Source organism: Spirosoma luteum DSM 19990, from assembly GCF_000374065.1.
Lineage (GTDB): Bacteria > Bacteroidota > Bacteroidia > Cytophagales > Spirosomataceae > Spirosoma > Spirosoma luteum.
On the sequence record NZ_KB893311.1, the window covers coordinates 1 to 218,459 of the forward strand.

Here is a 218,459-nt window from a genome sequence, read left to right on the forward strand (position 1 = left end):
CTGTTGGAACTACCTGTATTTGAGCCGTTTATTAGTCAACTCAACCAAAGCAGAGCGAGCCATTATTCTGAGTATGGTACCCCGAACCTCCCCTGTTGCCTGGGAACACATCAACTTTCAGGGAGAGTTTAATTTTGATGATGATCTGAGCCGTGATCCGTTGGAAGCGTCGCTATCAGACATTCTATCTTACGAGCCAGAAGGAGTTAAATTCTTATAATACTCTACAAGTCAGTGACTTATTGACGCTACGTGGCGGATTTACCCCAAATGTGTTAGCTACCCCTGTGATCGGCTGTCCACGGGTTATGACAGTGGCTATTACTGGGAGGATGTGCAACGAGCCCTGCGGATTGCTGCTGGCTTAGAGCAGTGGCCGAATTGATATAATGCCAAAAATCTAGATTACCCCTCCCCCCTTATTTTACAAGTAACCTTTATGCGAGTAATTTATAAACTGAACACTTTGTAACATTTTCACAACGGTCGTTCTTAGATCGTTATAACCTCCCAATTTTTCCTATCTTCGCCCGTGGAACACCCCTGAATACAAAAAAGAAGTCGGAAAGGGGAAGAAACTAATGCGGGTCTGATCACTATTTCACCTCAACTATTGTGGGGGTACCACCACTATGAACTACGTACCTTACTACCGGGTCTCCACCGCCGGTCAGGGAAAAAGCGGACTGGGCCTTTTAGCCCAGCGCGAGATTGTTAACCGCTTCATCAAACCGAGCGATCAGTTGCTGGATGAGTTTGTCGAAGTCGAATCGGGCAAGCGCGCCGACCGGCCCCAGCTGGCCGCCGCCATCGCCTATGCCAAACAGCAGGGGGCCCGGCTCTTGATCGCTAAACTCGACCGGTTAAGCCGCAATGTGTCCTTTATCTTTTCGCTGCGCAATGCCGAGGTAGACTTCGTGGCCTGTGACATCCCCGATGCCAACACGCTCACGGTAGGTATCATGGCCGTATTGGCCCAGCATGAACGGGAACTCATTGGGCAGCGCACCAAAGCTGCTCTGGCTGCTAAGAAAGCTCAGGGCTTCAAACTGGGCACCCCTAACCTGACGCCGGCGATCAGTGAGCTAGGTCGTGAGCGGCAACAGCAGAATGCCCGCACCCACCCGGCCAATGTGCAGGCGGCCGAACTGATTCGCCTCTACCGCAAAGAGGGGTTAGCCTACCAGGCCATTGCCCTGCAGTTAAACCGGATGGGGTTTCGCACCCGCCGGGGCAAAGCGTTTCAGGCCATGAGTGTGCTGCGGTTGGATGCCAAGGGTTGAGCAGTAAATCCGCTTTAATAATTGCCACCAAGTAATCACGTTAGTGCTACCAGGCTTTTTATGCTCTCCAGAGTGTGCCAGTCGATTGGGGCATCCACTCGGACCGGAAGCGGGGCTTTTTTCAGCAGGTAAAAGAGATTACCGGTGGCCACCCGAATTAAATACTACCAGTAACATCACTGGAAAACGTTTGAGCCACATAGCTGTATTGCAGGGTTACACGGGCCGTTTGGTAGCAGGCCTTTACCCAATTGCCTGTGGTTCAGATGATGGCTTAACCCCTCTTGCCCCGCTCCGGCCAGAGCGGGACCGTCACATTTTTTGATGCTCTCCCCCTTGGATGGTATTTATATAGGCATTATTTTTGTAGACTAATAAACAAATTCGGTCGAATAGTTTAACAGTGTAACATCAATATGAAGTATTCTACATATCTATTAAAAGAAAAGGAATGTCATGGTTTATAAATTTTTCATGGTTATTAGTATGATAGTGGCAATAACGTTTAATGCCGCTACCAGTACAACTTGTTTTTCGCAATCATCAGAAGGATGGAAGCTCGAAAAAGATAAAAACGGCATCAAAGTGTACACCCGTAAGGCAGCTAATTCTTCCATAATGGAGTTTAGGGCATCAGCTACTGTTGCTGCCCATATGGAACAGCTGGAAGCTTTAATTGAAAAGGTAAATGATTATCCGGGTTGGCAAACCAGTATTAGCACAGCCAACGTATTGAAGCAACAAAATAAAGAAGAGCAATATATATATTATACTACTGATGTGCCCTGGCCGGTTACAGACAGGGATATAGTTTTACATTCTGAAAAAAATAAAAGCGCCTCGGGTATAGTAACATATAACCTGCACAGTAAACCTGATTTTATCTCTGAAAAAGGAAATTTTGTACGCATAAAAAAGGCAAAGGGCTTTTGGCAATTTACTCCTTTTAAAGACAATAAAATAAACGTCACATTCCAATTCTATGCTGACCCCGAAGGAAATATTCCTGACTGGATCATTAATATGTTTCTTGTTAAAGGTCCCTACAATAGCCTGACTAATCTTAAAAGCAAAGTGGAAAAATTATAAAAATCTTATGGAGTCAAACAGTATCTCATATCGCACAGGGGATCGTCCTCAAACCACCAAAAGCAATCCGCATCAGCAATTAAATCAATTTCCCCCTCCTCAAATTATTGGTGAGTTACACGAATTTATCGCTACACTTTCCAATATCACTGAAGGCGCTTCCAAAATAAGCACGCCCGGCACCCAGGCATTTTTCCTGTCGGGTTGCAGGCATAAAGGCTTTGGCGAAGGATTTATAATAGATAATGAGTTTGTGCATATCCATCCTTTGCCAGATGGAAGTCTGCACCTTGTGTTGCCGGAAGCTGAAGGAAAAATAATGGTTGAAAAGAAATGGGGCGAACCCCATGTTCTTGCGGGACAATATGGGTTGCCTGGAACTATTTATATGCTTTATGCACCCCGCAATACGGAGGAATTGGAAATAGCCAAACATTTTGTTTACCTAGGTTATCAATATGCCAAAGAAAATGCAGGTAATGCCGCTTCTTTTTCAATCAGTACCGAAATACTTTAAACATTAGTGTAATGAAAACGAAAGATCAAGAAATAGTGCACTCTATAATAGTAGAAGCACAAAAGCTTTTGCAGCAGTACGGTTTAAACAAAACCACGATGGAAGATATTGCCAAAGCTGCCGGTAAAGGGAAAAGCACTCTCTACTATTACTTCAAGAGCAAAGAAGAAATTTTTGATGAAGTGGTAAAACGGGAAATGGACGACTTTTTTCAAGGCGTGAAAAGTGCCGTAGATAAGGAAGATAATGCCCTTAGTAAACTGAGGACATATATCACCGTAAAAATAAAAACCATTACCACCAAAGTAAATTTATACCACATAGTGAAAGCCGGCTTACTGGAGCCTCAACTTTTTGATTTATATAAAAAGTACAGAAACCGGTATGATAAAGAAGAAGCCAGCTTGATAAGCTCTATTCTTACTAATGGCATTGAAACAGGAGCCTTCAGCTTACCTGAAGAGAATGATTTGAATGTTTTGGTAGAGGTGCTTGTCAGTTGTGTACGTGGAATAGAATATGACATTATTGCGAGAGATAAATTCAGTACGCTCTCTAAAAGAGCAGACTTCCTGGTAAGCATTGTAGCTAAAGGGCTGCAATAATTTTTTTGACTTTTTTTAGACCAAAAAACAATAATAGTCTAATGGTTTACTTCAACAATATGAAAAGATGTAAAACACCAGTTAAGTATGTCTTCCTAGCTTTGATAGTTACAATGGCAGGATGTGAGAACAAGAAGGCGGTGACTGTAAAGACAGCAACTGCTTTGAAAGTACTAACTGAGCGGGCAGTTCCTTATAATGGCTTGCTAACTACATCCTATTCAGGCGTGGTAGAGGAAAAAAACAGTGTCAGCGTCAGTTTCCTTGCTGCCGGTACTATAGAGCAACTATTAGTGCAGGAAGGACAGCTGATAAAGAAAGGGGAATTAATAGCCCGAATGAATGGAACAAGTGCCCGCAATACCTATCAAATAGCTTTGTTAGAACAACAGAAAGCACAGGATGCCTACAATAGGCTGAAACCGATGTATGAAAATGGAACACTGCCTCCTGTAAAAATGGTGGAAGTAGAAACAGGCTTAAACCAGGCTAAAGCTAATACAGCAATAGCAAGGAAAAACTGGCAAGAAACCAATCTTTATGCCCCATCGGGCGGCACTATTGGTAAAATACATTTTTCATCAGGTATGAATGTGGCTCCCGGTGTGCCTGTACTGGATTTATTGAGCATCAGTACTGTGTACATTAAAATTCCGGTACCGGAAGATGAAATCAGCAAAATTAAAAAAGGTGTAAAAGCTTCGGTATCCATACCAGCTATTCCCATACACGCTGTAGGCGATGTAAAAGAAATTGGCGTATCTGCCGATGTGCTCTCGCATACCTACCCGGTAAAAATTGAAATCGCTAATCCCCGCTTACTTATAAAACCTGGAATGGTGTGCTCTGTAACTGTTAGTTCCACATCCCTTAAAACCGGTTTTTTGGTTTCCGGTAAAGCCCTGCAAAAGGATGTGAACGGCAATCAGTATGTATATGTGGTAGATGAAAAAAGCATAGCCATAAAGAGGTTTGTCAGAACCATTTCGCTTGTAGAGGAAAGGGTGCTGATTGAAGGAGATATACAACAGGGCGATACGATTATTATAGCTGGGCAAGAAAAGCTGGCATCGCAAATGGCAGTGGAAATTATCCGTTAAAACATTGTACCTAAAAATGGAAAAAAGAAAAACCAATCTGATAGAGAAAGCAATGAAGTACAGGCAAATTGTCTTCATTCTTATTGTGCTGTCTGCTTTTTTTGGTGTTTTCGCTCTGTGGAAAATGCCGCGTAATGAGTTTCCGGAGTTTATCATCAGGCAGGGTGTAATTATAGGTGTATACCAAGGAGCTACCTCCCATCAGGTAGAAGACCATTTAACTGACAAGGTTGAAAATTATCTTTTTAGTTTTCAGGAGGTGAATCGTGATAAAACTTATTCCATCTCCAAAGAAGGACTGATGGTTATTATGGTGGAAGTAAATACCAACGTAAAAGATCCGGATGCTTTTTGGGATAAATTAAAATTTGGGTTGAACGACTTAAAAAGACAGTTACCGCAACAGGTAATAGCGCTGAATGCTGATAATGACTTTGGTAATACATCCGCCATTCTGCTGAATGTTCAGTCGGAGCAACGGAATTTTAAGGAACTGGAGCATTATGTAAATGTGATAGAAGCTGAGCTGAGACAGATTAAAAGTGTTTCCAAGGTTAAGCATTACGGTTTGCAGCAGGAGCAGATCAGTATTTACATTAATCCGGATAAGCTGGCTACGTATGGAGTAAGACCGGCAAGCGTTCTGGCGGCACTGCAAATGGAAGGTTCGGTAAATTATGCGGGTGCGGTGAACAGCGAACAGTTGGTGATGCCCATACACGTCCCGGCTAATTACACATCAGAAAACGATATTGCCCGGCAAATTATCTATACTGATCCTGCCGGAAATATCATTCGGCTGAAAGATATAGCTACCATAAAACGGGAATTTATAGCGCCTGATTCCTACATCAAAAACAATGGCAAAATCAGTCTTTTGATTTCACTTGAAATGCAGCGGGGAAACAATATTGTTGACTTTGGCAAAGAAGTGGATGAAACGCTGCAACAAATTAACCAGCACCTCCCGCAGGATATTAATATTACCAAAACCGCTGATTTGCCTGCTGTGGTCAATCATTCCATTCAGCATTTTCTCAGGGAATTTTTGATTGCTGTTTGCGGGGTAATTGTGGTAGTAATGCTTATGCTTCCTTTCAGGGTAGCCAGTGTGGCAGGGGCTACCATCCCTGTTATTATATTTATCTCTATCGGTATTTTATACCTGCTGGGTATTGATCTGAACACCGTTTCGCTTGCAGGGCTTATCGTAGTGCTGGGAATGGTGGTGGATGACGCTATTGTAGTTATTGATAACCATTTAGAAAAACTGGATCACGGGGAAACACCCTGGAATGCAGCCTGGAAAAGCGCCACAGAATTATTCATTCCTGTTTTAACAGCTACATTATCCATCATCATCACCTTTGTGCCAGCCTTGTTTTTTTTGAAAGGAATGATAGGTGATTTTGTATATGCATTACCCGTTACCATTGGGGTTGCCTTAACGGTTTCTTTAGCCGTGGCTTATTTTGTCGTGCCGTATATCAGTTTTTCTTTTATTAAAAAAGGGATCAAAAAAGTCGAAGTAAAGCAAAAGAAAAACTCTCTTTTTAATCATTTACAGAAAGGGTTTGATGCCTCGCTTGAAAAAGCATTTCAAAAGTCGAAAGTCACTGTAGCCATTGGTTTCGCATCATTCTTCATAGGATTATTGCTTTTTGCAATTATGCCCAGACAGCTATTTCCTAAAGTGGAAAGAAACCAGTTTGCGGTAGAAATATACCTGCCGGAGGGTAGTACACTAAAGCAAACGGCATTGGTAACTGATAGCTTGTCACAAATGCTGCTTGCAGATGAACGTGTTGTCAATGTAGGCTCGTTTTTTGGTACAGGCTCACCACGTTTTCATACCACCTATGCTCCTAATTTCCCTTCAAAAAATTATGCACAATTAGTAGTGAATACCACCACCGAAGAAAGTGCAGTAGCGCTAATGGGAGAATATGAAAAACAGAAGCGTAATTACTTTCCTGATGCCTATATCCGCGTCAAACAACTTGATTTGCTGCCTACTACCGCTCCTATAGAAGTCAGGATATCGGGAAACAATATAGATTCAATTAAAAGGGTGGCCGAAAAAGTACAGGCTGTTATGAAGGGGAATGACGACATCATCTGGGCAAGGACAGATTATTTAAATCCGCTTCAGGGTGTAAGGGTAGAAGTAAATGATGAAGTTTCAAACAGGCTTGGATTTACCAAAGGCATGGTTGCCACTTCCCTGGCTACCGGATTTTCAGGATTACCAGTAGGCACAGTATGGGAGGGAGATTACCCGGTGAACGTAAAGCTGATAAACGAACCCGAAAGGCGTAACTCATTTGATGACATAGAAAATCAAATGGTAACATCTCCTTTGATGGGAACGACTGTGCCGGTAAGACAATTAGCAACCATCACCAACGATTGGAGTGAGGGTCAGATTATACGGAGAAATGGCATAAGAACCATTACGGTTCGTGCCGATATAAAAAGGGAAGCTTTGGCTTATAAAATACTGGATGATATAAAACCTGACATTGAAGCGATTAAAATGGGTGAAGGAAATATAATTTCTTATGGCGGAGAGCTGGAAAACGAATATGAAAACTATGTGCCCTTATCGAAAGCTTTGGCAACGAGTATCGTGCTAATTTTCTTTATCCTTTTGTTTCAATTTAAAAGTTCACGACTGGTTTTATTGATAATGACCACCATACCGCTTAGTATTTTTGGCGCTGCGGTAGGGTTGCTGGTTACCGGCTATCCATTTGGGCTTACTGTTTTTCTGGGTCTTATGAGCTTAATAGGCATTGTTGTGCGGAATGGGATTATCCTTATTGATTATGCAGAAGAATTACGCAGGTCTCATCAACTGGATATACAGCAAGCCGCTATGGCTGCAGCCAAGCGAAGAATGCGCCCCATATTCCTTACTTCGGCTGCTGGTGCAGTAGGCGTAGTGCCTATGATGGTAAGCGGCTCTTCACTTTGGGGACCATTGGCAACGGTTATCTTTTTTGGACTATTGTTTTCAATGATATTTTCCTTGTACGTGTTGCCCACAATGTATCATCTGTTTTTAAAAAAGACCAGACATTCTATTACGCAAAACACTAATTAAAAATGAAAGAAGCAATTATAACTATCATTGTCATTTTTTGCTCAACGGTGGTTTACAGTCAGCAGGTACTTTCTTTACAGGAAAGTAAAGAGCTGGCAATAAAGAACAACATCCAAATTAAAAATAGCGAACTAGAAACAGAAGTGGCACAGGAAACCAAAAAAGAAGCTTTTACCAATTACTTCCCGAAAGTTACCGCCACTGCCTTTGCTTTTCAATCGGCAGACAAGCTGATTAAATTAAACAACCCGGGAGGAAACCTGCCTGTATATGATGGGAGCGCTGCAACTATACCGGCAGCCACACAGTTCGCCTACCTGCCGCCATCTGCCACCAGCATTCTTGATAGAGGAACGCTGGGTGCAGTTAATGTTGTACAACCTGTTTATACCGGAGGGCAAATTGCTACCGGCAACAAACTGGCACTGCTTGGGGTGGAAGTAAAAGAGCAACAGCAAATCATTACAAAAAACGAGATACTGCTTAAAACAGAGCAACAGTACTGGCAGGTTGTTTCCCTGCGGGAAAAGAAAAAAACCCTGGACAAATATGAGCAGCTTTTAGCAGATTTAAACAAACAGGTAAATGACTCCTATAAGTCGGGGTTAATCGTTAAAAATGATGTGCTAAAAGTTCAAATAAGGCAGAGTGAAGTACAGGCAAATAAAAACAGGCTGAACAACGGAGAAAAATTAGCCTTGATGCAGTTTTGTCAAACAATTGAAATCCCCTATGATTCTACGCTTGTATTGTCGGATAAGCTTACCACCGCTAAAAACCCCGAATTTTATTTTGTACGTATTGAGAATGCTTTGCCTGACAGACCGGAATATAAGCTTTTAGAAAAATCGGTGGAAGCAGAAGCATTACAGACGAGAATGAAAAAGGCGGATTATCTTCCGAAAGTATCGGTAGGCATCACAGGTTTTTATCTGAATGCAATGGATAATGGAGGTGTGGTCAATGGTCTTGCATTTGCCACAGTGTCTGTTCCTGTTTCTAACTTTTGGGGACTTTCCCATTCCTTGAAAAAACAGAGGATAAGTGAAACAATAGAAGAAAATAATGCTATAAAAAACAGGCAGTTATTAAAGTTGCAAATGGAAAAAGCCTGGGCTGAATTACAAGAAGCCTTTGCGCAAATAAAGCTTGCGCAGAAAATGGAAGAACAAACCCGGGAGAATTTGAGAGTAAGTACAAACAGCTATACAAACGGGCTTGTTTCACTATCTGATGTGCTGGAAGCGCAAGCTTTGTTAAGGGAAGCATCCAATAAAGTAACAGAGGCTCAATCTAATTATCAAACTGCCATTACCACTTATTTGCAGGTTACGGGGAGGTAGTGGGTGAAGAGAGCATCAAAAAGCCTGGACGGTCCGCCGCGCGGGTGATGCAGGAAATTTCGTACTTTAGGGTGAGCCTGTCGTTTCGCCATGAAAAACTTAAAAGGTCAACACCTGAACCCGGAGAGCATCAAAAAGTGTGGACGGTACGCCGCGCGAGCAACTGGCATCCTGACTATAACCGATTAACTTTGAATAGCCTATGAATCGGTCTGCCAGATAGATAAACATTCCGCTATTGGGTACGTTGGAGAGCATCACATCCCCTATACAAGTAGCACAGGATCATACCGTCAGCTTCAATAGCCAGCGCATGAAGGCATTGAGACAGCTTGTCCGGCGCAACTGGTTGAAGAGTATAATGCCCGCCAGGGCGGAGAGCAGCCCCCCCGTAACGTCGAGTACGTAGTGATGGCTGTTGTAGACGGCTGAAAACCAGATGCCTGCCATCACCAGCGCAAAAAATACGTTGACCAACCCCAGCCTGTTTTTCAGCCCGTAGTAGAGAACAATGACGGGGTAGGACGAGTGGAGCGACGGCATGGCCGCAAACACATTGGAGCTTTTGGCATAAATACCAGCAAAAATTGGTACGCCCACAAGCCGGTCGAAATTGGCTAAACCCGCCGTATTACCCGGGGTATGTTCATGAAAAGTAAACCCATACAACTGTACGTACCAGGGTGGTGCTGCCGGATACAGGTAGTAGACCACAAAACCCAAAAAATTGACCAGCACGAACGTCAGGGCAAACGGAAAAAAAGCGGGCCGGTTCCTGAAAAAAAGGTAAGTGCCGAAAAGCAGCGGGATGGGAATCCAGGTCAGGTAGAGTACGCCGGTTAGTATATCCAGGAACGGTGTTCGGTGAGCCAGCCAGTACTCATTGGGCGTCAGGATCGACTGCCCGTCGGAAATGCCGAACAGCGTTTTTTCCAGCGAATACAGCGACTCGATGTGTACGAACGCGTACTGGTAGTTTGGGAACGCTTTCATGTAATCGAAAATGATCCAGTATACCAGGAATATAGAAAAACCGATTATGAACTTACGGGTTGGCGTTGAGGCATAGTATAACCCATTGACCAGCGCAATGAGAAACAACTGATCCGGTTTGAATCCAACCAGAATGAACGACAGGAGCAGATAACCCAGCGATAGTACGCTTAGAGTCAATACCTGTTTGTGAATAGTAGGTCGGCTAGTGGGTGAATCGGGTGTCATTTTTTGGTAATTCCTCAGTTTGTCGGCGCTATCGTCAGACGATAAGGCGCTCGATCGTGCTTTCTCCGGTAGATGCATTTATGCCCTCTACCTGAATGTATTTTACATTGGGTTTCCACAGCGTACCGCCCTCAATATGCACGTACAGCCGTCGCAGAATCACCCGTTTCTGATTCACGTTGGCATAGATATGGTAGCCCGGCTCCCGTTCCGATTTGACCAGGCGGAGCAGGAGTTTTTTGTACGAAACAAAGTGTAGTTCGTATTCCTCATTCGAGAGTGGCCGCGATTTTATGCCGTAGGCAAACGTCCGCTGGATGTACGAAAGCTCTTTGGGCTCGCTTTGTTCGGTGTAGCGAATCCAGAAAACATGCACGGGTTCCTGCTTATCCAGTTTTCCGTTTTTCAGATTCAGCGCGCAGATAATTGTGTTGGGATTAGGGTCCCGCTGAAGGTAGAACAACTGATTGGGGATGTTCCTGGGCACCGGAAAGGTTAGTTTTACCTTATCCTGCCGGGTACCCGCGGGCAGTTCCTTCGCTATAGCCGACTGGCTCATCAGGCTGGCCGACGTCAGCAACGCCAGCATCAGCACCTTCACCGGCGAACCGGAATTTTCCTTTTCGGCAAGTGCTTTCTTCGCATCCATCAACCGGTTATAGGCCGTCAGGTTGGTCATCACGGCCATAATCGTCAGCGGCAGGGTGAAAATGGACATGGTCTCGAAAACGTGTACCGGAATGCCCGGCACAAACACCTTGAAATCGGGGCCGAGCAGGGGCGCAAAACAGCCACAGGCCAGCGCCGATATGCCAATCGTGATGACCCGTTCAGGACGTTGCATCAAGCCTCCTTTCGACTCGATACCCAGCCCTTCGGCTCTGGCTCTTGTATAGCTGACCATCATCGAGCCGATCAAGGCGATAAAAGCGAACAGGGAGCCGAAAAAGTAGTGATGGGCAATCAGGTAATAACAGATACCCAAAAACATGATCAGTTCGCTGTAGCGGTCCAGGACTGAGTCGAACATAGCCCCATATAATGTACTCATCTTGCCGAGTCGTGCCACCTGCCCGTCGAGCATGTCGAACAGACCGGCGAACAGCACCAGCGCGCCAGCCCAGCCAACGTAGCTAAGGTCGCCCCGATTGCCTTGCTGAGCGCCCAGGATGAAGACCCCGGCGACTCCTATGTTCAGGATCAGTCCGATGGTCGTGACCATATTTGGGGTCAGGCCCAGCCGGATCAGCAACCGGACAAAGGGATTGATGACGGTGTAGATCCCCAGTTGGATCTTCGTGCGCATTGGAATTGCCTGTTGCATAGTGGTAGGCATAATGGGTTAAAAATCAAACGTGGCGCGGGCACGGACTCCCCATTGCGACACGTTAGGGTGATCTAAATAATTGAGCCGTTTGACCAGGTCGATCCGAAACAACTTCAGCACGTTGGCCACCCCGACACTGGCTTCCATATACGGCGTATTGCTTAAGGTGTACGTGTAAGGAACCCCCTGCGCATCGACGGGAAACTGGTAGAGAGAAGGGTGCTTCTGTGGGTCATTCTCACTGCGTAAACCACCGTATAGCGCCTTGACAGAGAACGCTTCCCGCCACTTTAACTTCTTGAGCAACGGGATTTTATTGAAGAAAAATCCATTGAATGAATGATCAAGACTAACACTGGCGTAGTGATCGCTGACGAATTCCAGGAAATTCATCAGGTTGTATGAGTTTAACTGATACGCGTAGGTTTGGTTGGCCCGGTGAATGGTCAACAGAGGGAAGGGCACCTGACCAAAGATGTACCCGCCCTGCAGCGTCACGTTCGAATAACCCAGTTGCGACAGTAAAAACCGCTTGCTGATGCTGCCCGTCAGGTTGTGGTAGTTATAGGCACCGTTGAACAGGCCCTTGATGCCCGTGGCAAAGCGCAATGAATAAACCGGATAGCGACCGATGATGGGCACCCGGTAAATTTTTCCCTGGTAGAACTGCTCGTTAGGTGCCCAGCGGGCTTCTACTGACACTTCGGAGGTTGTCAGCGTTGGCGAGGGGGTGTTTTCGTCGTCGCCAGCGCGCTTAAACTGGAGGCTTCCGGCTGGCGACTGCTGCCAGTTTTTGAAGCCTATACCGTAGGAAAAGTGATTCTCGAACTCGTGAACGTAGTCGATGCGCCAGGTGTCGTTATACAGATACTTGTCATTGATACCCCGTTTAAAGGAGAGCAAAAAGTTGTCTTCCTGCACAAACTGAAGCTCCTGTCCCGGAATCTTGACGTCGCGCTGAAAACTGGCCCGAATGTAGTTCTGCGGAAACTGATAAATCGATTTGTTATTGATGGAGTACGTTCCGCTCAGGAAGTACTTCCACTTCTGGTCTCTGAATCCATAGGCCGCATACGTTTCGGCGTAGTAACGCTTGCTCAGTTCGGGCGTGGTGCGACCGCCCAGCCGCAACCGGAATCCCTCGACCGGGTTGAAGCTATAGAACGTATTGGCCGGGCCTATTTCGAAGGGGCCAAAGGATTTATAGCCAGCCAGCAGGAAGGTAAGGGCTTCCATGGTGCGCCGGAATGAGGGCATGCGTTTCAGGCTGTCGATGTTAGCGTATACCTTCGATTCAGCGGCCGAGAGTGTATCGTGGCGGCTGGTTTGCCAGAACTGCTCGGGTCGGTTGGTTGCATCGGTTTCCGCTACTTCCGTCTTCCCTTCATAAAAATCGTCCGGCTGTGCGCTATCCGTTTTGTAGTTGCGGTAGGACAGGGTTCGCTGACCAAACAGGCCGCCCCCCTTGCCTTTGGTAATGCCGAAGTCGGCCAGCAGGTCGCTCTTGCTGAGAAAATACCGGCCATCGGTGTTCTGTTCGAACTGCAGGTGAATCTGCAGATCGCGCACCCAGTTCAGGTTGATTTTGGGGTTTACCGACAGATTGATTTTCTGGACGGCATAATTACCGTCCAGGGTGATGTACATCTTGCCCTCAAACAGCATGTCGGTCGCGTTGCGGGGCACAAAATTTAAACCAACCAGTTTTGTGCTGTCAACGGTGATGGTATCGGCCAGGAAATACTGATAGAAGGTAGGCGCACTGCCGGCAATGGGACTCAGAAACTGATTGGTTATCAAAAAGATCGAATTCTGATAAATATCAACCTTCGAATACATCCGGTTCAGGTAAAGGCTGAGGCCGTTGCTGTCGAAATACTGACCAAAATCGACTCGTTTGTTGCCTTTGACAATGATCTTCTCCTTCTGGGGATTCTTGCGGTAGTAGTGTTCGGCTATTTTTTCTTCCAGGTAAACCGGCAGGAGCGATTTTCCGGGTAAGGTTGTCGTATCCCGATTGTTGAGCAGAAAACGGTACTTCTGGAAGATTTTTCGCTCGGATACTTTCGTCGACAAGCTACTCAGTGAAAACTGAAGTTTGTCGTATTCCTCATACGCTGCGTAAGCATAATTGCCAATCTGGTTCTGCTCTTTGTGGCTGATGACGTTCCTGATCAGTTCAACGGCGGGATTGTTTTTGTTGCGGTAGCGCTCCTGCTTGCTCCGGCGGATGACCACTTCGTTCAGGAGCTGCGAATCTGCGGCCAGACTGATGCGCAGTTCCTGGGTGTTTCCCGGTACGATGGATCGGGTAATGGTTTTATACCCGATAAACGAAACGGCTACCTTGGTGAAATCGCCGTTTCCGGTCAATGTGTAAGCACCCCGTTCGTTGGCCGTTGTGCCAATGGTGGTGCCGACGAAAACAATATTGGCGAATGATAAGGGCTGTTTGGTGGCCTCGTCGATAATGGTCCCGCTGACGGTTGTGGTTTGCGCACTGGTCAAACTACAGTTTAAAAAAAACAGTCCTGTAAAAAGCTGCACCGCGCGGTGTAGGGCGTGATTCATGATAAACTAAAGACAAAATCTTTATGGAAAAAGTAATTGTAACTCACTCCGACCAGAATGGATACGAGTGTTTTTGCCAGCAGATACTGGACCCCCAGTACATGGGTAGCCATGAAAAGCCCGCTCGCGTTGAGGGCCGTGTTGCCCGTCCAGACCAGCAAAAACCGCCGGAATTGCACACCAATGGGCTGGTTGCTGGCTGTGAACGTCCAGTTCCGGGCGATCATGAAGTTGGCCAGTCCTCCGCAAACAGCCCCCATCAGGCTGGCTGCCAGATACCAGCTATTTAGCAGGCTCACCCCAACGATAGTGATCAGAAAGTCGACCCATGAGGCCAGGAGAGAGGTGGTTTGAACTTTGACGAATATGTGCATAACGTTAGAGGAAATTGAACGCCAGGGCGCCCTGTAACAGCAAGTTAGTATAGAGTCCAGCTAGCAGATCGTCGAGCATGACGCCCCAGCCTCCGCCTACCTTCTCCAGCCTGCGAATACCAAACGGTTTAAGAATATCGAACAGACGAAACAGAACGAGCCCCGCCAGCAGACTTCCGGCGTGAATTGGGATGAGTAATAAACTCAGGCACATCCCCGCAACTTCATCGATGACAACCCGGTAGCTGTCTTTGCCCCACTGGTGTTCAACCGCCGTAGCCGACCAGACGCCCAACCCCGTAATCAGGAGCGTGATCAGAAGCGGGCCGTAAAAGGAGTAAGCTCCAGGCGGCGCCAGTCCAGGCAGGGCCAGATACCAGACGGCGCAGCACAGAATGGACGCTACCGTACCGCCACCCTTTCGGATGTAACCGACGCCAAAAACGGAGGCTATCAGTTTATGCGCTGCTATACAGGTTGTCGGGTAGGTATTCATATGCCACAGAAATTCGCTTTGTTCTGGGTAATTCTACTTGCTTAGTTATCTCATTAACAACGTGTTAGTGAGATAACTAAGCAAGTAGTAAAAATCTTTACAGTTAATGCTTTAACTATATGCCTAAATAAGAGAAGACGCTCAGGTTTCCAGTGGCTTCGGGCATTTCTCCATCATAGTGTGGCACTTTAAGTTAGAAATCACTTTGCGTAGCGTTTGCATTGCCTTCGAAAACTCGCAGGCTGGTATGTCCGTATTGGCAGTAGCATACATCTCTTTCAACCAGGGAAGAAGTGCCATTTGCAGGTGCCGACCCTGATCGGTCAAAAAGATGAGTTTATTACGGCGATCACAAATGTCTCCCTGTCGATACACCAGTTTGCGCTGGGTCAAATTATCGATCAAATAGGTTATACTCGCTTTATCCTTCAGGTTGGCATCGGCGATTTCCTGTTGATTCGCCCCGTCGTTCTCCCATAGGTAGGCCATGATTTGAAGCATTTCAAACGTCAGATCGACTTTGTCTTGCTTCAATTTTTGCTGAACATATTGCCGGAAGGCAGTATTGACCTGAATGATAATGTGGGCAAACTCTTTTTGTACTCCGGTTGAATCGGCAGTGTTCATTGAGTTAGGGTATCTCCTGGCTGTTACGTGACAAATTAACACCAGGCCAACAGAATTAGTTAAATACTTTACTAAAAATTGACACGTTTTTTTTTATTTACTGTTAATACGTCGGGGGACTCCTGGAACGGGCCAGTCAGCACAGACGTAACCGAGTCATACCTGGACTGCGAAAATTTTCAACTCAATTCGCTGATCAACAGTTATTATGCTCGATATCTGTACTATAGGCCACATTTCCCTGGACAGGGTTCTCACGCCACAATCGGTGAACTACATGCCCGGTGGCACCTCGTTCTACTTTTCCAAAGCACTGGCTCACTCCGCTATCAAGTATGGATTGCTGACAGCCGTGGCTCCGCAGGAACACCGGATTGTCGACGATCTTCGGGCAGAAGGGATTACGGTTTATACGCAGCCAAGCAGACATACCGTCTATTTTGAAAATATTTATGGTGACGACCAGGACGACCGGGACCAGAATGTACTCGCAAAGGCAGATCCGTTCAGTACTGTTCTGATACCTGATATCAAAGCAAGAATATTTCATCTGGGTCCGTTGCTGGCCGACGATATACCGGTGTCACTGTTGGCTGACCTGTCCAAAAGAGGCCTGGTTTCACTGGACATTCAGGGGTACTTAAGGCACTTGGTCAAGCGGAAAGTGGTGTACCGCGACTGGGCCCACAAACGGGATATGTTGCCTAAAGTCGGTATCCTGAAAGTAAATAATTTTGAAATGGAAGTGCTTACCGGCCGTACCAGTGCCCACGAGGGTGCCCGCTACCTGGCCGACCTCGGCGTGCCGGAAGTAGTGGTGACGCTGGGCAGCAAAGGATCACTGATTTTTAATCAGGGCAAGTTTTCCCGAATTCCGGCTTTCAAACCCAAAACGGTAGTGGACGCCACCGGGTGTGGCGATACTTACATGGCCGGCTATCTGTTAAAACGGGTACAGGGGGCTGGTATAGAGGAGGCTGGCGAATTCGGTGCTGCGATGGCCACCGTCAAAATTGGTGCATTCGGCCCGTTCTCCGGCTCTCACGCCTTAGTCACCCAACTGCTTGGACAAGTTGTTTGAGAAACTGGGAAAGTAGCGGCTTCTGCGGGGTCGCCCTTCAGCCAAATTTATTGTTAGAGCATCCATACGTGTCAGTGTCGTGCTCTGAGTGCAGCGGACCCTTTCGACTCTTAGGAAGCTGACCTTAAGCTTATTACACTCGTTGAAACCCAAAAACATGGCGGCTCAGCTCGATGATTTTTCCGACCATGTGCAGGAGTTGATCGACTTTTTGAGGCTCAAACGGGTTTATGAGAAAGCCCTGAATATAAACATACCCGGGATTGATCTTGAGCAGGCGAAAGCATTTACCCAAAAAGTACATCAGGTATGCCCGTACTCCAATGCAACCCGAAACAACATTGAAGTAGAATTAATAACAACTAATCATGATTAATATGAAATGGTATCATTATGTAACAGCCTTTTTTGCTGGCATGTTCCTTGCCAATGCAGTACCCCATTTTGTAAATGGTGTTTCGGGAAACCCCTTTCCCTCACCATTTGCTGATCCGCCAGGCAAAGGGCTTTCGGTGCCAATAGTAAACGTATTGTGGGGGTTGTTTAACATCGTTATTGGTTATCTGCTTTATAGATACAGCAAAATCAATTCTCAAAACAAAATGTCTGTACTTGTTTTCTTTTTGGGGATTGTGGCTATCAGCATCATGCTAAGTATTGTTTTTTTAGATAAAGCAAAAATGTAATGAAAAAAAACATTATGGAATCAGAATTATATACCCTGCAGGCTAAAAAGCCCAATGGAGAAATCCTGGAAATGAAAGATTTCAAAGGGAAAAATGTATTGATCGTAAACACCGCAACCAAATGCGGACTGGCACCGCAGTTTGAAGGGCTGGAGGCACTACATCAAAAATATAAAGACAAAGGTTTGGTAGTGCTGGGTTTCCCTTCGTCACAGTTTATGAACCAGGAGCCGGAGACAAATGAAACGGTAGAACAAGCCTGCAAAATAAACCATGGGGTAAGCTTTCAACTTACCGAAAAAGTAGATGTAAACGGTAAGAATGAACATCCTGTTTACACCTATTTAAAAAGTAAGAAAGGCGGCTTTTGGGGAAGCAAAATCAAATGGAACTTCACCAAGTTTTTGGTTGACAAAAATGGAAATGTAGTAGAAAGATATGCGCCAAACACTAAGCCGCAAGCCATTGAAAAAGACATTTTGAAAGTGATAAATACTTAAAATAATGTCAGACAATCTTCAAGGAAAGAAAATTATTATTACAGGAGCCACTTCAGGTCTTGGTTTAGCCATGGCAAAAGCTGTGGCTGGAGCAGGTGCATCGGTTCTAATTACCGGGCGCTCGGAAGAAAAAATCCATAACGCTGTTGAACAAGTAAAAGCGCTTAATGCAGAAGTATACGGACTGATGATGGATGTGAGAAACGAAACCGAAATAGAAAACGCCGTACAGTGGGTAACAAATAAATGGGGAATGTTAGATGTGCTTGTAAATAATGCAGGTATTGGTATGCGCACGGTGAATCCTTCGTTTTTAACAAAGCCAGAGCCGTTTTATAAAGTAACTGCCGAAGGATTTCGTAACCTCATGGACACCAATCTCACCGGGTATTTTCTGGTTGCCAAAGCTTTTGTACCCCTGTTTTTGCAAGCCGGCAAAGGAAAAATCATCAACATATCTATGAACCACGAAACGATGCGCCGCAAAGGATTTGTGCCTTATGGCCCATCAAGAGCAGGTGCCGAATCGTTGTCTCTGATTATGGCAGAAGATTTAAAGGGAGAAAATATTGCCGTTAATATGTTGCTCCCCGGAGGTGCTACTGAAACAGGCATGATACCAGATGAGTTTAGGGACGAAATTATTCAACATTTTCAGTTATTAAACCCCAATGTGATGGCTGCACCAATTTTATTTCTTTCGTCCGATGAAAGCAACGGAATAACAGGGCAGCGAATTGTAGCCATTGATTTTGAAGCATGGAAAAGCAAATTGACGTAAGGGAAAATAAATTCATTTAAAAAGCATTATGAAAAAAAGAAAATTAGGAAATCAAGGATTAGAAGTGTCTGCTATAGGACTTGGTTGTATGGGCATGTCTGAATTTTACAGCCACCGGGATGATGAAGAATCGGTTGCAACCATTCATCAAGCTCTTGAAATGGGGCTTATTTTTTTAGACACTGCCGATATGTATGGGGTAGGTAAAAATGAAGCGTTGGTAGGCAAAGCTATTAAGGGACAAAGAGACAAATTTATCATAGCCACAAAATTTGGAAATGTGCGTGATGAAAAGGGAAATTACTTAAGCATAAACGGCACTCCTGAATATGTAAAAAAAGCATGCGATGCCAGCCTTCAACGCTTAGACATAGATTGCATTGATTTGTATTATCAGCATCGTGTGGATGCAAATACGCCCATTGAAGAAACGGTAGGCGCAATGGCAGAATTGGTTAAGGAAGGCAAGGTTCGCTACTTAGGACTTTCAGAAGCCTCACCGGCAACTATTCGCAAAGCACATTCTGTTCATCCAATTACGGCTTTACAAACAGAATATTCGTTGTGGAGCCGTGATGTGGAAGATGAAATATTGCCTGTTTGCAGGGAATTGGGAATAGGTTTTGTTCCGTATAGTCCTTTAGGCAGAGGTTTTTTAACCGGTCAAATCAAAGTTTTTGATGATCTGGCAGAAGATGATTACCGCCGGTTTTCACCTCGTTTTCAAGGCGAAAATTTTGAAAAAAATCTTTTATTAGTAAAAAAAATAGATGAATTAGCCCAACAAAAGGGCTGTACTGCTGCTCAACTTGCCCTGGCCTGGTTGTTGGCACAAGGCAATGACATTGTTCCTATTCCAGGCACTAAACGCAGAAAGTATCTTGAAGAAAATATTGGTTCATTAGAGGTTATGCTAACCAAAGAAGAATTAAAAGCCATTGATGAAATTGCTCCCAAAGGTGTGGCAGCAGGCCAACGATATGCTGCTCCGAAAATGTCTGCATTGAGCAAATAAATATAAATAAAATTCTTGCCAAAAAATAAAAACTTGTGGTTAAGAATATTATTAAAAAAAATGAGAACAATAAAATTAAGCATACTCGATCAATCGGTCATCAGACCGGGCGGAAATGCTAAGGAGGCAGTAAGCGAAACTATTGCCACCGCAAAGCTTGCCGAACAATTAGGGTATAGCCGTTTTTGGATTTCTGAACATCACAATTCAAGTTTCATTTCAGCCATTTTAAAGGAAACTATCTGTTAGATCATAACACAATTAACGTACAATTAAACAAAAAAACATGAAATACAATCAATTAGGAAAATCAGGTTTATTAGTGTCTGAACTATGTTTTGGCACCATGAGCTTTGGCAGCAGCGGCTATTGGAGTGTTGTTGGAAGTTTAGATTACAAGGACAGCAAACGACTGGTGGACATTGCTTTGGATGCCGGCATCAATTATTTTGATTCTGCCGATGTCTATTCACATGGCCAATCGGAAGAAATCTTAGGAAAAGCCCTTAAAGACAAACGCAATGAAGCGGTAATTGCCACCAAAGTACGTGGCAGAATGAGTAAAGAAATTAATAATGTGGGGCTTTCCCGTAAGCACATTATTGAAAGTTGCGACAATAGTTTACGCCGATTGGGTACGGACTACATCGATCACTACATCGTACACAGTTTTGACCCTATTACACCGTTAGAAGAAACCCTGAGTGCTTTAACCGATTTGGTGCGTCAGGGAAAAGTCCGCTACCTCGGGGCAAGCAATTTTACCGGATGGCAGTTGATGAAGGCATTGGCAATTTCAAAAGAAAATCATTTTGAAAAATTCGTTTCCCTGCAAGCTATCTATTCTCTTATTTCAAGAGATATAGAATATGAATTGATACCACTTTGCCAGGATCAGGGCTTGGGACTTACGCCATGGTCGCCGCTTGGTGGTGGATTCTTAACCGGTAAGTACCGTAAAGACCACCCTATGCCAGAAGGTACCAGAAGAACTAACGAAGAACAAAATTTTATTCAGATAGACCCGGAAAAAGGGTATGCCATAGTAGATGCTTTGGAGCAAATTGCTAATAAAAATAATGCAACAATTGCACAAGCCGCTTTAAATTATTTGTTGAGAAAGCCTATCGTTTCCTCAGTTTTAATAGGAGCCACCAAACCACATCAGATTGAAGACAACATTAAAGCTACTACCTGGGAAATGACAACCGAAGAAGTAGCCCATTTGGATGAATTGACCAAACTTACCCCCATCTATCCGCACTGGATGCTCCAATTCACTGCAGCAGACAGAACCAACGGGGATTTCTTTTTTTAAACAACTCAAACAACCACTAAATAATAAGAAATGAAAAAAATAGTAATCTTTTGTGCCGTAATACTCTTTACAAGTATTCAAGTTTCTGCAAAAGTAGTTTCAAGAGCTGTTGAATACAAAGACGGTGACACCTTTTTACATGGCGACGATTGGACGGGGACTGGCGGTTGTCGATTTGCCTTTTTTTAAATTTCACGGATTTTTCGCGTGGTTAACCTGGTTGTTCGTTCACTTAATGTCGATTGTAGGCGTTAAAAATCGGCTGTCTATTTTTATAAACTGGATGTTCAACTACCTGACTTACAATAATTCGCTTCGGCTGATTATACGCCAGAAGGTACCACAGAGCAATTTTGCGGCTATGCAGGAGAAACTTCCCGACCAGTTGGAAGTGACTAAAACATAGTCAACCCTATTTACTATATGGTGGACCCAGATTCTGCTTTTCGTCGTAATATTGCGTCAATTATCTTTGTATCAACGTATATCCTCTATGGAACCGACCACCGAAAAAATTCACACAATGGCTGGTCACGGTAAGACCCGGCCAAAAAATAGCGGCACTAAAAAACTATTTGAAAATCCTATCCTGGAAGCCCTCTCCCGTACGCACATAATGGTGCCGATTTCGATGTGGGTGGTTTTGTCCGTGTTTTTGGGCTGGTATGCGTTTACATACACGGATATGAGTACGGGCACCATTGCCACGCTGTTTCTAGTGGGTCTGTTGGTGTTTTCGCTGTTTGAGTACGTCCTGCACCGGTATCTGTACCACCTGGCACCCACAACGCCCAAGCGCGCTAAAATTCAATACACCTTCCACGGCATTCATCATGAGTATCCAAAGGATAAAACCCGGCTGGCCATGCCTCCGGCGCTGGCAATTTTGGTAGCGGGTGTATTTTTTGGTTTGTTTTTTCTCCTGATGGGCGAATCGGCTTATGCTTTTTTTCCTGGTTTCCTGGTTGGCTATTCGGGCTACTTAGCCGTGCATTTTATTGTTCACGCCTACCCTCCACCGAAAAATTTCTTCAAGACGTTGTGGATTAATCATAGCGTTCACCATTACAAAAATCCAGAGAGTAACTACGGCGTATCATCGCCATTCTGGGACTACGTATTCAAGTCGTTCCAAAAGTAATATAGGTGGCCGGGCGAATGCTGAAATGGCCGCCCGCCCAGCCTTTACTACACCCCACTTGGGCGTTTAAGCAGCACAGTTAGGGGCGCGGGTTTGCCAAAGTCGGGTGAGCCGTCGGTCTTCCAGGTAAAGCGCTGCATACGGGGTGATCGGTTGTCACTACAACCCTGCCCTGCCTTCTCATTAGCATGGTATAGAATCCAGTTCTCATTGCCGTCCGCTGTGGTAAAAAAACTATTATGCCCTACGTCCCGTCGGTGGCACTAGGACCAAACACCGGCTGACCCGATTTTATCCACGAAGCAGGATCAGTCAGATCGTTCGGCCTTGTCGTTGGATATAATCGTTATTATTGATCTGTGAATTAGTCCGTGATAAAAGCTATCTCCTTTTTAGTGAAGAAAGCCTTCACTAACTTAGGATTAGCTTCTACCCCCTTAACTTCTTCCAATAGCACTGCGGTCAACTCTTCCAGATTCATAAAGGCTTTGTTCTTTAAACGACCTTTCAGGTAGCTCCACACCAATTCGACTGGGTTCAGCAGCGTCGGCTGTCCGATGGGGACTATAAGCGGGTAAACGCTCCAGGTGAATTCGACCAGGCCGCTCTCGGAGAAAGGCCTTGACGGCCTCACTACGATGGATAGGGGTAGTTTTGCCGTTTCGGTGCGATTCGTTTGCCTGAAATCACTTCGGTGAGGGATAGGCAGCAAGGTGGTAACACCTTGACAACTTCATTAGCGTGAGGGTGTAAGCGTATGCCTTTAGGTTTGTGCCATGGATTCAAACCGATATGAGGGAGTTAAACCTGGATCGAAAATTTGGCGCTATCATCGCTTGGGACAGTTTCTTTCACCTCTCGGGTAACGACCAGCGGTCTATGTTTTCGGTCTTTACCGCTTATATGGTAGCGGGTGGACGCCTGCTTTTTACGTCTGGTTTTGAGCAGGAAGAGGTTTATGACCAGACGGAGGGTCATCAGGTATATCACGCCAGTTTAAATTCCGAGGAATACCACTCCTTATTGGAACCCAACGGTTTCGAGGTAATAAGCCATCGCATCAACGATGTAACGTGCGGGAATCATCCTGTTTGGCTAGTCAGGTTGAAAGCCCAGTGAAGACGATAGATAATGGGGTGCCATTCAGAGTTGAGCCACTACCGGCCGCAATCGGACGCTTATCCCTACCCTTTACGCCGTTAAGGCCAACAGCCTGAAAAACCGGGTGCAGTGCAGCCAGGCTTACCTTGGAATCCTCATCCTATCGGTTGCCTATGTAAGCCCTTGCGTTTAGGACCCAGCAAATGAACATTAACTCAGAAGCATGTTTAATGGGGTAGGTCAGCCTTTATCCATAATTCACGTTACATTAGGTACGGGTAATGGTTCGGCTTTGCAGACATTGCTTAACGAACTCTGCCTGATTACTCGCGTATGTTCTCCCCTACGACCCGCATAGAGCGGCTCCGTACGGCCGATGCTGTGAAGAAACCCATTGCGGCAGGACCGCCGGAGTTCGTGTTCACAACGTTCGTGGGTACGTTGGCGGGGGGCGTGGCAAACAGACCGCCATTGCTGATCTGCTGCGCAAATTGCTGCCAGAAGGCATAGGCCTCCGGCGTAATTGACCGAATCTCTACGTTGACTGAATCATTGTGTGCGTACAAACTATCGGGGTTGATTGACTGCCGGAAGGGTTGAATAAACATGAACCCATCGGTGTTGGCACTTCCTGAAAACGACGCGTCCTTCAGGGTAATAATATCGCGCGCCCTGTTCTGCAGTACGCCATTCCGAAAATACCGGATCCGGTAATAATCAGTGGCACCGGGCAAGTCGCGGGCGTAGAACTCGGCCTGGTAGCCTTCGATGCTGGACAGGGGATTAAGCTTTTGCTTTCTGAAAATAATTGAATCGACGGGAGGGACCCGGTTCATGGTCGAACTGGCCCGGTAGGTGTTGCCCTGGTAAGTAATGCTTAAGCCGTAGGTTTGCCCAATCCGCCCCAGGGTGTCGCCTTCCTCCGTCTGCCATACGTAATAGCCGTCATTATCTGGGTCGGTGAAGGCAAAGGTCCGGCCCGCCCCGTCCGACACGCTCACAGTGGCTCCAGTAACTGCCGGCGATGGGCTGTTATCGAAATAAGCGGCTGTTTGGGTCAGCCGGATGGATTGCAGACCGGGCTGATCGGTGATGGTAGCATCAACCGTTAACTGGGATGGCCCCGTGTCATGTTTGGCATCAATCACGGTTTCGCAGCCAAACAGAGCAAAAGTGGAGAAGAGCCAAAGAGCGAAAAAAATGTTTAATTTCATAAGCTTGTCTGGGCTAACCTGCTGGTTGGCCTGTTACACATCTAACAGGCTTCAGTCAGGTACCGATCCAGTCGGATTAGAACTTGAAATTATAGGTTATCGATGGAATGACCGTAGCAAAAACAGAGTACCGAATGGCCTGTGTTAACCGGGGATTGTCGGAGTCAGACTGAAAAAACACTGAAAACGGGTTTTTACGGGCGTACACGTTGTAGACCGAGAACACCCAGTTGTCTTCTTTTCGTTTGCCGGGTCGCCGGCGGCCCTGCAGCGTAGCGGCCAGATCGAGCCGGTGATAGGGTGGGATGCGGTAGTTATTACGTCCGTTAACAACCGGACCAACGATGCCCTCATACTCGAACCGGTTGGTGGGAAATGTGCCGGGCGTACCCGATGCCAACGTAAACGTGCCCGAAAAATTCCACCGGCTGGCTATTCCGTCGCCACGGGTTGGCGGATCCAGCAACAGCACCGTCGTTAGCGTGTGTCGTTTGTCAAAGCGGGTCGGATACCAGTTGCCCCCATTAATACCCGCTACCTGGCGTTCCGTTTTAGCCAGTGTATAACTGACCCAGCCGTTTAAAACGCCCCTGTTCCGCTTTACATAGAATTCGGCTCCGTAGGCTCGCCCCTTGCCACTCAGCAGGTCACCTTCGAGGAATTTATTCAGAATCAGGTTGGCGCCGTCCACGTAGTCAATCTGGTTTTGAAGCCACTTATAATACACCTCCACCGACGTTTCAAACTCGCTGCCCACACCATTCATAGCTCCAAAATTTTTGAAAAATCCGCCCGCTACCTGATCACCAATCTGCGGTTTGATGTTGTTGGTCGATGGTGTCCATACGTCTAATGGTGTTGACGCGGTGGAGTTAGAGATCAGGTGGATGTACTGCGCCAGGCGGTTGTAGCTAAGTTTTAATGAACTATTATTACCCAGCTCATATTTAGCGGCCAACCGTGGTTCCCAGTTACCGTAGGTTTTAATATTGTCACCCCGTTTGTAACTGGTGATTGCTACAGGAAGCCGTGACCGATTGCCTGATACGTTCTCGCCAAAAGTATAGGCTTCGCCCGGCCCGATGTAGTTGAACAACGAATAGCGCAGCCCGTACTGTAGCTGCAGTTTGGGGGTAATTTGCTGCTCATTGCCCACGTACAGGGCATTTTCGAGGCCATATTTACTTTCGAGTCCGAACGTACTGACCGTTCCTGCGCTGGCAGCGGTGGCTGTGCCGGGCTGGAAGTCGTGCAGGATGCTCTGCCCGCCAAACGTAATGGTACTTTTGCCCAGAAACAGCGTAAAGTCAGGTTTGAAGCTGTAATCCACAATCCGGGAATTGGTCCGAAAGTAGTCCTGCTTTTCCTTACGCTTCAGGTCGGAGTCGAGCGAATAGTCGTAATTGCTGTAGTAGGCCGTCGTGTTCAGAAACAGCCGGTCGCTGAATACGTGGTTCCAGCGGGCCGACGCGATGGTGTTGCCCCAGTTGAAACCAAAGTCGGCGCCGAACACATCCCGACCAAAGTAGCCCGACAGAAACACGGTGTTCTTATCGTTGATCCGGTAGTTGGCTTTGGCCGTCAGGTCGTAAAAATAAAATTTAGAGCCTTTCAGATCATCATTCAGGAACGGCTGGACCAGCACATCGGCGTAAGACCGGCGCCCCGCAATAATGAATGACCCTTTACCGCTGAACAGGGGCCGTTCGTATGACAGCCGGCTGAATATCAGGCCAATTCCACCATTTAATTCCGGCTTTTTGGCGTTACCCTCTTTCAGTCGAACGTCTAGGATCGACGCAATTCGGCCACCGTAGTTGGCCGGAATACCGCCCTTGATCAGTTTGACATCTTTCACGGCATCGGGGTTAAAAACTGAGAAAAACCCGAACAGGTGCGATGAATTATAAACCGGGGCTTCGTCCAACAGGACCAGGTTCTGGTCAATGCTGCCACCCCGGACGTTAAAACCCGTGGCCCCCTCCCCCACCGTCGACACGCCCGGCAGCAGTTGAATACTACGTACCACATCGATTTCGCCGAGCAGGGCCGGAATCCGACGGAGCGTTTTGACGTCGATGCGGTTAACACTCATTTCAATGTTTTTCACATTGTCGTCTTCGCGCTTAGTCGAAACCACAACTTCCTGTAGTTGCTTTCCTTCCTCCCGGAGTTCAATATCGAGCCGCCTGTTCCCGGCCGCCAGTTCAACCTTCTTTGTTTGCATTTCATACCCAACATAGGAGATCACGAGGGTATAGGTGCCGGCGGTGACCGGAACGGCATAAAAACCATAGCTGTTGGTGACGGCCCCCGTACCCTTTTCTTTTACGTAAACTGTTACACCAATTAGTTTTTCTCCGTTGGCTGCGTCTATTACGTAACCGCTAACCGTGTTGTTGGCAGAGTTGGCAGGACGACTCATGGCATTTTGGCCAGTCTGCGCCCGTACGAGTGGGGTAATGGATAAAAGAAAGAACAGGCTAAAGGCCCAACGTAGTCGGTTGCGTTTCAATGGGTTGCCGATGGAGTCGAAACTCAAGCGGTGGCCGTAAACTGAATTCCCCAACACGTTCTTATTTTTCATATATTTCTATTTGCTTTTAAAATTCGATGTAATTGCCTAGCCGTTTTAAGAGCGTGTTTTGGAATTATGTTTTGTTTTAAGGCTGAATCCGCTGTAGCATGATTTGAATGTTAGCTAAATACAGCCAGCTTACCGAAGAAGATGCCGCACCGGCACGGTACGCCGCCGCGGGACCGTCCCTAACTGTGCGGGGAAAACTTAATTTTTTATATTCAGGAACTTGACTTATTTTGTAACTTAATGGTTACTAAACCCTTTGCAACGGTGAAAAAAGTTACAGTCAAAGAACCTATCACCCCTGAAGCCTTTAATCTATTGTTTGACCAGTACGTGCAGCAAATTAGCGAACACCATCAGTTGCCAAAATGCGTGCAAAGTGACCTCAAACGCTTGTCAAAACGCCCAAGCCCTAAGTTGCCAGCACCAAGAGTCGGAAAGGGGATAAAAACAAGATTGGCGTTTCAAGTTCTGCCCTTAAATTGACCGACTTGGGAGGCCAAGAAACCCCCAGCCATCAAGGCGCTTGGGGACAGTAATCAGCTTAAGTGTCTCCTGATAATAATCACCTGATCCAGCCAGCTCTTTCTTAAAATCGTCAATGCAAGTCTGAACCTCTTTTAGGAGAAGTTGTAGACGTTGAGACTCCATAACATCTAAGTTTTGTTAAAAAGTCCCGATCTGGCTTAGAGCCCCAGCGCTAGCCGCTTAGCGGGGCGGGACCGTTATTAAGATCGGGGCATCTCGCTCGGAGGCAGCTGGATTTAATTGGGCCGTTTTAGAACGGATAGGAGGGGGTTTTCTGGCTGAATTGGACAGAATTAAGGTGATTTAGGGGAAACAACCGGGTCGCCGACGGACCGCCGAAGCGGTGCGATTACTAGATTGCCGCAGTGGCGTACCACCTCATCCCGTTTTCACAGGATCGCCTGCCCAGCCCTTTTGTCCACTTTCATTTGACGACGTACAGCATATCTTCTTTATTTTAAGTCGATTGCTATCTTATAAGCAGACTTATAATTGTAGTGTAGCGAAGTGAAGACAAAGTATAAACAAATTTACAATTCAAGATTAACAAACTGATAAAATAATATTATATCGGTTTGATAAAAAATACGTTGATCTTATTTTTAAACAAGTGCTAATTAAAAATTAAACTTTTTAGGGCCGATTTTTTACACTTGCAATACTATAGGTCGTAGTTATTGCTCTTCTGACTGTTTGGTCTCAAAGATTTTGAGCGGCTTTGATGTATCAAGATGTGTGACTGAGAAAAGATTAACTGCAAAACCGTTCAGAAAAAGACCGTAATAGGTCTAAATGTTGAACGATTAAACTGAACGGGTTAATTGGACGCAAAAAGGCCTGTTTCGGCCACCTCCCTCCTGCCCGTCTATCTTTCAATTAAACGTCCGATTCCAATCATTCGATTTCAGGCTAAGACATTACCAGTTGGCCCGGCGCAGCTTGTCCGGCTGCACGACCTGAATACCGCCCAACGCCGTCGTTGTGATAAGCCCGTCCTGCCTGAACTCGCTCAGGGTGCGGATCAGCGATTCGGTAGCGGTGCCGGTCATGGCGGCCAGGTCATCGCGGGAGAGCTGAATGGCCCCGTCGGGCTGTTGTTCGTGCAGGCGTATCAGCCACCCGGCGCCGAAGGGAGTTGTAGGCCATGCTCAGTAACTGTGTTTCCCGTTCGCTCACCCGGCCCGCCAGTAGCTTGATAAACTGACCGCTCACCAGCGGGTTGGCCAGCAGCAGTTGCAAAAAATCGTCCTTGGGAATGTAGACCAGTTCGGCATCAGTCAGCGTCACCGCCGAGTCGGTGTAATCCGTATGTTCGAGTAGGGGCAGGTAGCCTAGAAAGTCGCCGGGGTTATACAGACCCGTGATCAGTTCTTTCCCATCGGCATTGGTCCGTACGGTTTTAACGGTGCCGGATTTAATAAAATACAGCCGCGTGGGTTCGTCTCCTTCCGAATACACAAACTGCTTTTTGCGCATCACATGAACCTTCCGGTCAGCCGACAGGCTTTGCAGGTTGCCGACCTGGCGGGCGTTGTCCAGAAACTGATTCAGTTCATCGGGTTGCAGGGGATGATTGGTCGTTGGGGGTTGTACGGCAGGGGTTATGGCCTGGAAACGCTTCAGTCTACCTTCGATGGCCATGAGCAGTTCCAACTCATCGAAGGGTTTGGTCAGGTAATCGTCTGCCCCTAAATTCATGCCAAAGCGAAAATCTGCCGCTTCTGCTTTGGCTGACAGGAATAGAAAAGGGGTATCTGCCAGTTCGGGATCATTTCCCAGAATATGGAGCACCCCGTATCCATCGAGTTCGGGCATCATGATGTCGCACAAAATAAGGTCGGGACGCGTTTGGCGGGCTATCGCTACGCCCTGTTTACCGTCGGCCGCCTGCACCACCTTATAGGGGGCGAGTTCAAGAATTTCCGCGATATTGCCCCGCATCTGCGCGTTGTCTTCGATGACTAAAATCGTTTTCATACGGGCGGGTGCAGCGGTAAGGGTGTTAAGGGGAGTTCAATGGTAAAGATGGTTCCGGTGTTTACCTGACTGGAAAAGGCAATTGTGCCTCCTTGGCAGGTCCACATACCGCTTAATGATGTAAAGACCGAATCCTGTTTCTTATATTACTTATATATGCACGTATTACTTATATATGCACGGCGTTGCGGGCATGAAAAACTGATAAGCAGAAGGCCTATATCCGTATCACGTATGCCAATGCTCTCGTTTTTAACCGCTATAATAAGGGTGCCGTCCCGAATGGTTGTTTTTAGATCGCTTTCTTTTTCTTCGGTCGAATACTGGCTGGCATTGACCAGTAGGTTAATGAGACTATTTTTGGGCATCTGCCCGTCAATGGCCATCGCCGATGAGCCTTTCAGATGGCCATTGACGGGCAGATGCCCAAGTTAAGTTTAATCACGGCCCGAAAGTCAGATATCCAGCGTAACAATACGGGTACCCAAAGCAGCTTGTGTATGGAAATCCAAAGGGCAGGTAGTGATGGCTATTATTTCAGTATAAGGACCTCCCCAATAATACCGTTACCCTGGTACTGCTGTGAAGGTGTTTACAAGTACCGGAGCAATTCCAGTCAGTCCATTGCATGAGCACCCGTAGCCATTTTACGGCAGGCATCAGCACACCGGCGGCAGGCTTCAGCACAGGCTTTGCAATGCTCATGATCGTGTTTTTCGCACTCAGCCGCGCATGTTTCACAAAGATGGGCACAGAGCTGACAGACGTCGGCCGCGTGTGGGCTGTTACTGGCCATAAACGATATGGCGGTGTAACAGATTTTAGCGCAGTCTCGGTCGAGCCGGATGCAGGTGACCATCATCTGTACATCCTGCTCACTCAGGCAGGCTTCGGCGCAGGCATCGCAGCTCACGGCGCAATCTTGGCAGGCTTCAATACAATCCTGATATTTCTGGGGGGTTAAGGTAGTTGCCATACGAAAAGAAAAAAGTTGGTTTATCGCTTACAGAACTTCGAAGGGACAGATTGGTTTAAGGGCGTGGCAAGGATAAGCCTTAATCGCTCTATTTCTACAAATTTTGTAAGGCCCTTGCCAAATTTTATAAGTGCTTTGTCCAGTTAAGGCACTGCTGTTGTGGTTATAAAACCCCGGCTTTATACCTGTTTGATTTGCTGATGGCTAGCCCTGGTATCGCTGCGGAACCATTTACTGGCTCTCCATGTGGATATAGGTAGAATGCAACCAGAGCTGAGGTAGTCCCTTTTCTATTCCAGCAAAGTGATGCCTGGCGGGTGTTGTTTGCTGACTACATTCGCCAGGTTCCGCCCTGTGCGATAGTGACATCCCTCTCTGAAATACAAAACAGAACTGTTGCACGGCCATACTTTCTGTTGATTCAACTGTGCCGATTTTGACCTTTTCCCCTCATAAACGTCGTCCGCTACCCTCAACACGGATGAACTTCCTATCGAAGAGCAGACTCAGCAGCAAACCAGCCAAATGCTGAATTGTAAAGCGTTGTGACCAACGCACACGTGTGGCTCCATCCCATTTGTTATGTTGAAGAACCCACCTTGCCAGGCGCGTGCCACTTTGCACTTACGTAATCCAATGGACTTTTAGAACAGAAGCAATGCAGAGAAAAAAGCCCCAAATCCAAAGATTTTACACAGATTCAGCGAAATCTTGATACGGATTACTGGTGACAACCCCCATTTCTAACGTCAAAATAGTAACTCCAATGAGAAGTTGTTATAAAACGAGAAACTTCCTTGTAACCCTAACGCATGAACATTAACTGTGGCCTCTGTACCGTACGCTCGTGGCAATATGGCGATGAAGACCAGTTACCCCGGCACGCCAACAATAAAACCATCTGGCTTAACCTACGGGACAGCTTCCCGAATCCATATACGCTAACCGATGCCCAGCGGTGGATACAATACGTCGTTGACCCTGAACTGGAAACCAATTTTGCTATTGACGTAGGCGGAGAGGCCGTAGGCAATATTGGACTACGAATTGGCGAGGACATTGACCGGTGTTCGGCAGAACTGTGGTACTGGATTGGGCAGGATTACTGGGGACGTGGCATCGTATCGGCAGCCCTGAAGGCGATGATTGACTATGGGTTTACGCAATTTAAGCTTGCCCGGCTGTACGCGCAGCCTATGGCTCATAATGCAGCCTCGATCAACGTGCTTGAAAAAGCCGGATTCCGTCGGGAGGGGCTGCTCCGCAGTAGTATCATCAAAAATAATGTGTTAATGGATACGGTCCTCTACGCCTATCTGTCGAGCGACTGGCTCGCCGACAGCAATGATTTTATCTGACAGAGCAATCTATTTTACTGCCATGCGCGTACCAACTGTGCGGCCAGCGCACCTAATTCACCACACATACTATGACGAAAACGCTACCGAACTTAAACGAATCCATTTATCCGACCGATAAGACATTGGTTGACCTGTTTGCAGAACAGGCCCGCCGAACGCCCAATCGGGTGGCCGTCGTGTGCGATGATAGCCAGCTAACGTATACAGAACTGGATCGTCATTCGAACCAATTAGCGCATTATCTTCGTAAACAGGGAGTTGGGAAAGAGACCTTCGTCCCCATTTGCTTAGAGCGTTCGGTAGCCATGATTGTTGGGCTGCTGGGGATTCTTAAAGCGGGCGGAGCCTACGTCCCCATCGACCCGGATTATCCCGCTGACCGGGTTGATTATATCCTCGCTGATTTGAACGCAACGGTCGTCATTACCGATGCTATTGCCCGCACCAAACTTGAACCGACAACCCCGGTAGGTGCCCCCGGACAATCGGCCAGGCGAACGCTTGTGTGCCTTGATCGGGATGCGCCGGTCATTCGCGATGAATCAATTGAAGCGGTATCAGGACCACCGGCATCCCATCAGTTAGCCTACGTTATCTATACCTCAGGCTCGACGGGTAGGCCAAAGGGGGTAATGATTGAACATACCAATGTGGTGAGTCTGATGAAGATGAACGCATTGCCGTTTGATTTCGGTGAGCAGGATGTCTGGACTATGTTTCACTCGTTCTGTTTCGATTTCTCAGTCTGGGAGATGTACGGCGCGTTGCTATTTGGGGGGAAGCTGATCGTTGTGCCTAAGCACGTCGCTAAAGATGCGCAACTGTACGGTGAGTTGCTGGCTACCCACCGCGTCACGGTACTCAACCAGACACCCTCCGCGTTTTACGTCCTACAGGAGCATATTGTGGCGCAGTCCGTTCCTTTATCGGTTCGCTATGTCATTTTTGGGGGTGAAGCCCTGCTTCCGGGTAAACTTCGCCCCTGGCAACGGGCGTTTCCTGCCTGCCAACTGATTAATATGTACGGCATTACCGAAACCACCGTACACGTAACTTGCCTGACTCTCCGGGAAGAACACCTTACCCAATCGAGTAGCCTGATTGGTCATTCCCTGCCGACCCTAACTACCCACGTACTGGACGATCAGCAACAACCGGTGGCCGTTGGCGAAACGGGTGAGCTGTATGTGGGTGGGGCGGGTTTGGCGAGGGGGTATCTAAACCAGCCGGAGTTGACCGCGCAACGCTTTATTCTAAACCCATTTGTTGACCAGACCAGCGAGAACCGCACCGGCAATGATGCAGCCGGGCTACGCGGGGTAATCCAGCGGCTTTACCGTAGTGGTGACCTGGTGCGGTTATTGCCGACTGGTGAACTGGAGTATCTGGGCCGTATCGATGCGCAGGTCAAGATTCGGGGCTTTCGCATTGAACTGGGCGAAATTGAGCAAACTCTTCAGCAACACCCCGGCGTAAAACAGGTAGTTGTTGTCGCCAAAACCTACGGTGATGCCGACGTTCGGCTGGTGGGGTATGTTGTCATGGACGGTCTGTTCGACAAATCGGCCCTCATCAATTTTCTAAAAAGCCGCCTGCCCGACTACATGGTACCTGCGGTATGGGTTTCCATTGATCAGGTTCCGTTAACTACTAACGGTAAGGCTGACCGGGGGGCTTTACCTGACCCTGAATCGTCAAGTCCACCGGCAAGCCCGTTTCTGGCACCGGGAAATTCCACCGAAGAAAAATTACTGGCCGTTTGGCGGGCCGTGCTGGTACTCAGCCGGATGGGTGTTACCGATAATTTTTTTGAGTCAGGCGGTAACTCACTGCTGGCGGCCCGCACCGTAGCAGCCCTGAAGCAAACCCACGGGTACGAAATACCCATTACCAAGCTCTATCAGTTTCCTACGGTACAATCCCTGGCCGGTTACGTTGACGGGCGAACACAGGGTTCATTCCTTCCCGGCCAGACAAACGCGGTACGACCTGAAACCGACGACGTAGCGATAATTAGCATGGCCGGCCACTTTCCGGGAGCCAGCACCATAGAAGCCTTGTGGGAGGTCTTGCGAACCGGACAGGAAACGATTCAATTTTTCACGCCCGACGAATTAGACTCTTCGTTGCCCGGAGAGTTAACCGGAGACGCGCAGTACGTGCGAGCCAGGGGAATTCTGGCTGGGGCCAGCCAGTTTGATGCGGGCTTTTTTGGCATAAGCCCCAAACTGGCTGAGGTCATGGACCCGCAACAGCGCGTTTTTCTGGAGATTGCCTGGGAAGCCCTCGAACAGGCGGGCTACCTGCCGCAGCAGTACGGGGGAAGCATAGGCGTATGGGCCGGTTGCGGAAACAACACCTACTACCTCAACAACGTACTGCCCAACCACGAAGTCGTTCGGCAGGTAGGTAGTTTTCAGGCCATGACGGTCAACGAAAAGGATTTTATTGCTTCCCGAACCGCCTACCAGCTTAATCTGGGTGGGCCAGCCGTTAGTGTTTATTCGGCTTGCTCCACCTCATTGCTGGCCATTGCGCAGGCGGTGGATAGCATTCGGCTGGGCCATTGTGCGTTGGCATTGGCGGGTGGAGCCAGCGTCACGGCTCCCATTTACAGTGGTCATTTGTACGAAGAAGGGGCCATGTTGAGTCGGGACGGCCACTGTCGGCCATTCGATGCCAACGCTACCGGGACGGTGTTCAGTGATGGCGCGGGTGTTGTGTTGCTAAAGGCCCGGTCAGCCGCCGAACGCGACGGCGACACCATTTACGCAGTCATCAAAGGGGCAGGCGTTAATAACGATGGGGGCGGCAAGGGTAGCTTTACGGCTCCCAACACCGAAGGACAGGCCAGGGCTATTCGGATGGCTCTGGCCGATGCCCGAATCGACCCGTCAACCATAAGCTACGTGGAAGCCCACGGTACGGCCACCCCGCTGGGCGACCCCATCGAAGTGGAGGGGCTGACGATGGCGTTCGGCGGTGTATCCCAAAAACAGTTTTGCGCCCTGGGTTCTATCAAAAGTAACCTGGGGCATCTCACAGCGGCAGCCGGTGTGGCGGGGCTGATTAAAACGACGCTGGCCCTGCACTACCGGCAACTGCCTGCGTCGCTTGGGTTCAGCACACCCAACCCAGAAATTGCCTTTACCGACAGCCCCTTTTATGTAAACGACACCCACCGCGATTGGGTCGCGACGGTGCCGGGGCCGAACGGAGAAGCCTACAACGGGCCGCGCCGAGCGGGTGTCAGTTCGTTTGGCGTTGGAGGCACGAATGTTCACGTCGTGCTGGAAGAGTACATTCCCGCCGAAACAGTTGAGACGGTAAGCCTGTCAGCCACCCGGCAGCCGGTTCACGTAGCGGTTTGGTCGGCGAAATCCAAACAAAGCCTGACTACCTACGCAGTTCATCTGGCCGGGCATCTTAGCCAGCATCCCGATCAGGCCCTGGCCGATGTTGCCTATACGCTTCAGATCCGCCAGCCCGCTTTTGCCCACCGTCGGTTTATTCTGGCGGGTAGTGAGGCAGAACTCACGCGGGCGTTACTGGCTCCAGCCACGCCACAAACGACTCATTCCCCTCCCGAAGATAGTACAGCATCACAAGCACCCGGCCCGTTAGTCGTTTTGTTTCCGGGTCAGGGAGCACAGTACGTCAATATGGGCCGGGAACTGTATGAGAACGAACTGGTGTACCGGCAAGCCGTTGATGCCTGTGCTGACGGACTGATGGCCCATCTTAACCTCGACATCCGGCAGGTTCTCTACGCCGATACCGTCGATGAGGACGCACCCCAGCGGTTGAAAAATACGCGTTATACGCAGCCCGCTCTGTTTGTGACTGAATATGCCCTGGTCCGGCTCTGGCAAAGCTGGGGCATCGAGCCAATGGTTTATTGCGGCCATAGCATTGGCGAGTTTGTGGCGGCCCATCTGGCCGGAGTCTTTACTTTACCCGACGTGCTGGCCATCATCGCAACCCGGGGCCGACTAATCGGCGACCTGGCAGGAGGAAGTATGCTATCGGTACGGCTCGATGCCGACGCGGTTTCGGCCATGCTCCCCCCCACGTTATCGCTGGCGGCTATCAACAGCCGTCACCTGTGCGTGGTGGCCGGACCCGATGACGCAATTGCCGCGTTTGCCCGGCAGTTGACGGAGGAAGGTACTGCCAACCGGCTCCTCGAAACCAGCCACGCGTTCCACTCGGCCATGCTGGACCCTATTGTGGGCGAATTTGAAACGGTAATGCGGGCCATTACGTTGCAGCGACCCCAAAAACCCATTGTATCAACGGTAAGCGGCACCTGGCTGACCGATGCCGACGCGACAAATCCCGGCTACTGGGCTACCCATATGCGGGCTACCGTTCGGTTTGCCGATGCGCTGGAAACTTTGTTTACTTTAGAAAATGCCATCCTGCTCGAAGCGGGGCCGGGTAGCGTTACCTCAACGCTGGCCCGCCAGCAGGCCATACCACGACCGATTGATGTGGTAACGAGCTTAGATATGGCTAAAGGTACCCGAAGCGAGCACGAATCCATCCTTAATGCGTTAGGGCAACTGTGGGTCAAAGGCGTTACCGTAAACTGGGCCGGTTTTCAGGCGGGCCAACCCCACCGAAAAGTTGCCTTGCCCACCTACGCCTTCGACCGGACTCGTTGCTGGGTAGACCCGCCCCGGCAGCAAGCTGAACTTCCGGCATCTGTTGCTCCACCATTAGCCGACTATTCGCTTTCAGTAGAAACACCCGTTATCATGCCGATTATGCGTAGAAATGAGTTGATAAACCTGGTTCGGCAACTGCTGAACGAAACATCGGGTATCCTTGTGGATGAGAAATCACTGCCGCTGAGTTTCATTGAACTGGGGCTTGATTCCCTGGCGCTAACTCAGTTTTCCTATACCGTTCGGAAGAAGTTTGACCTCCCGATTTCATTCCGGCAGTTGAACAGTACCTACAACTCCATCGAAGCCCTGGTTGATTTCATAGACCGGGAGTTACCCGCCGATGCCTTCCAACCCCAGGCCCCGACCAATCCACCCCTGCCCCCCGCGCTGTTACCCATCGCTCCCCAGCGTAATGCGTCTGACGACCCCAGACCGCTACCGGAACCGTTCGCTAGCAGGAGTAGCAACCCAGACCCGGTCGCGGACCTGTTCGAGCAACAACTACACATCATGGCTGAACAACTGGCTATTTTGCGGGGCCAGGCACCATCGCCCGTCCGCCAGCAACCCGTCGGGCGGGATAGCCCGGCCCCGGCCCTGCAACCAATGGAGCGAACTATCGACCCGGATCAACCGGTTGCCCCGATACCCGAAAAAGTAGTACCTCCTGTAGCCGGGATGCCCCCGGTCCGGCAGACTTTCGGGGCTGGTGCTCGTATTGAACGCCAGGCCACATCCCTCAGCGATGTGCAGCAAGCTTTTTTGGTAAAATTCACCCAACGCTATACCGATAAGACAGCCTCCAGCAAAGCCTACGCGCAGGAGAACCGGCGATGGATGGCTGATCCCCGCGCCGTAACGGGGTTCAAGCCGATGACGAAGGAATTAGTCTACCCAATTGTGGTAGAACGCTCGAAGGGAAGCCGGTTATGGGATATTGACGATAACGAATACATTGATGTGCTGAACGGGTTTGGTTCAACCTTGTTTGGCTACCAGCCTGACTTGCTCAAAACGGTTCTTCACGATCAAATTGAACAGGGGTATGAACTAGGGCCGCAGCATAGACTCGCCGGTGCGGTAGCCCGGATGGTTTGCGAATTCACAGGCTTCGACCGGGCCGCTTTGTGCAATACCGGGTCGGAGGCTGTGTTGGGTGCGCTGCGCATGACCCGGACCGTAACAGGACGGTCGCTGGTGGTTACCTTTGCTGGCTCCTATCACGGCATTTTCGATGAAGTAATCAGCCGGGGCAGCAGTAATCACCAATCGTACCCGGCCGCCCTGGGCATTCCATCCGAAGCGGTGCAGAACGTATTGATTCTGGAGTATGGCACCGACGAAAGCCTGCAAATCATCCGGGACAGAGCTAATGAACTGGCTGCTGTGCTGGTCGAACCCGTACAAAGTCGCCGACCCGAATTTCAGCCCATCGATTTTCTAAAGCAGGTACGGACTATTACCGAGGATTCGGGGACGGCTTTAATCTTCGACGAAGTGATAACGGGCTTTCGGATGCATCCGGGGGGGGCGCAGGCTCTGTTCGGTGTCAGGGCTGATTTGGCAACATATGGCAAAGTAATCGGGGGCGGCCTGCCGATTGGGGTAGTAGCGGGAAAATCCGCGTTCATGGATACCCTGGACGGAGGACACTGGCAATACGGGGATGACTCGTATCCCCAGGCCGACATCACGTTTTTTGCCGGTACGTTTGTCCGTCACCCGTTAGCTCTGGCAGCCGCCAACGCGTCGCTTCAGTATCTGCGGGAGCAAGGCCCTGCCCTTCAGGAGCGTTTGAATGCTAAAACTAAACAATTTGCCGACACGGTAAATATTGCCCTGGTCAACCAGCAACTACCCATCGTGATGGTTCATTTTGGGTCACTTTGGAAGCTAAAGTTTACCGAAGACATCCCCTACGGCGAACTTCTGTACACGCTGATGCGGGAGAAAGGTATTCACATTTGGGACGGTTTTCCCTGCTTTATGACCGAAGCTCATACCGACGACGACATTCAGCAGATTGTTGGTGCGTTCGTTAATAGTTTCCAGGAATTGGTCGAGTCTCAACTTCTACGACCGAGGGAACCACTGATCGCTGAGTTGACAACCGTCTATAACCATGCTGATAACCCACCGATGCCGGGAGCCAGATTGGGCCGGGATCGACAGGGTAATCCTGGCTGGTATGTAACAGACCCGGACCAGCCCGGAAAATACCAGCAACTTGAAATAAGGTGAAAAGAATATCTTTCCTGAAAAGACACCCCCGGCTTTCCCAGGAAAGCTATACAGCAGGAAAGAGATATAAGATGTACACCACCCCGAAAAAGTAAACGGTCGCACAGCGTTGTACCGGTTAAGCGGGACGTTTTTAACTGGAATGGTTGTGTTTCTATAAATTTTGTAAAGACTCCCCTTAATCCTGTAACGATTCTTAGTTGGAAAGCCTGTAAGTTTGTACTGGTAAAATAGCATTCAATGAAAACCCCGTTTCATACCCGCCTGATTTGCTGCTGGCTGGCCCTTGTGGTCTTGCTTAGTAGCACGGGATTTGGTATGATTGATCATTGGTGTCAGATGCGGGGTCATTCCAAAGCCCTTTTGCTGACCGAAAAGGGTTGCGTTGTCAATCCCTGTCAGACGGACGAGCCGACAGCACCCGTAACAGGTGGACCGCTGGTCAAAAAAATGCCCTGCTGCAAAACAACGGTATCCTTCGAGCACCTCGACGTAAGCCGTTTGGTAGCGGATCACCCTAGCCTGGCTACGCCCCAGCCCGCTGATTTTATTCTCAATCCCCAATTCCGACTGTTACTGGCGGAACTTATGCCGACCGATTCCCAACCGTCGGTGCCTTCCATTGCCAACGACCCGATTTACCGAACCGGGCGTTTTCGGCTTACAGTCGGCTGTAGCTGGCTGATTTAAACCCCATTTCCAGATTCGTCACTCGCTGACGGATGCTTTCAGGCATCCCGGTTGGCGGGCATTCTGCGTTTTGTTCACTGCATCGTGGACTTTTGTTATCCGTTTCGGCCCATGTGCGCGTTACGGTAGCCTACTGAAAATCATCATTCTAAATTAACGCGTTTATTTCTATGAATAAGTCCCTTCTGCCGGTGGCCTTATCGCCCCTGCTCGCTTTATCCGGTTGCATGAATATGGACCACTCTCAGTCCATGCAACCGGAGCTGAACATCAACTATCCGGCGGCTTACGTCGTCAATGCCGAAGGCAATAGTCTGTCAGTTATTGACCTTGCCAGCCAGCAGGTGAAAGAAACTATCTCATTCGGCGATGCGTCGATGAGCCATTCTGGTACGATGCCCATGACAGATATGGTTATGTGGCCGCACCACATCTACCTGTCGCCCGATGGCAGCAAACTGGGTGTGGGGGTCCCCGGCATGGACCTTAGCGCGGGACATACCGGCGGCATGAGCGGAATGACGGGACGGGTGCTGGTCGTGAATCCAAAAACAGGTGCCACAACGACCAATCAGCAAACGCCCGTGATGAACCACAACGCCGTATTCTCGCCCGATGGGACCGAAATATGGACTTCGCAGATGGAGGAAACGGGTAAAGTACTGGTGTACAATGCCGCTACCATGGCCCTTAAAAACACGATTACGGTAGGTATGGAGCCTGCCGAAGTGACGATGTCGGCTAATGGATTATATGCTTTTGTGGCTAACGGCATGAGTAACTCCGTCACGGTGATCAACGTGACTGATAAAACGGTCGTGAAGACGATTTCCGTGGTAGAAGACCCGGTGGGTGCGTGGCCTGGCGCAGATGGTAACATGTATGTCGACAACGAAAAAGGTCAGAGTATCAGCGTGATTAACGTAGCCAAACTCTCTGTTGTGGAAACCGTTAAACTAGGCTTCACGCCGGGCTATGCGGCCTATCACCCCACCCGCAACGAACTCTGGGTAAGCCAGGCCGGAACAGGCACCAAAGTAACCATCTTCGAACGCATGAACGGGGGCTGGATGAACATGGGTGAGGTACCGACTGGGCTGGATGCTCATGCTATTGTCTTCACCAAAGACGGCAGCACCGCTTATGTTACCAATCAGGGCGCAGCTACCGTTTCCGTAATCGACATAGCCAAACGGACCAAAGTCAAAGACATTTCGGTGGGTAAAAAGCCAAATGGCATCGTCCTGAAATACTAAGAAACCGCTATGAATTATTCATCCCCCACCCGCATTGCCTTTGTGCTGATTGGTTTATTGGCATTGATGCAACCCATTCGGGCGCAGTTGACTATGCCCGAAGTTTCTCCCTCGACGACCGTCAAACAGAAAATCGGTTTTACCGACCTGACGATTACCTACGCTCGACCGGCAACGAAAGGCAGGGCTATTTTTGGGAGTCTGGTTCCCTACGGCCAGTTGTGGCGTACGGGTGCGGGCGATGCAACAATCCTGACCCTCTCCGATCCGATGGTGATAGCCGGTAAACCCTTACCCGCCGGTCGTTATTCGCTCTTCACTATACCGGAGCGGACGGAGTGGACGGTGATTATAAATTCATACACGGAGGGTCATGGAACGGCAGGCTACGAAGCTAAAAACGATGTGTTGCGGTTCACCGTTAAACCGGATTCGTCAGTGCGGTTCTACGAGTCATTCACCATCGACCTACAGGATTTAGTCAAAAATGGGGCAAACCTGTACCTGACCTGGGCCAACACGTCGGTGCATTTTTCGCTGGTGAGCAACGCCGATGAGCGGATTACGGCGGAGATTATGAAGCGGGTTACCTCGGCCACCGACGGGGAAGCAGGCGTGTTTTACCAGTCAGCCCTGTACTATTTCGATACGGGTAAAGACACCAAACAGGCGTTGGTTTGGGCTACTAAAGCGGCTACGGGTAAACCGGCGTTCAACTATCTTCATTTACAGGCCAAACTCCTCGCCAAAACGGGCTACTATAAAGCGGCCATCGCTGCCGCCCGAAAGTCGTCGGAGTTGGCTGTCGAGAAAAAAAATGCCGAAATCGTGACGCTTAATAGTCAACTCATTGCCGAGTGGGAAAAGAAGTTGTAGGCCATGAAAACAACCGCTGACACTTACAAACCGGCTTTGCGCTGGAACGGCCTGACCCGGTTTTACGACCGGATAATGGCCCTGACCATGCAGGAAGACCATTTCCGAACGCTGCTTCTCGACCCGATTCGGGCATTGACCCCGCGTTACGTGCTGGATGTGGGCTGTGGGACGGGAACGCAGGCAATGTGGCTGCGCCAGATGTTTCCCAAAGCCAGTGTCTTTGGTCTTGATGGCGACGAAATGGTCTTAGCGATAGCCCGGCAAAAAAATACGGTGGCGGGCTGGCCAATAGTGCTGGAGCAAGGTATGTCAACGGCACTGCCCTACCCGGATCAAACGATGGACATTGTTACCTGTAGTCTCCTGCTCCATCATCTGTCGGATGCGGACAAAGTGCAATCACTCCGGGAGATGTGGCGGGTATTGATTCCTGGTGGTTCCCTCGCTTTAGCTGATTGGGGCAATCCGGCCAATGATGCTATGCGGTTGCTATTCTACGGTCTGCAACTCTTTGATGGATTCGATACGACAAAAGCCAATGTTCAGGGCCTGATTCCGAATATGATCTACGACAACGGATTTCGACAAATGGATGAGACGGGCCGGGTGAATACACTGTTCGGTACGCTTCGTTTATACCATGCGGTTAAACCAGTTTAATTTTTAAACAACTACTACGATGAAAACCAAAACGCTGTTTTTTGCCCTGTTCGCCCTGCTGCTGGGCGCGCCTTCGTTGTTGCTGGCCCAATCGGCCAACTACAAAAACCCGATGTCCATCAATGCCACCGGACAGATTAAAGATGGTTTCGGCGCCACGGTCGGCACGGTCTCGAAAGATAAGATGATTCTGGATGCGAAGGGCCAGAAAATCGCCTTTGTGGATGGACAGGGCAACCTCGTGGACGCCAAAACGGGCAAAAAGATGGGCCGCGTCGGCAAGAACAACGACACCTACATGGATGCCAATGGCGACCTGATGTTCACCATCAAAGACAATCCGGATGAGACTTGTGACATCTTCGATGCGAAGGGCCACAAAATCGGCAATGTACATGATAGCTATAAAGGAACGGCCTGTGCACTTCATTGCTTCCAGGCGAAGCATACCCACATGAAATAAACCCGATCATCCCGGCTCCATGAACCGTTCCTGGCACCTTCGTATTCGTAAAACCCACCGGTATCTGGGGTTGTTTATCGGTATCCAGTTTCTACTTTGGACGCTGGGTGGATTATATTTTAGCTGGTCCAGCCTTGACGATATTCACGGCGATCACCTCAGGCATCGGGCGGCTTATGTCCCTATCAACAAGGCGCTGGTGTCGCCCACAGTTCCAATGCAGGAGCTTGGGCAACAAGCCGGTGTTGATTCGATAGCTGGGGTTTACCTGATTGACGTGCTGGGGAAGCCGGTTTATCAATTAGCTTATCAACACATTGGTGCGGATGGACACGCCATGCAGCATACCCGACTAGCCGATGCCCAGACGGGGAAACTGCGGCCTGAGCTAACCAAAGCAGAAGCCGTGTTACTGGCCCGGCAGCATTTTACCGGCTCATCGGCCGTTGATCAGGTGGAATACCTGACCAGTACGAACGGGCACCATGAGTACAGGGGAAAGCCTCTGCCTGCCTACGCAGTGACGTTTCAGCAGCCTGCGCATGCTACCATTTATGTGGCGTCCCATGTAGGGACCGTACAATCTGTGCGCACCGACCCCTGGCGTGTTTTTGACTTCCTGTGGATGCTCCACACGATGGACTATGAAGGCCGCGACGATATGAACAACAGTCTGCTTCGGACCTTTTCGGTGTTGGGGCTCCTGACTATTTCGTCGGGTTTTGCCCTGTATTTTGTTTCGTCGCCCTGGTTCCGGCGTAAACCAAAGCGGGTATCAATCGTATCCACTATGGAGTAGAGGTTCTGTAATTGACAGCCAGTAGAGTAGCGATTATTTCTGAATCTACTCAATTAAACGCAGGTTACCACTATGCTTGCCATAGCCAAAAGTGGCCAGCCATAATTCTGACCACGAAGACGACGGCATGAGGCTAAAATTTTAGGTAACACAAACGCTTTTAAAAGCAAAACCTTTTAGAAATGTTTTTATTTAATTAATCACAAAAAAACTAACAGTATGAACCATCCTGATCAACACGAATCGCACAAGCCGGTATATACCAATTTTATGCTCATGCTGGCCGGTTCCGCATTATCAATGTACATTACGATGTACTTTAATACGTACGAATTAAGTCACGTTTATTTCAGCTGGACACGCATGTATATGACGCTGATAGGTGTTTCTGGCATGGCTATCGTAATGTTCATATTTATGCGCCACATGTACACGGATAAGGCGAAAAATGCCATGATAATAGCCGGAAGTCTTCTCGTAATGGCATTGGGTACCATCCTGGTAAGGAGTCAAATACCCATAGACGATGTCAAATGGATGAAGGCTATGATTCCGCATCATTCCATTGCTATTTTGACCAGTAGCCGGGCTGATATACAAGACCCTGAGGTGAGAAAATTAGCCGATGATATTATCAAAGCACAGGAGAGAGAAATTGGGGAGATGAAAGCGATGATAAAACGACTAGAAAATAACTAATACGGGCTCAACCCGTAATCAAAGCAGTATTACCTGCATACGTTGTAAAGCTAACAAAAATATGCTTTGCTGATGCCCGAAAAATGACTCCTATGAACTTACGTTCAAAAGGAGAATTTAAGCGTAAGTTCATTTCTATCGCTGAGTTAAAAAGTATACGGAGCGGTAAGGGAAAATGCCAGCGTCTGATAGTCAACCACATCGGAATTACCGGAATGAAAAATAATCGCGGGCTAGAAATTATAGGCTGATCAGGCTCAAAAAAAGATAGCTAAAAACATCGTTAATGTGCTTGTAAAAGTCAATCCTTGTACTTGTATATTAGCCATATGACACTAAATATCAGACTATTAATCCGGCGTATTATGAGTAGCAGGAAGCGTTCGTTTACCGTAGTGTGTATTTGTTAAAAGGCAATATCGATATGCATTTCTGAGTATTTTTTTCGATTAAACTGTGTTTAAAACATTCAACAATCAATTCATGACATTTACACAAATGAACAAATTTTTTTTCATGTTCCTATTTATGGGTTTGCCATTTATGGCGCTGGCTCAACACGAAAACCACAGTGTTAAAACAGACACCGCTAAAGTCAAGCCGAAGAGTCCACGACTTACGGCAATGGCTATGGTGGGTACTAATCATGTGCATATCGATTATGGTTCACCAAGTGTAAGAGGGCGTACTATCTGGAATGGCCTAGTCACCTACAATCAGGTGTGGGCTACGGGAGCACATAAAGCCACCTGGATAGAATTTGGCCAGGACGTAATTATTCAAGGCGAGGTTATTCCAAAAGGCAAGTATGGTTTCTTTACAATTCCTGCTGATAAAGAATGGACCTTGATTATCAGTAAAGATTGGGATATGCACCTAGCCGACGATTATAACGAACAAAACGATGTAGTCAGACTAAAAACTGTACCCAACAAGAATGCAACTTTGTTGGAGTCATTGACCTATCAAGTTAAGGAAACCGGTAATAACAAAGGCAAGATAAGTCTGAGTTGGGAAAACCTGACTGTTTCTTTTGATTTCAAAAACAAATAGACACAATAACTAAATTTCATTTCCCCGAATTTGCATGATTCATGGCTTAATGGATCTCATTTCAGGGAGTCTAATTTTACTTTTTTGGCTTTTAGGTAGTCTCTATTGCAGTTACCCTAAGTACATAAACTCTAATGTAAGTTTTACCAATTAATTTTAATAAATCTATGAAAACCATTCGTTTCACACTAGCCCTACTGGCTTTCACTACGCTATCGGCTATCTCCTACGCCCAAACGCTAGCTCCGGCCCTGACGGCCTATTACGGCGTAAAAGATGCCTTAGTCGCTACCGATGCGGCCAAAGCCAAAACAGAGGCTACCACGCTGGCATCGGCCTTAGCTAAAGTTGATGCGGAAAAACTGTCCACCACTGATAAGAAGGCACTTACTACGGCCAAAACCAACGCTATGGCGATTAGCAAAACGACCGATGTGGACATGCAGCGCAAGCAGTTTGACGATTTGTCCACCAGTATGATTACGCTGGTGAAAGCCACCAAACCCGCCAAAACTTACGTGCAGTACTGCCCGATGGTGGATGCCTCCTGGCTGAGCAATACCAAAGAGGTGCGTAACCCCTACTACGGCGATAAAATGCTCAAGTGTGGCTCGGTCAAAGAAGAATTATAAAGTCATCCACCCCGCTAGGTGTTGAGGAACGCACAACGGGGTCAGAAGCGGATAATGGCATCCCAGGAACTCTATATCAAAAACATGGTCTGTAGCCGCTGCATCTTCGTGGTGCGGGCTGAACTGGAACGGCTGGGCTATGCCGTCGCGGATGTCGAGTTAGGACGGGCTACGATTGATAGCCCACCTGCTGACCTGACGAGCATTGGTACGGCCCTGGAACAGCATGGCTTTGCGCTGCTGACCGATAAAACATCGCGGGTGGTCAATCAGGTGAAGACACTCATTATCGACCTGATTCAGAGCGGACAGATTGCCGGGCTGAAGATTACCCTGTCGGACTATTTGGCGAGTCAGGTTGGACTGGACTATGCACACCTGAGTCACCTGTTTTCGACGACAGAAAACCTGACCATCGAGAAGTTCTGGATTATGCAACGGGTGGAACGGGCCAAAGAATTGCTCAGCTACGACGAAGTATCCATCAGCGACATTGCCCGGCAACTGGGCTACAGCAGCGTTGCCTACCTGACTAATCAATTCAAGAACATCACCGGGATGACCCCGGCCACCTATCGGGGCCAGCAGATCACGGACCGTAACCCGTTAGACTGGATTTGAACGCAAACCATACAAACGCATGATAAATAGCCTGTCAACAATTATCTTAATGCTATTCGGCCTCACTACGACGTTTGCCCAGCATCAGCCCGGCGGGGGTGATCATAAGCACGCATCTACGCACGGAGGAACTGTCAAATCGGCGGACAATTATCACCTGGAACTGGTGCAGAAAGCCGAAGCGCTTACCGTGTATCTGCTCGATGCTAAGCAGAAAACGCTGCCAACCAGCGGGGCAACCGCAACGGCTCTGTTGCAAACCGCCGACGGGAAAGTGACGACGGTCAAGCTTATGCCGATGGGCGGTAACCAGTTCGTCGCTACGCTGGATAAAGCCAGGTCCTTTCGTAAAGTGGTGGTGACCGTGGCCGTTGGCGGCAAGTCTGCGTCGGCTTCCTTCGATCTAACGGCCGACGCTCATGCTGCGCACACGAACTAATCGGTACTGCCTTCTGGGCGGCAAATGGGGTCTGCCTACGGCGGCTCGCTTACCCGTTTATCGAATGAAACGATTGATCTGGTTTTTAGTAAGTTGGGTAGTAACCGGAAACACCCTGGCTCAGTCAACGCTGTCTGAAGCCGATGTTGTCAGTCTGGTGCTGGCTAATAGTCCGGCGATTCGGGCGGCTGATTTAAGCATTCTGCAGAGTGGGCAACTCCTCAAAGGGGCCTACTCGATCCCGAACCTCGATGTTTTTACCGACAGCCCAACCGGTAATTTCTATACCATTGGCGTGAATCAATCCTTTCAGTTGCCAACCGTATACAAGCGGCAATACCAGCTTCAAAGCCAGCAGGTTGGTCTGGCGCAGCTGGAGAAGCGAATCACCGAAAATGACATTCGGTTTCGGGTCCGTACCCTGTACGTAGCCCTGCAATACGGCGAGGCCCTCCGGCAGCAGTACCAGTTGCAGGACAGCATCTATAACCAGCTTCGGCTGATTGCCGGGCGGCAGTTTACGGCCGGTCAGATCGACTACCTCAGCAAAGCCTATACCGAATCGCAGGCGGGCGAGGTACGGAATCAACTCGGTCAGGCGCAGGCGGAGGTACTGACCATTACCCGGCAGTTGCAACGGCTTGCTGGTCGCCCGGACCCGATTCCGGTGGCTGGACTCGCCCGCACCCAACCGATAGCTGCGCTGACCAATCCTGATTCTACTGTGCTGGGCCTAAACCCGTCGCTGGCGTTTCTACGACAAACGGAAGTCATCAGCCAGGGGCAAATCGGGCTGGAACGTGCCCGGTCGCTGCCCGGTGTTGTGGTGGGCTACTACAACCAGGGCAGTATGGAAACACCGACGCACCTCCGGTTCCGGTTCGGGCTGACATTGCCTGTCTGGTTTGGTCAATACCGCAGCCGCACGGTAGCTGCTCAGACAGGGCTGCAACTGGCTCGCCAACGGACCACGGCGCAGGTGCAGACACTGTCGGTGGATTTACAACAGGCCCAGGGCGATTTTGACAAGTTCCGGGCTTCACTCGATTACTACGAAATAACGGGCCTTCGGCAATCGGACGAGTTGATTAACACCGCCCGGCGCTTGTTTCAGAGTGGGCAGAATGATTACGTGAGTTACCTCCGAACCATCAACGATGCCTATGCTATCCGGCTACGCTACCTGGAAGCCTTGCGAAATTACAACCAGTCGGTACTGACCATCAATTATTTAACGGGAAACTTATGAATAAGCGAACGCAACTCATGGCCCTGGTAGCCGCGTTTTTCGGGCTAATCGGCTTTCAAACAGCTACCGCCCACGGGGGGGAGGATCACGGCGCGGCCACGGCTCCCACGGGCCAGGCCATGACCTACTTCACCAGTCAGGCCATTTCGGACAAATACGAAGTAGTGCTGCACTACGAACCACTGGAAGTAGGCGAAGCGGGCAAGCTACGGCTCTACATCAACGAGTTCGACACCAACCGACCCGTCGATGGCGCAACGCTGCAAATCAGCAGCCCCGATGATGAGAAACTGACCATCGCCGTCAAACCCATCGGCAAGGGTATTTATGAACTGACCGGGACGTTTCCAGCCAAAAAAGCCTACAGCCTGACCATCAGTCTGAATGCCAAACCGGGAGCAGACCTGCTGTTACTGGCGGGTATCGAGGTGGGGAAAGACCTGCCGGTGGCCACGACTGCCGAGCCGACAACTGCTCACACCCATTGGTACGACAACACCTTTGTCCTGCTCGGCGGTGGTCTGCTGTTGGGTATGGGGCTGATGTTCTTCCTGATGCGGCTGCGCAACCGGCGGGTGGCCGTCAGCATCGCCGTCTTGCTGGGTATTTTGCCCACGGCCAACTGGCAGCGGGCCAATGCGCACGGGGGCGAAGATCACGGCGGGGGTACGGCCGGGGGGGGAGCGACATCGAGTACGTTCGCGATTCCGAAAGAGACGCAGTTTCTCTTTAACATCCTGACTCAGCGGCTCCAGGCCGGGGAACAGGCGCAGACGACCACCGTAGCCGGTACCGTGCAGCCTTCTTCGACCGGCCAGGCAGTGGTGCAATCCCCGCAGGTGGGGCGGCTGACGTCATTGCAGGTACGGGTGGGGCAAACAGTGAGCAAGGGGCAAACCCTGGCCGTAGTGGAGCAGACCATTGATGCCCCAACGCAGATCAACCTAGAATCTGAACGCAATACCCTGACGGCCGAACTTCAGGTCGCCCGTAAAGAGTACGACCGGCTTAAAACCATTGAGGATATTGTAGCCAAACGCGACCTGACCGAAGCCGAAGCCCGGTTGACCCGCGCCCAGGCAAACCTGAAAGTCTTCAGCGGCATCACCCGCTCCGGGGGCAGTAATGCCCGCAGTATCTCGTTGAAGGCTCCCGTAGGCGGTATAGTCGGCCCGTTCACGGCCGCTATTGGCTCCACTGTCAACGTGGGTGAGACGCTGTTTACGGTCACTAATCTGGGCAAGGTGTACATCGAAGCGCAGGTTTTTGACAAGGATTTGGCGGTACTCCGGTCGGCTAAGTCATTCGGGGTCGCAGGGGTGAATGATACCGGAAAATCGGGTGTGGCGCGATTGCTGTCGCAGGCGCAGACCATCAATGCCTCCAACCAGTCGCAGCGGCTGCTCTTCGAGATGGATAACGCGGGCGGTGCCTTTAAAATCGGCGAGTTCGTCAATATCCGGGTGCAGTCGGCCAGGGGAACACGGGGTCTTTCGGTTCCCAATTCGGCCATCAGCGAGATGAATGGCAAGGCCGTCGTCTTCATCAAGGATGCGCCCGAAGTAGTCAGTCTGGCCTACGTCACTACGGGAGCCGACAACGGCCAGTTTACCCAAATCCTGACCGGCGTAGAAGCCGACGAACGGGTGATCGTAACCGGCACCTACCAGGCCAAAATGATTTATTTAAACCAGTAGTTTTCATACAACCAATTCCATGCGTACCAATATCAAAACCGCCATCGTCCTGACAGTGGCCATTACCAGCTCCGTTCTGTTCACGTCCTGCACCAGTGCGGATAAAGCCGAATCCACGACCGAAACCACCGCCATCAATGCAGCCGGCACGACCGATGCCGATGCGCACAGTGGTACCCATACCTACGCCTGTCCCATGCACCCCGAAGTAACGGGGAAGGAAGGCGACATGTGCCCCAAGTGCGGCATGAAACTCGAACACAACGACAACGCGGGTAAGAGTAACGGCAAAGCCTACGTAATGAATGTCAAGACCACCCCCGCCACCATCGAAGCCGGTAAAGCGGGCTTGTTTTCGTTCACGCCGGGGGTGAAAGACAAGGAAGGCGAATTGGTGCCTCTGGATCTGCACCACGAACGGAAAATTCACCTCATCGTGGTCAGTAAAGACCTGTCTTATTTTGAGCACATCCACCCGGATTACCAGGCATCGGGTACGTACGACCTCGCCGTATTGCCCGCCAATAAGGCGTACACGGCAGGTGCCAATAAAAACGAAACTCACTTTGCCAAAGGGGGTGAGTACATCCTGTTTGCCGATTACACACCCACGGGAGGTACGCCCCAGTTAGAGAAAATCAACCTGACGGTGGGGGGGACACCCTACAAGCCGGTAACCTACTCGTCTCCTAAACTCAGTTCGACGGTGGATAACTACACGCTCGAACTGGTTCCAGAGGGCAACCAGTTCGAGGTGGGTAAACTGGCCCACATTGAGGGAGTCCTGAAAAAAGACGGCAAGGTCATGGATGCCGCCACACTGGAAAATTACCTTGGTGCCAAAGCGCACATGGTGGTAGTGGGCATCGACGACAAAAACTACCTGCATGTTCACCCGGAAGTGGTCAACGGTAAGTTCGATCTGCACACCACCTTCGAGAAAGCGGGCATCTACCGGGGCTGGGTGCAGTTTCAGGACGGCGGCAAAATCCGCACGATGGATTACGTAATTGCTGTGAAGTAAACAGTAGCTCAATTATGCTCAATCGCCTGATTCATTTCTCGCTGGCCAACCGTCTGTTTGTGGTGGCGTTTGCGGCTCTGGTGCTGGTATATGGCGTGTATACGGCGGTTCATCTGCCCGTTGACGTGTTGCCCGACCTAAACCGTCCCCGCGTGACGGTGTTTCTGGAAGCCAACGGCTTGGCCCCCGAAGAACTCGAAACGCAGGTTATCTTACCCGTCGAAACAGCCCTCAACGGGGCACCGGGGGTCGAAATCGTGCGGTCGGTGGCCTCGCCCGGTTTGGGGTTGGTGTTTGTCGAATTCGGCTGGAACACCGACATCTACCGCGCACGGCAACTGACGGCCGAGAAATTGCAGACGGTACAATTACCGGGTGGCATTACGCCCGTTATGGGACCGATCAGTTCGGTCATGGGACAGATTATGCTGGTGGGGCTGACGGCCGATACGACCAGTCCGGCCGACCTGCGCACCCTGGCCGATTTCACCATTCGTCGGCGGCTCATGAGCATCGGGGGCGTATCGCAGGTCATTCCCATCGGGGGCGAACGGCGGCAGTATCAGGTACTCATCAGCACGGCCAAACTCCGCCAGTACGGCCTGACGATTGACGATGTGGATAAAGCGATGGAAGGCACCAACCAGAATACCACCGGTGGTTTCTTCGATCATTACGGTTCGGAGGTCCTGATCCGAAACGTGGGCCGGGTGCAGACGTTAGCCGATTTATCAGCCACTGTCGTGGCCAACCAAAACGGGCTGCCCGTGTTACTATCTCAAATCGCCGAGGTCAAATTTGGCGGAGCCATCAAGCGGGGCGATGCCAGCGTGAACGGCAAACCCGCCGTGATTCTGACCGTCGAAAAACAGCCGGGCACCAGCACCGTTGAGTTGACCAAAAAGGTCGAGGTAGCTTTAGCTGAGTTGCAGAAAACCCTGCCCGGTGATGTGAAGATCAACCCCAATCTGTTCCAGCAACGGCACTTCATCGAAACCTCGCTGCAAAACGTAGAAGACGCCCTTCGCGACGGGTTTATCCTGGTGGTGATCGTGCTGTTCCTGTTTCTGCTGAATTTCCGTACCACGCTTATCACCCTGACGGCCATACCCCTATCCCTGGTGGTATCGGCCATCATCTTTAAGGCCTTCGACATTTCCATCAATACGCTGACGCTCGGCGGGCTGGCCATTGCCATTGGTGAACTGGTCGATGATGCTATTGTGGACGTAGAAAACGTTTTCCGCCGGTTGCGCGAGAACCGACAACTTAAACAGCCAAAACCCACGCTCGAAGTTATTTACCGGGCCAGTGCGGAGGTCCGAAATTCGATTGTGTACGCCACCATCATCGTGGTGCTGGTCTTTATACCCCTGTTTTATATGCAGGGCATCGAAGGCCGGATTTTTGCCCCGCTGGGCATTGCTTACATCACGAGTATCGTGGCCTCGCTAATCGTGTCGCTCACCGTTACACCCGCCCTGTGTAGCTATCTGCTGGCCAACTCAAGCCAGTCAATCAAGCCGGGCCGCACCGGCGGACCGGCGGCACCGTGGCAATTCTGGAAAAAACGGCGGTCCGGCGGTCCGGTGGCAACCGACCCGTCGGACCGACCCACCGACGACCACGAAACGGACAGCGGGCTGGTGCGCTGGTTGAAACGCAACGATACGCACCTGCTGCACTGGGGATTGAAGCGGCCCCGACTAGTTATGGGGGTGGCGGGTGTATTGATCGTAGCCGCAGCCTGCCTGGTACCCTTTTTCGGAACGGAGTTTTTGCCCCCTTTTAACGAAGGCTCATTTACCATCAACTTTTCGACTCCGGCCGGTACGTCACTGGACGAGTCGAATCAGATTGGCGTAGTGGGTGAAAAGCTCCTGATGCAGGTGCCGGAAGTGCAGTACGTGAGCCGCCGGACGGGCCGGGCCGAACTGGACGAACACGCCGAACCGCCCGCCAACTCCGAAATCGAAGTGGACCTCAAACCCTCCGACCGCCCACGGGAAGTGGTCCTGGCCGACATCCGACAAAAGATGGACGAGTTAAAGGGTGTAACGGTGAATATCGGCCAGCCCATCTCGCACCGGCTCGACCACCTTCTATCGGGCGTTCGGGCGCAGGTCGCTATCAAACTCTTCGGCAACGATCTGAACGAACTGCGTACCAACGCTGACCGCATCCGGCAAACCATCAGCAGCGTACCCGGCGTGGTCGATGTGCAGATTGAAAAACAGGTGATGGTGCCGCAGTTGGTGGTTAAACTCAAACGGGATGCGCTGCAACGCTACGGCATTCAGGCGGGCCGGGTGGCCCAGGACTTAGAGATTTTCTACAACGGGAAGGTCACGGGTCAGGTACTCGATGGCCCCAAAACGTTCGATATTCTGCTCCGGGTGCAGAACGACGAGCGGGTTGACATCGACAGGATCAAGTCCGCCGAAATCAGCGATGCCCAGGGTAATGCCATTCCGCTGGGACAGGTTGCCGATATTGCCTACACGACAGCGATCAATTCCATCGCTCACGAAAATACTTTGCGCCGGATCGTTATCTCCTGCAACGTACAGGGCCGGGATTTGGGGAGTACCGTGAAAGAATTACAGACTAAAGTAGCGCAGCAGGTCAAACTGCCGACGGGCTATTTCGTGCAGTACGGCGGGCAGTTCGAGAGTCAGCAGGAGGCTACCAGCCTGATCGGGTTGCTCAGCATTTTTTCCATTCTGGGCATTTTTCTGGTACTCTACAGCCACTTTAAATCGTCGCAGATTGTGCTGCAAATCATGCTGAATGTGCCCCTGGCCCTGATCGGTAGTGTGGTAGCCGTGATGCTGACGGGCGGCACGTTTTCGGTGGCCACTTTGGTGGGCTTCATTACCCTGACGGGCATTGCCTCCCGCAATGGCATCATGATGATTTCGCACTACATCCACCTCATTGAGCAGGAAGGTGAAACGTTCTCGGAGCACATGATTATCCGGGGGTCACTGGAACGACTGGTGCCCGTGCTGATGACCGCGCTGGTAGCCGCGCTAGCCCTCATTCCGCTTACTCTGGACGCGTCGGCGGCTGGCAAAGAAGTTCTCTATCCCGTGGCCACGGTCATTTTGGGCGGGTTGCTGTCGAGTACACTGTTAGACATCATCGTTACGCCGGTTGTGTTCCATCAGTTTGGCCGGAAGGCACTGGCCACGTATTTCCGAAATCGGAATCAGGGCGAATTCAACACGGCTGATGAGCCAACCGACCCAGCCCCGTTTAAGGAGCCTACACTAACCGAACAATGAGAGTAGCGGGCACCGGATTCAGCCCGAAAAGTTGATAACGTTGCCGGGAATTCTGTAACGAAATGGGAGCGTTTGCAGGCGATATTTGTCTAAAGTAATTTACTGTAAATAGACAAAGCGCATGGAAACGATTCAGCTTAAGACGAATATCAAGTGCGGGGGCTGCGTGGCTTCGGTTACCCCTTTTCTCAACCAGTCGGTGGGCGAGGGTAATTGGCAGGTCGATACGCAGAATCCCGATAAAGTACTGACGGTGAAAACGGTCGGCGTAACGGCCGATACCGTTAAAAAAGCCGTTCAGCAGGCGGGCTACAAGGCCGAGGTGCTGTCGTAACGGATAGTTACTTTGCCGTGAAAAAGCCGCCATTACCGGGCGGCTTTTTCGTTGGCCCTACCTGGTCGTTATTCACTGTCTAACGATAAATGATCCAATGACAGCGAAGCGTAATGACAATAAATGACAGGCGAAGCCTACTAACTAATGAAAAATTGCCATGATTGAGGGTTTGATCAAATTTTCATTTCGTAACCGATTCATTGTCCTGCTCATTGCTGCCGGGCTATTCGGTTGGGGTTCATACTCGATAAGTAATTGACACATCACATGAAAACGCTAAGAATAGTCGCGTGGCACATCCGCAACCAGGGTAGAAAATGGCTTCAGCGGCTTGCTGCTCACCTGGCGGATTCGTTCGGATACGAATTTCTATCCAAAGCCCAAACCGTAGCGTATCTAAATCCCTATCTGAACGCTCTCCATCCTGAGGGGTATGCTCTGCTCCCCGAAGTACGTGCCGTGGACAACCCGAACCGGATTATCTTTTCGAAAACGGAAGTTTGTACCGCTTCTTCACGGGTCTGGCATTACACGGCGGAGAGCAGGCAGGCGACCGTATTACGGTGCGGACTACTGATGACCGGCAAAAAAATCCTGAATACAGACTACTGGACGAGTGATGCGCTGCTGGACGGTTTTAAGTTAAGAAAAAGGCCGCTACTGAGAACTAAGGTACTGTTGGCACCATTTGGCCATTATTTTGACGGCAATTTCTTTGTAGGCTATTATGACTTTATTTTTCTAGTAGCTGCCAAACTGTGTCGTATAAAAGAATCCGTTAGTGCGGAGGATTTTCAACAGGCTATCGTATCCTATCCGCTGGTTGGTACTGATTACGAGCGCGAATTCCTGCGTTTAATGGGCTTTGGCCCCGACCAGGTTGTAGACAGCCGTCGGGTTAGGGTGCAAAGCGACAGCTGTTATCTGGGTAATCACGATAACTGGAACCATCAGAATCCGGCGGATGTGCGTCTGCTAAAGAAACACCTTGCCCCACTAATTCAAACGCCACGCACGGCCCGCACCCGGGTCTATATTTGTCGTGCCGGTCGCCGACGGGTTTTGAATGAAGAAGCACTTATTACCTTGTTACTCACCTACAATTTTGTCATCATAGAGGATAAGCCCCGTTCCCTGGCCGACCAATATGCCATTTACCACAATGCCTCATTCATTATGGGGCCTCACGGAGCCTCGTTTACTAACCTGCTCTGGTGTGAACCGGGAACGCATCTTTTCGAGTTGTTTGCCGGGGCATACGCGCCCACTCATTTTCTTTATCTGGCTCAATTACTGGGTCTGCACTACTCAGCCTACAGCAGAGACGCGGTTGGTCCGGTAGATTACACGGCAATTGGTCAGGATATAGAGGTGTCCATCCCGGCACTTGAGCAGTGTCTGAACAAGATTTTCAACAGTGTATAATGAACAGCCCATCCGTAGCCTGCAGAACCATTAGCAACCATTTTTATACGGAGTAGGGCTATTGGGAAATAATTTCTGACTGACATCTACATACATTTTTTCCTTCAACCCCGTTTTGATCAGCCACCAGTTGACGGGATGAGCTATCGGTACCAGTTCTGTCCGATGGTCCGGAACGGCAGAGGTGCCTACTGGCTGAGTGATAAGAAGCCCCTCCGTAATCCCTATTTCGGCGAACAGACACTGACCTGCGGGGAAACGAAGGAGGTACTCCAGTGAAAGGTGCTGATACAGAGTCCGATAAGCAGTCTGTTTTTAATGGCCCGCTGGTCTGTTTCGCTGAGCACCTAAGAGAGCGGGGTAGTCGAACAGAGGAAGTAAATCTGGCTTGTCACCGTCTCAGAAGGGAACAATAGCCGTCATCACCTGCCCGTCGGCTTCCCAGACGCAAACAGCCGAATGACCGGCAATGGTCACCCCCGGCAGCTGCCCCCGGCCGGGAGAAATTGGCTCACTGCCATTCAGTTTCAACCAAACCGCACCGTCTTTATCCCAGGCTAGGGCGGTACCCGACACCCCACTAACGGCTGTTACGTTGCGGCCCGTTCCTACGGCCTGTTCGGGTTGGCCGGGTACACAGGTGTACAGGGTATTTTCCCGTCGCCAAACGGTGAGCGGTTGGCCGGTAGTAGCCAACGTCACGGCTCCGCCATCCATCGGACAGGCGTTTAGTTTCCAGGTGCCAACGCCAAGTTTTTGGGCTGCAGCGTAGGTTTTGCCACCATCGGCCGAGTGAATAAGGAATAGGTCACGCGAGCCACCCATTGAGTTTCTAAACTGTATGTAAACGTTTTTCCCGCTTGCCACCATCGACACCCGGCAGCACTCACAAACTGTGCCGCCCGGTGAGCGATAAACAACCTGGTTAACCGACCAGGTACGCCCCCCATCGACTGAGGTGGCACTGACGATTTTATTCTGCCGGTCATCCCGTAAATCCAGCCAGGCCGCGTTGAACGTGCCGTCTGATGCACCTGCCACCGCCTGGAATCCCTCTTTCGCCACTTCGGGCACATCATTGATTCGCGTGGCTGGCGACCACCGGCTGGCCCTTCGGTCGAGCGAGTAGGCAACTACATTGCCGGCTTTATCGACAGCCGTAACGACGATAAACTTACTGGTGACCGCGAGTTGCGGACCACGTTTGGCACCAGCCACTAAGCCCGGCAACGTGGCAATCACCATGGGCTGACTGAAGGGCATTGTTGCTGCTTTGGCCGTTGCATAGTAAATAGTTGAATCCTGACCAAAGACCAGATGCACAGTCCCTTCAGCATCGGCAACAACGACGGGCAGATGGCCGGTTGCCACCGTTTGTGCTGTATTGACTGATTGCCCTTCGGCAGGAAGAAATTTAATTAACAGAAAGAAATAGAACAGATAGCGCATCGGCGAAGACGTAAACAGGAACACCAAGACAGCGGGTCCCTGATGTACAAGGTAGCAAAAAAAACCTCAACATCTAAACTACGTAAGCCTTTCAACAGGCTCTAACAGGTATCCGCTGCGGAACTGTAGCCGCATACATCTTCTCTTTCACCCCACTTTTAATGAGCCACCAGTTGAGGGGATAGGCCGTCAGGAAGCCGAACAGCATGCTTTCGTTCACGGCACTGCTGCCCTCAATGACCTCCCCATCGGCAGGAATACGTTCGCCGGGACGCACCAGTACCGTGTCGCCTTTATTAAGGGTATCCACCTGTACGTCGGTAATAGTCTGTCCATCCACCTTATGGGCATCGGAAGGCAACATCTGCACAATCAGTTCGAGGGAGCGCGAAGCCCCGCCACCGATTTTATATCGATGTAATGTCCCAGCAGCATGATCTCGATCAGGGTAGCCAACTCCCAGAAGAAATCCATCGGGCCGTCGCCCCGGCGCACCGGTTAGCCCATCGACACCGCCACGCTATGGACCTAGGCGGTGGTAATGGCAACGGCTACCAGCGTCATCATGCCCGGCCTGGATTGGTCCGGTTGCCGGTTGCGCAACTCACCCACCATACCGGTCAGAAACGGCCAGCCACCGTAAACGTAGATGATGCTGGCCAGACCAATAGCGATCCACTCATGCCCGGCAAGTCGAGTTCATAACCCGCCAGGTTCTGAAACATCATGGACAGCGCAATGACAGAAATCGACAGGACGATACATACCCAAAACCGGCGCAGAAAATCGGCAATCATAGCCCCATGGTCGTTGCTACCATGTCCCATCTTACAATGGTCCATTTTGCTATGTTCCATACCGGTGCCGCCCTTATGCGACTCAGGATTGTCTTGTCCGCTGTGACCATCGTGGCCGATGTGCTGGAGGGATTTCTGCTCCGCTGGTGGCTCTACGGGCTGATGGGGCGTTGCTTTGGGCGCATCCGCCATGTTCTGATGTGCCGGATCAGTCGTTGGAACGGGCTTGTCCTGGTGTTGATGCTTCATAACGCAGGAAAATAAAGTAAAAGGAGATGTCTGGTAAGAATACCGCACTCTACTAAAGCCAAAAGCACTAAAAGGAAGCCATGAACAAAAATCTTGCAAGGCTGTCGTTGAATTTTATAAACCCACCAAGCACTATAACCCCTTTTTCGTGTGTTAGTAAAGATACGAAGGAGGCCAAATGACAATGAACAGCAAGGAAACGACACGGTTGCGGATACGGGGGATGGTTTGCGCCCGTTGCATTGATGTCGTTCGTGATGAGCTGAGTCGACTCGGTCTTGAGGTCACAGAGGCCGATTTGGGGCAGGTCACGCTACGTAACCCAGTTGATGCCAACGCCCTGACCCGAATTGACGAGGTACTGGCCCATCAGGGATTTAGTATAATCGACGATCATAAACTAACCATACACCAACGCGCCAGACTGTTCGTGGATACCTACTTCGGGCAGACCGATTTAAGTGAATCCCGAACCCGCCTGTCGGCTCAACTTCAGGCGGATCTGGGATTGGAGTACGACACAATCAGCAGTCAGTTTGCCAAAGCAGAAGGCACCACGCTGGAGAAATACATTATCAGCAAGCGCATCGACAAAGTAAAGGAATGGCTGGTGTATTCCGACAATACCCTCACCGATATTGCCTACCGTACCGGATACAGCAGTGTACAGCACCTCTCGAACCAGTTTCGGCAGGTGACGGGCCTCACACCCTCCTATTTTCGGCAGGTCCGGCAGCAGAAACTGGCGTTACAGCAACAGGCTGCAACTTGAACCAGTTAATCAGACTTATTTCGTGCTGGATGGAGCAGGCCCCGCTAAAATCTCGTAAGCAGGCCGGGTAATTGTGTAACGCATCCGGGGGCCGGTATGCTGACCTTTGTCGTATAAATTCTGAACCTTATGGTACCCAACGATATAGAACAACTCATACCCTCGCCTAACGCCAAAACAGGTAGCGAAAAACGAACGCACCAAACGTTTCCGGTGCTGGAAATGACCTGCGCGGCCTGTGCGGTCAGCGTCGAGTCGATGCTGGGCCACACGCCGGGTGTGGCTAAAGCGACGGTCAACTACGCCAACCAGTCGGCTACGGTGGACTATGACCCGACGGTCATAACCCCCGCCGGTATGCAACAGGTATTGCAGGGCATTGGTTATGATTTGGTGGTCGATGTGGAAGACCCCGGTCAGGTGCAGCAGGAAGCGCAGCAACGCCAGTACGAAGCCCTGAAAAAGCGTACGATATGGGCGGTTGTGCTATCGGTGCCGGTGGTGCTGATCGGGATGTTTTTTATGGGTTCGGTTCCGTATGCCAATTACATGATGATGGCGCTGTCGGCTCCGGTGGTGTTCTGGCTGGGCCGGTCGTACTTTGTGAATGCCATAAAGCAGGCCCGCCACGGCAAAACGAACATGGATACGCTGGTGGCCCTCTCCACCGGCATTGCATTTTTGTTCAGTGCCTTCAATACGCTGTATCCGCAGTTCTGGACGAGCCGGGGACTGGAACCCCACGTTTACTTTGAAGCGGCTGCGGTGGTGATTGCCTTTATCTCGCTGGGCAAACTCCTCGAAGAACGGGCCAAATCAAATACCTCGTCGGCCATTAAAAAACTCATCGGGCTACAACCCAAAACCGTACGCATCATTGAGAAGGGTCCGGGGTCGCGTTCGACCGAGCGCGAATTGCCCATTGCGCAGGTGCAGGTAGGTCAGGTGATTGTGGTACGGCCCGGCGAAAAGATTCCGGTGGATGGGCTGGTCGAGTCGGGCGAGTCGTTCGTGGATGAGAGCATGATTTCGGGGGAGCCGGTGCCGGTGGTCAAATCAATCGGGGCGGAGGTCTTCGCTGGCACCATCAACCAAAAAGGGTCGTTCCAATTTACGGCCCGAAAAGTGGGTGCTAATACGTTGCTGGCCCAGATTATCCGGCTGGTGCAGGAAGCCCAGGGGAGTAAGGCACCGGTACAGAAACTGGTCGATAAAATTGCCGGTATCTTCGTGCCAGTCGTTATCGGTATCGCTATCCTGACGTTTATTGGCTGGATGGTTTTTGGGGGTGATAATGCCTTTACCCACGCTCTGCTGACTTCAGTGACGGTGCTGGTGATTGCCTGTCCCTGTGCGCTGGGGCTGGCCACCCCCACGGCCATCATGGTGGGTGTGGGCAAAGGGGCCGAAAACAACATCCTCATCAAAGATGCCGAAAGCCTGGAACTCGGCTACAAAGTGACGGCGGTGGTGCTGGACAAAACCGGTACCATTACCGAAGGAAAACCCACCGTGACGGACCTGACGTGGCTCGTGGCTGATGCAGACATTCCCGGGTTACAACCCGTGCTGTACGGTCTGGAAGCGCAGTCGGAACACCCGCTGGCCGATGCGGTCGTGGACCGGTTGAAAGCGGACGGCATACAGGGCACTACGCTAACCGGATTCGAGAGCCTGACGGGTCGGGGCGTAGCGGGCCGGTACAAAGAAAAAACGTACCTGATTGGTAACGACCGGCTGCTGACCGAACGCGGCATTGCTGTACCTGCTGACGTGCAGACACGGACAGCCAATTGGCAGCAGGAAGCCCGGACGGTGGTTTATTTTGCCGATGAAACGCGGATTCTGGCCGTACTCGCCATTGCCGACCCGGTGAAAGAAACATCGCGAGAAGCCATCCAGACGCTGCAAAGCCGGGGTATTGCCGTGTACATGCTCACCGGCGACAATCCCCAAACCGCCCAGGCTGTCGCCAAAGCCGTTGGCCTGACCGACTACCGGGCCGAAACCCTGCCCGCCGACAAAGCCGATTTCGTGAAGGCATTACAGGCAACCGGACAGGTAGTCGCCATGATTGGCGATGGTATCAATGACTCCCAGGCCCTGGCGCAGGCTGATGTGAGCATTGCCATGGGCCGGGGGTCGGACATTGCGATGGACGTGGCCAAGATGACGCTCATTACCTCCGATTTGAACAGCGTACCCAAAGCTCTGCAACTCTCAAAACGGACGGTGCAGACCATCCGGCAGAACCTGTTCTGGGCGTTCATCTATAACCTCATTGGCATTCCCATTGCCGCCGGATTGCTGTATCCCCTCAATGGTTTTCTGCTCAGCCCCATGATTGCCGGGGCCGCCATGGCCCTCAGTTCGGTATCCGTCGTGACCAATAGTCTGCGGCTGCGAACGGCGAAGCTGTAATCACCTGCTTCATCATAATCAACTCTTAACCGCTTATAGCTCAAATAGTAAGTCCATCCGTAACATCAGCTATTTTTACTGACTGCTACGGATGGACTTATTTCCCTAATTCGCCAGGCAGAGAACCTTACGGGAATGAGACACGGCCTGAACCGCGGACTTTTCGCTGACAGGCAGGTTACGGGTTGACGGTATAAAACGAATCCATGCCAACGGCAGCGTGATTGCTAACGTGACAATGAAATGCCCACTTGCCCGGATCATCCGGTGTCATATCGGCAACGACGGCAACGGCGGGCAGCAACTCAATCACATCGGTATTTCGCTGACTCATTACACTGACGTTTCCATGCCAGTGTGCGGTATGCACGCCCTGCACATCCCCCAGACCCAGCAAATACCACCGCACATGCTCCCCTTTGTTCATCGTCAGTCCGGGCAGGTTACCCATTATATACCCGTTGATGCTGTGCATTTTATTGCTCATCATAAAATCGGCGGGATTGGGATTGGTAAAACCGGGCAGATAAGTGGCAATGTTCTTCTTTAGGTAAGGACTTTCGTTTTCGTCGAAGATATTGTAAAGTGTTACCAGTTCCCGGTCCACATCCTTGGGCCTGGCGTCGGCAGTAGCCATGTCCCGTTTCGTTACGACGATGGCCCCAACCAGGCCCGCGTACATGTCCGTTTGCGTAAAGTTGACTCCGGAATGGTACACCCATACCACCGAACTACCCTGATTAGGCCCTGGTCCCGATTCATTCCGGGCAAAAAACTGGTAGGTATGCGTTCCGTTTGGAGCCACTAAGCTGGCGGGGTCGCCGGAGGAATTACCGGACCCCTCCGAACTTTTGGGGTAGAGCAGGCCGTGCACGTGGATACTGGTGGTAATTGAGGTCTTGTTTTTGAAGACAACCTTCACCGAATCCCCTACCACCGCCCGAATGACGGGCCCCAGTATGCCTAAGTGGGTCCACTCCGGGGTTGTTGGTTTAGGCGTGGTAAAGGAGGCATCGGTGTACTCCACGTAGCGGGCTTTCAGGTAGCTACTGCCAATGCGGGGGTGGGGACCCGATGGGCTGCGAACGGCAAATACCGAATCCATCTTGGTGAATGGCTCTCCCGAAAACACGTTTCGGCCTTCCGGTACGTAATTCCAGACAACTTCTTCGGCAGCAATGTAGTACATCCGCGTCTGCACCGCAGGAGTACCAGAAGGGGGAATATGGTCCTGTATACTACAACCGGCCAGCGTCAACAGGGAAGCGGCCAATAAAAGGGATTTACGTACGTCTTTTTTCATTGTGCATAACGTGTTAAAATGTTTGGTATAATGTTTGGTACAGCGGGTAAAAACTTAGTTTGCCCGGCTCAGTAATCTTTTAGGAAACGGGCTGGCCTTTGTTTTGTTGACTCGCTTTCGAGTCATGGTTAGCCCTATACTTACCATAGCAGTAAACACTTTTATACCTGTAGGGCCTCCTCCCTGGATGGATGTTTGCTACAGTATTTAGGCCAAATCAGACTTCCAGGGCAGTTTGGTACGCCTGTTGGTGGTAAAACTGGCATGAATGCCCATGCGTTTTCAACCCTACTTTGGAGTGTAAATAAACCGCAATAACGAGTTGGGATTCACGCTACGCCCAAATATTCTACAAGCCGACTGAGTAATCTTACAAAAACCCTATCCGATACAGGGAGTTTTTTAGACAGTGTCAGGCCGTTCGTTGACTCAACCTGGCGTTATTTCATAAGCGAGTCGCTGTCTGTTCAATAACCTCAACTAACACTGATTATGCGCATCAGTAGAATTACCAAACTAACTCAAGAACCCTGGTTGCTTGTCGGAAATCGTTACCCGGTGTTCGCTGTCCTACTAATTGTTAGCCTTCTACTGTTGCTCCCGGGTTGCGCTACGAAAGATAAAGCAGGGGGTGAAAAAAAGGGGGCTGAGTCAGAAGTTCAATCCGCAGGTCAGCGCAAGGTAAATACGGACGACGTTGTTGTTCCAGCAGGTTTGCAGATTGAAGCCGTCGCCACCGGTTTAAGTTACCCCGTAGATGTTACGTTCGATGAGCAGGGAAATACCTACGTTGCCGAAGCGGGCGGTCATACCTACGGAACGATGCCCGAACGCGCTCCCCAAGCCCGCATCCTGCAATTGATGCCCGACGGTACCACGAAGGTGCTCTACGACAAGGTGGTACCCATGGATGTCATTAAAGGAAAAGCGTCATCGAACGATATAGAAGAGGGGCTGATTCCGCCCCTCACCGGCGTTACCTACCACGACGGTAAGCTGTTTATTGCCCATCGGTCGCGCTACTCCACCTACGACTTAGCCTCCGGAGAGTTTAAAACCATCATCAACGGACTGCCTTCCTGGGGGGAGTTCCTGAACGCCAAGCCCATCTTTAAGGATGGCAAGATGTACTTTTTTCTGTCAACACAAGGCAATTCGGGGGTTATCGAAGAACACTGGGTCAAGGTAGTCGACGAATTTAACAAGCCAAACGCCCACGAAGTACCCGGCGAGGACGTAGCCCTGACCGGAAAGAACTTCTGGGTGCCGACCGACAAGATGAAATCTGTTGATGCCGACTCGGTAGAGACCGGCGCCTTTGTGGCCTTGGGCGAGAAAACGAAGCCGGGACAGGTCGTTAAGGGCGAAAAAATCTGCAACGGTGCATTCTTCAGCTGTAATCCCGATGGCAGCAATATCCAGCGCATTGCCTGGGGCCTGCGTTCCAGCTTTGGCTACCGGTTCTCGCCCGATGGCAGGCTCATCACGACCATGAACAGCGCGAACCCGATGGCCCCGCGCGGCCTTTATTTTGATTACGAACCTGTGTATGAGGTGGTGCAGGACGAGTGGTACGGTTGGCCCGATTATTACAGCGGCATACCCATTACTGACGAGCGGTTCGGGGTGAAGAAGGAAGACCGGGCGTTTGTTTTGACCGACGCTACCCACCGGAAACTGCTCCGGGGTAAAGACAAGCCCCGGCAGCCGATTGCCCGCCTGCCCGTTCACAGCGCAGCCGAAGGCATGGTGTTCGGCAACCGCACTCTGGGCGTACCGGAACAGGATATTCTGGTGGCTGAGTTTGGCGTAATCATTCCTTTCTTTAAGGGGCCAGCATACCACCCGAAACTACCTGCGGGTGTACCGACAGCGCAAAATGCACCGCCGGGCGTCAAATACGATTGGCCCGGATTCAAGGTACAGCAGGTAAACCTTTCGACCGGCAATGCCACCGATTTCATTCACAACAAAAATAACCTGCCTGCTTCGGCCAAAGGCACCGGGGGGCTGGAACGCCCAATTCAGATGGAGTGGAGCAAAGAAGGCAGTCTCTACATCGTAGATTTTGGCGTGGTCGAATTCGATGATTCGGGGATGAAGGCTCATCCGAACACCGGCGTAGTTTGGAAAGTCAGCAAATCACAACCGGCCAACTGATAGGGCTGTCACTGTTGGCAATCGTATTTTTTTGTATCCACGTTGCTGCTGGTTCATCTGTTGCCGGGCCTGATGAAATAGCCGTATCCGATCCTGTCATTTTTCGTGGCGTGATGGTTATTTATGCTGCGTACCAATCCGTCATTGGTTACGACCCTTCGTTTCTGACCGTAGCTGTACCCATACATTTTACATTGCTTCTGCCGGTGTACCTTATAGAATTAGATAGATCCTTTGTAGAATTTATGGACACTGTGCTTATCTCCCCTACAGCGTGTTATAACTATATAACTCAACATTCAATATGACAAAAAATAAGATTTTTCTGTTAACCAGACAGCAGCGAACCAAAATCGAAACGAGTAGTAACCTTTGGCTTCACTTAATCCTGATTTGTTTCATCAACGGATCCGCTTTTGCCCAGAATACCGACAACCGGCCCGTACATGAGTACACCCTAACCATCCGAAAGGAAATGGTCAACAAAACCGGCAAATCAGTGCCGGGTATTACTGTCAACGGCACCTCGCCGGGGCCAACCATCCAATTTACCGAAGGTGAATACGCCGTTATTCACGTAAAGAACGAAATGGATGTGGAAACGTCGGTCCACTGGCACGGGCTGCTGGTTCCCAACTTTTACGATGGCGTACCGTATTTGAATATCCCGCCTATTGAACCGGGAAAAACCCAGAAATACGAATTTCCCCTCAATCAATCAGGCACGTACTGGTACCACGCCCATACGATGTTGCAGGAGCAAAGCGGCCTGTTCGGGTCTATTGTAATCGAGCCAAAAGAAAAAACGCTCACTTACGACAAAGAACAGGTACTGATCTTTTCGGACTGGACCGACCAGAAACCGGAAAATGTGATGCGTAACCTCAAGCGGGGCAACGAGTGGTACAACATTCGCAAAGGCACCTCCACGCCCCTGAACCGGGTTATTCGCCGGGGGGCGTTTGGGGCGCAGTTGAATTTTTGGAAACAGCGCATGGAAAGTGCGGGCATTGCCGACGTGTATTATTCGGCCTTCATTGTCAACGGTCAGAAAACGCAGGACTACCCGGACTACAAACCGGGCGAACGGGTGCGGCTGCGCATCATCAACGGCTCAGCCTCGTCGCAGTTCTGGCTCACCTTCGGAGGTGAAGACCCGCTGCTGGTCGCGGCCGACGGGTTGAATGTGGTACCGGTGGTCCACAACAAAACCTTCATCGCCATTGCCGAAACGTATGACTTTATCGTGACTGTTCCCAAAAGCGGCAAGCTCGAAGTACGGGCATCGGTGCAGGACGGTTCGGGTACAACTTCGGCCTATCTTGGGCAGGGTGCCATTGTGGCCGCGCCTATCGTACCCCGGCCCGACAAGATTGCCATGATGCAGCAGATGGCAAAGATGAACATGCGCATGGGTGCCCCGGCCATCAAGTTTAATCTCCACGAAGTAAGTCCGCAGCAGATGATGAACAACTGGGGAATGCAGATGGGCAAAATGAAGGGCATGGAAATGTCTGATAAGTCAATGGATAGTATGGATATGTCGGATAACTCCATGCCGGACAAGACTAAGAAGCAGGGCAACAAGTCGATGAACGGGATGACGATGTCTGATGACTCGACGGGGAAGCCCCCGATGGATCACTCAAAAATGGACCACGCCAAAAATGGTTCTATGGCGAATATGGACATGAGCAAACCGGCTGACAAGCCGATGGGTGGCATGGATATGTCGAATGGTAAGCGGGATAAGGGTATGAGTGGAATGGCGATGAAAGGCGATGCGTCGGGAAAGGATATGAGCAAATCCATGCCGGGCATGAAGATGTACGCCGATTACAATTACGACTACCTCAAATCGCCGGAGAAGACGACCCTTGACCCCAACCGGCCCGTGCGGAATATCCTGCTCAACCTGACGGGCAATATGCGCCGGTACATCTGGAGCATGAATGGTGTGCCGCTCGCCGAAGCCGATAATATCGAAATCAAAAAAGGGGAAACCGTCCGGCTGACGCTCAACAACCTCACCATGATGCACCACCCCATGCACCTGCACGGGCACTTTTTCCGGGTCATCAATAAATACGGGGACTACTCGCCCCTGAAGAACGTGGCCAACGTGCCGCCGATGCAGAAGATAACCATCGAGTTTGCAGCCAATGAGTATGGCAGCTGGTTTTTTCACTGCCACGTACTATATCACTTAGTTGGGGGCATGGGCCGGGTATTCAGCTACGACACGGCGGCCCGCGACGACCGGCTGAAAGGATATCCTCTGAAAAAACTCACCCGCGAGGGCAATGGGTTTTACAACTGGGGCGTGGCCGACGTAGCTTCGCACCTGGCCCAGCTCAATCTGGTATCGTCCAACTACCGCAACCAGTTTAACGTGATGGGCGTGCGGGGCTGGAACAAACGCTTCGAGGCTGAGGTATCGTACGGACGATACCTGTATGATTACTTACAGGTGTTTGTGGGCGTCAACGCCGAAAATGAACGGCAGAGTATGCCCAATGACGTAGTGACGACGGCTATTGCCGGTGTTCGGTACCTGACGCCCTACCTGTTTGCTCTGGACGTGCGCATCGACAGCCGCCTGCGCCCCCAGATCAGTTTGAGCCGGTCGATTATGATCTTCCCGCGTACGATGCTCTTCGGTGAATACGAATATCAGGCCGATTTTGGCTGGACCAAACGACCCCTACGAGAAGGCGTACCCGAGGTCAGTCCCTACATGCGATCAGTAACCTGGTCGGCGGGGGTCGAGTACTTCTTGTCCCGGAATGTATCCATTATGGGTAGCTACGCCAACCGTTTTGGAGCGGGGGGTGGGATGTCTCTGCGCTTCTAAAATTTCGGCTCATACTTTGCTAATGACGCAATTCAGATCCAATGAAAAACGCGATCAAAAATCTCAATAAGGGTATTCTGTTGCTGGCAATGCTTTTCGTGGCGGTGGCGGCACTGGCTCACGGCGGTGACGACGAAGACACGATCCGGCAATCAGCAGCCACTCAGGTTGCTTCGGCACCAAACGTTTCTTCGGCTGTTTCTGCTGACCATGACCTGAAGCTTACCGCCGATCTGGACGATTTCCCCAACCTGCATCCGTTGGTCGTTCATTTCGCCATCGTACTGCTTTTAGTGGGCGCGTCGTTGCAGACGGCTAACGTTTACTTCATGCGCCCGGCAATTGCCTGGATTGCTTTCTGTATTGCAGCTGCTGGTGCACTGGCGGCTTATTTAGCGGGTGGTCCATACCACGCCCACACGCATGGCCTGCCTGAACAAGCCAAATTGGTCTTGGCGCAGCATGACTCCTGGGCCGACTGGACGCTCTATTTGGGCGGGGCCGGGGTGGTGTTGCAGGGTCTCAATTTAGTTTGCCTGACCAACAAACGATGGGCTGTAGCGGGCGTTGCAGCCGTACTGCTGGGGTCGGGATTTTCGGTAGCGAAGGCTGGTCACTACGGTTCGCAACTGGTGTATATTGAAGGTGTTGGCCCACAGGGCAGGTACGTCGAGTCCGAATCGACCCACGCGCACTGAGGGCAGGTTAATCACCGACATGATCCGCGCTAAATCATAACTGCATTTACTTGTTTATTTATTTTCACCCGTTAACCGTTAAGTCCAATGAAAAGAATCCTTTTAACCCTGGCCGTTGCAGGCGTACTCTCCTCCTGCGGCAACAACGACACATCGAAACAGGCTGCCGATCAGACCGAAACGGCGCATAATGCTACTGAACATGAGGAGCATGGTGACCATGATGGGCATGGTGACCATGTCGCTTCTTCAGTCTCAGGTAATACTTCAGTGAATGGCCCGGTCAGAAAGTCAGACCAGGCTTCGGCTATTCTTGATGGCTACCTGGCCATGAAAGACGCATTGGCATCTGACAACAGCGCAAAAGCGGCCGCTTCCGGCGAAATGATGGTGAAGGCTTTCGCAAGTTTCGACAGAGCCTCTCTGGACCCGAAGCAACAGGCCTCCTACGATGATACTGTGGACGATGCCCGCGAGCATGCTGAACACATTGGCACGAACAGCGGTAAAATTGATCATCAGCGGGAACATTTCGATGTCTTGAGCAAAGACATGACCGACCTGATCGCCGTCGTCGGATCAGATCGCACGCTCTATCAGGACTATTGTCCGATGTACAACAATAAAAAGGGGGCAAATTGGTTGAGCACATCCAAGGAGATCAAGAATCCATACATGGGTAGCAAAATGTCGACCTGCGGAAGCATGAAAACTGAAATAGTACCCCAATGAGGTGGTTGAAAATAGCCGCCGTGGCTACGGTAGTTGTTTTGGTGGGTATCCAGTGGATACCCACTCCGCTTAACCGGGGTGACACCCGTGCGGATAAAGATTTCATCGCTCTTTACGCGCCCCCGGCCCGCACTGGCACACTGCTTAAAACGGCTTGCTACGATTGCCACAGTAACCATACTGACTACCCCTGGTATAGCAGATTTCAACCCGTGGCCATGTTTCTGGGCAATCACATCGAGGAGGGGAAAAAGGATCTGAATCTTAGTGAGTTCGGTGATTACTCACCCCGTCGGCAGCGCAGTAAATTGAAAGCAATGAGCAGCCAGATAGAGGATGGTGCGATGCCCTTAACTTCGTACAGGCTGATACATTGGAACGCCAACTTATCAAAGGCGGATGAGAAGGCCGTTCTTGGCTGGCTTAAATCTGAAATAAAGTAGTAGCGATCGCTTGGCCTAACTTCTTTGTCCGAAAAGAAAATCAGTACGTATGCGCTACTCAGTCTCACCAGTATATGGAGATGCGGGCCTGGGCCGTAAATGCAAAGGATTCTTATGAAAGTCGTTGGTACAACGTGCGAAGATCGCATAAATTGAAAGACGAAGAATTTTCGCTCATGGAATTCGTAAAGTTGGCTCACGTTTGGGTAAGGTTAACACTTATTTTTTACCGCCCCGTATTCAACGATCACGAACTTACGGTCTCCTTTATCCAACTGCATTGTGCAGAATACTGCCTGGAATGGTTCATTCGATCCGGCAAGGGGTTCATGCAGACCAGTCAGTGTCAGAGACTTTTTTTTTCTGGATGATTCCGACGGAAGTTCGCTGAAATTGGCACTAACCTACATTACCAAGAAGCAGCAGGCATTCGGGAAGGTATCCCGCCGTTTCACTGAAAACTCTAACTTCACCTTCGCAACCCGGACATCTACGAAAACCAGGACCACAAGTAGTTGATCAGGCAGGTTATGGTCCTGTGTCACCCGGATAAGTATCCGGCTATTTTTCCATGCGGGCCAGAATAGCCTTCATCTCGGCAATTTCGCGCTCCTGTGATTCGATGATGCCGCGGGCCAGTTTTTGCACTTCCGGATCTTTTAGATTCGCTTACTGACTGAAGAGAATAGCCGAGGTGTGGTGGGGAATCATAGCCCGCATGTACTACTCGTCGCGAATAAAGGTCTGTGTACGCAGCAGCGTCAGCACCCCGAAGAAAAGGACAATACTGCCCCCGATGATGAGCCCGTTCACGCGCTTGTTCTTGTACATCATGCCCATGAACCCCAGCATAATCAGAGCCATCGGCGCAATCATCAGCGCGGTCATGTAAAAGCGGGTCAGACCAAAATAGAGGTGGCTGATCTGGTCGATGTTGAGATACATTACGCTGAACATAACAATGTACGATACGCCCAGCATGCCCATAAATTTTCGGTAGTCCCCCTGTTCCATAATAAACTGATTTTCGTGAGTGAAAAATCTGACTACCGGCAAAATAATATCGGTAGTCAGATCATAACAAGTTTCAGCCCGCTTTTGATTATCAAAACGCCTGCTGAAAGGTAACGTTAGCCCGAAACGGCGGAGCCTGTTCGCCCAGGCCCGCCGTTCCGCCCAGCGACATCACCAGCCTGGGGTTTATCTGCCGCCGAAAACCGAGTTCGACCGAGTTCCCCATTTCACCAGCTAACCGAAACTGCTCCCGCACCCAACCAGGGTGCCGCCCTTCAATACGGCAATCATCAACGGCTACAATCGACTGTTCAACGTACGACGTAAGCTGGGTTCGTGGCCGGAGTATTTGGCCATCCGGGAAAAATTGATGGTGGTAAACAACGATTGTTGGCAGGTACTTTCCAACGATCTAGAGGCTTTGTCGGGGTTGTTATTCGAGATCGGTGCCGGTAATCTGTTGGGGCCGAACCTATATGAGCGACCAGCCGTCGACCGGAAAAAGATTCAGAAACAGCTTGCCAAACGGCACAAGGCCGTCGTTGACGAAGCCCAGGAGACCCAGACGCACAGTGAGATGCAGTATCATTTGTTGACCCTGGGCAGAGCCCTGGGATATGACGTGGTGGTGGCCCGAAAAGACAGGTCCCGGCAGTACAACGGGCAGCCTTTTTCGTTTTTGAGTCTGCCTAGTCTGCCCCCGCTGCCGGTCCCGCCCGAAACAAGTCAGACTATCAGCCTGATTGACATCATCTGGCTGGAAAAAGAGACGGGGCGCTTAATTTGCGCCTTTGAAGTGGAGAAAAGCACGTCGATCTATTCCACCATCCTGCGCCTGACGGACCTGACGTGTTCACTACTGGACCACGCGACAACGCTATATTTAGTTGTACCCGATAGCCGCCAGAAAGAGGTAGAAATACAACTCACCCGCCCCTCGATCCGGCAGACAAACACGCCTATCCGGTACATACTCATGTCGGAGTTACGTATGCACTATGTCGATTCTGGGACAGCCACCTCGTGCTGGAAAAGATCGCCAAAGCCGTGTGAAGCTGTGAACATCTACATACGCCCATTTCAGTCTATGGGAACTACTTACTTTTTACTTTGTTGGGTAACTTTGCATTGCAACTTATGGTTGCCAGTGGTATTGGGTACCTGGACAACCAATAATGCCGGTTAGAAATGGTTGAATCAAAGCTAAAAAAGCTCTTTGCGCTACTCCATTCAGTTAAACAGCTAACGTATGAGCCGTTAGCTTGCTCATCACCCCAGTCCCCCCACTCCTGTCATCCTGGTTATTCAATCGTACCTGCACAATCATTCCGTTTCAGGACAAGTCAAATCTGGCGTGTAGCTTAATCATACGTTGCTTAGCGAATGAACGAAACGGACCTCCGCGATTGGCCTGACCGGTAGGTCGAGAATTAGAAGCTCAGGCGGTAAATCAAAACCGGCAGAATCGTAAATTGTAACACGGGAGGCCCACCTATCAGCCCGGAACAATAGGCATGCTTTCCGCATAAATCCAGTTCCCGGCTGATAGGTGGGCGATCTTCGACACTGTTGCTCCGGCACCACCCACGATCATTAACCACAGAACGTGGGAAATAGTCAGGGGCATGACCCAAAGGCTATTCCTGTAAATCAGTGCGAAACAAAAAAAAGTAAACCAGCCTTTATAACGTCAGCAAGCGAAGCCAACGCCAAAAAAAAAGAAGTGCGGTAGATCATACGCGCATACTGTGTAGAGGGGGCAATGGCCTATTTCCCAGGCATAGTTCAACAGAAATGACGAACCGGCTACTACACCAGCAAATCGCCTGAAGGCTGGTTTATCAACCGCTTTTTTCAGAAAATGGATATACAATAACACGATGGCTGTCAGGGCGATAGTTGGTATCACAAACATGCCAGGGTTTAAGTCAACCATTTCTTTCTGATTGTAGTACGGTTCATCGGCCTTCCAACTAGTGTTGTCGGCGGGCCGATGAACCGTACTACAATCAGAAATTATAGCCCACCCCACCCCCAGCGGTACGATACCGGGTGTCGTAATCGGTGTGGAGAAACAGGTTTTTGGTAACGGTATATTGCAGTTCGACGTGCGCCCGTACGTAGCCACCGATCAGCCACTGCGTTTGGTAGGTAAATTCCAGGCGAGGGAAAAGCAGTTGCTGGCCCGACAGTTGAAGCCGCACGTTGCCCCGCGCATCCACCTTCGCTTCGGACTCGATCAGGAAGGGCAGCATGTATCGGATACCGGCCACCGCCCGCAGAATCTTCCGGTCACCGTTGGTAGCAGGCAGGCCATCCCCCTCGGCACGGACACGGCGTAAAAAGCGTTCATTACCCCCGTCCACACCTGCAAACACCCGAAACCAATCCCCGAAATAGCGCTCGTAGTCCAGATCGAACTCGAAGTTGTTGGAACGCCAGTCGTGGTCACCCCCGGCAATGATGGCATTTTTATTATTCGAAACGTTTAGATTAAAGTAGTTGATCGGATAACCCGGTTGCACAAAACCCCATACGAATGGCTGGTTATCGCGCATATCGCGCAGGTGTAGTTTTTGGATGTTGGCAATGGACGAGTCGGGTTTATCGCCGTAGCTGACCACGCGCGCCATGCCACTAAGCATGTGATAAAGCAGGTGACAGTGGAAAAACCAGTCCTTATCATCGTCGGCCATCAGCTCGATAGTAACACTACCCATTGGTGAGACGTTGACCGTATGCTTGAGTGGCGAATATTCACCCTGCCCGTTGAGCACGCGGAAATAATGCCCATGCAGGTGAATGGGGTGCATCATCATGGTATTATTCACCATTTTAATCCGTACTATTTCCCCCCGTCGAATCTCGATCATGTCGGCCCGGGAAAGGGGTTGTCCGTTGAAGCCCCAGATGTAGCGAAACATATTGCCCGTTAAAGTCAGTGGTATCTCGCGGATGGGGCGGTTAGCTGGAAAGACAATTGGTTCAGTAGCCTTCAAAATGCTGTAGTCGATGGTATTCTGCTCGTCCATCATACTCATCTGACCCATACCACCCATGCCTTCCATCCCATTGGTACTCATACCCGGCATGTTGTCACCCGGCTTCATGCCGGCCATGTTGACAGACTTGTTGTCCATCTTCATCTGGCTGTGATCCATACCCGGCATGGCTTCGGCCTTACCATCCATCTTCATACCTTTCATACCCGGCATAGTGTCCGTTTTGGCATCACCCATTTTCATCTGGCTATGGTCCATGCCCGGCATGTTATCCGATTTTTTGGGAGTCGTCGTCTTTTTATCGGCCATTTTCATCTGGCCATGATCCATACCAGTCACGTCCATTTTACCGTCCTTGTCCATCTTCATACCCACATCGGCCGGTCCGTCGGAGTGGGACCGAGACATATCCATTCCAGCCATTGATTTGCCTTTTTTCTTCGGTTTAGTAGCGCCCATGTCCATTCCTTTCATGTCCATTTGACTATGATCCATGCTCGACATAGCGTCCGCTTTTTTGGATTTTGCGGATACTGCCTTTTCGGGTTTTGGCTGACCCATGTCCATTTTGCTATGATCCATACCTGACCTGTCCTTACCAGGCATATCGATACCCGGCATCGAGTCGGCTTTTTCGGGCGACGCTTTCGCGGGTTTAGCCGGGTTTTCGTTCATCCCACTCATTGCACCCGCTTGATGCACCATCGGGCCGTTCATATCACGATTAGCCTGGGCAGTGGTGTCTGATTGGCCCATGTTCATTGTACCCATGCCCATACCTCCCATTTGGCTCATATTAGCCGTCAATTTATAGAGGTCCGGGCGGGGAATAGGCGGCGCGTAGTGAACCGGGCCACTACCCAAAAGCGCTGTGGCATAACCCGAACCATCCTGTGCGGAGGCCCGCACCTCGAATGCCCCGCCTTCGGGGACAGTCACGATGAAATCATAGGTTTCGGCAATGGCAATGAGCCGACGGTTTACATCCACGGGTTGCACCTCTACGCCATCGGCGGCAATTAATTTCATGGGTCCCCCTGCGTAGTTGAGGTGAAAATAAGTAGAAGCTCCGGCGTTAATCACCCGCAGGCGCACCGTCTGGCCTGGTTTGATTTCGGGGTAACGGACCGTGTCCTTGCCATTAATCAGGAACCGCTCATAGTACACGTCCGAAATGTCCATTGGAGCCATTTTTTGCATCGACTGCCGCAGGTAGGCGCTCACTGCTTTGTGCTTGATGATGCGGTTCAGCGACTGCACGTTATCTTTTTTGATAGAATACCATTCATTCCTACGTTTCAGGTTTTTGAGGATATAGGCCGGATTCTCATTGGTCCAGTCCGACATCAGAATAACCAGGTCATGGTCGACTTTATGGACCTGCTGCTGGGGTTGAATGACAATGGAACCGTACACCCCAAGCTGCTCCTGATAGCGGGTATGCGAGTGAAACCAGAACGTTCCCGACTGCACCAGCGGGTATTCAAATGTTCGCGTTTTGCCGGCTAAAATAGGAGGTGTCTCTAAATAGGATACACCATCCTGGATGTTGGGTACCAACAGACCGTGCCAGTGCAGAGAGGTTTCGGTTTTGAGTTTGTTATGCACCCGAATGACGGCCACATCGCCTTCCATAAACCGCATGGTCGGGCCAGGAATCCCCCCATTAATGGTCATTGCCCGCTTCGGCTTGCCGGAAATATTGACCGTCTGTTCATCAATCATCAGGTCGTACTCAATGCGCTTACCGGTCAATTTCGTTCTAGCTAAAGCCTGTGGCCGCGAAACAGGAAGCGTGGTGTTGACGGTCGGAAAGCTCGACTTATCGGCATCGCGGGGTTTGGCCGTTGCTTCACTGGAAGCATTCATCGAATGTTGCTGAGCAAAGCCAGTTGTCAGCAACAGGGTCAGACCAGCGAAAATCAATACAATAGATTTCATTACGTATGGGGTAAACGATTGGGTAGGCTGTAAACCAGCAATAATGCTCTGTCGGATGGCAGGGCCACTTACAGTAAGGGGAGACGGCATCGTATCATAGTTTGACTTACCGGTCCAGTTCGTTCAGTTTAGCTTTCATCTGCCTGATTTCTTCTTCCTGAGCCTTAATGATATCCTCACTCAGCTTCCTGATCTCAGGGTCTTTTAGGGAGGCTTGCCCACTCATCAAAAATGGCAGCGGCATGGTGGGGTATCATTCCTTTTAAATATTGCCGGTCTGAAACGGCGGCCTGCTGCCGAATGAAAACGAAAAAAGCAACTAAGGCAATATCACTTCCCGCCAGGATTGGGGCATTGCGTTTCTTATCCATATACATAGCCGACATAACTAACAGCTCAATAATAATCATGGGCATTGTCATCAACCCAGCCATATAGAACTGATTTATATTGGGGACAACATTAACAAAGCTATTTACCATTGAATACATAAGTACGTACATACATAGATATAAACTACAACACGCCCATAATGAGGATTTTTTACATACTGTTGGGTAGGTAGGGCAGGCTTAGTTTGAGAATGCATCATGACATTTATTCGATTAAAAATATCCTCAGGGTGAAGATATCGGGTAGTAAATAGATAAAATAGTGCCGAATGCCCGCCTGACTTGTCGAGACAGACGTATATGAGACTAAAAAGTCACCCCATCGGATAATGAAACGGCTTGTAAAATTCAACCGGGCTTTTGCGAAACTTTTGGATTCCTTGGTCAAGCGTACCCTCTTTTTTTAAGGTCGGGGTATCCGTTCGGCTTTATAGCCTGTCCGTTCGACGGCTTGTATAATGATATCTCCAATCCGATTATCAATAGTCTGCACGGTAAGAATTTTTCTCTGGGCTGTTGGTATCTACATTCCAGCCGTCCAGTTGCTCGAAATCGTCAAGAAATGGCGTAATCGATGCGGATTCCATGTCCGCACTAATGTTCGTTTTGAAATTGAGCGTTTCAATAGCTGTTACTGTCCGTTTTAGTAACCCTCAGACAGGTTAATTGCTCCGCTAAAGGACTTGTAATTTTAGGAAAAAAGCTTATAAAATTAAAAACGCCTATAGTTTAGCAGACCTCAGTCGCAGGCTATTCGTCACCACCGACACGGAACTGAGGGCCATATCCGCCCCGGCAAACATCGGATTAAGCAGAAAACCGTTGATTGGATAAAGAACTCCAGCCGCAATGGGAATGCCAATGAGGTTATAGATGAACGCCCAGAACAGGTTCTGCCGGATGGTCTGCACCGTCCGTTTTGAGAGTTGCAGGGCTTTGGGTACGCTGTTTAAGTCCGAGGTGATGAGTGTCATCTTGGCGACATCCATGGCAATGTCCGACCCTCGCCCCATGGCAATACTCACATCCGCCTGCGCCAGTGCCTGCAAGTCGTTGATGCCATCGCCAATCATGGCCACAATTTTTCCTGTAGCCTGCAATTCTTTGACGAAGTTGGCTTTATCAGCAGGAAGCGCTTCGGCCCGGTAATCCGTAACGCCTACTTCACTGGCCACGGCCCTGGCTGTTTGGGCGTTATCGCCCGTCATCATGTATACCGCGATACCCCGCCGTTGGAGCGTATGAACGGCCTCGAGGGAAGTAGCTTTTGTTGGGTCGGCATGGCAATCAATGCCAGCAGTTGTTCTGCATCAGCGAAGTACACGACCGTATTAGCCGCTTGCTGCCAGTCGGCGGCTAATGCCTGGGCCTTATCCCCAACCGGGATTCGATGCTCGGCTAGCAGTCGGGCATTACCCACCACGTACTGCTTTTCAGCGGAGCGGCCCAGTACACCCCGTCCAGTTAGGCTCTCGAACGTATCCAGCAGCGAACCGGTTATAGTGTCCTGTTTTAACCGTTCGACCACGGCATCGGCTAGGGGGTGTTCCGATTGAGCTTCCAGCGCGTAGAGCACCCGCATCAGGGCTTTCTGGTCAGTGTCGGGTGCGAACCAGTGCAGCTTAATGACGGACGGATTCCCTTCGGTCAGCGTGCCGGTTTTGTCCAGAATGACGGCGTTTACCCTAGAGCCTAGTTCCAGACTTTCGGCATCTTTGATGAGGATGTTATTTTCGGCTCCTTTACCTACGCCCACCCTAATCGCCGGTGTCGTGGCCAGCGGGGTGTGCCCCTGTACTCTGCCGGTAGGGCATGGCGGGTTTGGTCAGTAGCAGCAGCCAAAATAACGCCAGCCAGCAGGGCTTTCGCATCGCGGCTGCTTTTTTCGGCGGTATCGTCATAAATCTAATGCTACTGGGTGCGCTGGCCGGTCGAATGGGTGCCATCCTGACCGAATCATTCGGGACTTACTGGGCGCTGGGGATGGCGGTTATATCCCTGCTGGCGGCCGGACTGTCGTTTTACGGCCCGCGCCTGAGCGAAACCCAGTTAGCGGGTCTCCGCAAACCGGGGGTTGGTGGGGCCTTTGTCTACGGCTTTATCTTTAGTTTGGGCACGTCGGCCGCTCCGTTGATGCTGCTGTTATCAGTCGCTGCGGCCACGGCCAGTCCGGTGTACGGGTTTGTGCTGGCCCTCGCCTTCGGCATCGGCCGGGGGCTGCCTTTTTTAGTGGTGGGCTTTTTCGCCGGAGCCGTGGCTCGTTTTGCCCGACTCACCTGGCTCCGGCGCAGCATTCAGTTTATCAGTGGGGGAGCGCTGCTGTTCGTTTGCTATTACTACACGCAGACTTTTCTGAGTCTGATTGGTTAACGCCACGTTCTAACCAGACTCACTTGACTTCAGGCTTGAGCGACCTGGTAACGGCTCATCAATCTGCTACCCCCGGTAGCCTGCAACGAGCAGGTTTTACTTGGGCCGGTGAAACCGTTCAATGTCAACATCGTGGCTACGGAAGCCATCATGATTTCTTTAGACCTTTTTTTACGCGTTAGGATGAATTCGTTACAAAGATGGGAAGGGGGATGGAGGGGGCTCCAACTGTTTTTCCAATAATATTTTTTTCAGGTGTTACTCGACCGCTTCGGCCTCTTTCAACCGCCGGGGTACCTCATCTAGGGGGATGTTAGGAAACATACTCCGCAACCGCTCGATCAGTTCTTCCTGCCCGCAACTTCCTGGGCAATTCTGTAAGGCGAAAGAGATTTTTTCCGCCATCGCCTTGCGATACACATCATCAAGCAGTAACAATACGCTCTTCGAGAGCAGCGCCTGGGCTGCTTTAAGCTGGAGCAGTTCCGCTTCGGGATCGCTACTTTCTTTCGCTGAGCGTAGCACCGATTGAAGCTGGCCAATGGCTGTAGCCAGAGCGGGCTTAAACTCGTTGAGCAGGTCGGTTGAAATCATAATGGTGTCTTGTCTATAATCCTGCGTTGGTTAGTCCCCAAAAAGACCAAGTATCACGCCAACGATACCGAACAGCAGGACAAACAAACCAATAAAACCAATAGTGCCATTTAATTGCTGGCCATTACCCATTATAATCAGCACTATCCCCCCAAGTAGCAGAACAAGGCCGCTAATCAAACGTGCCCGGTTAGCAACCAGTACCTTCTCCGGGTTGCTGGGTGCCAGATGCTGGCCAATTCTTTTATTCACTTTTCTGAGCATCAATCCTTCAACAAAAGTCGCTTTGTGAGGGGATTGAGACGCCGTCGGTTTGAGCGTTTGGGGGATTAACCGATACGTTACCCGGGCCATACGTTCGTTCAGCTTTGTGGCTGTTGCCAATTTACCCTCCTGTGGGAGGTGGGCTTCAATCTGTACAGGGGCTGCCTCAACCGGCATTCGAGTCCTTATTGGTGTTGCAACGACCTGTACAGGGTTGGCGATGACCACTGGTTGAGTTTTAGGCAGAGCGGAGGCCGAGAAAGCTCCACGCTGAAAACTAGCAACTGGACGGCTGCAAGAAGAACAAATAGTAACTCCAATCAGAACCGCGCAAATTTTTTGAGTAAATGTATTGGTCATTATTTGATTTTTTTGGTACGGGAACTCGTCATTACAACGACAAGCCCAAAAAGAAGTTCGCCTTATGGACTTGTAAGATTGTTAGTTTGGAGGGGCTACCCGCGAGAGTATACAGGCGGGTCGGTTGTCGGTACAAACCAAACTAATTAGCAAATGGCGTTAGTACAGGATAAAGTTTCTCGGTAAGCAGCCGTCAGGGAAACGGTTGGGGTCTGTGCCCGGCACCCAGCAAACGGGTACCGTTTCGCTTATAATGTTGTAAGGATCGCTGATAAATTTACAAAACAGTTGAAAAATATTTCCTTTAACTTTATCGTAAATTATAGTGTACGATGGAAACCAACGGCAATTTTCAGTCTAAGAGCTTAACTGACAAAGAGCTAGATGCGTTGTTTGTGTCGGCAAGTTGGCTTTGTGATTTTCCGTATACTCCCCTAACCTGGTTGCTGTTGAGCCGACAAATGGATCTGCTTAACAGTACCGTTAAGTGCAAACAATCAACTGATATTAGCCATAACACGCCAATCAGATGGAGTAGTTTGTTGGCTGGTAAACCAACGTCCAAAAATTAAATCACTGGTCGTGTTAATTTACCAAGAACATCTTGATGAGCGGGCTAACCCAATGGTGGTGGCGCGCCGATCTCTTCACTAAAACGGAACAGCAAGAAGTCTCTCACACAACGGATTGCGTCGGCGTAACTTTCCGTAATTTTCCATCGCCTATCCACTATCTACACATCTGGAACCACGTACTAATAACCCATTACCAGTCGATGGTCGTAGTTACGGTTGCTGCTCGCTATCCTACTGAAAACCTCAAACTAAACCTTTAATGATAGTATCTGTTACATTATGATAACTAATTAAACGTGAACTATGAGATTGTTTTCTAGGCCGCTAATGCCCAATTTGGTTCACCTGCCATTAGTAAGCGATTACTCAAATCGACCTTAGCCACAGGTTTACGCTCGTAAAATGAGTAAGCAATCAGACTCGCGTAGACGTTCACAAACGCATTGGTCGCCGACCGATGGCGGGTGTGTTCTAAATTACAGACAGCCTTGCTTTGACCAATGACCGTCTCAATCAGGCTCCGCTTTTTAGCCCATGCTTTAGCCGCCAGGGGCCAGTCGGCTTTGGCCATCCCTTTACGGGGTTTGGCCGCGAAGATAACCTGACCCTGATGTTCGACAAAGGCTTGTTTTTCCGTATTGAGTAGATAGCCTTTGTCCCCAAATACCCAACCCACCACATCGTGGGTTAGCTCAAAAAGTAGCTTAGGGTTGGCATCATGGGTACTGCCGTCGGTTATACGGACATGGACAAGTTGGCCTAAATGGTTGATTAACAGATGGACTTTAAGGCCAAAAAACCAGCCTACCGACGTTTTTCCCCAACTGGCAAAACCCTTCAGGGTTTGATGCTGGTGGGCACGGTTAGGATGGCAAGCAGTCACAGGTGTTGAATCGATATAGTAGATCCCCGTTCGTAAACTGCGCTGGCAACGGTAAGCCATATACAACATCAGGGGGATCAAGGTACGAGGGATAAGGGCCACGAAACGATCATAACTGATCAGGTCTGGGAAGTCTCGTTTGAGATCCTCACTAACGTGGCGGGTATAGTAGGCTTTGAAGTTTTTGTAGGGACTCAGATGGTAGTACACCAAAATAGTCATCACTTCACTGAGTGAGAGTTGGCTGGGATGGAGCTTCTTATAGGCCCCGCAGTGGTGTAGGGCTTTAGCGATCAACTGCATCTTAGCTTTGCAAAAGTCATCGATATCAACGTAGATTTCGGTCAGCATATGAGTTCGAGATTTGGTAGGTTTTGATTGGTTAGCACCCAAAACTACCTTTTTCGGCTCATATGTACTTTAAATAGCTGTTTATCAGCACATCAATCCCATAGTTCGCGTTAATTAAGATAAATCTCATGAAAAATCTAATGAACGTTTTTATCCTGATGCTATTGATCGGATTCATCAGCACAGCACAAGCACAAAGTACGGCACACTCCAAGTCGACTAACAGCACCACAAAGTCCAACGGGATGGCCCAGGACTGCGTGATGATGAAAGACGGCAAGATGATGATGATGAAAGACGGCAAGATGATGGCTATGACCGAAGATATGACTATGAGTGACGGCTCCATGTGCATGAAAGACGGTACCTGCATGAAGAAAGACGGCACTAAAATGGCCATGAAAGAAGGTCAGTGCATGATGATGGACGGGCGCATGACGACCATGGATAAAATGATGAAAGAAGGCAAAATGAAATCCGGCCACAAAATGGGTAAGGATAAGTCATAGCATAACCACTCCCAAGCAGCGTCTCGCCAGGACATAAGCCGATCCTATCGAAACGCTGCTGAGGGTGGCATTCGAGTTAATTCACCATAAAAAAAATGATTGATTTGAAGCCAGGCATGTTTGTCGTGCCCGTTACTCCCCTGATCGTAGTCGTGTCCTTATTGATCTTTTTTGTCAAAAAGCGGCCGATAAGCAAGCCTTTAAGCACTTCATCGGCCCCGTAATCGTGCTTGCCTTTTTGCTCAATTATGGTTGGGAACTGAGCCATTGCACCTTGTACAAAGGGTTGGTTTAGGAGGGACCGTACATTGCTTTTTTAGCCCTGGCCTCGCTGGCGGATACGATCATGGCCCTTTTGCTGTACGTTGGCTTTTCACTAATCTACCGACAGGGCTTATGGATTGAAGGCGTAACGCCTCTTCAAATTTTTTCCGTAATGCTGGTCGGTGGCTTAGGTGCTACCGTGTCTGAACTCGCTCATCTGTCAGCGGGGAACTGGTCTTACACGAAGAACATGCCCCTTCTTCCGGGCATTGGGGTTGGCCTTAGTCCCGTGTTGCAGTTTACAATTTTGCCGATTTTGATTTATAGCCTGAGCTTGTACCGCACAAGGCGTAAAACCACCCAGTCAGCTTCGGCTACGTAATCGACTGATTCGTTGGGAGCTGGCCGCAAGGTGGAACCCCGAATCCCGAGAATTTACCCGCCATTGCTCTCCTTCTTCTCAATCAAGCAATTAAATTACGTCTTCATACCGGCCATCGGGGTGGCTTCCGCATTCCCGGATGAGTTAAACCCTTTTTCATTCCCCGCTGCGTGAATTGTACAGTCCCAACATAGCCTGTGTCTATAAATTTTGTAAAGTCTTGCCCGAATCCTATAACACATTTGTTAGACAAAGGCGGTAAGTTTGCAGAACTAAAATCCAATCGAATGAAAATCCCGTTCCATACTCGTCTGATTTGCTGTTGGCTGGCCCTTGTGGTTCTGCTTGGCAGCACGGGCTTTGGTATGGCTGACCATTGGTGTCAGATGCGGGGACACACTAAGTCATTCTCACTGGTTAAAGAAGCCTGTGCTTCATCGTGTCAGTCAGGCGCAGTATCAGATCCGGTTTCGGCAGGACACCCGCTCAAAAAAATGCCCTGCTGTAAAGTGACCCTTTCCTACCAGCACCTCGACGTAAGTTCCTTTATCGTAGATCAACACCCGGTTGCGGCTCCTCAGCCCGCCGATTTTATTGCCAATCATGAGTTCCGCTTACTGCTGGCGGCTATGGTACCAACCGACAGGTTGCCGGTAGCTCACTCGCCTGCCGATGACCCGCTTTCCCGAAGCAGCCGGTATCGACTTACTTCTCTCTGTACCTGGCTTATCTGAGCCACTGTTGACCTGTTTCCTTGGCTATCGTATGCCCAAGGGATACCTGCGTCCTTTCGGAACAATCTGGATCACAGTGACCGGACCGGTGAGATAACGTCCCCTTTTGGACTATCTACCACCTACTTTTTCCCCCGAAACACAGTTTTGGTTAACCTGTTCTGTTGTAAATCACATCCAGGTCGGGGTGACTTCAAGGCTCGTTTCCCCATTGGCAAAAGCCCTGTGAGCCCCTTTCTCAGTAAGCCTAATTGATGTCATCCATGAATCAGGACAAGCGCAGCGGGGTACATACTTCATTCTTTTTAACTCATTCCAGTGTACTATCATGCAAAAATTCCTTAAAAAAACACGGTTCGCTTTGTTAGCCGCCCTATTACTGACCACGGTTTCAATTATGGCTCAAACCGCTAACTACAAGCAACCCTTTACCATTGACCACAACGGGACGATTAAAGACAATGGCAGAACGTCGATTGGACTAATCACAAAAGACCAGCTTGTTAAAGACGCGAAGGGTCAGAAGATTGCCTTCGTCGATGGACAGGGCAACTTAGTGGACGCAAAAACCGGCAAGAAGATGGGTCGTATGGGTAAAAACGGCAAAACCTATGCTAACGCGGAGGGTGAACTGCTGTTTACCATTCGGGATAAGGCCGATAAAACCTGTGACATCTTCGACGGTAAAGGCAACAAGATCGGCAACGTTTACGACAGCTACAAAGGCAGCGCCTGCGCCCTCCATTGTTCCAACAATGGACTCAATAGTCGAACACACCGCCCTAACTAAGGCGGCCATCCCTCCATGAACCCTTCAGTCGGTGACAAGTCCCGACCCAGGCGAAAATTTCATTTTAAAAAAACGAGTTCAGCAACTTATGAAACCGATCCGATTCCTACTGGCCATTCCGGTCATCTGTTTTTTCTCACTAACCTCGTTAGCCCAGTCGAGCCTGGCTCAATCTACGGCTCCGGTACTGAGGGCCTACTATGGGGTGAAAGATGCGTTGGTTGCCGACGACGCAGCTAAAGCTAAACGTAAAGCGGATGAATTAGTCAAGGTGACCCGTCCTGAAAAGTGTTGACCGTTTATTGGTTATCCATCTTTTTGTTGACCACTAATTTATACCCTATTTTCGCCATCTGCCACATCCCTCACCTGCCTTTTGGGATAATAATTCTTCCACCTTCGCTTCAACTTTACTTCCCCTTTGTGAGCCTGGTCCGGAACCAGCATATCACAGCTCAGGTGGGGTCGCTTATAGTTGTACAGAAAAACGGCTTGCTCCAAGACCAACTCGGCTTGGGCTAACGAGTACACCGCTCGATGAGCCAGGTACTCATTCTTTAAAATGCCATTCACCCGCTCCGCAATCGGGTTCTCTAGCGGATCACCCGTCTCAGTCATGCTGATTTGTACATGATAGTTGTTTAGCAACCCAATGTAGATAGCGCTGCAATACTGAAGGCCCCGATCAGAATGGTGAATCAAGGCTTTGGCCGTTCGCTTCTTTATCTTCTTGAGGGCCATTTCCAAAGCCGCTTTACAATGAACAGCACCCAACGATGAACCTACACTATACCCCATGATTCGTTTGGAATAGGCATCGGTTACCAACGAAATATACAAGCATCCACCCTGAGTAAACCAATAAGTGATGTCCGATACCCACAATTGGTTAGGCCTGTCCACCACTAAGTTCTTGATCAGGTTGGGATATTTACGAAACGGATGCCCCGAAAAGGTGGTCTTTACTTTTCGTCGACGCCTTCTAATCAGCATCTTATGCCTGGCTAATAGCTCGAAAAAGGCATCCCGACCCAATTTTATTCCCCTTTCCAAAAATTCAGGCTGCAACAAATAATACAGTTTTCGTCCGCCGATCCGCGGATGTAGGCGACGAATAGGCCTGACCAGACGCAATACATTTAAGTCATCGTCTACCCCCTCATTTTGCCGTTGCCAATATTGGTAATAGCCCTGCCGGGTAAAACCAAGCACATCTTCCAGCCGCCGAATCGCGATGTTAGGATGATTCGTCAGCATGAACCGGATGGCTTGGTAACGGACTTTTTTTCGATGTCCACCCCCAGTTCGTGTTTAGCGATTCGAACTAAAGTTGAATAGTAAAGTGCCTTGAAGTTGGCCTCTTCCAACTGCTCTTCCAGGGTCAGTACCTTAGCACGCAATTCATCAACCTGTGATTTTGTCTTTGGCTTAGCGGGCCTGGCTGACCTTGGGGGCGGGGGCTGATCGATGTCGATGGCAGCCGTTTGCTGGCTGGCTTCGGCCTCCTCTTCAATTTTCTTCATCCAGCGCTGCACCGTCTGACGATTGACTTTCAGTCGTTCAGCGGCTTGGTCAATGTTGAGCTGACCGAGCAGAATTTGGGCGACAATTTGCCGCATGACACCTTCTGGCTGTTTCATGCGTAGCTTAACGAGCCTGTCCATAAATTGACTGTTTATGGTCAATATTTTTCAGGACAAGTCAAGGCCCTGAACATGATACCGATGGCTAGCCTATCGGCCGCTAACAAAAAAGCCTTCACCCTGGTTAAGACCAAAGCACTCAGCATAAGCAAGTTGGGCAGCGTAGTGGCGCAACGGGAAGAGTTTGCTGCCCTTTCGACGGGTATGATAGCCGTGACCAGGGCTGCCAAACCGGCAAAAGCCTACGTGCAATACTGCCCCATGAAGAACGCTTCCTGGCTGAGCGATTCCAGAGACGTTCGTAATCCGTACTACGGTGAAAAAATGCTCAAATGTGGATCAGTGAAGGAAGAAATTTAAGGCAGACCGCGCTTTAAACAGCGCACAGGCTGTTTCCAACGCAATTGTGACCGATAGCCGTACCGTAAATCTACGAGCAGGAGCCTGGATTTTGCCCGCTGCCTCTTCGGTACGGGGCGAACCGGGGCGGCTGAGCGACACCCTTACGGAGGTAGGACTGGGGCGGGCGACGGCTGAACAATCGACATCCATGTAACCTCTATTGGGCCAGCCCTGAAAAATTACGGCATTGCCCCGCTAACGGACCAGCGAAACGATAATGAAAAGATTAAAATGGTCCGACGTATCGGACAACGCATTATGATAGAAGGCCTGATAAAATTCTCGCTGCGTAACCGATTCATCGTGCTGCTGCTGGCCGCCGGGCTGTTCGGCTGGGGGGTGTACTCGGTAAAAACGAGCAAAATCGACGCCATCCCCGACCTCTCGGAGAATCAGGTTATCGTCTTCACCGAGTGGATGGGCCGTAGCCCGCAACTCATCGAAGATCAGATAACCTACCCGCTCGTGACCAATTTGCAGGGGTTGCCCCAAGTGAAATACGTGCGGGGCACCTCCATGTTCGGCATGAGTTTCGTGTATATCATCTTCAATGACGCCACGGATGTGTACTGGGCGCGGGAGCGGGTGCTGGAGCGACTAAACTACGCGGCCCGGCTGCTGCCCGGTGGCGTAACGCCTACTCTCGGCCCCGACGGAACGGGCGTGGGTCACATCCTCTGGTACACGCTCAACGCACCGGGCATCGACCTCGGCGAGCAGCGGGCCATTCAGGACTGGTACATTAAGTTCGGGTTACAAAACGTGCCGGGCGTGGCCGAAATCGCGTCGTTCGGTGGGTTCCAGAAGCAGTACCAGGTGACGCTCGACCCCAACAAACTGACCTACTACGGCCTGTCGGTGCCGCAGGTGATTGGGGCCGTTCGGGCCAACAACAACGAAGCGGGCGGGCGTAAGTTTGAGATGAGCGGCATTGGCTACATCATCAAAACTACGGGGTACTTACAGTCCGTCGAACAGATTCAGAACATCCCGCTCAAAACAGTCAACAGTGTGCCGGTGCGCGTGGCCGACGTAGCCACCGTACAGATGACTGGTGAAACCCGGCTTGGCATTTTCGACCTCAATGGCACGGGCGAAGCCGTGGGTGGCATTGTGGTGATGCGCTACGGTGAAAACGCCGACGCCGTCATTACGAATGTCAAGAAGAAAATGATCGAAGTAGCGAAGGGCCTGCCCGATGGGGTCAGTTTCAACATCGTTTACGACCGCAGCGGATTAATTCAGGAATCGGTCAACTCCATCACGCACACGCTCATCGAAGAGATGATTGTGGTCTCCTTGGTGGTATTTCTGTTTCTGCTGCACTGGCGGTCGGCTATCAGCATCATCATTCAGATTCCCATCACCATTGCTACGAGTTTTATTCTGCTCAATGCCTTCGATATTTCCTCCAATATCATGTCTCTCACGGGCATTGCGCTGGCCATCGGCGTGATTGTGGACAATGGCATCATTATGGCTGAAAACGCCTACCGAAACCTCGCCATCCGGCAGGCCGAACTCACCGCCGAACGCGACCGGCAGGTGTCGGTTAAGCAACCGAAAAATGGGGCAGTACCCCACACAACCGGTACCGGTTCTGCCGGGATAACAACGGGAGTACCCAAACCGAAACCCACCCCCCAAACGCACGACTAACCATGATAAAGAAATTAAAAAGCTGGTTTAGCAAGCCCATGTTCGGGCCGAAGAACTACGTCGACATACCGGACGAGGAACGTATCGCCATCATCGAGCGGTCGAGCATTCAGGTATCGCGGGGCGTGTTCTACTCCACGATTATCATCATCACGTCGTTTCTGCCCGTTTTTCTGCTCAGCGGTCAGGAAGGCAAACTGTTTCACCCGCTGGCCTGGACCAAAACGTTTATCCTGCTGGTGGATGCGTTTCTGGTTATCACGCTGGCCCAGGTTATGCTGTCGATTTTCATGAAGGGCCGCTTCAAGGACGACCACGCCAACCCCATCAACCGCTTTCTCGAACGGGTCTATGAGCCGGTGATTCGCTGGGTCATGCGCTGGCGCAAAACGACCATTGCCATCAACCTGCTGGCCCTGGCCATAAGCATACCGATGCTGATGAGTCTGGGGTCGGAGTTCATGCCGCCCCTGGATGAGCAAAGCATCCTGTTTATGCCCGTCACCCTGCCCGACATTTCCAACGCCGAAGTAAAGCGCATTTTGCAGGTGCAGGACAAGATTATCAAGTCGGTGCCGGAGGTGAGGCAGGTGCTGGGTAAAGCGGGCCGGGCCTCCACGGCTACCGATAACTCGCCCATCAGCATGATTGAAACGATCATTCAGCTAAAGCCCAAGTCTGAGTGGCGGGCGGGGCTGACCAAGCGCGACCTCATCAATGAACTGGATGACAAACTCCAGATTCCGGGCGTAGTCAACGGCTGGACGCAGCCCATCATCAACCGGATCAACATGCTGTCTACAGGCATCCGTACCGATGTAGGCATCAAAGTACACGGGCAATCGCTGGACAGTATCTACGCCGTATCGGAGCAGGTAAAAGCCGCCTTGCAGGGCATACCGGGTATCAAAGACCTGTACGTCGAACCCGTCACGGGCGGCAAATACCTCACCGTCGATATTAACCGGGAGGCTTTGGGCCGCTACGGGCTGAACGTGGACGATGTAAACAACGTGGTTGAATCAGCCATTGGCGGCTCCCCCATCGGGCAAACCATCGAAGGCCGCCGGCGATTCTCCATCAACGTCCGGCTGGCGCAGGATTACCGCAACAGCGTGGAGCGCATCCGGCGCATTCCCATCGCGACGGCCGCTTTGGGAACCATCCCGCTCTCGGCGGTGGCCACGATCCAGTTTGAGAATGGCCCGCCCATGATCTCGTCGGATAATGCGCTGCTGCGGGGCGCCGTCATGTTCAACGTCCGCGACCGCGATTTGGGTAGCACCGTGCAGGAAGCCATCGCCAAAGTCGACCAGACTCTAAAACTGCCCAACGGCTACTTTCTGGAGTGGAGCGGGCAGTACGAAAACCTGATTCGCGGGCAGCGTACCCTGCTCATCATTGCCCCGGTGGTGTTAATCGTCATTTTCCTCTCGTTGTACCTGGCCTTCGGCTCGGCTCGGGAAGCGTTTCTGAGCCTGATTACCATTCCCTTCGCCCTCATCGGCGGAGCCTACATGGTTTATTTCTACGGCGTAAACCTGTCGGTGGCTGTCGCGGTGGGCTTTATCGCGCTGTTCGGCATTGCCGTAGAAACGGGCGTGGTGATGGTTATTTACCTTAACGATGCTATGAAGCAACTCGTGGCCCGGCAGGGCAACTCACGCGACACCATCACCCGCGACGACCTGCGAGAAGCCGTAATCAATGGCGCGGCCAAACGACTCCGGCCCAAAATCATGACCGTTTCGGTGGCCCTGTTTGGCCTGGTGCCGGTGCTGTGGTCCACCGGCGTGGGGAGTGACGTGATGCTGCCCATCGTGCTGCCCATGATAGGGGGCGTTCTGACCTCTTCGACCCATATCCTGCTGGTGACCCCCTTAATTTTCTTACTCACGAAAGAATATGAACTTCGCAAATTTGGTAAGCTCGACGTACTGGAAGCGTCGCATTGAGGGGGTTTTGTTTCTCCTGCTCACGACCCTCTCCCTCCAAGCGCAGCCCGTGCTGCCGCTCGACAGCATTCTGGTGCGTATCAACCAGGACAATCCGCTGCTGAAACCGTTTGGCAGTCGGGCGGCCGCGGCTCGTGCCTACGCCGAGGGCGCGCGTAGCTGGATGGCGCCCATGGTGGGCTTAGGTACGTTTCGGGTGCCCTATCCGGGACAATCGCTCGCGGAAGGAAGCAACCGGGGCAGTCTGATCGTGGTGGCCGAGCAAACGATTCCCAATGCCGCCCGGCAGCGGGCAGAGCAAACGTATCAGCAGTCGAAAGCAGCCATCGACGTAGCGGCACGGGGGGTTACGCTCAACCAGCTTCGCAACGATGCCCGGCAACTGTATTACGACTGGCTCGTGCTGGAAAAACAACGAGCGATCCTCCTCGAAAATCAGCGCATTCTGCAACTGGCCAAGAAGTTAGCCGACATCCGCTACCCCTATCAGCAAGGAAGTCTGGGCAGTATCTATAAAGCACAGGGTAGGCTCGAAGAACTGGTCAATATGCTGCTAATGAACGAAAGTACCGCAGCCCGTAAACGTATCGGGCTGAATACGCTGATGAACCGCCCCAAAACGGATACGTTTCAAATCGACACCACCAACCGCCCGGAAGAACCCCTGCTGACCCTGCCCACGACGGATGAAATTGGCGAAGCCCGCTCCGACATTAAGCGCGTAGACAAGCAGATTCTGAGTATGCAGGCGGGCATCGAAGCACAGAAAGCCCGCGCCCGGCCCGACTTCAGGCTCAACTTCACCCATTTTTTGCCGTTTGTGGGGCCGGTCAGCCTGATGCCCCAGCAATTTACGCTGATGGGCATGATTTCGATTCCGATTGTGCCCTGGGCTGCCCGCGGTTACAAAGCCGAGATAAAAGGAATGCAGTTGGACATCGACGCGATGCGGTCCGAACGCGCCGGCATGCTCAACGACACGCAGGGGATGGTGGCTCAAACGCTCACCGATATCCGTACCCTGAAAACGCAGTTGAGCAATTACGAGACCCGGATTATTCCGGCTCTGCGCCGGAACTACGACACCCAACTGATTGCTTACGAGCAGAATAAGGGTGAGTTGCCCCTGGTTATTGATGCCTGGGAAACGCTGAACATGACCCAGATGGACTACCTGACCCGGTTGCAGGATTACTACCGCATGATTGTGAGTTATGAAAAAGAACTGGAGAAATAAACCCGAATTTTGGCTTCCCGGTTGGGTGTTAGGGCTGGTACTGGTAACCCTCTCTGGCTGCCAGTCGGGCACCGAGAATAAGGAGAGCCAGTCCCCGGCTAATCCCATCACCAGCGACCGGCCCGCGCATAACCACGCGGGTGAAGCCGCCGAATACACCTGCCCCATGCACCCCCAGATTGTGCAGGACGCGCCGGGTTCCTGCCCCATCTGCGGCATGGACCTGGTCAAAAAGCACCCCGCCGGTGTTGGCGACAGCATGGCGGTAGGGGCCGGCCTGAACGCCTTGCTTAAGCCGACCAATTCGGTGGTGGTGGCCAACATTGGTACCGTGCATCCCGAACGGCGCAATGAACCCGTTGCCGTCGATGCCAACGGCATCGTCACCTACGACACCCGCCGACTGTACACCATTCCGGCCCGGTTTGGGGGGCGCATCGAGAAACTCTACGTCCGCTATAACTACCAGCCCGTTCGCAAAGGGCAGAAACTCCTGGAACTCTACAGCCCCGACATCGTAACGGCGCAGCGGGAGTTGATTTACCTGCTCGAATCCGATGCCACCAACGCGCCCCTGATTGCCGCAGCGAAGCAAAAACTACGGCTGCTGGGCGTAACGGACGGACAGATTTCGGGTCTCGTCAACACACACAAACCAAGTTATTCCCTGGCCGTATTCAGCCCCTACGATGGCTACGTGGTAGAAGCAACGGCTCCCCCGCCAGACGCACCTACCCAACCCGGCATGGGGACCCCGTCGGGCAGAGGAATGGGGGGGGGGATGAGCAGTGGTACGGACGAAATTACCTTTTCTCAGCCCGCGCCCGCGTCGGAAAATATGGGTAGCCCATCGCCGTTGTTGCTGCGCGAGGGGCAGTACGTAACCACCGGGCAAACCCTGTTTCGGGTGGTCAACGCCGGTAAACTGTGGGCCGAGTTCCGGCTTTACGCCCGCGATGCTACTGATATCAAAACCGGTGACCCACTGACCATCACCTTCGACCAAACCCGGCAGGCTCCCCTGAAGGCGCGGGTCAGTTTGGTGGTGCCGTTTCTAGAAAATGGTACTCGCTTTACGACGATTCGGGTGTACTTACCCGGTGGAGCCAACACCCGCGTGGGGCAGTTGGCCCACGCCAAAATTCAACAACCGGCCACCAGGGGGCTGTGGCTTCCGGCCGCAGCGGTGCTGGATTTAGGGAATGAACAGGTCGCTTTTTTGCAAACCGGGGCGGGTATTTTCCAACCCGTTCGGGTGCAGACCGGCCCGCAGGCGGGTAACCAGATTGCCATCACGGGCGGACTGACCGCTGACCAGGCCGTAGCGGAGAACGCCCAGTTTTTAATCGACAGCGAAAGCTTTGTTAACGTAACTACCAAAAAATGAAGACGCTCATTCAATTAAGTGCCGGGTTTCTGCTGTTGCTGACGCTTGTCTCCTGCACGAAGCAGGGCGATAACGCGCAAACGGCCGACTCGACGGTGGCCCTGAGCGGGCATACTGAAGGCCGTCAGCATCCGGCCGGTACGCAGTACACCTGCCCCATGCACCCCCAGATTGTGCAGGACGCGCCGGGTTCCTGTCCCATCTGTGGCATGGACCTGGTACCCATCAAAAAGAATGGCTCAGCGAATACCACCCTCGTGCTGAGCGAAAGCCAGATGCAGCTTGCCAATGTGCGGGTGCAGCCCGTATCGAGCGGCAGCATCGGTAACGCGACGGTGCTGAACGCCCGCCTGGCCGCCGACCAGGAGAAAACCGATGTCATCAGCAGCCGCGTGGCGGGTCGCATCGACCGGCTGTACGTGAAAGAAACCGGTCAGGCTATCCGCAAAGGGCAGGTGCTGTACGAGATTTACAGCGAACCTCTTCTTACCGACCAGCAGGAGTACCTGGTGGCTCTGGCGCAGGAAGCGGCCTTTCCAGCGGAGAAAAAATACAGTCAGTTCCGGCAGGCCGCCGAGCAGAAACTCCGGCTCTACGGCATGACCCCGGCGCAGATTACCCAACTGGCCAGCACCAAAAAAGTGCAGCCGCGCATTCCGTTCGTGGCCCCGGCGGGTGGTACGGTTACGGAGGTAGCCGTTAGCGAAGGACAGTACGTGGCCGAGGGCGCATTGCTGTACCGGTTAGTGAACCTGAGCCAGCTATGGGTCGAAGCCGAGTTGTACGCGGGCGAATCGGGCTACGTAAAAGTAGGCGACCGGGTGCCGGTGGTCGTAGTAGGCAGCGAGAATTCGCAGCCACTCATGGCGCGGGTAGCGTTTATCAATCCCGAATACCGCGCCGGGAGTCAGGTGTTAACCCTACGGGCGGTGCTGCCCAATCCGGGTGGGCAGCTTCAGCCGGGGCAGCAGGCACGGGTGACCCTCCGGCACGGGGTTCAAAAAGGAATAACCCTTCCCACCACGGCTGTTGTTCGCGCTGGTGAAGGGGCGGTGGTGTTTGTGCAGACCGACACCAACACCTTCCAGCCGCGCCGGGTGCAGCTGGGCACCGAAACCGACGAGCGTGTGGCCATCACCGGGGGCCTAACCGGCGATGAAACCGTGGCCATGTCGGGGGCGTATCTGCTGTACAGCGAAATGGTCTTAAAAAAAGGCATTAACCCGTTCACGAAACAACCGGATACCGAGGGCGTAAAAACAACGCCCACCATCGAATCGAATCCAGCGCCTATGGCTGGCATGAAGATGTGAGGAACTGCTAACTGAAATCCGAATGGCGCGATGAACAACATGATGGATACTACGAAAGGCTTTATGGGCCTGGGAATGGTGACTGGCGGAGTATTTCTTCTGGTTCTGATACTTCTGTCGATTTGGTTTGTCAAAAAAATCAGCAACAAAACGTAAATGCAAGTACTTAATCCCGGTTTGTTTCTGGTTCCTGGTATCGCCTTATTTCTGGTGATTGTAGCTTATCTGTATTTTTTCCGACGAGTTCCCAACAAGTTTGCTTACCGGAAGTATATAGTTTTGGTAGCCGGGCTGGCTTTTCTATTGAATTTTCTTTGGGAAGTTTCGCAGGGTTTCCTGTATGTAGGCTACCAGTACGACTGGAAGCATATATCTTTCTGTGCGCTGGCCTCTGTAGCGGATGTGGTAATGGTTTTGATACTCTTCTACGGCTTTGTACTGGTCTATGGGGAGATAGGATGGACGCAAAATTTGACACCGATTCGGGTTGCACTACTGACCCTTGCCGGAGGGGCGGGTGCCATTGTGGCTGAAAAGATTCATACGGCAAGGGGTAGCTGGTCGTATACTGATGCCATGCCTATGCTTCTATGGGTGAATGTGGGCCTGATACCCGTGCTGCAATTCACCGTGTTGCCGCTACTTGTTTTTTGTGTTATACCAATGATGCGTATGCGACAGAGGAATTCCAAATCAAAAGAAAATAGGGGGAATGCAACTTACACATGCCCCAGGCATTTGGAAGTAAAATCAGACAAGCCAGGCAATTGCCCTAAATGCGGAATGGCTCTTGTAAAAGGAGACAATTAACCACTAACCAGTTAAAGCAAAAGGCAAATCATCAGCCTCATTGCCTCATTGGTCTCGGCACTTATCATGATTGTAGGATTCATACTTCAGGTGAGGATCACCAGGAAACTTTTGAAAGAAGTAAATAAACTCAGTGACGCTCAAAACAAACTGATAAGCCAGGCAAATACATCAGGTGCGTAATCGTTCTTGTAAACATTTCAAAATAGATCTGACTATGACAATCAATATGCAAATCTGCTGGCTTTTTATAGTAGCTATACCAATAGCTTGTGTAGCATGGACGGTAACTCATGAAGAGGTATTTCGCGAACCAAGAGAATATTGTGTTAAGCGCAGCCAAAATGGTAAGACTTTGCTGGAAAGAAAGTTTTTCTATCTGTTTACATGCGAGTATTGTTTTAGCCACTACCTGGTCATTTTAGTACTGGCTTTTACCGGATATAAACTGTTGCTGGAGGATTGGAGAGGTTATGTATTTGCTGGATTTGCATTGGTATGGGTAGCTACTATTTACATGAGTTTGTTTGGGTTAATACGCCAGGATATAAAAAAGGAAAAAACTGAAATTCAGTTAATGAAAGAAAAATCTGATAAATAATAAAACCGGGTAACAGCGGAACTGAAGAGCCGGGCAACAGCGGAACTGATGAAGCAATTTAAACTGTATCAAAATGGACAATCAACAAATGCAAAGCTGTATTGAGGCCTGTGATGCCTGTGCAGCAGCATGTGAAAAATGCGCAGAAGAGTGTCAGGGAGAACAAGGCATGGAACAGTGCGAAAAACTTTGCAGGGACTGTGCTGATGCCTGCCATAAATGTGCTGATGAATGCAGAAGCATGAGCAGTACAGCTTCTCAATCAGCACAAACATGCGCCGATGCCTGCCGTGCATGTGCCGAAGAGTGTGAAAAGCACAACAACGAAATGTGCAAAAAATGCGCAGAAGAATGCAGGAAATGTGAGGCAGAATGTAGAAAGATTGCGGCTTAAATTAAACAAACAGGCTATTAGAGAATGATAAACTGATAGCCTGTTTGTTAAATTTATCAGCCATGAAAATAGTATTACAAAGCAATACAGATAGTGTTCTTTACAAGTAAGACAAATTCAAATTGCATAAATTGTTACCTATGCCAAACACTTATTACCTTATTTTATTGGCAATGTTACTTTGTATTACAGCTTTAGCTGGTTGTTTGTACCTGCTTAAAAAAAGCATGGGTATAATAATAAAGGAACCAGCCAAAGATGTACCTGTAGAAGCGGGTAGCCTACCACAAAAACCGGCATGGGTAAGGTTTCATGTGCATTATTACGGTTTTGCACTACTGTTCCTTGCCTTTGATATGGAAATGGCATTTATGTATCCCTGGGCGGTTGTTTATAAAGAGTTGGGCATAACGGCACTTATTGATATGGGTGTTTTCCTAATGATACTTTTTCTCGGACTGTTGTATACCTGGAGCCAGGGTGGTTTAAAAAGACAATAACTATGGAAAGTCAATCAATCAAGTACGGAAGCAGAAAAGGAAAACAAACTGCCTTTAAGCAACTGTTGTCAGGAGTTGCCAGTAAGTCACTGTGGGTATTTCCTGTTCCGGGTCTGAACGGTTTGTTAGCCAAAGGCTTTAATCCACATCAAAAAGGAGTAAACATTGCTACGACACCAAAGCATGCAAATGTATTGCTCGTTACTTCACCGCTGCCTGAAAAACTAACAACGTATGCAGCGAATGCATATGCTCAAATGCCTCGTCCCCGTTTGCTGGTTTTTGTAGGCATTAGTTCCATTGATCCGCTACCGTCTCCCCACTTTGTTTTGTCTACTGATGAAATTAATCTTCTTTCTCAAAAAATTTCTTTTTCCCATGCGTGGTCTGAAGAGGCTGTGGCTTATGAGCTTCCTGATACCGATGACGGCAAGAGCGTTTATACCTGCCCCATGCACCCAGAGGTTCAAAGTGACCAGCCAGGGAACTGCCCCAAATGCGGGATGGCACTGGTGAAAAAGGACGATGAGGTGAAGTCAATAGATAAGTTCGGCAACAAAGGGGAAAAGCAGCAGCATGAACACATGTACGCTGAAGTAAAGGAAGATAAAGACATTTTCACCTGTCCTATGCATCCTGAAATACAAAGTGATAAGCCCGGCAATTGCCCGATATGTGGAATGACACTGGTGAAAAAGCACCATGAAGAACAGCAAGCAGGTATGACTAAAAATGAAGTTGATGGACACCATCTTCATGAACACAGGCGGGGAGTCATGAACCTTCGTGAACCTGAAAGCAAGCAATCCCTAAATAAAGAAGTGGCAGATGATAAAAATGTTTACACATGCCCTATGCATCCTGAAGTGCAAAGTAATGAAGCGGGTCAATGCCCTAAGTGTGGAATGAGGTTGGTGAAAAAGGAAGAGGAAAAAGGAAACGAGTTGAAAGGCGAAGAAGAAAATAAAAGCCAACACCACAATCAAGATACGCAAAATCATCACGGGCATCCAATTGAAAACGATGTGGATACTCACGACATGAACGTGGATGAACAGAAAACGCAGGATGTGCAAGGGCATGATAAGAGTAAACATGAAGGGCATGAGGATATGGCAGGCATGAGTGGTAGGGAGGGTGGCTTTATGTCAATGGTGCAAATGACGAAGGATATGCCCCGAAGTGAAGATGGCCTGGCAATGGAGATGAGCGATGTTTTTTTTGGTCCGTTTCATCCCGGGTTACCGGGAGGGCTGCTGGTAAAAATGAAGCTGGATGGTGATACTGTCATGAAGGCAACGATTGAAAGGGATATAGCATCGCAGCATCTGTTACGTCCTTTTCCCAAATTACTTTCGCAGCTTCCGCAGCATCTTTCCCAACTTAATCCTTTACTGCATTCAACTTATCACCTGTTGGTTTATAAAGCACTTTCTAATATGGGTGATAGCAATGATTTGGTGGATGAAGTTGCCTTTCTTGAAAAAGACCGCATAGGCAGCCACCTGAATTGGTTGAGCCTTTTTAGTAGAACGATTGGCGACCGTGAATTACACTACCAGGCATCAAAACTATGCTATGAATATCAAACAGGAAAAGCAGCCAAAGCAAATATTTTAATGCTTACGGGTAACGCAGAGAAGACGCTTTATCTCAAAAAGAGGCTAAATAATATTGGAATAATACCGGAACATCTTCTTCAATCAGTTACCGGACCAATTGCAAGAGCGGCAGGTATGGAGAAAGATATGCGCCAGTCTATGCCTGCTTACCAACACAAAAATTTTAAACCAATAATGCTTCATGAAAATAATGCCTGGGGGCAGTTGCAGGTAAGGCTTGCAGAAATAGATCAAAGCGTAAAACTGCTTGGCGATGAAAATTTAAATAAGAAAATCATTCTTCCTGAAATCAATAATAGTGATTTGCCTGGGGAACAAAAAGGGGAAGCCGCGGTGGAAGCGCCCAATGGAAAATTACAATTGTCAATAGAAATAAATGATGGACAGGTGAAAAGCATTGCCATAGAAGCGGCTTCAAAAGTACTTGCCGACGTGGTGCCACAGATTACCAAAGCACAGGAACTTTCGAATGCATTGGTAAGCATTGCTTCATTGGATATTTCGCCCTGGGAAATGGATGCGTAATTCCGGTCAGTTATATTGGGTTTAGGATAAAAAATTAAAGGAAAGGAACTATGTGGATACTACTAATTGGTTTGTATCTCTTTTCTGTTTACTTCTTATCCGTTCTGGAACGGCGGATGGTATATAAAAAATGGAACTTTGCGGCTCCCTTTTCCACACTGGCATTTTTGCTGGTACAGGAAGATGTAAAGCCCCATCAACGGGATAGGATTTTTTATGAAACGGCGCCTGTTTTATTTATTGCCGCGGCATTAATGGCTGTTGGCGTTTTGCCCTTTGCCAAAGGCTTTATCATCACCGGACTTTCAACAGGCGCTTTATTTATTAATGCCGCTTTTGCTTATATCATGGTAGCAATAGTGATGGCTGGATGGGCGCCAAACGGCGTATATAGCATGATTGGGGGGTGGCGATTTCTGGCACAGTTAATTGCCTACTCAATGCCCATTGTGATGGCGATTACCGCTACGGTAATGAGAGCGGAATCTATGAGCTTAGTGAATATTGTAGCTTCTCAAACACATCTATGGAATATCATTTACCAACCAGTTGGCTTTGTGCTTTTTTACGTTGCCGCGATGGCGCTTGCTTTCCTGCCGCCGTTTGATTTACCCCTGGCACCCGGCGAACTGGCAGAAGGAGTTTGGGCCGAATTTACAGGGGTCAAGTTACTGCTCTTCCGGCTTGGCAGGTTGATGCTGATTTTATCGCTTTCGCTGGCAGTAACGGTTTTGTTTTTAGGTGGATGGGAAGGGCCCCTGTTGCCTGGGTTTGCATGGACCTTTATAAAAACAATTCTGGTCGCTGCTTCATTTTTCCTTTGCGGACAATATGTACCGCGTGTTCAACACGATGATCTGCTGGAATGGAGTTGGAAGCTACTGACACCGTTGGCTTTATTTAATATTCTTTGGGTAGGTATTTTATTATTGTTATGAACATGGAACGAATAATTTTTTTGCTCTTGTTTGGCTCAACCGCTATCTGGTTTGCCTGGAGAGTGTTTATGACTAAATCCATGATACGTTCAGCTCTTTCTTTGCTGGCTTCAATGGTGGCAATAGGCATACTGTTTCTTGTGATGCAGGCTGAGTTTTTGGGTGTTTTGCACATTATGATGATGGCTACTGAAATGACGATTATGGCAATCTTTATGATGATGTTTATGATGGACCCCGGTGGTATGGGCGATATGGATATGAGCCATCAAAAGAAGTATTCCAGTGTGTTTGCTTTCCTTTCCGGTGCCAGTTATGCAGCCGCCATTCTTTTTACCCAATGGCCAATAACGGCAGATGCAGTGCCCGCACCTGCACAGCAAAACCACGACCTCGGTATCGAGCTAATGCAACGCTCCATGATGATTTTTGAAACGGCGGGCGTATCCATTTTAGTGGCGATGATTGCAGCAACGGCAACGGCACTCTCATTTAATTCAGTAAACAAATGATGACGGAACTAATTATTGTACTGGTGATCGCGGCAGTTTTATTTGGGATTGGTGTTTACGGCGCGCTCAGTCAAACCAACCTGGTTATGATAATGATGGGTATAGAGCTGATGCTGGGAGCCGCCATGCTTAATCTGGTAGCCTTTTGGTTTTACCTGCATCCTAAAACATTTTCGCTGCAAATGTTTGTGCTGGTAGTCATGACGGTAATGGCGCTTGAAGCGGTAGTGGGGTTTGGTGTGGCAACGCAACGGTTTCGCTCCAAAGGGTCGGTAGAAGTGGAAGAGGCAGCAGATTTAAAAGAGTAAATCAAGGAGATTAACATACTATACCAAAGAATGCAAATACTGTTACTTATTATTATACTCGCACCTTTTACGGCATCCCTGCTTACGTATATGCTGCGCATCCGGAACGGTCGGTTGCCTATCATTGCGGCATCTTTATCACTCGCTGCTGCTTTGTTCTTGCTGAATTCCGGGGGTAAAAGTCTTTCAGCAAATTATTTTTATCCCGGCTTGCCCAACCAACCCTTTCAATTACAGGCAACCAATTCAGCGTTGGTGCTTACTACCGTAATTTTATTGGTAGCGCTATCCATTTTTATCTATTCACCGCAATACATGCGAAAAGAAAATGGCAAAAACTGGTTTTGGGGAGGTATCTCTTTGTTTCTGTCTGCTATGCTGCTGTTGGTATTTGCCGGCGATTGGGTGCTGTTCATTACCGCCTGGGAAATCATGGGTTTTGCTTCCTTCCTCCTGATAGCTACCTGGTATGAAAAGCCGGAAGCGCAACAGGGTGCAGTAAAGGCGTTCATGCTCACCCGGTTTACCGATATGGGTTTGTATCTCGGCATTTTTGTTGTTATACTCACTTCGGGAAACGCGCAGGTATTTCACGGTACAGCTTCACAAATCTCAACTTTGGGCGGCCTCTTTTTTTTACTTGCTGTGATGGGTAAATCTGCCCAGGTTCCATTTCAGAGCTGGCTGTCTGGTGCCATGGCAGGTCCCACTCCTGTTTCCGCATTGCTGCATTCCGCCACAATGGTAGCTGCTGGTGCGGTATTACTTTTCAGAATTTATCCACTGCTTAACGAAGATGTTTTGTTAGTTACCGGCTTGGTTGGGGGCACTACCATATTGGTTACCGGGCTCACCGCTATCGCTTCCCGGGATGTAAAACAACTGCTCGCAGCCTCCACTTCCAGCCAGCTTGGGTTTATGCTATTGGCGATTGGCGCAGGCAGCCCCGGAGCAGCTTTTGCCCATTGGATAGCGCATGCCTTTATGAAAAGCAGTTTGTTTCTGGGTGCCGGTATTTTTCAGCATGAATACAACAGCACTTCTTTTCAAAAACTTGAGGGCACAGGAAAAAACAGGAAGGCAACCATGCTCGCCTTTTTCATTGCAGCCATCGCTTTATCCGGCATCCCGCCCCTGTTTGGTTATTGGTCTAAAGATGGGATACTGGCAGCAACGTCACAGTCATCCCATACCGCTTTATTTTTTTCAGTGGCTATTGCCGGTGCATTTCTAACGGCGGTTTATATGGGCAAAGCGGTAAAAAGATTGTGGCAGGGGACGCCCAAAAACGAGGAAGGACCGGAGCCGAAACAAATGCTCACTGCCATTTCTATCCTTATCGCATTTGTCATGGCGGGGGGCTTCTTCCTGGAGTACGTAGTAACGATTGCCGGTTACGGACTGCCATCAGACAGTTTAAGTAAGGTTGTTGGTATTGTTACAGCCATTGCAGGATTGGCAGCAGGCTGGCTTTTAAAAGAAAGTTGGTTTACTGGAAAGGTATGGAATACGGTAAGAGATAATTTTTCTATCGCCGGCGGTTACCAGTATCTGGTGGTTAAACCCACGTTGGCATTCGCCGGATATGTTTATAAAGTAGAATTGCTGATGCAGTATTTTATTCAAAAAACAGGAACTTCCTTTCTACAAATTGCCCATGCTGCTTTTAACACGGATACGCTTTTGAATAACCTTATGAACGGGATGGGCACTGCCGGTATAGCCTTAAGTAACGGCACGAAATCTTTTGAAGAAGAGGCAGTGGAAGCGGGCGTTTACGGTATATCTGCCACTGTAAAGGAGAGCGGAAGATGGGGTAGAAAATTACAATCCGGTTTGGTACACAAAGAACTGGTGATAACCGTTGCAGGTATGCTGGTTTTAATTTTTTTACTAATAGCCCTTATCAAGTATGCCTGATAACTTTCCCTTTCTCACGATTATTTTGCTGTTGCCATTGGCAGGCATGCTGCTGATACTGTTGTTGAAATCAACCTATCCGAAAGCAGCTTACCCAGTTAGCGTTGTTATTTCGGGAGTTGCGTTATTGCTGACCATCTGGTTTGGCGCATCGGGCAGGGTGGGCAATTTCGCTCATATCGAAGAAGCAAGCTGGATCCCTTCCCTAGGTGCGGCATACCGTCTTGGATTGGATGGCATCAGCTATCCGCTGGTATTGCTTTCCACTATTCTGTTCTTTTCGGTTTTTATTTTTTCTTCAAAAATTGAAAAAGAAATACCACGTTATTTTTCGTTGCTGCTATTGTTGCAAGCTGCCTGCCTTGGCGTGTTTCTGTCGCTTGATTTATTGCTGTTCTACGTTTTTTTTGAAATAACACTGGTGGGCATGTATTTTTTAATTGCCGGTTGGGGGCACGAGAATCGCAAGAAAGCCGCCATCACCTTTTTTATATATACACTTATCGGTAGCCTGGTGCTGTTGCTGGCACTGCTTTCCCTTTACCTGAATACGACACCGCATACGTTTGATATGCGGGTATTAATGGAGAAACGTGCTTTAACCGGAACAATTGCTGCCTTTACCTTTTGGGGATTGTTCATCGCTTTTGCCATTAAAACGCCCTTATTTCCTTTCCATACCTGGCTTCCGTTGGCGCATACCGAAGCTCCGGCTACCGGCAGTGCTATACTTGCAGGCATCTTATTGAAATTAGGCACGTATGGCTTCATCCGTTTTGCTTTACAAATGATGCCCGAAACATTCCGGCAGTATGCCACCTATGTGATGGTTATTGCCGTGATTTCGGCAGTATACGGCGCACTGGTTGCAATGGCGCAAACCGATATAAAGCGAATGGTGGCTTATACCAGTGTAAACCACATGGGCTACCTGGTATTTGGTGTGGCTGTTGCAGCCGTTGCTCCGCCAACTCAAGGCGTGCAGGCGTTAGATGGCGCTGTACTTCAAATGTTCAGTCATGGTATTGTTACCGGCTGTTTGTTTTTGCTGATTGGCAGCCTACAGGAGCGATTAACAACAAGAGAGATGCCCGCCATTCAGGGTTTATTAAGAACATTTCCCTTGCTAAGCGCACTTTTTATTATCGCTTCTTTTGCTTCGCTTGGCTTACCCGGACTGGCGCATTTTCCGGCAGAGTTTCAAATTTTTCTAGGGGGATACAGTGTCTATCCGGTTGCTGTTGGTGTTATGCTCATTGGTCTTGTTATCACTGCGGGTCTTTATTTGCGGGCCATTCAAATGTCGTTTATGGGCACGCCAGATAAAGCAATTTTTACAATACAAACCGATTTGAAAAGTTATGAGCAATGGGCTATCGTGCCCCTGATTATTTTAATTATTGCGGTTGGTTTATTTCCAAATATTGTTTTATCCATTATTCACCAAACAACCAAACTGTTCGGCTTATGAATATGGGAAAAGATATTGTATTGATTTTACCACAAATTATTGTCTTGCTTACAGCCGCAATGGCCTTGGTTTTTACCATGTTGTTCAAGCATAAAAATAGTATGTGGACTGTTATCACCGGTATGCTGGCTGCTGTTGTTATCACTGCCCTAAAACTTAATCAGTACGCTACTGCATTTTCCGGCACCTTTAGAATAGACGCATTGAGTCAATGGGCAGTACTTATTCTTTGCCCCGCTGTGGCGCTTAGTTGTTTGTTGGCAAGAGATGAATTAAAAAACACGCCCAGGGAAGGTACTGTTTACGTCCTGCTGGCATTTTCTGTTTTAGGTTCTTTATTGCTGGCTGGAAGTGGTGATATCATGTTCATTGTGCTGGGATTATTAATTAGCAGTTTGAGTGGGTTTGCATTAGTTGCTTATCCTAAAACGGATGCGGCTACCGAAGGCGCTTTAAAATATTTTGTCTATGGCTCGGTTACGGGTGGCATTATGGTATTCGGGTTAACCTATTGGGTAGGTATGACCGGCAGCACGTTGCTATCCTCTCTTCAAAGTTTAAACAACTCGCCTTATATTTTAGTGATTGGGTTTGTTGCGCTGCTTGCAGGGATTGGATACGCTGCTTCCTTATTTCCCTTCCATTTCTGGACACCCGATGCTTTTGAAGGCGCTCCGGTTTCTGTTGCTGCCCATCTTTCTGTGGTTCCAAAAATAGGGGCTTTGTTTGCACTCGCCCAGGTAATGAAAAACATTCCGGATAGCGAAAGCATATCGTTACTTGTGGGCATCATTGCAGTGCTCTCCATGACCTTTGGGAATGTTGTTGCCCTATGGCAAAAGAATGTGGTTCGGTTGCTTGCTTACTCAACCGTTGCCCAGGCGGGGTATTTTCTATTGGCTATCACAGTATTTAAAAACAGCCGTTTGGCAGCACCTGCTTTAATCATTTTTGCATTGGCATACGCAGCCATGAATATTGGTTCATTTGCCATTGTACAATGGGCAGGCAAAAGCCTAGATGACTTTAAAGGATTGGCGCAGAAACATCCCATAACATCAATTGACATGACAGTTTTATTGTTATCTCTTGTAGGTGTTCCGCCGTTAGCTGGTTTCGCGGGAAAGTTTTTATTATTCGGTGCAGCGATGAACAATGGCTACGCGTGGCTGGCTATTGCCGCTGTCCTCAACAGTGTTATTTCTCTGGCAGTGTATCTGCGCATCATTGTTCCTATGTATGCTAAAGAAACGTTGGTAGAAAAAGAAAGGTCTCCAATTATTGTTGTTTGGAAAATCTGTGTTGTAGTAACCGTAGTGGCAGGTATAGGAGTACAATGGTTACTAAAGATAATAGGATGATTTGTTTCAGATAAATTGTTAGCTTGACTGAAAGTTTTCGCGCTCTTTTCTGCTACGTTCAGTTTTGATCAGAGAAGCGTGAAATTTAATGAATTGGCTGAATCGTCGTACCGAGAAATTGTAGTGATTTATCCTGCACAGTGCTGCTCAGTTTCCTACTGGCAAAAAAATAACTCGGTTACCCCTCGTCATGCTTCTGGTAAAGGTTGTGTCGCGTTTTCTTTACGCAACTTACCTGTTTAAATCTGTACAGCCCCCTCCTACTCAACTGACATTTCTGTCCAATAAAAGGCTTGTGAATGCTAATTAAAGAACCCGTTATTTGGCTATCAGTGAATGAGTTGTACACGATCAGCAACCGCTGGAAATCGTTCAGATAAACCTCCAATTCAAATTGAAACCAGCTAGGATGTGAATTGGGAAGGAAACTGACTTTTCAGCTAACTGTACTGAACCAATCACTTCGCTCAGAAGCTGCACCAATCAAACCTGAATGCGGCTTTTCGTGTCGACTACTGTGCCGACAAAATCACCAGTTTTTTTAATTAGGTTTATGCAGAGAATGCAGTAATGAATTAAGTAGTGAATCGACCGCCTTAGGAACAAATTAATGTTTGAAGCCGTAGCGAAATAGCCGCGCCATGACCCATTAACTCTTCCGCCAGGGCCATCCGTTCAACCAACGGGCCAATCAGCCGTAAGCCTTCAGGACTCAGTTGCTGGTAAGTAATTTTTTTGATGAAACTGTCCAGGGAAACCCCGCTGTAGGCTATCGCGTACCCATTGGTGGGCAGGGTATGATTGGTACCCGACGCGTAATCACCAACTGACACGGGGGTCAGGTTACCTAAGAAAACAGACCCGGCATTGTAAATACGTTGAGCGACAGCATCAACATCCTTAGTGACCACAATCAGGTGTTCGGGCGCGTACAAGTTGGTGAGAGCAATACCCTCTGCTAACGTAGGCACTAAAATCAGACGACCGTTTTTCAATGCCTGCCGGGCGAAAGCATTCCGGGGCAGGCCTTCCAGTTGCCGGACAACTTCTTTGTTTACCTGATCCAAGAGGGGCTCCGAGGTAGTAACCAGCAGACACTGGCTGTCAGGGCCATGTTCGGCCTGCGCTAAGAGGTCGGCCGCTATGAAAGCCGGATTGGCCGTGGCATCCGCCAGAATCAGTACCTCAGAGGGTCCGGCTGGCATATCAATCGCTATTCCGTCCCGGCTGACGAGCTGTTTAGCGCCCGTCACGTACTGATTTCCCGGTCCGAACAGTTTGGAAACGCGCGGGATTGTTTCCGTTCCATAAGCCATTGCCCCAATGGCCTGAGCACCCCCGACTTTATAAATATGGTGAATGCCAATTAGTTCGGCCGTGTACAAAATGGCCGGATGGACAGTACCATCTTTAGCGGGTGGAGTACAGATGATAATTTCGGGGCAGCCCGCCAGGATAGCCGGAACACCCAGCATCAGTACAGTTGAAAACAAGGGGGCGGTACCCCCCGGCACGTACAAGCCGACCCGCTGAATCGGAACCGACCGGCGCCAGCACTGCACACCCGGCATTGTTTCTATAATCCGGGGCACCTCCCACTGGGCCTGGTGGAACGTAGTGATGTTCGCCTGCGCCTGCCGAATAGCGGCTTTTAACTGGTCATCCACCAGCCCGGCAGCAACAGCCTTTTCTTCCTGGGTGACTTCCAGGGCGGAAAGAGAAACCCCATCTAACTGCCGGGTGAGATCATAAACAGCCTGGTCCCCCTGGTTCTTTACGGCGTGAAGTAGGGCCTGAATACGGGCTTCCATTCCCCCGGAATTACTGGCGGGACGGGTAATGAGCTGGGGCCAATCCGAGGCCGGGCTATTTTTGTAGATGCGCATCGTTACTGCTGGAAAAGGGGTTGATTGATTTGATAGGTTCTATTTTACTGCCTGGGCAAACCAACTACTGACCCGGAGATAGCTGCTTTTTAGGCCGAAAGACAACCAGTGCTGCCATGAGTAGCCCCAGGGTCAGCAAGCCACCGTAGAGAAAATTCTGGCCCGGAAACTGACTACCCGTGAACCCGGCGATGGGATAGGCAATGGCCCACCACAAATGCGAAAACGCGAAGTGCGACCCGAACACTTTGCCCTGCTGAGAACGCTCAATCTGTTCGCCAATGAGTGTTTCCGACGGGATTTCTGCCAGACTTTGCCCCAGTCCCGCCAGTACCCACAGCCCCAGCAACACCGGATAGCCCACGTAGTTGGCCCCGGTGATCGCCAACCCCAACAGCAATGCCCCCACAATCAGCGATACTCGCCGACTCGTTGTTTTGTCAAAACCTCCACCAAAGGCGGCCAGCGTGGCTCCGACGCCGAAGGCCCCCATCACCCAGCCGTAGTAGGTGTCGGGCAGGTGCAGCCCGTCTTTAACATGGCCAATGGTATTCACCAGTATCTGCGCCCCGGCAATAGCTGACACAAACTCGATGGCCAGTGAAAACCTGATTAGTGGATTGCCAAACAACAACCTGGCCCCATTGAGTACGTCGGCCCAGGCCGAGAGTGGTTTTTCGGGCCGCTCTTTTGCCGAAGCCGTATTGAGCAAATCACCGGGCAACAGCAGAATCAGCACACCCGCTACGACGAACGACACGGCATCGACAAAGAAAATATCCCGTGCCCCCAGCCACACGGCGAGAATCCCGGCCAGCCCTGGCCCTAGTACGCCCAGCAGTTGAAACGTCGCCGTCGATAAGCCAATTGCCTGCCGGTAATACGCTTTCTCTACCACCTGCGGAATGATGGATTTATAGGTTGGAGTGAAAAAGGCGTTGAACACATTCAAGAAAAAAACCAGTACGTAAATCTGCCACTCAGCGTTCACGAACGGCAGACAGGTGACAATGCCCATCCGAATGAAATGGGTGACGTACAGGATTTTCTTGCGGTCGATGCGGTCGGCCAGCACCCCGGCGAAGGGCGAAAAAATGATAAATGCCGTCACCCGCAGCGTCAGGGCCGACGAGAGAATAATCGCCGACCGCTCACGCCCGAACTGATACGGAAGCAGAGCCAGCCCTACCCAGGTAAAGGCATCGCCGAGCAGGCTGATGGTCTGGGCGAAATACAACTTGGCAAACGTACGGCTGCGCAGCGACTGAAACGGTTCGAGCAGGAGCGAAAAGGGTGACGGGGTAGGCATAATCTGTTTGTTACCTGAGTTTAGTTGATGTTGCCCGTACCGAGGATAACGATGCGGTCACTGGCTTGCAGGCCGCTGACTACCTCAACGATATCGCCCTGCCTGGTCCCCGTTTTAATGACCTGTTTCAGAAAGCGTTCCGGGGTTTTCTGTACGAAGACATACACCCTGTCGTTTTCGGATACCAACGCCGATTGCGGCACCGACAGCACCGACGTCCCCCCCCCTTTTCCGGCTCATAACGGGTGCCGTAGCAAACGGCTCAAACCACGATTTTTCTTTATTGTACCCAATCTCGCCGGTGGTGGGTTCGGGGGCGGGTTGGCTGGCAATGGCCGTTGGTTCGTCGGCATACACCGTTACGTCTTTGACCACAAACTGTTCGGTATAAGCCGGGGTAACCAGATCAATCGTCACGGTGCCGCGTCCGGCCGTTGCGGGTTTCAGCGCAAAGCGGAAGTTGCCGGGAGCTACGGGCTTGATGAGTGTTTCGGTATAGTCTACTTTACCGTCGATAGTCAACGTCAGCGTCACAGTGGCTTCGGTATAGGGGCTAAACGTCTGGCCCAGCCGGGTCAGGTGCGCCGTAAAGCGGTTGGGCCGCCCGACCACCGGTGGGCGATATTCGGCAAAAAGCTCGGTGTGTTCGGTGTACATCGTGCTTGATTTGGCCCGTAAAGCCGGGTTTGGGGCTACAGTGCTGGTGGCCGTCGCGGGCGTGGTGGTTTGGGCCATCAGGGCGTTACCAGATAAAGTGATGACCGTTAAAAGACTTCCAAACCGGTGATTAGTTTTCATAAAGATTCGATTTTTGGTTAGTTATGGTGACGGCGTTCATTTATTCCTCTTCGCCACTGTTGTTCTGCTGGGAGAGCAAACTATAGGCTCCTTTCACGACAACGGGCGTTTTGACATCCACAGTCAATGGCAGGTTGACGGCTGTGTAGCCGTTTTGTGCTACGCCCGGCTTAACTTCGACCTGCCGGAAGCGGTAGCTCACGGGCTGGCTACTTTTGCTTTCCAGCAGATAGACGTAGGATTTACCCCCGAACCCAACGATAGCCGCGTCGGGCAGCACGGATAACGGATTGCTGGTCACGGCGACCTGCGCTGACACGTAGGCACCGGGAATAAAATCGTCCGAGACCCCCAGCGGACGGGCCAGCACGGCAACGGTCCGATCGGCATCAATCGACTTGCCCTTCATGAAAATCGTCGCCTGATGCATCGGTGCGCCGGCGCCACCCAGGCCGAACCGCACGGTTTGACCGGTACGAATGTGCGTAATGTCTTTTTCAAATACATTCAGGTGGACGTGCAAATCGCTCACGTCCGTCACCTCAATAATTACATCGGCCGGATTGACGAAACGACCATTATTGACGGGAACGTCGGTCACGTAGCCATTGACGGGCGAAGGAACCCTAACGGTACGTATCAAGTGGTTGGCCCGCAGCGTGGCCGGGTTGATGTGCAGCAGCGATAGGCGTTGGCCCATGCCAGCCAGTTGGGCCTGCAAACGCTGACGGTCAGAGCGGGTTTTCTGGAGCACTTTCAGCGCATTCACGTTTTCGCGGCTCAGTTCCTGCTGCCGGGCGAACTCCAGGTCGGCGTATTCCAGTTGGGCTTTGACGTCTAAATAATCCTGCTGCAACTGGATGAACTCAGGATTTTCGAGCACGGCCAGCGTTTGCCCCTTGCGGACTTTCGCGCCGGGTTCGAGCTTAATGCTTCGGATATAGCCCCCGACCGGCATCGATACACTCACCCGGCTTTGGGGCGGTACGTCGAGAACCCCGGTCAGCTTCAGCATCGTGCCAAGCGTCCGCGATTCGGGCTGGCCCAGTTGAATATCAGCAATGGTGTACTGTGCCTGCGTCAGGTTTACAACGGTCGGCGAACCGGCGTCTGGTGATTCAGTTGAATCAGCGGTGGACGCGGGTTGCTTCGCCGATGAGTCATCGGCGAACTTTTCGCTGCCACTGCAACCGATAAAGCTGACCGCAACAACCAGCGTGTACAGAAATGGAACTATATGGGCAAAAAAAACGGGACGTTTCATGGATCGACGGATTGGGAGAAAAATGAATAAATTGGGATCAGGGCTGGCCGAGCAGGTATTCAATGTAAAGCACCGACTGGTTGTACTGGTTGAGCAGATCGAGGTAACTGGCCCGGATGGTCAGCGATTGTTGCAGGGCCAGCGAAAATTCCACGTACCCAATGTCGCCCCCCCCGAAGGCCTTGCGGGCGTTGTCCAGAATTAGCCGGGCCTGCGCCAGGCCGTTCTGCTCATAATACGCCAGCGCCGTGCGGTACTGTTCGTACTGCTGAAAGGCTAGTGTGCCCTGTTGCTGCAAAGCCCGTCGCTGGGTCGCCAGTTCGGTTTGGGCGATCTGTTCACCCAACCGGGCGGCCTCGATCCGGGCCTTTTGTGGTTTGGCCAGCAGTGGCACCAGCACCCCAATCTGCCCGCTCACGAACCGATGTCCAGGACCGTAGTAGGTCTCGTTGCCATCATAGATTTGCGTCCCGATGATGGTCTGGGTGGACAATCCCACGATGAACTCGGGTTTTAGCCGGGCCTGCTCCACGCGACGGCTTTGTTGGGCCACCACGATCTGCTGCCGAAGTTGCGCCAGCAGCGGATTGTTGGTCGTACCACTGCTATCCACGACTACGCTCAATTTCCGTTTGGTGAGTGGGCCGGGTGCCACCTCCAGTTCATCCGTACTGTAGAGCGCGGTTTGAAGCCGGGTACGGGCCGCAGCCAGGTTAGCCGTATTCTGGGCGAGCCGAACCAGTCCGTCGGCCCGTTGGCTTTCGGCGGTAGCCTTTTCGAGTGAGCCGGTTTCGCCCACCCGGAAGCGCAAATTAGCCGCCTGCACAAACTCGGCCAGGACGGAGTCCTGCTGCCGAAGCAGCCCTTCCCGTTCGTGCCAGTACTGCACGGCATAATACGCCGATTTGACATCGTACTGCACCTCATTGCGGCTCACGCCCACGGCCATTTCCCGACCCTGAATGGTGGCGTCGGCCAAATCGGCCTGCCGACGCAACAGGGCCGGATTGGGCAAAATCTGGCTGATGGTCAGGCCATTGTCAAATTTTCGGCTATTGAACTGACCCAGTGTACTGCTGATGGTGGTGCGGCCATAGTCGTAGGCACTCTGGCGCAGGGCCCGCTGCTGGTTCACCTGAAGGCCGCCAATTTGGAGCCGGGCGTTACGGGTAGCCGCTTCCTGAAGGGCCTGATCCAGACCAACGGCCCGGATGGCGGGGGATTGGGCATTAACTCCTAAAGCGGCCAGCACCAAAGTGGCAATCATGACCAAACGGTTCGTTATTCCCGACGGTATCGGTTTTTTAGGGTCGATCCGCTCCAGTCCACGCTCGAAATAGGTGTACAGGATGGGCAGCACGAACAGCGTCAGTAGGGTGGCCGTAATCAAGCCGCCGATGACCACTGTCGCCAGTGGCTTCTGCACTTCGGCCCCGCCGGAGTTTGATAGGGCCATCGGGATAAAACCCAGCGAGGCAACCAGTGCAGTCATAATCACGGGCCTCAACCGCACCTGGGTACCCCGCCGGATAATCTCTCTAAAGTCGGTTAGTCCTTCCTCGTGCCGCAGCCGGTTGAATTCTGCAATCAGCACGATACCGTTGAGTACGGCCACGCCGAAGAGGGCGATGAAGCCCACCCCCGCCGAAATACTGAACGGCATTCCCCGCAGCAGCAGGGCAAACACGCCCCCGATAGCCGCCATCGGAATGGCAGTGAAGATCAAAAAACTCTGGCGAACCGAGTGGAAGGTAAAAAATAGCAGGGCGAAAATCAGGGCCAGTGAGCCTGGTACGGCAATGGCCAGCCGCCGTTTGGCTTCGACTAAGTTCTCGAACTGCCCGCCATAGGTGATCGAATAGCCGGGTGGCAACTTGATTTGCCGGGCTACTTTGCCCTGCAACTCGGTGATGATACTTTCCACGTCCCGCCCGCGCACGTTGAAGCCCAGCGTAATGCGCCGACGGGTATTGTCGCGCTGGATCTGGTTGGGTGCCTGTTCCATGGTCACGTCGGCCAGTTGTGTTAACGGAATCTGCTGGCCAGTGGCCGTTGCCACGTAGAGGGTACGCACATCGTCGATACTCCGGCGTTTATCAGCCGATAACCGTACCACCAGATCGAACCGCCGTTCGCCCTCGTATACCTGACCGGTCGATTGCCCGGCGAAGGCCGTGTTGATCGTGCGGTTCACATCGGCGACGTTCAGGCCGTATTTAGCGATCTGATCGCGGTTGAGTTTGACTAAGATTTGGGTCAAGCCTTCGACCTGCTCGACGTAGAGGTCTTTGGCTCCGTCGATGCCCCCAATCAGGTTACCCACCTTCTCGGCCTGCCGGGTCAGTTCGCCCAGGTCTTCGCCGTAGATTTTCAGGGCTACGTCCTGGCGGGCACCGGTCATCAGTTCGTTGAATCGCATTTGCACCGGCTGCTGGAAGCCAAAAGCTACGCCCGGGATGACGGACAGGGCTTCGGCCATTTTTTCGGCTAGTTTCTCGCGACTACCGGCACTGGTCCATTCGGACTTTGGCTTGAGAATAATCATCAAATCGGAGGCTTCGATGGGCATGGGGTCGGTTGGAATCTCGCCGGAACCGCTTTTACCCACCACCTGCTCCACTTCGGGAAACTGTTTCATTAAAATCCGTTGGGCTTTGGTGGTCGCGTCGGCCGATTCGCTCAGCGAACTACCCGTCAGGACGCGGGTTTCCACGGCAAAATCGCCCTCGTCCAGCGTTGGTAAAAACTCACCACCCATGCGCGTGAACAGAAATACGCTGATGGCTAATAACGAAACCGCCACCGCCAGAATTAGTATCCGGAACCGCAACGCCCGCATAATCAGCGGCTCATAGCCCCGGTGCAGCCAGGCCATGAACCGGTCGGACAACGTATTCTTATGCCGGATGGTTTTGCTGAGTACCAGCGAGGAGACCATGGGCACGTAGGTCAGCGACAGAATAAATGCCCCCAGAATAGCAAAGCCCACCGTCAGGGCCATCGGGCGGAACATCTTCCCCTCCACCCCCGATAGGGCCAGAATGGGCAGGTACACAATCAGGATAATAATCTCGCCAAAGGCGGCTGAATTCCGAATCCGGCTGGCCGACTCGAACACCTCTTCGTCCATCTGAAGCTGAGTGAGGGTTTTATCCCGGTTGCGCAGCAGCATATGGTGCAGCGTGGCTTCGACAATAATCACGGCCCCATCCACAATCAGGCCGAAATCAATGGCCCCCAGACTCATCAGGTTGCCCGACACGCCAAAGATGTTCATCAGCGCAATGGCAAAGAGCAGTGCCAGCGGAATGACGGAAGCGACCACGAAGCCCGCCCGCCATTCACCCAAAACCAGTACCAGCACGAAGATGACGATCAGCGCACCCTCGGCGAGGTTTTTGGTCACGGTGCCGATGGCGCTGTCTACCATCTTGGTGCGGTCCAGAAAGGGAATAATCTCAACGCCTTCGGGCAGCGTTTTACGGATGTCAGCAATTTTAGCCTTCACCAGCTTGATTACCTTGGCGGAGTTCTCGCCTTTGAGCATCATCACCAGGGCCCCCACCACTTCGCCCTGTCCGTTGCGGGTCACGGCTCCGTAGCGTACGGCACTGCCAATCTGTACGGTAGCCACGTCGCGGATACGGATGGGTAGTGCATTCATCTGACCGGGTTGGCCACTGAGTTTGATCACCACATTTTCGATGTCGGTGATGCTACCGATCAGACCATCGGAGCGGATGAAGTAGGCGTTGGGTTTCTTGTCGATGTAGGCTCCACCGGTGTTCTGGTTGTTGCGTTCGAGGGCATCGAAGAGGTCGGTAATGGTCAGGTTCATGCTCCGCAGCCTGTCGGGGTCCACCGCAATTTCATACTGCTTGACCAGGCCGCCAAAGCTGCTCACGTCGGCCACGCCGGGCGTACCCAGCAGCCCACGCCGGATTATCCAGTCCTGAATCGTACGCAGTTCGGTGAGCGGGTATTTCTGCTCGTAGCCTTTTTTGGGTACGACCGTGTACTGAAAAATCTCGCCGAGGCCCGTTGTGACGGGGGCCATCGTGGGCGTACCCACACCGGGCGGAATCTGGCTGACCACGTTTTGCAGCCGCTCGGAAATCTGCTGGCGGGCCGAGAACACGTCTATATCGTCCCGAAATACGACCGTAACAATAGACAGCCCAAAGCGCGAAAACGAGCGCAGTTCGATCAGGCCCGGAAGGTTGGCTAAGCCAATTTCGACGGGAAAGGTCACCAGCCGTTCGATATCGGGCGCAGACAGCGAGGGGCTGGTCGTAATGACCTGTACCTGATTGTTGGTAATGTCGGGAACGGCATCGATGGGTAGTTGGGTGATCGACCAGCCTCCCCATATAATCAGGGCTACGGTAAGCAGACCCACGATGAGTTTGTTCCGAATGGAAAATAGAATAATATGATTGAGCATCGCTACATCAATTGAAGAGTAAGACAAAGCCAGTTACTCCGATCTGGAGGGATCGGAGTAACTGGTACGCGTCAATACAATTAACTGATTTTGGGCGGTTGCCAGAAGGAAAGCGTCGGCTCAGGGAGCGCGGCCGATTGGTAATGAAACCCAGTTTTGGGTGCTATTACGGGACTTGCACAAAGCGCGTTAGTCCAAAAAGGAGAGCCGGGCAGGTAAACCGGAGCCCAGCCTGCATCGGCGCCGGAATGGGCGGCTTTGACGGGAAGTTTAGCGTGATCGTGGTGGGGGGCATGGTGATCCCCCCTGTCGCCGTAGTGCTCGGCCAAAAAGTCCAAAAATGAGTGGTCCGGTTCTTCGAGCCGGTGAAGCTGGTAATGCTGATATAGCTCCGGTAGTTTGGCGCACTCCTCCCATATCGACACTGGCAGTAAGCTGAACAGCGAGAGGTAAAGACTGATTCCGATGGTGAGCAGGCGCAACATTACGGGCAAAGATAGCAATAATAAGCAATTGGTGTTGCGAATGGCACATCGACGGTTGAAAGTAGCGCTGACTCATGGCCACGTAAATCAACTGCGACGCTCTGATTGCTGCCTTTGTCAATCGGTCTAACCACCGATTAGCAAAGGCCCGGTCAGTTTCTGTTTCCGGATACGCCCTCCCATCCACATGGTCATTTCTTTTGGTTAAAAGGTAATCAATGTCGCATACCACCTTGATTGCCCTTGCCTAACTGGTCCAGCGTGGCCCGGAACCCTTTGGCCAGTTCAGTTGCCGGACCACGCCCGTAGTAGTGCAGGAAAATGATCCGGGGTTGTTCGCCAAGCATATGATGGTGCAAGGCGACAACTTCGATGCGGTGACTGCGCAGTGTTTTTATGACGCTGTTCACTTCGCTTTCCAGCATGGCCACGTCACCAGCCATGTGAGCCGCATCCTGTTTACCCGCAAACGATGCCCAGGTGTTCAGACCGATAGCGGCTGTCATCTCAGCTCCCATGTCCGTTACCGTCAGGTCGTCGCGGCCAATGGTGTATTTGTATGTCGGGCCGTTGACTACACCTTTATACTTGATCAGCTCATCGAGTACGGGTAAGTCAAACAATTCCTTACCGGTTAGGGGCATACCCGCCTGGGGCGTACCCGTCGCGGCTGGGGTGGCATTACTACTGGTTTGTGCTGAGGAAGGAGTCGAAGCAGGCTGGTTAGCCGGAAACAGTTTAGTTTCCCGGATTGCCTGGGCATACTTTCTGGCTAGTTCGGCCGTATCGCCCAGGCCGTGCAGGTGCATATAAAAAATGCGCGGTTGTTCGTAGAAAAAGTGATTATGTATGGCCCCTACTTCCAGCCCTGCTGTGTGGGCCGCGTCGATCAACGGGTTTACTTCGGCTTCGAGTAGTACCGTATCGCTCATTATCACGGTCTGTTTGCCGTCCAGCGTTTTCTTGAAGGCTACCCAGCCACCAAACCCAAACGGAATTGGTACGGATTCACCTTTCACCGTTACGCTCAGATCATTACGGGGCAGCGGCACCGAATAAGTAGCCTGGGCTTCGTTGTAAGTGCCTTTTTTGCCAAGAGCCGTAGCAATAGCATCCTGATCGGCCTGGGAAAGGGCGGGTGTTTTTCCGATGCCTGGTAAGGCGTCTGGATTGACGCCCGAAGTTGTGCAAAGGGGGATGGTGCCCGTGGCAACAACGGCGGAGCGAAGGAAGTTTCTGCGTTGCATACGTAAGTAGAAAAGGGCTCGATGAGCAGATTAGTGCTTCTAAAAGTAAAGCCAAATTCTGAATTAAATTTAAACGCGCCAGACTTTAGAGATTCAACCAGTCGGTTAGTTTCAGAACCCGTGCCCGGTTCATGGGTTGAAACGCCCATACAACCCGCCGTTGGTCGTCTGTAGCTTGGTAGGCGTAGCAATTACCGTCAAGACGATGTATAGATTGCTAATGGGTTTAAACCGGCACTGAAACCGGATGTTGGTAATGATATATTGATCTGGTTATTACATTGTAGGTAGGCTGTCAGAAAGAAAGCCCGCGAAAAGGAGAGGTCAAGCTTTGGGCCGATTAGCAACAAATCCGAGGTGGTGTAGGGTTTGGGTAGCTGGATGTGATTGTAGATAAAATGTAGTGATTTTATGAGTACAGTAAGATCAGTTACCCTATGCGTTGAAAATAGTTCAAAACCTCTTTGTTAGGCTTCAGATGAATGGTACATACTGTTTTCTCACGTGATAAATATGTTTATATCCGTACAGGCATACCACTAACCCATCCGGCCATTTTCGGTCAATAAATGGGTAGCTAATGTAATTTAATGAACTCGTCATTTTGTTATAAATGAATGGATTGCATCAATGTGAACTACCGCTAAACGCATCCACAAAAACGTCCGATTCCGATCAGGACAAGACACCGGAACAAAGTGGTTTAAAACTTATCTCGTTTATAGAGTTAATCGGCAAAAGCTCACTTGTTGGCTGTTAGTTTCAGTTCAATATCAAAATCATCGTAAATCGCTTTGTCGCCAAGGGCGTCAAAGAAAGATGTCGAGCCGTACTTGATGTCGTATTTGGTTCGGTCGAGCGTCACTTTGCCCTGCGCTTCTACCGTGGCTCCATCTTGTTTCACCCGAACGGGAAACGTTAGGGGATTAGAAATCCCTTTGATCCGCATGTTACCCGTCACCAGGTACGTAGCGGTTCCCTTCGGTATCGCCTTAGTGATCGTAAACGAGGAGGTCGGGTGCTTGCCCGTCGAAAAGAAATCATCGGACTTCAGATGCCCGATCAGTTTAGCGTTGTATTCCTGATCGATCAGATCAGAGCAGACAAGGCTATTCATATCGAACGTAAATTGTCCGCCTGTGAGCTTACGATCATCGAATTGCAATGCGCCATCGGCAAGCTTTACCGTACCCATATGCTCACCCGTCACTTTCCTGGCCTTCCAGTGCAGGTTGCTTTTCAATACATCCACTTTGTACGTGTCTGAGTAAGTTGTGTGCTTACTGCGCGTGGCCATTGTGCCGACAGAGATGAGTAAAATAGCTACCAGTTGATAGTGAATTTTCATTTCAGATAGAGATGGGTACATCCTGTATAGTGCAATGTACGCTAACGTTGAATGCATACGAAATTGTACCTACACGAATTTTCAGTAGATTGGACCGAATGGCGTTTAAAGCCATTTTTTAGGGTAAAATCAAGTGCTATTTAATCGTTTACTTACGAATCTAAATATAAGTTTAGGTGAATCTAAACTTTTTTCTACTCGGTTTGTTATGAGGATAGAAAAATGGGTTAATACATTATTGGCGGATTGCTATTCAGTTGTTAGCACGAGAGAACATACGGCAACGAATAGCCCGGCTCCTGCTGGGCTTACTACTGTTGATGCAAATCAACTCGGTGGTGTTCCGGCATTCCCACCGCCTGGCCAATGGGCAGATTGTTACCCACGCGCACCCCTACAACCTCTTTAACAACCGTGTCGCCGGGCGATCGTGTCCGTTGTCGGCTAACCCGCACACGACCCACGAATTGCTCCTGCTGGATGCGGTCAGCAACGCAGCGTTCGTACCCACGTTTGCGCTACTGATCGCCTTTCTGCTGCTATTGGTGCGCTTTATTATCCGTTCCATTCCTGCTGCCCCTACATACGGGATACGAACGGTATGCATGGCCCGGCCCACGCTGCGCGGCCCGCCCGCTTCGCTCTCTTTCCGGCATTAACAGGCCCTTCAGGTCTGGTTCTGGCACTCAGTAGCCCAATGGTTCATGACGACCGGGGTGTACTGTGCCACTGTATTCACCTTTTTCCTGCTTTTTGATGAAGAAGATAACACTACTGTATCTGTTCCTGTCGGCAGTCGTATTTGGCGTGGTGGCCTGCGAGGCTCTCTTGCCAGCAGCTCCTGCCGACGATGCCCTGCTCGACGGGCCGATTGCCGAACTAACCCCAGAACAGAATGCCCTGTTTCTGGCGGGGGATGTGGCTTTCAACGACGAAATTTTTACCCCGGCCACGGGCTTAGGGCCTACGTTTGTCGCCAGTTCCTGCGGTTCCTGCCACGCGGGAGACGGCAAGGGAACACCCTTTACCACGCTGGTTCGGTTTGGTCAGCACGACGACACAGGCAACCAGTTTATGGAGCGGGGTGGGCCACAACTGCAAAACCGGGCTATTCCGGGCCATACTGCCGAATTATTACCTGCGGGTGCAGCTTTCTCTAAATTTACTCCACCCGCCAACACGGGCCTGGGTATGCTGGGTGCGCTGTCGGATGCCCAGATTTTGGCGAACGCCGACCCCACCGATAAAGACGGAGATGGTATATCGGGCGTACCGAACTGGATTGATGCCCCCGATTATTTTAAACCTCAGTGGTTTCACAAACCACACAACGGGCAGTACGTCGGGCGGTTTGGTAAAAAAGCGGCTGCCATCGACCTGTTGCATCAGACCGTGAATGCCTACAAGCAGGATATGGGGATTACCTCCGAATTCGACTCTGAAGACCCGATCAATTACTCTGTTTCGGGGCAGGCGGGCGACGGAGTAGATGACCCCGAAGTATCTACAGCGAAAGTCAACGCGGTCGTGTTTTACCTCCGAACACTGAAAGTACCCGTGCAGCGTACCCCCACCGACCCGATGGTAGTAGCGGGTAAGCAACTGTTTATCAGTCTGGACTGCGGCAAATGCCACACACCCGACTGGAAAACGCCCCAGTCAGACATTGCTGTGCTGTCGGACCAGACGTTTGCGCCCTATACCGACCTGCTGCTTCACGATATGGGCGCGGGCCTTGACGACGGCTATACCGAAGGAAGGGCCAAAACCACCGAATGGAAGACCCCCGCCCTTTGGGGCTTGGGCCTGTCGCAGAATTCGCAGGGGGGGCGGGTGTTCCTGCTCCACGATGGTCGCGCCCACTCTGTAGACGAAGCTATCCGCCTGCACGGGGGCGAAGCCAGCCGGAGCGTGGAAAAATACGCTAAACTGGCCGAAGCCGAACGCGGCAAACTACTTCGTTTCTTAGATTCTCTGTAACCTCACCGCCTTCCGCTCATGAAAAAAGAAATGATACTAAACCGGCAGGATTTTCTGAAGACCTGTGGAATGGCCTGCCTGAGTACATCAGTGCTGACAGCCGTCTTGACGAGCTGTGCGAGCGTTTACTACGCCCAGGCTCCACGCATCAAAGGCTGGGCTATTCAGATCAGCAAGAAAGAGTTTGACCTTGACCCCAACGGCAAACGGCAACGCCCGTTTATGGTGGTCGAAATGAAAAATCAGACTCACCCGATTTACCTGCGCCGGATTGGGGGCGACAATTACACGGCGGTATTGATGCAATGCACCCATCAGGGCAATGACCTCAACGCCCACGACGGCTATTTGTCGTGCCCGGCCCACGGCAGCGAATACGACACCGATGGGCGGGTAACAGAAGGCCCCGCCGAGGATAGCCTTAAACGCTACAGTGTGACAACCGACGAACAGTACATCTACATCAATATCGCCTGATTATGAGAACACTCTATTTTCTGATTGGGCCTCTTTTGATACAGGTGGCTGCCCATGCACAGCCTGACGCGGCCCGACCCATTTCGACCTCGGTTACGGCGGCTTCGGCGGTGACCGTACCCAAGCCGATGGAATCTGATTCGACCCCCATGCCCAAAGCGTTTGCCGATCTATTTTACCGGGATTCGACGCTTCGCAAGGGTAAGCAGGAAAAGGGAGCACTCAAGATCAACATGGATGCTACCTATGACCGACCCTTTCTTACGTCGACGAAGGCACCCGTGTCGATTGGGGGCTATCTGGAAGCCAACAGCCAGTATATGCAGACCGATGGGGTGACAGACGGTCTTTCGTTTCAGGCCCGACGGATGACTATCTTCCTGGCATCGACTATCAACCGGCGGATCAAGTTTCTTTCCGAGATTGAGTTTGAGGATGGCACGAAGGAAATAAACATTGAGTTTGCCGCGATGGACATCGAACTGACTCCGCTGCTGAACCTGCGCGGGGGCATCATTATGAACCCGATAGGCTCCTTCAACCAGAACCACGATGGGCCTAAGTGGGAATTCATCGACCGGCCCATTTCGTCAATTACCATCATTCCATCCACCTGGAGCAACGTGGGCTTTGGGCTGTTCGGTAAGAAATACACCGCCAACTGGGTGTGGGCTTACGAAGCGTACCTGACCAATGGCTTCGACGATCAGATCATCGCCAATACCCAGAACCGCACGTTTCTGCCCGCCACCAAAGCCAACCGCGACCGCTTCGATGAGAGCTTCAATGGGGTGCCGCTAGTTACGCTCAAAACGGCTTTTAAACGGCGGAAATGGGGTGAAATTGGCTTATCATGGATGGGCGGGGTGTACAACAAATTCCAGGTTGATGGACTGGTACTCGATCAGCGTCGGCGGGTTGATGTGTGGGCGTTGGATTTCAACACGACCCTGCCTACGGGTACGTTCATCAACAGCGAGTTCGTATGGGCCAGCATCGACGTACCCCCGACGTACACCCAGCAGTTTGGCCGAATGCAGCAGGGTGGCTGGGTTGACATCGTGCATCCGCTGGTGAAAAAAACTATGTTTGGTTGGAAAAAGGCGGTCGTCAACGCGGCCCTGCGCGTCGAGCGGGTTGATTACAACGTAGGTACGTTCACCGAGACGGGCGATCCGTTGCGGGATGATTTGTGGGCCATCGTGCCGGGTCTGAGCTTCCGCCCGTCGCCTACGACGGTGATTCGGGCCAACTACCGCTACCACTGGCAAACCGACCTGCTGGGCAACCCGCCCGCTCGTACTGCCGGGTTTCAGTTTGGTTTTTCTACGTACTTCTAACCAATTGGGGTTTAGGAGTACACATAGCCCCCCCAGTCTGCCTAATCTCAACGTCCTGGCTATGTGTACTCCTAAACCCCGTTGCCATGAAATTGCTGTACTGTCTGGCATTGTCCCTGTCGATTGGTCAGGGGCAGCCACACCTGCTGAATCCGCCCGATACGCACCGACACTGGTGCGATCAGCCCGTTCGTAAGCTATGCTGGCTAAACCAGAAGATTCAAAACGCCCAATCGTGGTCACCGTATCATTACGGCTGGGAGGTGCATCAGGCCCGACAGCGCGAGCAGGAAGTGTTCGTGCTGCATCTGTGCCGCTACTGTGGCAGCAGCCGGGGGTTTTTGCTCTATAATCACCACGGCGAGCTGATCGGGCGGGGCAATTCAGGGCTTCACACTAGCCCTCCACTATGACTATTCAGCTTTGGTCAGGGGCGTATCAACGACATGTTCGTATACAAACCACGCCTGTAGTTCGTTCGTCCGTAGTACCTGACTAACCAGCAGGTCGTTGGTACCGTCGTCACCCGCTTCATCCGCCTGTTTGGCAGCCTCCCTAACCTCGGTTAACAGCAACTCGTGGGCATCCAATAGGCGCGAAATCTGCACCGGCACTTCTTCCCGATCACGTGGCGGGCGGGGAATTTTGGTCATCTCGGCCACATCTGCAGCCATCGCGATGCTCAATCCACCCAAAAGCTGTATCCGCTCCGCGATGGCATCGACTAATTCGACCTGTTCCTCATAGTGCTTGTCGAACAGCAAATGAAGTTGATAGAATGTAGGCCCTACCAACTGCCAGTGATGCTTTTTATAGAGATCACGTAGTGTCATGCTATCAGCCAGTATCTGGTTAAGAGCCTGTACACTGCTTTGACGAATTGGTTCCTCCAGGGCAAGGGGTACTCGTTTAAGTACCGTATCGAAGGCTTGTAAAATTTCGCCTTCCTGGTGAAGGCGTGGTTCGGCTAAACGGGTGCTGTGCTGATTAGTTGCCATAAGGTCGGTCGCGTTTATGCCTGCGTAATTTTTTCGTGATGCTGATGGCAGGCTTCCGCACACGTCCGGCAAGCGTCGGCGCATTCCCGGCAGTGGTCGTGATCGTGTTTGCCACATTCATCCGCGCACATCCGGCAGATTTCTTCGCAAATGATCAGGAACTGATGGCTTATTTCGGCGTTTCGTTCTAAAAGCCGGGCTCCCTGGAAGCAAATATCGGCGCAGTCCCGGTCAAGGGCAATGCAACGGCTCATCATTTGTACGTCGGAATCCTGCAAACAGGCTGTTGCGCAATAGTCACAGGCGCGGGCGCAATTGATCAATGTCTGGATGAGCGTATCATCCAGAGCGTCTTTATGCTGGTGCATGGTCTTATAGGTTTTGTTTCTGTTGCTTAACCAACGCCTGAAGGTTTGGTTGTAAAAGATTAGGGTATGGACATCCTGTTTTACCCCGATCCCCCAACTAACGTCGTCGGTTTCGCCAGCGATGACCAACTAGCACAATGCAGAAAATCAGGACACCGATAAAAAAGGAATACATGCCGTAAGACCAATAAATGCTTTCCATACAACAACCAGGTTAAGAACTATAAAGCGAGCGATTCCGGTTTCTGATTTTTTTTGATAAATAAGTTGCGTTAGACCAGTTCCGGCGGATCAGTTTTAAAACAAGTGCAGAAGAAAGAAGTTAAGTGAAAACAACAAAACTCAGTTTATCATGGCACACGATCATCACAAGGAAGCCGCTTATCATTTCGGCGAAGCCGCTAAGCACCACCAGAAAGCGCAGGAACTCCACGAAGCGGACGAGCATGAGAAAGAAGCTCATGAAGCCTATCAGGCGCAGGGACACCATAATCTGGCCGATCATCACGCCAAAGCGGCGGCTGAACACCATGCCGAAGGTCACGACAAAGAACACAGCGATTCCATTGCCTGACCAAACAGACCAACGTATCAACAAAAAAGGACGTGTCGGCATGATGCGTCCTTTTTTATTGGCGATTTTTGGCAAAACCAGCAACGTACCCGGTAGCCCGGATCAATCGACCTTCACAGTCAGCGCGTAAGCCGTGCGGATGGCGGGGTAATCTTTGCCCTGGTATTGACCGGGGGTTTTGTCCATCTGCCCGGCTTCGACAATGTACAAACCCGGCCCCGACGGGGTGAAGCGGGCCACGCCCCCAGCATCCGTAGTCAGCATCTTTTCCCAGCCCTGCGGGTTCTGAATGGTGAGTTTGGTTTTGGCCAGCGGCTGCCGTTTGGCAAAGGCCGTCAGCACCACCTGCCCACTTTCGTTGCGGGCCAAAACATCCAGATCAGTCTGTGGTTTGGCGTTGGCAGCAGCCATACCACTACCCGCCATATAGTCGGCGCGGAGGTATTCGATGGGGCGAACCACGCCGAGTCCGTGCCTGGTCCAGTCCTGTACATCGCGGGTATCATTTACACCAAACACCTGATAGTGACCGGATTTGGTAGGTTTAAACCGGCCCTCCCAACAGGTTTCGGTCTGCGTGAGCGCAATAGGTTGTTGTTGCCCGGCAGGGTCGATTACGTAGGCCCGGAACTTCTTCATGCCTGCCAGAGACGCACCCTTCTCGCGGATGTTGTTTTCGTATTCGCCAAAGAAAATTTTCACGGTTACGTCTGCGCCGGGCTTGCCGTTACCAACTAATTCGAGTTAATAGCCGTGGGCCTGTACTAATACTAAGTTGAATTGATTATGACGTATTTCTGATGTACGGATAAGCGGCTAGTTGGATTACTCGCTCAGGGCTATCAAGGTAGATTTGTAAAACTCGCTCGACGCACACCTGAGCCTCCCACAAAGAATCAAAAACGCGACTTTTGAGTTGCCGACGCAGTTCCTCAAAAAAACGCTCTACCGGATTTAGTTCAGGACACGCAGTTGGTAAATGAGTCAACACTAAATGCGTCTCAGTAAGCAATTTAGCTTGGTGAGCTGTAGCCCGGTCTGCGATCAGTAGCGTTGGCTGGCTGACCTCCTGATTGAGTTGTTGACCAAAATGCTGGAAACAAACTTTGTTCAGCTCAGGCAGAAACATGGCAAACACCTGCCCCGTCAAGGGAGCCAGAGCCACAAAGAGATGGGTAAACTGATAGCCGATATGGACTGGCCCAAGCGGGCGGTGAGCGCAAGGACCCCACTTTCGACCTAACTCAGTTCGGGTGCCGACGCGCATTTCGTCTTGGAAAAAAATGGCTTCTGGGGGATAAGCCCGCACTAAGTCAGCAAAGTTTTTTTAAAAGCCTCCCGGCCTGCCAGGTCTTGTCGTCGATTGACCGGGCGGGCCGTTTTGGGTTTGATTTGCAATCGTTTACAAAGTTTACTAAGGCCACTAATCAAGTAGGTAATGGCCCACCGCTGCTGGACATAGTCTTGGATATGGGTCAATGTTTGTGCCTGATCAAGCCGTAGCCAAGCCTGGAGTTGGGCAATCTGGTAGGCCGATAATTTAGCGAAGGCGGGTGGTTGAGTTGGTGCCAGCAATCCGGTCATGCCTTTTTGGGTATAGGTTTGCCAAAGGCGTTGAGTCCGCCGTTGAGCAAGGCCAATAGCCAGGCCGGCTTGTTTTTGGGAGCGAGCGGTGTTGTCTTTAAGCAGGCGGATAAAGCGTATCCGGTCCCGATTTCGGGCCAACTTTTGACGGGCTTCGAGTTGTTTCAGGTCATCGACGGATTCACGAATTCGGGCGTTGTAGTCCATGCTCAAAAATACGTCATACCAAATTCAAATTAGTATAAGAAAGGGAGTAAAACAAAAAGCGTAGTGAGAAGGCGATTTTTCATGATGATAACTGGTTTGTAGTAAATTTAAACTTGTATGGGTTTGCGCGACTGAGGGATCATTTGCTTTTGATGCTGTGACCTGCGTTTGGTACGCCAGATCAGAAAGCCGGTTACGGGCAAACTCGCGGCAATCAGACCAGACAGAAACGCCAGGCATTTTCCAGCGAAACCCAGTATCCGGCCCGTGTGCAGTTCGTAATCCGACTTCCAGAACCGTTGGGCAAACGTCATTTCCGCGTACCGTTTCGCATCGAGAAGCCGGGCAGTGGCGGGGTCGAAGGCAAACGCGCTTTCACGTCGCAGACCCGCCGTGGGGTAAGTTATCGTTACGCGTAGCGGGTTCAGGCTGTCTTTGGGCAGGTTCACACGAACAGTCTCAAATGCATCGGTTTTCAGCACCGACGATACTGCTTTGTCAACCACCACCGGAGAGCTAAGGTTTTGATAAACAACAGATTTCTCTTTCTTTTTCTCGCCGTGCGAAGCCATGTCAAGGCCCGTTATCACGATCAGCAACAGGCCCGGAATGGCATAAAAACCCAGCACCGAGTGTAAATCGTAGGTGCGTTTGGTTGCCTTTGCCTGCCACTTCACCGTCAGCGCGTTCCTGAGTTGCCTCAGCCGTGCCGGGAGCCACAGCACAAAGCCGGACATTAGCATGGCCAAAAAAATCCAGGCATTCCAGTAAATGATTTTCTTGCCGATGTCGCCCAATAGTAGTGTCCGGTGCAGTTTGAGGTTGACGAGCAGCCAGTCCGTTTCCTGATTGTGGTCGGCCAGAAGTTGGCCGGTATAAGGGTTGACGGTTAGCAGCCGTTTGTCTTTGGTGAACACCTGCACCGCCCGTGTCGGGTCGCCAAATAGCCGGATCTGGTTAAGGTTTGCCGGTTTTTTGGTGGCCGTCACCATTATCCGGCTCACCGGAACGCGGGGCGTGGGTTGCGGGGTCACAAAAAGCTGCTCTCGCTGGGTAAAATACCGAATTTCTTCCTCGAACGCCCAAACGCAGCCCGTTAGGGCTACCACCACCACCACCGCGCCCGATGCTAGGCCCAGAACGAGGTGAAGTTTGTTGATAAGTTGTCTGATTTTCATGAGCTTAACGTGATTTTACCACCGATAATTCAGCGTAATCATGCCCCGCCGACCTGTGCCTTTGATGTAGTCGGCAGCGCGGGCGGCCCACTGCGAAATGGCTGGGTAATAATCAGTGTTGATCAGGTTTTCTACACCCAGAGTCAAACCCGCTTTGGGCGTTAGCTGGTAGGAACCACTGAAATTCAGCAGCGTGTACGCCGTTACCGGAGCCTGCCCGTAAGCATAAGTACCGTTGGCAGCCGGATTAAACCGATCCCGGCTACCGGCCATGAGCGCGTTCAGGTTCAGACTAAGCGTAGCGGTTGGTTGCAGCCGCACATAGGCCGTGGTTTTGGGAGCACTAATGCGGTCGCCACCGAGGTAAGTTTCGTAGTCTCCATCGTTGTTGGTATCCGATTTGCCTTCGAGATAACTGTATGAACCGCCGAATGCCAGAAACCGTAACGGTGTAATATCTACCGCCACTTCATAACCCTGAATCCGTTCGGGGGCGCGAACAATCTCGAACACCCCGCTGGGCAGGGTTCGGTAGGATGCACCCAACTCGGATCGGCTCTCATAAACGGCTACATCGTAATGCACAAACCGCCCTATCTGCCCCGATACTCCCGCTTCATAATTATTGACGATAATCGGTTTCGTCTCCAACTGGGAGACAATGGATTTTTGGGATGTGCGGAGAATTCGGCCCAGTTCATTGATGGAGAATGATTGTGAGAAAGCGGCAAATGGCTGAAACGACCGCCAGCCCGCATACCGCAACCCGACGTTTCCCACCAGAGCCTCGTAGTTCAGCGTTCCGCCCTGCACCGACACGCCACCATCGTACTTTTTGGTGGTAGCATTGTAGGTTTTCAGCGTGGTGAAGTCCGATACGACCACCCCCAGGTTTTCGTACCGCGCCCCGGCTTTCAAAATCAGGTGCTGCCAGATATTGAGCGTGAGCTGGGCAAAAGGGGCTGTATTGGTCATAGTCATGTCGGGAGTCCAGAACCGGCCATCCTGTAGTTTCTGGGCCGTCTGATCATTAAGCAGGTCCAGCCCATACAGTACCTCACCCGTCAGCGAGTTCCCTACCGAAACGGGCGTATTCAGGTTGAGCCGAATGCCTTTTTTGTTCGAGACGATGTTCGATTGCCCACCGTTCTCAAAAAACTGCCCGTCGTAGCCATATACTGTCCTGAACGATTGCAGATAACCAATCGCTTCCAGGCCGGTGCCGCCCACTAACCGGTCATAGCGATAGCGTAGCGTGGCGTTATGGTTGTAGGGTGTCCCCTGCGGAGTGCCGGGGATTTCGCCCGATGTTGGCACGCCAATAGTGGGTGTTTTGCCATATACCCCCACCTGGTCAACGTATTGAAGATCAGAGCGGGAGCCGTAGTAATTGTACATCGCTTCCACGCGCTGCCGGTCGCTGAGCGTATAGCCTGCCTTCGCCAGCACGTTGACGGTGTTCATCTGGCCGGTGTTGTAGAACGCCGAAATTGGTACGCCCGTTGCGTCGCGCATCAGGCCGGTACGTTCGAGGGTGCCGTTCAGCACATAATCGAACTTATTGGTGCGGCCCGTAAACTGCTGACTCAGCCGGTAGCCGATGGTTTGGGCCGAACTTCCGCCCACTTGCCCCGTCACCCCCGCCCAGGTCTGGGCTGTGAATGGTCGGGTTGCATTCGGCTGTTTGGTGATGTAGTTGATGATGCCGCCGTCGGCACCATTCCCATAAATAGATGTAGCTCCTTTAATAACCTCAATACGCTCGATAGCCGAGGGGTCGATGATCCGCAAATCTCGCCCGCCGTTGCGAAGAGGTGTTGACTGTGGCACTCCGTCGATCAGCACCAGCACCTGCCGCCCACGCAGGGTCTGGCCGGTGTTGGAGGTGCGACCCGTGCCAACGGCCAGACCGGGTACCGTGTATTGCAGGATGTTGGTGATGTCGGCGTTCATGGCGGTTTGCTCCTGAATCTGCCGTTGCCCCACAATCACCATCGCCGATGGAACTTCATTCACGTTTTCGGACCTGCGCCCGGCGGTCACAACCACTTCTTCCAGATAGGCCGCGCTCGACAGCAGGTTGAGGGTTACGGACGTGGTTTCGCCGGCCCGAACGGTTATCGTCTGAATGGCTTCGGCAAAGCCCACGGCACCAGCCCGGAGTTGGTACTCGCCCACGGGCACGTTGGTTAAGTTGAACCGTCCTGTTGCATCGGCTTGCGTACCGAAACGTGTTTTGAGCAATAAGACATTAGCCGACGGGGTGGTTTGACCGGTGATCTGACCAGTCTGGGCCAGCACGTCTAAGCTGAAACTGAGAAAAATCAGAATATGGAAAAGATACTTCATAGGTACGTTGCCTGCTGTGGCGAATCTGATTACTGCGTTTTTGGTTGGTGCCTGAGCGGGCCACCCGCCCCATAAGTTGGTTTGGAATGAGCGGCCACGCTGAGGACTTTGGCATAAAGCCCGGCTACGGAATCAATTGAGTTTCGTAGAGCCGTCGGGCTGATACACGTAGCGAAACGTGTAATATCGCTGAACGCTGTTGGCATCGGGCGTGGCTGGAGCGTTCTGGTAATAACTCAGTACGTCCATTTTAGCGTACTTGCCGTCGCCGGTCCGAATGATTAACACCCGGAATTGACGCTGCAAAGTTGACCTCTATTTAGAATAATTCAAAATTATGCAATGATTTATTTTAAATTCGTCTAAATAACAATAATTTTACCTCGCCAATTTACCCTAAACAACTCCAGCAAGGCAATGCAACACACAACTAGTCTACTGGCTACGTTGCTGACCATCAGCACAAGTTTCGCCCAAACCAGTCTTAACCCGCAGGATATAGCGGCCATCAAAGGCCAATGCGGTTGCCATGCGGTTGATTTCCGGTATGCCGAGACCTTCTCGCCCGACAAACTGTACACGTTTAAAGACCGATACACGGCCAAAGGCATCGAGTGGGTCTTTGTGGATGAGGAACGCCCCGGCAAACTCGTGATTCAGCACCTGCTGGTTGCCGCCGACACGATGGTGATTAAACACTGGCGCGAAGACTGGCTGTTTCAAAACACGTCGTTGCTGGCCTTCGACCAGAATGCAGCCTGGAAACGGCAAACGCTCACTCCTGACCAAGCCAAAGGACAATGGACACAACAGGTGTTTGAGGTCGATGACAGCCCCCGTTACGAAGGTTCGGCCACCTGGGTTCATGCCGATGGGCGGCACTTTTGGGAAAGTACGGTTGATGCGCCCTTACCCCGTCGCGAATACACCAAACGCCACGATTATAACGCGATGCGCCGAACTAATCACCACGAAATCACGGCCACTGGCTATGTGCATGAACAGGATAATGATAAGATTATCCGCTCCGAAGCGGGGGACCAACTGCTGGCCCAGGAGAAAGGAATTAATGCATACACCCGTACCGATGAGACCAAATGCCAGGCCGCTAAAGACTGGTGGGCCAAACAGCGCACCTACTGGGTTGATGTACGGAATGTCTGGAATGAAGTGTTGGCCAATCGCCCGGCGGTGGCTCTTCGCGGACAGGTGAAGGGTATGGTTTTAGGTCGGGAACTGGATGATTTAGCGACCTCCTCCCTAAAAGGAGCCTACAACTCAGCCGCCACCCGACCACAGATTCGGGGAGTAATCGAAAAATATTTAAAATAACGCGAACTATGGGGTTTGGGATTCATATATTCCAACCAAACTACTGATAATCAGATTTCTTACCTGGCATAGCTACATGGGATGGTAAATTGTAGAGACGCAATACCTTGTGTCTCACGCGCGTTAGCAATTATCGTATAAGTGATAAAATTATGATAACCAATGAGTTATAAAAAAGTCGATCACCAAAAATCCCATAGTTCGCGTTAAAATAAGTAATGCGAGTAACCCCGTGGCAGATTCGCTACGGGGTTACTCGCATTAATTTACCTAAACTTGAGATTCTGCACCCGCACGGCGTTCAGAATGGCCAGCATCGCTACGCCCACGTCGGCAAAGACGGCCTCCCACATGGTTGCCAGCCCGCCCGCGCCCAGCACCAGCACAATGGCTTTGACAACCATTGACAGCGTGATATTCTGCCACACGATCCGGCGCGTGGCCCGGCCAATGTCAATGGCGGTAGCAATCTTGGCCGGTTCGTCGTTCTGAATAATCACATCGGCGGTTTCGATAGTGGCATCGGAGCCTAAGCCACCCATTGCCATACCCACGTCGGCTAAGGCTACGACCGGCGCGTCGTTCACCCCATCGCCGACAAAAGCCAGCTTAGCCTTTGGGTTACCGGCTAAATCAGCTTTAAGACGTTCGACTTCCCGAACTTTATCTTCGGGTAACAAATCGCCGTGCCACTCATCCACGCCCACCTGTTTGGCAACAGCTTCGACCACTGCTCCTTTATCGCCCGACAGCATGACGGTGCGGATACCATCGGCCTTCAGCCGTTTTACCGCGTCGGCAGCATCGGGTTTTACCTCGTCGGCAATGGTGAAATAACCCGCAAACTGCCCGTCGATGGCCGTCATGACGATGGTGAAGGGGATTTGGGTCAGGGCTTCATCGAATGATACGTTGAATTTACGGAGCAGCTTGGCGTTACCGGCCAGCATTTCTTTCCCATCTACGGTCCCTTTCAGGCCGTGACCGGCAATTTCCTCCACGCCTTCAACCGACATCGTCTCGTGACCTTTATCGGAATGTTCAATTATGGCGGTGGCGACCGGGTGGGTCGATTTGCTTTCCAATGCGGCCGTTAAACGCGTCAGTTCGGCCGCGTCGATACCAACTGGTTTCACCTCCTGCACCTTGAAAACGCCTTTGGTCAACGTTCCTGTCTTGTCCATGACAACAGTTTTGACCTGCGTCATCAAATCCAGAAACACCGACCCTTTGAACAGAATACCCTGTTTTGATCCAGCGCCAATGCCGCCGAAATAACCCAGCGGAATGGAGATCACCAGCGCACATGGACAACCAATGACCAGAAACACCAAACCCCGATACAACCAGTCAGCAAATTGGTAATCCCCAACAAAGAAATACGGCACGACCGTAATCAGCACCGCCAGCAAACAGATGATTGGGGTGTAGATTTTGGCAAAACGGGCAATGAACTCCTGGGTCTGAGCCTTGCGGCCGGTGGCCTGTTGCACGAGTTTAAGAATCCGCGACAGCTTGGAATCCTGATAGGGCGTGGTTACGTCCATCTCCACCAGCGACTGCCGGTTAATCATGCCTGCCAGCACAGCCTCCCCTTTTTCAATGGTGCGGGGAACGCTTTCACCCGTCAGCGCTGCCGTGTCAAACGTACCTGAAGAAGAACGCATGGTGCCATCCAGCCCTACTTTTTCGCCGGGTTTAATCTGAATCACATCGCCAACAGCCACCGTCGCGGCTTTTACGGTTTGCGCCTGTCCATTTTTGAGTACCGTCACCTCGTCGGGGCGAACATCGAGCAGGGCTTTGATACTGCGACGCGCCCGCAGTACGGCGGCATCCTGAAACAATTCACCGATGGTATAAAACAACATCACGGCCACGCCTTCGGGGTATTCGCGGATACCAAACGCACCGAGCGTTGCCACACCCATCAGGAAAAATTCGGTGAACACGTCGCCACGAAGGATACTGCTCCAGGCCCGTTTGAGCACCGGCCAGCCAACGGGCAGGTAGGCCGTCACGTACCAGATAAGCCGAATTGGGTCTTTGAACCACCGAAACGTCGGCCCGGCCCCCGCATAATTATCCAGCGCGATACCGCCCAAAAGAAGCACCAGACTGATGACGGCAGGGGCGTAGGTACGCCAGGTTTGCTCAGGGCCTTTTTTAGCGGGAGCTGCGTCGGCTGCGGGTGTGGTGCCTTCTTCGATTAGTTCGACATCGTCACCGTGATCGTGACCGTCTTCGTGGGTATGGTCGTCTGCCATTGTCTAATTAGAATTCGATGAAAAAATTAAGTACGGCCAGCCCAACGAGCGTCAGGCCGGTAATCAGGTTTTCGTTATGCTCGAACCAGTGCGGATTGACCCTACTCAGGCCCCGCCTTCCCAGTGTCACCATCCCCAGCATCCCCGACAGCGTGACCACATTGTAGATCAGGGCTACCTGCATCACGGCTCCCCAGCCCTGCGCGCCCGCGCTTAGGAAATACGCTTCGATTTCCAGACAGGGCGACAAAAACATGGCTACTCCTAACGACAGCAGCAGGGCCGAAAACGAACGGTTTTTCCGAACGACTCCCGCGTCGATGTGGTCATGTACATGCCGGTGACGTATATGTTGCATTAAGTACCAGAGGCCCAGGGTCAGCAACAGCAGCGGAATCGCCCGCTCGGACAGGCTATGGTAGTTTTCGGCCAGTTGCCAGCCCGCCAGACTCACCAATACGCCCAGCAGCGTCGTGCTGACGGTGTGGGCCAGCCCGGCAATGGCCGTCACGGTCAGCGTTTGCCGAAGGCTCCACCGCTCGGTTTGGCCGATGGCCACGAACGGCAACCAGTGGCTGGGAATCAGCGCGTGGAGTATACTCAGCGTTAAGCTTCCATACAGGATTGCGTTCATCATTTTGGTTGGACATCGTGGGTAGGATCATGGAGTAAACCAATTATAATGGGGATTAGTCCCGGTGTTTTCGGGCGCTGTAAAGCGACTGTCGAGATATACTGGCAGCTGTTCGCTTTTGCGAGTTGGTGGAAACTTTCTTACCCGACTGTTGACTCAGGTCTGTAGTGAGCTTACTCCCCGTCTTCTTTGCCCGCTTTCTGACCGAAACGATTCCAAACAGGGTTGCCAGACGGTAAAGACACCAGCCCATCAAGCCTAGCCCGACTGATACGCCCATTAAATCCAATAGAGTGTGATAAACCTGTACCATACTAATTAAAGAACAAAATAAACGGGTGACGCGTCCGATTTTTCAACGGGTGAGCCGGTAGTCATCTGCGAAAGATTCGCGGCTATAGTCGTAGCAATGGCCGTTACGGGGGTATCCGTGGGCCGGTTCTCAAAGGGGTCCTGTAACTGGATGGCGCTTTTTTCGATCAAAAAAAACGCCGAAGCAATTAGGGTGACAACGGGAACTTCAACAAAAAACAAATTCTCGACGAAGCCGAACGGTAACATGGTCGTAAACAGAACAATGAAAACCTGGAGATAAAACGTATACGTTTTCGGGAAAACAGTGTTTTTGATGCGCTCACACCGACCCATCGAGTCTGTGAGCCGGGTCAGGGTGCTATCCACCTGAACCAGCTGATAGTCGGTCAGGTAGCCATCCGATAACACCTGCCGCAGGTGATCCGCCTGGGCTTGCAGGATGGCCAGCGGACGGTGCGGGGCTTTCAGTACAGGAGCCTGTTCGATAAGGGGAAGATACGTGTTCACCAGCTCTTCGGTAGGTTGCCCCCGCAGCGATTGCCCCAGCACGTAACACCAGCCAATTTGGCGCTGGGCAAAAATCTGGATCGTTTCCGCTGGCGTGGCCTTATCGGGCAGGAACGTGCGTAGCTGACGAATCAAAGTCCGGCTATCGTTAACAATGGCACCCCAGACCACGCGGGCTTCCCACCAGCGTTCGTAGGCCTGATTGGTGCGGAAGGCTAGCAGCAACGAAATGCACGTACCCATCAGAGCCGGAATAGCCAGTGGTATTACTAAACTCTCTAAGCCAAAAAAGTGCCGCAGGGTAAATATCAGGTTGGCAAACACAAAGACCGATATGGCTTCGTAGCGGATATTACCCAGCAGAAAAGTTAAAGGAATTGATCGGTTCAATAGCATATTCTTACGCTTGACGGATTATTGACGTTTGTAATAATTGAGCGTAACGGAAGAGGCACTGGCCCGCTCGCTCAGTGTATAGAAGCCATTGCCCGCTTTGTCGAAGGCGATGGCTTCGCCCTGCGGCTCGATCTGGTAGGTAACCGGGGCAGGGTTGTCTTTCAGCAGCGCACCATTGATGGTTTCATCCCTGGCGCGTGGCCACCTGAACACACTGACGTACGTCTTGAGCAGTATCTGCTGACCATCGGGGGAAATGTTTCCCGATGTGACATGACTCAGCGGCACTTCACCTTTAAACATGGCCGTCGAGACGGTGGACGTACTCTGCGGATAGGGCAGATGATAAAGCCGGCCTGCGAGCGACTCTTTGGTTACGATCCACAGATCGCGGGTAAGCGGATCGAGCAGGATTGCTTCGGCATCACGCGGCCCGTCGGCGTAGCGGAATGCAATCCGGTCAATGGCTGTAATCGGATCACTCAGTGTTTTCGGCTCTACCAACCGGTAGATGTAATTCTGGTCGTTTTGCTTACCATTATCACCAATATCGGCCAGATACAGGTAAGAAAGCCCCGCCTGTGGGCCGGGGCCAACGGCTATGTCCTCCCAATCCCGATTGGCAACGCCGGGCAGAGAAAGCCGCCCCGCCAATTTGCCTGCCGCTGTCAGTAAATTCAACTGAGCCGGGTTGCCGCTATCTTCTTCGACCCAGAGGTGCCCATCCATTGTTCGGCTATCAGCCAAACCCGACGCTTCGTCAATAAGTCCCGGCTCAACGGGTGCCCGCAGCGGAACCGAAGCAAAAGTAAGGGTGGCTGGGCCAGTCGAATCGGCTGGCGTGCAACCGCCTGCTGCTACTACCAGCATAACCAGCAAAATGGAATGAGGATGCATCATCGTGGTTGTAAGGTATTGTCTTCGCAGTGGTTTATAAGTTGGTTAGTGTGTTGGTGCATTGGCCCGCCCGCTCGGGTTAAAGAGCAATGTGCTGAATGTTGTATTGGGTCGTCAGCCGACCGGCCACATCCCCGATGCGGCCCGTCAGTTCCCTACTCGTCAGCGAGGCATCGGCTACGACATGGCCACTCATGACCACAATACCCGAGGTGAGCGTCCAAATGTGCAGGTCGTGTGCGTTGCTGAGTCCCGGCACCGAATTGATGGTCTGCTCCACGTCGGATACATCTAGGTCGTCGGGCGTTGCCTGAAGCAGGATGTTGACTGATTCCATCATCAGCGACAGCGTGCGCGGCAGAATAAACAGGCCGATGATCGCGCTGAACAGCGGGTCGGCGTAGTACCAGCCCGTGTAGGTCATCACGAGTCCCTCAATAATGACCCCCACTGAACTGAGCAGGTCACTGACTACTTCCAGGTAAGCGCCCTTGACGTTCAGGCTGTCTTTGGCTCCCCGCCGAAGCAGGTAAATACCGAGGACATTGACGGCTAAGCCCACTAGGGCGACCAGCGTCATATTACGGCTGTCGACCACCGGCGGGTTACGAAATCGGCTGTAGGCTTCGTAGAGAATATACAGGGAGATGCCAATCAGAATCAGCGCGTTGACGAAGGCTGACAGGATTTCCAGCCGATAAAAACCAAAGCTTCGACGGGCGGTAATGGGTCGGCGGCTCATCCAGTTAGCGAATAAGGCCAGCGCCAGTCCGATCACGTCGGTGAGCATGTGGGCCGCGTCCGAAAGCAGGGCCAGACTGTTGGTCCAGTAGCCGACGACGACTTCAACCAGAAAATAGGTAAATGTGAGCGCGAAAACGATACGCAGGTTCTTGTTAAAACGGCCTGCTGCGGAAGCGGGCACGATTTCGGGCGGAGTCATGGTTGCGGAATCTGGTTTGGTAAGGAATCAGGTGACTCCGTTGAAATCGTTTGTTTAGGGATCATCAATTGCTCGATTAGCAGGATCAGCACGTGAATGACTTTGCCGTGTACTTCCTGAATGCGGTCAGCGTACCCAAAATAAGGAACACGAATCTCGATGTCGGCTTGTCCCGCCAGTCGGCCACCGTCTTTACCCGTCAGCAGTACGACGGCCATCTGCTGCTGACGGGCCGCTGCCACGGCCCGAAGGACGTTGGCCGAATGGCCGCTCGTGCTCAGGGCCAGCAGGACGTCGCCTGCCCGGCCAAGGCCTTCAATAAACCGGGAAAATACAAATTCGTAGCCGTAATCATTCCCCACGCACGACAGATGACTTGTATCCGAGATAGCCAGTCCCGCCAGAGCCGGCCGGTCGTTGCGGTAGCGGCCCGACAGTTCTTCGGCGAAGTGCATGGCATCGCAGTGTGAACCGCCGTTGCCGCAGGATATAATTTTATGGCCGTTCTGCAAGGCTCCGACCATCAGGCGGGCGGCTGCTTCGACGGCCACCAGATTGGCCGGGTTGTCCATGAACGTGCTGAGAACAGTTTGAGCCTCGGTTAATTCAGTATGGATCAGCGATTGCAGGGTTTGCATGGGAGGGCGCGGGTTTGTTTGTCATCTTATAACAGACTGGAAACGGTGTTAATCGTCAGGGCGATAATGAGCGTATTAAACGCAAAGGACAAGACACCGTGTAGTAAGGTCAGTCGGCGAATCGGTTTGGCAGTAATGGCCACATCGGATACCTGAAAGGTCATGCCGACAACAAAGGAATAGTACGCAAAATCGAGGTAGTCGGGCGATTCTATCCCCGGAAAGTCCAGCCCCCCCACCTGCCGGGTATCATTAGCATCGTAGTAGTACAGGTGGGCATAGTGCAGCGTGAACGTGCTGTGCATCAACACCCACGAACTAACGACCGTCAGGCCCGACAGCAGAACGTGGCGCGTGGCTTCCGGTGCCGACAGCCCTTTCACCGACCCCAGCAGCACCACAACGGCCAGCAAACTTACCAACGTTCCGCCGACAGTAAACAGAAAGATGGCTGGTCGGCTATTGTCTTCCCGTTGAGCAGCCAGGCAGGCATCCGCCCGGCCGATAATCAGCCAAATGAGCAGCAGCACGGTTAGTGTGTACCCCAGCCAGGCCAGCAGGATACGGGTCTGCCAGCCGAACCACCCGACCGTTAGCAGCCAAACCAGCGTACCAATGCCTAAAGCAATGACGGACCGGGATAAAGCCGATAGTCTCGGCTGATACGTGTTTTCTTTTTTCATGTACCGCGTTCGTTAGCGAACTTGAAATGACCACCCCCGCTCCGGTGGGTGCCGGACCCGTTTTGGGTGGCGGGTCCGCAGCCAGTAGGGCTATGCCCGCTCCAACCCCCGCCCCAATGAGCAGGCTTACGACAGCCCGGGGCGCAGACGGCAGGTCTCGTTTATCGATAAGCGTGATGGCGGTGCCCCCCAGGGCAACCCCCGCCGTTAGGCCGTTCAGAACGGTGGGCAACCGGCGTAACCCCGTAATGTGGGCCACGGCAACACCCTGAGGGTCGCCGGAAAAATTAACTACCGTAAGCGAATCCGACCCAACGCGACGAAGCTGTCCGGAAACCGTGCGGATTGCTGAGGGCGCAGGCTGAAAAACGATCTGTAGCTGATCGCCGATCCCAAACGAGGTCCGAACCGTTCCCTTTGCATCACAAACCTGAAGTGTCTGACTGTAACTCACCAAACTGGCACTCCAGCAGTCGAGTAGTAAACTGGTCTGGCCGATGAAGACAGGGAACCGTACGGTACGATGCCTTCCTGAAGCGCTTCGCATCGTACGATTCATGTTCCGGTATAGCCAAAACTTCGTTTTCAATGGTCTGATTGATTTAATAAACGTCCGTTTGGTAACGTGCCCATTCCGACACCCAAGGGCTTCCTTTTTTATGATGCTTCATCAGCCAGTTTCTGCTCGGCTTCCTCAATGGCTTCTTCCACTGAATGGGATTTACGTAGGTCACTGGCCTGCCGGGTCACTTCGGCCATGGTCTGGTAAATGCTGGCAGAGCACCGACAGCTCGTCATCCGTTAGGTTCTCCACCGCCACCAACCGATTGGAAGCCCCTTTGGTAGCGGCAATTAGTTCGTTGAGCTTGAGCTGTACAGCCAGTGATTCTTTGTTTTGGCTCGCTCCGGCGACCCGGTTCTGGATAATGAAGACCATCAGGAACGTGATAATGGTGGTTCCGGTGTTAATCACCAACTGCCAGTCTTCGGAATAGTCGAACAGCGGACCCGTCAGGGCCCACACACCTACTACCCCAAATGCGGTCAGGAAAGCCCCCGAACTACCCGTCAGGTGAGTGATCCGGTTGGCTACGTAGTCGAACCCAATGGCCCAGCGTTGGAATAAGTTAGTATTCGTGTCCATTCGACACATTGGTTAACTAATAGGGCGAACTGGTACGGCCGGTTCCGCTTCGGTAAACCAGTCCCAGGCAAGCAGTTTCTGGTCGGGTGAAAAGCTGCGCCGTTCAGCCCGAAAAATGGCTTCCATCGCGGGAGTAATCAGCGACAGATCGGCCGCTGTACCGACTACGGCAATGCGGGCAAAATCGGCCGTGACCGTCAGGTCAAACTGTAAATCCCGCCACAGCTCGTCCGGTTGCCAGCCCCGGAAGTATTCCATTTCCCAATACAGCCGGGGGAAGGGAGCACTGTGCAGCGCGGTATCCAGGAGGGGACGCAGATCGTAATAGTCATCCGCCGTGATGAAGTCAGCCACCAGCAAGGCCAGCCGACCGGGTTGATTGCTTATAATCTTGTACATAATCAGTCGGGTTACTAAGCATGGGGTTTGTCAGGCCACCATTCCCAGGATTAAAAACAATAAAAAACCCGCAAAGAAGGTGGCTGTCAGCCAAGGCTTTTCCGGACCTTCGTGTGCTTCGACCAGCAGCTCTTCGGTAACCAGGAACAGCAGGGCCGCCAAACCAAACGAGAGCACCAGGTCCAGTCCTGCTTCCGGCAGTTTATGCAGGAGGGTGGCTCCGCCGACCGTGCTGGCAAAAAACAGAGCCGACAGGCCGACTAGTAACCGGACGATGCGGGACCGGGATACGCCGTCTTCGGTTAGGGAAGTGGCTGTCGCCAGTCCCAGGGACAGCACTTCAACCCCCAATGCAAAGGCCAACAGGATACCTTCTTTCGCCCCGGCCGCAAAGCCGATTCCTAGTAGTAACCCGTCGATGAAAATGTCCACCCCAATGGCCAGCAAAAAGGCGAGGGGAAACGCTGCGGATGACTGACCAGCCGGACCAGTTATTGGAGCTGGGTTATCAGTCGTTTCTGCGGGTGTTTCGGTCAGTCGCCGGATCAGTAGCATCAACCCGATACCCACGCTAAACCCAAGCACTGTTAACAGTGGATCATGCAGCCGCACAATATCGGGCAGAATTTCAACTGCCACGACCGAAAAGACCACGCCGGCGGCAAAATGCAGAATAGCCGAACGGACCTGAACGCCAAATCGGATAAACAGGGCCAGAAGTCCCCCACCCGTCAGGGCAGCGGTGGGCAAGAGGGCGTACGTGATAATCTGTTGGAACAGGGGGGTCATAGGAAGCCTTTATTTTGTGTAGCGTAATAATAAGTACGTAATTAATCCATCTTTGTCATGGTCGTAGGTGCCATGTTGAATGCGATACGCACCGGTAGCACCCTTCCGACGACCCAGTTTTTGCAGTTCATCTTCTACCCGTTGATGCGTCGAATAAATCGATCCGAACGTATGAATTGTAACGGTCCCGATTCGCTCCATCCTGGTTGGTAAATCACGCTCTAATAGAAAGATGGTGACAAGGGCTGAATCCACTGAAGCCCCTGAATTGGCCGTATCCTGGATAGGCCGGTATTGCGGAAATGAAGCGCAGCCAATAATCAGATAAAGCAGCGATGCCGACAGACAAGTACTTACTACAGATTTCATTTCAGTCCGGGTTTAGCGTGTAATACACCCGAATCGAAAAATCAAACGATTCCCCGTGGGTCTCGATACCGATAGTCAGGCTTTCCCAAACCGCAAACGTGCGGCCAATCCGGGCCTCGTCGGGTTTCTCCGGTAGCGAGTATGCATACATTTCTTCACTCCACAGCACCAAATCCGCTTCGTCCGCAATGAATAGCGAAAGAGCCGGGTAGTGGGCAAAGGTCAGTTCATTTTCGGACACCAGGCGATCCACCCGCACACTGCGAATGTCATCGCGGGCGTGCAGATGGACCTTATTGCCCGTTGGCGTCAGCAATACGTGGTCATCCTTCTTCATTTTTTTTGTTGATAAGCCAGCAACCGCAGGGCGTTGAAGACAACCAGTAGTGTAGAGCCTTCGTGGGCCACCACCGCCGGACCAATGCGGGCAATGCCCAGAATAGTCAGCGGTATCAGCACTCCAACCATGCCCAGACTGATGTACAGATTCTGACGGATGATGCGCCGGGCGGCCCGGCTCAGACCGATGGCAAAGGGCAGCTTTTCCAGTTGATCGCCCATCAGGGCAATATCGGCGGTCTCTAAAGCCACGTCAGAACCAGCCGCGCCCATGGCGATGCCGACCGTACTTTTGGCCATCGCCGGGGCATCGTTGACGCCGTCGCCGACCATGGCCACCTTGCCTTCCTGTTCGCGCAGTTTCTGCACAGCCGCAACTTTGGCTTCGGGCAGCAGATCGCCCAGCGCATCAGTTAATCCGACCTCTTTGGCAATGGCATCGGCCACCCGCTGGTTATCGCCCGTCAGCATAATCATGCGCTTGATCCCCAAGTCTTTCAGATCCGTCAGGGTGTGCTTCGCTTCGGGGCGGGGGGTGTCCATTACGCCCAGAAGACCTAAAAACTCGTCGCCATACCGCACAATCATCGCGGTGTGGCCACCGGCTTCCAGTTCATCGGCCTGTTTTCGCACCACATCGGTGAGCGTTTTCTGCTCCTCGAACAGGGCTTTATTCCCCACAAATACCGGCTTGCCCGTCACAGTGGCCTGTAGGCCCCGCCCCGTCAGGGCCTTTAGCTCCGTGGCTTCGGGTATTGGCTTATCGCCTAAACGGGCTTTCCCGCCCTGCACGATGGACGATGCCAGCGGATGGTCGCTCAGGCCCTCAACCGCCACGGCGATCAACAGGAGCTGCTCTTCCGAACCGCCCAGGGAAACAACCTGACTGAGTGTTGGTTTTCCCTGGGTGAGCGTACCTGTTTTATCGAAGGCTACGGCCGTTAATTCACCCAGATCTTCCAAAGGACGCCCTCCTTTGATGAGCACCCCGTCGCGGGCCGCCCGTGCCACACCACTCAGCACCGCCGAAGGGGTCGAAATAGCCAGAGCGCAGGGGCTGGCAGCCACCAGCACCGCCATTGCCCGGTAAAAGCTGACTGAAAACGGTTCGTCGATCACTAAATACGCAAAGCACAGGGCTACCACTAAGATCAGCACGGCGGGCACGAACCAGCGCTCGAAGCGATCAGTAAACTGCTGGGTGGGCGACTGTTGGGATTCCGCTTCGTTGACGAGCTTGATCAGCCGGGCCAGGGTCGAATCCTGGGCCGCTTTGGTCACTTTAATTTCCAGCACACTGTTTCCGTTGATGGTCCCGGCAAACACCCGGTTTTCCGGCTTCGCCCCGGCCGGGTCCGCGTTTTCGTCCGTCAGTGCCACCTTATCGACGGGTACGCTTTCGCCGGTAATAGGAGCCTGGTTGACGGGGCCACTCCCCTTCACGACGGCCCCGTCAGCCGCAATCTTGCTGTTTGGTTTAACGATGATAACCTCACCTACCTGGAGCTGAGCTACGTCAACCTCTTCGGTTTTTCCGTTTCGCCGAACGGTGGCGGTCTTGGCACTGAGGTCTGCTAAGGCCGCAATGGACTTGCGGGCGCGGTTCATGGCATAATGTTCCAACGCATGACCAATGCTGAACAGGGCCAGCAGGAGGGCTCCCTCCGCCCACTCACCCAATAGCCCGGCTCCGGCGGCGGCCACCAGCATCAGAAAATCAATCTCGAACTTACCCTGCCGGATGGTTTCCACGGCTTCTTTAGCCGTAAAGAAGCCCCCGAAGAAATAAGCCAGACCATACAGTGTCAGGCTCACCCAGGTGGGCAGGCCCGCTACGAACGAAAGTCCAAAACCAATGCCGAGGCAGACGGCGCACAGGCTGGCAAAAATCAACTCGGTGTTCGGGCCGAAAATCCCGCCGTGCTCATGATTGTGGCCGTCACCTGCCGTATGTACGTGGTTGTCGTTTGAGGGATGGCCCGATGCGCTGGCCCCGTGGTCGTGCGTTTCACCCGGCGCATGGTCGTGGCCCTGGTGATCAGGATTCTTTGGCGGCGAAGCCTGACTGGTTTCCTTTTTAACCTCGCTCTCAACCTGGTCTGTTGGCTGCCCCGGCGTATTGTTCTTGGCTAACTGATCCATCAGGGCACTCAGGCTAATTTGCTGCTGATCAAATTCCAGATGAACGGCCCCGCTGGCCGAAACGGAGGCTTCCAGCACACCGGGCCACCGGCTGATCTGGTCTGTCACGGTCCGGGCGTGGCGGGCGTGGCGAATGCCCGCCAGGTGACCAACATAATGACCATAACGATGGGTGAGTTCGGCCCCTGTTTGCCGGGCCAGGGTTTGTACACGGGTCAGGGAAATGGTCCCGGGGTCGTAATGAATGCAAAGTTGATCGGGCTGGCCCTTTTCGGCATGCCGGACATGGACTTTCTCAATGCCGGGACGCTGGTCGAGCAGTGCCCCTAACCGCTGGATGCACTGATCCTTCTGGTCGGGCAAATCAGGTAATAAAACGGGCAGATCAAGCTGTACTTTTTCCATAGATTCGCAGATTAAGGGGTGAACCGGGGCCAGTGAGCCCTGACGAAGTGCCCCATTGCCTTCGTCAGGGCGGAGAATTGCTGCTTATTCCTCTTCTCCTCCGCCTTTGAGCTGCGACAGCACGGCGAAGGCACCTTTGACAACGACCCGCGTTTTAGTCAGATCAAAATTGGCGGGCAGCGTAACCTGGGAGTAGCCGCCTTCGGTAACGCCCCGGCGTACCGGAATCTGTTTGAAAGCCGTACTGTGCTGTTCGGCGGAACCTGCCGGTTGCACCCCCTTTTCTGAAGTCGTCCGACCCGACCCGCCGGCAGTAGCCGACGCATCGTGCTTTTCCGGTTCGGATTGGGGCTGGACAATAAAAATATACTCCTTACCCTCCGCCGAGACAATAGCCCCTTCGGGTAGGGCCGTCACCCGGCTGTCGCCCAAATCCAGGGTCGCTTTCAGGAACGTATTGGGAGCCAGGTGCGCATCAGGCTGATCGAGCCGGGCGACCACCCGCACTGACCGGTCCGCATCGATAGTCCGGTTAATGTAGGTGATACGCCCCGAACGTTCTTTCCCACCTTCATTATTGAGCCGCAGGCTCACCCGCTGGCCTTCCCGCAATTGGGGCAGTTCTTTTTCAAAGACGGTCAGTTCGGCGTAGAGTCCCTGGCTGCTGGTGAGTTGGGCAATCACATCGGCGGGCTGAACAAACTGACCCACGTTGACCGATATATTGGTGACGACTCCATTGACGGGAGCCGTTACGGAATAATACGAATTAAACTTGCCATTCAGGGCGGCCTGGGGGGAGAGACCCACCAGCCGCAACCGCCGGGCCATACCACCCAGCCGGGCGCGGACCTGATTGCGTTCAGCGGACGTTTGCTGAAATACCTTCAGGGCACCCACGTTCTGTTCGCTGAGTTCCTTCTGCCGGGCGAACTCAGCGTCTAAGTACGTCAGACGACTTTGATTTTCAGCGTAATCCTGCTGCAACTGCACCAGATCCGGATTTTCGATCCGGGCCAGCAGTTGACCTTTACGCACCGGTTGACCGGGGAGCAACGGCAGATTACGCACGAAACCACCCTGGATAGCGGTGATGGCGACCTGACTCTGGGCGGGAACGGCCAGCCGCCCGTTTACCTGTAAAAGCAGCCCCAGATTCCGGTAACTCACCTGACCCATTTCTATCGCCCCAATGCGGAGCTGGTCATTCGTCAGTTCCACGACATCGGGTGCGGCTGTTGGCGGGGTCTTGGCGGCCTCGCCCGTTTCTGGTGAGGTGGCCGTTTGGTTGTCGGTGGATTCCTTACAGGCCATTGTCAGCCACAGCAGACTGACGCAAAAAATGATTCGTTTCATGATTGAGTTATGGTAAGCCCAGAATCTGCTCTAAGCGAATGACGGATTGATTGTATTGGCTCAGCACATCGACGTAGCTGGCGCGGGTCTGGTAGGCCTGGGTAAGGGCCAGGGAGTACTGGAGATAGGCAATTTCACCGGCCCGAAAGGCAATTCCTGCCTTGTCGGCCAGCAGCCGGGCCGTAGGCAGACCGGTTTGTTCATAGTAGGTCAGGCTGCTTTGCAACTTGCGGATTTCCTGAATGGTGCTCGTTAGTTCACCCTGCAAATTGCGCTGGGTCAGGGCCAGCGTAGCTTCCCCAATCTGCTGCCCCAGCCGGGCGGATTCGATGCGGGCCCGCTGGGGTCGGGTGAACAGCGGTACGGCAACTCCCGCCGTGACCCCCTGGAATCGCCTGCCGCCCCCGTAGGTTACTTCCTTGCCATCGACCGTATATGTACCAATTAGGGACTGGTTAAAATACCCCAGCGAGAAACTGGGCAGCAACCGGGCCTGTTCCACGTCGGTTTGCCGGGCGGCTATCTCGATTTGCTGCCGCAACAGGGCCAGTTCCGGCGTTTGAGCCAGTGTTGCGGAGTCGGTGACAACCGGAAGCTCCCGGCGCGTCAGTACGCTGTCGGATAAACTGACGGGCTGGCTGGTATTCAACAGCGTTTGCAACCGACTTAGGGCGATGAGCCGATCTGCTTCCGTCTGGGCCAGCGTATTGCGCAGTTCGCCCAACTGGTTGGTGGCCGTAGCCACCTCGACGGCGGTTCCTTCGCCGGTTTTAAGCCGCAGGTCCGTCGCCGACAGGAAAGCTACTAGTAGGCTGTCCTGTGCCCGGAGCAACCGACGCCGTTCGGCCAGATACAGCAAATCATAATAAGCCGCCTTCACCTGCGCCCGCAGGCCATTCTGAGTAAGCCGCGCCTGAGCTTCGCTGCCGCTGACGCCCGCATCGGCCAGTCGGCCCAACTGCCGAATTAGTTTGGGGTTCGGCAGGCTCTGGCTTACGGTGAAGCTATTATCGAAATTAGGACCGTTGTACTGCCCACCCATCCAGGAAAAATTGGTGGCTCCAATGTCCCGGGCGGCCCGGCGGCCGGTTTGCTGCTGGGCAATCCCCAGCGCGCTGACGCGGGCCGTTCCATTGTTGGCTGTAGCCTGCTGAAGGGCCCCATTGAGCGACAGCGGCCCGCCCGATACCAGTTGCGGTACCTGCGCCTGGGTGGCGGTGGCCGTACCGGCCAGTAACCCCAGCACCACCAGCCAGGTAGCCACATGGCCCACACCCGCCGGGACGGTGGGGAGCCGTTTGGAACCAAACTTCGTTTGTTCCCACCAGTACAGACAGGGTAAAATCAGTAGGGTTAGTAAAGTTGCCGATACCAGCCCACCAATAACCACCGTGGCCAGTGGCCGCTGCACCTCCGCCCCGGCGCTGGTTGCCAGAGCCATGGGCAAAAAGCCCAGCGAGGCCACCAGGGCCGTCATCATCACCGGGCGCAGACGGGTCGACGTACCCTGCAGGATTCGTTCGTCCAGGCTCAGGTCGGTTTCATCCTTGAGGTGGTTAAATTCTCCGATGAGCACAATGCCGTTGAGCACCGCGACCCCGAAAAGGGCAATGAAGCCTACCCCCGCCGAGATGCTGAAGGGCATATCCCGCAACCACAGAGCGATGATCCCCCCAATGGCCGACAGGGGAATCGCCGAGAAAATCAGCAGACTCTGCCGAAAGGAACCGAAAGTAAAAAACAAGAGCAGGAAAATTAGCCCCAGGGCCACCGGAACCGCAATGCTGAGCCGGTCTTTGGCTTCCTGGAGGTTTTCAAACTGCCCGCCGTAGGTGACATAATAGCCGGGCGGGAACTTGATCTGGCTATTGATCTTGCCCTGAAGTTCATTCACTACGGTTTCCACGTCCCGCCCCCGCACGTTAAAGGCCACAATGATCCGCCGTTTAGCGTCTTCCCGCTGAATCTGATTGACGCTGTTCTGGAAAGACACGTCGGCTACCTGGCTAAGGGGAATTTGCCCGCTTTCCCCCGTACTAATTAGTAGATTCTGCACGTCTTCCAGCCGTTGACGACTCTGCTGCTGCAATCGAACCACCAGGTCATAGCGCCGTTCACCTTCGTAAACCAGTCCGGCCGCGGAACCGGCAAAAGCGGCCTGAATATAGCGGTTGGCATCGTTAACCGATAAGCCGAACCGGGCCAGGGCATCCCGGTCGAATTTGACAACAATCTGGGGCAGGCCCGACACCTGCTCGACGTAAAGGTCTTCCGCACCCGGTACCGTTCCGACTACGCGGCCAATGCGGGCCGCGTAGTCAGCCAGCACCCCCAGATCCTCACCGAATAGTTTGATGGCAATATCCTGCTTGACACCGGAGATCAACTCACTGAAACGCATCTGAATGGGTTGCAGAAAGCTAAACGTGACCCCCGGAATCTGTTGCAGTTTCGCCTGCATCTTCTCGGCCAGTTCCTCCCGGCTGGTGGCCGAGGTCCAGTCGGCCCGGTCTTTGAGAATCACCATCAAATCGGTGGCTTCAATGGGCATGGGATCGGTGGGAATCTCACTGGACCCAATTTTACCGATGACTTCCCTGACTTCGGGAAAGTTTTTCTTTAAAATTTGACCGGCTTTAAGGTTAGCATCGATGGACTCGGCTAGCGAGGACCCCGTCATAATGCGCATCTCCACGGCCAGATCGCCCTCGTCGAGCTGGGGAATAAACTCCCCGCCCAGTCGGCTAAATATGAACAGAGCGAGCGCGAAAAGCCCCAACGCCATCCCTACCACGATCCCTTTGTGCCGCAGCGTCCAGCGAATGGCCGGTTCATACAGGCGGTGAAAAAAGTGGATAATCCGATCGGAGATATTCAGGCTTCCTTCCCGAATGGGTTTCTTGCTCAGCAGCAGGGCCGAAATCATGGGTACGTACGTCAGCGAGAGAATAAACGCGCCCAGAATGGCAAAGGCGACGGTCTGGGCCATGGGACGGAACATCTTCCCTTCTACCCCGACTAAAGCCAGAATCGGCAGGTACACAATCAGAATGATGATCTCGCCGAATGCGGCCGAAGAACGGATCCGGCTGGCCGACTCGAAGACTTCTTCGTCCATCTGCTCCTGGGAGAGGTGGTGCCGAAAATTTTTGAGCGCAATATGGTGCAGGGTAGCCTCCACAATAATGACCGCTCCGTCGACTATTAAACCAAAGTCAATGGCACCCAGGCTCATCAGGTTACCCGACACGCCGAACAGATTCATCAGCGAGATGGCAAACAGCATACAGAGGGGGATCATGGAAGCTACCACCAGACCCGCCCGCCAGTTGCCCAGCAACAACACCAGCACAAAGATGACAATCAGGGCCCCTTCGATCAGGTTTTTTTCTACGGTCCCGATGGCCCGTTTCACCAGGCGGGTGCGATCCAGAAAAGCGTGAATGTCGACGCCTTCGGGCAGCGATTTTTTGATTTGCTCAATGCGTTGCTTGACGTTACCAATCACCTGGGAGGCATTGGCCCCTTTCAGCATGAGCACGATACCGCCGACCACTTCGCCTTTCCCATTACCGACCATCGCCCCGTAGCGCACGGCCTGCCCAAGCTGAACCTGCGCCACGTCGCGCACCAGCACGGGAATACCCTCCGACGTCCGGCGCACGACTACCTTACCGATATCCGCCAGGGTACCAATCAGCCCTTCGGAACGGATAAAATAGGCATTGGGCCTTCGGTCGATGTAAGCCCCCCCCGTATTCTGGTTGTTTTTTTCCAGGGCCACAAACAATTCGTCCATGGTAACCCCCGCAGCCCGCAGCCGCTGGGGATCGACGGCTACTTCGTACTGTTTCAGGAACCCCCCAAAACTACTCACGTCGGCTACGCCTTTGGTCCCCAGCAATTGGCGACGGACGATCCAGTCCTGAATGGAGCGCAGTTCCATGGCCGGGTATCGTTTCTCGTAGCCTGGTTTTGGTTGCAGCACGTACTGGTAAATCTCGCCCAGACCCGTCGAAACGGGCCCCAGGGCGGGCTCCCCCGTCCCCGCCGGTATCTGGGAACGGGATTGTCCCAACCGTTCACTCACCTGCTGGCGGGCCAGATAGATATCAACGCCGTCTTCGAAGACAATGGTGACTACCGACAGGCCAAAGCGGGAAATGGACCGCACTTCGAGTAGATTGGGCAGGTTGGCCATCGTCTGCTCGATGGGAAAGCTGATGAGCCGCTCGACATCGGGTGCCGACAGGGCCGGACTTTGCGTGATGACCTGCACCTGATTGTTGGTAATATCCGGCAGGGCATCGATAGGTAGACGGGTTACTGAATAACCGCCCCAGATAACCAGGGCCAGCGTCAGGAGCCCAATAATGAGTTTGTTTTGAATGGAATAACGGATGATTGAATCCAGCATGATCGAGTCTGAACAAATAGATAATAGGAATTGGCCGGATGCACACGTACCGCACCACTACGCCGTTTGGGGGCGTAGCGGGATAGTCCATCGCGACCGGTGAGGGTGTTCAGACCCGGAGCTTAGGCGGTTGCCAGATAGCCGTTACTGTAGTAAGGGGGTGAGCTGATGCGTAGCTAAACGTTGCTACCGAGATCGGTACGATCTCATTCGAGGGGAGCAGTGCATACTGAGAACGCGGGGCAACCGTAATCGTAGCCGCGCAACAGGCGCAGGTACAGAAAGGGGTACAGGCATCGTTCTGGTGCGTCCGGTCCGTATTCGATGAAGGCGTGGTCGGGGAAAGCACAGCTATCTCCGATTGCCCGGCGGGGAACAATAACTCATCTGCGCAGGGCCATAACGATAAGCCGAGGAGATAGACGGAGAATAGGATCGTAAACCACTTCATTAGCGCAAAGGTACGGTAAATACTTATGCAACAGGTAGTCAAAAAGTAATTGTAAGTTTTTCAAGTCTTAAAGACTTCGATGAACTGTGGTTGGGGAAGGTCACGTAATGAGGAATTAACTCTGAAAAAGATTAATCGGCGAACGGCTAGGGAATTAATTCATCATCGCTCCGATTTCTATGATCTATGCAAGCGTTGGGACATAAGTTTTGTCATACTTTTCCTTCCGTCGAACAACAGCGTACACTCGGTGAATGAGCTTGTTTCGGATGGCATTTAGTACCAGCATCTTATTCTTACCTTCGGCAACTTTACGTTGGTAATAGGTGCGCAGTTCGCCTTCCTTTCGTATGCATGACATAGCGCCTAGATGGAACAGCGCTTTCAAGCGTTTCCTGGCTTGATGACTAACTCTAGTCTTGCCCCGGATACTTGTTCCTGAGCGGTACTCGAAAGGTGCCACTCCTGCGTGACAAGCCATCTGTTTGGGGTCAGTAATCGTTGTCATCTCGTTCGTCACGACAATAATCTCCGTGGCGGTTGTCGAGCCGATGCCAGGTACTGAGACAATCCACTCAAAGAGTTCTTTGAGCCGACCATCGTTCTGAATAAGGCCGTTGATCTGCTGCTCAATGGCCTTTTGTTCCTCTTTGAGGGCGATCAATGACTTACGAGAACTGCGCTGGAGTTGTTTTTGTAAAAGGGGATTGATAAATGAATCTTGTTCAGCTAGAGGACCGGCCAATAGATTATATGCTTGAATAAGACGCTGACGAGCGCCACTTAGAAATGCTAATTGCTGAATAACAGGGCGAGGGGGTTGCCATAGACGAGTTTGATCACGGAAACGGTAGGCATATTCGGCAATGCGAAAAGCATCAACGGTGTCATTTTTACCCCGCTGCATACCCCCCGCTTGCTTGATTTGCAAACTACTTTCCAGCCAAATCGGAAGCCGCAGTTTGTGAAGAAATTCCAATAGGTGTGCATTATAGTCGGATAGGTCAGGAGCCTTACGGCTCCCTTCCCTCCTCAGAACCGGACTTGTGCCTTCCAACACATCCGGCTCAAGCAGATGACAACCGGCTCAGGGTTCCTTGCTTCGTTTTTGTTGCTGCGAATGCTTTCGAATGCACCTGTTGATGACACGTCACATGAACTAACCGCAGATTGGAATAGGCATCACTGCCCCCTTCCTGCTTTGGTTTGACATGATGAACGTGCAAGGCTTCATCCGTAAACAGACTCGTTTTGCAGACCGGACATTGGTGGTTTTGCCGTCGGGCAATCCGTTGCTTGCTGGGTACTAACTCAGCCGACTTTCGTTGGGTACGTTTCTGCCAGTACGCCCGCAAACGAGGATCGTCCGGAGAGGCAGTATGCTGAATCAGGATATGCCGTTGGATTGGCGTCCAGACAAACTTCTGGAGTGCCATGCCCGTCTGCTTATCCCCAAACACCCACTTATCCTGGCGATCCAGATTGAGCCGTCCCCAATACTTGGCCTGTTTCCAGGCGTAGTTTTTACGGGGATGCATCCGACGAACATAGCGCACCTGACGGTCGAACATCCAGCGGTCTAGCTTGGTAAAGGTTTCATAGGCGACCCCAATCCGAAAGTAGTTCGACCAACCCCGAATGATCGGATTCAGCCGTTTGACAATCACTTCCACACGCTGGGTTTTCAACCCTAACCACTCCGCTCGCAGACGGTCCCGGATCTTCTGAACCGATGCTTTGCTGGGTTTGGTGAGCATTTTCCAGCCCGTAGCTGTGTTTCGGCTCGGATACTGACGCACATGGAAACCTAAGAAATCGACCCCATCTGTCAGATGAACAATACGTGTTTTCTCCTCTGATAGGGCTAGTCCCCGTTCTTTCAACCAATCTTTAAGCAGCAATACGGTTTGTTGAGCATCTTCCTGTGTCGAGCAAAAGACCAGAAAATCATCAGCATATCGAACCATCCGGCGCGGCCCACAGGTCTGCGTGCGGCCACCCCCGTATTGATAACCCATGCCTATAGCCTGTTCCAAGCCGTGTAAGGCAATGTTAGCCAACAAGGGTGAGCAACTACCGCCCTGGGGAGTACCTGAGTCAGTCGGGTAGAATACGTTTGCTTCCAGATAACCCGCTTTTAGCCATTGCTCCAGCAGACTCCTGGCAGGAAAACGACCGATTCGTTCTAGTAGGAACGAGTGATCGATGTGATCAAAAGCACCTTTAATATCCGCATCGACAACCCACTTTCGTTGGCTATCAGGTCGGGCATACCGAAAGATGCGCTCAATAGCATCATGACAACTACGCCCCGGCCGAAACCCGTAACTGCTGGCTTCAAACTTGGCCTCCCATTCCGGTTCCAAGGCCTGCACCACCATAGTTTGTAGGCATCTGTCTCCGATAACAGGGATACCTAACGGCCTTCGCTTTGCGTTGGCTTTGGGTATGTACACCCGGCGGGCGGGTTTGGCTTTCCAAGGTTGATGCTGCCTCAGTTCCTCCACCAGCTTTTCGCGTTCCCTAGCCGTTCTGACAACAATCCGATCCACCCCAGGCGTGTCCTTACCCGCATTGAGTTGGGTAATTCGACGCACACTCGTTACTCGGTTCGCATAACTCCGCAGCATTAACTTTTGCAAGGAATGCACCTTTTTAGAGTTGCCTTCCTGAGCCGCCCGAAAGATGCGGGAGCGCAGATTTTTGAGCAACCGAAATGCCTTCTGCCAATCAATGGCATGCCAGTCAGTTGTTCCAGTGAGTCGGTTTGCTTCCGGGTTAGGGTGCATCGAACTAAGCTCCTTGTTCAAAATCTGTTCTTCCGTCTTTGGGGTCATCCACCAGACCCACGTCAGCCCCCTTTCAAGGTGGGTATTGCCCTATCCGGCCGGTTATGAATTCCCGTTGCCTTTCGGCTTGCCGACTTTCGCTTCTTGGGTCTTCCTGTTCCCACTGAAGAGTTGTGCCTTTCCTTGCGGTCAGGCCTACTGTACTTGCGGTACAGACTTCATTGGGGTTACCACGTTCCACACGTCTGAGATACGACCGGGTGGGGTGCCTCCTTTATGGCGGGGACTAGGGTGCTCACCATTCGTTGGCATCGCCGAATGTTCCTGTTTGTCCCGTCATTACCGTATCAATCCTTGTTTCGGTAACCAACACTGACGCCACCTCATCAGAGGTTCATTCTCATTCACCCTTTCGGTCTTCTCCTGGCCCGATTTGGATCAAGGATTGACCCGCATCTTAGGCTTTACCCGCTTGCAACAGACCCCACCGTTACCAGTGACGCCCCTACGGATTGGAGATCGGCTCGAGCACTAACCGAATGGATCATTATCCATACTCAAAACGTGCAACTTCGTGTCGCACTATCCCCGTGTGTTCCATGCAAAATACGACTTGAGTCATATCCCAACCCGGTAATGCTTTCAGTTGGCGAAGGGCTAGTTTAATACCAGCCATCGTATTTGACGTGTGCAAGTGGAGTAAGGAACCCTGCTGGCTGTAAACGGCCCAATCTAGTGTAGCCTTGGCAATGTCGATGCCGACGTAGTGGAGAAAGTCCATAAAACGATTTAGTTTTGGTCCATCAGTCAATCGAACCTGCCTTCACTCAAACCCTTATAATGGGCCGCGAACCCGTCTTTCTATCTGAGTCGATACAAGTTCATCAGAGTGGGGACCTGAATCGGAGCATAGGTCTTTCCTTGGCGACCCGTTAGGTTAGCCCCACTCTGGTTGACTGCAAGCAAGCTACCAATTCTTGGTTTCTTACAAGCCCACAAACCTAAAGGGCGACCCGGTCTGACCAAGGTATTCAGTATGGTAGCGCCATCTATATTGGGTTATTAGACGCATATCATGTTCATTTCAGTATGACCGAGACGAGTGATCCATTGGAGAATCCAGTTGCTGAACGGGTAAATGGGATCATCAAGAATGAGTATCTAGCTCACCGAGGTGTGTACTCGTTGGCCCAGGCCGAGTTAGTGCTTGAACAAGTGGTTTTCCTTTACAACTATAAGCGTCCACATTTGAACGGTCCGCCGTTGCGGCTGTGACATGCTCGTACCGGATCAGGCACACAACGGGGAGAAAAAGCTGAAGCGGAGATGGAAAATTATTATACCCAAAAGCAGACGGTGGATATGGCGGATAGTTAAAATAGGGTATAAATTAGTGGTCAATGAAAAATGAATAACCAATAAACGGTCAACATAAATTAGGACGGGTCAGTTTTCGTGGAAGCAACTTTATAGTTAGCAGCTTTCATGCATGGCTTGTGGAGTGAATACTTTTTGTACAGCTAGCCTTAGAACGCTCAAAGAGATTAATAATGAATGATAAGTTGTTTCGAAAGTCGATATCTTAGGAAGTGCTTTCTGAACTGTGTCAGCCTTGGTGCCCCCTTAGCTCATATACCAGCCGAAGCCCCGTCACCGTCATAAACTGTCGAATCCAGTCATCCGGCGCATCGCGCAGCTGAGCGGCCGTCTGGATACCATGCTGTAAAAGTAGTTGTTCATAGCGATCCCCAATGCCCCATAAGTCCCCTACCGCGAACTCAAGCAATGCTTCTTTAATTTTAGCTGGAGTATCCAGTACGCATATACCCCGATGCTCGGGGTGTTTTTTAGCAAACCAGGTAGCTACCTTGCATAACGTTTTCGTGGGTGCTATTCCTATGTTTATAGGTATACGACTACTGCGTAACGTCGTTTCCCGAATCCTTTGCGCCAGCTGCCGTAAATCTGGATAAATGGCCTCATAACCCGTCAGATCAAAAAAGCCCTCATCAATTGAATACACTTCCACCCGTTCGATGAAACGGCCAATGATAGCAAATATTCTTCGGGACATATCCCCGTAAAGTGGGTACGTGCTCGAAAAAACGTGAATACCCTGCTGGCGGACTTGCTCCTTAATTCTAAAGTAAGGGGTACCACGGGTAATGCCTAACTTTTTGGCTTTATCGTTCTGGGCAACAACATTTCCGTCGTTATTCGATAACACAATAACAGGTTGTTTTCTAAGCGCGTGCTGATACGAAATGTGACAACTGGCGTAAAACGACAAGGCGTCAAAATGCCCCTGCATGGTTGAAAAAGTGATTGGATAGGTCATGGCAATACAGTCGGTTTAAAAAACACCCACGTAACCGCTCCAAAAACAAAGGAGTCCTCGCCTGGGTCACCTGAATGCATATAGATTGGCTCGTAGTGAGGATTGTCCGCTTTTAGAAGCAGCATCTCCCCTACCCGCTTCATGCGCCGCACAACGTATCCATCATTGACAAAGGCCACAATAACCTGACCATCGACGGGCTCCACTAGGCAGTCAACTACCAGAATGTCCCCGTCATCAATTCGTGAATTGAGTCGCGCACGAGGATTGACCATACTGTTTCCTTCGACCCAAACAAAATACGTATCGTCGGGATGGACGATACACAACTCATTCAAATCCAAAACGTTTTCCAAATAATCGGTAGCCGGGGACGGAAACCCACAGTGGACTCGAGAAAGAAACAACGGTACTTTCAACCGACTTTTTATGCCAGCTTTTCTAATTGTAAAACGGGTTCGTACCCTTGTTTTCATAGGCTTTTAATATAACTAACTAATAATAATCGGGCTATTATATGTTAGTTGTATTATATTTCCTAATGTGAAGGCGTTTTTATGTAAATTGGAGATAAAATACTGGCTATGACTCTTTATGAATTCAATGCACTTTCGTTTGATAACCAGCTAGCTTGTGCATGGGATAACGGTGCTTTTTTAATGACAAGACGGGCCGGCCTATCCTACCTGTGTTTATACGCTATTGAGACTTTTTTTGTCGAAATTCGATACAGTCAGGATCTGAATCATATTACAGCCTGCCGCGCGTTTCGCAGTACAATCCCCCTAGAATCTTACCTGGAAGAAATTCATCTGACTTTAGAAAGAAGCAATAATTAATTAGACCAACATTAACGCGCAAAAAACAGTGAGGACCAAAAAGAAATCAACTACAATCAGTCAGGAGGACCTAGATCGTCAGTTACGGGAGCTTAGTAGCAGTTGGCATAAAATGACGGGTCGGAGCATTACCGGAGTTTTAGGTATGAAATCAGATGATACTGTTGGCGAGTTTTCTTTAATAATTGAGACCGACGAAATAGCTAACTGATACTAGTTATGTTTTAGATTCTTTAATAAGCTATGCCCTGTCTACACAAATTGGAAGACTATATGCGTGATCAACTATCCAAAGGCAATCAATGCTACTGTGTGGAAAGTGGTATTAATCCTACCAGTGGGTAGAGATGATCGACAGCGGATTACTGCACAAACAAGAATTGTAACGGTTTGGACGGTTGGCCGCTGCTATGCCCAACACAAATGAGGCTGGAAAACAACCCTGGAGTTAATACCGGGTCAGTGTGGATGAAATTGAGAATCGAACAGGCTTGGATCTGTTAACCAACGTTCCTTTGAACATCCAAACCCTGCTTGAAGCGGAGGTAGATAAAGTCACTATTCAGTCTATTTACTTAGTTTCTCACTAAATGCGGTTAGCGTATATAGAATACCGTTAGAAGAATCCTTTTTTTACAACAGAGCATAATAAAAATCAGCTATTACAGCATTAATGTGCCATAACCCCCATTTTTCACTACACTTATTTACAACGAATTTTAATCAGGATTAAGGGGGAGTGGATTTTCATAACTATCTGATATATAGCAATTTGCCTTGGCGAGTTGGCCTATTTGTTTGTATCTTTATACAAGTTAAAACGCCGAAGCGCTAATCTAATGATTAACTCTGACCTGTATGCAATAGCCCAGATTGGGCTGGAATTGAAGATAGTAGAAACGTTTAAACCACTTCCAACACCTGAAGCCCTGACTTCTTTTCTGAAGGGTGAGACGGATTGGGTAAGTTATGAACCGCGTATAGTTGAAATCGTTGAGGAATTGAATAAAAAAATGGGCATTGCCTATAATTACCACGTTGCAGAAGCGGCTAAACTACTTGGTATGGAGGGTTCTGGACTTGACACACTGGTCTATAACAACCAGAAGTACCGGGATGCCGAGCATAAGATTGAACGGTTCAACGTCCATTTGAATGCCATACAGGAAGAAGGTTTTTGCTTGTTGACTCAGGCCCAAGCTGACAAGTTGCTTGTCGATAAGTGCCTTGTAGAGATATATTTAACACCAAACCAGCGAATCAGCGCCAGGCTTATTAAAACTATCGCAAACGGGTACTGTTGGAGGATACCCCGCTATAAAACCAGAGGGTATGCGGCTAACCTAGAAACGCAATACGTTAAACTACCTGCCCTCAATCAGAAATCGTCCAAAGTGTGACCGTTAATAGAACAAGATTGTAAAGGAATCACGGTGTCAAAAATTTTTGACACCGTGATTTTGAGCATTACCAGAATTTTTGAAAACCTGGGGTGGTTCGATTTAGCGGCACACTGAATTTGCAAGTTAAGTGTGATACTCATTCTCAAACTGTTCCGGACTTTTGTAGCCCAGCGACGAGTGCTTCCGCACTCGATTGTAGTAGCATTCGATGTACTCAAAAACTTCTGTGCGGGCATCGTCCACGCTCAGAAAACAACCTCCCTCCAATAATTCCGCCTTCAGGCGGCTCCAGAACGACTCGGCGAAGGCGTTGTCGTAAGGATCGTCAGCCCGGCTCATGCTGGGCCTGATGCGCCATAAACTCACCAGTTCTCGCAACTCATTGGACACGTACTGACCGCCACGATCAGAATGGACTATCAGCCCACTCGCCGGTTGACGGACCTGAAGAGCCGCTCGCAACGGCACGATTACAAGTGCATCCTCCATGTTGTCATCAACCCGCCAACTCACCACTCGACGTGAGTATAAATCCATCCAGGCCCCCAAGTAAGCCCATTCACCGTTGGCCAATGGCAGATAAGTAATGTCGCTTACCCACACCAAATTAGGGGCCACTGGAAATGATAAGTCTAACAATAGATTCGGCCAATACCCTTTATTATGGGTGCTATCGGTTGTCCGGGGCACAAACGACTTTGGCTGAATAGGCTGTAAGTCAGCTGCTTTCATTAGTGTCCTGACCTGTTGTCGGCCTAATTGATGCCCCTCATCTTGAAGTTGGGATACAATTCGTCGGCTACCATATCGCCGTTTATGTTCCCGAAAAACGCGCTCCACTAATGCCTTATTCACTTCTTTTTTAGGCGTTAGCTGATAAGTTTGTCCCCGTTGGTATCGGTAGTAAGCCGTTCGGCTCACGCCCATCACCTGACAAAGTGTTTCGACCGCAAACGCACCAACTAGGCTCTGAATCAGGTTATACCGCTGCGTTAAGTCGCTCGACTGAAAATACTCAAGGCTTTTTTTAAGATTTCGCGCTCGGTCTCCAATTGCCGCACTCGATCCCTCAACTGCTGATTTTCAATGGTCAAATCGCCAGTCAGGTGATTACTTTTCTTACCCACTTGGTTTACACTCTTCCATCGGTAGATGATATTTTCGGAAATGCCCAGGGCGTTGGCAATGTAGGCTGGCGTTTGCCCACTGGCCAGCATTTTGAGGACTTCGGTTTTGAAGTCGGCATCATACTTACGCCGTGTTTTTGTGTGTTTTTCGGACTGCATGGCCTTGCGAAGTTAAGCAAATCCGTGTGCCGGTAAACCCGACCATCTCAACCAGTCATTGATTAATTATACTAAAAAACATCATCATGTACCACATAGTCTAGATTACCAAGTATCGAAAACATAAAAATGATTAAGTCATATGGACTACCCAAAACCACTTTTGCTACGTTATCCGTATTATCTAGATCCTCATGTATTGAACTCGCTTAAGGGAGGCTTAGCTGTTCTAATAAGCGAAAGTAATCAACTTGTGATCCAGGGTTCCGTGTTTACCTCAGATAATCTGCTGCCCGTTGGTGAAGAGGGTACAATCTGGCCAAGTCGGTTTCATGCTGAGTTGTATTTAAAGAAAGACCTGCAAGAGTTTCAAGTCTGGCAAAAGGAGCATAATCGGTTGAAAGAGCAACAGCAGACACAGCTCCGAATCCAAAAGGCGCAGGCCCGTCAGGAAGCTTCGGACGAGTTTTATCGTAGGCATCCTATTCCGTTCGCTTTCTCGATCGAAATAAAAGAGGCCTTGAGCGGATTAAGTGCCAGCAGTTGGGGCGATGGCCAGAAACGCAATACAGTTTATCACATCTATACCCAGGAAGAAGTAAGATTAGGTCGTTTGTACCGGCCAAAAGGCGAATTTTTGTGTAGTCCTGTTAAAAGCCGTTCAGGAGCCAATTGGAGTGATTCACTGGGCAAAGACAGCCACTGCCTAGACGCTGACGGCATTAAACAAGTACCAACCTGTAAACGCTGTCTGGATATTCTTAAGCGCTTCTCAAAAACTAGTGTGTAATTCATACTACTTTATGAATTCAGATACAGACCAACCAGACCCCAGCATGGAGCCTATACAGGTTGCCTGCGAAAAAATGATTTACGACCTATACATACAAAATCAGCCTGGTTTGGTTGCATCCATTGATCAGTTAATCCGGATGGGACACAGTCCAACCCATATTGCTAATCGTGTTAAATCGATAATTCCGGTAATTAGCCAGGTGAATAATCACGTATTTTTAATAGCTATGTATTTACTCAGACGTCAACTTTCCAGTAACTAAACCTTGGCTGGTGTCAAAAATTTTTGACACCAGCCAAGTGGATTCGTCAGCCAGGTAAGGAGCGAGATTTATTCACTACACAAAACACTACACACCACTAAACGTATACTAAACACAAGGGATTAAGGGGAAAAGGGTGTTTTAGAAGGTTTATTTAACCCCTAAAATCGCTTGCAATGACTATATGATCGTCGTAAATTAGCTAATAATCAAACAGTTAGCAAATTTATGAACGCCTACTTAATTGATCCCGCAACCCGTACCATTTCACCAGTCGAAACGGACTTTTCGCTACCAAGCATTTATAATTTGCTCGGTTGCAGCCTGATTAGCAGTGCGGCAGGACAAACGAATGGTGATGTGCTGTTCGTCGATGATAATGTGTCAGATGATGAGCATGAAGCGTTCCGGTTTGGTACCTGGGAAATATACTCGAAAGCCCTGGTAGTTGGTACTGACCGCTCCGGCGAAACGGTTAGCCCAAAAAATCCGATTGAGTTGTATGAAACTCAGATCGATTGGTTAGGAGCAAAAATGTTTGAACCCAACGTTGCGTTCTTATCTTTTCCGGAAAGTGCACGCCTAGAACGTGATGCAGAAGACCGCATGGCTACCAGTTTACAGGAGAATCTTGATTGGTGGGATGCTTTCCTGAAACGAAATAAAATTGATTAAAAGTAGCCCCTAACCATAGAGGTTAGGGGTCACCTAAAAAGTAGCTAAACCCATTCAAAAAGTGTCATGCAAACAACAGGAAAAACCTTTCGATTTAACAGCCCTGTTAACTGGGAACACAGTTCAGGCGCAGTAGCGACGATCAGCCAGGACACAGCATCAACGTTGGAGTTTTTTACGAAAGAGGGTACTATCCCATCTACGGGCTATGGTCAGATCGAGTGGACCTTCACGGACGATTCACAGCAGCCCCGCATTGAACACATCGGTATCTGGTGGACCAACGATAATCTTGATGATTACGACGGGGTATTTGAGTTGCCTAAACAGGCTATCGAATTTATCCAGAGTTTTGGCCTGCAAGTTGGACCGGATTTTACCCGTTAATTCTTATTTTTGATTGTATTATGAACTCGGTACAGGAAGCCAGGCGCTATATGGACAATGCCCGCGAACTTACGGGAGAAAGCCGGGAAACAAAATGGTCAATATCACGATCGTAAATACGTCCGTGTGGCGGGTAACACGGCTTACAATGGTATTCTTGTCGCACTGGATAGCCTTTTAGAAGAAAAGAAAAAAGGCCGTAAAGATCCGGGCCCGCAGCGGCGTACCGTGCCGGGCGGTGACGTGGTATAAATCGCAGTTGGCTAAACTGGATAAACGGCTGTTAGATATTTTTGTACTGGCTTATGATACGCTTCATTTAGCGTTAGGGTACGATGGCAATTTAGACGCAGATGTAGCGCAGGCGGGCTTAAAAAGGCTGAAACGATTATCAATTGGGTCGAACAGCGAACGACTACCGTTTAAGTGAAAATCCATTCAGCTTCTACTAAAGACTGAATGGATCTGGATCACTACACGAATGCTACTTAGACACTAGACTTCACTACTTCAGTATGCCAGGAGATTCACGGGCAAAAATGAATTGACCGATCTGCCGTATATCATTAACCGTAATTCCCGAAACATCGTTGATATAAGGTATGTATCGATCAGCGTAGGGTGAAGCCGTTCCATACACGTAACCAATATTAATTCGAAACCGAAAATCCGTTTTCGTTGGATACGCCAACCGTTCAACCATCACACGTACGTTGCCAGGAGCCGAAAATTTGTCCTGAAGGTACCAGACGCCATAGATATATCCAGCCGCATTGTTGCTGTTACCCGAAAAATTGGCGTATGAGAAACTTCCTAAAGGAGTCTTCTGAAACGTAGGTCCGGTACCACTCCCATCAATGTATAATTTAAGCGAATCAGTACCGCTTGGCTCAATAAGGAGTTTATAATTACCCGTAATTGCTTTAGGGTCGGGCGTGAATGCATAATCCTGGCCCTCAATGGTTGGTACATGATTACCTGCCCATTTAATGTAAACAGCCGGAAATTCACCAGACAAATAAACTTTAGGATCGGATGAATTGACTAATACAGTCTCCGAGGTTACGGGATCCTCCCCTCCCCCTTTTTTACAACTTAAGTTAACTGCAATCAGAGTCAGAAAAAGAATAAGTCGGTACGATTTCATGATGCATTTTTCCAGTTGAATGTACAACAGCCCTAAAATTGATATCCAAATGCATTAGTTACTATAACCTCTGACAAAACACTTATCAAACGGAGCAGTCAGAAGCCCTGTTTAGCGGCTTGACTTGACAAAAACCAAGTCGGTCCCACTCAAATCAGGCTACAAACATACCCAGTTCACCCAGATGAATTTTTGGTGGATAAAAAAAGATGAAGGGGATGAAGCCGTTTTCTTATATATGACTTTAATTTCTAATTTGCGAAAATTATTCGTATATTGGAGTCACAAACAGGGATGAACGCAAAAGCGTTTTTCGGGCAATTGCTGTACATAAAACATCAGAAAGTAGCTGCCTTGAGCCATCAACATGTGTAATTAAGCAACATCGGACATGAAAGCTACCAGTATCACCCATGAGCAACTCGAAGCAACCCGGCAGGCGGGTGATTTTAAATTAGTGGCGGTTGCCGGCTCGGGCAAAACTACCACCCTCATCGAGTACGCCGCCTCCAGGCCTGTGCTGAGTTCGGGTCGTTCACCCCGAATTCTCTACCTGGCTTTTAACCGTACCGTACGCCTGGAAGCACAAGCTCGTTTCGCCCGGCGTGGTCTAACAAACGTTACAGTACATACGGCTCACTCATTGGCCTATAGCTATGTGATCGTCCGGCAGAGGTATGAGCTGAGCGCCGGGGGCGACTACTCGATTCAGGACATTGCGGCTCAGCTTGGCTTCACGCAACGAACTATGCTGGCTGGCTGCATGATGGCCAGCCACGTCAAAAAGCTGTTCAGTTACTTCTGCAACTCAAAAGCAGTAACCGTCGAGCAGCTGGACTACCTGGCTATTATTGACCCGGCTGATGCGAAAAGTCGCCGGTTTGCCCGGCAAAACAAGGAAAAGATCTACCGGTATGCGCAGCAGCTCTACACGCAGATGGATACCAACAAACTGCCTTGTACGCATGACTTTTACCTGAAGAAGTTTCAGTTTGTAGCTCCTCCTTTGCCCTACGACTATATCCTCTTTGATGAGGGGCAGGATGCTTCGGAAACGATGCTGGAAGTGTTTATGCAGCAACCGGCAACAAAACTGATTGTCGGCGATCCTCACCAGCAAATCTACGGGTTTCGACATGCTGTAAACTCCCTGGACAAGTTCGATGCGCCAACGCTGTACCTGAGTCAGAGTTTTCGTTTTGGAGACGAGGTTGCTCAACTGGCGAACTACGTACTGGGCTGGAAAAGCAGTTTCGATACGGGCCAGCTCACTACGATTAAAGGAGTAGGTAAGCATCAGCCACCAGTTGCGCCCATACACGCGACGATCGGCCGTACGAACGTAGCGGTTCTGGCCAAGGCCATTGATATGCTATGTATTGAAAAGCAGATTGGGTCCTTATACTTCGAAGGGCGGTTCGAAACCTACACCTACATGGACAGTGGCGGATCGCTTATGGATATCTATTACCTGTATCAGGATAGACTGGATCGGGTCCGCAGTCCATTAATTAAAACCATGGGCTATGTTGGTGAACTGAAGCATTACGTTGATCAGACCGGCGAGGCCTCTATGCGCCTTGCGCTCGAAATTGTTGAGACGTACCAGGACGCCTTACCTGAATATATTGAGCAGATCCGGCAGGCCCATGTCGACGATTCCATGCGACACGTGGCCGACCAGATTTTTTCGACCGTTCACCGATGCAAAGGGATGGAGTACGACGGAGTGACCTTATGCGATGACTTTATTGAAAAGAAGGGAGTGTCCGAAAAACTGGCGGATAAACAGAATCCGGCCAATCTGCAGGCGTTGCACGAAGAAATAAACATGCTATATGTAGCCTTAACCCGCAGTCGTCAGCAAGTAAGAATCCCGGATACGTTACGGGCCAGTTTTAGTTTCGATCGAGCGGCGCTGGCGCCTGTTCCAGCTGAGAACCGCACTCAGCTGCGCAGTGAATCCGCACTTACAGGCCAAGGTGAAACGGCAAGTGGACAAGTTACCAAACTCCGGGCTACAGTCTGAATGGATTAATCCGTTGTGTTATGACAGAATCTTCGAAGAAAAAAAACGCTGGTCGCCCTGAGAAACCCGTTGAGCAGCGGCTTATCCACAAAGTTACTGAAGCCTTCACCCAGCAGGAATTTGCCGATTTGAAGTGGACAGCAGAGAATCAGCCGGCACGGGGCTCCAAACCTTCTCCAAAAACCGACAAAGCGACAGCTCATTACATACGAACGTTAGTTCTGCCCGAAGTTGAAACATTTGTTCGGACACACCGGCCTGTACTTCCCGGCGACGAGTCAGACGTTTTATAAGGTCCGGTCCAGTACTGATAGGGGACTCCGAGAAGGGCATCGTACCAGTGCCCGCTTGTAGGGCTCAAAAAACGCTTTTTTTCAAAATATTTTATTTAATATTAAATTTACGAAAATATAGGCTCGGACTTATTGATTTAAAATAACCTTAGGGCATTCAATTAGGACAATCCAGTTGGGAATTTTTACTTTTAAGGTACAAACGGTTTAAGAGATGAAAAAGCAAATCGTGGTTGCAGTAGCCAACAACAAAGGTGGCACGGGAAAAACAACAATAACGCTTAACCTGGCAGCTGGTCTACAACGACTGGGTAATAAGGTATTGATGGTTGATCTGGATGCCCAGGCTAACTTGACGAGCGCGGTGGGTTTTAAAAACCTCAAACGTCACGTGGGTCAGTTGTTGATCGATGAGATGGAATGGGATGAAGTTATCCTCAAGGGAAAGGTAGAGTCTACGGATAAGGCCGAAAGCTGGCCGCAGTTAGATTTATTACCGGCCGCCCGGACAATGGTTTCTCATGAATCAGCCCTCAACGCGAGTGGTGCCATGCTGGAGCTCCGTTCTCATCTGGAGGGAAAAGACTACGATTACGTATTGATCGACTGTCCGCCTAGCCTGGCTGCTTTTACAACCAATGCCCTCGCAGCTGCCGACTACTACCTGGTACCCATGCAGGGCGAGAATTTTGCGTATATCGGCTTGGACGAAATGCTTAAGTACGTAACTAAGCTGAAGCGAAACATGCGGCTCGATATCAAGCTGGCTGGTATTGTAAAAAATAAATTTAACCTGACAACGACATTCGCCCGCCAGATCGAGGAAGCGCTGGCCAATCAGAACGTGCCTGTTTTTAAAACGGCGATACGTCAGTTCGTTGGCCTGATGGAATGTACCGTTGTTCACAAGTGTATATTCGATTACGCTCCCAAGTCGAACGGTGCAGCTGATTTCACTGCATTGGTCAACGAATTAATTCAGGCCACTCAACTGCAGCAGGAAGGTACTGCTGTCAAACCTCTGTAAACGGTAGTCGACCATGGAAGCCAAAAAAGATCGAAAAAAAAATTTCGCCAACTTCATCACTAATCTGCATGAAGAGGACACTACCGACGTAGAGACACTGGAAGCGGGTCCTGGGGTACTTACGCTAAAATCGGAGTCAGAAGATACAGTATCGGAACTGACACCGCTTAGTGAACAGGAGCAGGACAACCGGCAGGAGTTAGAAGAAATTGTTCTGGCGGGATTAGATACGTACTTAACAGTTGGCATTGCACTTGATCAGATCCGGCAGGCTAAACTATACCGAAGCACTCACCTCTCCTTTAAAGCCTATTTGGCTGAACGCTTCGATGTAGGCCGACAACGGGCCTATCAGCTAATGGAAGCAGCCCAGGTTGTTAATGAATTAATGGCAGAGGTGCAGGACAACGATGATAACACGGGTGTTGCCATCGTTATGCCTAAAAGAGAATCGCACGCCAGCGCGCTGGCAGATATACCCAAGGAACATCGGAAGCAGGTGTGGGATGCGGTAGTAGAAGACGAAAAGCAAACCGGCAAAGCGATCACGGCAAAGAAGATAAGTGAGAAGGCCCAAGCTGTAACCGGTGTCCCACTTAACAAGAAACCGCCCAAAGATCGTAAACCACGCGGGGAGCAGGAACTCGCGGATGAGTTTCTAACCGATCAGGCCAGCTTAACAGCGGCCGCTATGGGGCAACCCCGTGAGAAGAATAAGGTACCTGATGCTACCTGGCTACCCTCAGAGAAGCCAACAGAAGAAGTCAATGAGTTGAATATCGTTGACTTTTCCGGGGGAGAATTGGATGAGACTTCAGTAGATACAATAACGACGGTAGTAGAGAAGTCATCAGAATCAAATGATCATTTAGAGAGGCTACGTAAAGCTTTCCTGAATGCACAGCCGGCAGATCTGGTAATAAAAATAAGTGCTCGTTTTCTGCAAGACGAGCAGGTTGTTGAAGATTGGCAAGTTTTGCGGCAGGATAAACAAATCACTGACGAGAATGGCGTCGCTTCATTAACGCTGCAGGAAGCTTTAGAACTTGGTATCCTGAATGATTATCTGGCTCAATTATCCTAAAATATACGATTTCTTATAGCACCAGGCAGCACGAATTTCGTGCTGCTTTTTTTTATGCTGACGATTCACCAATTATGACTGGCAGGCACTTCCCTAACCACCGAACACAATACTATTTTATTGATAGGAATACTTTATTTATGAGGTGCTAAACGCACCGGGATAAAGGGGGGAAGGGTCTTACTATAGTAGTTATAGTATTGATTTTCAGGTTGTTATATAGCTGTTTATGTGCTATTTTTAAGTAGATAAACAAACAAAAATAGCCAATGAAAACCATCTCAACCCTCGCATCTGCCCTGCTGATGCTCAGCCTGTCAACCTTGTTTGGGCAAACTCCCAAGCCCACGTCCACCGCACCAAAAGCCGTTACCGCCCTTACTGGTAAACCGGCATCGGGCACGAAAGCGGTGTCCACTACCGCCCCCATAGTCACCAAAACCAGTTCGACGACCGCAGTGCCCAGTACGACCAAAGCCAGCACAACGCCGATGGCGTCTACCCCTGTTCCATCAACAGGCCCCAACCTTTCCTTGAAAAATCTGATCACTCAGGCTTTACAGGACGACAGTAGCCGAACGGCAAAAAAGGCGGGTACTATTGGGGTTGGGCTTACGTATTATCTGAACGGGAGTTTACTGGCCGGTGCTATGGTTCGACAGCGTGCGGCCTACTTCACAGCGGGAGTTGGCTTATACGCCAATAAAACCAGCAGCTTTACACCTGTTAACGACGTACTGTTCTATGGGGGTGGTGGCTTGATTACAAGCCGTCAGGTAAGTATTGGCGGATATTTGTCCGTGACGATGGTATCAAGTCCAGCTTATGCATCGACGCCGACCGGCTACGAAGCGGTAACGCATAAAACGCCCACCTTTGGTTTAGGAGTATCAGCTGGGTATCAACTCAATCATGTGCTGATTTCTGCCAACATCCATAACCAGTTTGGGCTGGGTCTGGGCGCTACCTATTTCTTCTAATTAACCGGGTCAGGATATACCCTGACCCGATTCTCACCTATAAACGCAATACAATGATTGAGACAATGCTTGCTGTGTACGTTCTGATAATGCACGTATTTACAAAAATTGGAAAGTACATTCTTTCACCGCTGGCGCATATAATCGCCTTTACAACGGCTCTCATGATGATATTAACAGCTATCGGATTCTGGTACGGATTTCGGTTGTTAGTCTGGTTCGCCAAACAGGTTTACAAAGCGTTCAGCAGAAAGCCATCTGTACCATCACCCGAATTAAGGGCCAGTACAGAATAGGCAAATGGGACTATGTTCTATCTGGATCATAGTCCCATTTCAAGCGTCTGCTTCACTACACGGGCCGAGCCACGGTTCAGCTTCCTGCGGTCGCCAACCGCCACTCGACCTTATAATAGCCTACTCTCAAACCCTTCCACTCATCATGACTGGCCTGGTTACACCATTCCGATCATGATTCGATTCAGGATTAGAGAGCCGTCTCTACCAAACCTGACGACAATACACAGGACTACACCTATTCGCGTTTAAGCCGCTTGCGCGGGAGATAAAGGGGAAAGGGGTGGGTTAATTCATTGTATTACAGTTGGTTATGTTTGAAAGTAGCCTATTTTGGACGTATCTTTAGACTATAATTAACCGGCAAAAAGGCATGTGGCAGGCCGATACAGTACTCCAGGTTTTAAAAGGAAAAACGCATTCCCGTTTCTTTCTGGCAACGGACGACTATAGCGGCTGGCAACTGCCTAATAGGGTTAGAAACAGTCAGGTTGAGGACGAAATCAAGAAAATTCAGGCTGAATATGGATATGGCTACATCATCCATAAAACCTTACCTTCCAAGCCGAAATCACGACGACAAAGATCATGAAGAATCTATCGGACCGCCGAGCGGCTGAATTTAAACGGGCCATCGGGCAAGCCAAACGTCAGGGTATTTTTATCAAGACATCGGTTTTTAGTGATAATCATCCGGGCCGCCGGGCGGTTGCGCTACGGTATGGTGCTTACGCACCCATTCACCGAATTCAAACCAATGCGTTTTCACTGATGCGGGAGTCTGAAAGCTGGGTTCAATTTGGCAGAGCAGATCAGTGGACGTTTTGCTCTGCACAGGAAGTGCAACGGCTTTTGCCAGGTGGTTACATTAAAATAGAATTTTCCCGACCGGTTGAAATGGGTAATCAATCAGAAACGGGAAAAGGGAAAACGAATGGCTGTTCTGCTTTGTACAAATGTTCCAGTAATGAATAGATTGCTCTAATTCTTTATCTTCACTAACCCTAAATCGTATGAAAAAGATACCTGCTTCTCGTTGGCTATTTTACGGGCTGAGACTCATGTTAGCCGTCATCTTTCCCCCTTTTTATTTTTTACTGCGCAGACGTTGGAAGGTAGCTATTATTCTTACTATTCTAATGATTGCGCTGGCTAATTGGCATCGATACATCATTGTATTTGCGGTTATACTAGCTTTTGTCGGCGAGATCGTTCAAATTATAACCGACTTAAAGTATGGGGTAGGGCAGGAGGAAACTCAACCCACCACCGCCTTGCCCCGTAAACCACTTAAATGACCCTGTGTCTTACTCAAACGACTTTTCACAGCGTGGCGTCACCAGTTGAGTAGAAACTATAGGAACTGGATGGTGTCAAAAATTTTTGACACGTTTAGGCTTTGTTCTACATTTGAGTCAGCGACAATAACTACTGAAAAAATTGTGCTCTTATGACCGGCACGGAAGTTAAACGGCATGAATACTACCGCAACGTTACTTACTATCGCTCTAACGGGCTTATTGCTGATGTATCTGATTCAAAGCCGAGGTCACTACTCTCGATTTACACGGACCCTGATGGATGTACTCGCAGCGATTACGCTGAGCAGTGGTCTAGTGGTCTTGTTACGTCTGCTGTTCGGAGACTAATTATTTATTAGGTTTATCTCAATCCTATAATCATCACCTTCTTGATGTCCTGTATGCTATGATTTCAACTCAGAATGGCGAAGCTTTTGGCTCGACCGAACAAGGTGTATGGTATGAACGTATTTGTTTGCTGGACGGTAAAACCTACCGGCATGAATTGCCCCTTACGCTGGAATCCTTTCAGCAAAGTTATGAACGTATGCGTAGTGGAGTTGTCATTCAGGATGCTTTTCCAACACTGGCACCACAGGATCGGGAATTTATTCTGTCCGGTATTACACCTCAGCGGTGGGATAAAATATTTCCACCATTACCGGCCCTGGACGAAACCGTAATTAGCCAGATCCTGCAAGAGCTGAAGCCGGTAATCGTGGATTTATTTGGCAATGACTCCAGCAAGCCGTTTAATCTGGAAGGGTTGACCATCGAAGCCTTACATGATTACCCGAGAATTGATGATTCACTACGAAGCCAGGCACTGGGTTGGGTAAGAGCCTGGGTTGAAAGAGAAGGATTTCTTAATCCGTCAATGAATTCTGCTTCATAAGCAGGAAACTGCTTTCTACGTTAGCTGGCAATCCTGACGTCAGGATTGTCAGCCATTCGAGTTGATGACCCGCACCGGCTGACTTATATGGATGCGTTTTGGCTACTACACTACACGATTACAACACTTATTTTATTCTGGGAAAAAGGGGAAAGGCGTTTAGTTAACTTCCTGTATTTCAGATAGTTGACTTTAAAAAGGGGGCCGTTTTGCGTATCTTTATATAGTTGATACGAGGGCGGCACCGACCTGTAATTTCGGGTAATACAATGAGCAAGACGACCAAATTTCCCCAGCAACCGAAAACAGACATTTATCAGGTAATCACGAATCAGATTATTGCCGAACTTGAAAAAGGCAAACTACCATGGCGGAAGCGGTGGGGGGTACTGCCAAACGGGAAAGCCGAAGTAGCCCGTAACTACCTGACCAAACAACCATATACTGGTATCAACAGCGTGCTTCTAGGTTGCCGCTCGGTGGAACGTCCTTACTTTCTAACCTTCAAGCAGGCAGCTCAACTAGGGGGTAGCATCCGCAAAGGGGCCAAAGGCATACCTATCGTTTATTGGAATGTAATCGAAAAAGAAAAGGAGACAACGAACCGGAAGGGGGAAACGAAGACCAAAACTGTCGGTATACCGTTGTTAAAGCCTTATTATGTTTTCCACGTATCAGACGTTGAAGGCATCGCCATCGAGCTACCAACGTTGTTGCCAGTTCAGGAACCAGCGAAGGAGCTCGTTATAGACCAGTGTGAAGCCGTTCTTGCCAGTTACAAAAACGGGCCAGTCCTTGTGCATAATAACCCCAAACGGGCCTGTTACAGTCCGTTATATGATCGGGTGAACATGCCAACTCTACCAGCTTTCGACTGCCCCGAAGCCTATTATTGGACCTTATTTCACGAACTCATTCATTCTACGGGTCATCGTGATCGGCTGAACCGCGATGAACTGGTTCATTCGGATCGATTCGGGGGAGAAAAATATGCAAAGGAAGAATTAACGGCTGAAATGGGCGCTTGTTTTCTGGCGCTCAGTAGTGGGATTGACATTACTGATAACCGATTGCTTACAAATGCTGTTTCGTATCTGCAAAGCTGGTTAGGGGCTTTGAAAAATGACAAGACGCTGATCGTACGTGCAGCTGGTCAGGCTCAGAAAGCGGTTAATTTTATAACAGGCCACTCTATTACCGAGCCAGAACCATTAGCGGCATACGCAGCCTAAAACGATTCCAGAATAACAATGATACATAAAGTAGTTTCCAAGCTACTTTATGTATCAACTACACTTAACTCAACCCATGACCAGAACGGTTTATATTCAGGCGTTAGATCAATTTCCCATTGACAAGCCAGGCGTTGACGCACTATTAGGCTTCAAACAGATGGGCGTAGCAACAAAATTTTACGAAACTATTGACCAGGTACCTCTGCATCCGAGTGTGCTGGTAGTCGGGTTTGCCGATGATGTAAGGTATTGGCTTATGGCAATGGGTATACCTATGCCTGGTTCAATAACCTTACCTAAGCAACTTCATTACTATGCAGGAAGAGCAATCCAGCAGACAACACTGGAGCAGGCGTTGATCCAGACGGAATACCCCTATTTTATAAAACCAACGCTGCATAAACTATTTGAAGCCCGTATAATTGAACAGCCTTCCGATTTGATAGACATCGTTAATACCGTCCCGTTAAGCACCGAAGCTTTGACATCCATACCGGTGACGTTTACGTCTGAATACCGGGGGGTTATCATTGAAGGAAAATTTGTGGGTCTAAAGCACTATAAAGGCAATTTATGCCTTTTCCCGAGCTGCGAGATTATTAACCGAGTGATCCGCGATTTTACCGAACAACCATTGGCGTTCAGTATTGATTTTGGTCTGGATTCACTAGGTAGAACCTTACTCGTCGAGTGCAATGATTTCTGGAGCCTGGATAGTTTTGGGCTGGATCCCAAGCTGTACGCTGAAGGATTATTACTTCGGTGGAATGAAATCCTTAAGGGGGCCGCATAGCTCTTAAACAGGCACCAATCTGCCTGACTCGCAAACAACACTACACATCACGTTAACGAGAAAGGGGACGATAGGATTTGTTAACTTCTTAAATAACAGATAGTTATAGTAGGGAAGCGGATAAAAAAACGCTATCTTTAATTAGAATCTAACGCTAAGACGGGATGACAAATCAACTGAACAGTTCAGTGCCAGGCAAAGAAAATACTTGCTGCCAGGCAACTCAGTTTGCCCAGCAGGTTGCCGGCATGACGAATGAACAAATTACTGCTTATTTAAGGGGGAAGCCAGTGAACTACGTAGATAATACCGTACTGGACCACAGTGGAGAGTACTTTGACCCCGTAAAATTTTTCTTTACAGATGGGTCTATACTTTTCATTTTTGATTGGAATGAAGAAACGCCGGTTATGAGGGTTTACGAACAACTCCTGACCAATGCGCAGTTAATCAGCGCATATAGTGATGAAACCGGTGATTTCGACCATTTCAGTGCTCAACTAATCGACTCCCTACATGCTTTAGCCATCAGTGATTTTCCCGGCCAGACGCTACAGGTTGAGGTAAACCTTACGGTCGAAGGCTTACTGCTTCAATTGTCGACCGATACATTGTATATAATTATACGCTTGTTGCCGGAGAAGATCGATTTAATCCCGGTCAGTTAATCGCAGAGGTCAGCGCTGCTTACCAGCTTAAGAAGCTGTCTAATTCACCACCAAACTTGGTCTGATTACGACTGAATTCTTATCTCAATATGCAACGTATATAGATATGCGTTAGTTGAGTTCAAAAGTACCTGAATCGTTCAGACGAAGAGCCGCAGTCCGTAAACTTTATCCTATAATGACCCCTGCATCAAAGATACTTCGCAATACAGGCAACTATAATCCTGCTTGTCGGGGTGAATTGCGTCAGATAGATGAGCATAGGGCTAATCGGGAAGAAATCATTGGTTTAGCCCTATGCAGTTATGGCCATCTAATTCAAATAATGACCACATTTAGATTAGACTATTTGGGTATGCTTATTTACCAGGCGTACGATCAGCAGAATCCCCGTAACTCGTTAGTAGCCAATATCTGTCTATTGAATGGTGATACTTATTGCCCGTTTCAGCGGCTAGCCAATGGTACATTCCAGCAGCTATTAGTTGAAGGGAGTCAATAATAAGCCTCTTATCCATGTCTCCACGACACTAAACACTCCACGATTTCACTAGTAGGAATGCGTATAAACACGGGATGAAGGGGAAAAGGGTGGGCCAATCAGATAGACATAAGGGGCACAAAGGTTGAGGGTTAAATGAATATTTCGTATATTTATAATGTAGATAATCAGTGAGTTAACTATATTTTTTACATGGCAGAGCTAAAAGAATTAAGCGGAGTTTTACACCCAAATACCCGCAAGAACAAGCCCAACAGCCCAGATTTTATAGGTCAGATTCTGATTGACGGACAAAAATATGAACTAGCTGGCTGGAACACGAAGAAAGTCAACCTAGAGGGTAAGTCATTTGTAAACATACGGGCCAACCGTATTATTTCTACGCATCCCGCCCGTGACCCGTTTCAGGAATAAACGTGTTCGTAATGGTAGCCATCGTCTTTTACTTTCAATTGGTAATCTTATGGATTTTTTTCAACGCCTTGCGGCTCTGAATCTTACAGGTGATTTAAAGCTAGTTATCACCGATACGCCAAACGGACAGCGCGTAACCTTACTTTTAGTCAATGACCTATGCGGGGATGAAGCCCGTAAACAGATTGCTCCACTTAATATAACAGGCACCCCTACTGAACTGGATGCTGGATTCTTCAACATTATTGAAAAGCCGATGCAACAGGCATCGGGATTAATGGTCAATTTGGAAGCCTTTCAAAAGAGTCTGGAAAAAACGCAACAGCAATCGGCAAAGGAAAAGCTCGAAGAATCAACTAAGAAAAAAGCAAAAGAGGAGTTGAAAAAAGCCTACGACGCGGCCATGAAGAAAGTAGATGAACTGGAAAAAGAAAAAAGATACCGGGAAGCCTACGCCAAAACGCCTGACCCTGAACAGCACCCCGATCAGGCCGAATCCATTCGTAAAAAACGTGCCGAATTACTGGCAAATTTCTCACAGCCAGGATTGTTCGATGCAATACCTGTCCAGTCAGCCAGTCAGCCCTCTACTGAGGAGAATACGTCAGGCGTAGAAACGTCAACAAACGCAACAATTGAATCTGTGACCGCTTAAATTATTTGCTTATGTTACTTGCAACCCAACTCAAACGTGTCTTTCTGATGGAAGAAAAAGGGCAGACCGTTGAATTATCTGACCCCGACCCCACGCTTAGTCCTCAGGCAGTTTTAAACCATTATTCCAACCTATACGCAATTCTGACAACCGCTAAAATCAGTCCCGCTGACATCAGGGATGATGCGGTTCAGTACAGATTTGAATCAGTCATGGGAACTAAAGGTTAGAAAAATGATGGGTAAATCCGCTCGAAAGATACCGTCCATTAAACTCAATGAACCAAAATGGTTGCTCGCCCGAAATCTAATCGACTACATGAACACGCTCGATCAGATGCCCGACGCAAGACAGGCCATAACGGGGCAACAACGGTGTGCGCCCCTCAGCCTACTGCCGATGGTTTTTTAAATCATTGCTTTGCCCCCGTTTATCCTCTAACCGAAGAGCTTTTCGACCAGCAGGGAGTAGAAACCGATTTTTTTAAATCGGTTTCTTACCTGTCTGACCTCTACAATCTGGGCCTTGACGTGCATCAGTTGGAATGGGGGCATAATTACCCGTTTAATATTCAGCACAGTTATCAACTCGTTGTCGAGAAGCTGAAAGCTATTCGGGAGGACGTAGACGTGTTGATACTATCCAACGAGACAACCAAAGGGACTTTAGCGACCGTCCAGCAGTACGATACCGATTACTATTCGTATTTCGTTCCGGTTAAACCCCTTTGGCAGCTTCAAAAATCGGGTAATAATAAACCATTGACGCACCTGCTTGAATCTATTTACGCGTACCTGATGCACATTAGCGGATTGCCATTTATATCGGACCAGAGTTCTTATGTGTTTTATCAATGCGACATGATGCTGGAAAGTCGTGCTGAGTGGACTGGCCGGGAGGAGCGTAAAGAATACACCGCCTTTGAAAAAATAGTGAAGCAGTCTCGTCGGGGGAGCCGGATAATTCGCAACCGAATCAACCAGACTACCCACTTGAAAAACTTCCACAGGCGTTTTTCTGGGTTCCAGCCTGAGTCAGAAGCCGAAGCTGAATTAAAAGCCGTTGCCAGTACATTTCTCAATTTGTACACCCGGTTTCCAAACCGTTCAATCTGGGATAGTTACCACATTGGTCTGATGACTCCTGACGAGGAATACCGGATTCATCCCGATCAGTTTATTTCGTTCATCTGGGATTTTGACGATGGGATTTACGATGATCTTGTGCAGTCGCTAGATGCTGATTTTAATGGGGGGGGCTATGTTGAATTACCCCAAACAGTACAGATGTTCGACCAGCCACAACCCGTTCAGACGCTAAATCTGGAATTCGAAGAAACCTTCTTTACGACAGTGGGTAATTTGATTTCAGTTCAACATAAACTAAGCTTGGATGCAAAATATAACTGAACAGTTTGAACAGGGCTATTATCCCGTTAAAGCCTTATTGCTGTACCGCTCGAAGTTGGAAACACGTTCGTTTTATTTGGAAGCTTTCGACATCGAGAAGAAAACGGGTAAGCCCATAAATGCCCATCCGTTGGCCGAGAACGAGCTTACTATGTTGTCGAAAGCACTACTTACTAAAGAGAAAAAGCAACAGGATTATCTGATGCCCAAAGAATTATTACCGGCTAATGTACTTAGCTTGAATACGCAGTCCGGTGTTGTATTATGGTACACACCCGCGCAGGAGCAATCTTTGTTTTTTAAAGACTCTCTGACCATTCCATGCGGCAAAGCCCAGGTACCGGCCCTGGTCTGGAAAGCCTCAAAGTGCGGACTACAGCTTTTCGCCTTATCAGACGACCGAAAACCTGACATAAAAACCGCGCTTTATTACGCTCCTTTTTTTAATACCGCTAAATCAGGAAATGTATGTATGGGTACTGTACAGGTAGGAATAACCGAATCAAGTTCGTTAGAGGAATTTATAGGGGCTTGGGAAACGGCTTTTTTTAACAGTTATTTTTCTCACTTGAATGACCAGCATCAACCCGTAAAAGGCAATATTATCCAGCTTTGGCAGTCACTGATGGATTCAGGAAAACCGTTTCCAATAGGGTTATTAACCACAAGTTTATTAACCATCCAGCAGCTATTGTAGTATGGAAACTAAAAAACCACTAATGCATTTTACCGCCGGATATTTAATTAATCCGACCAATCCGGTAACCGTAAATCTGCTGGGCGCGGGCGGGACAGGTTCCCAAATGCTGATGGCACTCGCTAAAATGAATTATGCCCTCAAGCAGTTAGAGCATCCCGGTTTTCAGGTAAATCTTTGGGACGGTGATACGGTGAGTAAAGCAAATTTAGGTCGTCAGCTATTTGCGGAGGTAGAACTAGGTTTTAACAAAGCGGTAGCCTTAGTGAATCGTACTAACCGATTTTTCGGAACGAACTGGAAAGCCGTACCGGAACCCTACTGCATCAACAGTCTGCGAAAAGAATATAATGCACTGGCATCAGCTAACGTATTTATCAGTTGCGTAGACACGGTATCATCGAGAATGGAGTTAGCCAATATTTTACGTCAAATTATTGAAAAACGGGAACACCATCAGGATAGACCCTACTACTGGATGGATTTTGGCAACGGCAGACATACCGGACAAGTAATTCTCTCAACAGTGGGTAAATTGCCACAACCTACCTCAAAAAAGTATCGTACCGTTGAACAGCTACCCTTTGTAACGGATGAGTTTAAAACCTTGCTGGAACAGGCAGATACCTCGGATGATACGCCATCCTGTTCGCTGGCGGAAGCCTTATCCAAACAGGAGTTATTCATTAATCCGACATTAGCCAATATTGGTAGTTCCCTGCTGTGGTCGCTGTTACGAAATGGCATGACTGAACACAGGGGGGTGTTTCTGAACCTGCACGAGTTTCGCACCCAGCCGCTAAAACTGAACTAACGTTTAACGAGCTTTTGGACTGGCTGTTTAGCCAGTCGCTAACTACCTCACAACACTGAACTGGACTACACTAATTCTACCTGGGAATAAGGGGAAAGATGCTTTTGTAATTACTTGTAAATTAGCGGGTTGCCTTGTTTTCTGGTTTCAGAATGCCGATCTTTAAGTTAGTAAAGGAAGGCCAAAAGGCTGAGTGACAACTCCAGAATATTTCCCCATGAAACCCGCTGATGCCTACCGAAGACTGATCGAATCTGGACCTTTCGATGATCCTCTGGTGTCCTGGTGCGCCACGCGCTGGCACTGGGTCGCGCGGGAGGGAAAGCAGGTACTTTGCTGCACACCCTGGCGCTCGGTTAGTAAAGACTACCCTGAATTCATAAAGCCGGTTGTTTAAACCCTGTTCTTACCAACCTCAAAATTCTATGACGATGGATGCGCTCGATCCTTTTACGGAAACTATAATTCAGCGCCTGGCTGAAACACTGGTAGCTGCTAGGGAGGCCAGTCAAACACAGCCCTTAACCGATATGTGTTCGGAAGTCTGGTTTATGTATGACCTAATTGGCAATATAGGGTTTAGCATGATGGGTGCCCATCATGTTCAGTTTGATAATGACCAGTTCAACCTCACCTGGAAAATGGGATCGGGTGCTTCAATGGATACCGTTGAGTTCAGCTATAATCCAGGCAAGGACTTATTCAATCTGCGGTTCAGACGGTACGTTATGGGACAGTCGATTATTATCGAGAAAGAAACCGAATTTCTTGGTATCTACGATGACATGGTTATCCCGCTGATTGATAAACAGACCGGGTCACGCCAGACCGGGTTTTATCTACGTCTGTAAAAAGAAATTTTTGTTTGTATGGGTAGTATTCAACGCCTGTAGTACAGGCGTTGAATCTGAGTAAAAGAATCATTGATGTAAGAATATGTCATCACATTACTGGCTAATAACTTTAGCCAAGTCCTGGATAATTAAAATTTTATATTTTCAAATATTAAAATTTAAATAGTTATATTTGAAAATATAAAACTAACTTTAATTCATATTTCTATGGAAACAAACCCCGTCGCTACGCTACAGGAGGTAGAAACATTAAAACAAAAATGGCTTACTGAGCCGACTTTTGACTTAAGTGAGCTCTCCAGCCAGGAAGTAGGGCAAAAATTTGCCCCGTTTCGGGAGGAATTGCGGACATTTCAGGAAAAGATGGAAGTAGCTTGGGCCCAGGCGGCGGCCGTTAATGTGTATAGTCTAAAGGACGGCCTGAAGGAGGAGTCCTCAAGTCAACTACTGAACACTACCAACCAGCAGGTGCTAGCCGAAAAAGTCCTTCAGCGGTATCTGCACATCGTTCTTTCACCGGTGCCTGAAGACGTTCGTGATGATCTTGGCGAGTTAATCAAAATCTTCGTTGAAACGTCTGTACGGTTTTACTCTAGTTGAACACGGGAAAACTGCCGTTCCGCCTGTGCCTTACCCGCTTAGTAGTGAATGTGAATCAATGTAAAGCTTCAGCCCGCTATGAATGGAAGCTGGATAGCCAGAAGCGCTCCCCATGTATTCATTGTGAACCCTAAGCTCATTTAATTTTCACCCAAATCGACCAAAATTTATGAATCTTCAACCCCATTCAATTAGTCCGGTTACTCAACAACAAACGAGTAGGTCAGATCAACTAAAACCCGTAACGGCTAAACCAAAATTTATCGTGTCTCTAAGTAATCGGGGTAATCCGGATCTGGGCCAGTCACCGACTAAACCGATGCCGTCAAGCCGGTGTTACAAAAAAGCTTGTCGTTCCGTACTGGAGGCCCGCCGGGTCTGTCTGGAATATATCAGAAAGCATCAATTAGGAGGTGGCCACTGGTGCGGAGGCCAGGTAACGAACGCGATGGGACGACCTGTTGCCCACATCTCTTATAATGGACGGTTGTGGCAGCCCCAGTCAAACGATACCTTCCCTAAAAAACCGTACTTTCCCCTGATTACGTATGACCGCAAGCACTGCCGTCTAGTAGTTTGTTATAGTCATATTTATAAGGAAATAACGATTCGGGCCAAGGAATTATCCGGTGAGTTTCGGTTCATGGATCCTTTTGACGACAACCGGGGGTTTGTGCTTGTCTTTATGCCGGCGACGGTGGAGAATCTGATTATTGTGCAAATATATCCCACGCAGTACCAGGGTCGTCAAGGTTGGATTGCCACTACATCTGAGCCACTTGAGGAGTGCTTGGTTGAATTCCAGGCAGCCTAACTAGTGTGCACGTGTCAAAAATTTTTGACACCACCTGTACTTACCCGAGAATTAGCTCATAGCTGCTTTCCCCAATCAATCAGCGGTCATGACAGTTTTTGACCAGGCAACCGAAGCGTTATGCGCTTTCCTGCCCACCTTATTTAAGTTACAGGCAGTTGTTTTACCATCAACAGATGAGGTTTACTGGCGATCCCGGTGGCACGAATGGGTTAATCCGCATAGTGGTGATTCTAAAGAGGAGTACGAACAAAAACGCATCCTTCAGCTACGATGGAATGAAGTATGGTATTATTATCAGTACCTGTTTACCCAGTCCTACAAGAATCCCGATAGAGCAAAACTAAAAACTCATTTAATGACCTGCCAACAAACGGCTGAATGGTTTCTGGAATATATTCAGCAACAAAATCAAGTGATTCAGGAACCGCAAAATGAGAAGTTATGGTACGTACGCTATTCGATGTGGAATGAGACGGTACAGTACGGCGGTTTGGCAACGCTCAGCCCTTGGCCAGCCAGTTGGCCACTTATTCAGGAAGGATTACAACAACGGTTTGCTGCTCCATTGCCGCCAGTAACGCCTGTTGACAGATACGTTGATACAAGGCAGATGAGTTTGTTTGATGAGCAGACCCATAGGAACCTAAGGGGCCTAAACAAGGCCTAAAGTCTACCATATTTATACAGATTAACAATAAGCCGGCTTGATTAAAAAGCAGGGTGGTTTTTCTGTGACCTATACTGAGTGTAACCTGTGCTTTTTTACTACACTATTTTATTTCGGAATTTAAAAAATAGTTAAAACATCACTTTTCAATCACTGGGACTAAGGGGAAGGAGAGCTAATGTAGCGTATGCGATTATCAGTTAATCGCTTGTTCATCAGTGCAATAACTTGTATCTTTAATCTAGTAAAGCAGTAATTATTAATCATTAAATAGGTAAAGTTATGTATAATCTAAATCGCTATTCATTTACGGGCTACATCGGTAATGCTAAATCCGTAGAGTCCGAAAATCCATTCACGTCTGTTTCAGTGGCAGTAGATGAGTCGTATACCAATCCTACAAATCAGGAAAAGGTAGAGCGTGTCAAATGGGTAGAGGTGCAGCTAAAGGGCACGGATCAACTACCATATCTAACCAAAGGCCGCCATGTACTTGTCGAGGGCCGACCAGTGGCTGATGCTTACCTGGATGGTGAAGGGAAAGCAACGGCAAAACTCATTGTTAAAAGCGCAGCGGTTACGTATCTCGACAAGAAGCCGGAGCTTCAGGAAGTGTAGTTGTTAGAGTCTGGTCGGGATGAACCCAACGGCTTATCCTGACCAAACCTGGAGTTTTACCAGTACAATACGTAATCAATCCATACGCATGAAAAGGCTCATCGAACGTAATCTGAAATTCAGTAACCGGTACGCAGTCACGTCAATTTCTATTACAGGTATTAATTCGGACTGGTACTGCTGCGATAACTGTAATCGACAGATAGCCAACAAAGCGACAGTTCGGACTACTGCGGGAGATCAGTATGTGATTGGTCTGGATTGTTTAAAGACGCTGGCCCAGGCAGGTGTACTGGATAAGAGCAACTACCTGCAAAGCCAGGATGATATTGCCAGTGCACAGCTGGTAGCCAGCCTGGTTGGTTTTGCCAATGATGGAGGGACTGTTGAAAAAGACCTCATGTACGTAACCGTTACTAAAGGTCACAAAACCAAACAATGTTTTTCCCATCTGGTCCGTCAGTATGCACCCGTGTTTTTTGAGCGAATCACCCAGAATTAACGCTTGTCTTAATTGGTTTACATTATACTTAATCAGACCTGTTTACGATTAAAGCGTTAAATGCTTAATTGTCACAGCAAATTGGGTTAATCGCTTTCCGAAACTAAGTTCGTTGGAGAATGACCACGAAAGGGGCTTTTTCGTTTGAAAAAGAATGATCTATTTTCTTATATTTGAATATTATTTTAAGTTTGAGAAACCAATGCAGATTCACTTATGTTCATTGAATAAGCAAGTAAGACCCTATTAATATGTTAACCGATCGCTCTGTATCGCAAGCGGCTAAGGTGAGCTGCAACGATTTTGTTTTTCCCCTAAACGCCCAGTTGGGTGACTATTCGTTCTATTCTCAAGCTACTGTAGGCAGGAATCCTACTGGATGTCCTAGTCAAGACAAATAGCTCTAACAGAAATAACGAACTCACCCAGCCCCAACCGGCTGGTTTTTTTATGCCCTTTTTTGAAGCTTTATTAGCGCCTCAGGGGGAAGGAATTCAAAAAAAGGAGTAGGGTAAGGGGAAGCAAATGGAGGGCTTAAATGCGTTGCATGAGCGTTAAAGCTTGACAGTTGATGTAGGCTTGTGTATCTTTCGATTAAGTTCAATAGTATTCTATCTCGTACCGTTATGTTTATCTTTGGATTATTTGCCGTCGGTGGATTTTTAGCTGTAACAGGCTTTATCAGCTTGGTTGTAAATGCTATCAAACCGGATGTACCTCGTAAGTCGCGTCGTTAGTCAGGGTTAACGCCTTATATTTGGCTGGCGCTCGCTGCTCAGGCGTTGGTGTACACGAACGTGACTGGAAGGTGTTGACAGCTAATTCCCATTTATTGACCCAGGCCCTCGTGCTCGGGTCAATTTGTTTTACCCATACGGTTTCAATGAATCGATTGTCTACGAATTATTACCTGGAGGTTGCTCAGTCATTTCTTCAATTAGAGGAAGATATAAGGTCGCTGCTGGTTAACTCATCCTACTACGAATTTGAAGCCTACAAATGGGCATCGATGGCCGCTTACCAGAATAAACGAAATGGACACACACGGTTTACGATGGAAGAAGTAGCTGCCATTGTGAAAGCAACTCCAGCGCTGGAAGACCGCTTACCAGTTGTTATTAATTATGATAAACTTCGGCGCCGGCTAGCTGATGATATACTGGCAACTCAAATTCAACTCAAGCTTCTGTTCGATAAAACTCCCAAACAGCCAGCAATTGTTACAACCTGGAAGGGTCCCGCCGTAATCTCTTATAATCAATTTATTCTCCGGGTACTTGATTATGCCCTTTGGACTCCCGGTGAAATAAGCGCCGTTGTCACTCGGTTAGAAGAATATGGCCAGGCCCTGATCAGACTGGCCAACCCCGCCGACCACTTTATTGCTGAACCTGATCCCTCGGTTCAGGAAAGTAATCGCGCCCGGTATGGAAAGGGAAAAAACAAAAAAAAGTCAACGGCCGCACGCTGACTTTATAATTCATTTCGCGCTGATTCGAACCTACAAGCGCAGATAATGGATCCAGGTTTAAAAATTGTCAACCTCCATTTGTAAAATATCTGCCGTTGGAAAACCAAATGATTCAATAAGTACGTTTTCTCCGACTGTTTTTCCAACCTGGTTCGAGAGCAGTATTTCTAAAATTTCCTGCAGCTGCTTGAGCGCTGGCCTTAAAAAGGTTTGTGCTATACCCGATGTATAAAAATGGGTGGTTGTAAGCAAACCAGTGTACCAGTTTTCAGCTTCATATCTGGCAGTAAACAATTGTTGGTACAGGAGTAAAGCCTGGTTTGTCATTCGCGCAAATTTATCGTTACTTCCTTCCCATACCTGATGATTGATTTCCCATAATTCTTCATCTAATTGCCTATCTTCCCGAATCAGTGCCGTAAGGGGAAGCGCAGTTAACAAGGCAAATCGCTCTGGTTGTAAGGTGATGGCCTTTGGGCAGGTAAGAATACACCTACTATAATATGTAAGTCCGCCTTGGGAAACGAAGGTCAACGCGTTGGGTTGTGAATCGTTGATTAAGGCACTATAAAGACTTTGAAAACGCTGATACTTAAGCTGAATCAATTCATCATTAATAAGCACTTTGATGCGGTAAGATTTACTTAAAAATTCGCCTGACTCGTTAATGTGCTTCATCGAGAGGCCGTACAATTGACTCAGTCGTGCTTCGCAAGAAGCTAACCCTTCAAGGCGACTTTGCTCTTTATAATAGGTCGATAGATTGAACAAAAATGTCCATGGGGAAAGAGGCTTGTTGGCTTTAGTTAACACCTGATTTGTTAAATCAATTTCGTCTTGCACGCTTTGTGCTTCATACCCGAAGCCTCTGGCTTTAATCAATAGGTCATTCAGGAACAACTGCTCAATTTCCGTATTCAAACGGTCGAGATCACGCTGCAGATCAAAAGCGTAAAACAGTAACTTATCAAATCGATACAGGCGATTTTCGGGCATGGCGCTATGGGTTGTATATGAAAAGGAAGACAATCAACCAGGTCAAACTTATACGATCAGATGGTTACTGGGCGTTGGTCGTCACGGTTAAATTGAGCGTTTGGCTCACATTATTCTGATCCGTAATGATCAACTCAAAGTTGTTGGAGCCGGCCACCGACGAGGTAAAGCGCAAGGTGGGTGTTAGCGTTTTTAGCGCGGTTGCTTTATTTTCGACGACATTGGTATAATCAATATACAGGGTACCGGGCGTATCCGTTTGATTACGCCAACGTAGCGAATACTGGCTTAAGCTCGTCAGTCGCTCGGGCTTAATGGTGATGCCAAACGTCGCGGGTGCACCAACTTTAACGGCCGTTGGCAACGGTTCATTAGTGATGGTAAAGGGAAACTGAGTCTGAATAGTAAGAGAATCCGTATTACAGCTCAGCATGAGTAGACTTACTAGCAGGGACAATAAGAGTGGTCGCATTGGCGTAAGGGCTTAATGTTTGAAAAAACTGAATCGTACTCCGATCGTACCATACGTACGAAAGCTGCCAACTTCTGAATAAGGTAACCACCGCTCCGAAACGGCTAGAAACAACGCGGTTCGTTCCAGAAAGTATAGTTCTCCCTCCAGACCCGTCTGCAGCCCCATCGTGCCCGTCGACCTATTCAGTATTGTACCTTGGGCCAATTCCAGGTTATTACGATTGACCATCTCAACGCCTACATTAGCCCCAATCAAAGGCATGATGTAGTAGTTTCGGCGCAGGTCATGAAACGTGATAGGAGCCCAGTCGAAGGAAAGCAGATGCCGCTCTGTCATCAGCCGGTCATCAAAAAACTGGTAAAATTTCCGGTCATACTGATAGGCAACCTTCCAATACGTTTCGGTTTTGGTGTAACGAACCAGGTCGATACCGCCAGCATAACCCTGGCCATCGCCGTTGTGGGGTTTTGCCGGAAATTTATCAACGATGCCTACGTAAGGCGTGAGGGCCAGCTGTCCTTTGATATGACGCTGAGGAAAGGCCTGGTGAAAGGAAATCACCAGCAGGAAACTGAATAGAATGAGTCGCAGGTTCATAATTATAGCTTATCAGCGTTCATGATGTCTTCGTTATTGATGACAAACGAGAGGGTACGTCCCCCGTTTATCTCCCCAGCCATGACCAAAATCCGTTTTTCGTCGGGAATAGTAAATTTTTGAAAAGCAAATACGCGCTCGACGGCCATATGCCCCTTAATTGTCTTGATTGCATCGTTGTAGACGTAGAAAGGCAAAACTTCTACTTCCTGAAGCGATGAGCGTTTAGCAACCGTCTTGTCGACGACAAAAAATCGGATGTAGTCTACGTCATAATTGATGTTAGACTTATTTTGAATGTTCATTTTATAATAAATGACATTGTCCTTGACGTACACACCCCTCAAGGTTGCTTCCATGCGGTTGGCCTCCATGCCCAGATGCCGGATATCACGGCTCTTTTTAAGAATCGTCGTGCAGTTATAGACCACCTCAGACTGCGTAGCGTTGACACCCGAAAATTGAATGATACCGCCTTTGGGATCCGATCCGTTGATCAATACGTTACTGGCCGATTTACTGATGGTTTCACCCGTCAGCGTGTTAGCCGCCAGGTTTAGCGCCAGCACCGTGGGTTGCTCGTTGTAGTTGGCCACGAATGACCAGAATTTTCCATCCGTCGTGATAACTGAGAAGTTGGTTTCATTAAAACCGTTGCGGGTAGCCTTGACCTTCAAAACATTCTCAACCTCACTTGCTTTGTCAGCGATAATATCCCGACTGCCTAAATCGACAGAACGAATCGTGGTAGGGAAAATGACCGATACCGTCTTGTTGAAGGGCAGCTCCACGTAATACGAGCGTACAACATTATTTTCCTGAATGGGTATCGCTGGGGCAGACGGAGTAATGATGGTCGAAATAGGGGAGGGTACTGACGGCATTTCCCCGACTGCCTTGGCTGGCACTGATTGGCTCGTATCAGCTACCGTTTTATGGAAAACTGTTTGGGCAAACACCGGCGCGGTGTTCAAACCTGCGAAAAGGAATACATTAATGATGAAAATCTTCATAGTCCGAAATAAATTTTAGTTTTTTTATTGAAATTTTATTTTGATCAGATCAAAAAAATCACTGGTTAGATGAATAATCGTATCGACCGCCGGGAGTATTGATAGACGCTGGATAGCCATTTGGCGGGCGATTCACCGGATAATTTTGGGGAGCCTGCTGATAATTTGAATTGGTAGTGGTCGGAGTTTCCGTCTGACGCAGATAAATAATGTGGTTGTTTTTCAGATGAGCCCGCTGAAGCGTTGTCTTTTTGGTTGCAATGGCTCGAACGCCCTGAATGCCGGCCTGAGCTGCGGATGCACCGGCCATTGCTGCTACATTACCAGTTGTTGCGCCATAGGTGTTCATGTTGATGTTGCCTACGCTCTGACCCAGGGCTTGACGGGCTTCGGGCAACCCTTGAATTTCGGGTACATACACGCCGGCGATCCCGTCGATGTCGAGGGCCGTCATGTTAACGGGAAAGATATGATCTTCATAAACCACATCCGTAATTTTTATCTGGACTCGCTGCGTAGAGAAACTGCCTATTCCAAACAGAAGTGTATTTTCGGGAATAACAACTCCCCGTACTTTAATGGACTGTAGCAGCCGTAATTTGATTCGGCTACCGCTCATTATATCCTGATTTCCGTACACCATTGCCCGAATGGTACCGACTTCAGCTTCCAGTAGGCGGCGTTCGTTTTTTTTCTGATCTTCAGAATATAGTCCATAAAAGGTATTGCCCCCCTCTGAGCGGTCGTTCAGTGAACTGATTACTTCTGACTGATCAACTTTGTAAACAGTTCTTTTTTCTTCCTCCGCAGTTTTTTGATTCGCTTTATCCCGGTTGTATTGCTCCAGTAAGCCCGTTAACCGCTCCTGCTTGCGAAGCGCCTCTTTGTACTCCGCCTTTTTACGCTCCTCCTCACCAGCTGAGACCGTACTCCGACGTTCGGATGGTTCGTCAGCGAGCATTACATCCTTTTCCGAAAGAGGAGGTCTATTAACAGACAACCGAGATCCACCTGGTCGGAGTGACTGCGGCAATGACGGATTCCCCCGACCATAGCCGGCCGATACTTCGTTGGGACTAGTCGCCGGGTTGTACGTGGAATCAATACGCCGTAGGGCTTTTGGATCATGAACAGGTCGATATTTCTGCCCATACATATACCCATCTAATTCACCTGGTACGGTTGGGTTCATGGCCTTACCCGCAGCAGCAATGGCGGTTTCCGAGCTTGGATTGCGGTCCAAGGCTTGCTGCTGTAGATCCAGCCGATTATTAGCATGGGAGGTATCGGTTCGAGCCAGAGGGACGGTACTATTTATAGCTGAAACGGGCTGGTTAGTAACGGCCGACGAGGTATCATCTTTCAGTACGTACCACAGAAACAGACTGGTAACAATCAAAAGCACCGGAAGGCTCATCAGGAATTTCTTGTCCTGGAACAAATCCTTGATTGATTTTTTTTCTTGCGTATCCATAGGGACTTAGCGGGTAGGCGTTAATTTGTGAGTATGTAATTCGTTCATATAAAGCTGGTGTTGCGCTGTAGAGTCCCCTGGCCTGGCTGGGGAGTACTCTTTAGCTGACGCTGGAGAAGGCTTTAACTGTTGACTTAAATTCGCCAACAAGACCAAAAACAAACTGCCAAAGAGCAGCAAGACCTCTCGTTTGCGCTGGGTCAGCGGTCGTTTTTCCCACACTCTTATCCAGCGCGTGAATTGAATCAGGTTGTAGCGCCGAATGAGAGCCACTTGATGAACCGGATTGCGCAGGTGTAATTTCATTAGTAAGTGCTCCGGTTATTTCGATTAACCGTTTCGATGTCCGTGTTATCAACCGGCAGAAACCGTTCGATCTGAAATCCGTGGGGATTGTTATCGGTCCGCGCAACATCAATCAGGTAGCCTTCAACGACCAGATTTCGAACGGTTATTGTCGTTTCCCGAATTAGAATTTCCCGGCCTTTAGCCCGAAACTTATATGGGCTCTGCGTGAAGTCTACTTTAATGTTGTTCTTGTCAATTTCGACTTTCTGATGCACATTACCCTGAATCAGGTTTTGGTAATAGCCCTTCTCGGACAAGTCTTTATACAGCCGCCCGACGGATTCGTCCCCCAAGTAAGAAGCCTCTTTAATGCTATTTTTGATTTGGTTTTCGTCGGGCTCCAGTTCAAAGAAAGCTTTCATAAACACGCGGATGTGATCACGAGCTTCAGCGGGACGGTTCATATTGTGTTCCTGAGCCATGGCCAGCATAATGCTTTTGCCCCCATCCATCACGTAAACCTTTTGCCGGGATTTCTCAACGGCATCAAACGCCCAGAAACTGATAGCTGAGGAAAATCCCAGGCAACCGATGATAACCACAAGCATAAATAAACGCATCAGGCTAAAGCTGGTATCTATATCCTTGAGGGACTTAAAGTTTGGTGCTTCCATAATGAAAATGATTGATTAAAGCGTTAAAAAAGTTAAATGGAACTAACCGGAGATGGTATGGATGAACCCGCTCTGGCGACGCCGGACACGCCACCGGTGGCCGCGCCAACTACGGCGCCAGTACCTGCACCCATTGCCTGACCACCGCCTGCCAGACTTTTCACGGCTGAATCAGCCCCCGCCGATTCAATCACCCAGGAAGCTACTTTGGGTACCATAAAGTAGGCTACCGTACCGATGATGTAGAAAACGATCAGGCCGAAGTCGGAAGACGAGAATGAATCCTTAGGGGTGTTGACAATCTGAACGATGTCCGCTTTAAGCATGACAATGTGAATTTCTTCCAGAATGCCGCCCAGTACGTTGACAATTGGTATCCAAAGCAGTAAGTGGATCACCCGACTAATCCAGGCCGCCAGCCCCCCGTAAAACCATTCGAAGCAGGCTAAGCCAAACGTAATAGGTCCCATGATGAGGAGAACCAGTAAAAAAAACGTCATCAGAAATTTAATCGATAATGACGCCACGTTATAAGCCAGTTCTCCCAGCGTTAAGAGAAACTCATCAAAGTATTTCTGGATAGCATAGGATATTGCATTTGAAGCATACACACTTATCGAACCCGCCGGTAAATAATCCATCAACTTCTCGTACATAGTCAACTCACCATCACCATTCAGATCCGGGTTGGCATTGATGATATCCTTTTTCTTTTGTTCCAAGGCCTGGTCTTTTTGATCGTTAAGTTGTTGGACCAGGGCAGACTTGGAGGTAACCAGGGGCTTGGTTCCTTCATTAAGGTAACCCGACAGGATAACGATGGAGCCGGCAATATTACCGTAGAATAGCAGGCAAAGCCCCATGGTAAATGGCCGCATCAGACCATATATGTCGACCTTTTCGTTCCGGGCCAAATGCGCCCATACCCGGTAGAAAATGTATAAAAGCGATCCAAGACCGCCAATAGCCTGCCCTAAATCAATAAACGTTGAGTAATCATCGGCCATTGATTCGAGTACGGCAGCTAACGCTTTCTCCATTGAATCCATACGAGTAATAGGCTCTGGTTAAAGTTTAGTGGAGGGTAGGTAGATCTGCTGGGAATAGCTTTTCTGATTCAGCTTTCTGAACTTGTACTTCATGTTTGCGTTAGAGCTCGCGACGATGGCTATCAAGGCCCGCTTGCGCTTCATCACTTCTTTTGACACCTGTTGACGTAACTTCATCCGTTCGTAGGGAGTCATCGCTACCAGTTCGGTCGACGTCCGGTCGGAGGGGTCAAACTCCGCTGACGACAAGGCTTGTTTTGACCTCAGCGCATCCCCATTGCTCAAGTCGATAGCGGCCGCCGTCATCGCAAACGTTAGGGAAGGATCGACACCCTGTTCAAAAATTTTCTGATTCGAGGAAGGGTAGTAGTATACACCTGTCACCTTGGCGAAGTCGCCGAACAGGGTGGTAATATCCTGTTTCAGACCCGCATTTCGAATGCTGTTTTTAATGGCCTCACCCTGACGAGCTTTGGAAGCGAATTTTTCGTACTGCACTGCGTACTCCTGATACTTGGACTTGATATTACGTGACATCGCGTCCTTCATCAAGCGCTTGACCTTGTCAATCTCTTCCGCCAATTCGTTGTTTTTCTCGGAGATAAAGGCATCGTACAATTCCATCGTCACCGGTACCCCCACCGGGGCATAAACCAGCGCTTCACCCACCGCTTCGGCAATGGCTTTACGGATTTCTTTCTCTACGTATTCACTGATTAAATCGCCTACGTTTAGATCGTACCCGCTAATGCCAGCCATCATTTCTCCAGGACCGGCTTTTAACAGATTGTCAATTTCACGGGTGACCCAGCCTGTACCCGTCGACGTATTGTAGAGTGTATTGGGAGCGGGAATGTTAGTATTTTGCGCCCGGCAGAGAGGTGGTCCACTTAACCCTGTTACCAATAGGCAGACCAGTGTTGTCTTTATGTTCGCTTTCATACGAATGTTAGGTTACGACGAAGTTGTATTAATAGCTTTTAGGTGCAATACCGATCGTACGGTTGAGCGTTGTATTCTTATCGTATAGATTGCCTAGGGTGGTATTATGGGCTAATTGCCGCACCCGGTAGGCATAGGCATTCACGATCTGAGATCTGACGGCCATGAGCGTTTTTAAGCGGTCCGAAATTTCTTCCTTAGCGCCGTCGAGCACATTCGCACGCTCGGCATCGGACATCCACACTTCCCCCGAATTCGATAAGTTACAGGCTGTCTTTACGTCATCAACGATATCGTCCGTCTTTGCCAGTTCACTCAGCGTTTGACTCATTACTGACTGTTCACTAGCGGTAAAGAGTCGACTTTGCACGACTTTATTGACACCCTGCTTCACCTTAACCAGCTTGTCGAGATCCCCTTTCAGGTTTAAATTATTGTAGTAATCAACAAACCCGTTTGACAGCGTAGTAGCCGCCCGTTTCTCTTCGTAACCAACCTTGTACTGCTGATAATTTATTTTCTGCAGTTTTGAGTGAGCATCCTTTAGCATGTCCTTCAGCTTTTCTACTGATTTGACGGGCGACACGCCTAAGGCATCGGCCACTGCACCGATAGCCATATTGATAATAGCATCTTTAATGCCCTGCATGATATCCTGTTCTGACTCCCCTAAAATGGATTCAATTTCGGACTGCAGGGAAGAGCCTCCACCAGTTGGGGTCAACTGATTCGGCAAGGATTGGGCCAGTATTGTTCCGGGAGCCAGAAGAATAGCCAATCCCGCTGCCAGTGAAAAGAAACGTTTACTAATTACGTTCATGATATAAGCTGATTAAGATTACTAAAGTGAATCTTTGTCCATAGCCACTTGCTGACGAATAGCTGAATCCCAGTCTCCACCGTTAACAAGCACGCGATCGGTGATTTTCTTTTTTTGCGTTTGTTCGGTGGTGAAGGCGTACTTTTCGGCTGCAGAAGCTTCTAGTCCATAGACTGCACAATGATCACCCTGAAAAACCGCAAATTCCTTATATATAGGACCGGGCCGATTATCCCGATTAATGGAAAGTGCCAGGTTCTTTTGCTTAGGCGTCAGCGATAAAAATTCCTGCACCTTATCGAACTTATTGGCATATTCCCGCATGTCCATCAGGATCTTGGTGGGCGCATTATTAATAATGGTATCCTTGATGATGGGCGATGAGGTTAGGTCATCGACCTCCTGGGTCACGAGCCAGGCTTCGCCAAAATGTTTCCGTACCGTTTTATAGAGGTACAGAATATACTCAGCCATGTTGGGCCGCATAATCGCTTTCCATGCCTCTTCGATTAGCATTATTTTACGAATACCCTCCAGTGTACGAAGCTTGGTGATGTAGGTATCCATAATGATAATCGTGATTATGGGCATAAGGACCTTGTTATCTTTGATATTATCCAATTCGAAGACCACAAACCGATCGTTAGTCAGATCAAGATTTGTTTTCGAGTTGAGCAGATAATCATATTCCCCACCCATGTAATACGGTTCCAGACATAGCCGAAAAGAGTCAAAATCAAAATTTCGTAAGTTGACCTTCTTATCATCCAGAATTTTTTTGAAACCGGTATTGATGTGTTCGAAGAAAGTATTGAAACAAGGCTCTATGTTATGATCTGCGTCGAGCAGTCGGAAATAACTGAAGACACATTCACCGATTAGTGTCTGTTCCGCCATAGATATGGGGTCGTTCTCTTTTTTCCACAGCGTAGTGATGAGCCCCTTTATGGCTTCAATTTTCTCCTCCTCAGGGTACCGTCGTCCATCAATGTAAAAAGGATTAAAATGAATGGGTTTTTCCCGTGAGTAAGTCAAGTACTTCCCCTTCATCATCTGGCATAATCCCAGGTAACTGTTTCCTACGTCGACAATGACAACATGGGAGTCCATCATTAAATAAGAACGAACCAAATGGTTTGTCAGGAATGATTTGCCGGAGCCACTAGGGCCAATCACGAATTTATTCCTGTTGGTGATGATCCCCTTATCCATTGGTAAATCTGAAAGATCTACAATAATTGGTTTGCCATACACCCGTTCACATAGGCGTATTCCTTTCTCCGAAAGAGAATCAGTGTTCAACGACTCCTGATTCAACATGCAGCAAGCCTGGGGAATAAACGTTTGAAATTTTTCCTCCGATGGCAAATCCGCAGCGTTGCCAGGAATGGCTGCCCAGAATAAACTCATTCCTTCAACCGCCGAACTCTCACGGGGACGAATACCCATTTTAGCGATTGCAGAGGTTGTTAAATTCCGGATCGCGTGCATCGACGACCGGTCATTGGTCCAGACCATCACATTAAAATGCGTTCGAACGGGTGGGTAGCCCGTATCAGCTTGGTATTCCAAATACTGGGTAATCTGACGAGCATTCGATTCATTGTTTTTTGAGAAGGATGACAATGCCGTCATCTGGGTCATCCGCTGCTCTAGTTTCGGCAGTATATCATGCTTGTTCTCTTTGAAGATGTACTGATTATACACATGATTAACTTTCAGCATTAGATTTACCGGATAAGCAAAACATACGGAAACCGCTGAATTTTCGGTAGAAAGTGCATCAACTTTAGAGAATGTATACACTTGTTCGGGCATATCATCCACGTCAGTTAGTCCATAAAACTGAATAGACTTATTGCCTAATGACAATTCCGGATCGCGCATTAGATCGCAGAGAGGAACAACCGGATCGCGCATTTCTAAACCCATGTAGCGTTCCAGCAATCCGGGTTTGCCCGTTTCACCGCAGAGGTCGTCGTCACGCAGCCGGGTTAGCTTGATCTTGCGAGTTGACTCTAAAATGGAAACAAACTGCTCCAGACTAGAAAAAAACTCGTTTAGAACTTTTCGATCCGTAATTGTTCTGGGGAGAATCTTTCCCGTGGCAAGCGTAGTCTGGAGGGAGGAGATATCCTTTCGGTTTGGATGTGTTTTGGTAATATTGACGAAGCAATTGTGGTACAAAAAAGGACGCTCGTTAAAATGTAGCTGTCCCGCCTGATCAAGATAATTATCAACCGAATAATCTGGCTTATACTTTTCCTCCGTATACCAATCTTGTTTGTGAATAATCACGTTATCCGGTAAGACGCTAATGGCCTTTTCCCAACTCTGAATCAGATCCTTAAACTCCCCGCTTTCCAACCGGTCCCGGCCGTGCATTTGTACATTGCCAGTCAACGTATAAATTTCCGGTAACGATACCTTATATACGACAGTGATATCGCCGTACCCAGATACTAAACAATCGTGGTAAACGGATTTAATTGGAAAGACTTTTAGTAAGTCTGTTGCTTTAAACACCATATTGCATTTGAGATTTCAGTGAAGCGATGTCAGACCGAGGACATCCTTATTTCTTCGTCGATTGGCGTAAAGCCTTGTAAACCGACGAATCGCGCGCAGTAATTAGTGTCGGCATCCGTTTGTGAGCCTGATTTTTTTTGTATCCTCGTTCACCGTGCTTTTTCGATAAGCCAACCAGTTTCGTGTACAAAACCATGACCAGGGTCAAATAAATACCAAAACCGTACATAGGAGTAAGACCCGAAATACCGCAGATAATGGCCGTCAAAATAATCATGATGACGGCTCCCGCCCCGAGGATTGTTAAATACTGCATACCCCGGATGCCCATCACTTCCGGAGGACGATCAACGCCCTTGTTAACTTTGTACATGATCTACTCAGAGAGTACCAAAAATTCCTGATTCTAAAATTCCTAAAACAAGGCCCCCAAAAAACAGAGAACCAATCCAGTAAAGCGCTAACCGTTGTGTATCAGGATCGCCGGCCTGCCACCGTGAATAAACGGCGATTGCTCCCAAACAGGCGTAAATGCCAAAAAAGGAAAACATGATTTTGGTCATATGGGACCACCCGTTTCGGATTGCTGTATTCGAAGTGCCTAATTCAGAAGCCAGTTCAGACGATGAATGAGGACGGTAAATAACATCAAGTACCGATGGAAAAAGTGCAGTAATAAAAACGGCGCTTGACCAAATGATCAATGAGCGTTTTGCATCATGATCTCCATGGGAGAACTTCGAGAATACTTCAGTTGCGCCGATGACGGCACAAATCCCCGCTACCCACATGCCAATAGGCTTGAATTTTTTATAGACGTCCGAAACTTGTAACGTGGCGCTTGAAACATCAGCCCCACCCGCCACAGCGGGTAGGGCGATGATCAGTAGTAAGGCTAGTAGCAAAAGCGACGGAGTGTAGCGGTGCCAGTTGGTATGCATGTGCTGAAAATGAATTTTGATTAATTAATTTAAAATTCATTTCGACCGCTCAAAAAATTAAGCTACGCCGAAAACTGCTTTGATAACTAATAGAACTAGTCCAGCAAAAATCAACGCGCCAAACCAGCTAGCCGCAGATTTACGGGTATCTGGATCACCATTCGACCATTTACCGTATACCGCAATGGCGCCAACAACAGCTACAATAGCCATAACAGCGAGCATAATCTTGGAAACAGGCGCAAAGGAGGCCCGGATCTCCGTATCCGCTCCAGTTAAAGCAGAACTCACGGTTCCTGAGGCATACGTTTGCAAAACAGTCACCAACACGAGTGCCAAAGTAGCCGCTAAAACACGACCGTTTTTGCTAAAGAAAACTGATTTTTTCATGAAAATAGAAATTGACTGTGGTTGAAAATTTATTTTGACGAACTAAATTACAAATTAAAATGAACACACAAAAAAACTTTTTTAAACTTTCGAAAACAAGTAGGTCAATCTAGTACACTAAACGTACGCAGCTTCATCGACCATATCGGTCACTTCGCCTTCTTCCTCATCAGTTTCTTCATCTTCCTCCTCCACCAGGCCCATACTCTCACGTTGCACCTGCATGAATAAATGGGCGTAATCACTGAGCTGCTCGGGTTTCAGGACGTTGTTTAACCGGGTAACTACGTTTTTATCGTTGATCATGCCATAGTATCCAAGAACGGCAGTGAATTGAGTACATAACTCTTCGACTGATTGTCTAGACTGTTTTCGTCTTACTTGTTTTCGGATATCATCTAGTATCGATTCCACGGTTTGGAGCTGAGAAAAGTACTTATCAAGCGGCACGTCGGTCGCGGCCGTTTCTTCGTCCATTAACTCGTCCAGCGAAACTTGCTCTATTCCGTTATCTCCCTCTGTCGGTAAATCAAGCGGAATCACAAATTCATTGGGTTGCGTTAATGACTCCCCTTCAGGATACGAATTGAGTTGATCACTAAACGTGTTGAGTACGACTCCTTCTGACCCGTTTACCAATTCATCATCAGCATCCTGGTCTCCATCTTCTGGTTCGGTTGAGTCAGGGTCCGATTCTGTAGCATCAGGATTAAAAGAATAATCTGGCTGATCGCCCGCTCGCTCACCCGGCTCATCCTCGAACTGGGTGAATTCGGTTGTCGAGGAGTTTTTAGTTGAGGCGTCGGGATTTTCCAGAAGTTCATGTTCCTGATTACCTTGGCTTTCCACTGGGGGAGGGGCAATACTTTTGACAGGTTGAGACACATCAAACACCGTTCTTGACTTACCCAATAATGATACTTCCTCGACTGGCTGGGCGACAGGTATTAGCTGGTCTGCTTTAGCCGGATCACCAGAAGTGGGACCGGACTGCCACCGTACTTTAGGCAGAGTAAATTCCAGACGATTTTTTAGCAAAATCTGGGCTAACCAAATCACGCCAATTATAAATAACAGGTAGGCTAATAACATAGCAGTAGGGCGTTAATCGTTGATTTGTTGGGTTAACAGGCTCAATAGCTGCTGGTCAATTTGCTTGATATCCGAGGCATACTGCTCAAAATGATGATGCAAAATATTATCTAGTATAGCCTGTAGACTCATGCGTCGGTTCTTATGCTCACAATACAAAACCAGTCGTTTTAAAGATCGGGCATGACAGGGTTTAATGTAAATCCGTTGATCTGCCTGTTCGGATGGGTAATGATTGGACTTAGCTAAAAAGAGATCTTCATAGAGCCAGCCCCCCTTTTTAGATTTACCCGTTACCGGAACCGACCGTTTTGTAAAGGAGGCCGATTCAGATTGATCACCATCAGTAGCTTTTATCGATTCTAAACCCTCGGCTATAGCTGATAGACCCACCGCTTCTTTATCCTTATTTAGCACTTCTTCCAGGCGGGGATTTGCCTGGACTTGATCAACTGAGGAAGGGGTGTCACCCGTATCATTTACCTGCTGATCATCGCTATTGATTTCAGTAGGTATAGTTACAGTAGTCTGCTGGAGGAATTTATCAAAAGCCGGCGGGCGAGTAGACATAAATCCTGCAGCCAAATTATCTAAATCGTTTTTTTTATTACCTGCCATAAGTTGTTGTCGTTAAATGGCCTTAGGAAACGGATTCAGGAGCAGTCTGATTCAAAGCCATTGACGTATGTGTAGGCGCTTTATTCAGCAGTTCTTCCACAATGTTTTGAGAAAAGTGTTTCAGCGGAAAGATGGTTGATATTTGCTCGGCAATCGAACTTCCCGCTTCTTTTAAAACCGACTCAAAAACGTACACTCCTTTCCCCTTTATGGCCGATTCAAGCTGCTCTTTCATTTTGACTTTATGGGGCGTTTTAAGCTTAGTCCAGATGGCACTAATTGGTATAGTTGAGTTATGGAGTTGATAAAAATCAATCGTATCCATGCCGGCCACAAACGACTTAAACTCCAATTCAAACGGAATGATAACCTGGTCAATTTGCTTGGCCAGCAAGGCAAAATTATCGATGTTGAGTGTGCCTGGTAAATCCAGGAAAATAACATCGATATTGGTTGAGGTTCGAATATGCGGCAACACCCGAATTAGATCATCCATCGTCATGGTTTCAATGGGATAAGGAACAATCCCTTTTTCAGCCATTGATGCCAGCAAATCCGGACTGGTTATCGATGGTAACAAATCCCGTTGTCGACTTCGGGAAAAGCTATGCTGGGGAAAGTCAGTATCAATGACGAGTACCTTGACCTGCTGGGAGAACAGATAGGTCGCCACTAATTGGGTTAGGGTTGTTTTGCCAGCTCCTCCTTTTTGGGAGGAGAAGGCAATTACTTTTGATTGACTCATAATTAAATGAATTTTAAATAGTGATTTGACAAATATATTGAAATTTGAAAAAGCAAAACCAAGTAAACTACATAAAAATGTTCAAATTAAATTAATCTATACGTTGAGGGAATTGTTAACTATCAATTAATCAATTATTTACCTAATAACCCATTCACCCAATAACCCATTTACCCAATAACCCATTCACCCAGTTTCCCAATGTCCTGGTATCCTATTAACCTATATGCCCAATTGCCTGAATGCCCAATGACCCGGTAACCTGATGACCCAGTAACCCATATACCTATTATACCACTATCCCAATTACCCATACACCCAATAACCTATTAACCCAATAACCTATTGACCCAATAACCTATTCACCCAATTACCCATTCACCCAATTACCTTGTAGCCTTTTAACCCAGTGTCCTAATTACCCAAATGCCTAATATCATGGTAACCCAAACACCCACTTACCCAATAACCTAAATGCCTAATCACCTAATTGCCCAATAACCTAAAGCCAAGAAGCTCATAATCAGCTGGTTAAATGAATATTTATTGGGTTTTTAGATTAATCCTCCCAACTTCAAAGTAGTCTTTCAATTAAATACCGCACCAATTTCTTTGTGTGCGTGCAACTGATCTTACCCACAGCAGGAGTTAGACATAGTTTAAAAATTCGATCAGCTAGTTGTAGATATAATTTTTATTTAGAGAAACTGTATTTTATTTCAAAAGTCGCCTATCTTCGCCAGAAATCCTCTTCGTGAGAAGAGAGCAAGATATGTTTTCCTGGTAACAAAACTCCGGCTATCACCTTCGTTTTGCTCCCCAGAAAACGGTCTTGCCCTACGGGGTTTCCAGCGACAAATGCCCTACGCTAACGCATCCGGGCATTTTCGAGTCAATCCAGCGAGTTAAGACATCGCTGTAGGATGAATTCTTTCGAGAAAAAGCAGGTAAAGGCGACAAAGCAGGAAAAAATATGGTCACCAAATCAGAAACTTCAAACGCTGATCAGCGTGAAAAACGAAATAAAGGCGGTAGACCTAGCAAGGTGGCTGATGAAAAGATTGAAAAAACTAAATCCATCGGAACCACCGAAGCCGAACGAATCCGGTTAAATCGGATTCACAAAATCTACACTGCGGGTCAAACCAAGTCGTTTAGTGTCTTCGCCAAGGAGGTAATTTTTGCCTTGGAAACCTCTGCTACCCTACCGAGTACGCCTAGTAAAGACCCTACCTATATCAACACGATCATCATTCAACTAACGCAAATCCGGCAGGACATACGATCAGTAAACACCTTGCATAACCAGGTAGTCAAACGAATTAATAGCTTGTTTGTGGCCGCTGAGTTAAAAAAGGAAGTGCAGGAGACCAACGATATAATCAAACAGTTGGCTCCCTTGATGCAACGGTTAACCAGCTTGTTGGATGAGTTAACCAGAGAGCAAAGTGGAACGGCTAAATAGATAAAATAAACGGTTTGAAAGCGAATGATAGTCAGAATTAATACGGGCAAAAAGCCGGCTGGTGCCGTTCGATATAATGAAGAAAAAGTGTCCAACGGACAGGCTCATTTAATTGGGGTTAGTAACTATCCAAAAGATAATCCGGATGAATTAAGCATGCGATCAAAAATAGACATGCTAGAAACATACGCCGGTTTTAATCAACGCGTGTCAAGTCCAACATTGCATATATCAGTTGCCTTTCATCCGTCGGAGAAATTGGATAATGAACAGCTAAAAAGGATGGGGGAGGAGTATATGCAAAAAATGGGGTATGGTAATCAACCCATGTTAATTTACCGCCATGAAGACACTCATCATCCGCACATCCATATCGTGTCGGTTTCAGTCGATATAGATGGTAAGAAAATATCGGATTCTAATAACCGGCCCCGCTCCAATGCCATCCGAAAAGAGATGGAAATAAAGTATCAGTTAGTCAAAGCCGAAGAACAGGGAAAACAGCAACTGATGACGACGTCATTACCCGAACAGATGCTTTCATATGGAGAAGGGGAAACCAAAAAAGCGATCGGTTCTATTGTTCGTACTGCTTTTACGGATTACAGCTTTTCTTGCACCGATACGTTCACTCAATTTTTGTCTACCTATAATATTCAACTCAATCAACTTAAGGGGGAATCCAAATCAGGAAAACCTTATCAGGGAATCAGTTTTCAATTGACCAATGGGGACGATGCCATCAGTCCCGCGATCAAAGCATCGAGCTACAGTTTTGCCCCCACCCAGGAGCGATTGAACAACCGGTTCAAACACGGCCAAAAGCGAATCGAACAGGCAAAACCGTACCTACTTCAGAACGTACAAAAAGCACTGGAAGGGTACCAGAAAGTGAGTGAAGTCGATTATAAAAATCAGTTGCGTTCAGCCGGCATTCAAGTACTGGATACGGGAAAAGAATTTATGTATGTCGACCACCACCGGCGAACAGTCTATGGCGAATCTGAACTGGACTCGCGCCTGAGCAGGAAGCATTTGCTGGGAGCCTTTGTTGAAACGAGCCAAGTAAAATTAGCTCAGCCATTACCCCCTCAATCGGTTAAGCATACGGTGAACGAACCGAAACCAGTTGCCCAAAAAAGCCATGCGGCAAAGACCCTTTCCGAAAAAGAGGCAATTAATCTTCGTAAACAGGTCGGACGTCATTATCAGACCTATCGCAAAGAGGCTGGCCAGTATTTCGAGAGTCAAACCATCGAGCGGTTTCCTTTCGAAGTGCTGGTCGAAAAGCTCCAGCAGGAAGGCACCGAGCGGGGCCACGCCCAAACCGCCGTGCGTTTATTCGAGCAGTACAAACAAAGTCAACTTGCGGAGATAAAAAGTAAGGAGGAGAGTTACTTTTTGCAAACAGGTGGGATTTACGTAAAACTGGCCACCCAGATGCCCATTACTGCCCAAAGCCGGATAAACTTTCTGGAATCGGTAAACCTGCGAACAGAAAGCAACGAGGAAGGGCAGACGCAGCTGGTTCATCGGCATAACTCCGCGTTGAAATTAAGTATAACGGCCGACCAAACGCAGGCGCTTCTAACAGGAGGCAGCCGAGCCGTGGCTTTCCCCGCCACGCTGGGCAAAGCCGATCGGGAGGTATTTTTGGCAGCGGCCAGTGGCCAACTCCCGGAATCAGCTTCGTTTTACGAGGTTAACGGATCCTTGCTCAAAGGCTGTTTACCTCGTCCACTCTATGAGTCGATCAGCACGGTCCTCAACAAGAATTACCTGCAGCAGGTCATGGGCCATTGCCAGCATTCGGATCGAAGCTTAGCCGAGCAGCTCCTGGATCGAGGCATCATCGTGGAAAAGAATGAGCAGGGTTTCCGGGCAGGGTTCAGCCAAACAAATCCAGCAACGTTTGCGCAACTACCATCTATTTACGGGCATCAACTGGAAGTCGAAGGTCTGCCCAACGAGTACGCTCAATTGGCAGCAGGTCTTCATACCGTAAATGGACGGTTATTAGTTCAGGCGGCTCAGAGCGCAGACACCGGCAATCAATCCCGTCTGGAGCGCCTCCGACGCCAGTTGCCCGAGTCGGTAGGAGGAAAATCCCTGCCGAATGCGGAGGTCATTGCCAACCTACGCGAGCAGTTAGTTAAACCAGCCGCCCCAACCTCCATGCGTTCTCCGCAACAAACGAAGCAGGGAATTAATCGATCGGAATCTGATTCCACAGCCAAAGCCTTACCCGATGCATTATGGAAAGATTATTTTCAGTTTCGAGGTCGCAACGGTTATTTCTACGAGAGTGCCCTGTTACAAAAGCCAGCGGAATTTCCCATCACTCGATTGGTCCAATTGCTGACTAGCCCTCCCCACCAGATAGAGCCCATGGACGCTATTCATCTGGTACAAGCCTTCCAGCAAAATCGACTGAACCGACTCGACTCGATCATCAAAGGGGATCAGGACCATTTTGCCCTGACAAGTCAAGGGTTTCTGACGATGATTAATCAGGCTCCGCTGAGTGGTCCGGATCGACAAAAAGCCCTGAAAGCGTTCTATCTGGATATCCACCGGAATGCCAGGGGTGAACTGGAATTGGTTCACCATCAACACAAAACGTTTCGAACTCCTCTTTCCGAAACGGATACCCAGTCGCTTATAAAAGGGGCTCCACCCGATCAGATCAGATCCATCGCCTTGCCAACTCAGGAATTTCCGCGTCATGAACGGGCACTGTATGAACAAATTGTCTTGGGTAAAAACCTAACAAAATCAAAAGTTGATAAAGAGAAACGAGTTGAGAAACCCAGCTTCCGAAATATAATGGGTGAGCGAGCGAAAATTTTGTTGTCTGATGAACAGTGGGAGCGGGCCAGTCGATTATTAAATGAGCATACAGCCGAGAGTTTGCTTAAAGATGCTCCCCTGGCAGTGGAAAGAAAAGTGGACTGGCTTTATCAGCGCGGAATGGTCATTGCGCCAACCAGGGAAGGCTACAGAATGGGTCACTACTTGACGGATCCTAAATTCTACCATCCAGTGCCGGAGGGTCTGGTGAAGCTCCTGGAATCACACCGGTCCGCCGGAGCCCATGCAGACCACCGTATGGAAGCCCTGTTGCAAACCGATCGTCGACTTACGGGCCTGACCACTGAGCGGGGAAAAGCGATGCTTAATCTGGCTCAGGCGCTGGATCAAAAAAATAATAAACGGGTTGACTATATACTACATCAATTAGTTCATAAAGTACCCTCATTAGCGCCGTTGGTTTCGCAGCCCGAAAAAGTCCTGGATTATCTATCCAACTCCTACGGTCCCCTCCAAGAGAATAAAGTGAATAAAACCGATGCGGTGACGAATCAACCAGCGATGCCGGTTCCAGCTCAAGATCAACCGGGAGGCTTACTTGAGGCGCTAGCAGAGGGTACGGATACGTCACAGATGCGGAAAAAACAGCGGGTAGGACAACCCCTTCGTAAGCTCAAACCAAGGCGGTAAGCTTAAAAATCAACGAAATATAGGTGCCTGACTGGTGATCAACTTAACCATTTGATAACACTTTTATCCGTTTGAAAAAATGAATTATAAATTGTTTGCCGATTACGGTGCTTGATGACTTTTTCTAAATACGGTCGAATTTTTCACCTTCATTCCAGGGCCAAGCTTCCATAGCCGGATGAAGAGTTGAAAATTTACCGTTATGGAAGCTAATTTTTGCCATGCAAAAATGTATTTTAGCGTTTTCATCGGTAAAAATTTAAAAATTAGCTTATTCTGTGTAACTAAAGGGCATCAGGTTCCGTACTCATTGACATTCTAAATTTATAACTGCTATGAGCCAAACAGAACATGACAAAGACTACCGGGGGATCTTAAACACGATCCTCTACTTTGGGTTTGCTATTCTTTTATTTCATCTCTATGTATTCTGCCACAATGTCTTTACTAAGCTGGGAATTCCGTTATCGATTTTAACCAATATTATCCGCTCACTTAATGATGTAACGCATTTATTTAACAATACCTGGGCCAGTAAACTCGCTGCACTGGCTATACTGATTCTCTACTGTTTCGGTAATAAGTCTAAGAAAGACATTGGAGCTACCTGGAGTGAAGTGTATTACCTGGCCTTAGCTGGGTTGTTTTTTTACTTTGGCAATTTCCTCTTACTGGACATGCGGCAACTAAACGTCGACACCATCAATATTCTTTATACGGTGACTACGTTTGGGGGGTATCTGCTACTTATGAAAGCAGGTTCCAAAGCAACAAGCATCATACCTATTACCATTGGCAATGATGCATTCAATGAAGTTAATGAAAGTTTCATGCAGGAAACGGAGTTGATTGAGAATGAATATTCAATCAATATTCCTACCTTATTTACCTATAAACAGAAGGTTCATCAGGGGTGGATTAACGTCGTTAATGCTTTTCGGGCGACAATGGTGCTTGGCACGCCAGGGTCCGGGAAAAGCTATGCGGTGGTCAATAATTACATTCGCCAGATGATCGAGAAAGGATTCTGTTTATTTATCTATGACTTCAAGTTTCCAGACTTATCCAGAATAGCTTATTTCTATCTTCAGAAGAATAAAGACGTATACCAAAAACTGTACGGTAAAATACCACAGTTCTACATTATTAATTTTGACGATCCCCGACGGTCTCACCGCTGTAATCCGTTACTGCCTGAATTGATGACTGATATCATCGATGCCCAGGAAGCCAGTTCTGCCATCCTGTTAAATCTCAATAAAGTCTGGATACAAAAATCGGGTGAATTTTTTGTGGAATCCCCCATTAGCTTTCTGACAGCGTGTATCTGGTATCTAAAACGGTACAATGATCGCAAGGTTGAAGAATACCTGGACACACTATCCGAAGAACAGCGAAATGAGCCAAGAGTAACCGATCATATCAATTACTGTACGCTGCCGCATGTAATTGAATTTGCCTGCCATCAATATGATGAAATTTTTCCTATCATGAAGGCAGAGCCAGAACTTGATCTGGTCATCGAACCTTTTTTCAGTGCCTTAAAGAACGATGCCAAGGAACAGCTGGAAGGGCAGATTGCTTCGGCTCGTATCCCCCTTTCCCGAATGGCATCACCGACCTTATACTGGGTAATGACTGGGAACGATTTTTCACTGGATATCAATGACCCAAACGATCCAAAAATTTTATGCGTTGGCAACAACCCTGACCGACAATCGGTATATGGCGCAGCATTAGGCCTATATGCGTCTAGACTTATTAAGCTTATTAACAAAAAAGACCGTATCAAATGCGGCTTCATCATTGATGAATTGCCAACAGTCTTATTACGTGGGCTTGATAATTTGATAGCGACCGGTCGGAGTAACAAGGTAGCTGTTGTGCTAGGTCTTCAGGATTTGAGTCAATTGATCCGTGACTATGGAAGAGAGGTTGCCAATGCCATATTCACAACGATTGGTAATATTTTTACCGGCCAGGTAAAAGGAGAAACCGCTAAAAACCTAAGCAGCAGTTTTGGGAAAAATGTGCAACAGCGTCAAAGTTTTAATATCACTGATAAAGAAACAACAACCAATTTATCGACGCAAATGGATTCAGTGATACCTGAATCCAAACTCAGCAATCTATCACAAGGCCGTTTTGCTGGTGCCATAGCTGACAATGTAGATCAGGAAGTAAAACAGAAAATGTTCCACGCTAAGATTGTCATTAGTAAAACAATGGAAAAAGAACTGAAGCAGCTGCCCCAAATACCTCCGTTGCCACATTACCAACAGTTTTCTGATCAGCAAATACGCTTCATGGTGGACAACCAGTATAAGCAGGTGAAGCAAGATGTTCGAAACATCATAGCCGAGCAACTAGGGGTTATACGAACTGGATCTGATAGTCATTTATTACGGGGTTTGGTAACGGCCAATCCCAACTATCTTATGGACAGTATTCAGGAGCCGGTGAATGCCTGATGGGTATCAATACGATGCTGAACCGGCGGCTACAAAAACGTGAAATATCTGTGCTATGGCCAGACGCTGTCCCATTAATTTAAATGATTGACGAGCTCCGCGCTGGTTGACCAAAATCATACTTAACACGAACCATTACTTACATGAAAAAGAAAAAAGATTCGGAAGTTGTGAAATGGAAATCCCAATTTGCTAAGCGATTTGAACTGATTCGGGAAGCATCCGGAATGAGTCAGGTTGAGATGGCCGATACGATTGGCATGAGTCAAAATCTAGTTTATCGCTCTGAGAAAGATTGTGACATTTCGTTGAATTCATTTTTGCTCCTGTTCGTCCATTACATGAAAAATTATAAGATGAACCCGGAATGGTTCTTTGCCGAAGACAATTCCGGGTATACTCCTTATGAGATGGAATCAAGAAAAACAAAACGAGTGTCCTCAGCCGTCGAGCGCAGGCGGAACAAAATCATTCTGGACATGTTCAACATGTTGCAACGTGATGGCCTTATGCCACAAGCTGAATCCAATACGACTCAGGAGTAAACTTATCCTAGTAAGAAAATAAAGCCCCCAAATAGACTAAATCCATATTGGGGGCTACGTTTTAATGCCTGGTTATTACCGTCCAACGGTTAGGATTCGTTTGCCCAAGGCCATTAAGCTGGAAGAGCGCGGCATGGTTACTGGTTTTAGAGGTTCGATAAACTCGGCCTTAATTAGGCTTCTGGGAGCGTTTTTGGGTTTGAAGCCCGTACTAGCCAGGCGTACTTTCCCTACATATTTCCGTTGCTGAGTGAGGGGAGTTGTTGTCAGCGTAGCTGCCTGTAACCTCTTCATTAAGAGAAAACAATATTCAGTTGGATCAACCGGTTCATTTCCCCAAAGTACACTGTAATGTAAGTGGGGCCCTGTCGTCATGCCTGTTTCTCCGATATGGCCAATAACCTGCCCCCGAGTGATCGACTCACCCACAAGAACCGAATGGTCTTCTAAATGGCCATAGCCCGTTAAGTAGCCAGAGGCATGTTTAATATAGATGGCTAAACCCATGCCATCCGGTTGCCAAACCACCCTGTCGACAATACCATCCGCAGTAGCATAAACCGGTGAATACTTTGCTTGGGGTAAATCTATCCCGGCGTGATTATGAACAGTGCCCCGCACGGGATGGTACCGAAGCCCAAAACCACTACTAACTCTATAATCTGACCAGGAGCGAATACGAATGGGTAAGATCGATGGGATGGTCCGTAATAAGTTGTCGGGCGACAGTGATTTAGGGGTTGTGAAGTTTCGCAATTGAGTCCGGATTTTACTTAGTGAATCCTCCAGTAACAGGACTACCAAAGAGTCTGATTGGCTCAGACTTTTGATGTTGACGGCTTTAAAATGAGATGGTGCCGTCACTGGTAGCATGGCTGCTTTTTCCGTGACTGGGTATATCGATTGGCCCATAAAGGTCACCACAAAAGAGGCTTTATCGGATTGAGTAGGCTTAGTCGCTCGACAAGTCATTAGACTATCTGAGGCCCCAAGCTGGATAGATTGGCGCACGGGTCTACTGAACATGACCTGACCAGCGGCTGAGTGGAAAGCGCCGGTCAATGCTATTGAAATAATAAATCGAAAAATATTTTTCATTTCAAATACAGTATAAATAATATTAATTTTAATATTACATAATAATATTGTCAGGTCAAGGGAAAACTTAAAAAAACACGTATGGAATCTACTTCAACTAATAATCCTGATACCCAAAATAGTTCCTATCAGTTAAACAGTCATGATTTGAAGCAATTTGCTGCGCAGGGTATCGTCCCGGCCCCCGGGTATAAAGCGTACAAAGAAAACGGTAGGAAGCTGTTGCCCGAGCATAGGACGCCCTTAGTTAATGAAATAGTTTCTAGATATTTAAAAGGAAATACAAGTTTCTCTACGCCCGAATTTGCCGATATTCTAATAAATGATCTTGACACGAAGCGCCTTGTTGAAAGCCAATATAAGAATGCCCAAAACTCCGTCCCTCCTATAAGTACCGACCTTGGACAACCTGGCCAACCCGTAAAAAATGAGATCGATTCAGGGACTAAAGCCCAGCCAACTTCTGAAGTAATTAGTTCGCAGGCTCCTCAAAGGGAAGAAGTTGTACAACCCAGTTATCAACCCATTGGGTTTACTGTTGGTGCTACCGAGCGTGCTGACCAGTTGTCGGATGCGGACTCAAAGTATGGACAGACTGTTGAATTTCGCTTTAATCCGGTATCTCACGAGACTCCCTTAAATCAACCAGGCGGATCGGATACCGAGGCTTTGAAGGTATACGAACAGATTGAAGCGACCCGGTACGAGTTGTTGCTGCCTCCTGAAGCCGAAGAGATACGGCAGTTTTTACGCAATGACGGGTATTTGTCCAATGAGGAAATTTCCAAGGCGTTGTACGATGCCGGTTTGAAACGGGAGGAACTGCAGCATACGGTAGAAACGCTGGATTCATCAAAAAACCCGGATATCATCGCCAAAATCACCAATTACCTGTGGGACGTCCACGAGTCCGTGATGGACAGCCCCTTGCGCGAGCATTTAGCCCCGGATGGTAAATATGAGCTGGTTGCCATTATTCATAATCCGGATGGCCTTCGCGAGCAGGAACAGCTTGTCCAGATTGCTGATGAACTTACGCGTCGTGAAACGCAACGGGAAGACGGTATCGTGTCTAAACTGCTCTCACTGAAAACGTTCGATGGAGGGATGGTAGCTAATATGCTCCACAACCACCAGATGATGCAGGAAATCATTGAAAAACTTTTAGGTGTACATTATCAATCTCAATCACAAACAAGTATGGAAATTCCAACCGCTACAAGGTATGACTGGAATCAGATTAAAGATCAGATGGAGAGGAACGGAGTTACTCGGGAAAGCCTGGAAAAATCGGGTAATCTTGATAACCTGTTGAATGGACGGCGGACTGAAACGCTGCAACTGAGTCGGCGTGATGAACAAGGCGCTGAAACGCCGGTTTCAGGTCGACTCTACATTGCTGAAGTCCCCGGTAAAGGGCCAGTCGTATACCTCTCACCGGAACGGCAGGAGCTGAAACTGCCAGTCAGCTATCAGGGCCATGTATTCTCTAAACAGGATCAGGAGAATTTGTTGAAGAATGGCGAAATGGGACGTGTCGTCACACTGAAAGACAAGATTACCCAGGAACCCTATCAGGCGTTTATTGGTGTGGACCCGGCCAACAAATCCCTGACGGTGATGAGACAGGAACGGTTTACGCCCCCAACCAAGCTGCTGGGAGTAGAACTCAGCCCAGATCAACGCGAGGCCCTGCGTAATCACCAGGTGGTACGCGTCCGCAATATGGTTGGCGATGATCAAAAGTTCTTTACGGCCGATGTGCAGATTAACGTCAATAAACGAAGCTTTGCCTTTAAACGCGTCAATGAACAGGACGAAAAAATTAAAGCGGCAAATCAAAAAGACGTAAAGCAGGCCAGCCCTAAAACCAGAAAGAAGGTAGATCCCAACCTTAAGCCTGAGCAGGCGACTCCAGCCAAGCAATCAAAAAAGCAAGTCCAGCCGGCGGGAGCAGGCAAAGATGCCGATACCAAGCAAGCTGTTAGTGTAGCGGCTAAAAATGGTCAACAGCGCATTACAGTGGATAAATCAACCAATAGTCCTTCGCTTACGATAACTAATCCCACGAAAGGGCAGCAGGCTGGAAAAAAAGAAACCCAGACGATGGTCAATGGCACGGCTGTTCAAAAGCAGGACACACCTAAAAAGAAAAAAGGTCCAAAATTATAGTCGATTCCATAACCACTCCCTTCGTGTATACCAATCCATAACAGCCACATTAGCGCCACTCGTACACCGGGCCCATTGGTCGACTACGCCGCGGGTAAATCTGAATTCCATCGTTGGCAAACGCTATCAGATGGATTTATTTAAAAATATGATCTGCGATAAGTTTCAGGTAATTAATAATTCAGTTGACCCGCAAACGGCCCAACAACTGGAAAAACTGCTGGCTGGAAAGCAAACCGATGTAGTGATACTTAACGATGGATCAACCGCTAAACTGGTAATACTCAATACGCCGGATAAAGGTCCTAGAATCCATCAGATGGATGTACGAGCGGAACTAATCCTGGGTAAGACATACCTGGGGCATACCTTCACCGAACAGGATAAACAGTATTTACATAAGTACGGTGATATGGGCCGTACCGCTCAACTCATTGATCCGAATGGGGGGCAACCCTTGAAGGCTTTGATTGGTGTCGATCAGGAAACCAAGCGGTTGAGGCTCCTTAACATCGATACGTTTAGAATGCCGGATGAAATCCTGGGTAAAAAATTAACCCCAGTTCAGAAATTGATGCTACTGGAGGGGAAAGCTTTACGGTTAGATAACATGGACTATAAGGGAACAAAATTCTCAACGTATACCCGCCTATCGGCGGCCAAAGGTGGGTTCAAATACAATAAGATTCAGACCCAGCAAAATAATCTACCACTGGCCAGCCTGCCATCTCAAGTCCAGTCGGTAAGCTCACCAGCCCTCGAACCAGAAGCTGACGCCAGCTTCCCAATCTAAAGAGTCATCCTCATCAACTCGCCATTCGAACGTTACTGCCAATACCCAAACGGATACTGGTGACAAACCAAAGCCAGACGTCAAAAAGTCAAAAGTCAAACTTCGTCGCTAACCTAAAACGTGCTAGGGGAAACTGTACCACCCTTTTCTTATTGTAAATACGTATGGCTGATTCAACTAGCATCTCATCTAGACCCCTAAATCGCGAACAGGTAGAACAGAAAAAAGCGGCTGATGATGAATTAATTCGGCGCTATAAATCCGATATAAACCTGGCCACGTTTGCGGAGGATCTTGGTTATGCCTATGATAAAAAACACTCAACCCGCAATGTTCCAGTACTGGATAATCCAGCCACTGGGCAAACCATCATCGTTCGAAGAAACTCAGCATCGGGCGAGTACTTTTACACCAATCCTAAGGATAATTATGATAAGGGAAATATCATAAACCTGGCTAGCCGGCACTATAATCTTGATTTGAGTACTCGATCCGGCTGGGACGAGCTGCATAAAAAATTAAGTGACCGGCTGGGAAATGTGTATTTTACCAAACATGAAGTCATTCAACCCCACCGGTTCAAACAACTTGAACAGGGCAGCGAGTCGCTCGTAAAATATTTCAATCTAAAGCCTTTGACGGACACGTCCTATCTGGAAAATGAGCGTAAAATCGATAGAGCGACCATTGAGGCACCCGAGTTTGCGGGCAAAATTTTAAACAAACCATTCAATGATACCAAAGCGGGTATATCAGGAACCAATACGATATTTCCCCTAGAAAACGAGAAGGGAATCATTGCCATCAGCACCCGGAACACCGACTGGAATAGTATGGTCGGCGAGAAACAGGATGGTATCTGGGTATCTAACATCAATCCGGCTGTAAAACCAAAAGAGATAGTTATTCTGGAAAGCCCGATCAATGCGCTTTCCTATCATCAGTTGCATCCGCCCAAAAATGAGTTTGACCGCGTTTATATTGCCACGTGTGGAAATGCATCCGCAACCCAACCGCTTACGATTCAAAAGTTAATTAATAAACTCCAGCCGGAAAAGCTTATTCTTAGTAATGATAATGACCCGGCGGGCATTCGTCATAACATTAATATGATGAGTAAGCTTCATATGCCGCAGCAACCGGTAACGGGAATCTCTGTGGCAATCGGGAGCAGTAAATTTCGAAATACGCTCTACGTTGAAGTGAAACCCGAATTGCCAACAAGCCCAACGCCACCAGTTGAGCAAATCAAACTGCGCATCGGGGACGTACTGAACCGTCGTTTACATAATGAAGGTGACCAGGCCACTTTGTCCACTATTACCAGCCGGGATGACATTACACAAATACGCGCTGATTTCCCCAATCAACGGCCACTGCTTATCCGCGCTGAAAACCTGACGAAAGAATTACGTCAGTCCGGAGCGTCAATCGAAATAAAACGCTCAATGAATAAAGACTGGAACGATGATTTAAAAGAAAAACAAGCCCGTTTACTGAGCCAGAAACAATCCGCCCCCACACTAAATCATCAACCCGTCCTAGTTCAGCCGCAACGAAACCAGCCAGGTGTACCCAGTTTACCCACTCCGGTTAAACCTGCAATACCCAAATCGATAACGCAGCCAATGCCCGATCGCTCAGCTGGTGAGGATAGCCGACGGAAAACTAAACTTAAACCCTAGCGCACACTGTAGTTCAAAAATTTTACGGCTTTAACGCATATACCCGTATGAACCCGATCGTACAATCGAACGCAAATCCACTTCAAGCGGCAGCCATATCGTATTCATTGACAATTCCGGCAGCTATTCCGAGCCTTTCCGGCTTAACCTGTTTGTTTGTTCAAAAAACATTGACCGACCTGCCTGACCGGTTAAAGGCACTGAACCAGAGTGGCCATCTTAATAACTATGAAGTTGTTTTCTTACAACAGGCCCTGTTACTGTTACAGGTTGAACTATCGCTCTTGCCGGAATACCAAGTCTTATTAAGCTACCAAGAAGTGGTTGCAACCTAGCTAGCGCGGACTAAGGGGAAAAGACCTACGATTATTATCTTGTATTTGATTTAAATATTAATTTATTGAAAATAGACGTGTATATTTAACCATTAACAACTAGACATGACTATTAACTGATAACTGGCTGAAAAGTCCTCTGAACTTATGGAAGAATACTTCATTAAGATCGACCCCTATTCCGAAACGATCGATCAAATAAAACGTTCGGATAGTTACGCTTACTTGGCTCATCAACTGGGGTGTCGGCACGTGGGCATATATGCCAAGCAGCCATTTTTGGATGCCGCCATGATGAACGCGGAAGCCTTGGAAACCGATTTACTGCCAGCGGCCTGGCGTTACGTACCTACTGGTGAAGTCTACTTTGGACCAGCCCTCTGGCTTAACATTTCAGAGACCGGAGAGCTGCGAGTTCCGCTTCGACGAATTGATCTGTTGGAGGATGAGATTGAGTTTTTAGGCTTTATAGAACCGTGTACTGATTTCTTACCCCTTGGTGAAAACCTGCTGGATGATTCGGAATGTGGAGACGAACAATCTCCCGATATTGAGTTCTGATTATAGGTGGGTTTGGCAACGAATGATAAGCTGAGTGTTAGTTTATAAGACTTATTTACAATGAAAAGTAAATTAGTTTTTTTTCGCAGACTGTAGATCGATATTACGTTAAACATTATATGGAACTCGTCATCAAACCATATGTACCCTTTACCAATTCGGGTACATTCAGACTGGGTGCATTACTTCGATTTACAGAACCAATCTACCAAATTTCACCGGGTACGGTAGGGCTTGTTTATGAATCGGTTCAGGAGAACGGGATCGACTACTGCGGGGTCATACTCGAAAATGGGATGGATATTGGTCTGGTAATGAGTTGTGATTTGGATTATCTGGCTGAAAACTACTTCAGATACCCACCACCTATCAATTTACAACGCCGGATGAACTAATGCGGCATTACAAGCAGGGAACATTCAGAAAAGCATTTTCACTGGTGTATCCTCCCTCTTCGACGGTTCCGGTTTAGGTTGACTGCTCCTGCGTAGTATCTCCGGGCCGGAAAACCCGTTCAACGAGTGGGCGGACTTTTTTTTTGGCTATATTGATTTAAATTATAGTTTTTTAAGCTAAATTTTATTTAATCTAATGGGTGCAAACACATTAATCGGTTGGGCCAAACATTCGTTTAATCCCTGGAAAGGTTGCGAGATGAAAAGCCGGGGTTGCGCCCGGTGCTATATGTTCCGCCATGCCAATCGCTGGGGACAGGATCCTACACTTGTCAGTCGAAGCAGTGAAGATGTCTGGAAGTCGCCCTACCGCTGGAACCGGCAATTGCAAGGCAATGAACCGGTAAAAGATCGAATCGTATTCATGAATTCGATGAGTGACTTCTTCATTCCTCATGCGGATGCCTGGCGTGAGGAGGTATATCCCATACTGGAGCAAACCTCTAAGCTATTATACCTGATTCTAACCAAATATCCTGAGCGCGTGATGAATCGGTTACCCCAAAACTGGAGTACAAAGGATCATCCAAACGGCTATTCCCACGTGATCATAGGAACCTCAGTGGAGGATCAGAAAGCCGCCGACTTGCGAATCCCAGAGTTGATAAATATTCGGGCTAACTACAAAGTCATTTCGTTTGAGCCGCTTTTAGGTCCGATCGATCCGAACCCGTTCTTTCAGCCCTCAACCTCCGCTTCTTCCAAACGGTTACCCTTCGACTGGGCCATACTGGGGGGCGAGTCAGGTTATAAAACCAGGCAGCCAGGAAAAAAAGATTTTCGCTATCGAAGGTGTCAACTTGAATGGTTGATTTCACTACGTGATCAGTTGGAAGCGGCTGGCATACCGGTATTTGTCAAGCAACTTGGCTCACATCTGGCTCACGAATTTAAGCTTTCCGCTAAAGCTGGCCAGCATATCGAAGAATGGGAACAACTGTCATGTCGATTTCCCCAGGACTACTTAACCGTAACTCATTAAATACTATGGTAAGAACATTATATCAAACGGGACATGAACTGATGAATCTTCCACTATGGGGGCAATTTATGCTCATTGGTGTTTTGCTTCTGGTTGGTAGATTTTGGTTTTCTCAAATTGCCGGCCGACTGTCTGCAGTACAATGGACTGGTAGCCGAATGAGTGTTCTGTTAAAATGTTTGTCGGCTGCTTTACTACTGGCTTTCCTGTTGGTTAATTTCTGGCTGGGTACTTCGCCCACGGGCCAGCGCTATGAATGGGGTCTCTACGGACGGGGGGCTTTTATCGGACTAACCCTTTTTCTTACCCAGTTTCTCACGCGTTTTTTTGCCCGCTGACTAATCAGCAGGCAATCACTACTATCGTTTAGTCATGCATAAACAAAAAAACAGCTCGGATTTGCTGGCGCCCATGCCGTTGTCCTTTTACCGCCTGGGACAGGGGTTACGCCCCCACCCGTTTATGATCAACGGCAGCTGCTACACTTACCCCGAGCGTTGATAAACGCCGACCAGCTCGTTCAACTTGGCGGGGGGATCAAGCCGATGGCTACAATCCGGCTGGCCGACCGGCCATCAACATCTTTACTGATGTACACATTGCTTTTTCGAACCTGTAACTAACCGTGCCCGTGAAAAAACTGCTAATTGTTGAATCGCCGAATAAATGTAAAAAGATCAGTTCCATTCTCGACAAACTCTACGGAGCTGGCGTTTGGAAAGTCGTCGCTTCGGTGGGTCACTTTCGGGATCTGCCCCTCAAATCATTGGGCGTCCATCGGGACCAGGGATATGGCCTGAGCTATGAGCTGCATCCTGATAAACTGAAGATCGTTAAGGACATCAAAGGCCTGGCTCAGCAGGTCGGGATTGCCAACTGTTATCTGGCAACGGATTTGGACCGGGAAGGAGAGTCTATATCATTCCACTTAGCTCAAATCCTCGGTATTCCGATTCCCCAGACCAAGCGGGTAACCTTCGACGAAGTCACCGAAAAAGCGATTGCAGCAGCTGTTTCAAACCCGCGGGTACTGGATATGAAACTGGTAAGTGCCCAGGAGGGTCGCCGGGCAATAGATCGGTTGACAGGCTACGAGATTTCACCACTCATGAGTCGCAAGTTAGGCAACCGGCTAAGTGCTGGCCGGGTCCAATCGGTAGCCCTGCGTTTAGTTGTGGCACGGGAGCGAACCATCGAAGCTTTTAAATCAAAATCGGATTTCAGACTTAAGGGGGAATTCCTGACACCAAATGGTGAAGGGATCAAAGCAACCTACCATCAACCGTTTCTGACGGAAGAAGCTATTGTTTCGTATTTAAAAGCCTCCGTACAGAAAACGTATTCCGTGGCCAATATTGACGTAAAACCATTGGTGCGTCAACCCAGTCCACCTTTTACCACCTCCACCCTGCAACAGGATGCAATCCGGAAGCTCAGTAAGAAAGCGGGACGCTGGTCAGCCAAAAAAGTAATGGAGGTTGCCCAGGAGTTATTTGCCAAAGGGCATATCACTTATATGCGTACGGATTCTCCTAATTTATCGCAGGAAGCCGTCGAGGCTATTAAAGAACAGGTGAATACCCGTTTAGGCGCATCCTATTTTGAGGCGAGAACCTTCAAGGCCAAGCAAGCTGCACAAGAGGCTCACGAAGCCATTCGACCAACTCACTTTGACCATCAACAAGCTGGTGATACACCGGATGAACAGGCGCTTTACGAACTGATATATCGTCGGGCTATGGCTTCCCAGATGAAACCGGCCTTGTTTGAACAGACTACCATCTTCATCACCTCAGCTGATCCACAGGATTTATTTACGGCCGTAGCCAAAGTGGAAAAGTTCAATGGGTACCTAGCCGTTTATGCCGAAGAAACCGATGAAGAAGGGGAAGAAGAAACAACATCCCTGAAAAAAATTGCCAAAGGAGATAAACTACGCTGTCAGAAACTCATTGGCCGGCAAACCTACAGCCAACCCGCCAAACGGTATGATGAGGCCAGTCTGGTTCGAGAGCTGGAAAAACGGGACATTGGGCGCCCATCTACGTACGCCAGCATTGTTGGTACAATTCAGGCTCGTGATTACGTGCGTACTGATTCTATCCCAGCCTCAAAGTTGCCATCAGTTATTCTTACCCTGGAAAATAATAAACTGGAAAAAAAAGTAGAGCAACAAACCGTTGGCGGTGATCAAAGCAAATTAGTCCCGAGTTCAGTGGGCCATCAGGTAACTGAATATCTGGAAGCTAATTTCAGCAAAATGGTCGATTACGCGTTCACGGCTTCCATGGAAAAGCGTCTGGATGAAGTTGCCGGTGGAAAAGCTACTTATAAACAAGTGGTGAGTGAGTTTGATACGGATCATCAGCATTTGCTGCAGTTAGCGGATGCATCTCAGCACGACGTCGTCCGAACCCCATCGACGCTTGAAGTTGGAGAACTTAATGGAGAACCCGTAAAAACCGGCAAGGGGAAGTACGGTACTTACGTCCTGTATAAAGGGGAATTCCTGGATGCACGCCAGTATGAACCAGATCAAATTACGCTGGACCTAGTCATGCAATTACTGGAAAAGAAAAACCAGCAGCTCCAGCAGCGTCAGGAAAATTTGATTCACAAAGTAGGAAAGTATGAAGTCCGTCAGGGTCCACATGGCCAGTACGTAACTGATGGTAAGACCAATGCCCGTTTACCTCATCAAATTACAACCAACGAGCAGATCAAGCAACTGACAAGCGAAAACTGCCAGGCAATACTAAATAGCTATCAAACCTGGAAAAAATCGCAGGCGGGAGGCAAAGGCCAACCAAAACAAGTTGCCAAAAAAGGTTGATCGCTTGGTCTAGCCACTCGGTTTGTAAACTAAACTCTATTTACTCTAAAACCCGACTGCCTATGGAAAAAGGCCGGCAGCGATTGCCTTACTTGCTCTGATCGACCCGGTCATCATGCCCACATGCTTGAAAAGTCGATGAATGAAAAAATTCGTCGACTTTTTTTATAATTTGATTTGAATTTCATATCAACAATTTGAATATTATTTTATAAGAATATCTTTGCATATAAAAGACATTAGTTAAGTAATGATTACACCACGATGAAAAAGGGTAAATCCACTTCTACGGGATCCTACTTGTTGATTGCAGGATACCATGGTCGCGAACTGGTTGAGGCGGACCAGATTATTCGTTTGCAGGGCGAACGTAATTATACTTGGCTATACCTGGCTAACGGAGAAAAGCATTTACTGGCTAGTACGCTGAAGCGAATCGAAGCGCTACTTCCTCAGTTTTTGCGCATCAACAAAGGCCATCTAATTAATCCAATCTACATTAAACGGTTTCATGATTCATCGCCACCGGCCGACAGAAAAATCAGTGCAAGCTGGGCCAGTAAAGGCATGATGCTCCTCCACAGTGGCGACCGCCTGCCCTGGTCAAGACGCCGGCTTTACCACTACCTGGAAGCCTTTGCCAATTAATTTGCCCCACCTGGTTTACGCTAATCTGTTTCAATCATGAGCTTAACTACGATCATCAAAAAGAACCAACTTCGGGATCAACTACCTGATGCGGCTCACCCCGCTTTACTACGTCGGATTATTGAGCTTGGTAGTTTACCAACCGTTTGGAACAACGTCACTACCATCCGGCCTCGTCTCTTATTAACCTGGGTAATTCCGTCAGTAACGCTAATGATTGGCGATCAACCCCGGCCCGCTCTGGTGCATAAAGAATATCTTTTCTCACTGCAACAAAATGCTCACCTCTACAAAGATATCGTCGCTATGAGAGGACGTGAATTTGGGGATGAATACGATAACACCCCATTTGACGTGTTATCGATCCTGGGTATGCCCTGTTTGGTCACAACCAAACAGGAAACGGGAAAACAACCTATCGTTATCAGCCTCGAGGCTTTTCCAGAAGATGAGTTTTACCCTGAAACCGATCTCTCATTCCAATCCCTGACTTATACCAATTTTGACTGGGCCTTATATAATTCACTCAGTAAGACAGTTCGGGAAAAGATGGAAAAAACGCCGCAGTTTCAGCAGGTACTGGCTCAAAATCCTACCCGGCAACCTATAGCTGTTGATGAGACGGCAATTAATCTGCCACTTTAATTTAACCCGCTACGTGGCAACTAAACAAGCATAAAAAAGCAAAGGACTTCAACTAAAAACAGACTAACCTATGGAAAACATTTTCAATGATTCCGACCACTTAGACCACGCATTTTCCCAGTTTACCAGCTTTCAGGGTAACGAGTATTCCATAAACATTCCCTTGGTAACCAATGATTTTTATGCTGGCAAATACAAGGAATGGTTAAACATTCTCAATCCTTTCCGGGGAAATCTGGTTCTGGGTTCCCCCGGATCCGGTAAGACCAAGACGATTGTTCACAACTATGTCAAGCAGTTTATTGAGAAGGGATTTGTTACTTCGCTCTACGAATATAAGGACGATTATTTAAGTCAAGTCGCCTTTCACACCCTGCAGACAAACCAGCATGTCTTCAAAAAACAATATGGGGTAGACGCTACGTTTCATGCAGTTAATTTTATGTCACCTACCCATTCGGTACGCTGCAACCCCTTTGCAGGCAATCAGCTACTGAGTATTATAGATGCTCAACTGGCCGCTGCTTCCATTCTTTGCAATCTGAATAAATTCTGGATACAGCAACGAGGTGATTTTTTCGTCGAGTCAAGCATTACTTACCTGGCCTCCTGTTTGTGGTTTCTGAAACGATATACTGATGCGCAAATGGCAAGTAAAAATATATCGACTTCTTACTGTAGTTTACCCCATCTGATTGAATTTGCGCTTCAGGATTATCAAACAGTATTTGCCTTGTTGGACACGCTACCGGAATTATATCCCTTGATCCAGCCTTTGCGAAACTGCTTTGAAGAAGGTATCTCAACGGATTCATTTGACCATATTGAAGGCATACTGGCTGTTACCCGAGTAGGGCTATCTCGTCTGGCTAATCATCCGGAGATGTACTGGATTATGACTGGCGAGGAGCCCTTGGTGGACATTAATGATTCGAAGGCCCCAAAAATTCTAAGCCTAATTAATCATCCGGAGCATAGCTCAGCCTATAGTGTATCCTTAGCGTTGCTGGCCAGACAGGTTGGTCATCAGATTAACAGGCGGGATGACGGCAAAAAGGCATTTATCGTCGATGAATTGCCTACGATCTATATCGATGGACTTGATAATTTGTTAGCAACCGGCCGCTCGAATAAAGTAGCTACCTGTTTTACAATGCAGGACGTAGTTCAGCTGAAACGTGATTATGGTAAACACGAAGCAAAAGCAATTTTCGATCTACCTAACACCCTTATCACGGGGGCCTGTTTCGGACCCTCAGCGGCGCGCGTGGCCAGTCGGCTGAATGAAGTAGATGAATGGAGCACTGATGAGTCTGCATCCAGAACAAAAAAGGCCAGGATGATTACTGAAGACATGCTACGGACGATGCCTTACGGGTATTTCGCCGGGAGAGTATCACCTTCATTCGCCGGTTCAGAAGGACAAGCAAAGTTTATTGCTAAAATCCCTCTAGAATCGACCCCCTGGCTGGCAAATCGTCGATCGACAATCTTACCAGCTCATCCAGAATTGGAAGGACTTACCGACGAGCAGATTGAACTGCGTTTTCAGGATAATATGGATTTAGTATGTAATCAAATCGGTGAATTAATTCGAAATGCCGACAATCAGAATAACCTATCATGAATTTAATCTCAATCTAACGGTATCAATGGTTCGTCAATTTTAGAAGAGTAAAAAGGCGTGTTAGTTTTGGGTCTCTAACCTCCAAAGCCTAACAACGCCTTTATGCAAAGACTTGCCTTGCTAACTACAATAGTAGCCAGCTTACCTGATTTGACCAAGCCTCGTCGCCAATTTGTTACCCACATACTCATGCTTTTTCTCAGTGTTCGTCACCGGATCAATTTTCTACAACTGGCTCGCCACAGTGATCAGTATGCTGAAAACACCATGCGGCTGCACTTCGAAGAGTAC

214 protein-coding genes and 4 pseudogenes are annotated in these 218,459 nt (G+C 49.5%); 128 read left to right on the forward strand and 90 right to left on the reverse strand.

The window, feature by feature from the left end; translation table 11 throughout:
• From B156_RS29935 to B156_RS0125910, 8 genes are all read left to right on the forward strand, one after another.
• Window positions 1-220 (forward strand): Tn3 family transposase (locus tag B156_RS29935; protein ID WP_040586386.1); only part of this gene is annotated, 220 nt, incomplete at its 5' end.
• 412 nt (window positions 221-632) lie between these two features.
• Window positions 633-1,283, forward strand: a complete 651-nt coding sequence (locus B156_RS0125880; protein WP_018622707.1) for a recombinase family protein — start codon at window positions 633-635, stop codon at window positions 1,281-1,283.
• A 456-nt stretch (window positions 1,284-1,739) separates the two neighbouring features.
• A complete protein-coding gene (locus B156_RS0125885) occupies window positions 1,740-2,372 on the forward strand; it encodes an START domain-containing protein (protein ID WP_018622708.1) in 633 nt (210 codons plus the stop codon).
• Between the two features lie 7 nt (window positions 2,373-2,379).
• Window positions 2,380-2,889 carry a luciferase domain-containing protein gene (locus B156_RS29940; RefSeq protein ID WP_018622709.1) on the forward strand — a complete coding sequence of 170 codons (510 nt, stop codon included), beginning with the start codon at window positions 2,380-2,382 and terminating at the stop codon, window positions 2,887-2,889.
• Window positions 2,890-2,900: 11 nt separating this feature from the next.
• Window positions 2,901-3,494, forward strand: coding sequence for a TetR/AcrR family transcriptional regulator (locus B156_RS0125895; protein ID WP_018622710.1), 594 nt, complete (start codon window positions 2,901-2,903; stop codon window positions 3,492-3,494).
• A 41-nt stretch (window positions 3,495-3,535) separates the two neighbouring features.
• Window positions 3,536-4,594, forward strand: coding sequence for an efflux RND transporter periplasmic adaptor subunit (locus B156_RS0125900; RefSeq protein WP_157627190.1), 1,059 nt, complete (start codon window positions 3,536-3,538; stop codon window positions 4,592-4,594).
• Window positions 4,595-4,610: 16 nt separating this feature from the next.
• Window positions 4,611-7,700: an efflux RND transporter permease subunit gene (locus B156_RS0125905; RefSeq protein ID WP_018622712.1), complete on the forward strand. Its 3,090-nt coding sequence runs from the start codon at window positions 4,611-4,613 to the stop codon at window positions 7,698-7,700.
• A gap of 2 nt (window positions 7,701-7,702) precedes the next feature.
• Window positions 7,703-9,043, forward strand: coding sequence for a TolC family protein (locus B156_RS0125910; RefSeq protein ID WP_018622713.1), 1,341 nt, complete (start codon window positions 7,703-7,705; stop codon window positions 9,041-9,043).
• Between the two features lie 285 nt (window positions 9,044-9,328).
• Here the strand turns inward: B156_RS0125910 and B156_RS0125915 are convergent, their stop codons facing one another.
• From B156_RS0125915 to B156_RS30605, 6 genes are all read right to left on the reverse strand, one after another.
• Complete coding sequence (locus B156_RS0125915) at window positions 9,329-10,264, reverse strand: phosphatase PAP2 family protein (protein WP_018622714.1); 936 nt, start codon at window positions 10,262-10,264, stop codon at window positions 9,329-9,331.
• Window positions 10,265-10,298: 34 nt separating this feature from the next.
• Window positions 10,299-11,570: a DUF4833 domain-containing protein gene (locus tag B156_RS0125920; RefSeq protein WP_018622715.1), complete on the reverse strand. Its 1,272-nt coding sequence runs from the start codon at window positions 11,568-11,570 to the stop codon at window positions 10,299-10,301.
• A 36-nt stretch (window positions 11,571-11,606) separates the two neighbouring features.
• On the reverse strand, window positions 11,607-14,162 hold the full coding sequence (locus tag B156_RS0125925) for a DUF5686 and carboxypeptidase-like regulatory domain-containing protein (RefSeq protein WP_018622716.1): 2,556 nt from the start codon (window positions 14,160-14,162) through the stop codon (window positions 11,607-11,609).
• Window positions 14,159-14,536: a GtrA family protein gene (locus tag B156_RS0125930; protein WP_018622717.1), complete on the reverse strand. Its 378-nt coding sequence runs from the start codon at window positions 14,534-14,536 to the stop codon at window positions 14,159-14,161. Before B156_RS0125930 ends, B156_RS0125925 begins: the two co-directional genes overlap by 4 nt.
• Before the next feature lie 4 nt (window positions 14,537-14,540).
• Complete coding sequence (locus B156_RS0125935; RefSeq protein ID WP_018622718.1) at window positions 14,541-15,032, reverse strand: phosphatidylglycerophosphatase A family protein; 492 nt, start codon at window positions 15,030-15,032, stop codon at window positions 14,541-14,543.
• 141 nt (window positions 15,033-15,173) lie between these two features.
• A complete protein-coding gene (locus B156_RS30605; protein WP_018622719.1) occupies window positions 15,174-15,659 on the reverse strand; it encodes a MarR family winged helix-turn-helix transcriptional regulator in 486 nt (161 codons plus the stop codon).
• A gap of 208 nt (window positions 15,660-15,867) precedes the next feature.
• Between B156_RS30605 and B156_RS0125945 the strand changes: the two genes are divergently transcribed.
• The 10 genes and pseudogenes from B156_RS0125945 to B156_RS0125985 all read left to right on the forward strand — a co-directional run bounded on the left by B156_RS0125945 (window position 15,868) and on the right by B156_RS0125985 (window position 22,181).
• Window positions 15,868-16,740, forward strand: a complete 873-nt coding sequence (locus B156_RS0125945) for a PfkB family carbohydrate kinase (protein WP_026261072.1) — start codon at window positions 15,868-15,870, stop codon at window positions 16,738-16,740.
• Window positions 16,741-16,882: 142 nt separating this feature from the next.
• Window positions 16,883-17,116, forward strand: coding sequence for an OsmC family protein (locus B156_RS32450; protein ID WP_281167539.1), 234 nt, complete (start codon window positions 16,883-16,885; stop codon window positions 17,114-17,116).
• On the forward strand, window positions 17,109-17,426 hold the full coding sequence (locus B156_RS0125955; protein ID WP_018622726.1) for a hypothetical protein: 318 nt from the start codon (window positions 17,109-17,111) through the stop codon (window positions 17,424-17,426). The genes B156_RS32450 and B156_RS0125955 overlap by 8 nt, the downstream gene beginning before the upstream one ends.
• The gene (locus tag B156_RS0125960) at window positions 17,426-17,926 is read left to right on the forward strand and encodes a glutathione peroxidase (protein WP_018622727.1); all 501 of its coding nucleotides are present in this window, start codon (window positions 17,426-17,428) and stop codon (window positions 17,924-17,926) included. The genes B156_RS0125955 and B156_RS0125960 overlap by 1 nt, the downstream gene beginning before the upstream one ends.
• Before the next feature lie 4 nt (window positions 17,927-17,930).
• Complete coding sequence (locus B156_RS0125965; protein WP_018622729.1) at window positions 17,931-18,707, forward strand: SDR family NAD(P)-dependent oxidoreductase; 777 nt, start codon at window positions 17,931-17,933, stop codon at window positions 18,705-18,707.
• Between the two features lie 28 nt (window positions 18,708-18,735).
• Entirely contained in the window at window positions 18,736-19,722 is a 987-nt protein-coding gene (locus B156_RS0125970) for an aldo/keto reductase (protein ID WP_026261074.1), read from the forward strand.
• Between the two features lie 60 nt (window positions 19,723-19,782).
• Window positions 19,783-19,971, forward strand: coding sequence for an LLM class flavin-dependent oxidoreductase (locus B156_RS31135; RefSeq protein ID WP_084757889.1), 189 nt, complete (start codon window positions 19,783-19,785; stop codon window positions 19,969-19,971).
• Between the two features lie 37 nt (window positions 19,972-20,008).
• Window positions 20,009-21,040, forward strand: a complete 1,032-nt coding sequence (locus tag B156_RS0125975) for an aldo/keto reductase (RefSeq protein ID WP_026261075.1) — start codon at window positions 20,009-20,011, stop codon at window positions 21,038-21,040.
• Between the two features lie 139 nt (window positions 21,041-21,179).
• Window positions 21,180-21,446, forward strand: a pseudogene (locus B156_RS0125980) (NAD(P)/FAD-dependent oxidoreductase); the annotation flags it as partial.
• Window positions 21,447-21,533: 87 nt separating this feature from the next.
• Window positions 21,534-22,181 carry a sterol desaturase family protein gene (locus B156_RS0125985; protein WP_018622735.1) on the forward strand — a complete coding sequence of 216 codons (648 nt, stop codon included), beginning with the start codon at window positions 21,534-21,536 and terminating at the stop codon, window positions 22,179-22,181.
• Window positions 22,182-22,545: 364 nt separating this feature from the next.
• Here the strand turns inward: B156_RS0125985 and B156_RS29950 are convergent, their stop codons facing one another.
• Window positions 22,546-22,893: a hypothetical protein gene (locus B156_RS29950; RefSeq protein ID WP_040586389.1), complete on the reverse strand. Its 348-nt coding sequence runs from the start codon at window positions 22,891-22,893 to the stop codon at window positions 22,546-22,548.
• 80 nt (window positions 22,894-22,973) lie between these two features.
• Between B156_RS29950 and B156_RS29955 the strand changes: the two genes are divergently transcribed.
• Window positions 22,974-23,300 carry a class I SAM-dependent methyltransferase gene (locus B156_RS29955; RefSeq protein WP_018622737.1) on the forward strand — a complete coding sequence of 109 codons (327 nt, stop codon included), beginning with the start codon at window positions 22,974-22,976 and terminating at the stop codon, window positions 23,298-23,300.
• 305 nt (window positions 23,301-23,605) lie between these two features.
• Here the strand turns inward: B156_RS29955 and B156_RS0126000 are convergent, their stop codons facing one another.
• Together B156_RS0126000 and B156_RS0126005 are read right to left on the reverse strand one after the other, a co-directional pair.
• Window positions 23,606-24,496 (reverse strand): DUF4249 domain-containing protein, encoded by an 891-nt coding sequence (locus B156_RS0126000; protein WP_018622738.1) that lies wholly within the window; start codon window positions 24,494-24,496, stop codon window positions 23,606-23,608.
• Between the two features lie 76 nt (window positions 24,497-24,572).
• A complete protein-coding gene (locus tag B156_RS0126005; RefSeq protein WP_018622739.1) occupies window positions 24,573-27,083 on the reverse strand; it encodes a TonB-dependent receptor in 2,511 nt (836 codons plus the stop codon).
• A gap of 264 nt (window positions 27,084-27,347) precedes the next feature.
• Here B156_RS0126005 and B156_RS0126010 point away from each other — a divergent pair, with 264 nt between their 5' ends.
• Window positions 27,348-27,566: a hypothetical protein gene (locus B156_RS0126010; protein ID WP_157627191.1), complete on the forward strand. Its 219-nt coding sequence runs from the start codon at window positions 27,348-27,350 to the stop codon at window positions 27,564-27,566.
• Between the two features lie 959 nt (window positions 27,567-28,525).
• On the opposite strand, the gene B156_RS32505 is transcribed toward B156_RS0126010, so the two are convergent.
• From B156_RS32505 to B156_RS31145, 3 genes are all read right to left on the reverse strand, one after another.
• On the reverse strand, window positions 28,526-28,723 hold the full coding sequence (locus tag B156_RS32505; RefSeq protein ID WP_342664455.1) for a helix-turn-helix domain-containing protein: 198 nt from the start codon (window positions 28,721-28,723) through the stop codon (window positions 28,526-28,528).
• Window positions 28,668-29,585 carry a response regulator gene (locus B156_RS29960; RefSeq protein WP_018622743.1) on the reverse strand — a complete coding sequence of 306 codons (918 nt, stop codon included), beginning with the start codon at window positions 29,583-29,585 and terminating at the stop codon, window positions 28,668-28,670. Before B156_RS29960 ends, B156_RS32505 begins: the two co-directional genes overlap by 56 nt.
• 616 nt (window positions 29,586-30,201) lie before the next feature.
• Entirely contained in the window at window positions 30,202-30,561 is a 360-nt protein-coding gene (locus B156_RS31145; protein ID WP_084757895.1) for a four-helix bundle copper-binding protein, read from the reverse strand.
• 812 nt (window positions 30,562-31,373) lie between these two features.
• Between B156_RS31145 and B156_RS0126035 the strand changes: the two genes are divergently transcribed.
• From B156_RS0126035 to B156_RS0126135, 20 genes are all read left to right on the forward strand, one after another.
• Window positions 31,374-31,919, forward strand: coding sequence for a GNAT family N-acetyltransferase (locus B156_RS0126035; RefSeq protein ID WP_018622746.1), 546 nt, complete (start codon window positions 31,374-31,376; stop codon window positions 31,917-31,919).
• 71 nt (window positions 31,920-31,990) lie between these two features.
• The gene (locus tag B156_RS0126040) at window positions 31,991-38,836 is read left to right on the forward strand and encodes a hybrid non-ribosomal peptide synthetase/type I polyketide synthase (RefSeq protein ID WP_018622747.1); all 6,846 of its coding nucleotides are present in this window, start codon (window positions 31,991-31,993) and stop codon (window positions 38,834-38,836) included.
• 240 nt (window positions 38,837-39,076) lie between these two features.
• Entirely contained in the window at window positions 39,077-39,526 is a 450-nt protein-coding gene (locus tag B156_RS0126045) for a hypothetical protein (RefSeq protein ID WP_018622748.1), read from the forward strand.
• Window positions 39,527-39,696: 170 nt separating this feature from the next.
• Window positions 39,697-40,782, forward strand: coding sequence for a YncE family protein (locus B156_RS0126050; RefSeq protein WP_018622749.1), 1,086 nt, complete (start codon window positions 39,697-39,699; stop codon window positions 40,780-40,782).
• Window positions 40,783-40,791: 9 nt separating this feature from the next.
• Window positions 40,792-41,658, forward strand: coding sequence for a DUF2911 domain-containing protein (locus tag B156_RS0126055; protein WP_018622750.1), 867 nt, complete (start codon window positions 40,792-40,794; stop codon window positions 41,656-41,658).
• A gap of 3 nt (window positions 41,659-41,661) precedes the next feature.
• On the forward strand, window positions 41,662-42,321 hold the full coding sequence (locus tag B156_RS0126060; protein ID WP_018622751.1) for a class I SAM-dependent methyltransferase: 660 nt from the start codon (window positions 41,662-41,664) through the stop codon (window positions 42,319-42,321).
• A 19-nt stretch (window positions 42,322-42,340) separates the two neighbouring features.
• Entirely contained in the window at window positions 42,341-42,784 is a 444-nt protein-coding gene (locus B156_RS0126065; protein WP_018622752.1) for a 5-fold beta-flower protein, read from the forward strand.
• 19 nt (window positions 42,785-42,803) lie between these two features.
• Window positions 42,804-43,583, forward strand: coding sequence for a hypothetical protein (locus B156_RS0126070; RefSeq protein ID WP_018622753.1), 780 nt, complete (start codon window positions 42,804-42,806; stop codon window positions 43,581-43,583).
• A gap of 219 nt (window positions 43,584-43,802) precedes the next feature.
• A complete protein-coding gene (locus B156_RS0126075) occupies window positions 43,803-44,282 on the forward strand; it encodes a DUF305 domain-containing protein (protein ID WP_018622754.1) in 480 nt (159 codons plus the stop codon).
• A 483-nt stretch (window positions 44,283-44,765) separates the two neighbouring features.
• Window positions 44,766-45,335 (forward strand): DUF2911 domain-containing protein, encoded by a 570-nt coding sequence (locus B156_RS0126085; RefSeq protein ID WP_026261076.1) that lies wholly within the window; start codon window positions 44,766-44,768, stop codon window positions 45,333-45,335.
• A 167-nt stretch (window positions 45,336-45,502) separates the two neighbouring features.
• On the forward strand, window positions 45,503-45,967 hold the full coding sequence (locus tag B156_RS0126090; protein WP_018622757.1) for a DUF3347 domain-containing protein: 465 nt from the start codon (window positions 45,503-45,505) through the stop codon (window positions 45,965-45,967).
• A 54-nt stretch (window positions 45,968-46,021) separates the two neighbouring features.
• Window positions 46,022-46,588 carry a helix-turn-helix domain-containing protein gene (locus tag B156_RS0126095; protein WP_018622758.1) on the forward strand — a complete coding sequence of 189 codons (567 nt, stop codon included), beginning with the start codon at window positions 46,022-46,024 and terminating at the stop codon, window positions 46,586-46,588.
• A gap of 19 nt (window positions 46,589-46,607) precedes the next feature.
• Complete coding sequence (locus B156_RS30615; protein ID WP_018622759.1) at window positions 46,608-47,027, forward strand: hypothetical protein; 420 nt, start codon at window positions 46,608-46,610, stop codon at window positions 47,025-47,027.
• Window positions 47,008-48,276, forward strand: a complete 1,269-nt coding sequence (locus B156_RS0126105) for a TolC family protein (RefSeq protein WP_018622760.1) — start codon at window positions 47,008-47,010, stop codon at window positions 48,274-48,276. The genes B156_RS30615 and B156_RS0126105 overlap by 20 nt, the downstream gene beginning before the upstream one ends.
• Window positions 48,273-49,973 (forward strand): efflux RND transporter periplasmic adaptor subunit, encoded by a 1,701-nt coding sequence (locus tag B156_RS0126110; RefSeq protein ID WP_018622761.1) that lies wholly within the window; start codon window positions 48,273-48,275, stop codon window positions 49,971-49,973. The genes B156_RS0126105 and B156_RS0126110 overlap by 4 nt, the downstream gene beginning before the upstream one ends.
• A 19-nt stretch (window positions 49,974-49,992) precedes the next feature.
• The gene (locus tag B156_RS0126115; RefSeq protein ID WP_018622762.1) at window positions 49,993-50,997 is read left to right on the forward strand and encodes a heavy metal-binding domain-containing protein; all 1,005 of its coding nucleotides are present in this window, start codon (window positions 49,993-49,995) and stop codon (window positions 50,995-50,997) included.
• Between the two features lie 14 nt (window positions 50,998-51,011).
• The gene (locus B156_RS0126120) at window positions 51,012-54,284 is read left to right on the forward strand and encodes an efflux RND transporter permease subunit (RefSeq protein WP_018622763.1); all 3,273 of its coding nucleotides are present in this window, start codon (window positions 51,012-51,014) and stop codon (window positions 54,282-54,284) included.
• A gap of 121 nt (window positions 54,285-54,405) precedes the next feature.
• Window positions 54,406-54,618 (forward strand): heavy-metal-associated domain-containing protein, encoded by a 213-nt coding sequence (locus tag B156_RS0126125; RefSeq protein ID WP_018622764.1) that lies wholly within the window; start codon window positions 54,406-54,408, stop codon window positions 54,616-54,618.
• Window positions 54,619-54,888: 270 nt separating this feature from the next.
• Window positions 54,889-56,046 (forward strand): glycosyltransferase family 61 protein, encoded by a 1,158-nt coding sequence (locus B156_RS0126130; protein WP_018622765.1) that lies wholly within the window; start codon window positions 54,889-54,891, stop codon window positions 56,044-56,046.
• A gap of 138 nt (window positions 56,047-56,184) precedes the next feature.
• Window positions 56,185-56,325 carry a DUF3347 domain-containing protein gene (locus tag B156_RS0126135; RefSeq protein ID WP_018622766.1) on the forward strand — a complete coding sequence of 47 codons (141 nt, stop codon included), beginning with the start codon at window positions 56,185-56,187 and terminating at the stop codon, window positions 56,323-56,325.
• A 120-nt stretch (window positions 56,326-56,445) separates the two neighbouring features.
• Here B156_RS0126135 and B156_RS0126140 read toward each other — a convergent pair whose 3' ends face one another.
• The 4 genes from B156_RS0126140 to B156_RS32335 form a co-directional block, all read right to left on the reverse strand.
• Entirely contained in the window at window positions 56,446-57,495 is a 1,050-nt protein-coding gene (locus tag B156_RS0126140) for a sialidase family protein (RefSeq protein WP_018622767.1), read from the reverse strand.
• Between the two features lie 91 nt (window positions 57,496-57,586).
• Window positions 57,587-57,859, reverse strand: coding sequence for a P-type ATPase actuator domain-containing protein (locus tag B156_RS32330; RefSeq protein ID WP_245563857.1), 273 nt, complete (start codon window positions 57,857-57,859; stop codon window positions 57,587-57,589).
• An 8-nt stretch (window positions 57,860-57,867) separates the two neighbouring features.
• Entirely contained in the window at window positions 57,868-57,990 is a 123-nt protein-coding gene (locus B156_RS32455; protein ID WP_281167540.1) for a hypothetical protein, read from the reverse strand.
• 125 nt (window positions 57,991-58,115) lie between these two features.
• A complete protein-coding gene (locus tag B156_RS32335) occupies window positions 58,116-58,541 on the reverse strand; it encodes a hypothetical protein (protein WP_052635802.1) in 426 nt (141 codons plus the stop codon).
• 178 nt (window positions 58,542-58,719) lie between these two features.
• Between B156_RS32335 and B156_RS0126170 the strand changes: the two genes are divergently transcribed.
• Entirely contained in the window at window positions 58,720-59,313 is a 594-nt protein-coding gene (locus B156_RS0126170; RefSeq protein ID WP_026261077.1) for a helix-turn-helix domain-containing protein, read from the forward strand.
• Window positions 59,314-59,442: 129 nt separating this feature from the next.
• A complete protein-coding gene (locus tag B156_RS0126175; protein ID WP_018622771.1) occupies window positions 59,443-61,734 on the forward strand; it encodes a heavy metal translocating P-type ATPase in 2,292 nt (763 codons plus the stop codon).
• A 178-nt stretch (window positions 61,735-61,912) separates the two neighbouring features.
• Here the strand turns inward: B156_RS0126175 and B156_RS0126180 are convergent, their stop codons facing one another.
• The gene (locus tag B156_RS0126180; protein ID WP_018622772.1) at window positions 61,913-63,037 is read right to left on the reverse strand and encodes a multicopper oxidase domain-containing protein; all 1,125 of its coding nucleotides are present in this window, start codon (window positions 63,035-63,037) and stop codon (window positions 61,913-61,915) included.
• A gap of 492 nt (window positions 63,038-63,529) precedes the next feature.
• Between B156_RS0126180 and B156_RS0126185 the strand changes: the two genes are divergently transcribed.
• The 5 genes from B156_RS0126185 to B156_RS0126205 all read left to right on the forward strand — a co-directional run bounded on the left by B156_RS0126185 (window position 63,530) and on the right by B156_RS0126205 (window position 69,924).
• Window positions 63,530-65,197 (forward strand): PQQ-dependent sugar dehydrogenase family protein, encoded by a 1,668-nt coding sequence (locus B156_RS0126185; RefSeq protein WP_018622773.1) that lies wholly within the window; start codon window positions 63,530-63,532, stop codon window positions 65,195-65,197.
• A 304-nt stretch (window positions 65,198-65,501) separates the two neighbouring features.
• On the forward strand, window positions 65,502-68,051 hold the full coding sequence (locus B156_RS0126190) for a multicopper oxidase domain-containing protein (protein WP_018622774.1): 2,550 nt from the start codon (window positions 65,502-65,504) through the stop codon (window positions 68,049-68,051).
• Between the two features lie 41 nt (window positions 68,052-68,092).
• Window positions 68,093-68,749: a DUF2231 domain-containing protein gene (locus B156_RS0126195; RefSeq protein WP_018622775.1), complete on the forward strand. Its 657-nt coding sequence runs from the start codon at window positions 68,093-68,095 to the stop codon at window positions 68,747-68,749.
• Window positions 68,750-68,836: 87 nt separating this feature from the next.
• On the forward strand, window positions 68,837-69,481 hold the full coding sequence (locus B156_RS0126200) for a DUF3347 domain-containing protein (RefSeq protein WP_018622776.1): 645 nt from the start codon (window positions 68,837-68,839) through the stop codon (window positions 69,479-69,481).
• Complete coding sequence (locus B156_RS0126205; RefSeq protein ID WP_018622777.1) at window positions 69,478-69,924, forward strand: heme-binding domain-containing protein; 447 nt, start codon at window positions 69,478-69,480, stop codon at window positions 69,922-69,924. The genes B156_RS0126200 and B156_RS0126205 overlap by 4 nt, the downstream gene beginning before the upstream one ends.
• 723 nt (window positions 69,925-70,647) lie before the next feature.
• Here the strand turns inward: B156_RS0126205 and B156_RS32515 are convergent.
• Both B156_RS32515 and B156_RS32460 read right to left on the reverse strand, forming a co-directional pair.
• A complete protein-coding gene (locus B156_RS32515) occupies window positions 70,648-70,938 on the reverse strand; it encodes a hypothetical protein (RefSeq protein WP_018622779.1) in 291 nt (96 codons plus the stop codon).
• A gap of 91 nt (window positions 70,939-71,029) precedes the next feature.
• Complete coding sequence (locus B156_RS32460; RefSeq protein ID WP_281167541.1) at window positions 71,030-71,164, reverse strand: hypothetical protein; 135 nt, start codon at window positions 71,162-71,164, stop codon at window positions 71,030-71,032.
• A 39-nt stretch (window positions 71,165-71,203) separates the two neighbouring features.
• Between B156_RS32460 and B156_RS29985 the strand changes: the two genes are divergently transcribed.
• Window positions 71,204-72,124 (forward strand): hypothetical protein, encoded by a 921-nt coding sequence (locus B156_RS29985; protein WP_245563846.1) that lies wholly within the window; start codon window positions 71,204-71,206, stop codon window positions 72,122-72,124.
• Between the two features lie 504 nt (window positions 72,125-72,628).
• On the opposite strand, the gene B156_RS32340 is transcribed toward B156_RS29985, so the two are convergent.
• The 6 genes and pseudogenes from B156_RS32340 to B156_RS32690 all read right to left on the reverse strand — a co-directional run bounded on the left by B156_RS32340 (window position 72,629) and on the right by B156_RS32690 (window position 78,174).
• Window positions 72,629-72,847, reverse strand: a complete 219-nt coding sequence (locus B156_RS32340; protein ID WP_245563847.1) for a hypothetical protein — start codon at window positions 72,845-72,847, stop codon at window positions 72,629-72,631.
• 100 nt (window positions 72,848-72,947) lie between these two features.
• Window positions 72,948-75,881 carry a multicopper oxidase domain-containing protein gene (locus tag B156_RS0126235; protein ID WP_018622782.1) on the reverse strand — a complete coding sequence of 978 codons (2,934 nt, stop codon included), beginning with the start codon at window positions 75,879-75,881 and terminating at the stop codon, window positions 72,948-72,950.
• A gap of 194 nt (window positions 75,882-76,075) precedes the next feature.
• Window positions 76,076-76,363 (reverse strand): hypothetical protein, encoded by a 288-nt coding sequence (locus B156_RS29990; RefSeq protein WP_245563865.1) that lies wholly within the window; start codon window positions 76,361-76,363, stop codon window positions 76,076-76,078.
• A gap of 313 nt (window positions 76,364-76,676) precedes the next feature.
• Window positions 76,677-76,899 (reverse strand): annotated as a pseudogene (locus tag B156_RS32350) (copper chaperone).
• A 96-nt stretch (window positions 76,900-76,995) separates the two neighbouring features.
• Window positions 76,996-78,029: pseudogene (locus tag B156_RS30000) on the reverse strand (HAD-IC family P-type ATPase).
• A gap of 1 nt (window position 78,030) precedes the next feature.
• On the reverse strand, window positions 78,031-78,174 hold the full coding sequence (locus B156_RS32690) for a hypothetical protein (RefSeq protein WP_425423322.1): 144 nt from the start codon (window positions 78,172-78,174) through the stop codon (window positions 78,031-78,033).
• On the opposite strand from B156_RS32690, the gene B156_RS0126260 reads away from it, so the two are divergent.
• Window positions 78,143-78,643 carry a cytochrome c biogenesis protein CcdA gene (locus B156_RS0126260; RefSeq protein ID WP_425423320.1) on the forward strand — a complete coding sequence of 167 codons (501 nt, stop codon included), beginning with the start codon at window positions 78,143-78,145 and terminating at the stop codon, window positions 78,641-78,643. The genes B156_RS32690 and B156_RS0126260 overlap by 32 nt on opposite strands.
• Before the next feature lie 258 nt (window positions 78,644-78,901).
• On the opposite strand, the gene B156_RS0126265 is transcribed toward B156_RS0126260, so the two are convergent.
• The 3 genes from B156_RS0126265 to B156_RS30005 all read right to left on the reverse strand — a co-directional run bounded on the left by B156_RS0126265 (window position 78,902) and on the right by B156_RS30005 (window position 81,670).
• Window positions 78,902-79,237 carry a metal-sensing transcriptional repressor gene (locus B156_RS0126265; protein WP_018622785.1) on the reverse strand — a complete coding sequence of 112 codons (336 nt, stop codon included), beginning with the start codon at window positions 79,235-79,237 and terminating at the stop codon, window positions 78,902-78,904.
• A gap of 30 nt (window positions 79,238-79,267) precedes the next feature.
• Window positions 79,268-79,861: a hypothetical protein gene (locus tag B156_RS32355; protein WP_245563848.1), complete on the reverse strand. Its 594-nt coding sequence runs from the start codon at window positions 79,859-79,861 to the stop codon at window positions 79,268-79,270.
• 891 nt (window positions 79,862-80,752) lie between these two features.
• Window positions 80,753-81,670: an IS982 family transposase gene (locus B156_RS30005; RefSeq protein WP_018622787.1), complete on the reverse strand. Its 918-nt coding sequence runs from the start codon at window positions 81,668-81,670 to the stop codon at window positions 80,753-80,755.
• Window positions 81,671-81,798: 128 nt separating this feature from the next.
• Between B156_RS30005 and B156_RS0126280 the strand changes: the two genes are divergently transcribed.
• Complete coding sequence (locus B156_RS0126280; RefSeq protein ID WP_018622788.1) at window positions 81,799-82,179, forward strand: DUF6799 domain-containing protein; 381 nt, start codon at window positions 81,799-81,801, stop codon at window positions 82,177-82,179.
• A 76-nt stretch (window positions 82,180-82,255) separates the two neighbouring features.
• On the opposite strand, the gene B156_RS0126285 is transcribed toward B156_RS0126280, so the two are convergent.
• On the reverse strand, window positions 82,256-82,447 hold the full coding sequence (locus B156_RS0126285; protein ID WP_018622789.1) for a hypothetical protein: 192 nt from the start codon (window positions 82,445-82,447) through the stop codon (window positions 82,256-82,258).
• A gap of 78 nt (window positions 82,448-82,525) precedes the next feature.
• Between B156_RS0126285 and B156_RS0126290 the strand changes: the two genes are divergently transcribed.
• The 4 genes from B156_RS0126290 (at window position 82,526) to B156_RS30010 (ending at window position 84,644) form a co-directional block, all read left to right on the forward strand.
• The gene (locus B156_RS0126290; RefSeq protein ID WP_018622790.1) at window positions 82,526-82,825 is read left to right on the forward strand and encodes a hypothetical protein; all 300 of its coding nucleotides are present in this window, start codon (window positions 82,526-82,528) and stop codon (window positions 82,823-82,825) included.
• 287 nt (window positions 82,826-83,112) lie between these two features.
• Complete coding sequence (locus tag B156_RS31165) at window positions 83,113-83,559, forward strand: hypothetical protein (RefSeq protein ID WP_084757900.1); 447 nt, start codon at window positions 83,113-83,115, stop codon at window positions 83,557-83,559.
• A 328-nt stretch (window positions 83,560-83,887) separates the two neighbouring features.
• Window positions 83,888-84,349 (forward strand): LURP-one-related/scramblase family protein, encoded by a 462-nt coding sequence (locus B156_RS0126300; protein ID WP_018622792.1) that lies wholly within the window; start codon window positions 83,888-83,890, stop codon window positions 84,347-84,349.
• A gap of 88 nt (window positions 84,350-84,437) precedes the next feature.
• The gene (locus B156_RS30010; RefSeq protein ID WP_018622793.1) at window positions 84,438-84,644 is read left to right on the forward strand and encodes a DUF3347 domain-containing protein; all 207 of its coding nucleotides are present in this window, start codon (window positions 84,438-84,440) and stop codon (window positions 84,642-84,644) included.
• 38 nt (window positions 84,645-84,682) lie between these two features.
• Here B156_RS30010 and B156_RS0126310 read toward each other — a convergent pair whose 3' ends face one another.
• Window positions 84,683-85,606, reverse strand: coding sequence for an IS3 family transposase (locus tag B156_RS0126310; protein WP_018622794.1), 924 nt, complete (start codon window positions 85,604-85,606; stop codon window positions 84,683-84,685).
• Window positions 85,600-86,013 carry a helix-turn-helix domain-containing protein gene (locus B156_RS0126315; protein WP_026261081.1) on the reverse strand — a complete coding sequence of 138 codons (414 nt, stop codon included), beginning with the start codon at window positions 86,011-86,013 and terminating at the stop codon, window positions 85,600-85,602. The genes B156_RS0126310 and B156_RS0126315 overlap by 7 nt, the downstream gene beginning before the upstream one ends.
• Window positions 86,014-86,073: 60 nt before the next feature.
• Here B156_RS0126315 and B156_RS0126320 point away from each other — a divergent pair, with 60 nt between their 5' ends.
• The 18 genes from B156_RS0126320 to B156_RS0126405 all read left to right on the forward strand — a co-directional run bounded on the left by B156_RS0126320 (window position 86,074) and on the right by B156_RS0126405 (window position 104,907).
• Window positions 86,074-86,352 (forward strand): DUF3347 domain-containing protein, encoded by a 279-nt coding sequence (locus B156_RS0126320; RefSeq protein ID WP_018622796.1) that lies wholly within the window; start codon window positions 86,074-86,076, stop codon window positions 86,350-86,352.
• Window positions 86,353-86,398: 46 nt separating this feature from the next.
• Complete coding sequence (locus B156_RS31640) at window positions 86,399-86,548, forward strand: hypothetical protein (RefSeq protein ID WP_157627193.1); 150 nt, start codon at window positions 86,399-86,401, stop codon at window positions 86,546-86,548.
• A 104-nt stretch (window positions 86,549-86,652) separates the two neighbouring features.
• Window positions 86,653-88,053 (forward strand): efflux RND transporter permease subunit, encoded by a 1,401-nt coding sequence (locus B156_RS0126325; RefSeq protein WP_018622797.1) that lies wholly within the window; start codon window positions 86,653-86,655, stop codon window positions 88,051-88,053.
• Window positions 88,054-88,055: 2 nt separating this feature from the next.
• On the forward strand, window positions 88,056-90,008 hold the full coding sequence (locus B156_RS0126330; protein WP_018622798.1) for an efflux RND transporter permease subunit: 1,953 nt from the start codon (window positions 88,056-88,058) through the stop codon (window positions 90,006-90,008).
• Entirely contained in the window at window positions 89,959-91,245 is a 1,287-nt protein-coding gene (locus B156_RS0126335; RefSeq protein WP_018622799.1) for a TolC family protein, read from the forward strand. Before B156_RS0126330 ends, B156_RS0126335 begins: the two co-directional genes overlap by 50 nt.
• On the forward strand, window positions 91,223-92,632 hold the full coding sequence (locus tag B156_RS0126340) for a heavy metal-binding domain-containing protein (RefSeq protein WP_018622800.1): 1,410 nt from the start codon (window positions 91,223-91,225) through the stop codon (window positions 92,630-92,632). The genes B156_RS0126335 and B156_RS0126340 overlap by 23 nt, the downstream gene beginning before the upstream one ends.
• On the forward strand, window positions 92,629-93,945 hold the full coding sequence (locus B156_RS30015) for an efflux RND transporter periplasmic adaptor subunit (RefSeq protein ID WP_018622801.1): 1,317 nt from the start codon (window positions 92,629-92,631) through the stop codon (window positions 93,943-93,945). Before B156_RS0126340 ends, B156_RS30015 begins: the two co-directional genes overlap by 4 nt.
• 156 nt (window positions 93,946-94,101) lie before the next feature.
• The gene (locus tag B156_RS30020) at window positions 94,102-94,755 is read left to right on the forward strand and encodes a heavy metal-binding domain-containing protein (protein ID WP_018622803.1); all 654 of its coding nucleotides are present in this window, start codon (window positions 94,102-94,104) and stop codon (window positions 94,753-94,755) included.
• A gap of 217 nt (window positions 94,756-94,972) precedes the next feature.
• A complete protein-coding gene (locus B156_RS0126360; RefSeq protein ID WP_018622804.1) occupies window positions 94,973-95,356 on the forward strand; it encodes a hypothetical protein in 384 nt (127 codons plus the stop codon).
• Window positions 95,357-95,429: 73 nt separating this feature from the next.
• Window positions 95,430-95,750 carry a four-helix bundle copper-binding protein gene (locus B156_RS31170; protein WP_084757903.1) on the forward strand — a complete coding sequence of 107 codons (321 nt, stop codon included), beginning with the start codon at window positions 95,430-95,432 and terminating at the stop codon, window positions 95,748-95,750.
• A gap of 140 nt (window positions 95,751-95,890) precedes the next feature.
• On the forward strand, window positions 95,891-96,250 hold the full coding sequence (locus B156_RS0126370) for an NADH-quinone oxidoreductase subunit A (protein WP_026261082.1): 360 nt from the start codon (window positions 95,891-95,893) through the stop codon (window positions 96,248-96,250).
• Window positions 96,251-96,252: 2 nt separating this feature from the next.
• Window positions 96,253-98,397 carry a heavy metal-binding domain-containing protein gene (locus B156_RS0126375; RefSeq protein WP_018622807.1) on the forward strand — a complete coding sequence of 715 codons (2,145 nt, stop codon included), beginning with the start codon at window positions 96,253-96,255 and terminating at the stop codon, window positions 98,395-98,397.
• Between the two features lie 50 nt (window positions 98,398-98,447).
• The gene (locus B156_RS0126380) at window positions 98,448-99,335 is read left to right on the forward strand and encodes a complex I subunit 1/NuoH family protein (RefSeq protein WP_018622808.1); all 888 of its coding nucleotides are present in this window, start codon (window positions 98,448-98,450) and stop codon (window positions 99,333-99,335) included.
• A 2-nt stretch (window positions 99,336-99,337) separates the two neighbouring features.
• Window positions 99,338-99,847, forward strand: coding sequence for an NADH-quinone oxidoreductase subunit J family protein (locus tag B156_RS0126385; protein ID WP_211211255.1), 510 nt, complete (start codon window positions 99,338-99,340; stop codon window positions 99,845-99,847).
• Complete coding sequence (gene nuoK / locus B156_RS0126390; protein WP_026261083.1) at window positions 99,844-100,155, forward strand: NADH-quinone oxidoreductase subunit NuoK; 312 nt, start codon at window positions 99,844-99,846, stop codon at window positions 100,153-100,155. Before B156_RS0126385 ends, nuoK begins: the two co-directional genes overlap by 4 nt.
• A 90-nt stretch (window positions 100,156-100,245) precedes the next feature.
• Entirely contained in the window at window positions 100,246-102,075 is a 1,830-nt protein-coding gene (locus tag B156_RS0126395; protein WP_157627194.1) for an NADH-quinone oxidoreductase subunit 5 family protein, read from the forward strand.
• A complete protein-coding gene (locus B156_RS0126400; protein ID WP_018622812.1) occupies window positions 102,068-103,546 on the forward strand; it encodes a complex I subunit 4 family protein in 1,479 nt (492 codons plus the stop codon). Before B156_RS0126395 ends, B156_RS0126400 begins: the two co-directional genes overlap by 8 nt.
• Complete coding sequence (locus B156_RS0126405; protein WP_018622813.1) at window positions 103,543-104,907, forward strand: NADH-quinone oxidoreductase subunit N; 1,365 nt, start codon at window positions 103,543-103,545, stop codon at window positions 104,905-104,907. The genes B156_RS0126400 and B156_RS0126405 overlap by 4 nt, the downstream gene beginning before the upstream one ends.
• 596 nt (window positions 104,908-105,503) lie before the next feature.
• Here the strand turns inward: B156_RS0126405 and hisD are convergent.
• The 9 genes from hisD to B156_RS0126445 all read right to left on the reverse strand — a co-directional run bounded on the left by hisD (window position 105,504) and on the right by B156_RS0126445 (window position 117,688).
• Window positions 105,504-106,793: a histidinol dehydrogenase gene (gene hisD, locus B156_RS0126410; protein WP_018622814.1), complete on the reverse strand. Its 1,290-nt coding sequence runs from the start codon at window positions 106,791-106,793 to the stop codon at window positions 105,504-105,506.
• A gap of 64 nt (window positions 106,794-106,857) precedes the next feature.
• Complete coding sequence (locus B156_RS0126415) at window positions 106,858-108,102, reverse strand: MFS transporter (RefSeq protein ID WP_018622815.1); 1,245 nt, start codon at window positions 108,100-108,102, stop codon at window positions 106,858-106,860.
• 20 nt (window positions 108,103-108,122) lie between these two features.
• Window positions 108,123-108,305 (reverse strand): permuted SH3 domain-containing protein, encoded by a 183-nt coding sequence (locus tag B156_RS32735; RefSeq protein ID WP_483852520.1) that lies wholly within the window; start codon window positions 108,303-108,305, stop codon window positions 108,123-108,125.
• Window positions 108,217-108,900 (reverse strand): hypothetical protein, encoded by a 684-nt coding sequence (locus B156_RS0126420; RefSeq protein ID WP_018622816.1) that lies wholly within the window; start codon window positions 108,898-108,900, stop codon window positions 108,217-108,219. Before B156_RS0126420 ends, B156_RS32735 begins: the two co-directional genes overlap by 89 nt.
• Window positions 108,901-108,940: 40 nt before the next feature.
• Window positions 108,941-110,164, reverse strand: a complete 1,224-nt coding sequence (locus tag B156_RS0126425) for an efflux RND transporter periplasmic adaptor subunit (protein WP_018622817.1) — start codon at window positions 110,162-110,164, stop codon at window positions 108,941-108,943.
• Window positions 110,165-110,201: 37 nt separating this feature from the next.
• Window positions 110,202-114,608, reverse strand: a complete 4,407-nt coding sequence (locus B156_RS0126430) for a CusA/CzcA family heavy metal efflux RND transporter (RefSeq protein WP_018622818.1) — start codon at window positions 114,606-114,608, stop codon at window positions 110,202-110,204.
• An 80-nt stretch (window positions 114,609-114,688) separates the two neighbouring features.
• Window positions 114,689-115,093, reverse strand: coding sequence for a hypothetical protein (locus tag B156_RS0126435; protein ID WP_018622819.1), 405 nt, complete (start codon window positions 115,091-115,093; stop codon window positions 114,689-114,691).
• Between the two features lie 215 nt (window positions 115,094-115,308).
• Window positions 115,309-116,340 carry a DUF1259 domain-containing protein gene (locus B156_RS0126440; protein WP_018622820.1) on the reverse strand — a complete coding sequence of 344 codons (1,032 nt, stop codon included), beginning with the start codon at window positions 116,338-116,340 and terminating at the stop codon, window positions 115,309-115,311.
• 742 nt (window positions 116,341-117,082) lie between these two features.
• Window positions 117,083-117,688 carry a YceI family protein gene (locus B156_RS0126445; RefSeq protein ID WP_018622821.1) on the reverse strand — a complete coding sequence of 202 codons (606 nt, stop codon included), beginning with the start codon at window positions 117,686-117,688 and terminating at the stop codon, window positions 117,083-117,085.
• A 320-nt stretch (window positions 117,689-118,008) separates the two neighbouring features.
• Here B156_RS0126445 and B156_RS30025 point away from each other — a divergent pair, with 320 nt between their 5' ends.
• From B156_RS30025 to B156_RS0126470, 5 genes are all read left to right on the forward strand, one after another.
• Window positions 118,009-118,347, forward strand: a complete 339-nt coding sequence (locus tag B156_RS30025) for a hypothetical protein (RefSeq protein WP_018622822.1) — start codon at window positions 118,009-118,011, stop codon at window positions 118,345-118,347.
• 97 nt (window positions 118,348-118,444) lie between these two features.
• Entirely contained in the window at window positions 118,445-119,668 is a 1,224-nt protein-coding gene (locus B156_RS0126455; RefSeq protein ID WP_018622823.1) for a di-heme oxidoredictase family protein, read from the forward strand.
• A gap of 18 nt (window positions 119,669-119,686) precedes the next feature.
• Window positions 119,687-120,145, forward strand: coding sequence for a QcrA and Rieske domain-containing protein (locus B156_RS0126460; RefSeq protein ID WP_018622824.1), 459 nt, complete (start codon window positions 119,687-119,689; stop codon window positions 120,143-120,145).
• A 2-nt stretch (window positions 120,146-120,147) separates the two neighbouring features.
• Window positions 120,148-121,485: a hypothetical protein gene (locus B156_RS0126465; protein ID WP_018622825.1), complete on the forward strand. Its 1,338-nt coding sequence runs from the start codon at window positions 120,148-120,150 to the stop codon at window positions 121,483-121,485.
• A gap of 86 nt (window positions 121,486-121,571) precedes the next feature.
• Entirely contained in the window at window positions 121,572-121,898 is a 327-nt protein-coding gene (locus B156_RS0126470) for a hypothetical protein (protein ID WP_018622826.1), read from the forward strand.
• Here the strand turns inward: B156_RS0126470 and B156_RS0126475 are convergent, their stop codons facing one another.
• Complete coding sequence (locus tag B156_RS0126475; RefSeq protein ID WP_018622827.1) at window positions 121,899-122,483, reverse strand: Dps family protein; 585 nt, start codon at window positions 122,481-122,483, stop codon at window positions 121,899-121,901.
• A 14-nt stretch (window positions 122,484-122,497) separates the two neighbouring features.
• A complete protein-coding gene (locus B156_RS0126480; RefSeq protein WP_040586417.1) occupies window positions 122,498-122,851 on the reverse strand; it encodes a four-helix bundle copper-binding protein in 354 nt (117 codons plus the stop codon).
• A 352-nt stretch (window positions 122,852-123,203) separates the two neighbouring features.
• Here B156_RS0126480 and B156_RS0126485 point away from each other — a divergent pair, with 352 nt between their 5' ends.
• Window positions 123,204-123,425, forward strand: a complete 222-nt coding sequence (locus B156_RS0126485; protein WP_018622829.1) for a hypothetical protein — start codon at window positions 123,204-123,206, stop codon at window positions 123,423-123,425.
• A 102-nt stretch (window positions 123,426-123,527) separates the two neighbouring features.
• On the opposite strand, the gene B156_RS0126490 is transcribed toward B156_RS0126485, so the two are convergent.
• The 6 genes from B156_RS0126490 to B156_RS31650 form a co-directional block, all read right to left on the reverse strand.
• Window positions 123,528-124,127 carry a hypothetical protein gene (locus tag B156_RS0126490; protein ID WP_018622830.1) on the reverse strand — a complete coding sequence of 200 codons (600 nt, stop codon included), beginning with the start codon at window positions 124,125-124,127 and terminating at the stop codon, window positions 123,528-123,530.
• 82 nt (window positions 124,128-124,209) lie between these two features.
• Window positions 124,210-124,734: an IS630 family transposase gene (locus B156_RS0126495; protein ID WP_018622831.1), complete on the reverse strand. Its 525-nt coding sequence runs from the start codon at window positions 124,732-124,734 to the stop codon at window positions 124,210-124,212.
• Window positions 124,734-125,216 carry a helix-turn-helix domain-containing protein gene (locus B156_RS0126500; RefSeq protein WP_018622832.1) on the reverse strand — a complete coding sequence of 161 codons (483 nt, stop codon included), beginning with the start codon at window positions 125,214-125,216 and terminating at the stop codon, window positions 124,734-124,736. The genes B156_RS0126495 and B156_RS0126500 overlap by 1 nt, the downstream gene beginning before the upstream one ends.
• A gap of 107 nt (window positions 125,217-125,323) precedes the next feature.
• Entirely contained in the window at window positions 125,324-126,394 is a 1,071-nt protein-coding gene (locus B156_RS30030; RefSeq protein ID WP_018622833.1) for a PepSY-associated TM helix domain-containing protein, read from the reverse strand.
• A gap of 15 nt (window positions 126,395-126,409) precedes the next feature.
• Window positions 126,410-128,743 carry a TonB-dependent receptor gene (locus B156_RS0126510; protein WP_018622834.1) on the reverse strand — a complete coding sequence of 778 codons (2,334 nt, stop codon included), beginning with the start codon at window positions 128,741-128,743 and terminating at the stop codon, window positions 126,410-126,412.
• Between the two features lie 132 nt (window positions 128,744-128,875).
• Complete coding sequence (locus tag B156_RS31650; protein WP_018622835.1) at window positions 128,876-129,049, reverse strand: HmuY family protein; 174 nt, start codon at window positions 129,047-129,049, stop codon at window positions 128,876-128,878.
• 111 nt (window positions 129,050-129,160) lie between these two features.
• Between B156_RS31650 and B156_RS30035 the strand changes: the two genes are divergently transcribed.
• Complete coding sequence (locus B156_RS30035) at window positions 129,161-130,075, forward strand: DUF6607 family protein (protein ID WP_018622836.1); 915 nt, start codon at window positions 129,161-129,163, stop codon at window positions 130,073-130,075.
• 266 nt (window positions 130,076-130,341) lie between these two features.
• Here the strand turns inward: B156_RS30035 and B156_RS0126525 are convergent, their stop codons facing one another.
• The 7 genes from B156_RS0126525 to B156_RS0126555 form a co-directional block, all read right to left on the reverse strand.
• The gene (locus tag B156_RS0126525; protein ID WP_018622837.1) at window positions 130,342-132,342 is read right to left on the reverse strand and encodes a heavy metal translocating P-type ATPase; all 2,001 of its coding nucleotides are present in this window, start codon (window positions 132,340-132,342) and stop codon (window positions 130,342-130,344) included.
• A 7-nt stretch (window positions 132,343-132,349) separates the two neighbouring features.
• Window positions 132,350-132,976, reverse strand: a complete 627-nt coding sequence (locus tag B156_RS0126530) for a hypothetical protein (RefSeq protein WP_026261086.1) — start codon at window positions 132,974-132,976, stop codon at window positions 132,350-132,352.
• A gap of 318 nt (window positions 132,977-133,294) precedes the next feature.
• Window positions 133,295-134,194 (reverse strand): bestrophin family protein, encoded by a 900-nt coding sequence (locus tag B156_RS0126535; protein WP_018622839.1) that lies wholly within the window; start codon window positions 134,192-134,194, stop codon window positions 133,295-133,297.
• A gap of 18 nt (window positions 134,195-134,212) precedes the next feature.
• A complete protein-coding gene (locus tag B156_RS0126540; RefSeq protein ID WP_018622840.1) occupies window positions 134,213-135,094 on the reverse strand; it encodes an SdiA-regulated/phytase-like domain-containing protein in 882 nt (293 codons plus the stop codon).
• 76 nt (window positions 135,095-135,170) lie between these two features.
• Window positions 135,171-136,034 (reverse strand): cation diffusion facilitator family transporter, encoded by an 864-nt coding sequence (locus B156_RS0126545; protein WP_018622841.1) that lies wholly within the window; start codon window positions 136,032-136,034, stop codon window positions 135,171-135,173.
• Window positions 136,031-136,672: a D-sedoheptulose 7-phosphate isomerase gene (gene lpcA / locus B156_RS0126550; protein ID WP_018622842.1), complete on the reverse strand. Its 642-nt coding sequence runs from the start codon at window positions 136,670-136,672 to the stop codon at window positions 136,031-136,033. The genes B156_RS0126545 and lpcA overlap by 4 nt, the downstream gene beginning before the upstream one ends.
• A 26-nt stretch (window positions 136,673-136,698) precedes the next feature.
• Window positions 136,699-137,355: a DUF1345 domain-containing protein gene (locus tag B156_RS0126555; protein ID WP_018622843.1), complete on the reverse strand. Its 657-nt coding sequence runs from the start codon at window positions 137,353-137,355 to the stop codon at window positions 136,699-136,701.
• 26 nt (window positions 137,356-137,381) lie between these two features.
• Between B156_RS0126555 and B156_RS31655 the strand changes: the two genes are divergently transcribed.
• Window positions 137,382-137,627: a hypothetical protein gene (locus B156_RS31655; protein WP_157627197.1), complete on the forward strand. Its 246-nt coding sequence runs from the start codon at window positions 137,382-137,384 to the stop codon at window positions 137,625-137,627.
• Between the two features lie 385 nt (window positions 137,628-138,012).
• On the opposite strand, the pseudogene B156_RS30040 reads toward B156_RS31655, so the two are convergent.
• The 12 genes and pseudogenes from B156_RS30040 to B156_RS0126610 all read right to left on the reverse strand — a co-directional run bounded on the left by B156_RS30040 (window position 138,013) and on the right by B156_RS0126610 (window position 152,736).
• Window positions 138,013-138,499: pseudogene (locus B156_RS30040) on the reverse strand (low affinity iron permease family protein).
• Window positions 138,500-138,511: 12 nt separating this feature from the next.
• A complete protein-coding gene (locus tag B156_RS0126565; RefSeq protein WP_018622844.1) occupies window positions 138,512-138,898 on the reverse strand; it encodes a SpoIIAA family protein in 387 nt (128 codons plus the stop codon).
• 30 nt (window positions 138,899-138,928) lie between these two features.
• On the reverse strand, window positions 138,929-139,687 hold the full coding sequence (locus B156_RS0126570; RefSeq protein ID WP_018622845.1) for a ZIP family metal transporter: 759 nt from the start codon (window positions 139,685-139,687) through the stop codon (window positions 138,929-138,931).
• Between the two features lie 9 nt (window positions 139,688-139,696).
• Window positions 139,697-140,056 carry a hypothetical protein gene (locus B156_RS0126575; RefSeq protein ID WP_018622846.1) on the reverse strand — a complete coding sequence of 120 codons (360 nt, stop codon included), beginning with the start codon at window positions 140,054-140,056 and terminating at the stop codon, window positions 139,697-139,699.
• Window position 140,057: 1 nt separating this feature from the next.
• Window positions 140,058-140,393 (reverse strand): hypothetical protein, encoded by a 336-nt coding sequence (locus B156_RS0126580; RefSeq protein WP_018622847.1) that lies wholly within the window; start codon window positions 140,391-140,393, stop codon window positions 140,058-140,060.
• Window positions 140,390-142,942: a heavy metal translocating P-type ATPase gene (locus tag B156_RS0126585; protein ID WP_018622848.1), complete on the reverse strand. Its 2,553-nt coding sequence runs from the start codon at window positions 142,940-142,942 to the stop codon at window positions 140,390-140,392. The genes B156_RS0126580 and B156_RS0126585 overlap by 4 nt, the downstream gene beginning before the upstream one ends.
• Window positions 142,943-143,026: 84 nt before the next feature.
• Complete coding sequence (locus B156_RS0126590) at window positions 143,027-144,298, reverse strand: efflux RND transporter periplasmic adaptor subunit (RefSeq protein ID WP_018622849.1); 1,272 nt, start codon at window positions 144,296-144,298, stop codon at window positions 143,027-143,029.
• A 7-nt stretch (window positions 144,299-144,305) separates the two neighbouring features.
• Window positions 144,306-148,715, reverse strand: coding sequence for a CusA/CzcA family heavy metal efflux RND transporter (locus tag B156_RS0126595; protein ID WP_018622850.1), 4,410 nt, complete (start codon window positions 148,713-148,715; stop codon window positions 144,306-144,308).
• Window positions 148,716-148,824: 109 nt separating this feature from the next.
• Window positions 148,825-149,166: a DUF6660 family protein gene (locus B156_RS31180; RefSeq protein ID WP_084757908.1), complete on the reverse strand. Its 342-nt coding sequence runs from the start codon at window positions 149,164-149,166 to the stop codon at window positions 148,825-148,827.
• 184 nt (window positions 149,167-149,350) lie between these two features.
• A complete protein-coding gene (locus B156_RS30045) occupies window positions 149,351-150,226 on the reverse strand; it encodes a transposase (protein ID WP_281167542.1) in 876 nt (291 codons plus the stop codon).
• A 7-nt stretch (window positions 150,227-150,233) separates the two neighbouring features.
• Window positions 150,234-151,976, reverse strand: coding sequence for a group II intron reverse transcriptase/maturase (gene ltrA / locus B156_RS0126605; RefSeq protein ID WP_245563854.1), 1,743 nt, complete (start codon window positions 151,974-151,976; stop codon window positions 150,234-150,236).
• 526 nt (window positions 151,977-152,502) lie between these two features.
• On the reverse strand, window positions 152,503-152,736 hold the full coding sequence (locus B156_RS0126610; protein WP_018622853.1) for a hypothetical protein: 234 nt from the start codon (window positions 152,734-152,736) through the stop codon (window positions 152,503-152,505).
• A 272-nt stretch (window positions 152,737-153,008) separates the two neighbouring features.
• Between B156_RS0126610 and B156_RS32695 the strand changes: the two genes are divergently transcribed.
• The gene (locus B156_RS32695; RefSeq protein WP_425423321.1) at window positions 153,009-153,230 is read left to right on the forward strand and encodes an integrase core domain-containing protein; all 222 of its coding nucleotides are present in this window, start codon (window positions 153,009-153,011) and stop codon (window positions 153,228-153,230) included.
• A gap of 331 nt (window positions 153,231-153,561) precedes the next feature.
• On the opposite strand, the gene B156_RS30055 is transcribed toward B156_RS32695, so the two are convergent.
• Both B156_RS30055 and B156_RS0126620 read right to left on the reverse strand, forming a co-directional pair.
• Window positions 153,562-154,293, reverse strand: a complete 732-nt coding sequence (locus tag B156_RS30055; RefSeq protein WP_018622854.1) for a Y-family DNA polymerase — start codon at window positions 154,291-154,293, stop codon at window positions 153,562-153,564.
• Window positions 154,290-154,769 carry a LexA family protein gene (locus B156_RS0126620; RefSeq protein ID WP_018622855.1) on the reverse strand — a complete coding sequence of 160 codons (480 nt, stop codon included), beginning with the start codon at window positions 154,767-154,769 and terminating at the stop codon, window positions 154,290-154,292. Before B156_RS0126620 ends, B156_RS30055 begins: the two co-directional genes overlap by 4 nt.
• A gap of 1,202 nt (window positions 154,770-155,971) precedes the next feature.
• Between B156_RS0126620 and B156_RS0126625 the strand changes: the two genes are divergently transcribed.
• The gene (locus tag B156_RS0126625; RefSeq protein ID WP_018622856.1) at window positions 155,972-156,532 is read left to right on the forward strand and encodes a hypothetical protein; all 561 of its coding nucleotides are present in this window, start codon (window positions 155,972-155,974) and stop codon (window positions 156,530-156,532) included.
• 126 nt (window positions 156,533-156,658) lie between these two features.
• Here the strand turns inward: B156_RS0126625 and B156_RS0126630 are convergent, their stop codons facing one another.
• A complete protein-coding gene (locus B156_RS0126630) occupies window positions 156,659-157,588 on the reverse strand; it encodes an IS3 family transposase (protein ID WP_157627209.1) in 930 nt (309 codons plus the stop codon).
• Entirely contained in the window at window positions 157,528-157,821 is a 294-nt protein-coding gene (locus B156_RS0126635) for a transposase (protein WP_018622858.1), read from the reverse strand. Before B156_RS0126635 ends, B156_RS0126630 begins: the two co-directional genes overlap by 61 nt.
• A 142-nt stretch (window positions 157,822-157,963) precedes the next feature.
• Here B156_RS0126635 and B156_RS30630 point away from each other — a divergent pair, with 142 nt between their 5' ends.
• The 5 genes from B156_RS30630 (at window position 157,964) to B156_RS32525 (ending at window position 160,371) form a co-directional block, all read left to right on the forward strand.
• Entirely contained in the window at window positions 157,964-158,611 is a 648-nt protein-coding gene (locus B156_RS30630) for a hypothetical protein (RefSeq protein WP_018622859.1), read from the forward strand.
• 496 nt (window positions 158,612-159,107) lie between these two features.
• Window positions 159,108-159,554: a hypothetical protein gene (locus tag B156_RS0126650; RefSeq protein WP_018622861.1), complete on the forward strand. Its 447-nt coding sequence runs from the start codon at window positions 159,108-159,110 to the stop codon at window positions 159,552-159,554.
• 66 nt (window positions 159,555-159,620) lie between these two features.
• Window positions 159,621-159,941: a hypothetical protein gene (locus B156_RS0126655; RefSeq protein WP_018622862.1), complete on the forward strand. Its 321-nt coding sequence runs from the start codon at window positions 159,621-159,623 to the stop codon at window positions 159,939-159,941.
• Between the two features lie 57 nt (window positions 159,942-159,998).
• On the forward strand, window positions 159,999-160,193 hold the full coding sequence (locus tag B156_RS32520; RefSeq protein ID WP_342664453.1) for a DUF5618 family protein: 195 nt from the start codon (window positions 159,999-160,001) through the stop codon (window positions 160,191-160,193).
• Window positions 160,180-160,371 (forward strand): DUF5618 family protein, encoded by a 192-nt coding sequence (locus B156_RS32525; protein WP_342664454.1) that lies wholly within the window; start codon window positions 160,180-160,182, stop codon window positions 160,369-160,371. The genes B156_RS32520 and B156_RS32525 overlap by 14 nt, the downstream gene beginning before the upstream one ends.
• A 75-nt stretch (window positions 160,372-160,446) precedes the next feature.
• On the opposite strand, the gene B156_RS0126665 is transcribed toward B156_RS32525, so the two are convergent.
• Complete coding sequence (locus tag B156_RS0126665) at window positions 160,447-161,088, reverse strand: hypothetical protein (RefSeq protein ID WP_018622863.1); 642 nt, start codon at window positions 161,086-161,088, stop codon at window positions 160,447-160,449.
• 391 nt (window positions 161,089-161,479) lie between these two features.
• Here B156_RS0126665 and B156_RS30070 point away from each other — a divergent pair, with 391 nt between their 5' ends.
• From B156_RS30070 to B156_RS0126800, 25 genes are all read left to right on the forward strand, one after another.
• The gene (locus B156_RS30070; protein ID WP_018622864.1) at window positions 161,480-163,117 is read left to right on the forward strand and encodes a UvrD-helicase domain-containing protein; all 1,638 of its coding nucleotides are present in this window, start codon (window positions 161,480-161,482) and stop codon (window positions 163,115-163,117) included.
• Window positions 163,118-163,137: 20 nt separating this feature from the next.
• Complete coding sequence (locus tag B156_RS0126675) at window positions 163,138-163,410, forward strand: hypothetical protein (protein WP_018622865.1); 273 nt, start codon at window positions 163,138-163,140, stop codon at window positions 163,408-163,410.
• A 214-nt stretch (window positions 163,411-163,624) separates the two neighbouring features.
• A complete protein-coding gene (locus B156_RS0126680) occupies window positions 163,625-164,437 on the forward strand; it encodes a ParA family protein (RefSeq protein WP_018622866.1) in 813 nt (270 codons plus the stop codon).
• A gap of 13 nt (window positions 164,438-164,450) precedes the next feature.
• Window positions 164,451-165,521, forward strand: a complete 1,071-nt coding sequence (locus tag B156_RS30635) for a hypothetical protein (RefSeq protein ID WP_018622867.1) — start codon at window positions 164,451-164,453, stop codon at window positions 165,519-165,521.
• A 269-nt stretch (window positions 165,522-165,790) separates the two neighbouring features.
• On the forward strand, window positions 165,791-166,501 hold the full coding sequence (locus B156_RS0126690) for a hypothetical protein (protein ID WP_018622868.1): 711 nt from the start codon (window positions 165,791-165,793) through the stop codon (window positions 166,499-166,501).
• Between the two features lie 669 nt (window positions 166,502-167,170).
• Window positions 167,171-167,389 (forward strand): hypothetical protein, encoded by a 219-nt coding sequence (locus tag B156_RS0126700; RefSeq protein WP_018622870.1) that lies wholly within the window; start codon window positions 167,171-167,173, stop codon window positions 167,387-167,389.
• Window positions 167,386-167,772 carry a hypothetical protein gene (locus tag B156_RS0126705; protein WP_018622871.1) on the forward strand — a complete coding sequence of 129 codons (387 nt, stop codon included), beginning with the start codon at window positions 167,386-167,388 and terminating at the stop codon, window positions 167,770-167,772. Before B156_RS0126700 ends, B156_RS0126705 begins: the two co-directional genes overlap by 4 nt.
• A gap of 38 nt (window positions 167,773-167,810) precedes the next feature.
• Window positions 167,811-168,095: a hypothetical protein gene (locus tag B156_RS0126710; protein ID WP_018622872.1), complete on the forward strand. Its 285-nt coding sequence runs from the start codon at window positions 167,811-167,813 to the stop codon at window positions 168,093-168,095.
• A 409-nt stretch (window positions 168,096-168,504) separates the two neighbouring features.
• Entirely contained in the window at window positions 168,505-168,993 is a 489-nt protein-coding gene (locus tag B156_RS0126715; protein WP_018622873.1) for a hypothetical protein, read from the forward strand.
• A 269-nt stretch (window positions 168,994-169,262) separates the two neighbouring features.
• Complete coding sequence (locus B156_RS0126720) at window positions 169,263-170,225, forward strand: ArdC family protein (protein WP_018622874.1); 963 nt, start codon at window positions 169,263-169,265, stop codon at window positions 170,223-170,225.
• Between the two features lie 76 nt (window positions 170,226-170,301).
• A complete protein-coding gene (locus B156_RS30640) occupies window positions 170,302-171,021 on the forward strand; it encodes an ATP-grasp domain-containing protein (RefSeq protein WP_018622875.1) in 720 nt (239 codons plus the stop codon).
• Between the two features lie 164 nt (window positions 171,022-171,185).
• Window positions 171,186-171,689 (forward strand): hypothetical protein, encoded by a 504-nt coding sequence (locus B156_RS0126730; protein WP_018622876.1) that lies wholly within the window; start codon window positions 171,186-171,188, stop codon window positions 171,687-171,689.
• Between the two features lie 325 nt (window positions 171,690-172,014).
• The gene (locus B156_RS31665; RefSeq protein WP_157627200.1) at window positions 172,015-172,191 is read left to right on the forward strand and encodes a hypothetical protein; all 177 of its coding nucleotides are present in this window, start codon (window positions 172,015-172,017) and stop codon (window positions 172,189-172,191) included.
• Window positions 172,192-172,383: 192 nt separating this feature from the next.
• Complete coding sequence (locus B156_RS30085) at window positions 172,384-172,605, forward strand: hypothetical protein (RefSeq protein WP_018622878.1); 222 nt, start codon at window positions 172,384-172,386, stop codon at window positions 172,603-172,605.
• Complete coding sequence (locus tag B156_RS0126745; protein ID WP_157627201.1) at window positions 172,586-173,260, forward strand: PRTRC system protein E; 675 nt, start codon at window positions 172,586-172,588, stop codon at window positions 173,258-173,260. Before B156_RS30085 ends, B156_RS0126745 begins: the two co-directional genes overlap by 20 nt.
• Window positions 173,261-173,271: 11 nt before the next feature.
• Complete coding sequence (locus tag B156_RS0126750; RefSeq protein WP_018622880.1) at window positions 173,272-173,490, forward strand: PRTRC system protein C; 219 nt, start codon at window positions 173,272-173,274, stop codon at window positions 173,488-173,490.
• A gap of 57 nt (window positions 173,491-173,547) precedes the next feature.
• Entirely contained in the window at window positions 173,548-174,669 is a 1,122-nt protein-coding gene (locus B156_RS0126755; RefSeq protein ID WP_157627202.1) for a hypothetical protein, read from the forward strand.
• Complete coding sequence (locus tag B156_RS0126760) at window positions 174,653-175,366, forward strand: PRTRC system protein B (RefSeq protein ID WP_018622882.1); 714 nt, start codon at window positions 174,653-174,655, stop codon at window positions 175,364-175,366. The genes B156_RS0126755 and B156_RS0126760 overlap by 17 nt, the downstream gene beginning before the upstream one ends.
• A 1-nt stretch (window position 175,367) precedes the next feature.
• Window positions 175,368-176,180 carry a PRTRC system ThiF family protein gene (locus B156_RS0126765; protein WP_018622883.1) on the forward strand — a complete coding sequence of 271 codons (813 nt, stop codon included), beginning with the start codon at window positions 175,368-175,370 and terminating at the stop codon, window positions 176,178-176,180.
• Window positions 176,181-176,605: 425 nt separating this feature from the next.
• Entirely contained in the window at window positions 176,606-177,031 is a 426-nt protein-coding gene (locus tag B156_RS0126770; RefSeq protein WP_026261091.1) for a hypothetical protein, read from the forward strand.
• A 210-nt stretch (window positions 177,032-177,241) separates the two neighbouring features.
• Window positions 177,242-177,634 (forward strand): hypothetical protein, encoded by a 393-nt coding sequence (locus tag B156_RS0126775; protein ID WP_018622885.1) that lies wholly within the window; start codon window positions 177,242-177,244, stop codon window positions 177,632-177,634.
• Window positions 177,635-178,536: 902 nt separating this feature from the next.
• Window positions 178,537-179,118 carry a hypothetical protein gene (locus tag B156_RS0126785; protein WP_018622887.1) on the forward strand — a complete coding sequence of 194 codons (582 nt, stop codon included), beginning with the start codon at window positions 178,537-178,539 and terminating at the stop codon, window positions 179,116-179,118.
• 282 nt (window positions 179,119-179,400) lie between these two features.
• Window positions 179,401-179,736, forward strand: a complete 336-nt coding sequence (locus B156_RS0126790) for a single-stranded DNA-binding protein (RefSeq protein WP_018622888.1) — start codon at window positions 179,401-179,403, stop codon at window positions 179,734-179,736.
• An 88-nt stretch (window positions 179,737-179,824) separates the two neighbouring features.
• A complete protein-coding gene (locus tag B156_RS0126795) occupies window positions 179,825-180,238 on the forward strand; it encodes a hypothetical protein (protein ID WP_018622889.1) in 414 nt (137 codons plus the stop codon).
• An 883-nt stretch (window positions 180,239-181,121) separates the two neighbouring features.
• Entirely contained in the window at window positions 181,122-181,709 is a 588-nt protein-coding gene (locus B156_RS0126800) for a hypothetical protein (protein WP_018622890.1), read from the forward strand.
• Window positions 181,710-181,766: 57 nt separating this feature from the next.
• On the opposite strand, the gene B156_RS0126805 is transcribed toward B156_RS0126800, so the two are convergent.
• The 17 genes from B156_RS0126805 to B156_RS30645 all read right to left on the reverse strand — a co-directional run bounded on the left by B156_RS0126805 (window position 181,767) and on the right by B156_RS30645 (window position 196,352).
• Window positions 181,767-182,705, reverse strand: coding sequence for a hypothetical protein (locus tag B156_RS0126805; protein WP_018622891.1), 939 nt, complete (start codon window positions 182,703-182,705; stop codon window positions 181,767-181,769).
• Window positions 182,706-182,769: 64 nt separating this feature from the next.
• Window positions 182,770-183,177: a TraQ conjugal transfer family protein gene (locus B156_RS0126810; protein WP_084757914.1), complete on the reverse strand. Its 408-nt coding sequence runs from the start codon at window positions 183,175-183,177 to the stop codon at window positions 182,770-182,772.
• Window positions 183,178-183,189: 12 nt separating this feature from the next.
• On the reverse strand, window positions 183,190-183,777 hold the full coding sequence (locus tag B156_RS0126815; protein ID WP_018622893.1) for a conjugal transfer protein TraO: 588 nt from the start codon (window positions 183,775-183,777) through the stop codon (window positions 183,190-183,192).
• A gap of 2 nt (window positions 183,778-183,779) precedes the next feature.
• Entirely contained in the window at window positions 183,780-184,790 is a 1,011-nt protein-coding gene (traN, locus tag B156_RS0126820; RefSeq protein WP_018622894.1) for a conjugative transposon protein TraN, read from the reverse strand.
• A 58-nt stretch (window positions 184,791-184,848) separates the two neighbouring features.
• On the reverse strand, window positions 184,849-186,264 hold the full coding sequence (gene traM, locus B156_RS0126825) for a conjugative transposon protein TraM (RefSeq protein WP_018622895.1): 1,416 nt from the start codon (window positions 186,262-186,264) through the stop codon (window positions 184,849-184,851).
• 6 nt (window positions 186,265-186,270) lie between these two features.
• Entirely contained in the window at window positions 186,271-186,570 is a 300-nt protein-coding gene (locus tag B156_RS0126830; protein WP_018622896.1) for a hypothetical protein, read from the reverse strand.
• Window positions 186,570-187,226 carry a conjugative transposon protein TraK gene (gene traK / locus B156_RS0126835; protein ID WP_018622897.1) on the reverse strand — a complete coding sequence of 219 codons (657 nt, stop codon included), beginning with the start codon at window positions 187,224-187,226 and terminating at the stop codon, window positions 186,570-186,572. The genes B156_RS0126830 and traK overlap by 1 nt, the downstream gene beginning before the upstream one ends.
• A gap of 32 nt (window positions 187,227-187,258) precedes the next feature.
• Window positions 187,259-188,266, reverse strand: coding sequence for a TraJ family protein (locus B156_RS0126840; protein WP_157627204.1), 1,008 nt, complete (start codon window positions 188,264-188,266; stop codon window positions 187,259-187,261).
• A gap of 27 nt (window positions 188,267-188,293) precedes the next feature.
• Window positions 188,294-189,217 carry a hypothetical protein gene (locus tag B156_RS0126845; RefSeq protein ID WP_018622899.1) on the reverse strand — a complete coding sequence of 308 codons (924 nt, stop codon included), beginning with the start codon at window positions 189,215-189,217 and terminating at the stop codon, window positions 188,294-188,296.
• Between the two features lie 28 nt (window positions 189,218-189,245).
• A complete protein-coding gene (locus B156_RS0126850; RefSeq protein ID WP_018622900.1) occupies window positions 189,246-190,037 on the reverse strand; it encodes a hypothetical protein in 792 nt (263 codons plus the stop codon).
• Between the two features lie 21 nt (window positions 190,038-190,058).
• Entirely contained in the window at window positions 190,059-192,566 is a 2,508-nt protein-coding gene (locus B156_RS0126855) for a TraG family conjugative transposon ATPase (RefSeq protein ID WP_018622901.1), read from the reverse strand.
• Between the two features lie 46 nt (window positions 192,567-192,612).
• On the reverse strand, window positions 192,613-192,939 hold the full coding sequence (locus B156_RS0126860; protein WP_018622902.1) for a DUF4133 domain-containing protein: 327 nt from the start codon (window positions 192,937-192,939) through the stop codon (window positions 192,613-192,615).
• 7 nt (window positions 192,940-192,946) lie between these two features.
• Window positions 192,947-193,507 carry a DUF4134 family protein gene (locus B156_RS0126865; RefSeq protein WP_018622903.1) on the reverse strand — a complete coding sequence of 187 codons (561 nt, stop codon included), beginning with the start codon at window positions 193,505-193,507 and terminating at the stop codon, window positions 192,947-192,949.
• 57 nt (window positions 193,508-193,564) lie between these two features.
• A complete protein-coding gene (locus B156_RS0126870) occupies window positions 193,565-193,897 on the reverse strand; it encodes a DUF4134 family protein (RefSeq protein WP_018622904.1) in 333 nt (110 codons plus the stop codon).
• Window positions 193,898-194,014: 117 nt separating this feature from the next.
• Window positions 194,015-194,989 carry a hypothetical protein gene (locus B156_RS0126875; protein ID WP_018622905.1) on the reverse strand — a complete coding sequence of 325 codons (975 nt, stop codon included), beginning with the start codon at window positions 194,987-194,989 and terminating at the stop codon, window positions 194,015-194,017.
• Between the two features lie 12 nt (window positions 194,990-195,001).
• Window positions 195,002-195,607, reverse strand: a complete 606-nt coding sequence (locus B156_RS0126880; RefSeq protein ID WP_018622906.1) for a DUF3408 domain-containing protein — start codon at window positions 195,605-195,607, stop codon at window positions 195,002-195,004.
• Window positions 195,608-195,629: 22 nt separating this feature from the next.
• A complete protein-coding gene (locus B156_RS30645) occupies window positions 195,630-196,352 on the reverse strand; it encodes a ParA family protein (protein WP_018622907.1) in 723 nt (240 codons plus the stop codon).
• 973 nt (window positions 196,353-197,325) lie between these two features.
• Here B156_RS30645 and B156_RS0126890 point away from each other — a divergent pair.
• The 4 genes from B156_RS0126890 (at window position 197,326) to B156_RS0126905 (ending at window position 204,334) form a co-directional block, all read left to right on the forward strand.
• A complete protein-coding gene (locus tag B156_RS0126890) occupies window positions 197,326-197,817 on the forward strand; it encodes a hypothetical protein (protein WP_018622908.1) in 492 nt (163 codons plus the stop codon).
• 24 nt (window positions 197,818-197,841) lie between these two features.
• Window positions 197,842-201,318 carry a relaxase/mobilization nuclease domain-containing protein gene (locus B156_RS0126895; RefSeq protein WP_018622909.1) on the forward strand — a complete coding sequence of 1,159 codons (3,477 nt, stop codon included), beginning with the start codon at window positions 197,842-197,844 and terminating at the stop codon, window positions 201,316-201,318.
• 335 nt (window positions 201,319-201,653) lie between these two features.
• Window positions 201,654-203,789, forward strand: coding sequence for a YWFCY domain-containing protein (locus B156_RS0126900; protein ID WP_018622910.1), 2,136 nt, complete (start codon window positions 201,654-201,656; stop codon window positions 203,787-203,789).
• A 143-nt stretch (window positions 203,790-203,932) separates the two neighbouring features.
• The gene (locus B156_RS0126905; RefSeq protein ID WP_018622911.1) at window positions 203,933-204,334 is read left to right on the forward strand and encodes a helix-turn-helix transcriptional regulator; all 402 of its coding nucleotides are present in this window, start codon (window positions 203,933-203,935) and stop codon (window positions 204,332-204,334) included.
• A gap of 75 nt (window positions 204,335-204,409) precedes the next feature.
• Here the strand turns inward: B156_RS0126905 and B156_RS30650 are convergent, their stop codons facing one another.
• Window positions 204,410-205,432 carry a M23 family metallopeptidase gene (locus B156_RS30650; RefSeq protein WP_018622912.1) on the reverse strand — a complete coding sequence of 341 codons (1,023 nt, stop codon included), beginning with the start codon at window positions 205,430-205,432 and terminating at the stop codon, window positions 204,410-204,412.
• Window positions 205,433-206,101: 669 nt separating this feature from the next.
• Between B156_RS30650 and B156_RS0126915 the strand changes: the two genes are divergently transcribed.
• From B156_RS0126915 to B156_RS30110, 12 genes are all read left to right on the forward strand, one after another.
• Window positions 206,102-207,604, forward strand: coding sequence for a DUF3945 domain-containing protein (locus tag B156_RS0126915; RefSeq protein ID WP_169518276.1), 1,503 nt, complete (start codon window positions 206,102-206,104; stop codon window positions 207,602-207,604).
• A gap of 130 nt (window positions 207,605-207,734) precedes the next feature.
• The gene (locus tag B156_RS0126920) at window positions 207,735-208,397 is read left to right on the forward strand and encodes a DUF3945 domain-containing protein (protein WP_018622914.1); all 663 of its coding nucleotides are present in this window, start codon (window positions 207,735-207,737) and stop codon (window positions 208,395-208,397) included.
• A gap of 164 nt (window positions 208,398-208,561) precedes the next feature.
• On the forward strand, window positions 208,562-210,082 hold the full coding sequence (locus tag B156_RS0126925; RefSeq protein ID WP_018622915.1) for a toprim domain-containing protein: 1,521 nt from the start codon (window positions 208,562-208,564) through the stop codon (window positions 210,080-210,082).
• A gap of 47 nt (window positions 210,083-210,129) precedes the next feature.
• Window positions 210,130-210,417 (forward strand): hypothetical protein, encoded by a 288-nt coding sequence (locus B156_RS0126930; protein WP_018622916.1) that lies wholly within the window; start codon window positions 210,130-210,132, stop codon window positions 210,415-210,417.
• A gap of 147 nt (window positions 210,418-210,564) precedes the next feature.
• Window positions 210,565-210,978 carry a hypothetical protein gene (locus B156_RS0126935; RefSeq protein ID WP_018622917.1) on the forward strand — a complete coding sequence of 138 codons (414 nt, stop codon included), beginning with the start codon at window positions 210,565-210,567 and terminating at the stop codon, window positions 210,976-210,978.
• 119 nt (window positions 210,979-211,097) lie between these two features.
• On the forward strand, window positions 211,098-211,373 hold the full coding sequence (locus B156_RS0126940) for a hypothetical protein (protein WP_018622918.1): 276 nt from the start codon (window positions 211,098-211,100) through the stop codon (window positions 211,371-211,373).
• Between the two features lie 196 nt (window positions 211,374-211,569).
• Window positions 211,570-212,415 (forward strand): DUF5131 family protein, encoded by an 846-nt coding sequence (locus B156_RS0126945; RefSeq protein WP_084757920.1) that lies wholly within the window; start codon window positions 211,570-211,572, stop codon window positions 212,413-212,415.
• A 158-nt stretch (window positions 212,416-212,573) separates the two neighbouring features.
• Window positions 212,574-212,753 carry a hypothetical protein gene (locus B156_RS0126950; protein ID WP_018622920.1) on the forward strand — a complete coding sequence of 60 codons (180 nt, stop codon included), beginning with the start codon at window positions 212,574-212,576 and terminating at the stop codon, window positions 212,751-212,753.
• 293 nt (window positions 212,754-213,046) lie between these two features.
• The gene (gene topA / locus B156_RS30100) at window positions 213,047-215,248 is read left to right on the forward strand and encodes a type I DNA topoisomerase (protein ID WP_018622922.1); all 2,202 of its coding nucleotides are present in this window, start codon (window positions 213,047-213,049) and stop codon (window positions 215,246-215,248) included.
• Window positions 215,249-215,512: 264 nt separating this feature from the next.
• Window positions 215,513-215,896, forward strand: coding sequence for a LytR/AlgR family response regulator transcription factor (locus B156_RS30105; protein ID WP_018622923.1), 384 nt, complete (start codon window positions 215,513-215,515; stop codon window positions 215,894-215,896).
• Window positions 215,897-215,932: 36 nt separating this feature from the next.
• A complete protein-coding gene (locus B156_RS0126970) occupies window positions 215,933-216,541 on the forward strand; it encodes a phage replication initiation protein, NGO0469 family (RefSeq protein WP_018622924.1) in 609 nt (202 codons plus the stop codon).
• 70 nt (window positions 216,542-216,611) lie between these two features.
• A complete protein-coding gene (locus B156_RS30110) occupies window positions 216,612-218,168 on the forward strand; it encodes a type IV secretory system conjugative DNA transfer family protein (protein WP_018622925.1) in 1,557 nt (518 codons plus the stop codon).
• Window positions 218,169-218,459 lie beyond the last annotated feature (291 nt).

What these genes read in the sequence shown, in the direction of transcription:
- B156_RS0125880 (WP_018622707.1), top strand. Translation starts at nt 633, where the DNA reads ATGAACTACGTACCTTACTACCGGGTCTCCACCGCCGGTCAGGGAAAA.
- B156_RS0125885 (WP_018622708.1), top strand. Translation starts at nt 1,740, where the DNA reads ATGGTTTATAAATTTTTCATGGTTATTAGTATGATAGTGGCAATAACG.
- B156_RS29940 (WP_018622709.1), top strand. Translation starts at nt 2,380, where the DNA reads ATGGAGTCAAACAGTATCTCATATCGCACAGGGGATCGTCCTCAAACC.
- B156_RS0125895 (WP_018622710.1), top strand. Translation starts at nt 2,901, where the DNA reads ATGAAAACGAAAGATCAAGAAATAGTGCACTCTATAATAGTAGAAGCA.
- B156_RS0125900 (WP_157627190.1), top strand. Translation starts at nt 3,536, where the DNA reads ATGGTTTACTTCAACAATATGAAAAGATGTAAAACACCAGTTAAGTAT.
- B156_RS0125905 (WP_018622712.1), top strand. Translation starts at nt 4,611, where the DNA reads ATGGAAAAAAGAAAAACCAATCTGATAGAGAAAGCAATGAAGTACAGG.
- B156_RS0125910 (WP_018622713.1), top strand. Translation starts at nt 7,703, where the DNA reads ATGAAAGAAGCAATTATAACTATCATTGTCATTTTTTGCTCAACGGTG.
- B156_RS0125915 (WP_018622714.1), bottom strand. Translation starts at nt 10,264, where the DNA reads ATGACACCCGATTCACCCACTAGCCGACCTACTATTCACAAACAGGTA.
- B156_RS0125920 (WP_018622715.1), bottom strand. Translation starts at nt 11,570, where the DNA reads ATGCGCACGAAGATCCAACTGGGGATCTACACCGTCATCAATCCCTTT.
- B156_RS0125925 (WP_018622716.1), bottom strand. Translation starts at nt 14,162, where the DNA reads ATGAATCACGCCCTACACCGCGCGGTGCAGCTTTTTACAGGACTGTTT.
- B156_RS0125930 (WP_018622717.1), bottom strand. Translation starts at nt 14,536, where the DNA reads ATGCACATATTCGTCAAAGTTCAAACCACCTCTCTCCTGGCCTCATGG.
- B156_RS0125935 (WP_018622718.1), bottom strand. Translation starts at nt 15,032, where the DNA reads ATGAATACCTACCCGACAACCTGTATAGCAGCGCATAAACTGATAGCC.
- B156_RS30605 (WP_018622719.1), bottom strand. Translation starts at nt 15,659, where the DNA reads ATGAACACTGCCGATTCAACCGGAGTACAAAAAGAGTTTGCCCACATT.
- B156_RS0125945 (WP_026261072.1), top strand. Translation starts at nt 15,868, where the DNA reads ATGCTCGATATCTGTACTATAGGCCACATTTCCCTGGACAGGGTTCTC.
- B156_RS0125955 (WP_018622726.1), top strand. Translation starts at nt 17,109, where the DNA reads ATGATTAATATGAAATGGTATCATTATGTAACAGCCTTTTTTGCTGGC.
- B156_RS0125960 (WP_018622727.1), top strand. Translation starts at nt 17,426, where the DNA reads ATGAAAAAAAACATTATGGAATCAGAATTATATACCCTGCAGGCTAAA.
- B156_RS0125965 (WP_018622729.1), top strand. Translation starts at nt 17,931, where the DNA reads ATGTCAGACAATCTTCAAGGAAAGAAAATTATTATTACAGGAGCCACT.
- B156_RS0125970 (WP_026261074.1), top strand. Translation starts at nt 18,736, where the DNA reads ATGAAAAAAAGAAAATTAGGAAATCAAGGATTAGAAGTGTCTGCTATA.
- B156_RS31135 (WP_084757889.1), top strand. Translation starts at nt 19,783, where the DNA reads ATGAGAACAATAAAATTAAGCATACTCGATCAATCGGTCATCAGACCG.
- B156_RS0125975 (WP_026261075.1), top strand. Translation starts at nt 20,009, where the DNA reads ATGAAATACAATCAATTAGGAAAATCAGGTTTATTAGTGTCTGAACTA.
- B156_RS0125985 (WP_018622735.1), top strand. Translation starts at nt 21,534, where the DNA reads ATGGAACCGACCACCGAAAAAATTCACACAATGGCTGGTCACGGTAAG.
- B156_RS29955 (WP_018622737.1), top strand. Translation starts at nt 22,974, where the DNA reads ATGAGGGAGTTAAACCTGGATCGAAAATTTGGCGCTATCATCGCTTGG.
- B156_RS0126000 (WP_018622738.1), bottom strand. Translation starts at nt 24,496, where the DNA reads ATGAAATTAAACATTTTTTTCGCTCTTTGGCTCTTCTCCACTTTTGCT.
- B156_RS0126005 (WP_018622739.1), bottom strand. Translation starts at nt 27,083, where the DNA reads ATGAAAAATAAGAACGTGTTGGGGAATTCAGTTTACGGCCACCGCTTG.
- B156_RS29960 (WP_018622743.1), bottom strand. Translation starts at nt 29,585, where the DNA reads ATGAAAACGATTTTAGTCATCGAAGACAACGCGCAGATGCGGGGCAAT.
- B156_RS31145 (WP_084757895.1), bottom strand. Translation starts at nt 30,561, where the DNA reads ATGGCAACTACCTTAACCCCCCAGAAATATCAGGATTGTATTGAAGCC.
- B156_RS0126035 (WP_018622746.1), top strand. Translation starts at nt 31,374, where the DNA reads ATGAACATTAACTGTGGCCTCTGTACCGTACGCTCGTGGCAATATGGC.
- B156_RS0126040 (WP_018622747.1), top strand. Translation starts at nt 31,991, where the DNA reads ATGACGAAAACGCTACCGAACTTAAACGAATCCATTTATCCGACCGAT.
- B156_RS0126045 (WP_018622748.1), top strand. Translation starts at nt 39,077, where the DNA reads ATGAAAACCCCGTTTCATACCCGCCTGATTTGCTGCTGGCTGGCCCTT.
- B156_RS0126050 (WP_018622749.1), top strand. Translation starts at nt 39,697, where the DNA reads ATGAATAAGTCCCTTCTGCCGGTGGCCTTATCGCCCCTGCTCGCTTTA.
- B156_RS0126055 (WP_018622750.1), top strand. Translation starts at nt 40,792, where the DNA reads ATGAATTATTCATCCCCCACCCGCATTGCCTTTGTGCTGATTGGTTTA.
- B156_RS0126060 (WP_018622751.1), top strand. Translation starts at nt 41,662, where the DNA reads ATGAAAACAACCGCTGACACTTACAAACCGGCTTTGCGCTGGAACGGC.
- B156_RS0126065 (WP_018622752.1), top strand. Translation starts at nt 42,341, where the DNA reads ATGAAAACCAAAACGCTGTTTTTTGCCCTGTTCGCCCTGCTGCTGGGC.
- B156_RS0126070 (WP_018622753.1), top strand. Translation starts at nt 42,804, where the DNA reads ATGAACCGTTCCTGGCACCTTCGTATTCGTAAAACCCACCGGTATCTG.
- B156_RS0126075 (WP_018622754.1), top strand. Translation starts at nt 43,803, where the DNA reads ATGAACCATCCTGATCAACACGAATCGCACAAGCCGGTATATACCAAT.
- B156_RS0126085 (WP_026261076.1), top strand. Translation starts at nt 44,766, where the DNA reads ATGACATTTACACAAATGAACAAATTTTTTTTCATGTTCCTATTTATG.
- B156_RS0126090 (WP_018622757.1), top strand. Translation starts at nt 45,503, where the DNA reads ATGAAAACCATTCGTTTCACACTAGCCCTACTGGCTTTCACTACGCTA.
- B156_RS0126095 (WP_018622758.1), top strand. Translation starts at nt 46,022, where the DNA reads ATGGCATCCCAGGAACTCTATATCAAAAACATGGTCTGTAGCCGCTGC.
- B156_RS30615 (WP_018622759.1), top strand. Translation starts at nt 46,608, where the DNA reads ATGATAAATAGCCTGTCAACAATTATCTTAATGCTATTCGGCCTCACT.
- B156_RS0126105 (WP_018622760.1), top strand. Translation starts at nt 47,008, where the DNA reads ATGCTGCGCACACGAACTAATCGGTACTGCCTTCTGGGCGGCAAATGG.
- B156_RS0126110 (WP_018622761.1), top strand. Translation starts at nt 48,273, where the DNA reads ATGAATAAGCGAACGCAACTCATGGCCCTGGTAGCCGCGTTTTTCGGG.
- B156_RS0126115 (WP_018622762.1), top strand. Translation starts at nt 49,993, where the DNA reads ATGCGTACCAATATCAAAACCGCCATCGTCCTGACAGTGGCCATTACC.
- B156_RS0126120 (WP_018622763.1), top strand. Translation starts at nt 51,012, where the DNA reads ATGCTCAATCGCCTGATTCATTTCTCGCTGGCCAACCGTCTGTTTGTG.
- B156_RS0126125 (WP_018622764.1), top strand. Translation starts at nt 54,406, where the DNA reads ATGGAAACGATTCAGCTTAAGACGAATATCAAGTGCGGGGGCTGCGTG.
- B156_RS0126130 (WP_018622765.1), top strand. Translation starts at nt 54,889, where the DNA reads ATGAAAACGCTAAGAATAGTCGCGTGGCACATCCGCAACCAGGGTAGA.
- B156_RS0126135 (WP_018622766.1), top strand. Translation starts at nt 56,185, where the DNA reads ATGAGCTATCGGTACCAGTTCTGTCCGATGGTCCGGAACGGCAGAGGT.
- B156_RS0126140 (WP_018622767.1), bottom strand. Translation starts at nt 57,495, where the DNA reads ATGCGCTATCTGTTCTATTTCTTTCTGTTAATTAAATTTCTTCCTGCC.
- B156_RS32330 (WP_245563857.1), bottom strand. Translation starts at nt 57,859, where the DNA reads ATGTTGCCTTCCGATGCCCATAAGGTGGATGGACAGACTATTACCGAC.
- B156_RS32335 (WP_052635802.1), bottom strand. Translation starts at nt 58,541, where the DNA reads ATGAAGCATCAACACCAGGACAAGCCCGTTCCAACGACTGATCCGGCA.
- B156_RS0126170 (WP_026261077.1), top strand. Translation starts at nt 58,720, where the DNA reads ATGACAATGAACAGCAAGGAAACGACACGGTTGCGGATACGGGGGATG.
- B156_RS0126175 (WP_018622771.1), top strand. Translation starts at nt 59,443, where the DNA reads ATGGTACCCAACGATATAGAACAACTCATACCCTCGCCTAACGCCAAA.
- B156_RS0126180 (WP_018622772.1), bottom strand. Translation starts at nt 63,037, where the DNA reads ATGAAAAAAGACGTACGTAAATCCCTTTTATTGGCCGCTTCCCTGTTG.
- B156_RS0126185 (WP_018622773.1), top strand. Translation starts at nt 63,530, where the DNA reads ATGCGCATCAGTAGAATTACCAAACTAACTCAAGAACCCTGGTTGCTT.
- B156_RS0126190 (WP_018622774.1), top strand. Translation starts at nt 65,502, where the DNA reads ATGACAAAAAATAAGATTTTTCTGTTAACCAGACAGCAGCGAACCAAA.
- B156_RS0126195 (WP_018622775.1), top strand. Translation starts at nt 68,093, where the DNA reads ATGAAAAACGCGATCAAAAATCTCAATAAGGGTATTCTGTTGCTGGCA.
- B156_RS0126200 (WP_018622776.1), top strand. Translation starts at nt 68,837, where the DNA reads ATGAAAAGAATCCTTTTAACCCTGGCCGTTGCAGGCGTACTCTCCTCC.
- B156_RS0126205 (WP_018622777.1), top strand. Translation starts at nt 69,478, where the DNA reads ATGAGGTGGTTGAAAATAGCCGCCGTGGCTACGGTAGTTGTTTTGGTG.
- B156_RS32515 (WP_018622779.1), bottom strand. Translation starts at nt 70,938, where the DNA reads ATGGAACAGGGGGACTACCGAAAATTTATGGGCATGCTGGGCGTATCG.
- B156_RS32460 (WP_281167541.1), bottom strand. Translation starts at nt 71,164, where the DNA reads ATGGGGAACTCGGTCGAACTCGGTTTTCGGCGGCAGATAAACCCCAGG.
- B156_RS0126235 (WP_018622782.1), bottom strand. Translation starts at nt 75,881, where the DNA reads ATGAAATCTATTGTATTGATTTTCGCTGGTCTGACCCTGTTGCTGACA.
- B156_RS29990 (WP_245563865.1), bottom strand. Translation starts at nt 76,363, where the DNA reads ATGGTAAATAGCTTTGTTAATGTTGTCCCCAATATAAATCAGTTCTAT.
- B156_RS32690 (WP_425423322.1), bottom strand. Translation starts at nt 78,174, where the DNA reads ATGACGATACCGCCGAAAAAAGCAGCCGCGATGCGAAAGCCCTGCTGG.
- B156_RS0126265 (WP_018622785.1), bottom strand. Translation starts at nt 79,237, where the DNA reads ATGATTTCAACCGACCTGCTCAACGAGTTTAAGCCCGCTCTGGCTACA.
- B156_RS32355 (WP_245563848.1), bottom strand. Translation starts at nt 79,861, where the DNA reads ATGACCAATACATTTACTCAAAAAATTTGCGCGGTTCTGATTGGAGTT.
- B156_RS30005 (WP_018622787.1), bottom strand. Translation starts at nt 81,670, where the DNA reads ATGCTGACCGAAATCTACGTTGATATCGATGACTTTTGCAAAGCTAAG.
- B156_RS0126280 (WP_018622788.1), top strand. Translation starts at nt 81,799, where the DNA reads ATGAAAAATCTAATGAACGTTTTTATCCTGATGCTATTGATCGGATTC.
- B156_RS0126285 (WP_018622789.1), bottom strand. Translation starts at nt 82,447, where the DNA reads ATGGCTCAGTTCCCAACCATAATTGAGCAAAAAGGCAAGCACGATTAC.
- B156_RS0126290 (WP_018622790.1), top strand. Translation starts at nt 82,526, where the DNA reads ATGGCCCTTTTGCTGTACGTTGGCTTTTCACTAATCTACCGACAGGGC.
- B156_RS31165 (WP_084757900.1), top strand. Translation starts at nt 83,113, where the DNA reads ATGAAAATCCCGTTCCATACTCGTCTGATTTGCTGTTGGCTGGCCCTT.
- B156_RS0126300 (WP_018622792.1), top strand. Translation starts at nt 83,888, where the DNA reads ATGCAAAAATTCCTTAAAAAAACACGGTTCGCTTTGTTAGCCGCCCTA.
- B156_RS30010 (WP_018622793.1), top strand. Translation starts at nt 84,438, where the DNA reads ATGAAACCGATCCGATTCCTACTGGCCATTCCGGTCATCTGTTTTTTC.
- B156_RS0126310 (WP_018622794.1), bottom strand. Translation starts at nt 85,606, where the DNA reads ATGCTGACGAATCATCCTAACATCGCGATTCGGCGGCTGGAAGATGTG.
- B156_RS0126315 (WP_026261081.1), bottom strand. Translation starts at nt 86,013, where the DNA reads ATGGACAGGCTCGTTAAGCTACGCATGAAACAGCCAGAAGGTGTCATG.
- B156_RS0126320 (WP_018622796.1), top strand. Translation starts at nt 86,074, where the DNA reads ATGGCTAGCCTATCGGCCGCTAACAAAAAAGCCTTCACCCTGGTTAAG.
- B156_RS0126325 (WP_018622797.1), top strand. Translation starts at nt 86,653, where the DNA reads ATGATAGAAGGCCTGATAAAATTCTCGCTGCGTAACCGATTCATCGTG.
- B156_RS0126330 (WP_018622798.1), top strand. Translation starts at nt 88,056, where the DNA reads ATGATAAAGAAATTAAAAAGCTGGTTTAGCAAGCCCATGTTCGGGCCG.
- B156_RS0126335 (WP_018622799.1), top strand. Translation starts at nt 89,959, where the DNA reads ATGAACTTCGCAAATTTGGTAAGCTCGACGTACTGGAAGCGTCGCATT.
- B156_RS0126340 (WP_018622800.1), top strand. Translation starts at nt 91,223, where the DNA reads ATGAAAAAGAACTGGAGAAATAAACCCGAATTTTGGCTTCCCGGTTGG.
- B156_RS30015 (WP_018622801.1), top strand. Translation starts at nt 92,629, where the DNA reads ATGAAGACGCTCATTCAATTAAGTGCCGGGTTTCTGCTGTTGCTGACG.
- B156_RS30020 (WP_018622803.1), top strand. Translation starts at nt 94,102, where the DNA reads ATGCAAGTACTTAATCCCGGTTTGTTTCTGGTTCCTGGTATCGCCTTA.
- B156_RS0126360 (WP_018622804.1), top strand. Translation starts at nt 94,973, where the DNA reads ATGACAATCAATATGCAAATCTGCTGGCTTTTTATAGTAGCTATACCA.
- B156_RS31170 (WP_084757903.1), top strand. Translation starts at nt 95,430, where the DNA reads ATGGACAATCAACAAATGCAAAGCTGTATTGAGGCCTGTGATGCCTGT.
- B156_RS0126370 (WP_026261082.1), top strand. Translation starts at nt 95,891, where the DNA reads ATGCCAAACACTTATTACCTTATTTTATTGGCAATGTTACTTTGTATT.
- B156_RS0126375 (WP_018622807.1), top strand. Translation starts at nt 96,253, where the DNA reads ATGGAAAGTCAATCAATCAAGTACGGAAGCAGAAAAGGAAAACAAACT.
- B156_RS0126380 (WP_018622808.1), top strand. Translation starts at nt 98,448, where the DNA reads ATGTGGATACTACTAATTGGTTTGTATCTCTTTTCTGTTTACTTCTTA.
- B156_RS0126385 (WP_211211255.1), top strand. Translation starts at nt 99,338, where the DNA reads ATGGAACGAATAATTTTTTTGCTCTTGTTTGGCTCAACCGCTATCTGG.
- nuoK (WP_026261083.1), top strand. Translation starts at nt 99,844, where the DNA reads ATGATGACGGAACTAATTATTGTACTGGTGATCGCGGCAGTTTTATTT.
- B156_RS0126395 (WP_157627194.1), top strand. Translation starts at nt 100,246, where the DNA reads ATGCTGCGCATCCGGAACGGTCGGTTGCCTATCATTGCGGCATCTTTA.
- B156_RS0126400 (WP_018622812.1), top strand. Translation starts at nt 102,068, where the DNA reads ATGCCTGATAACTTTCCCTTTCTCACGATTATTTTGCTGTTGCCATTG.
- B156_RS0126405 (WP_018622813.1), top strand. Translation starts at nt 103,543, where the DNA reads ATGAATATGGGAAAAGATATTGTATTGATTTTACCACAAATTATTGTC.
- hisD (WP_018622814.1), bottom strand. Translation starts at nt 106,793, where the DNA reads ATGCGCATCTACAAAAATAGCCCGGCCTCGGATTGGCCCCAGCTCATT.
- B156_RS0126415 (WP_018622815.1), bottom strand. Translation starts at nt 108,102, where the DNA reads ATGCCTACCCCGTCACCCTTTTCGCTCCTGCTCGAACCGTTTCAGTCG.
- B156_RS0126420 (WP_018622816.1), bottom strand. Translation starts at nt 108,900, where the DNA reads ATGAAAACTAATCACCGGTTTGGAAGTCTTTTAACGGTCATCACTTTA.
- B156_RS0126425 (WP_018622817.1), bottom strand. Translation starts at nt 110,164, where the DNA reads ATGAAACGTCCCGTTTTTTTTGCCCATATAGTTCCATTTCTGTACACG.
- B156_RS0126430 (WP_018622818.1), bottom strand. Translation starts at nt 114,608, where the DNA reads ATGCTCAATCATATTATTCTATTTTCCATTCGGAACAAACTCATCGTG.
- B156_RS0126435 (WP_018622819.1), bottom strand. Translation starts at nt 115,093, where the DNA reads ATGTTGCGCCTGCTCACCATCGGAATCAGTCTTTACCTCTCGCTGTTC.
- B156_RS0126440 (WP_018622820.1), bottom strand. Translation starts at nt 116,340, where the DNA reads ATGCAACGCAGAAACTTCCTTCGCTCCGCCGTTGTTGCCACGGGCACC.
- B156_RS0126445 (WP_018622821.1), bottom strand. Translation starts at nt 117,688, where the DNA reads ATGAAAATTCACTATCAACTGGTAGCTATTTTACTCATCTCTGTCGGC.
- B156_RS30025 (WP_018622822.1), top strand. Translation starts at nt 118,009, where the DNA reads ATGCAAATCAACTCGGTGGTGTTCCGGCATTCCCACCGCCTGGCCAAT.
- B156_RS0126455 (WP_018622823.1), top strand. Translation starts at nt 118,445, where the DNA reads ATGAAGAAGATAACACTACTGTATCTGTTCCTGTCGGCAGTCGTATTT.
- B156_RS0126460 (WP_018622824.1), top strand. Translation starts at nt 119,687, where the DNA reads ATGAAAAAAGAAATGATACTAAACCGGCAGGATTTTCTGAAGACCTGT.
- B156_RS0126465 (WP_018622825.1), top strand. Translation starts at nt 120,148, where the DNA reads ATGAGAACACTCTATTTTCTGATTGGGCCTCTTTTGATACAGGTGGCT.
- B156_RS0126470 (WP_018622826.1), top strand. Translation starts at nt 121,572, where the DNA reads ATGAAATTGCTGTACTGTCTGGCATTGTCCCTGTCGATTGGTCAGGGG.
- B156_RS0126475 (WP_018622827.1), bottom strand. Translation starts at nt 122,483, where the DNA reads ATGGCAACTAATCAGCACAGCACCCGTTTAGCCGAACCACGCCTTCAC.
- B156_RS0126480 (WP_040586417.1), bottom strand. Translation starts at nt 122,851, where the DNA reads ATGCACCAGCATAAAGACGCTCTGGATGATACGCTCATCCAGACATTG.
- B156_RS0126485 (WP_018622829.1), top strand. Translation starts at nt 123,204, where the DNA reads ATGGCACACGATCATCACAAGGAAGCCGCTTATCATTTCGGCGAAGCC.
- B156_RS0126500 (WP_018622832.1), bottom strand. Translation starts at nt 125,216, where the DNA reads ATGGACTACAACGCCCGAATTCGTGAATCCGTCGATGACCTGAAACAA.
- B156_RS30030 (WP_018622833.1), bottom strand. Translation starts at nt 126,394, where the DNA reads ATGAAAATCAGACAACTTATCAACAAACTTCACCTCGTTCTGGGCCTA.
- B156_RS0126510 (WP_018622834.1), bottom strand. Translation starts at nt 128,743, where the DNA reads ATGAAGTATCTTTTCCATATTCTGATTTTTCTCAGTTTCAGCTTAGAC.
- B156_RS30035 (WP_018622836.1), top strand. Translation starts at nt 129,161, where the DNA reads ATGCAACACACAACTAGTCTACTGGCTACGTTGCTGACCATCAGCACA.
- B156_RS0126525 (WP_018622837.1), bottom strand. Translation starts at nt 132,342, where the DNA reads ATGGCAGACGACCATACCCACGAAGACGGTCACGATCACGGTGACGAT.
- B156_RS0126530 (WP_026261086.1), bottom strand. Translation starts at nt 132,976, where the DNA reads ATGAACGCAATCCTGTATGGAAGCTTAACGCTGAGTATACTCCACGCG.
- B156_RS0126535 (WP_018622839.1), bottom strand. Translation starts at nt 134,194, where the DNA reads ATGCTATTGAACCGATCAATTCCTTTAACTTTTCTGCTGGGTAATATC.
- B156_RS0126540 (WP_018622840.1), bottom strand. Translation starts at nt 135,094, where the DNA reads ATGATGCATCCTCATTCCATTTTGCTGGTTATGCTGGTAGTAGCAGCA.
- B156_RS0126545 (WP_018622841.1), bottom strand. Translation starts at nt 136,034, where the DNA reads ATGACTCCGCCCGAAATCGTGCCCGCTTCCGCAGCAGGCCGTTTTAAC.
- lpcA (WP_018622842.1), bottom strand. Translation starts at nt 136,672, where the DNA reads ATGCAAACCCTGCAATCGCTGATCCATACTGAATTAACCGAGGCTCAA.
- B156_RS0126555 (WP_018622843.1), bottom strand. Translation starts at nt 137,355, where the DNA reads ATGAAAAAAGAAAACACGTATCAGCCGAGACTATCGGCTTTATCCCGG.
- B156_RS31655 (WP_157627197.1), top strand. Translation starts at nt 137,382, where the DNA reads ATGACCACCCCCGCTCCGGTGGGTGCCGGACCCGTTTTGGGTGGCGGG.
- B156_RS0126565 (WP_018622844.1), bottom strand. Translation starts at nt 138,898, where the DNA reads ATGTACAAGATTATAAGCAATCAACCCGGTCGGCTGGCCTTGCTGGTG.
- B156_RS0126570 (WP_018622845.1), bottom strand. Translation starts at nt 139,687, where the DNA reads ATGACCCCCCTGTTCCAACAGATTATCACGTACGCCCTCTTGCCCACC.
- B156_RS0126575 (WP_018622846.1), bottom strand. Translation starts at nt 140,056, where the DNA reads ATGAAATCTGTAGTAAGTACTTGTCTGTCGGCATCGCTGCTTTATCTG.
- B156_RS0126580 (WP_018622847.1), bottom strand. Translation starts at nt 140,393, where the DNA reads ATGAAGAAGGATGACCACGTATTGCTGACGCCAACGGGCAATAAGGTC.
- B156_RS0126585 (WP_018622848.1), bottom strand. Translation starts at nt 142,942, where the DNA reads ATGGAAAAAGTACAGCTTGATCTGCCCGTTTTATTACCTGATTTGCCC.
- B156_RS0126590 (WP_018622849.1), bottom strand. Translation starts at nt 144,298, where the DNA reads ATGAAACGAATCATTTTTTGCGTCAGTCTGCTGTGGCTGACAATGGCC.
- B156_RS0126595 (WP_018622850.1), bottom strand. Translation starts at nt 148,715, where the DNA reads ATGCTGGATTCAATCATCCGTTATTCCATTCAAAACAAACTCATTATT.
- B156_RS31180 (WP_084757908.1), bottom strand. Translation starts at nt 149,166, where the DNA reads ATGAAGTGGTTTACGATCCTATTCTCCGTCTATCTCCTCGGCTTATCG.
- B156_RS0126610 (WP_018622853.1), bottom strand. Translation starts at nt 152,736, where the DNA reads ATGGACTTTCTCCACTACGTCGGCATCGACATTGCCAAGGCTACACTA.
- B156_RS30055 (WP_018622854.1), bottom strand. Translation starts at nt 154,293, where the DNA reads ATGACCTATCCAATCACTTTTTCAACCATGCAGGGGCATTTTGACGCC.
- B156_RS0126620 (WP_018622855.1), bottom strand. Translation starts at nt 154,769, where the DNA reads ATGAAAACAAGGGTACGAACCCGTTTTACAATTAGAAAAGCTGGCATA.
- B156_RS0126625 (WP_018622856.1), top strand. Translation starts at nt 155,972, where the DNA reads ATGATTAACTCTGACCTGTATGCAATAGCCCAGATTGGGCTGGAATTG.
- B156_RS0126635 (WP_018622858.1), bottom strand. Translation starts at nt 157,821, where the DNA reads ATGCAGTCCGAAAAACACACAAAAACACGGCGTAAGTATGATGCCGAC.
- B156_RS30630 (WP_018622859.1), top strand. Translation starts at nt 157,964, where the DNA reads ATGGACTACCCAAAACCACTTTTGCTACGTTATCCGTATTATCTAGAT.
- B156_RS0126650 (WP_018622861.1), top strand. Translation starts at nt 159,108, where the DNA reads ATGAACGCCTACTTAATTGATCCCGCAACCCGTACCATTTCACCAGTC.
- B156_RS0126655 (WP_018622862.1), top strand. Translation starts at nt 159,621, where the DNA reads ATGCAAACAACAGGAAAAACCTTTCGATTTAACAGCCCTGTTAACTGG.
- B156_RS32520 (WP_342664453.1), top strand. Translation starts at nt 159,999, where the DNA reads ATGCCCGCGAACTTACGGGAGAAAGCCGGGAAACAAAATGGTCAATAT.
- B156_RS0126665 (WP_018622863.1), bottom strand. Translation starts at nt 161,088, where the DNA reads ATGAAATCGTACCGACTTATTCTTTTTCTGACTCTGATTGCAGTTAAC.
- B156_RS30070 (WP_018622864.1), top strand. Translation starts at nt 161,480, where the DNA reads ATGAAAGCTACCAGTATCACCCATGAGCAACTCGAAGCAACCCGGCAG.
- B156_RS0126675 (WP_018622865.1), top strand. Translation starts at nt 163,138, where the DNA reads ATGACAGAATCTTCGAAGAAAAAAAACGCTGGTCGCCCTGAGAAACCC.
- B156_RS0126680 (WP_018622866.1), top strand. Translation starts at nt 163,625, where the DNA reads ATGAAAAAGCAAATCGTGGTTGCAGTAGCCAACAACAAAGGTGGCACG.
- B156_RS30635 (WP_018622867.1), top strand. Translation starts at nt 164,451, where the DNA reads ATGGAAGCCAAAAAAGATCGAAAAAAAAATTTCGCCAACTTCATCACT.
- B156_RS0126690 (WP_018622868.1), top strand. Translation starts at nt 165,791, where the DNA reads ATGAAAACCATCTCAACCCTCGCATCTGCCCTGCTGATGCTCAGCCTG.
- B156_RS0126700 (WP_018622870.1), top strand. Translation starts at nt 167,171, where the DNA reads ATGTGGCAGGCCGATACAGTACTCCAGGTTTTAAAAGGAAAAACGCAT.
- B156_RS0126705 (WP_018622871.1), top strand. Translation starts at nt 167,386, where the DNA reads ATGAAGAATCTATCGGACCGCCGAGCGGCTGAATTTAAACGGGCCATC.
- B156_RS0126710 (WP_018622872.1), top strand. Translation starts at nt 167,811, where the DNA reads ATGAAAAAGATACCTGCTTCTCGTTGGCTATTTTACGGGCTGAGACTC.
- B156_RS0126715 (WP_018622873.1), top strand. Translation starts at nt 168,505, where the DNA reads ATGATTTCAACTCAGAATGGCGAAGCTTTTGGCTCGACCGAACAAGGT.
- B156_RS0126720 (WP_018622874.1), top strand. Translation starts at nt 169,263, where the DNA reads ATGAGCAAGACGACCAAATTTCCCCAGCAACCGAAAACAGACATTTAT.
- B156_RS30640 (WP_018622875.1), top strand. Translation starts at nt 170,302, where the DNA reads ATGACCAGAACGGTTTATATTCAGGCGTTAGATCAATTTCCCATTGAC.
- B156_RS0126730 (WP_018622876.1), top strand. Translation starts at nt 171,186, where the DNA reads ATGACAAATCAACTGAACAGTTCAGTGCCAGGCAAAGAAAATACTTGC.
- B156_RS31665 (WP_157627200.1), top strand. Translation starts at nt 172,015, where the DNA reads ATGACCACATTTAGATTAGACTATTTGGGTATGCTTATTTACCAGGCG.
- B156_RS30085 (WP_018622878.1), top strand. Translation starts at nt 172,384, where the DNA reads ATGGCAGAGCTAAAAGAATTAAGCGGAGTTTTACACCCAAATACCCGC.
- B156_RS0126750 (WP_018622880.1), top strand. Translation starts at nt 173,272, where the DNA reads ATGTTACTTGCAACCCAACTCAAACGTGTCTTTCTGATGGAAGAAAAA.
- B156_RS0126755 (WP_157627202.1), top strand. Translation starts at nt 173,548, where the DNA reads ATGGTTGCTCGCCCGAAATCTAATCGACTACATGAACACGCTCGATCA.
- B156_RS0126760 (WP_018622882.1), top strand. Translation starts at nt 174,653, where the DNA reads ATGCAAAATATAACTGAACAGTTTGAACAGGGCTATTATCCCGTTAAA.
- B156_RS0126765 (WP_018622883.1), top strand. Translation starts at nt 175,368, where the DNA reads ATGGAAACTAAAAAACCACTAATGCATTTTACCGCCGGATATTTAATT.
- B156_RS0126770 (WP_026261091.1), top strand. Translation starts at nt 176,606, where the DNA reads ATGACGATGGATGCGCTCGATCCTTTTACGGAAACTATAATTCAGCGC.
- B156_RS0126775 (WP_018622885.1), top strand. Translation starts at nt 177,242, where the DNA reads ATGGAAACAAACCCCGTCGCTACGCTACAGGAGGTAGAAACATTAAAA.
- B156_RS0126785 (WP_018622887.1), top strand. Translation starts at nt 178,537, where the DNA reads ATGACAGTTTTTGACCAGGCAACCGAAGCGTTATGCGCTTTCCTGCCC.
- B156_RS0126790 (WP_018622888.1), top strand. Translation starts at nt 179,401, where the DNA reads ATGTATAATCTAAATCGCTATTCATTTACGGGCTACATCGGTAATGCT.
- B156_RS0126795 (WP_018622889.1), top strand. Translation starts at nt 179,825, where the DNA reads ATGAAAAGGCTCATCGAACGTAATCTGAAATTCAGTAACCGGTACGCA.
- B156_RS0126800 (WP_018622890.1), top strand. Translation starts at nt 181,122, where the DNA reads ATGAATCGATTGTCTACGAATTATTACCTGGAGGTTGCTCAGTCATTT.
- B156_RS0126805 (WP_018622891.1), bottom strand. Translation starts at nt 182,705, where the DNA reads ATGCCCGAAAATCGCCTGTATCGATTTGATAAGTTACTGTTTTACGCT.
- B156_RS0126810 (WP_084757914.1), bottom strand. Translation starts at nt 183,177, where the DNA reads ATGCGACCACTCTTATTGTCCCTGCTAGTAAGTCTACTCATGCTGAGC.
- B156_RS0126815 (WP_018622893.1), bottom strand. Translation starts at nt 183,777, where the DNA reads ATGAACCTGCGACTCATTCTATTCAGTTTCCTGCTGGTGATTTCCTTT.
- traN (WP_018622894.1), bottom strand. Translation starts at nt 184,790, where the DNA reads ATGAAGATTTTCATCATTAATGTATTCCTTTTCGCAGGTTTGAACACC.
- traM (WP_018622895.1), bottom strand. Translation starts at nt 186,264, where the DNA reads ATGGATACGCAAGAAAAAAAATCAATCAAGGATTTGTTCCAGGACAAG.
- B156_RS0126830 (WP_018622896.1), bottom strand. Translation starts at nt 186,570, where the DNA reads ATGAAATTACACCTGCGCAATCCGGTTCATCAAGTGGCTCTCATTCGG.
- traK (WP_018622897.1), bottom strand. Translation starts at nt 187,226, where the DNA reads ATGGAAGCACCAAACTTTAAGTCCCTCAAGGATATAGATACCAGCTTT.
- B156_RS0126840 (WP_157627204.1), bottom strand. Translation starts at nt 188,266, where the DNA reads ATGGAGAAAGCGTTAGCTGCCGTACTCGAATCAATGGCCGATGATTAC.
- B156_RS0126845 (WP_018622899.1), bottom strand. Translation starts at nt 189,217, where the DNA reads ATGAAAGCGAACATAAAGACAACACTGGTCTGCCTATTGGTAACAGGG.
- B156_RS0126850 (WP_018622900.1), bottom strand. Translation starts at nt 190,037, where the DNA reads ATGAACGTAATTAGTAAACGTTTCTTTTCACTGGCAGCGGGATTGGCT.
- B156_RS0126855 (WP_018622901.1), bottom strand. Translation starts at nt 192,566, where the DNA reads ATGGTGTTTAAAGCAACAGACTTACTAAAAGTCTTTCCAATTAAATCC.
- B156_RS0126860 (WP_018622902.1), bottom strand. Translation starts at nt 192,939, where the DNA reads ATGTACAAAGTTAACAAGGGCGTTGATCGTCCTCCGGAAGTGATGGGC.
- B156_RS0126865 (WP_018622903.1), bottom strand. Translation starts at nt 193,507, where the DNA reads ATGCATACCAACTGGCACCGCTACACTCCGTCGCTTTTGCTACTAGCC.
- B156_RS0126870 (WP_018622904.1), bottom strand. Translation starts at nt 193,897, where the DNA reads ATGAAAAAATCAGTTTTCTTTAGCAAAAACGGTCGTGTTTTAGCGGCT.
- B156_RS0126875 (WP_018622905.1), bottom strand. Translation starts at nt 194,989, where the DNA reads ATGTTATTAGCCTACCTGTTATTTATAATTGGCGTGATTTGGTTAGCC.
- B156_RS0126880 (WP_018622906.1), bottom strand. Translation starts at nt 195,607, where the DNA reads ATGGCAGGTAATAAAAAAAACGATTTAGATAATTTGGCTGCAGGATTT.
- B156_RS30645 (WP_018622907.1), bottom strand. Translation starts at nt 196,352, where the DNA reads ATGAGTCAATCAAAAGTAATTGCCTTCTCCTCCCAAAAAGGAGGAGCT.
- B156_RS0126890 (WP_018622908.1), top strand. Translation starts at nt 197,326, where the DNA reads ATGGTCACCAAATCAGAAACTTCAAACGCTGATCAGCGTGAAAAACGA.
- B156_RS0126895 (WP_018622909.1), top strand. Translation starts at nt 197,842, where the DNA reads ATGATAGTCAGAATTAATACGGGCAAAAAGCCGGCTGGTGCCGTTCGA.
- B156_RS0126900 (WP_018622910.1), top strand. Translation starts at nt 201,654, where the DNA reads ATGAGCCAAACAGAACATGACAAAGACTACCGGGGGATCTTAAACACG.
- B156_RS0126905 (WP_018622911.1), top strand. Translation starts at nt 203,933, where the DNA reads ATGAAAAAGAAAAAAGATTCGGAAGTTGTGAAATGGAAATCCCAATTT.
- B156_RS30650 (WP_018622912.1), bottom strand. Translation starts at nt 205,432, where the DNA reads ATGAAAAATATTTTTCGATTTATTATTTCAATAGCATTGACCGGCGCT.
- B156_RS0126920 (WP_018622914.1), top strand. Translation starts at nt 207,735, where the DNA reads ATGGATTTATTTAAAAATATGATCTGCGATAAGTTTCAGGTAATTAAT.
- B156_RS0126925 (WP_018622915.1), top strand. Translation starts at nt 208,562, where the DNA reads ATGGCTGATTCAACTAGCATCTCATCTAGACCCCTAAATCGCGAACAG.
- B156_RS0126930 (WP_018622916.1), top strand. Translation starts at nt 210,130, where the DNA reads ATGAACCCGATCGTACAATCGAACGCAAATCCACTTCAAGCGGCAGCC.
- B156_RS0126935 (WP_018622917.1), top strand. Translation starts at nt 210,565, where the DNA reads ATGGAAGAATACTTCATTAAGATCGACCCCTATTCCGAAACGATCGAT.
- B156_RS0126940 (WP_018622918.1), top strand. Translation starts at nt 211,098, where the DNA reads ATGGAACTCGTCATCAAACCATATGTACCCTTTACCAATTCGGGTACA.
- B156_RS0126945 (WP_084757920.1), top strand. Translation starts at nt 211,570, where the DNA reads ATGGGTGCAAACACATTAATCGGTTGGGCCAAACATTCGTTTAATCCC.
- B156_RS0126950 (WP_018622920.1), top strand. Translation starts at nt 212,574, where the DNA reads ATGAGTGTTCTGTTAAAATGTTTGTCGGCTGCTTTACTACTGGCTTTC.
- B156_RS30105 (WP_018622923.1), top strand. Translation starts at nt 215,513, where the DNA reads ATGAAAAAGGGTAAATCCACTTCTACGGGATCCTACTTGTTGATTGCA.
- B156_RS0126970 (WP_018622924.1), top strand. Translation starts at nt 215,933, where the DNA reads ATGAGCTTAACTACGATCATCAAAAAGAACCAACTTCGGGATCAACTA.
- B156_RS30110 (WP_018622925.1), top strand. Translation starts at nt 216,612, where the DNA reads ATGGAAAACATTTTCAATGATTCCGACCACTTAGACCACGCATTTTCC.